We start from the raw sequence: 162,929 nt of genomic DNA, 5'->3' as shown, positions 1-162,929 counted from the left end.
CCAAAGAATGTTCACAGTGTGGTGTGAAGACAGACAAACCACTCTGGGTGCGAGAACATAGCTGTCCGAGTTGCGGCTACACAACTGATCGTGACTATAATGCTGCATTGAACGTCTGGGAACGTGGGTTGAAGAAACTAGGAGTGGGTCACTCCGAAGAAACGCCTGTGGAGACTGCGACCGCTGTGGAGCAGACTCACCAAGAGTCCGTGTCTGCAAGTCGCGTCGTGGAACCAGGAAGCCCCTGCCTCAAGGAAGCAACGCGAAGCGTTGCTGAGTAGGCAGGGGTAGTTCACGGCTCGTGGTATGGTCGGGAACGGTATCGACTCTGACACGTACTGGCGACAGACTGACAGCTATGGAGTGCGTATCGGTCACAATAGACACACTCATGGGAAACGACACCAATCCGTTCTCGCCGCTGATGAAACTACTCGACGGGTTCGATCCCACGGACACAGCCGAAGCCGCGGCGCTGTTTCCGCTGTCTCCGTTTACACTCATGCAGGGTCGAAGTGGGGGAACAGCCTCGCCAGAGGAAGGGACCAAACGCGCCGTTCGACAGCTCTATGCCGTGCTCGTCGGCCTCTCGGACGACGATCCGATGGACACGTGGCAACAGCTACTGGACACTGCCGTGTTCGACGGCCCATCGTTCACGCTGGAGAAGTTGACCGGCGTGACAGCGACGACGTACCGGATCTGGTTCCACACGCTCGCACAGATGCTGGTCGAGAGTTACACGTTCCGCATCATCCACGAGGACCTCGTCGTCGGTGAGCACAAGCAGACGACGGATACTGGGCGATGGCTCTGGCGGCTGCCACAGGCTGACCGTGAGCAGTTGCTGCGACGGTGTACGGATGTCGACGACGAAACGGTCGACCAGATGGGGATCGCGCGCCGACACCGTGACGAACTGCTGTACGACTTCGGCTCGTGGGGCGATATCGACACGCAGCAGGGGCTTTCGGATGCCCGCCAGCATCTGGAGGTCCTGACGGCACTGGACGACCGTGCGACCGACGGGTCGGTGTTTCCGTTCTTCCCGGACGGCGTCGACGCGTTCACACCAGCAACGGACACTGACGATTCAGGAGCCTGAGTCCGACCGTCCGGACAGGAGAAGCGGGCCGGTGTCGAACACCTCGGCTGCCGTCTTACGCCGCGTCGATAGCGCGGGCGATGCCATCGAGGAAGTAATCCGAGAAGGTCTCGGCGGCGTCCTCCCCGAGCACCTCGCGCCGGTGGCGCATCGTGAACGTGACCTGGTCGCCGTAGGTTGCAACACCGATACCGACCGGCGTCCCCTTCCAGACTGGTGGGGTAAACCACGGCCGCTCCTGGCCGCCCTCGCCGGAGAGCGACGGCATCATGGGAATCTTCCCCATGTTCGTCAGCATCGCGGTATCCCAGAGACGCTCGCCGGGGCCTCGCAGGAGTTCCGGAAGCTGCTGTTTCAGTGAGAGCGGAATCGCGTCGGGGAACATCCGCATCAGTTTGTAGGGGGCAGACGCCCGGTCGCGCTCTTTGACCTTCGAGGTCTGCTCGGCGATCTCTCTGGCGGCGTCCATCGGGTTCTCGCGATGTTTCTTGCGCGTGTGGATACTCTCGAACATCGTATACATGCCCGCAACGGAGTAGAAGTGGTCCTCGGGCCGAATGTTGATGGGCATCATCGTACTGATTTTGCGCGCTTTCTTCCCGTGTTCCTCGTTCCACCGCTCGATAGCGAGATGCTGACCCGTCAGGAACACGTCGTTGACAGAGACGCCCTCGGGCCTGTTGTTGACGACCTTTTCCGTCACGTCGTCGTCGAGAACGCGACGGGTGAACCGCCAGCCCCAGTCCGGTTCGTCGTCGTCACGATCCTCTGCGATTCGGGCCGGTTCGTCGACGGTGTTTTGCAGTTGTCGGGCCACCTTGTCGATGACATCGATACCGTCGTTGAGGAGATTGAGGCCGTCCAGCACGGACGACGGTTCGAGGTCGTCCAGCCACGCCCGTGAGTCCTCGAAGGAGACCGAGTCTCCCCAGGGCTCCTCCCCACGATAGGCCTGACAGACTGCCTGTGTGAACTGCAGCGTGCCGACGCCGTCGACAGCCGCGTGGTTCAGGCTCACCATCAGCCGGTCGCCACCATCGATTCCCGCCCCGCGGTAGACGATGGCCCGCATCGGCCGCTCTTCGGTGAGGTCGAAATTCCTGAAGTACGCCCGGTTCTGGGCCTCCTCGACGGACATGTCGTCCGTATCGACCACTTCGATATTGAACTCGATGTCGTCGATCTCCTCTTCGTTCGGAAGCTCCCAGACGTACTGGGAGTCGGCCAGCGCGGCCTGTTTCATCCGCGCACCGACGACCGGGTGATATTTGCAGGCCGTCCGAGCGGCCTCGTGTAGCCGGTCTACGTCGATGGTCGTCGTCGTCTCGAGTTCGGCCTGAATGTTCCAGGCAGTGTGTTTCTGCTCGATGTGGTACACCGACTCCTCGATCATCGAGAACGGGATCGCCTCGCTCATCGTCGCCCCCCACTGACGAGTACAATCATATGTAATAACAGGTAATTCAGCCGTCCTAAAAAAGGTCTGTAAACAGTGGGTGCGCGGTTTCGAGATGTTTCACCGAGAGATCCGCTCGAATATACACACGAAGGAAATATTTTGGAAGAGCTCTAATGAACGATCAGAACCGTGCCGTCCGTGGAACCGGAGGAAATCGGTTCAATGTTCCATCAATTTTATGCTCACGGGTATTAATGTCGTAACCATGGTAATTCCGAGGCCAGATAGTGGGATACTGAAGCGGGTGTACGCGAACATCGTGGGGTCGGAGGGGTTCCTCTCGCTCGACGTTCCCGAGAAGATACTGAAACGGCTCTACACGTACGGCAGCCTGACGAACACGGAGGATGGGCTCCGGTTCGAGGTGAAAAACCGGCTGCGAGATGCGGAGTTCGCCGGCGTGGACCGTCTCGTGGTCAACGATCAGGTGGTCGATCCCGAGGACGTGCGACTGGAGACGGTCGACGGGGCGGTCCACCAGCTGGAGAACGTCGACGACGACAACCCGCTTTCCTTTCCGGTGGGTCGGACGCTCTACGTGATCGTCGAGGGGATGGAGCTACCGACGGGGGACCACCAGATCGAGATCGACTTCCGGGCCAACCCGTTCGGCGAACTGTCGCTGTCGATCGCCGACACCATCCGCGACGAGGACGAGGTCCCGTCCATTCCGCGGGACCCCGAGGACAACTTCACCGAGGAGGCCATCGCCGAACGCCACGAGTACCTGGAGTCGGAGACGAACGTGGACCTCGAACACATCCCCCAGTACTCGGTCGATCCCGGAACGGACCTGGAGGGCAACATCGAGAACTTCATCGGCGTCGCGCAGATGCCGATCGGCCTGGCCGGCCCGCTGAAGGTCAACGGCGAACACGCCGACGGCGAGTTCCCGATCCCGCTGGCGACAACCGAAGGGACGCTCGTCGCCTCCTACAGCCGCGGGATGAAGGCGATCAATCTCAGTGGCGGGGTCAAGACCACGGTGACGGACGACAAGATGAACCGCGCGCCGGTGTTCGTCTTCGAGGACGCCCGCAACGCCCGGGACTTCCGGGAGTGGGTCTTCGACCACTACGACACCGTCAAGGAGAAAGCCGAGGAGACCTCGAGCGTCGCCGAACTCGTCGAGATCGAGGACTACATGACCAACAACTACGCGTACCTCCGCTTCGGCTACGAGACGGGGGACGCCGCCGGGATGAACATGGTCGGCAAGGCGACTTTCGCCGCCTGTAACTGGATCCTGAACGAGTACCCCGGCTACGTCGAGAACTTCTATCTCGACGGCAACTTCTCGACCGACAAGAAGGCCTCGAAGGTCAACGACCTGATGACCCGGGGCAAGCGCGTCACGGCGGAGGTCACGCTCCCCGAAGACGTGCTCGTCCATCACCTGGGCGTCGAACCCGAGAGCATCGCCCACCACAGCAAGGTCGGGACCATCGGCTCCTTTTTCGCCGGCTCGACCACCAACGGCGCCCACCCGGCCAACGGGCTCGCCTCGCTCTTCATCGCGACCGGCCAGGACGAGGCCAACGTCGCCGAGTCCCACTCCGCGATGGTCAACACCACGCTGTTAGACGACAACTCACTGCACGTCTCCGTGACGATCCCCTCGCTCATCGTCGCCACCTACGGCGGCGGCACGGGCCTGCCGACCCAGAGCGAGGGCCTGAAGATCCTGGACTGTGACGGCCCCGGAAACGTCAACAAGTTCGCAGAGATCGCCGCCGGCGTCGTCCTCGCGGGCGAACTCTCGCTGGCGTCGGCCATCTCGGCCTCGGACTGGGTGACGAGCCACGAGGAACTCGGTCGCAACCGGTAAGTCCGGATCCGAACGCGCACTGTTTTCGCTTCCAAGCATCCGATCACCGTGAGCGGTCAGTCCGTGCTCGAACTCGCGGTACTCGTTTCTCAAATCTGAATATCGACGGGGTAGTGGCCTCGTACCGCCGGGTCAGAAGCCGGCCGGTATGGCCGGCAGTTCGCGCTCGCTGGCCCGGTTTCCGGCCGAACTGCGCACCTCGGATATCCGATACTCTAGCGGTCCGTCGTTGCCTCTGCTGGCAATGGACTTTTGTAGGTAGGGAGGTAATCACTGCTCAGTTGATCCCCCATGGTACTGTATCCCACTGAGGAGTGGTTAGAGGAATACCGCCGACTGATAACCGAAAGCGGTGAGATGGACGACTTCGGGTTCGACGAGAACCTCCTGCTCGTTATCACTGATCTGAACCTGTCTCGGGTTACCCTCGGAGACCTTCACGACTCGGTGCTCGACGAGTTGCCCGACAACGTCAGGGAGGGGCTCAGTGAGATGTCCCTGGCGGCGGCGACGGAGTTGATCGACGAGTCGGTTCGCACCTCGTTGCCCGATCAGCTGCGGCACCTTCTCGACCAGACCGACAGGGACGTCGTCGACGGAACGATCTACGCCTATCTGGAACTGGCGGACGGCGACTGCACGGAAGCGGTCCTGCTCGGGAGCGCCGACGACCGCGAGGTCGACTCGATCTTCCGGGCGTCGGCAGGGACCTGGCAGTCGATCATCGCCGGGCGGCCGGCCACGTCCGCGATCCTCGCCGGCGATCTGGAGATCATCGGCAACGAGTTACTGAAACTCCAGTACGCCGCGGAGTTACAACTGCTCTGTGACATCGCAGCGGACGTCGACACGGAGTTCCTCTTCGAGCATCACGACCGCTCGCTGGTCGACTTCGTAATCGACGAGTCCATCCGTCAGCCGATCACCCTCCAGAAATGTGTGACTCGGCAGGCGGCCCTGACGATGCGGACGTTCGCCCCGTTCTGAGGCGAGCGGTCCCTTCGACCGTCACAGCGCGGTCACGACCAGAAGCTGGATCCAGCCGGCGACGAACCCGAGGACCGCGCCGATCCCGATGAGGAGCCACTCGTCCTCTTTGAACGCCGACCGGAGCATCACGCAGTAGTCCTCCGGCGGCAACTCCTTCATCCGTTCGGCGATCAGTTCCTGGACCGGACCGCTCCGGCGGCGATTGAACTCGGGGTCCTGCAGCGGCTCGAACGCGTAATCGATGGTCTCGGTCGCGAACGACTCGCGCATGGCCTCGTACTCGCGGTCACCGGTCGTCACCCGCACGAGCGGCCCGGCGACGCCGACCGCCTCGTCGACCGCCGGACGGAGCGCGTCCCTGATCGTCTTGCGAGTGCGGTCCGATTTCGAGCCCGTGAGCATGTTCTCGGCGATGTTCCCGACAGTGACGATCTCCCCGGAGACCAGCGAGGCGTAGGTCTCGGCGGCCTCGGGCTGGCGCTTGATGAACAGCCCCTGAGCGGTGAAGGGCCCGATCTTGATCGGCCGCTTCGGGTTGAAGATCGCCTTGATCGCGATGAAGTTGGTGAAGTAGCCGACCAGCGTCCCCGCGACCGGCAGCACCCACCACTGATCGATGAGGATGAACAGTGGAATCGAGAAACAGCCCAGGAAGGTCCCGAGGAAAAACCCGGAGTTGATGAGGAAGTTCAGCTCCCGGTCGCCGATCTCCAGGAACATCTTGTTGAGCAACTGGGGATCCGACCCCAACTGCTCGACCATCATCATCTTCATGTCCATCAGCTCGTCGATGTTATCGCCGATGTCGCGGAACACCCGGTCGACGACGCCCGGCATCGAAGTCTCGACACGCGAGTGGATCATCTCCCTGACCGCCGGCGGCGCGTCGTTCCACAACTGGGGATGCTCCCGGCGGATGATGTCGTCGACCAGGTCGTGGATGTCGTCGCTGGCGGCCGCGACGACGTGTTCGGCGATGGTGGCCGGGTCGAACTGCTGGTAGAACTCCTTCTGGCTGGCGATCTTCGTGACGCCGTTGTCCGCGGCGAGACTCCCCATCTTCGCCGCTCGCGAGGGGACGATCCCCTGCCAGCCGAGTTTCCCCTCGCGAACCCCCGGAATTTGCTGGATCTTCGTCGGGAGCAGCGAGGCGACCTGTTGCATCCCCGGTACCTCGACGCCGAAGAATTCGACCGGGTGAAAGAGCAGCCGGATCCCCACCCAGTTCGTGATGTAGCCGATGATCCCCGTGATCGGCGGGATCAACACGAGACTCCAGTTGATCCCCGAGGGAATCAACGAACCGAGATCCCCGGGCAGACTCACGAGTACGACGAGAAGCTGACCGACGAATCGGCCGCTCGCGCCACCGGCGAGCGCCCCGAGTTCCAGTGATAGCGGTCCGTACATCGGCGTGTTAGCGTGCCGGCTCTCCGCCTGCCGGGTCGTCCCGACGTGGCCGCTGTCGCGACCGGAAACGGCAGTAGTCGTCTCTGTCCCCCCGTATCGTCCGTCGTGAACCCTCGTCTGTCACCGGATAGACCCCCCAGAGCCTGGTTATCGGAATGTCTCCGCCGATTAACTTAATTCAACCGAACACCGCATACCGCACGTCTTCCGTTTATTCGGCACTGGCCAAGAATCTACCCTCCTGGGAAATGAATACGGACGAGGGATCGAAGCGACGGTCGAAGCCCCGACCGACGGTCAGCGACCCTCGCGTCGACCGCCGAGAATCGAAAACGGGGACGAAACCACCCGTCCGAGGAGGTTCGCCGGACTGCCCGGATAGGTTCGGTCGCCGAGGCGCGTCGCGAGCGTCAGGTCGACGGCGTCGCCGGGCGCGAACGCGTCGGCGAGGGCGAACCCGGTCCCAGCGAGTATCGACTGGAGGTCGCTCGGTGACGCCGGATCGGTCGGCAGTCGCTTCGTCGGAAGCTCGGAGAGCCCGACGACCGAATCGTGTGTCGGCCAGCCGAACTCCTCGGCCACGAGGTCGACGGCGTTCCCGACGGCCCCGACTGAACCGAGGTGGCCGGCGCCAATTACGGCCTTGGCTGCCCTGGCCGGTTCGCCGCTCAACACGACCGGGCCGACCTGCGCCACCGCGCCGTCACCGACGCTGACGACCCAGCCGGCCCCCTCGTGTTCGTAGGTCGCCGACGGCTCGGCGTCCCCCTCGTCGCCGTTGCTTCGCTCACCGTCGTCGATATCCCGGAGGAGCGCCGTCGCCGCCACGGCCCCCTGCCGGACGGCCGTCTGTGCACTCGCCGGCGCGACGGCCCCGTCGGCGCCGACGACCGTCCCCGCGTCGCCGACGACGACAGTGCTCTCACTGACCCGAAGGTCCGGCCCGACGCGCGGCCGGTCGCCGCCGAGCGCCGCCGGCCCGCGGATGCCGCCGGTCCAGACGAACACGTCGTGTGAAAGGGAGCGTCCGTCCCCCAACTGCACCGCCCCGTCGTCAGCCGACTCGACGGCGACACCGGTTTCGACCGTCACGTCGCGAGCGTCGAGTTCCCGCCGTACAGCGCTCCGGAACGCCGGGTCGAAGCCGGGAGCGACCTCGTCGTTTCGCTCGACGACGGTCACGTCGAGGTCGAGCCCTTCGGCCGCCGACAGCGCGGCGAGTTCGCCGGCGACCTGCACACCAGCGAGTCCGCCACCGCCGACGACTGCGTTCCCGCCGGAAGCCGCCATCGCGTCCCGGTGGATGGCACGCGCGTCGGCGATCGATTTGAGGGGCGTGGCGTGGTCCTCGACGCCCGGCAGATCGTAAAAGGCGGTCTCGGCACCGAGACAGACCGCTCCGAAGTCGTACTCCAGTTCCGTCTCCGTCCCGTCCGCGGCCAGGAGCGTCGCGACGCCGGCGTCGGCATCGACCGACGTGACTCTGGCCTGCCGGACCGTCGCGTCCGTGAGGACCCCGTCCAGCGGCAGGCTGATGGTCTCGGCCAGTTCGGGACGGCGAACGACCCGATGGAGTTCGTGCTGGACGAGGTGGGTGTTGGACTGGTCGACGACGACGAGGTCCAGCTCGTCCGGCCCGCGGCGTTCGAGTCGTCGAGCGACGGTCAGCCCGGCGTAGCCAGCGCCGAATACGACAGCGCGCATACTTTCATTCCGTGCTGCCGACTGATAACTACTCTGGAGACACAACTTCGTAGTTGTGGTCGAAAGCTAAAGCTGGATAAGAGGCAACCCCGAGCTCTCACACCTTTCCGTCGAGGCTGGCCGAAACTGGCCACGAGCCCCGCGTGCCTGCACCTGCCGGCAGTCGCGTTTTCTCCAGGAACGACTCAATGCGACCCATGTCGAACGCACCGTCTACCGTCGAGCGTGGCGACGGCTACTACCACGTCCGGTATCGCGACCCCGACGAGTTCGACGACATCCGGACGCCGGACTGGGCCGAAAGGCCAGCCGGGTCCGTGGTCGAGGGCGCAGAGGTCCGAACCGGCGACACGAAAGACGACGACGACTGGACCGTCCAGAGCGTTCTGATTCCGAGCGGGGCCGTCGACACCGAGGACGAAGCACGTGAGGCTGCCCAGGCTATCGTCGAGAAACTGAGCGAGTGAGCAACGGTTCGGGTGTTCCGACTCTCGAATCAGAATCTTCGAAAAATGAAGTCGGTTGGGAGTGCGGTGCAGTGCGGTGGTGGCAAGCGCAGCATCCGCACGCGACGGCCGAAGGCCGGAGCGCGCGGACCGGCGCGTCCGACGAACGGGAGGACGCGCCGATTTTTGGCCGAGCTTTTTGCCTGATCGAGCGCCCCGAAGGGGCGCGAGAGAAGTGCAAAAAGGTCGTCTTACATCATGCCGCCCATACCGCCGCCCATGCCGCCCATGCCGCCGCCCATACCGCCGGGCGCGCCGCCGGGGCCGCCTGCGGGTGGTCCCTCGTCGTCGCCGTCGTCGGAGCCGCCGCCCTTCAGGTCGCCGGCTGCGATGACGTCGTCGATGCGGAGGATCATGACAGCGGCCTCCGTCGCGGACTCGACGGCCTGGGTTTTGACTCGGAGCGGCTCGACGACGCCGTCCTCTTCCATGTCGACCACGTCGCCGGTGTAGGCGTCGAGACCCATCGTGGTGTCGCCGCCGTCGTGCTTCGAGCGGAGATCGACCAGCGAGTCGATGGGGTCGAGCCCGGCGTTCTCGGCGAGAGTGCGCGGGATCACGTCGATCGCGTCGGCGAAGGCCTCGACGGCCAGCTGCTCGCGGCCACCGACGGAGTCGGCGTGGTCACGCAGACCGAGCGCGAGCTGCGTTTCGGGTGCGCCGCCGCCGGGGAGGACTTTGCCGTCCTCCAGCGTGACGGAGACGACACCGAGCGAGTCGTCGATGGCTCGCTCGACCTCGTCGACGACGTGGTCGGTACCGCCGCGCAGGATCATCGTGACGGCCTTGGCGTCCTCGACGTCCTCGACGAAGATGCGCTGGTCGCCACCGATGTCCTTCTCCGCGACGGAGCCGGCGAAGCCGAGGTCCTCCTCGGTGATGTCGTCGATGTTGGAGACGACGCGAGCGCCCGTCGAGCGGGCGAGCGCGCTGATGTCGGACTTCTTGGCGCGGCGCACTGCCAGGATGCCCTCCTGGGCCAGGTAGTGCTGGGCCATGTCGTCGATGCCCTTCTGACAGAAGACCACGTCAGCACCGGCGTCGGCGATGTTGTCGACCATTTCCTGGAGCTGTTTCTCCTCCTGGTCGAGGAACTGCTGGAGCTGGTCGGGGTCGCTGACGTTGACCTCGGTGTCGAGTTCGGTCTCGGGGACCTCGATGGCCGTATCGAGCAGGGCCACGTCGGCGTCCTCGACGGCGTAGGGCATGTTGTCGTGGACGCGCTCCTTGTCGACGATGACGCCCTCGACGAGTTCGGACTCGTCGATGGAGCCGCCGACGACCTTCTCGACTTTGATGTTGTCCGTGTCGATGCCCTCGTCGTCCGCGACGGCGCGGACCGAGTCGACGACCAGACCCGCGAGGGTGTCCTTGGCGGCCTCGGCACCCTTGCCGGTCATCGCCGTGGCGGCGATCTGTTCGAGGATGTCGGTGTCGTCCTCGTCGACCTCGATGGCCATGTCCTCGAGGATCTCTTTTGCCTTCTCGGCGGCCTGACGGTACCCCTGTGCCAGGATGGTGGCGTGGATGTCCTGGTCCAGCAGGTCCTCGGCTTTCGTGAGGAGTTCACCGGAGATGACGACGGCCGTCGTGGTGCCGTCGCCGACCTCGTCTTCCTGGGTCTGAGCGACCTCGACGATCATGTTCGCCGCCGGGTGCTCGATGTCCATCTCGTCGAGGATGGTGACGCCGTCGTTCGTGACGACGACGCTGCCGGTGTCCCCGACGAGCATCTTGTCCATTCCTTTCGGACCGAGTGTCGTGCGCACGGACTCGGCCACGGCCTTGCCGGCCGTGATGTTCATCGACTGGGCGTCCTTTCCGGAGGTTCGCTGACTGTCCTCGGAAAGTACGATGAGGGGCTGGTTACCCATTTGCTGAGCCATAGTCAAACAATGGTTGTATTGCCATTCTATATAAGCGTTGTGTTCACGGTAGCCGAAACCGCCTCACGGGACCGGGAGCGGATTCCGTGGGAGGACGTGACAAGAGGCGGGTTTAAACCGCACAACGGCGACGGGAGCGTCGAAACGACAGTCGTGTCGGCACCCGGATTTACGTGGGTCGTTCTCCAAACGTCGGCAAATGGAGATACGTGTCGAACTGGACGGGGACGTAGTCGAGGAGTTAACGGAGGAGGCCCAGTTGCAGGGGTTCGACGACCGCGAGTCGTACCTGCGCTGGATCGTCGCTCACCGCCCGATGTCGGACCTGGCGACGACGCAGGCCCCCGCCGTCGCGAGCCGCGTCTCCGAACTCGAAGAGCGGGTGACGCTCCTCGAACGGCAGTTGGACCTCGACGAGCCGACGAACCCGGACTCGGATCTGGGAACCGCCGACTCGGGAGCCAACCTCGACGAGGGGAGCGGCGGCGGCGTGGACCTCGACTCGGGAAGCGAGCCGAGTCTCGGGGACGACGCGGGATCGGACACGGTCGATCTGGACGCCCCGGAGGACGACCCCGAACCGGAACCCGAAGAGGACGCGGCCGAAGACGACGACATCGCGGAAGCGATCGGCGACGTCTCCCTGGACGACGAGGAGTAAGCGACCGGCCAGGCGGTCGTCGGTGGTCCCGCGTCGCCACTGCGTGACCGGGACCGGGGCCAGACCGACGGGACTTTCAGCCAGGGACGGCCAGCGCAATCGATGAGTTCAGACCCGGAGCGATCCGAGTCGTCGTTCGTCGAGTACGGCATCGAAGATCGGCCGGGGACGGCCACGTCGGTCGTCCTCGGGCTGCAGCACTACCTGACGATGGTCGGAGCCAACGTCGCCGTCCCCCTGATCCTGGCGGCGGCGATGGGGATGCCGACCGACGTGACCGCACGCTTCGTCGGCACCTTCTTCGTCGTCTCGGGTGTGGCTACGCTGGCCCAGACGACGATCGGGAACCGCTATCCGATCGTCCAGGGAGCGCCGTTCTCCATGCTGGCGCCCGCGCTGGCGATCGTCGCGACCGTCACAGCGATGCCCGGCGAGCCGGCCTGGCAGACCCAGCTCCGGACCCTCCAGGGGGCGATCATCGGCGCTGCGATCGCGGAAGTGGCCATCGGCTACTTCGGGATCGTCGGAAAACTCCGGCAGTTCCTCTCGCCGGTCGTGATCGCGCCGACGATCACCCTCATCGGCCTGGCGCTGTTCGACGTGGGCCAGGTCACCGCCGCGGACACCAACTGGTGGCTGCTCGGACTGACCCTCCTGCTGATCGTCGGCTTCTCCCAGTACTTAGACAGCCGCCACCGGGTCTTCCAGCTGTTCCCGGTGTTGCTGGGCATCGTCGCCGCGTGGCTGGTCGCGGCCGGCCTCTCGGTGGTCGGCGTTTACGAGGCCAGCGCCACCGGCTACGTCGACCTCGGCGCGGTCGCCGGGGCACAGCCGCTCATGCCGATCTATCCCCTCCAGTGGGGCATGCCCCGGTTCGGCCTGGCCTTCGCCATCGGCATGTTCGCGGGCGTGCTGGCGTCGATCCTCGAGAGCTTCGGCGACTATCACGCCATCGCCCGACTGGTGGGCAACGGCATGCCCAGCGAGCGTCGCATCAACCACGGCATCGGCATGGAGGGGCTGATGAACGTCTTCTCCGGCCTCATGGGCACCGGCGGCGCCACCTCCTATTCGGAGAACATCGGCGCCATCGGGCTGACAGGCGTCGCCTCCCGGTACGTCGTCCAGATCGGCGCCGTCGTAATGCTGGTGGTCGGCTACGTCGGCTACTTCGGCCAGCTTGTGGCGACGATCCCTGACCCGATCGTCGGCGGGCTGTTCGTCGCCATGTTCGCCCAGATCGTCGCCGTCGGCCTCTCGAACCTGAAGTACGTCGATCTGGATTCGTCCCGGAACGTCTTCGTCCTCGGGTTCGCGCTGTTCGTCGGCCTTGCGATCCCGGAGTACATCGGAAGCGTCGGCGACGTGGCGACGTTCCGCCAGGGACTGGCCGGCGTGCCCGTGGCCGGGTCCGTACTCAGCCAGCGCCTGATCGCCGATACCGTCTACGTCATCGGGTCGACGGGGATGGCCGTCGGCGGGCTGGCGGCGCTGGTGCTCGACAACACCATTCCGGGCACCCGCGAGGAGCGCGGGCTGGCCGAGTGGGACCGCATCGCCGAGCCGGAATCCGCGTTCCAGCCGTTCTGGAAGGGATTGTTCGGCGAGAACGCGGAGGAAGAATCGGTCCGAAACGACTGAGCCCGGTCGGGGTTTCTGCGAGCGAAGGCTTGGGTAACAAGCGAAGCGATTACCCAGTGAACTGGTGGTACTCCATGCCCTTCTGTTTCATCTCGTTGTGTCGCCGTTCGAGGAACGAGTAGACCGAGCCGTGCGGGGCGCCGTCCAGAATCATCTCGGCGGCCTCCCGGACGGTGTCGACCTGTTCGGGCTGGCCGATGACGCCGAGCGTCGAGCCGTAGATGACGACCGCGGCCCCGGACAGGTCCGCCATCAGTTCCCGGGTCCGGCCGTCCTCGCCGATGAGCCGACCCTTCTTCCGGCGCAGGTCCTTCTCGTTGCGGGAGGCGGCCTTGACGTCGATGATCTCGAACATCATCATCTCGTCGTCGAGCAGTGCGAGGGCTTCGTCAGGAGCGAAGCCGCGACCGATCGCCTTCACGATGTCGGGGCCTTTCAGCCCGGTGATTGGGTCGCCGACCGATTCGACGCGGACCTGCCCGGTCTCGCTATCGATGTCGAGCCGAACCTCCGCGCGCTCTTCGATCTCGCGCATCGTCTCGCCCCCTTCGCCGATCAGCACGCCGATGCGGTCCTGCGGAATCTTCACGTGTTGCATAAATATGTACCAGGCTACGTGGTCGGTCCGTTTCAAGCCTTCGCACGCGTGGCGGAGCGTCGGAATTCCACGAGCGGACATCGGCGCTGGGCCGCCTTCGTCCGGTCTGAGACGACGTTGCATATCCCGGCCGGTCGCTTAAGCGCGGGAACGTGGACGGACAAACGCAATGGACCGAGACCCGACGGGCGACCGACGCACCGACGGCCACGGGACTGGTGGACCGGGATGACCGACGTGGGCTTCGCGCTGTCGAGTGAACTCCACGGACCCGCCGAACTCGTCGAGCAGGCGGTTCGCGCCGAGGCGGCCGGCTTCGATTTCGTCGCCCTCTCGGATCACTTCCACCCCTGGATACCGGCACAGGGGGAGAGCCCGTTCGCGTGGACGGTTCTGGGCGGGGTCGCGGCGGCCACCGAGGCGGTCGAGGTCGGGACCGGCGTCACCGCACCGATCCAGCGCTACCATCCGGCCATCCTGGCACAGGCGACGGCGACCGCCGCGGACATGCTCGACGGTCGGTTCTACTTCGGCGTCGGAACCGGCGAACGCCTCAACGAACACGTCGTCGGCGATCACTGGCCGCCCTCGACGGTCCGCCGGGAGATGCTCAGGGAGGCCGTCCAGGTCATCCGAGCGCTCTGGCGCGGCGACGAGATCACCCACCACGGCCGACACTACACCGTCGAGAACGCGAAACTGTTCACCCTCCCCGAGGAGCCACCGCCGGTCTACGTCTCCGCCTACGGGCCGAAAGCCGCCACGCTGGCCGGCGACATCGGCGACGGCTTCTACACCGTCGGGCCACAGGAATCGGCCCTGGAGCGGTATCGCGAGGTCGGCGGCGAGGGGCCGGCCTACGCACAGATGACGATCTCCTACGCCGAAACTGCGGAGGAAGCCGTCCGGTCGGCCCACGAGCGCTGGCCGAACGTCGGCCTCCCCGGGGAACTCTCGTCGGAGTTAGCGACGCCCGTCCACTTCAGGCAGGCCAGCCAGCAGGTCAGCGAGTCGGACATCGCCGAGGGGAGCACGATCACCGACCCCGATCCCGGAACCCACGTGGAGAACGTCGAGTCGTTCGCCGAGGCAGGGTTCGACCACGTCGTCGTCCACCAGATCGGTGCCGACCTCGACGGCTTTTTCGACACCTACGAGGACGAGGTGCTCCCCGCCGTCGAGTAACGCCCCAGGCCGGTCCCGTGCGTCCCAACCCGTCGGACGCCCCGTCGCCGTTACTCGGGGGCCAGTTCCTCGGCGGACACCCGCTCGATGTCGAACTCGCTATCGAACGCCCGCTTTGCCGCCCGCTCTCGTTTCTCCGTTCGGAACTGGCTCCGGTGAAGCATCTGGACGTACCGGTGGAGTTCCCGCTTGCTGTCGATCAGGAAGTACCCGTTCCGCGTCGCCGCGATCGGAATGCCTTCCTCGTAGAGCAGGTACTGTAGCACCTCTTTTCCCTCGAAGGAATCCGACTCACCGACGCCGAGTTGCTGGTTGAGTTCCTCCGTTGAGATGCTGTTCTCGCGCCCGCGGTGGTCGGCGAGGATGTCGAGCGCCTGCTCGATCAGTTCGCGGTCTATACGACCCATAAGTACAATTACAATATTCGTTCATAAAATAGTATCTTTTGTTTACACCACGTTCGATCATTAATAATCGGGGGCGCCGGGACCAACCCGACCGAACAGACCGGCATACGGTCGCCTTCGTGGTCCAGTGAGTGGAAAATACACCAACCCACAGAATTAAGTGTTCAACAATTTTCGCTTAGCCTGTTAAGAGACAGAGTATGAACGGACTTTACTACCCAAACAACAATATAATATCGGTAATTAGTGGAAAGTCTGGTCCCAGAGAGACATGAGCCGGGAAGCGACGCAGATGGCGGCAGAGACGACGTACGACGAACAGACCATAGCCACGGCCAGAGGTGCCGTGGAGGCAGTACGGACGGCATCGGAGGAGGTCGACGAGCAACTGGCGGCAATCGACGAGCGGTCGAGCGAACAGGCAGCCAGCATGGACGCGGTCGTGGACGACGTTTCGTCGCTGAGTGCGACGATCGAGGAGATCGCGGCCAGTTCCGACGAGGTCGCAACGCGGAGCCGACGGGCCGCCACTGACGTGGAAAACGGGAACGAGGCGGCACGAGAAGCGCTGGAAGTCATGGAGAACGTCAGGGATATCGGAACGGCAGCGGCCACGGACGTCGAGCGACTGGAAACGCGGCTCGACGAGATCGAGACGGTTCTGGCCGGGATCACCGAGATCGCCGACCAGACCAACATACTGGCGCTCAACGCGAGCATCGAGGCCGCCCGTGCCGACGCGGACGGCGACGGGTTCGCGGTCGTCGCCGACGAGATCAAGACGCTGGCCGAGGAGTCCCAGACGCAGGCCGACGAGGTCGACCGAATCCTCTCGGAGGTCAGCGAGGCGGCCTCGACGACCGTCGAGCAACTCAACACGGTCATCGACGAGGTCGAGAGCGGCGCAGAGCGCGTCGAAGAGACGCTGTCGACCCTGGATGACGTCGCCGACGCCGTCGAGCGGACGGCCGAAGACGTCCAGAGCGTCTCGGAAGCCACGGACGAGCAGGCAGCCACGAGCGAACGCGTCGCGGCTCGCTGTGAAGAGGCGGCCGACAACGCGACGGAGATCGAAGGGGACGTCGCTCAGATCAGATCGGCACGCGCCGAGCAGACGGACATGCTCACGGAGATCGAGGACGCGCTCTCGGCCGTGGGGCGACGAGACGCGACGGATACCGAACGGATACCGACCGGGGTTCCGGAACTGGATGCACGCAGCGACGGGGGACTCGTCGTCGGTGGCCGAATCGTCCTGGAGTACGACGGCGAGGCCGCCGTCGACTCGGTGGTCGCCACGATCTGTGCAACCGCTCTCGCCGAGGGGTATTCCGTCTCGGTGACCCCGCCGCGAACGCTCGACCGGCGGACGTTCGCGAGCGCACTCGCCGACGCGGAGCAGTCGCCGTCGCTCAGTGGCGCGCTCGAACGGGACCGGCTGTTCGTCCTCGACGCGTTCGACGAGTGGGCCGACGGCCGGAACGTCTTCGACCTGTCGACCCGTTCGCTCGGCGAGGCGAACCGCGAGACGGACAACCGCCGGGACCAGCCCCTGTTAGTCGTCGGCAACATCGCCGGAGAGATCGCCGTCATGGGCGAAGCCGACGCGCGCGCCGCTCGGTACGAGAACGACGACGGCGTCCTCGACGGCCGGGACACGGTCCTCAACGTGATCGACACCAGCACCGTCGACGAGACGTTCTCGTCGTTCTACGCCGGTGCGGCCGATCAGGTGATCCGGACGCGACAACGGGGCGAGGACCGCCACGTCGAGGTCGCGGACCCGTCCGCGACGGACACCGCTTCGCGCGACTCGGTTCCGGCGCGCGCCGACGAGCGGACCCGCTGAGATCGAGGCGCAGGAACGACCGCGAAAACGGATCGACCACAATCAGTGTGCCGTTACCCGTCACGAACCGGGCGCGGCCTCATCTTCGGCGTCCCCGGTCACGTAATCGAGGAGGTCGTCGTCGGTCACCTCGAGTCCCTGCCGGCGGAAGAACGCGGCGACGTTGTGACAGTCCCGTTCGAGGAACTCGCGGCTGTTCGGGTGGTGGACGGTGACGGCCTGGCCGAGGTCGATGACGACGAGTTCCTCGCCGTGGAGGATGACGTTGTACTCCGAGAGGTCGCCGTGGACCAGGCCGGCGTCGTACAGACGGCGCATGTACTCGCGGATGACCTCGTAGGCGGTCTCGGGGTTCTCGATGTGGACCTCACCGAGGCGTTTGGCGCGGCTCTCCTTGATCCCCAACAGCTCCATCACCAGCACGTTTCGCTCGACTGCGATGGGTTCGGGAACGCGGACGCCGGCCTTGCGGGCCCGCTCCAGGTTGGCGTACTCCTTGCGGACCCAGGCCTTGACGACCTCGCTTTTCTTCGAGCCGATGCCGTCGAAGCGGGGGTCGCCGTCGAGGTAGTCCCGCATGTCCCGGAAATCGGAGGCGTTGATGCGGTAGACTTTGACCGCGACCTGGCGGCCCTCGCCGGTCTCCGGGCGGTTACCGGCCGAGTCCTCGCCGCCTCGGCCTCCGCCCAGCGCCGAGTAGACGTTGGCCTCCTTGCCGGTCGAGATGGGGCCGCCGAAGGCCTCGATGTAGCCGTCCTGGACGAGTTTGTAGAGCGCGGCGAAGGTGGCGTCGTCGAAAACGGAGGCTTCGACCTTGAACTGGTCGGCGTCCTTGATACGGTCGCGGAACTCACTGAACTCCCGGTCGCGCTTGCGGGCGATGCGGTCGGCGTCCGTGTCGGCGACGTCGATCTCCTCCCACTCGTCGCCGGGGGAGTCGACGTCCTCGGTGTCGACGAGTTCGAAGGAGTCGGTCACGCGAGTCCCACCCGGATCATGACGGGGACCGCCCTCGCCGACGCGGTCGCCCGTCGCGGACAGCCGTGGAGTCGATCATCGAAACATCACCCCTGGATATGCCCCTCCTCTTTGAGCTGGTCGGCTTCCTGCTTGTCGTAGCGCCAGGTGATGTCGCCTTTCTCGTCTTGCCAGTCCCAGGGCTCGACGAGTACCACGTCGTCCTCCCGGATCCAGATGCGTTTCTGCATCTTCCCCGGGATGCGGGCTGTCCGTTCCTGGCCGTCCATACACCGGACCCGAACGCGGTTCGCACCGAGCATGTCCTCGACGATGGCGAACACCTCGTCGTCGTCAGGCATGCGAAGGTCCTTGCGTCCCTCGTTGTCGCTCATGGTCGCCCTTCGGTAGGGAGACGGTTTAACTTTTTCAACGGAAACCGACCGCAACGCCCCTCAGCCCCACCTCGGAAGCACTGCCCGAGAAACGAGTACCGGTTCACGGACCCTCCCTGTCAGCCTCTACCGAGCGCGCGCCAGGGACCGATTCGTCGATTTCCCCCGGGTCGAAATAGACCCGGACGCCCACTGTCCGAACGCGTATCGTTGCCCGTCAATCGCTCCCGTGATCGAACCGCGCGCGAGCGCCACTTCCGGCAAATTACCGGATATCGTTGCCGAAAGAATGGGTGAACAGTTGCCAACCGGAAAACCCTGCATAACGCAGTCCCCCTGAATAAAGAGGCGTATAATATAGCTCCCCAATGATTTATAAGGACGTATTGGCAGTGTAGTGCTGGATGAAAGCAGCAGTCTTCCACGGGGTGGAGGAACCCCTCCAGATCGAAGAGGTCGAACCGCCGACGGTCGAGGACGACCAGATCATCGTCGAGACCGAAGCGTGTGGGATCTGTCGCAGCGACTGGCACGCCTGGAAGGGCGACTGGTCGTGGATCGGCGTGATGCCGACCGACGGACTGATCTTCGGCCACGAACCCGCCGGCACCGTCGTCGAGGTGGGAGACAACGTCGAGCGCTTCCGCGAGGGCGATCAGGTGACCGTCCCGTTCAACCTCTCGGACGGGACCTGCCACCACTGCCGGAACGGCCGGGGGAACATCTGCGAGCAGGTCGTCCCGCTGGGCTTCCTGAAGATGGCTCCCGGTGCCTTCGCCGAGCGGTTCCCAGTCCGGAAAGCCGACCACAACGCCATCAAGCTCCCGGAGAACGTCGATCCGGTCGACGTGGCCGCGCTGGGCTGTCGGTTCGCCACCGCCTTCCACGGCCTGGCTCACCGCGTCGACATCACGCCCGGCGACTGGGTCGCCGTCCACGGCCTGGGCGGGGTCGGCCTCTCGGCGGTCCACATCGCCGACGCGCTGGGCGCGAACGTCATCGGCATCGACATCATCGACGAGAAACTCGACAAGGCCGAAGAGCTCGGCGCGGACGAGACCCTCAACGCCAACGACGTCAAGGACGTTCCCCAGGCGGTCAAGAAGTTCACCGAGTCCTCGCGCGGGGTGGACATCTCCGTCGACGCACTGGGCGTCGCCGAGACCTGCCAGAACGCCGTCAACTCCCTGGGCAAGGGCGGCCAGCACCTCCAGATCGGCCTCACGACATCCGAGGAAGGGGGCAACGTCTCGCTGCCGGTCGACAACATCGTCATGGACGAACGGGACTTCAAGGGCTCGTTCGGGATGCCTCCGAACCAGTACGAGGAGATCTTCCGCATGATGGACCGCGGGAAGATCGACCCCGGCAAGATCGTCACCGAGACGGTCCCGCTCGAAGAGGTCCCCGAGGTCGTCCAGTCCATGGACGACTACGAGACGGTCGGCATCCCGGTCTGTAACGAGTTCTGAGGCACCGACCCGGCGAACCGCTCGCACGGTCGGAACTCGCGGATGCTGTGTTCTCCGATGGCATCGACGCCGACGCGCCCGTCCGTAGTGTTCGGGAACCGCCGATCACGTGACTTCGTAGCCCGCCTGTACGCAGGCGTGCCTGAGATCGACCCGGAGCTGCGAGGCAGTCTCGTAGCGGACGAGCTTTCGCTTCGCGGTGGCTTTCCGGACCACCTCGTCGACGGGGTCGGGGAGCGCGGCGTTTCGATCGGACGGGGCCGGCGGGTCGGCCGACAGGACGGCGTCCCGAACGGCGTCACCGTCCCCCTCGAACGGCGGCCGGTCGGTGAACAGCCGGTAGAGGACGGTTCCGAGCTGGTAGATGTCGGTCGAGTGGTCGATGCTGCCGTAGCTTTCGTCGAGGTACTCCGGTGCGACGTACCGGGGGTCGAGGTACTCCGGGAGCGAAAAGTGCTCCCGGAGGGCGAACATCAGCCCGACGTTGTCCAGCAGGGGCCGACGCCGTTCGGTGAGCGCGTCGGCCGGCATGACGACGTTGCCGGGGTCGAGTCCGGCGTGGACGACGCCCTGCCGGTGGCAGTTGGCGACGGTTTCGGCGAGGTCCAGCCCACACCGGAGCCGCGCGCCCACGCTCGGCGGCGTCCACTCGGCGATGGTCTCCTCGACCGGTTCGGTCGCCAGCCAGGGCCGGGGTTCACACGCCCAGTCGTGGACCGTCACGACGCCGTCGGTGGCACCAGCACCCTGCCAGCGAGCCAGGCTCTCGGCGACGGCGTCCCCGAAGCCGACCGGGGCCTCGGTGTCGTCGTCCGCGTCCGGTCTGTCGAGCAGTCGAAGGGCAGTCCCCCGCTCCTCGCGGCCGGTGATCGCACGGGCGCGTATCGTGTCGGCGTATCGCCGCCCGTCGCGCGGTAACACGACTTCGAGGTCGTCGAACCGACACTGCGCCCGGATGGCCCGGAACAGCGGGGACGACTCGATGGCGTCGATGTCCGCGCGTTTTTGCTGGTGGACGGTCCGCGGCCTGGTTCGACCCGTCCCGCCAGAGTGTCGGGCGTCGGTGCGTCCGTCGTCGGCCCCACCGGAGCCAGCGTCGGCCCCGGTCGCCGTGTCATCGGCCTCAGTCTCAGTCGCCGTGGTACCGGCATCGGCGTCAGTCTCCGTGTCACCGGCTCCGAGCCGCGGGTCCCGGTCCGCGCCGTCGCCACGGTCGGTCTCCGAGGCGTCGTCCATCTCGCGTTCGATGACCGTCGGGACTTCGCCCTCGGTTTCGACGACCGACCGGATCGCTTCGAGGCTGGTGGCCGGGACCAGCGCGGTGCCGCCGTCCGCGGGGGCGACGGGGCCGGCGTCGACGGCCGCCGTCACTGTGGCATGGTCGATATCGCGCTCGTCGAGGACCGGCCGAACGAGATCGGGATAGCGCGCGTCGAGGTGGGCGAGCACGCTGCGAACGTCGTCGCTCGCGTCGCGGTTGGCCGCCAGATACCCGACGAGGCCGGGCACGGCGTTGGGTTGCTCGCCGGCCAGGAGCCGGACGGCCCAGGCACTGGAGAACCGAATCGTCGGGTTCTCGTCGGCGAGGCCGGCGACCAGCGACCGGCGCAGGTCGGCGTCGGCGAGGTCCGGTCGCTCCTCGGGCGCGGCGAGCAGCGTCCGCAGCACGGATCGCGGGTCCGTCCACGGTCGCGAGCGGTCGCCCTCCGGACTGCGCGCGCTCGTATCCATCGTCCCAGTACTAGGGCGCTCGGTACATCAACCTTGGTCAGACGCTCGGCGGACACGCGGCTGTCGCGTATCGAAAGCGTTGACTCCCGCCCAGATGTCGCCTCGTCCGTGTCGCTGCTTTCGGTGCTGGGGTCGGCCGTCCTGCCGGTCGTCGCCGTCGCCGGGATCGGGTTCGTCCTCGGCCGAGTCCGCGACGTCGACGTCGAACCCCTCTCGACGATCACCATCTTCGTCCTCGCGCCGGCGCTCGTCTTCTACAGCCTGCTGACGACGCCCATCGACGGACCGACGGTCGCTCGCCTGTTCGCCGGCGTCGCGGCCTTCACCGTCGCCATGCTCGCCCTCGCGGAGGGCGTTGGCCGCGCGCTGGGCGAGGAAGAGCCGGTCCTGGGCGCTGTCGTCCTGACGAGCACATTCTCGAACGCCGGCAACTACGGCATCCCCCTGTCGGCCTTCGCCTTCGGCGCGCTCGGACGCAGTACCGCCGTCCTCTACATCGCCGTCCAGTCGGTGCTGATGTACACGGTCGGCGTCTACGTCGCCTCCCGCGGCCAGTCGGGGTCGGTGCGGGGCGCGGTCGGCAAGGTGTTCCGACTCCCGCTCGTCTACGCCGTCGTCGCCGCGGCGCTGGTCCGCGCGCTCGATCTCGTACCCCCGACCGACATCGCGGCGATGCAGACCATCAGGCTCACCGGCGACGCGGCGATCCCGGTGATGTTGCTCATGCTCGGCATCCAGCTCGCGGGGTCGACCGGCGGCGGGACCGTCCGGCGGGTCGCCCCGGCGACGGCGCTCAAACTCCTCGTCGCGCCGGTCGTCGCCCTCGGCGTCGCGCTGGGACTCGGACTCTCCGGCACTGTGGGGCGCGTGTTCGTCCTCGAATGCGCGATGCCGGCGGCGGTGACGCCGCTCATGCTCACGATCGAGTTCGGTCGCGACCGGACGGCCGGCCTCTCGGCTGCCGACTACGTGAGCACGACGATCCTCGTCAGCACGCTCGCGAGCCTGGTGACGCTGACCGGGCTGATCGCCGTCCTCCAGTCCGGTGCGGTGCTCTGATCCGATCAGTCGTCGGTCTCCACCCGCCGCCCGCGGTTCGAGGCAACCCTCTCACCGTCGGAGCAAGCTCCGACGAGTTCCCCCTCGCTTCACTCGCGGGAACACCGGTCAGTCGTCGGTCTCCGCCCGCCGCCCGCGGTTCGGACCGCCGTCCTCACCGGTCAGTCGTCGGTCGGCGTCGCGTCACCGACTTCCTCCGTCGATCCGGGGCCGGTCTCGTCGTCCGTGAGGTCTGCCTCCCGCCAGGTGCCGCGCTGGAACCAGCCGAACGCGATGGCGGCGGCGGCCACGTTCGAGACGGCGAAGGAAAACCAGATGCCGTCCGGACCGAACCGCTGTGAGGCGACCCACGCGACCGGCAGGCGGATGACGCCGAACATCAGGATGGCGATGGCGGCGGCCGTCAGGGTCTTGCCAGCACCGCGAAGCCCACCGGTGTACGCCCGGAGGACGCCCATGAAGCCGAAGGTCGGGGCGACCCAGCGCAGGAAGCGCGCGCCCTCCTCGATCACCCCGGCGTCGTTGGTGAACACCGCCATGATCTGCGGTGCGATGACGAAGATGACCGCGCCCAGCGCCGCGAGGATCAGGAACGTCACCTTCGCCGCGAAGTGATTGGTCGCGGCGGCCCGGTCGGGCTTGCCCGCGCCGATGTTCTGGCCGGTCATCGTCTCGACGCCGCGGTCGACGGCGATGGCGGGCATGAAGATCAGCGAGAACACCCTGATGCCCACGCCGAAGGCCGCGACGACCGTCGTCGAGAACGTCCCGACGATGAACAGCAGGAGGTTCACCGACAGCGCGCGACCGGTGTTCTCCACCGACGCGGGGACGCCGATGCGCAGCAGTCGACCGAGGTAGTCGAAGTCCGGGACCATCTCCGAGATCCGGATGCGGATGCCGTGGCTCCCGTTCAGCATGATGGCCATGCCGACGACCATCGCGGACGCACGCGCGAAGACGGTGGCGATAGCCGCCCCTTCCACGCCGTTGCCCGTGTAGCCGGTCACAGCGTACAGCGAGTCCTGGATGGCGCCGGCGTCCAGGGCCGTAAACAGGGGATTGTTCTGGAACCCGAAGATCAGGATCGGGTCCAGCACGATGTTGAGGACGACGGTCCCGAACATCACGACCATCGGCGTGATGGTGTCACCCGACCCGCGCATCAGCGCGATGAACACGAAAAAGCCGAACATGAAGGGCAGGCCGGCGGCGATGACGCGCATGTACTCCGTGGCCAGATCCAGAACCAGCGGCTCCGCGCCGAACAGGTCGAGGACGCCACCGACGAGGAAAAAGCCGAGCGCGCCCAGGATGGCCGACCCGATGAGCGAGAAGGTGACGGTCTGGGACGCGGCGTACTCGGCCTTGCGGGGTTCGTCAGCCCCCGTGTGCTGGGCGACGAGAACGCTTCCGGCCACCGAGAGCCCCATTCCCAGCGAGATCAGCAGGTAGACCAGCGGGAAGCCGAAGCTGATGGCCGCCAGCGCGGGCGTGCTGTACTGGCCCAGCCAGAAGGTGTCCGCCAGGTTGTACATCACCTGCAGCAGGTTCGTGATGATGATCGGAAAGGAGAGGAAAAAGAGGGGCCGACCGATGCCGCCGCTGGTCAGATCCAACTCCTCCTTGCCCTTGAACAGGCTCCCCAGGCGGTCGCGGACGCTCATTCGGACCGAACCTCCTGGACGTCGTCGCCGCGGTTGTCCTCGCCGTCGTCGGTGTCATCAGCGTCACCAGCTACCAGATGGGTCTCGACGTACGACCGGAGCATCCGGCGCGTGCAGTCGATGTCCTGGCCGACGGCGACCTGTTTCGTGTGTGCGCCGTCGAGCGCGGTGACGATGAATCGGGCGGTGTCGTCGGGATCCACGGGGCGAAACTCGCCCGCCTCGATGCCCGCCGCGACGTGCTCGTGGACGTGTTCGAAGAGGTACTGATCGAACTGCTCCAGTCGCTCGCGGATATCGTCGTTGTACGGCGCCTGTGCCTTGAGTTCGAGCAACGCCGTTCGGAAGGCCACCCGCTCGTCGGCGTCTTCCGGCGGCGGTGAGAGGACGGTGTCGACGAACGCCGCGAGTCGCTCGGCCGGCGTCTCACCCGCCGGGTCGGCGACGCGGTCGGTGAACCGCTCGAAGAGGTACTCGAGAAAGGCCACGAGCAGGTCGTGTTTGCTGTCGTAGTGGTAGTGCAGCGCCGCCTTGCTCTTGTCCGTCTCGTCGGCGATGTCCTGCATCGTCAACTCCGCGTACCCGCGCGCACAGAGCGCGCGGTAGGTGGCTGCCATGATGGCGTCGGAAACGTCGTCGGACATGGAGGGGATACCGAACTAACTGACTGGTCAGTCAAAAGGCTTCGGAACCCGAGCCCCGTTCGATCCCTGACACCGTCCATCACGATCGAGACAGCGGTAGCTGACAGTCACGGGACTGCCATCGCAGCGGTGTCGAGTCGCCGTCGACGTTACTCCAGTTCCAGTTCGAACTGCTCGTGCTCGCTGGCGGCGTTGAGCACGACGCTGGTGTTGGATTCCTTGATCTGCGGGTCGACGAGCAGCTCCTTGATCTGGTCGTTCATGCCGTCGGTGTCGGTGAACTTCCCGATGGCGATGATGTCGTAGTCGCCGGTGACCTCGTAGACCGAGATCATCTGCTTGTGTTCGCGCAGGCTCTCGGTGACTTCCGGCAGGGCCGACCCCTCGACTTTGAGCTGGACGACCGCCGTCACGTCGTAGCCCAGCTTGTCGTAGTCGAGCTTCGGCGTGTAGCCGTTGATGATCCCCTGGTTTTCGAGATCCTTGAGGTGATTTGATACGGTAGTGACTGACACGTCGAGGTCCTCGCCGAGGCTCCGAAGACTGGCGCGTCCATCGCCGAGCAGGGCATTTACTAACTTCCGGTCGAGATTTTCGTACGTCATTACGTTCACGAACTCGCTCTGGGCATTAGAATTTTACGAATATCCAATTCCAGAGGGAGAGCCGTGAGCTTTGCGCAAATCGGTAGTGTTTTTATATCTGGCCTGTAGGTTTTCGATGACGAGAAAGATGACAAACCCGAACGTAAAAGCGGACGGCGGTCTCACTGCGGAGGCACAGGACGTAATCGACGAGATCGACGAACAAAACGTCGATTTCCTCCGATTGCAGTTCACCGACATTCTCGGTACCGTCAAGAACGTGTCCGTGCCGGCCGAACAGGCGGAGAAAGCCTTCTCCGAGGGGATCTACTTCGACGGCTCCTCGATCGAAGGGTTCGTTCGCATTCAGGAGTCGGACATGCGCCTCGTCCCCGACGCGAGCACGTTCTCCGTGCTCCCGTGGCGCAACAGCGATGAACACGCCAGCGCCCGGCTCATCTGTGACGTCATCAACACCACGACCGGCGAGCCCTTCGAGGGCGACCCCCGCTACGTGCTCAAGCAGGCACTCCAGCGCGCCCACGACATGGGCTATACGGTCAACGCCGCACCCGAGCCCGAGTTCTTCCTGTTCGAGGAAGACGAGGACGGCCGCGCGACGACCAAGACCAACGACGCCGGCGGCTACTTCGACCTCGCGCCGAAGGACCTCGCCTCGGACGTGCGCCGCGACATCATCTACGGGCTGGAGGACATGGGCTTCGAGATCGAGGCCTCCCACCACGAGGTCGCACAGGGCCAACACGAGATCAACTTCGAGTACGACGACGCCCTGACCACCGCGGACAACGTCGGTACCTTCCGCACCGTCGTCCGTGCCATCGCGGCACAGCACGACCTCCACGCGACGTTCATGCCCAAGCCGATCCCGAAGATCAACGGCTCGGGGATGCACACGCACATCTCGCTGTTCACCGAGGACGGCGAGAACGCCTTCCACGACGGCAACGACGAGTTCGACCTGAGCGAGACGGCAAAGCAGTTCCTGGGCGGCATCCTCGAACACGCCCCGGCCATCACGGCGGTGTCGAACCCGACCGTGAACTCCTACAAGCGCCTGGTCCCGGGCTACGAGGCACCGGTCTACGTCGCCTGGTCCGACCGCAACCGCTCGGCGCTCATCCGCAAGCCGGCCGCGCGCATCCCGGCCGCGAGCCGCATCGAGGCGCGCTTCCCCGATCCGTCCTGTAACGCGTACCTCGCGTTCGCCGCACTCATCCACGCCGGCCTGGACGGCATCGAGAAGGGCATCGAGGCACCCGACCCCGTTCGGGAGAACATCTACGAGTTCGACGAGCAGAAACGCGAGGAGTACGGCATCGACACGCTCCCCCAGAACCTCGGCGAGGCCGTCGATGCGCTCGAAGAGGACGAGGTCATCAAGAACGCACTCGGCGAACACATCGGCGAGAAGTTCGTCGAGGCCAAGCGCCAGGAGTTCAAGGAGTACCTCGTCGACGTCTCCGACTGGGAACTCGACCGGTACCTCGAGACGTTCTGATACGGTTTGCTGTAGCTGGGTACCGCGACGACCGCCCGACTCCGGGCGGTCGATGCGGAGCTGTTCTACAGCAGTCCGTATGAGGCCGAATTCACCGTTTTCTTTCGCCCACCGCGACCGGGAGCACCAGCAGGACCGCGACGATGAGTACCGACAGCAGGAAGGTGAGCGACAGCGCCGGTTCCAGCAGTTCCATGCCGACGAACAGCGCGCCGACCACCGGGAGCCCGGCCGCCAGCAGCAGCCGGGTCCCGGCGGTCGAGGTCGGGACAGCAGCGATCCGCTCGCCGGCGACCTGCCAGATCAGCCAGCCGCCGAGCGCCATCCCGAGCGCGATGACCGGATCCCGTGTGAACCCACCGCCAAACAGCGCGACGACGCCGGCGACCACCGCCAGCAGGTAGGCCAGGCCGACCCGTCGCCCGTTGTCGGTCACCGCCGTCGCGAGGCCGAGGTAGGCCGCACCGATCGCGAACCCGCCGAGCACCGAGACGAGGTGGTGGACGCCGATGGCGACCCGCGAGAACCCGATCAGGCCGGCGAGTCCCCCTGCGAGGAGCAGTCGGCGTCGCGAGATCGAGTCGCCGTAGACGAGCGCCAGCCCCCCGTAGACGACCGTTGACCCGATCGCGTGTCCACTCGGAAAGCCGTACCCGTCGGCGTGGACGACGCTCGCGTACAACTCGAACAGCGGCCCGGGTAACCACGCCCCGTTGACGGGCTCAGCCGGCGGCCGGGGGAAGGCGACGAGGAGTTTCAGGCCGACGGTCAGCGCGAGCCCGCCGATTGCCAGCGCGACGACGTAGGCGGCGTCCCGGCGATCGACGAGACCACGGAACCCCGGGACCCGCCCGTCGGCGAGGTACAGCGTCGACAGCAAAACCAGCAGGAACCAGACGTCACCGAGCTGTGTGACGAGCGCGAAAACGGGGACCAGTGGCCCCAAAATGCCCTGAGCGGTCGAGATTGCACCGACGCCGTGGCTCATTGCCGGAAGTCGTGGACGGCGTCACGCAGTCGACCGGGAAGTCCCGCGGCCGTGATGCCGAGTCCGACGAGCACCATCAGCACGTAGAGGCCGAGCGTCGACAGCCAGACGACGATCATCGCGAGGACGGCCCAGCCCCCGCCCAGGAAGTAGAACGCGCCGAGCGTCATCACGGTGCCGTACAGCAAGACGAGGTACGGCCCCCAGCCGGTGGCGTGACCGCGGCGGACGCGCACGCGAACGTAGCGTTTCAGGTCGCTTTCGAGTTCGTCCCGGTGAACCGTTCGGTCCTCGATCTCGTCTTCGAACTCCGATACGTCCTCGCGGAGCGCTGCGAGTTCCTCGCTCACGTCCCGGCTCTCGTCCGTCGGGTCGGGCGACCCCCCTTGCTCGTCGGTCATACTCGATAGTTGTCCGGTACGTCGTTGCCGGTCCTGTTGTAATTGCCGGTTGCTATCGGTCGAACCTGTCCGGTCGGCCAACACCGCGTTCAACACCCCGCCCAGCAAGAGCAGGATGCTCCCGAAATAGAACCACGTGACCAGCAACAGCACGCCACCGATGACGCCGTAAAGCTGGAAACTCCCCGCGTTCACCGCGTAGATGCGAAACCCAGTCCCGAGCACCGTCCAGCCGCCGCCGGCCAGCAGTGCACCCGGGAGCGCCTCCGCGAGCCCCACGTCCGCGCTCGGGAGGATGACGTACAGCGGCAGAAAGGTGACAGCCAGCGCCAGTGCCAGCGCAGGCGTCCCCAGCATGCCGACCATCGGGAGTCCGGAACGAGCGATGAGCGCGCTGGCGACGACGACGACACCGACGCCGGCCCCGACCGCCACCAGTGCCACCAGCGCGTCCCGCACCTGCCCGAGCAACGAGTCGGCCGTTTCGGTCCCGTACACCTGCGAGAACGCGATATCGAGCCCGCGAAAGATCTTCAGCGCCCCCCACAGCAGGACGAGTATCCCCACGAGAGTCGCCCCACCGCGACCGCTCGCACCGGTCAGCGCGTCCAAAAGCAGTGTCTGGCCGCTCGGCGACAGTACCCCACCGACCTGCGCGACGAGGTCCGTCGCCAGCCGTTCGCCGCCCAGTTCGGTGGCGACGACCAGCACCAACAACAGCAGCGGGACGAGCGAGACGAACGTGTAGTAGGCGAGACTCGCCGCGAGGAACGTGATCTGTTCGGCCCGGACCGCGTCGATCAGCGACCGGACGACCCCCGTCAGTTCGGCGTTCCGTGACACAGTCGGCGTTCGACGCTCTGCCACAAGTATCCGGGGGCTATGGCCGCCGTTCCTGGTCGGAGCGGTTATTCGACACCGAAAACACATTAGGGTCCGGCGTGCCACTGGATGGTATGGATGAGAAATACGAACGGGGGATTCTGCGGATTTCGGCGGTGTTCGTGCTCGCGGCCGCGCTGCTCGTTCCGCTCGGCTTCCTGGGGATGCCGGCGACGCTTTCGATCGTCGGGGGCATGCTCGCCCTCGCCTTCGCCCTGTTTTACGCCTGGCAGTACAGCGACGCGTACAATCAGTACCTTTCGGGCCTCTGGCTCGGGCCGGCCATCGCCGCCGCCTTCGCACTCTACGGCCTGTTCATCGGTGCCTCCCCCGGCGAGCTCCAGGCACTCGGCGGCATCGCCGGCCTCATCGGCGTGCTCAACCTGCTCTTGCGGCCCGTCTACCGCCTCATCCACTACGTCCTCACCGTCACGCTGCAGATCGGCCGCGAGATCCAGGAAGAGGGTTGGTAACGACCTTTTTTCTTCGTCGGGTCGCCGTAGGCGACCCCTCCTCGAAAAAATCTCGACCAAAAAAGGCGCGCCCTCCGGGCGCGTGAACCGCCTCGCGCCGCCGGCGCTCGGCGGATGCTCCTTAGAACTACCGCGACAGCGTCTGCGCAAGCGCATCGGGTGCACGCTCGGCACACGTCTCGCACATCCAGTTTCCTTTCACCCGATAAAATGGGCCATCCGAGCCACAGATGGAACAGCTATCGAAGACGGGCATGCCGTCTGGGTCACCAGGAGTTTGCATTGTAAGTGAGTACTTACGTGAGCACATCGGGCCGCTCTCCTGTCCTAGTCTGCCTGTTACTCCCGCACCGCGTCGGCGATCTCCGCGACACCCGCCGTCGTCTTGAATGTCGTCCCCCCAAAGTGGGTTCGGGAGGCCTGGAAGCCCGCGTCCTGCAGTTTCTCAAGGAACTCGTCCATCCCGATAGCCGACTCGCCCCAGCGCTTGTAGAGTCGGTGCTGGTCGTAGTGGGTCGGCTCGTGGAGTTCCCCGCCGATGGTATCGAGCAGGTCCCGCGCTCGACTGGCGGTTCCCATCTCCGCGGTGATTTGCTCGCGGACCGCGTCGACGAACTCGGCGTCGTGGGCCGGGCCGAGCCAGAGCGGCCCGGCGGTCTGAAGGTGGCGGCCACAGTGGGGACACTCCTCCAGTGGGTCGGCGACGAGTCCCCGATCGGCCCGGCGGAACAGGCAGTGCTGACAGTGGTCGACGTACCCCAGGTCGTCGAACAAGTCGTTGGCGGCCTTCGCGCCCTCCGTGACGCGGAGGTAGGTCCGGGCGTAGTGGTCGGTGACGTGTGAGAGCACCGGCGTAGCGGCCACGTCGAACTTCCCGGCCGTCCGGACCAGCGCCGAGACGAGGACGCGCAGGCCCATCTCGGCGTGGTACTCGGTGTTTCGCGGGACCGCGCCGTACTTGCGGACGCCGCTCATGAAGTGTGCGCCACAGAGCGGCGCGGTGTCGGTCGCGGTGATACAGAGCAACCCGCGCGCGCTCCTGGCGGCGGCATCGGCAAAGGGAATGGGTGTGCCGAACGGATCGACATCGACCACGTCGTACCGTTGCTGGTGCATCCGAACGTTGGCGTCCTGGTGGCGAACGTCGCCGTCGAGGTCGTTGTGTTCGAAGTTGTCCCCGGCCAGTTCCACGGCCTCGGGGTCGACGTCGCAGGTCGTCACGTCCCAGCCGTCGGCCGCCGCGCGGACGCCCCGGATGCCGCTGGCAGCCGTGGCGTCGAGATAGGAGTCGGCTGGTCCATCGCCCTCGCGATAGGCCCGGAGCGCCGCGACCGTCACGTCCCGGTTGAGTTCCATCTCCGGGTTGTAGAACACCCCGTCCTCTTTCCCGTCCGTGGCCTCGCCCGGGACCTCGACTTCGACGTTGCCCTCCTCGACGCGCATACGTCCGCTCTGACCTCCGGTGCGTTAAGCCGTACGCTCTCGACCGGCACGGCACCGAACCCCTTTTCTCGCTGCTAGGCAAACGACACGTTCGTGACACCGGTCGACGAGTGGGTCGAAACCCTCGAAACTGCGGGCGAACTCACCCCACCGGCAGTCGACCGCATCATCTCGCTGCACGGCGACCGCGGCACGAAGGCCATCGACGCCGTCGGCGAACAGCGTGTCAAGGAATACCGCGATTTCACCGTGGTCGTCGGCTACGACGACGAGTACATCGTCGAGAACGACGGCTGTAACTGCGCGGATTCGGAGTACAACCTGGATTCCGACGACCCGACACAGCTGTGCTGGCACACCCTGGCCGTCAAGATCGCCGAAGCCATCGGCGAAGTCGATCACCACGACATGTGGTACTCGGATGTTCGGGAGTTCCTCTAACCGCCGATCACTACCGAAAAAGCAGGAAACGCGGCCAGTCGGCAATGAAATGTCGCCCGGTTCAGTCGCCGGCGGATTTCATGCCGGTGTCCTCCAGGTCCGCGCCGCCGACCGACGAGCGCAGCGCGTCCATCCCGTCCTCGCGGTCGATGCCGAAGTTCTCCTCGTAGAGTTCCTCGACGCGTTCCTGTTCCTCGGCGGAGAGGGCAGGCGTGTCCGGTGCGCCGGCCCACTCGTCGATGTCGTCGGTCGTTCGGAACGTCGGCGTGACGCTCGCGACCTCGTCGAAGGAAAGGAGGTACTGGATGGCCGCCTGGCCCATCGTCCGCGCGCCGTCTCGTTCGAGGAAGCGCACGTTCTCGACTTTCTCCCAGCCCGTTTCGTACCACTCTTCTGGGCGGTGAGCGCGGTGGTCGCCCTCGCCGAGTTCCGTCTCGGGCGTAACCTGCTCGTTGAGCAGGCCCGAGGAGTGGGGCACGCGGGGCAGGATCGAGGTGTCGGCGTCGAGTCGGCGGACCTCCTCGACAGCGTGGCGGCCGGGAACCTGCTCGAACATGTTCCAGACGAGTTGGAGGGCGTCGAACTCCTCCTCGACGGCCTCGGTCGCCTCGGCGAGCCAGCCGATGGAGGGACCCAGCGCCCAGCCGATGGCCTCGACTTTGCCCTCCTCGCGGAGTTCGTCGAGGGTCTCCAGGACGTCCGGCGTGACCTCGTCGACGTTGGCGTTGTGGAGCATCAGCACGTCCACGTAGTCCATGTCCAACCGATCGAGCGAGCGGTCGAGCGCGGTGCGGACCCACTCGGAATCGACGCGCTTGGGGAGTTCGCCGTGGCCGGCCTGCGGGTTGTTGTAGAAGTCGTAGCCGACCTTCGTCGAGACGGTGACCTCCTCGCGGTACTCGCCCAGGGCCTCGCCGACGAGTTCCTCGCTGTCGCCGTGGCCGTAGACGTCGCCCGTATCGAAGAAGTTGATGCCGGCATCGAGGGCGTGTTGGACCATGTCGACGGCCTGTTCGCGTGAGCGGTCGCCCCACCAGTCCGTCCCGACGACCCAGGCACCGAAGCCGACTTCCGATACTTCGACGCCCGAGGAACCGAGTTCGCGGTAGTTCATGTCCGCCCGTTGGGACGCCGGCCACTTAGCGAGTGCGATTCTCCCGAAGCGTCGGCACGGCGACGCCCTCCCGCAGCGACACCGTCCCGTAGGCCCGCCGAACCCACCACCAGAGCAACGCCAACCCGAGGACGAGCGCCAGCAGCGCCACCAGTCCGCCTTCCGGCCCGAACGCCCCACCGGTCACCAGCTCCGGGCCAGTCGTCTCCGTCTCGAAGACGGCCACGCCCAGCGTGATCCCGCTGACCGGAAAGCCGTACACCCCGCCGACGGTCGCGTTCCAGGTCAGGTGCATCCCGATGGGAACGCCGAGCCGGTCGGTCCACACGAAGCCCAGGCCCAGCAGCACCCCGAAGAGCGTGATGTTGAGGACTGACAGCGGGGTGGCGTTGGGGTTCGAGGCGTGGAGGACGCCGAAGACGGCGGCCGTCACCAGCGTCGCGATCCAGATGGCTCCGCGCACACCGACCCGCCAGAACCCGGCGAGTCCCTCGGCGATGTTCGTGAGGAGATACCCGCGGACGACGAGTTCCTCGAAGACGCTGACCCCGACGAAAAAGAACCCGACGAGCACCAGGGCGAACCACGCCGGGGCCGTCCCGAACGGGAGCAGTGACCCCCGGCTGGTCACGAGGACGCCGGTAACGGTGACCCAGCCGGCGGCCAGTTGGACCAGAAACACCGCCGTCGGGAGGACGACGCCGAGCGCGAGGCCGAATGCACAGTCGCGCCACCACTGCCGGTCGAATCCGAGCCCGAGATCGGTGAATTCCCGGCGGTCGACGACGTAGCTAATACCCACGAGGGCAACGAGAAGGGCCGTCGTGATGGCGAGGTACAGGACCGTCCCGTACAGCGCGGGGAGGTACGGGCCGTCGAGCCCTCCGGCGGTCGGGAGCAGGCTCGTGAACAGCCCGACGGCGAGCGTGACGACGAGGAACGCGGTCAGTCCGCCTGCGAGTCGCCAGGGCATGCGGAGTCGGTGCTCGGTGGTGTTCCAGAATACGCGCCTGAGTGTCCCCGCACCGCCGTCACGCGACGCCACGTCGTCCGTCTCCGGGCTCTCGTCGGCACTCATACTCCTCCCTTCTCCCGCCTGCGGGTAAAGCTCCGGGACGAGCTACTGCAGGCGATCGCGGACCTGCTGGTCGAGGCGGTCGAGCCGTCGCTGCAGGCGTAGCATGTAGCCGAACAGCAGGACGAACAGGGTCGTGTAGCCGACGAGGAGCAGTGGTTCCATCAGCGGTCACCTCCGTTGCGTGGTTGCGTCATTCGAATGCGGTCTTCGAGTTCGTGGAGTTCGATGCGTAGTGCCATGAGATACGTGTAGAGCAGCGTCGCGGCGACGAGCGACACCATCAGCGTCGTGGGGTCGATGTTGGCGCTCACTTCCGGGTTCGCAAGCGTCGTTTCGTGGAACGTCGGCGTCCACAGTCTGGTCGAGAGGTAGGAGATCGGGACCGTCACGAACCCGAGGACGCCGTAGACGGCGGCGTAGGTCCCGTCGCTGCTGTGGTCGGTCGCACCGTAGACGACGAGGTAGCCGGCGTAGATGAACCAGACGATCAGGAACGTGACGAGGCGGACGTCCGTCCACTCCCACCAGGAGTTCCAGATGACGCGCCCCCAGATGCTGCCGGTGATCAACGTTAGCGTCGCGAAGAGGAACCCGAGCTCGCCCGCGCTGTGGGCGAGTCGGTTCCAGAACCGTCCGCCGTACCGGAGGTACAGCGCGCTCCCGATGAACGTCACCGACATCGCGAGCGCCGCCACCCAGGCCAGCGGAATGTGCCAGTAGGCGATGAGGTTCGCCCCGTGTTCGATGCCGTACATCGTGTCGGACGCGGACCCGAACACCAATCCCAGCGAGAGCACGCCGAACGCGAGCGTGCCCCACCTGACCGTCCGGCTCCACATGACCCAGTGGGCCAGGCGGATGGCGCGAGCCAACGCCGACGATATTGTACTCATTGTGCGATTCTCTGTCGTCGTAATGGAACGGTTCGTTTAACGCTTTTCACTCGAATTCGTCCGCTCATTCACACCACTCCGTTCGCTACTGTCATCGCAAGCTTGTCGATCTCGAACAACATCGACACGCCCGTGAACACGAGCAGGCCCCCGGCGACCCGGCGGAGGACCGCCGGCCGGTCGTCGGTCAACGCGCGGTCGCGCAGCCACTGGCCGCTCCGTTTGCCGCCGTAGGCGACGACCAGCAGCGGAAGGCCGAAGCCAGTGCCGTAGACGAAAAGCAGCGTGCCGCTCCGGACGAGGTCGCCGGTCGTCCCGACGTACGCGAGCACTGCCCCGAGGACCGGCCCGACGCAGGGAAGCCAGATCACGCCCAGCAGCAGGCCGAGCGCGACGGCGCTGACGAGCGGATGGGACCCCCGTTCGAGCGTCGTCGAGAACGAGGTCGCTCGCCCGGCGATGCGCGAGGCGTGGCGCTCGTAGAGCGCGTTGAGGTCGTCGTCGAGCATGACCGCGCCGAATCCGATCATGAGCACCGTGAACGGGAGTCGAAAGGAGTCGGGACCGATCGCCCCGAGCGCGCCGGTGGCGACGCCGGCGGCGGTAAAGGAGACGACGCTGCCGGCGACGATGCCGAGCGGGCGCAGGCGGTGGCCGACGCCGCCGGCCAACAGCGGCGGCAGCATCGGCAGACAGCAGGGTGTCAGAATCGTCAGTACGCCTGCCAGGAACACCGCCGTCGCGCTTGGGAGGTCGACCATACTCGAAAGCGTGGTGTCGGACCGACGACGCCGTCAGTTCCCGCCGTCCATCGCGTCCGCGATGTTGTTCTGGTTGTCGGCGGTCTCGTTACGGAGCGGCTGGTCGTACCGGTCGACGTCGTCCGGGATCATGCTCTCGGTGAGCTCGGTGTCGTCAGTCGGGATGCCAGCCAGTTCGAGCTTGTGTGCCATCGGGTTCTGGTCGTAGCCGAACCGCTCCTGGGTCCGGTTGTAGTAGACGGCTTCGTCGGGTGAGCCGGTCTCCGCCCAGTCCTGGGGCTGGCGCTGCAGGTGCGGCCGGTCGTGGGCGTTCATGTAGCCCGCCATGTCCTGGACGTCGCGCCAGTCGGACACCTGGTGGGCGTAGCCGTACGGCATCGCTTCGCGGATGAACGCCGCGGAGGTGTAGATCCGGCCCATGCCAGCGCCGTCGTTGTAGGAACCGTTGCCCCACAGCGGCGGGTACTGGCCCTCGACGCCCTGCCCGTCAGCGCCGTGGCAGGACGCGCAGTTCTCGAGGTACAGCTCGGCACCGCGCACCGGGTTGACCTCGGGGATCGGGACCTTCTCGTCACCCGTCGGCTTGTTCAGGTGCTGCCAGTACGGCGAGCTCCCGATGGGCTGGCCCTGGCCGAGCCACTCCATGTAGGCCTCCATGGCCTGCACTTCGCGGCTCGTGTACTCGGGCATCCCCTCCGGGGAGTCCGGAGAGTTCATGCTCCGCATGAAACAGCCCATGATGCGCTGGCGCGTGTCCCGCATCCGGGTGGTCCGGTTGGTCCACTCGGGGTAGGTCGCGGCGGTCCCGACGAGGGGGATCATGTCGATGTCCTGGCCGACCATACCCTGGGTGGTCGGCAGGTCACCGCCGCCGTGACAGTTCGCACAGGAGAGGTTGTTCCCGACGTTATCCGGCATCACTTCGGAGGTGTTCGCCATGATCTCCCGGCCGTACCTGACGAGTTCGCGCTCCCGGGGGTTGCTCGGGAGCGTCGACTCGTTCATCTCCTTGGGGACGAACTGGACTTCCTCACCGGCGGTCGCGTTCCGGTACCGGAAGTCGTCCTTGTTCTCGCCCTCCCGCAGGTCCGCGTCGTAGACGTGCGTGTCGTTCCACTGGGCAGGGAGTTCGCCCGGGCCGCTCGCGGCGGCCGCGCCGCCACCACCGTCACCCGGTGACGCCGTGTCGTTGAACGCGTCTTTCGTCGGCGCGCTACCACAGCCCGCGAGCGCGATGATCGCGACCGCGAGCACAGTTGCGAGCACGTACCGGCGCGTGAGCCCGGTCATCCCGCACTCACCTCCGGCCTGCAACCGCCCGACTTCTGTTGTGTTGGTGTCAGCATAGTAGAACCCCTACAATATCGGATTGTTGTTTATGGACCAGTCCCATAATTATTTGCATGCTTGAGCGGTCTCGATAGCGCACGCTAAATCTAGATAATGGACAATATTGGGAATCGTGTGCGAATTCAGTCGAGCAATATTTACTCGCGGGTCACGGAGGGGTGTGCAACTCGATGAACGCGCGGAAAGTCCTCACGGTCGTGTTCTTCGTCACAGCGCTCGGCATCGGCTACGCGTCGATGAACACGGCGCCGGTGTTGAGTGACGAATCGTACTCCTATCACGGTGGCACGGAGTGGCACACCGACTACGAGCAGGCCGAGGCGATCGCCCAGGAGGAAAACAAGCCGATACTCGTGTACTTCTGGACGACTTGGTGTACCTACTGCGAGGACTACAACAAGAACGTCTACTCGAAACCCGCCGTTCAGGACCGCCTCGACGAGTTCGTCCTGGTCGCCATCAACCTGGATTCCGACGACGCGCAGGCGTCCCGGCTGGCCAGCGAGTACAACGCCGACTACCCGCCACAACTCGTGGCGACCGATCCACAGGGCGAACGGCTGGCTAAAATCAACGGGTACGTCGAACGGCAGCAGTTCCTCTCGTATCTCGACAAAGCCGAACGGAGGATGGACGAATGACGACGCCCGGAACCGCCCTGCTCGCTGGCGGCACCGCCCTGTCGCTCGGCGCGACCGTCCTGCTCGCGGTCGGATACGTCCGCCGTGACGACCAGTTCGACACCATCGTCACGCGACTGGTGGCTGGCGGCGCGACGCTGTTCCTCGCTGCACTCGCTTTTCTCACGTATCAGTTCGTCACGACCGATTACACGAACGCGTACGTCTGGCAGAACACCGCCGACTACCTGCCGCTCCTCTATCGGATCACCGGCGTTTACGCCAGCAACGCCGGCTCCCTGCTCCTGTGGACGGCCATCGCCGCGCTCGTGGCAGCCTGGGCGATCTGGCGACGTGACCTCGCCGATGCTTCCGCGCGCCTCGTCGGCGTAGTCACGATGGGAGCGGTGACGTACTTCGGGGTCATGCTCCTGCTGGACAGTCCGTTCAAGCATATCTCCACCACCGTCTCCGGGGGCACGCCGACGACCGGCAGCGGCCTCAACCCGCTGTTGATCGACCCGTACATGGCCATCCACCCGCCGCTGATGTTCATCGGCTACGCGCTGCTGACGATGCCCTTCGCCATCGGCGTCGCCCACTTCGTGGGTCTCGTCCGGGGGAACGAAGGGCTGTTCAGGTCGTGGAACGGCTCCGTCACCAGGTGGCTCCGCGCGGCGTGGCTGTTCCTGACGGCCGCGCTGGCGCTCGGGGCGCTCTGGTCGTACACGGTGCTGGGCTGGGGCGGCATCTGGGCGTGGGACCCCGTCGAGACGGCGATTTTCATCCCGTGGCTGTTCCTGACGGCGACACTCCACGCCGTCGTCAACTACCGGCCCGGCGATCGGTACTCCGTGCTCGCGCCCGCGATGATCGCGTCGACGTTCGCACTCGTCGTCTACACGACGACGGTCGTCCGCAGCGGCGTCTTCCGGAGTGTCCATTCGTTCGCCGACAACGGCGCCGGCCTGGGAATGCTGATTCTCATGGGCGCGACGGCGGTCCTCGGCGTAGGCCTCCCGCTGGGCTACTGGTTGCTGCGCGAGGAATCCACCAGCGAAGACGAGCCGTGGCTGACGCGCTCGACGCTGCTCCACGGCGCGGTCCTCGCGCTCGGGATGCTCGCGTTCATCTCGTTGTGGGGCCTGACGTTCCCAGTCCTGCGCGACCTCGCGACCGGAATCGAGGTGGAGGTCACCGCCCGCTACTACAACCGCTGGAGCTACCCGGTCACCCTGCTCACCCTGCTCCTCCTGGGGTTCTACATGGACTACGACGTCGAGGGGAAGCGCCGCGCGCTCGCCGGCCTCGGCCTCTTCGGGGTCGCGACCGTCGTCGCGGCGGTGTACGCACCCTCGGAGTCCTGGACGCTCGGCGCAGGAACCGAGCGGTCAACCGGCTTCTACGCGCTCGTCGGCCAGATGAGCGCGCTCTCGGTGTTCCCGCCGGTCGCGTACGTCCTCATGGCCGTCCTCAAGCGCGGTCTCGCCCGCATCCCCGGCGCGCCGCGACGGACCCAACTCAAGCAGACTGGCGTGGTGTTCGTCCACGTCGGCGTCGCCGTCCTCGTTTTCTCGCTCGCTTTCACCTACCTGTTCACCGGCCAGGCGTCGGTCATCGTCGATAGCGGCGCTAACGGCGAGGCGGTCGACGTACCGAACTCGCCGTACGCGGTGCAGACGCTCGGGTTCGAGTCGTACTCGCTGCCGGAACAGCCGAACGTCGAGCGGGTCGCGCTCTCGACGACCGAACTCCAGGAGCGCGGGACTGCGACGAACAGCACCACGCAGGTCGTCCACGGCACCATTACGGACATTCGCAGGGGACCACGAGCGGCCGTGTACCAGCTCGACGAGTCGGGCATCTGGGTGGGTGTCACCTCCCGGAACGGCACCAGCGGAGCCAGCTACGCCCGCGGCGATTCCATCGTCGCACGCGGTGCCGTCATGTGGAACTACGTCCCCCAGACCGACGCCGTGGTCGTGACCGACCCGACGAACGTCGGGACGACGGCCTCGCCGCCGGACTCGCTCGGCCTGGAACGCGTCCGCGTTCAGGCGGTCAATCTGGCGGTCTCCGAGGGCGACCGCCAGGTCGCGGTGGGACAGGCGGCACAACGGCGGTATCCCCGCCAGGGCGGCATGCAGACCCGGGACGTCCTGATCGACCGCGGGCTGGCCTACGACACGTACGTCATCGCGGCCGTCCAGGGCGACACCGCGTCGCTCACGGTCAAGCGCATCCCGCTCATGACGCCGCTCCGACTCAGCGTCGTGTCGCTGCTGGTCGGCATGCTGCTCATCTTCCTGTTCGATCCGGCCCACGGCGTCTGGACGCGCCCGCTCGCGCCGACCGCGGAAACCGATCCCGACCCCACGACTTCCGATTAACATGTCACGCTCGCTGCTCACTCTGGCACTCGCGCTCGTCTGTCTCGTCACCGTCTCCGGCGTCGCCGCCGCGGCCTCGGTGACTGGCACTGTCAGCGTCGCCAACGGGACCGCCGACGGCGACCGCGTCACGGTCACGCCGTTGAACGAGAACTTCGAGCGGGTCGGCCAACCGGTCTCAACCACCGTCGAGAACGGCTCCTATCGTGTGACCGACGTCGCCGACGCGCCGCTGTACGTCGTGCGCCTGGAACACGAGGACCTCAGTCACTACGCGGTCGCCCGGGAACCGACCGCTGACTTCGAACTGTCGGCCGGACTGTCGGCCCGACTCGCCCGCCCCGACGGGACGCCGGTCACGAACACCTCGGTGACGGTGACCTCTCCCACAGGCCCACCCGTCGCACAGGTCCGAACCGGGTCGGACGGCCGGATCGCGCTCGACCAGTTACAGCCGAATCGGTCTTACCGGCTCCACACGCGGCTGTCAGGTGCACCGTACCGCTTTGCGCTCCAAACGGGAACAAATGCCACTGACGCACGACTCACGCTCCGATCGCCGACGACCGACGAGACCGTCCTGACGGCGACCGGCGGAAACCCAGCCAGTCACATCGTCCAGCCGGTCCAGAACGGCTCGACGACCCGCGTCGTCGAGACCATTCGACTGGAGAACACCGGGAACCGGCCGTTCGTCGGGGCGATCAACGTCGGCCTGCCGGACTCCGCGACCGTTCGCTCGGCGTCGATAGAGGGCCAACAGCTCCAGTACCAGCGGACGGCCGAGGGCCTCGCGGTGAACGCGTCGCTGGCGTCGGGGTCGACCATCCGCGCGTCCGTCCAGTACACGCTCGACAACGGGTCGCTGAACAAGCCGGTGCAACACGAGACCGACTCCCTCGCAGTCGTCTTGCAAGGGTTCGACTCCGCTGCAGTCGAGCACTCGTCGAACCTGCGCCTCCGCAATGCCAGCGGAATGCCGGTCCCGATGCTGACCAGCACGGACTCGCTGGCGCCCGGTGACAGCATCTCGGTCACGCTGCCGGGTGCCGGCGGACAGGGCCAGTCGAGTGGCTCGATGCCGCAGTTCCCGGCCGGTGCGCTCACGGCCGGATTGCTCGCGGTCGTCGTCGGCGGTATCGCGGCCTACCGAACCTTCTAATCGGCGACGACGGCCTCGAAGACGACCATTCCTGCGAGGAGGAGAATACCAGTGTACGCGACGAGCAGCCGCAGCCACGCGGTGAGGTCTCCCCCGGTACTCAGCAGGCGGGTGAGTTCGACCCCGGCCAGCAGGACGGGAATGACCAGGGGCACAAGCAGGATGGGGACGAGCGACGCCCGCAGGTTCGACTGCGCGGCGAGCAAGGCGAGGACGACGCCGACCGCCGAGAAGCCGAGCGACGCGACCAGAATGGTGCCCGTCAGCGCCGCGAGCATCGTCACCGGCGGCCGGTAGTTCAGGAACACCGTGATCGCAACCAGCGTCAAAAGCGAGACGCTCGCGACGAAGATCGTGTTGCTCGCGACCTTCCCGAAGTAGATGGCAGTGCGGTCGACCGGCGCGAGCAACAGGCCGTCGATGGCGCTGTCGCGGTTCTCGGCCGTGACCGCCTGCGTGACTGAGATCGTGCCTGCGAACACGAACGCGATCCAGAGCGCGCCACGTCCGAGGACCGTCAGATCGGAGACGGACTTGGCGAAGCCGAAGGCGAACGCGACGACGACCAGCAGCGCGAACACGAGCGACGTCGACAGTACGCGCTTGGACCGCACCTCGACGAGCAGGTCTTTGCGGACGACGGTCCACATCGCCCGCAGGTACGTCCTCGCACTCATGGCTCGGCCTCCAGACCGACTGCCTCCCGATAGGCACGCTCGAAGGCGTCGTGGTCGGCGTACTCGTCCGCTCGTTCGTCGAGTTGCACCCGGCCGCGGTCGAGGACGACGGCCCGGTCGCAGTGGCCGAACCCGCGGTCGAAGTCGTGGGTCGCCATGACGACGAGCCGGTCGCTGAACTCCGTGAGAACGCTCGACAGCGTCGCAGCCGCGCGCTGGTCTAAGCCGGCGTACGGTTCGTCCAGCAGGAGCACGTCCGGGTCGTGGAGGAGCGCCCGGGCGAACGAGAGCCGCTTGCGCATGCCGTGGGAGAAGGCGTTCGGGCGCTCGCTGGCGCGGTGTGTGAGACCGACCCGATCCAGCAGGCTCCCGCACCGGTCGGCGTCGACGCCGTGGAGACGAGCGTGGAGGCGGAGGTTCTCGCGGGCGGTCAGATCGTCGTACAGCATCGTGTCGTGGGTGACGACGCCGAGCCGTCCACGGATGGTTTCGGACGCCTCATCGAGCGGGTCGCCGTCGAGCCGTATCGCCCCTTCCGTCGGCGTGGCGAGCGTGGCCAGGAGTCGGATGAGCGTCGACTTGCCGGCCCCGTTCGGCCCGAACAGCCCGAGGAACTGGCCGTCGCTAACCGTCAGGTCCATCGACTGGAGCGCCACGAACTGGCCGAAGCGTTTCGAGAGGCCCTCGACGGCGAGATGGGTCACGTCGGATCACCGGCGCTGCCGCTCGAACTGCGCGGGGATGCGGCGCGGGACGCCGTGGCGGTCACGTGTTCTCGGGGCGCTCGGACCCCTCGTGTGCTCTGACAGAGAGCTGGCCTGCCTGGAGCCGTCCATCCTCGTAGACGCCCTTCGCGACGACGACGCGGCCCTCGCCCATCGTTTCCGGCATCGTCTTCTCGTAGACGACCGGCACGGACGCGTTGCCGTCGGCCACCTCGAACGTGATGCGCTCGCCCGTGGTGCTGAGATTCGCCACGCGCCCTTCGAGGTTGACGCGGTCGCCCTCGTGTGACCCTTCGTCGAGTTCCGTCGGCGAGACGAACTGCGTCGTCGTCGTCGACGTAGTCGTGAGTAATCCGAACAAGAGTGCGATGCCCACGCCCGCGGCGACGAGCTTGGTCTTTCGCTGCACGTTGTCTCGTTTCTGTCGTCGAGCGCGCTTCAATCTTCCGTGCCCGTCTGGAGCCGTGTACACGATTCGAGAGACTGCCGAACCGTCGGTGCAGGCCGGGAATTCGGGCGGTTACCTCCCGGTAACGCCCTCGAAGGCAACGAAAACCACTATCACTGGGCCGGTCTATCGAAGGGACATGACGAAGCGCCACGTCTCGTTGCCGCCCCTCGCCGAAGAGGGGCTCCGGGCGTTCATCTCGGAGGTCGACGAGCGACTCGCCAGCGACGAGAACACCTGCGACATCGTCGAGGACGTCCTCGTCGACCTCCACGGCGACCGGGAGGCCTACGAGCGCTGGCAGGACGGCGGGGACGTCTCGCCAGCCGAACGGGTCCGCCTCCAGGGGTACGACCCCTGTAACGCCACGCTCGAAAGCGAGTACTACGCCGAAGTCGAAGCCATGGACGATGGCGAGTTCGAGCGCTCGAAGTACCTCCAGTGGCTCTGGCGGCAGTTCGACGCCACGCCCATGGCCGACAACATCGCCTTCGCACTGCGCTTTCGCCAGATGCTGGCCGATCACCTCTTCGCGGAAGCCGGCGACGACCTCCGCCTGTTCAAGGGCATCAGCTTCACGTACGGGCACAACATCGAGATGGGCGACAACGTCGTCGTCCACGACGACGTCCACCTCGACGACCGTGGGAAACTCACGATCGGCGACCGGGTCTCCATCTCCGACAACGCCCACGTCTACAGCCACGACCACGATACCGTCGATCAGACCCACATCGACAACTACCACACGATCATCGAGGACGACGTGCGGGTCACCTACGACTCGATGGTCCGTGCCGGCGTCAGGCTCGGTGAGAACTCGATTCTGGCGGCCAAGTCCATCGCCGGGACCGACGTGCCCGCCCACCACATCGCCGCCGGACAGCCCGCCAAATCCATCGCCGTCAAGGACGGCTGGGAGAGCGTCGCCGAACCCGTCGAGAACGGAAACGAGGACAACCGGGAAGCCCGCCGCATCGAGTACGAGATCCCCGACAACCTGGACGTCTTCGACGAGTTCCAACGGGACCTCCAACCCCCCGACCGCTAGTCGAGCGCCGACAGCGTCACGTCGCCGTTGGTGGTTCGAGCGCTGAGTCCGTGCGTGCCGTCGCCGAGCGTCCCCGTGACGGAGCCGGTTCCGTTCGACCGGTCCGACAGCGACAACCCCTCGACGGTTACGTCGCCGTTGGTCGTCGCGAGGTCGACCGCGGCGTCGACGGTCTCCGGTACCGAGATCGTCACGTCGCCGTTGTTCGAGGAGAACGCCGCGTCGGCCCGCAGGTCTCGAAAGGCCAGGTCCACGTCCCCGTTCGTGCTCGTCGCGTCGTCGACGCCGGTCACGTCGCGAGCGACCACGTCGCCGTTGGTCGACCGGAGCGTGAGATACCCGTCCACGTTCTCGACGTCGACGTCGCCGTTCTCCGTACGATAGGTCCCGTCACCGCCGACACCGCTGGCGGTGACCTCGCCGTTGGTCGACTCGACCCGCTGTACTGAGAGCGACGACGGGACGGCCACGTCGAGGTCGACGCTGACCGTCACACCCGAGGACACGTCGGACCGGTCGACGCGGATCAAAAGCGTGCCGTCGGTGCGCTCGCTCACGACGCGGATCCGGTCTAACGTGTCGCTGTCGCCGCTGGTTCGCTTCGTGGCCTCGACGTCTACCCGGTCGCCATCTCCCGGTTCGAGGGTGATGTCACCGTTCTCGGTTTCGACGGCCAGTGCCGTCGCGTCGTTCTGACCGAAGGACGTCGCGGTCGTCTCCGAGGTCATCGTCGCCGGCATCGCACAGCCGGCGAGGCCGGCGAATGCGACGATTCCGGAGCCGAGCAGCCGTCGGCGCGAGACGGAGGGGGTCGAATCGGGGACCATACCACGTACAGTCGCATTCACTGACAAATGTGTGTCGGTTTCACGGTTCCGACCCGGCCGACGGGGCGTCACCGCGTTTTCGTCCTCGCGCCCGCACGCGTGGAAAGAGCCAAGTAGTGTGACAACGTACCGCACAGTATGGAGGTCTGGACCTGGATCATCGCCTACATCGTGGGGTTCAGTCTCCTTCAGCTGCTGGTGTACCGGTACTTCCGGGACAGCGAGCCGTCGGTCGAGGGGCCCTCACCGGGGTCCGGCGAGCGGTACGCGTCGGGTGATCGGCTGGAGCGGGACCAGTCCGGCAGGACGGCCAGCAACGACGGGGTCTACTGCCAACACTGTGGCACGTACAACGAGCAGAGAGCCACGTATCGATACTGCAAACAGTGCGTCGCGCCGATACGCTAGCGAACCGCTTTTCCCTGCCGTTTCCCAGACCAGGGTATGCACAGCGTCGCGATCAACGTCGCCGCCAACACCAACGAGCCCGGCGTCCGCGGCCCCCTCTTTCCCGACGGCTCCTTCGAGTACATTCCCATTCCCGAGTCCGAGCCGACGAGCGGAGCCGTCCCGACCTACGCCGACCTCGACATCGAGACGGCACTGCCCGAGGGGTACCGGGACACGCCCGTCCACCTCGACCCGGAGTTCGCCGAGTACCCGGGCTGTGAGCGGTACTCCTACGGCGACGAACACGGCGTGAAGGCTGGCCCGCTCTCGGACCTCTCGGCGGGCGACTACCTCTTTTTCTACGCGACGCTCTCGACCGACGCGGACCGCCCGGAGTGGGCCCCACCGGAGTGGGGGGCGTTCCTCATCGGCCAGTTCCGACTGGCCCGGGACGCGATCACGGGCGAGCAGTACCGCGACCTGCCCAGGGCCGAGCAGGCACCGTTCGCGAACAACGCCCACGTCAAACGCAGCGAGTTCGACGCGCGAGTGCTCGTGGTGGGTGACCCCGACGAGTCCGCCCTCTACGATACCGCCGTCCCGCTGAGTACGCGAACGGGCGGCACCGACGCCAACCGACTGGTCACCGAGCTATCGAGCGACTCCGGGAAGGGACCCTGGTGGCGTCGTCCGTTGCGGTTCGACGCCGACGCGACCGAACGACTCCTGTCCGTTCGGGCGACCCGGTCGTTCGACCGGTGTTTCGCGGAGTGACCGGGAACCGCGACCAGAGAGACCCGACCCCGTCGCCGTCTCTCGATTGTGTTCTCAATCGTGAGAACAGGGAGCAAACAACTATGGTCGGACGCGAGCGTGGTGGGCGTATGAGAGTTTCGAGTGGTGTCCCGGGCTTCGACGAGCTCGTCGAGGGTGGGCTCCCGGTGAACCGGCTGTACGTGGTGAGCGGGCCGCCGGGCAGCGGGAAGACGACGTTTTCCTCCCAGTTCATCACGGAAGGCGCGCGGAGCGGCGAGAACTGCCTGTACGTGACGATGCACGAGTCCAAGGCGGAACTCGTCAACGACATGGGGAACTTCGACTTCGGCTTCGAGAAGGTGATGCGCTCCGATCGGGTGCAGTTCCTGAACCTCGTCACCGAGACCGGAAAGCGGACCATCACCCAGTTCGGGAGCGAAGGGGGCCTGACCAACCGGCTCGCCGCGTTCATCGAATCGAACGACATCGACCGGGCGGTCATCGACTCGACGATGCTGCTCCAGCACTTCTTCGCGGACATGTCCGACGAGATCACGGGCTTTCTCTCCGCGCTGAAACAGACCGACACGACGGTCCTGCTCATCTCGGAGATGACCGACCCGACCTCCTACGCCGACGAGCACTACCTCGCACACGGCGTCGTCTTCTTCCACAATTACATGGAGACCGGCGGCATGACTCGCGGCGTCCAGATCATCAAGATGCGCGGGACGGCCATCGACTGTGACATCCACAAGATCGGCTTCTCGGACGACGGCCTCCGCGTGTACCCCGACGAAAAGATCAAACGATGAACCCCTACGAGGAGCAGTTCGGCACGGACTGGGACTCGCTGACCCGCGACGAGGCGATGATGCGCGCGTTCGCGCTCGGCGCTGCCGCCTCGCTGGGCCACGAGAACACCGCCGAGTACGAGGCGATCCAGGCCGAGATGGCGACGAACTACGACGCCAGCATCGTCGAACTCGCCTACGAGGAGGGAAAAGGCAAGACGAAACGGCAGATGGAGCGGACGGACGCCCGCGGCATGACGCTCTGGCGGCGCCTCCTCGTCGACGAGTTCGACGTCGAGCAACTCGACCTGGACGAGGAGATCGACGTCGGCGAGTTCGCCGACGCCATCGAAGAGGCCGTCCGTGCGACGGATTTCCCCTCCGCCGTCGCCGAGCGAACCGATGCCATCGACCACCCCGACCTCGACCCAGAACAGACCGAGTTCCCCGACTTCCTCGAGTGAAGTAGTGAGAAGTCACCCGAGAACACGTGCGGGAGCCACTGCAGTGGTCGTCAGGGTTCCTTTTGATCCATCTCGTCGATGATATCGTCCGGGTCCGCGACCTCGCTCCCGTTGGTACCCGAGCCACCGATATCGAGGTCCTCGCCGATCTCCCCGATGATCTCCTCGATGTCGTCGAGGCCGAGCATCTCGCGGGTCTCGGAATCGAAGTCCAGGCTGTCGAGGCTCTCGCCGTCTGACTGCACGTCGCTGCCGGTGAGGTGTTTGCCGTACCGACCCACCAGCGAGGACAGTTCCTGAGGGAGGACGAACGTCGTCGACTCGCCCTGACCGATCTCGGAAAGGGTCTCCATCCCCTTCTCGATGACGGCGCGTTCGCCCATCGACTCGGCGGATTTCGCCCGGAGGACCGTCGAGATGGCGTCACCCTGCGCTTCGAGGATCTGGCTCTGCTTTTCCCCCTGGGCGCGGATGATGTCGGACTGCTTGTCGCCCTGTGCTTTCTCGATGGCGCTCCGGCGTTCGCCCTGGGCTTCCAGGATCATCGCGCGGCGGCGGCGCTCGGCGGCGGTCTGCTGTTCCATCGCGTCCTGGACGTCCTGGGACGGCTTGACCTCGCGGACTTCGACCGATTCGACGCGGATGCCCCACTCGTTCGTGGGCGCGTCCAGTTCCTCGCGGATGCGCCGGTTGATTTCGTCCCGTCGGGACAGCGTGTCGTCGAGTTCCATGTCGCCCAGCACTGCACGCAGCGTGGTCTGGGCGAGGTTCGAGACGGCGCGCTCGTAGTCCTCGACCTCCAGGAAGGCCTTCTTGGCGTCCATCACCTTGATGTAGACGACGGCGTCCGCAGTCACGGGGGAGTTGTCCCGCGTGATGGCCTCCTGTTTGGGCACGTCCATCGTCTGGGTCCGCATGTCGTAGCTGTGGGTCTCCGAGACCAGCGGCGGCACGAAATTGATGCCCGGCTGGAGGACCTTCCGGAACGAGCCGAGGACGGTCAGCGCCTGCTGTTCGTAGGCCTGGACGATGACGACCATGCTGTTGACCACGACGACGGCCATGGCCAGTGCCAGCAGCCCCACGAATCCTGGCGTCCCGACGACGTCGCCGAACAACAGCAGGACGGCGAGCCCGGCGATGTAGACGGCGAGCCGCTTCGGCGTCAGCCCGCCCCCATCGCCGCCGGCGCTCAGTTGCCCCAGCTGGTAGGCGAGACTGTCCTGCCCCCTACTACTCATACCCATCAGTACACCCGTCTCCGTGTTAACTCCACCGTCCCATGAGAAAAGGAATACGTTACGGCGGTCGGGTCACAGCTGTGCGTCGAGCGTTTCGGCCGTCTTCTCGCCGACGCCGTCGACCGCCGCCAGCTCGTCGGGCGAGGCGTCCCGGACGTTCTCGACGCTGCCGAACCGCCGGAGGAGTCGCCGCCTGGTCTCGGGACCGATCCCCGGCACCTCGTCGAGCGCCGTCGACACCTCGTCCCGGAGCGACTGGTGGTACTGGACGGCGAAGCGATGGGCCTCGTCGCGCACGCGCTGGCAGAGGTGCAGGTGCGGGGCGTCGTCCGGCCAGTCGTACGTGCCCCGCGGGGTCACGACGAGTTCTTCCTCCTTTGCGAGCGCCACGACCGGCACGTCCCACCCGGTTTCCGCCAGCGCGTCCCGGGCGGCCCCGAGCTGGCCCTCGCCGCCGTCGATCAACAGGAGGTCCGGGTCCGGGCGCTCGTCTCTCCCCTCGCGTGCCCGCCTGGCGCGCCAGCGCACCAGCGCCCGCATGTTCGCGTAGTCGTCGTTCGTCTCGTCGAGTTTCTTGCGCCGATAGTCGCTCTTCTCGGGACTGCCGTCGACGAACGTGACGTTGCTCCCGACGACGGCTTTCCCCTGGGCGTGGCTCACGTCGAACCCCTCGATGCGTTCGACGGTCCCGTCGAGACCGAGCGCCTCGGCCAGGGCACCGCCCTCGTCCTGTCGCGCACCGACGCCGCGGCGGGCGTTCTTCAGCGCGAGGTCGACCAGTTTGGCCTCTCGGCCGGCCCCCGGGACTCTGACGTCGACGCCCTCGGCGGCCAGCCAGGCGTCCAGTTCCCGGTCGTCGGGCCGTTCCGAGAGCAGGATGGCGTCCGGGAGGTCCCGCTCGGCGTAGTACTGGGGAATGAAAGCGGCGAACACCGCGCCGACGTGGCCCATCGCGTCTGTCCCCTCGCCGGTCGGTGCGGCCAGGCTGTGGCGCTCGCGGTCGACCAGCTGGCCGTCCTCGGCGTGAAGCCTGGCGACGGTCGCCTCGTCGCCCTCGACGGTCGCACCGAGCACGTCCACCGAGCGTTCGCCGCCCGTCTCGCCCGTCGAGACAGCCTCGCCGCCCTCGCCGTGGAACGCCTCGACGGCTTCCAATCGATCGCGGAGGTTGGCCGCTCGCTCGTACTCCTGGTCCTGGGCGGCTCGCTCCATCTCGCGACCGATCGGGTCGGCGAGGATGCCAGTCTCGCCCTCGAAGAAGCGCCGGACGCTCTCGACGTCGCCCTCGTAGGCAGCATTCCCGATTTCGCCCGTGCAGGGCGCGGTACAGAGCCCGATGTCGTAGTCCAGACAGGGCCGGTCCCGGTTCGAGAACTTGTGGTCCGAACAGCCCCGCAGGCCGTAGGTCTCCCGGAGGGCCTTGACGACCGTCTCGACGCGACCCTTGTCCGTGTAGGGGCCGAAGACGGTGGCGTCGTCGTCCGGGTCGCGCGTGATCTCGATGCGGGGGAACGCGTGAGCGGTCAACTGCACGAGGGGATAGGACTTGTCGTCTTTCAGCCGGACGTTGTAGCGGGGCTGGTGGCGCTTGATGAGGTTGGCTTCGAGCAACAGCGCCTGTGTTTCGGTGTCGGTGACCGCCACGTCCAGGTCGGTCGCGCGCTCGACCATCCGGCGGATGCGCTGGCCCCGCGGGTCGGCGTAGGAACGCACGCGGTCCCGCAGATCGACGGCTTTCCCGACGTACAGGACAATGTCATCGTCGGTCAGGAACTGGTAGACGCCTGGCTCCCCGGGGAGATCGCCGGCTCGGTCGCGGACAGCAGCGGCGTCCATCTCGGCGCGGCCCTAGGGGCCCTCGCCGTATTTGCGTTGCTACTCGGGGTGTGGTCTGAGCGGGTCGTCCCGGGGTCGGGACTCGGACTCCGGGGCCGTTTCGAGGTGTCGCTGCAATCGACTGACGGCCGTTCTGGAGTCTTTCGGTGCGGGGACGTAGCAGTCGCCCTCGCCGGCGACGGTGATCCAGATCCCGTGTCTGCGGCTTTCGAGGTACATGCCGAACGCGCCGAGACACATGGCAAAGGCCAGCAGGCCGCCGACGAGCAGGACGTCGTCGACCATCCCCATCAGCCGAGAGATCGAACTGAGCATCTGCACGATGCTGGCAGTTCCGGTCCGTCCCGCCGCGGCGTCGGCGCTGATCTGACTGACAGAGATCAGTCCGCCGAAGTCCATCGTGTACCCGATGCCCACGCCGGCGATACCGGCGAGGGTCCCCTTCCCCATGTACCCCAGCCAGTCGCTGTCACCTTTGCTCTCGAACGTGACGCGCTCGACGTTGGGGCGCTCGATGGCCCGGTAGTTCGCGCCCTCCCCGTCGGGCGTGAACGCCAGCAGCCGCTGGTTGGTGACGGCGACGCCGTTGCCGCCAAAGGGGACGATCTCCTCGATCTCCTCGCCGTCCCGCAGTCGCTGACCCGCCTGCTGGCTCCACCGCTCCATATGTCGGCCGTTGTGCGCCGGCCCATATGAAATTCGCGCCGCGATTCTCGCCGTCGATATTCGTCCGCCGCGCGTCGGACGCGGATGCGTGGATACAAGCCCGACGGCACGGAACGCCAGTGTATGACCGACGACACCGAGCGACTGTGGCTCGTCGAGCGCAATTACAACGACAAGGGACTGGTCACCATCGTCTACGCCACGCCCGACGGCGAGCGGTTCCGCCAGAGCCACCGCTCCTCGCAGATGCTCTCGAAGAAGGGCGTCACCGCCGCGACAGAAGCCGATCCCGACGATCTCGAACCGGTCGAGGACGCCGACCGGCGCGAACGCTACGCCAAGGAAGCGACGCGTATGGCCGAGAACCACGATCCCGACGACGAGATCTAGAAGACGCAGCAGGCGTCGAACCGGTCGTCCGTCAGGTACACGTCGCCGTCCTCGACACTCACTTCGATCGGGGCGAGGGCGGCCCCCTGGCACGGTCCCGACGAACACTGGCCGTCGCCGCGGACGAACCGCGCGCCGTGTTCGTGACAGACCAGGTGTTTGTCCGTCACCAGCGCACCGTGGCCGGGATCGAGTCGGACCTCCGGCTTGTGCGGACAGGAGTTGCGCCAGGCGACGACGGCGTCGCCCTCGCGCCGGAGGATGAACTCCGTCCCGCGGTCGTCGGCGAGTCCCTCACACCGCATCGTCCCGTTGATCGGGACCTCGGACAGCGGCGCGACGTGGGTCGGATCGTCGCCGCTCTGCTGGCCGCCGGCCGCGGCTGATTCGGTTGCGGTCGACGACTCGGCCCCGTCGAAACTGAACGAGAAACTGGCCGAACCGGCGTCGACCCGCCCCGCGTCGTCGTACACGCGAACCGACTCCGTCTCGTCGTCGGTCGAGACGGTCACGCGAACGGGTTCGGACATACCCGACGGGAGCCGACCGGGACGGAAGTAGCTTCGGACTCCGGCCGCGTCCGAGCGGACGACCGGCGAACCTTTCGGTAGCCGAAGAACATCTATACGGGTAGCTGACAATATGGGGTCAATGGTTGCGATCGAGTTGGACGGTGTCGAAAAGCGGTTCGGCACCGTCAGGGCCCTCCGTGGGGTCGACCTCACGGTCGAGGAGGGGGAGATATTCGGGTTCCTGGGACCGAACGGGGCGGGGAAATCGACGACCATCGACGTACTGCTCGATTTCGTCCGGCCGACCGCCGGCAGCGCCCGCGTCCTGGGCCACGACGCACAGACCGAGTCCAAACGAGTCCGACAGCGTACGGGCGTCCTGCCGGAGGGGTTCGACGTGTACGACCGGCTGACGGCGCGCCAGCACGTCGCGTTCGTCGCCGAGTCCAAGGGCGTCGAGGCGGACGTGGTGGGCCTGCTCGACCGGGTCGGGCTGACCGACGCCGCCGACCGACCGGCCGGAGGGTACTCGAAGGGAATGGCCCAGCGGCTCGCGCTGGCCATGGCGCTGGTCGGCGACCCGGACCTGCTGATCTTAGACGAGCCGACCTCGGGGTTGGACCCCAACGGAGCGCGCGAGATCCGCGAAATCATCCGCGAGGAGCGCGACCGCGGCGCGACGGTGTTTTTCTCCTCGCACATCCTCGGCCAGGTCGAGGCGGTCTGTGACCGGGTGGCTATCCTGGAGGCCGGCGAGATCAGGACGGTCGACCGGGTCGACGCGCTCCGGGACAAGGCCGATTCCGAGGCCCAGCTCACGGTCACGGTCGAGGCCCTCTCCGAGGGAGCGCTCGCGGCCGCTCGCGAGGTCGCCGGCGTCTCGTCGGTGACGGCCGAGGACGGCACCGTCTCGGTGACCTGTTCGGGCGAGGCCAAACTCCCCGCGCTCAACGCGCTGGCCGACGAGGGCGCGACTGTTCGGGACTTCGTCACCGAGGAGGCGACGCTGGAGGACCTGTTCGTCGAGTTCACCGCCGAGGACGGTGCAACGCCGACGGACGACGGGACGGCCGCGAGCGGTGACGGCGCGGGCCACAGTAGCGCCCCCGACCGCGAGGAGGGACGGATATGACCTGGGTGGCCGTCGCCCGCAAGGACTTCACCGACGCCGTTCGCTCGCGGACGCTCTGGGCCGTCGGCGGGCTGTTCGTCGTCCTCGCGGTGGCCTCGTCCATCATGTTCGCCGTGCTGGGGTCGTCCTCGGGCACTGTCAGCCAGTCGGCGGGTCGCCAGACCATGGTCAACCTGATCCTCTTCCTGCGCGCGCCCGCCGGCTGGCTGGTCCCGATCACCGCCCTGCTGGTCGGCTACAAGGCCATCGCGGGCGAACGGGAGTCGGGCAGCATCAAACTCCTGCTCTCCCTGCCCCACGAGCGACGCGACGTGATGCTCGGGAAGGTCGTCGGCCGGACGCTGGTCGTCGCGTCGGCCATCGCCGGCGGGTTCGGTGCCGCGCTCGTGATCGGCCTCGTCATGTATCAGGGCGTCGCGCCGCTACTGTTCCTCGCCTTCGTGGTCTTCACCGTCGCCTTCTCGACGGCCTACGTCTCCATCGCGGTCGGCTTCTCGGCGGTCACCGCCTCGGCGAGTCGGGCCGCCGCCGGCGCGGTCGGTACCTTCGCCCTCTTCAATTTCGTCTGGAGCGTCCTGCCGAACGCCGCTCACCTCCTGCTGGAGGGGTCGCCGGTCCCCGACGCCGGGCAGTTCCCGACCTGGTTCGTGTTCGTCCAGCGGCTCAGCCCGAACGGTGCCTACGAGGGAACGATACTCCTGTTCCAGGGCGCGACGACGCTGGAGGCGAAACTGGGGGGTCCCGTTCCGTTCTATCTCAGTTGGTGGTTCGCACTGGTCGTGCTGGGGATCTGGATCGTCGTGCCGTCCTGGCTCGGATATCTCCGGTTCCGAGACGCCGATCTCTGATCGGCGATCGAGCGCGTAGAACGGTGCCCGCCGACGAGCGGGCGGCGATCACCGCAGTCGGCGGACGGCGAGGACGGCGACGGCGCTCACTACAACGACGAACGCCGCGCCGGCCCCGACAAGCACCGTAAAGAGTCCGGGGCCGCCGGCCGTACTCGGACCGGGAGTCGCCGTCTGGGAGGGGCTCCCGGCAGCGGACTGGTTGCGCTCGGGAAGCGCCGAGGGCGATTTCGTAACGCCGACCACCGTCGAACTATTGCCGACGCTGACGTTGTGGACGCCGATTTCGGTGAAGACGGTCGGAAAGACGACGTTCCGGGTCGCGTTCGGGGGCACAATCACGGTTCGCGTGGTGACCGGGGTCCCGTCGATACGCAGCGTGAGCGACTCGGTGACGGTTCGCATCCGCTCGTTGCGGACGATGGCGGATACGTTGACCGAGGCGTTCCGCGTGACGACGCGCTCTTCGATCGTCGTTCGGATGGTCTCTATGTGTCGGGTCGCCTCCTCGGTGTCGGTCTCGTTGTGCTGGCCCGGCAGGTCCGCCAGCATGTCGCTCTGGACGCTGTCGACGCTCGTCGTCTGCCCGACGGCAACGCCGGTAACCGCACTCACACCCAGCAGCAGCGTCAGTACCACCACGATCGACCCGATCAGTCGCTGTCGTCTGCTCATGTCTGTCTCCTCTGCAACGACGTGAACGGTCCGCGGAACTGGCTACCGTTGGCACACAGGGGCGGTCTGCGTGCTCGCCACCTGCAACCGCTGGTCGCCCCGATGGCGACCATCCCACCACGTGCCAACTGTCCCAGCCGCGCGGAACCGTCTATCGTTCGTTCACGGAGTCGTTTCTCGGAAGCCCCTAAATGTGTTGTCGTTTCGGACTTTCCCCGAACCTTATATCTTGTGAGGAAACCACACACGGCGAGAGCAGGAAAGGGTCCCTACAGCACGCCGTGTTCGGCCAGCATCGCCTCGAACTCGGCTTCGTCGAGTTCGGGGACGTCGTTGGCGTCGGCGTCCGCTCGCTTGGTCGCGCCGGGGTCGTCACCGACCACGAGGTAGTCGGTGTTGCCCGAGACGCTGCTGGTGGCCGACCCGCCGTGTTCCTCGACGAGGTCCTGTGCCTCCTGCCGGGTATACCCGTCGAGCGAGCCAGTGAACACGACGGTGAGGTCGGCGAGTTCGTCGCCGCCGTCGGTCTCGACTGGTTGGGGTTCGACGCCGTGCTCGCCCAATCCCTCGATGACGGCCCGGTTGCGCTCCGAGTCGAAGAACTCCCGGATCTCCCGGGCGACGACCGGCCCCACGTCGTCGACGGTGCGCAACTCGTCCTCGTCGGCGTCCATCACGGCCTCGATCGTGCCGAACGCTCGCGCGAGCGCACTGGCCGTCGTCGGGCCGACCTCCGGGACGCCGATGGCCGAGAGGAACGCGTCGAGGGGCGGCTCTTTCGCCGCGTCCAGTTCCGCGAGGAGGTTCTCGGCGCTCCGTTCGCCCCAGCCCTCCAGGTCGGCCAGTTCCTCGCGATCGAGATCGTACAGGTCGGGGAGTTCCTCGACCAGACCCGCCTCCAGTAGCTGCTGGATGCGCTCGGGACCCAGCCCCTCGATGTCCAGCCCCGTCCGGCTGGCGTAGTGTTCGATGGCCCGCTCCAGCTGTGCAGGGCAGGCCAGTCCGCCGGTGCAGTACGCCATCGGCCCCTCGCGCTCGACGGCGCTGTCACAGACCGGACAGCGGTCGGGGAACTCGAAGAAGCCCGCGCTGTTGTCCTCGACGACTTCCTCGACGTCGGGAATCACGTCGCCCGCGCGTTTGACGCGCACCCGGTCGCCGACGGCGACGTTCAACTCGGCGATCTCGTCGGGGTTGTGGAGGCTGGCCCGCGAGACTGTCACGCCCGCGACCTCGACGGGGTCGAGCAGGGCGACGGGGGTCAGGCGGCCGGTGCGGCCGACCTGGACGACGATGTCCGTCACCGTCGTCACCTCCTTGCGAGCGGGGAACTTGTAGGCGAAGGCCCAGCGCGGGGCGCGAGCGGTCGCGCCCAGCGCCTCGCGAGCCTCGCGGTCGTCGACTTTGATGACCACGCCGTCGATCTCGTAATCGAGGGCCTCGCGGCGCTCGGCGAGGCCGTCGCGGTAGTCGATGGCCGCCTCGATCGTGTCGACCGTTTCGACCTCGTCGGAGACGCGCAGGCCCCACGCCCGGAACCGATCCAGTTCCGCGGCGTGGCTGTCGGCCCGCTCGCTGGCGTCGAGCACGTCGAAGAAGAACATCGAGAGCGGGCGCTCGGCGGTCACCGACGGGTCGAGTTGTCGGAGCGTCCCCGCGGCGGCGTTGCGCGGGTTGGCGAAGGGGTCCTCGCCGCGTTCGACCCGTTCGGCGTTGTACTCGGTGAAGGCCGCTTTCGGGATGTACACCTCGCCACGCACCGCGAGGAAGTCCGGGTAGTCACCGCGGAGCCGCTGGGGGACGCTCGAAATCGTGCGGACGTTCTCGGTCACGTCGTCGCCGGTCTCGCCGTCCCCGCGGGTGGCCGCACGCTCGAAGCCGCCGTCCTCGTAGACGATCTCGACCGAGAGCCCGTCGAACTTCGGTTCGCAGACGTATTCGATCTCGCCCTCCCAGTCCGCCTCGGCCAGGCCCTCGCGGACCCGGCGGTCGAACTCGCGGACCGCCTCGGCCTCGCCGCTATGGTCGATCGAGCGCATGGGGACGACGTGTTCGACGGTTTCGAGTTCGTCCATCGGTTCGCCGCCCACGCGCCGGGTCGGACTGTCCTCGGTCTGCAACTCGAACGCGTCCTCCAGCGCCTCCAGCCGGGCGAACAGGTCGTCGTAGGTCGGGTCGCCGACGATCGGGTCCGCTTCGACGTAGTACCGGTAGTCGTGATAGCGGATCGCCTCGCGCAACTGGGCGGCCTGTTCGCGGGCCTCGCGCTCGTCGAGGGTCTCGACGGGGTCGAAGTCCGTCGACGGATCCTCGACGTAGGGGTTGTCCTCGGGCACTGCCTCCGTCTCTGCCATCGGCGGACCGATGCGCGCCCCGCTGGTAACTGTACCGCCTCGGGTTTTTTTGGTCATAGATACCATACCACAAATGGCCCCTACCCCGGTGTATCGACCGGTTACATGCGATTAGCTGCCGTATACTAATGGGAGATACACCCGTGGGTATTGGTACGATGTGGGGGAGTTTACTCCGCGATGGGGAGCGCACGTGGTCCCGGCTGCCGTGGCGGTCGGCCGACGACGGCGAGGGGTCGTCCAGCCGGTCGCAGGCACACCGTGGACTGGTCGCCCGGCTCCGAAGCGCCGTCACGGCCGCCGCGTTCTGGCTGGCGATACCGCTCCCCTTCCTCTACGTCCCCGTGCTGTTTTCCGGCCTCGACGGCCGTTCGGAGTATCTGCTGTTCGGCGCACTCCTCCTCGCACACGTCACGGCCCTCTCGCTGGGCCATCCGTACGGAACGGACGGAACCGACCGGCCCACTGGGGCCGACCGTCCCGAGGCCGCCGATTGAGAAGTAAAAACCGGTCTCAGAGGTCGGCGACGTCTTCGATGGCGTCGGTGAGTTCCTTGATGCTCTCGACGTCGTGTTCGCCCATGTGGCCGATGCGGAACGTCTTCTCGCCGAGCTGGGAGCCGTAGCCGTTCGAGAAGGCCATGTCGTACTCTTCGGAGACGGTCTCGATGGTCTCGGCGACGTCGATGCCCCGCGTGTTCTCGATACAGGACACCGTCTGGGACTCGTAGCCCTCCTCGGGGAACATATCGAAGTGCTCGCGAGCCCACTCGCGGGTGTACTCGGCCATCTCGCGGTGGCGCTGGTCGCGAGCCTCGTGGCCCTCCTCCAGCATGTGTTTCATCTGCTTGCGGTAGGCCAGCATGATCGGAATGGCCGGCGTCGAGTGGGTCTGGCCCTTCCGGTCGTAGTAGTCCAGGGTGCGCTGGAAGCCGCCGTACCACGAGGCCGAATCCTTCTCCAGTTCGCGCTCGTACGCGTCGTCGCTGACGACGCAGACGGCGAGTCCGGGGGGCATGGCGAACGCCTTCTGGGTGGACGCGAAGATGACGTCGATGTTGTGCTCGTCGATGTCGACGAGATCGCCGCCCAGGGACGACACCGCGTCGACGACGAAGTACGTGTCGGGGTACTCGGCGACGACGTCCCCGATCTCCTCGATGGGGTTGCGGATCCCGGTCGAACTCTCGTTCATCACGGTCGCGACCACGTCGTAGTGCTTGTCGCTGGATTCGAGTTCCTCGCGGATGTCGCCCGGCTTGATGGCCTGGCCCCACTCGTACTCGAGTCGATCGACGTCCTTGCCCAGTCGCTCGGCCACGTTGGCGTGGCGCTCGCTGAAACTTCCACAGGTCGGAACGAGGATGTTCTCGTCGACGAGGTTGAGCGTCGACGCCTCCCAGAACTCGGTGCCCGACCCCGTGAGGATGATGACGTCGTTGTCGGTGCCGAGGAACTCCTTCGTGTCCTCGACGATGGTCGTGTAGAGGTCCGTCATCCGGTCCATGCGGTGGCCGAACATCGGCTCACACATCGCCTCGATGACGTCCTCGCGCACTTCGGTCGGGCCGGGGATGTACAGCGTCTTGTCCTGGTAGTCGTCTCTGTATTCCTGTTTCTTGGTCACGGAACCACCTTGAGTAGGTGGACCCTCGAAGCGGGAAGGCATGGTAGTTTTGATACCGGTCAGGTCGCTCGCCGGGTCGGGAGTGCGGGCCGCGCCGCCCGCTCAGGCCCCGTCCAGCAGTTCGGCCAGTGGGTCGAGATGCCCGCGACCCACGACGGCGACGACGGAGTCCCCGTCCGGGAGAGTTCGAAGGCGCTCCGCCATGCACTCCTCCCGAGTTTCGTCCCGGAGCCTGACCGGTGCCGGCGGGTCCGCGACGCGCAGGAAGGAGAGACTCTGGGTGAACTGGGAGCGTTCGTCCTCGGCCTGCACCGTCGGCGGGTCCCGGAGGCTGCACTCGTGGTCGACCGGTTCGTCGACCTCCAGCCGGAGGCCCGTGAGCGACGCGACGGACGCGGCGAACCGACAGATTGTGGCGTGCTGGAGGACGCTCGTGACGCCGTCCGCGAGCGAGCGGATCGTCGAGAGCGAGGCGCGCTCGGCGCGGAGATTCGCACTCAGGGTCCGCACGAACCGCCCGTCGATTCCGTCGATCCCGACGACGCGAGCGTCCTCGGCGGCGGCGATGGCCGCGCTTAACTCCCCGCCGAAAGCCGGGATCGACCCGTCGCCGGCCGCGTACTGCTCGAACAGCGGGAGCGCGAGCGGCGGGGTTTCGAGCGCGAGCACGTCGGGTTGCAGTCGGTCGACGAGTTCGTGGACGCGGTAGCGACTGGCCGGGTGGTCGTGGACGACGCCGACGAGCCGTATCCGGCCGCCGGCGACAGTTCTGACGTGGTCCTCGTCGAGTCGCGGGTCGTCTGTGGAGGGACTATCGGCCGCCATCGTCTGTCGGAACGCTGCCAGTCGACCGGGATTAAGCTTGGCTTTCCGCGCTCGTACTTGCGGGTTACCTACGCCTATCCCCGCTGAGACGGCCGGTTTCGCCGCTTCGAGGGCGTGCGACGAAACGGAACGGACGACGCACGGTCCCGGATACGTACGGCCTTGGTAACTCGTGACACTGAGATATTTGCCGTAACTCGTGGTTATAGATGTTTAGAGAGATATGCGTGGTATACATGACTGACGACACGCGACGGTTCGGGACGCGGTGTGTCCACGCCGGGCAGGCGGAGGCCGACCCGGCGACGGGCGCGCGTGCCCCACCTATCTATCAGACGACGTCGTACGTTTTCGAGGACGCCGATCACGCGGCGTCCCTGTTCGCGCTGGAGGGCGAGGGCAACATCTACTCGCGCTTTCACAACCCGACGGTGCGGACCTTAGAGCGGCGGCTGGCGTCGCTGGAGAACGGCATCGACGCCGTCGCGACCGGGAGCGGACTGGCGGCGCTCGACGCCGCGACGACCGTCCTCGCGGACGCGGGCGACAACGTGGTGTCGGCCTCCTCTATCTACGGCGGCACCCACACGTATCTCTCGCATACGGCCCGCCGGCGCGGGATCGAGGCCCGGTTCGTCGACACGCTCGATTACGCGGCCTACGACGACGCCATCGACGACGAGACCGCCTACGTCCACTGCGAGACGATCGGAAATCCCTCGCTCATCACTCCCGATTTCGAGGAGTTGGCGGCCGTCTGCGAGGACAACGACGTCCCGCTGTTCGTCGACAACACGTTCGGGACGCCCGCGCTGTGTAACCCCCTCGACCACGGCGCGGACATCGTCTGGGAGTCGACGACCAAGTGGATCCACGGCTCGGGAACGACCGTCGGCGGCGTCCTCGTCGACGGCGGGTCGTTCCCCTGGGGCGAGTACCCCGACCGGTACCCCGAGATCGGCGCGCCCAACCCCGCGTTCAACGGGACCAACTTCAGCGAGCACTTCGGCGAGAACGCCTTCTCGGCGGCCGCCCGCTACCGCGCCCTGCGAACCCTCGGGGACGGACAGGCCCCCTTCGACGCCTGGCAGACCCTCCAGGGGAGCGAGACCCTCTCGCTGCGGATGGAACGCCACTGCGAGAACGCGATGGCCGTCGCCGAGTACCTCGGCGACCACCCCGACGTGGCCTGGGTCACCTACCCCGGCCTGGAGAGCCACGAGACCCACGACAACGCCAGCGAGTACCTTACGGGCGGCTACGGCGGCATGATCGCCTTCGGCCTGGAGGGCGGATACGAGTCCGGCCGGGACTTCTGCGAAGCGGTCGAACTCGGCCAGTTCCTCGCGAACGTCGGCGACGCCAAGACACTGGTCGTCCACCCGGCCAGCACGACCCACGCGCAGTTGACCGAGGAGGAACAGCGCGCCAGCGGCGTCACGCCCGACCTCGTGCGCCTGTCGGTCGGGATCGAGGACGCCGAGGACATCGTCGCGGACCTGGACCGCGCAATCGCGGGGGAGGCGTAGGATGGAGACCGACCACGACACCGTCTCGCTCGGCGAGTTCGAGTTCGAGTGCGGCGAGTCCATCCCGGATCTGGAACTGGCCTACGAGGCCTACGGGGAGTTCACCGGCGACAACGCGGTGCTGGTCTGTCACGCCCTGACCGGCAGCGCCCACGTCGCGGGCCACCGCGGCGGCCAGGGCACCGCCGGCCAGGCCCGGGCCTGGTGGGACGACATCGTCGGCCCGGGCAAGGCCATCGACACCACCGAGTACTACGTCGTCTGTGCGAACGTCCCCGGCTCCTGTTACGGCTCCTCCGGCCCGGCCAGCGAGAACCCCGAGACCGGCGAGCCCTACGGGACGGACTTTCCCGCAGTGACCGTCGGCGACTGGACCGAGGCCCAGCGCCTGCTGCTGGACGAACTCGGCATCCCCGCGCTCCACGCCGTCGTCGGCGGGTCGGTCGGCGGGATGAACGCCATCGACTGGGCGAAACGCCACCCCGACCACGTCGAGCGGGTCGTCCCCATCGCGGCCGCGGCCCGCCTGGACCCGCAGTGTCTCGCGCTCGACGCCATCGCCCGCCGGGCCATCACCACCGACGACGACTGGCAGGGCGGGGACTACTACGGCACCGACGCCGCGCCGACCGACGGGCTGTCGATGGCCCGCCAGCTCGGCCACGTGATGTACCTCTCGAAGGCCTCGATGGAGGCCAAGTTCGGCCGCCGTGCCGCGGGCCGAGACGCCATGCGCTCGTTCCCGGTCGACCCCGCGGGCACGTACTTCCCCTACCGGGACGTGGAGTCGTATCTGGACTACCAGGCCGAGAAGTTCGTCGAGCGCTTCGACGCCAACAGCTACCTCTACCTGACGCGCGCGATGGACAACTACGACCTCTCGGCGGGCTTCGAGGGCGACGCCGACGCGCTCGCTGCCTTCGAAGGCGAGGCGCTGGTGATGTCCTTCACCGGCGACTGGCACTTCACGACCGAGCAGGCCGAGGAACTGGCCGACGCGCTGCGGGCCGTCGATCAACCCGTCGCCCACCACGTCATCGAGTCCGACCACGGCCACGACGCCTTCCTGGTCGAACCCGAGAAGGTCGGTCCGCCACTCGCCGACTTCCTCGAAGACGGCGTCGAGGGGACGGCCATCACCGACACGAAGGAGAGCGAGGACGACTCCAGCGAGTTCGCGCCGGTCCACACGAGTCTGTTCTCGGACTGAGCCGCCTTTTCTCTGGGCCCCCGGCTCGCGGGATGACTCTCGACTTCTCTGCAGACGGGTGCGCCACGCCAGTTCGCGTTGGCCGAGGAGTGCCTCACCTACTGTCAAAAAAACGATTACTGTCGGCGTGACGGGACCTGCAGTCCGCAGTGGTGTCAGAGATACGGGCGGAACTCGCGGGTTAGCATAGGTATAATGGTATCCCCTCCGTTTCACCGGTAATCCATGACTGACGAGAAATCCACCGAGACGAAGTCCCTGCACGTCGGGCAGGAGGAACCCGACGCGGCGACGGGGGCACGCGCACCGCCGATCTATCAGACCACCAGTTACGTCTTCGACGACGCCGAGGACGCTGCCGCGCAGTTCGCCCTGGAGGAACCGGGGTACATCTACTCGCGGCTGATGAACCCGACCGTCGAGACCCTCCAGGAACGCATCGCCGCGCTGGAGGGCGGCGTCGGCGCCGTCGCCACCGCGTCGGGCATGGGCGCGCTCAACCTCACCGACTTCGTGCTGGCCGGGCCCGGCGACAACATCGTCACCGCCTCCTCGCTCTACGGGGGGACCTACACCTACTACAGCCACACCCTGCCCAGACAGGGCGTCGAAGCGCGCTTCGTGGACACGCTCGACTACGACGCCTACGAGGAGGCCATCGACGAGAACACGAAGTACATCCACTGCGAGACCATCGGCAACCCCGCGCTGGTGACCCCGGACATTGAGCGGCTTGCCGGTATCGCCGACGACCACGGCATCCCCCTGTTCATGGACAACACGTTCGCGACGCCGGCGCTCTGTAACCCCATCGAGCACGGCGCGAACCTGGTGTGGAACTCCACGACGAAGTGGATCCACGGCCACGGGACGACCGTCGGCGGCGTCGTCGTCGACGGGGGCAACTTCGACTGGAGCGCCCACGCCGAGAAGTATCCCGAAATCGCGCAGGACAACCCGGCCTACCACGGCGTCAACTTCGCCGAAGCGATGGGCGAGCAGGCGTTCACCTACACCGCCATCGCGCGCGGCCTGCGCGACCTGGGCAACCAGCAGAGCCCCTTCGACGCCTGGCAGACCCTTCAGGGCGTCGAGACGCTGCCCCACCGCATGAAGGGCCACTGCGCGAACGCGATGGCCGTCGCGGAGTTCCTCCAGGACCACCCCGAAGTGTCCTGGGTCACCTACCCCGGCCTGGAAGACCACGAGACCCACGACAACGCCTCGAAGTATCTGGAGGGCGGCTACGGCGGCATGCTCACCTTCGGCCTCGAAGCCGGCTACGAGGCCGCCCGCGGCACCGTCGAGAGCACGGAGATCGCCAGCCTGCTGGCCAACGTCGGCGACGCGAAGACGCTCATCATCCACCCGGCGAGCACGACCCACCAGCAACTCACCGCCGAGGAGAAGGAAGCCGCCGGCGTCACCGACGACCTGGTTCGCCTGTCGGTCGGACTCGAGGGTGTCGAGGACATCAAGGCGGACCTCGACCAGGCCATCGAGCAGGCAACCTGAGCGGCGGCCGACTACGTGTCCGCTGGTGCGCGGACCGTCAAGACCGGCACGTTCGCCCGCCGGACGACCCGTTCGGTGACGCTGCCGAGCAGGAAGCGGTCGAGACCGCGACGGCCGTGTGTGGCCATGACGATGCGGTCCACGTCGTTCTCGTCTGCGTACTCACAGATCACTTCGCTCGGGTGCCCGCGCTCCGTTGCCGTCTCGACTGGGACCTCGCGGGCTCGACACCGCTCGCGCAGGTCGGCGAGGGCAGCGTCGCCCTCCTGTTCGAGCGCGTCCAACACGATATCCTCGGTCGTGAACCCGTGGTAGTGCCGTGGGTCGACGACGTAGAGCCCGTGGATCGTCGCCCCGAGGCGGTCGGCGAGGTCGATGGCTTCCGCCAGCGCGACCATCGCCGTCTCGCTCCCGTCGACCGGGACCAGGATCCGCTCGTATCCGCGTTCAGATGCCATGGCCGGAGCTTCCACGGTCGGTTCCATAACGATTGTTCGAAGGGCAAAGAGACCGAGAGATCCGGTTCACTAACCCAGTTCCGCGTCCTGGATGACGCGGGCTGCGACCCAGGTCAAGAGTCCGAGCAGGACGAACGGGACGGCGTGGAGGCCGATGGCGACGACCATCACGAACGGGTCGCTGACCCACGGCGACGTAAGCAGCAGGTACGCGGTGAAAAAGAGGATGATGACCATCGGAATGGCGTTGACGATGACGTCGAGCAGCGTCTCTCGGTGCAGTCGGAACACGGTACAGGTACGTCGACCGCCAGCGAAAAGAGCGCATTTCCCACTCGCATCCCGACTGCGTTGGCGTGGTCCGAACGTCCTTACAGAACCCGCTCGGCTTCCAGCACGCCCTGGAGTTCCGCCATCGAGAGGACGACGGTGTCACACGAGGGCTCGACGGCCGGTTTCGGATCGAACCCGATCGACAGCCCGGCGACTTCGAGCATCGGGAGGTCGTTGGCCCCGTCGCCGACCGCCACGGTGTCGGCCATGTCGACGCCGACGGTCCCCGCGAGGTCTTCGAGCGCGTCGTCTTTGGTCCCCTCGATGAGCGGCCCCTCGACCTCGCCGGTGAGCACTCGCGGGCGCTGCCCGCTCGTGTTTTCCGAGGCGCCTTGCGCCTCGCTTTCCCCGTCCTCGATGGGCAGTCGGTTGGCGACGATGGAGTCGACGGAGACGCCGGCTTTCTCCAGGGCGCGTTCGACGCCGCGCTCGAAGCCGCCGGTCAGGATGGCGGTGTGATGTCCCGCCTCGTTGAGGTTGTCGATGACCATGGCGGCGTCCTCCCGGAGGACGACCCCGTCGAAGGCGTCCTCGGCCTTTTCCTGGGAGAGTCCCTCCAGGAGGGCACAGCGCTGGCGCAGGCTCTCGGCGTACTCGATCTCGTCGTTCATCGCCCGCTCCGTGATCCGTTCCATGTCGCCCGCGACGCCGCACTGCTCGCCCAGCAGCACGGTCATCTCCGAATCGGACAGCGTCCCGTCGAAATCGAAGGCTACGAGTGTCATGCCCGCCCGTTCGCGGGCAGGGGTTTCAAAACTCCCGATTGGGCGCGCTCGCACCGGACAACTCCCGACTGGCCCCGGTGCCCGAGCGACAGCCCCGCCGGTTGCCAAACAGTTTATGTCCGGGCGTGACCACGTCAGGGCAATGACCGCTCCCTCGCCGGACACGCCTGAGGACCCGCCGGACGACCTCGACGACATGGACGAATCGGAGCTGGACGACGTCGACGAGGACGTTCGCGACCTGATCGAGGACCTCCGGGCCGAATCGGACGCCTCGCTCCGGCTCGCCATCCGGTACACCGCCGACGACTACGAGGTCCTCTTCGCCCGCGAGGACGTCGCCGACCAGTTCCCCGGGCCGGAGCTCGGCCAGCGCGTCGAGACGCTCGTGATGAAGGGACTCGGTGATCCGCCACAGGAGAACACGCTCTTCGATTTCGGCTCGCTCGAGTCGACGCTGCGGTTCTACGACAACGCCCTGGTCGCGCACTTCCCCTACCGCGAGTGGTCCGGGTTCGTGTTCACGCTCGACCGGACGGACGCACCGCTGGTCGACCTCGTCGGCGAACACCTCGAAGACTAGAAGGCCGTCCAGCGACGCGGGCCGAAGTCGGCCCCGCGGACGCGCAGTTCCGGCTCGTCGCCCTCGTCCCGAACCTCGACGACCGCGTCGAACAGCCCCGTCAGCACGTCCAGCGCTTCGGTGTTTCGGGACGTCGTATCGAGCGTGAACACGCCCGAGAAGCCTGAGCTCGCCATCCGGCCGTTCATGACGTGACAGAACTGGAAGACGCGTTTGAGGTCGGCGTACATCAACAGCGTCGAGAGCGTGTGCAGGCCGATGCGGACGCCGCGGCCCTCGTGGTGGAACTCCCGCATGAACCCCGAGGCGGCGATCCCGATACCCGTCAGGTCGCCGGCGCTGGTGACGTATTTCGTGGTCGCCGAGTCCCGCACCCGACTGATGCTGTGACTCCGGCTGACGCAGTCGATCATTCGAAGGTCCCACGCTGCCGGGTCGGCTCGCGTCTCCAGAAACGAGTCCCGGAAGCGGTCGGCGTCGCGTTTGGTCGTGACGAGGATGCTCGCGGTCTCGTCACCACCGCCGACGAGGTCGAACAGCAACTGTCGCTTGCCGGTCATCGCCGGCCCGGCGATGAGGACGCTCGTTCCCGCCTCCAGTCGCTCCGGGTTGAGGGGAGACTCCACGTCCTCGGCTGCGCGCTCGTCGCTCACGTTTCCCAGGAGCAGACGATAATATATGAATCCTCTCCCACGCGCTCCAGTCTGTTGCGCATCGATGAAGAAAGGGTTATGCCGGCCGACTGGAATGGTTCGCGCATGAAGGTACTCGTCACGGACCCTATCGCCGATGCGGGGATTCAGCGACTCCGCGCGGCGGGGCACGACGTGGAAACGGCTTACGAAGTCGAAGGTGATGCACTGCTCGATGCGGTCAAGGACGCGAACGGACTCATCGTCCGGTCGGGCACCGAAGTCACCGACGAGGTGTTCGAGGCTGCCGACGACCTCGTCATCGTCGGCCGCGCGGGCATCGGCGTCGACAACATCGACATCGACGCCGCGACCGAACACGGCGTCATCGTCGCCAACGCGCCACAGGGCAACGTTCGGGCAGCCGCCGAACACACGGTCGCGATGGCCTTCGCGACGGCTCGCTCCATCCCGCAGGCCCACGAACGACTCACGAACCGCGAGTGGGCCAAAGGCGAGTTCCTCGGGACCGAACTCAACGGCAAGACCCTCGGGATCGTCGGCCTCGGCCGCGTCGGCCAGGAAGTCGCCAAACGACTGGGTTCCATCGGCATGAACCTGGTCGCGTTCGACCCGTACATCTCCGAGGAGCGCGCCGACCAGCTCGGCGCGGAACTGGTCGACGACCTGGAGGACTGTCTCGCACAGGCCGATTTCATCACGGTCCACACGCCGCTGACCCCCGAGACCGAGAACATGATCGGCGAGGAGGAACTCGCCCAGCTCGAAGGCGGCTACGTCGTCAACTGCGCCCGGGGCGGCATCATCGACGAGCCGGCGCTGGCCGAGGCCGTCGAGGACGGTGTCCTCGCCGGCGCTGCCGTCGACGTCTTCGCCGAGGAACCGGTCGACCCGGACAACCCGCTGCTCGACGTCGAGGACGTCATCGTGACGCCCCACCTCGGCGCGAGCACGGAGGCGGCACAGGAAAACGTCGCGACCAGCACCGCCGACCAGGTGATGGCGGCCTTCCGCGGCGAGCCGGTGATGAACGCGCTGAACGCGCCCTCGATGGACGAGTCGGCGTTCCCCCGCGTTCGACCCTACATCGACCTCGCCGAAACCGCAGGGAAAATCGCCGTCCAGCTGTTCGAGGAACGCGTCGAGGAAGTCGAGATCTCCTACGCCGGCGACATCGCCGAGGAGGACCTGGATCTCGTGACGGCCAGCGCGCTCAAGGGCGTCTTCGAGCCCCTCGAGTGGCAGGTCAACGCCGTCAACGCCCCCCAGATCGCCGAGGAGCGCGGCATCGACGTGGTCGAGTCCAAGAGCCGCTCGTCGGAGGACTTCCAGAGTCTGGTGACGGTCACCGTCAAGAACGGCGACGAGGAGGTCGGCGTCTGCGGGACCCAGTTCGCCGGCGAGGACCCGCGGATCGTCCGCATCGACGGCTACCGCGTCGACGCCATCCCGCACGGCCACATGCTGGTCGCGCGCAACGAGGACGTCCCCGGCGTCATCGGTTTCATCGGCTCGACGCTGGGCGACGCCGACGTCAACATCGCAGCGATGTTCAACGCCCGCGAGACCATCGGCGGCGAGGCCCTGTCGGTGTACAACTTAGACGACGCGCCCTCCGAGGACGTACTCACTCGGATCCTCGACGACGAGCGCATCATCAACGTGAGCCACATCTCGCTGAACGGGACCGTCGACGACGACACGAGCGACGACTGACGATCCCACCGCGTCGCTAATTTTTGTCGACCCGGCTCAGCGGCGACCCAGGAGCGACCGAAGGCCCCCCAGAAGACCCTCGTCTCCCCCGTCGTCCTCGAACTCGATGGCGACGGCCCCGTCGTCGCCGTCTCGGTCTCGCTCGGCCAGGATCGTCTCGTACCGGTCGACGATCGCCGTTCGCTGCCGGTCTTTCGCTTCGAGCGCCTGCTCCAAGGCGGCGATTCGGGCCTGGAGGATCGCTCGTTCGATACTGTGGAGTCTGTCACGGGCGGCCCCGGTGTGGGTCACCGATCGGGCGACCGTCGAGCACGTCTCGACGTCGATCGCGCCGGAACCGAGCGTCGCATCCGGTTCGGCCTCGCCGTGGTCGTCAGTTTCCCCCCCGGGCGGATCGTGAGTAGTTTCGGGTACCATCGTCGCGGTGATACAACTATGGGAGACACTCGCAAAAAGATCCGTCAGACAGTGGTCACACGCCCGGCCGACGGGCTTCAGTGCAAGAATTTCCTTCGAGCGAATTACTCCTGCAGGTGAGCGAGAACCTCGTCGGTGTCGTTGGGGACCGGTTCGGGGTCCGCGCCGGCCTCGGCGGCCGCGTCGGGGTCCTTGAGGAGGTGGCCGGTCGTGAGACAGACCACGTCCTCGTCGGCCTCGATCTCGCCCTGTTCGCGGAGTTTGCGCAGGCCGGCCACGGAGGCCGCCGAAGCCGGTTCGACGCCGACGCCCTCCTCGGCGAGGTCGCGCTGGGCCGCAGTGATCTGTTCGTCGGAGACGGCGACGGCGGTCCCGTCCGTGTGCCGGATGCCGGGCAGGGCCTTCGGGGCGTTGACCGGGTTGCCGATGCGGATGGCGGTCGCGCGGGTCTCGACCTCCTCCCAGCGACGGGTGTCGTCCAGCCCCTCCTCGATGGCCTCGACCATCGGCGCTGCGCCCTCGGCCTGGACGCCGGTGAGTTTCGGGACCTCGCTCTCGTCGAGTTCGCCGCTGGCGACGAGTTCGCGGAACGCCTTGTACAGCGCCGCGGTGTTGCCGGCGTTGCCGACCGGGAGGACGATGCGGTCGGGGAACCGGCCCTCGTCCTCGTAGAACCGTTCGAGGATCTCGAAGCCGATGGTCTTCTGGCCCTCCAGCCGGAAGGGGTTCAGCGAGTTCAGCAGGTAGGCCTCACCGCGGCCCGCCAGATCCTGGACGATGTCGAGACAGGAGTCGAAGTTGCCGTCGACCTCCAGGATGCGCGCGCCGTGGAGACTCGCCTGGGCAATCTTCCCGGCGGCGACCTTCCCGGCGGGGAGCAAGACGAGGGTCTGGAGGCCGGCGCGGGCACCGTAGGCCGCCAGTGCGGCGCTGGTGTTGCCGGTCGAGGCACAGGCCAGGCGGCCGACGCCGACCTCCTGGGCGACCCGGACGCCGACGGTCATCCCGCGGTCCTTGAACGAGCCGGTGGGGTTCATCCCCTCGTGTTTGACGCGGAGGTTCCGGACGCCGATGTCCTCTTCGAGTCGGGGCACGTAGTGCAGCGGCGTGTCGCCCTCGGGGAGCGTGACGCCCTCCTCGAAGGGGAGCGCCTCGCTGTAGCGCCAGACGCCGCGACCCTCGAAGTCGTCGAAGGTCGGCGCGTCGGCGTACCGAGCTTCCAGCAGGCCGTCGCATTCCTCGCAGGTGTAGATGACGTCGTCGAACGGCGCGTGGGTCTCCCCGCACTCGATGCAGGTGAGCCAGACGCCGTCGTCGGCGACGTCGGGCACGGTCTCGGAGTCCGAAGGCGAAAGTGTCAGGTCTGCCATTGCCGGGACGAGGGCCGCACGCCGCAAAAAGCCCACCTTTTCCGCGTCGGGGTCCCCGCTTCCGTCGCCCGGTGCGTGATATCCGAGCCTGAAACGCGGGCTCTGGAAACGCCCGGGACCCGGTGGATTAAGACGCCCGCCCCCGGACACGACCACATGACCACGCTTCGGATCACGGACGGCCGGGTGCTCCGCCCGGACACGACGATCGAACGCGCCGACGTCCTCGTCGATCAGGACGCCGGGGAAATCCTGGAAGTCGGCGACGTCGCGGAGGGCGACGTGGGCCTGGACGCCGAGGGCGACCTCGTCATCCCGGGACTCGTCAACGCCCACACCCACGTCGCGATGACGTTGCTCCGGGGGTACGCCGACGACAAGCCCCTCGACGCCTGGCTGCAGGAGGACATCTGGCCCGTCGAAGCCGAACTCACCCCCGAGGACGTACGGGCCGGCGCACGGCTGGGCATCCTGGAGATGATCCGGTCGGGCACCACGGCGTTTTCCGACATGTACTTCCACGTGCCCGAGATCGCCGCCGCCGTCGAGGCATCGGGCGTCCGGGCGAAACTCGGCCACACCGCGATCACCGTGGGCAAAGACGAGACGGCCGCCCGCGAGGACTGCCAGGCGAGCCTCGACGTTGCCGAGGACCTCCAGGGAGCGGCCGACGGGCGCATCACGACGACGTTCCAGCCCCACTCGCTGACGACTGTCGGCGAGCAGTTCCTCCGCGAGTTCGTCCCGAAAGCCCGCGAGGCGGACCTGCCGATCCACTTCCACGCCAACGAGACCGAGGGTGAGGTCGACCCACTCGTGGACGAACACGGCGAGCGACCGCTCGAGTACGCCGACGACGTGGGCCTGCTCGACGACGGAAGTTTCCTCGCCCACGGGGTTCACACCGACGAAGTCGAACACGAGTTGCTGGCCGAGCGCGGGACCGCCGTCGTCCACTGCCCGGCCTCGAACATGAAACTCGCCAGCGGGATGGCCCCCGTTCAGGAGATGCTCGACGCCGGCGTCACCGTCGGCCTGGGCACCGACGGCGCGGCCTCGAACAACGACCTCTCGATGTTCGACGAGATGCGCGACGCCGCCATGCTGGGGAAACTCGCGGCCGACGACGCCAGCGCCGTCGACGCTGCCACGGTGGTCGAGATGGCCACGCAGGGGAGCGCGGCCGCCCTCGGAATCGAGTCGGGCCGCATCGAACCCGGCGCGAACGCCGACCTCGCCGTGGTCGACCTGGACGAACCGCGACTGACGCCGGCCCACGACCTGGTGAGCCACCTGGCCTACGCCGCGACCGGCACGGACGTGCGCCACACCGTCTGTGACGGGCAGGTGCTCATGCGCGACCGGACGGTGCTCACGCTCGACGAACAGCAGGTCGTAGCGGAGGCCAGCGAGCGCGCACGGGCGCTCGTCGAACGCGCGACGGCGTAGCCGGGCGAAAGATTAAACGTCGAGAATCGTTTGTAAACAGTATAAACAGTTTTGCAGCCGTTTTGGAGTGTCTGAACGAGATGAACGGGAGTCCGGGTTTATGGAGGAAAGGGATCTGTACTGACGTGATGCGTTTCAGACATTCACTGCTCGCACTCGCGGCCGTTGTACTGCTGGTCGTGGCGGCCGTCGGTCCGGCCGCCGCGGCGTCCAGCCCGACCGCCGTCGGGTCGACGACCGACCTCGCGGTCGCGGACGACGACACGAACACGACTGACGATACCAACACGACTGACGAGAACGAGACCGATCTGAACGAGACCGATCTGAACGAAACGGATCTGAACGAAACGGATCTGAACGAAACGGATCTGAACGAAACGGATCTGAACGAAACTGACGACGCGAACGAGACTGACCTCGACGACAACGAGACGGTGTTCGACGACCGGCCGTTCGGACTCGTCCTGGGTCAGTACAAGAACGATTTCCTCTCGAACAGCACGAACGAGACGGACCAGCCGTTCGGTATCGTGGTGGCGTCGTTCGCGGTCCAGAACAACCCCGGGAACGCTCCAGCCCACGCCGGCCCGCCCGCGCACGCCGGCCCCGGCGGTGACGAGAACGAAAGCGAGAACGAGAGCGAGGACCGACGCGGGCCGCCCGACTTCGTGAACGAAGACGACGGCGAGAACGAATCTGACGACCAGCGCGGTCCGCCGGCGTTCGCCGGTGGGGACGACGACGAGAACGAGACCGACGACCGGCGCGGTCCGCCCGCGGACCGCGGACCGCCGGGCGAGCGTGACGGCGATGACGACAGCGAGAACGAGACCGAGACGGACGACGCCGAAGACGAGACTGACGACGCGGACGAGGAGGAGACCGAATCCGAGACCGACGACGATGAAACGGACGACGAAGCCGAAACGGCCGACGACGACGGCGGACCGCCCGCGAACCGCGGGAACGGCGGCGGCCCCGGTCGATAGCGCGACCGAGTCCACGGGCGACCGTGCGAGCACGTCCGTTGCCGTCCCCGACCGCCGGCGGGTCGGTTCGGCACTGTTTTGAACGCCCTGACCTATCCTTCAGGCATGACTACGCCGATCAGCGAGCGACTCGCCGACGTCGAGACCGCCCGGGAGGAAGGGCGGCGCAAGATCGACTGGGCGCGCGAACACATGCCGATCATGGCCTCGCTCCGCGAGGACTTCCAGGACGACCAGCCCTTCGCCGGCGAGCGCATCGGCATGGCGATGCACGTCGAAGCCAAGACGGCGGTGCTGGCCGAGACGCTGGCCGACGGCGGCGCCGAAGTCGCCATCACCGGCTGTAACCCGCTCTCGACCCACGACGACGTGAGCGCCGCGCTCGACGCCCACGAGAACGTCACCTCCTACGCCGAACGCGGCGTCGACGACGACGCCTACTACGCGGCCATGGAGGCCGTCATCGACCACGAACCGACTATTACTGTGGACGACGGGATGGACCTCATCGCCGCCATCCACGAGGACTACCCCGAACTCATCGACACCATCGTCGGCGGCTGTGAGGAGACGACCACGGGGGTCCACCGCCTGCGCGCGATGGACGAGGACGGCGCGCTCGACTACCCGGTCTTCGCCGTCAACGACACGCCGATGAAGCGGCTGTTCGACAACGTCCACGGCACCGGCGAGTCCTCGCTGGCGTCCATCGCCATGACGACGAACCTCTCCTACGCCGGCAAGACCGTCGTCGTCGGCGGCTACGGCGACTGCGGCCGCGGCGTCGCCAAGAAGGCCAGCGGCCAGAACGCCCGCGTCATCGTCACGGAAGTCGACGCCCGCCGCGCCCTGGAAGCCCACATGGAGGGCTACGAGGTCATGCCCATGCAGGAGGCCGCCAAGGAAGGCGACGTGTTCATCACGACCACGGGCAACCGCGACGTCATCACCCGCGAGGACTTCGAGGAGATGAAAGACGGTGTTCTCCTCGCGAACGCCGGCCACTTCGACGTGGAGATCGATCTCGTGGCGCTCGAAGAGATGGCCGAGGAGGTCACCGAACCCCGCGACGGCATCGAGGCCTACGTCATGCCCGACGGCCGCGAACTGAACGTGCTGGCCGAGGGGCGTCTCGTCAACCTCGCGACGCCGGTGGCGCTGGGCCACCCCGTCGAGGTCATGGACCAGTCCTTCGGCGTCCAGGCGGTCTGTGTGCGCGAGCTAATCGAGAGCGGCGACGAGTACGACGCTGGCGTCCACGACGTGCCCGACGACCTGGACCGGGAAGTCGCCGAGATCAAACTCGACGCCGAAGGGGTCGGTTTCGACGACCTGAGCGACGAACAGCGTGAGTACATGGGCTCCTGGCAGCACGGAACCTGAGTCGACGGATAGCGATCCCGAGACCAGACCGCAGACACCGGAGAGAGCACGGTCAGTAGCGTTAACCAGCGACCGACCCATTATGAACCATGATAGATATTCCGGTGTCGAACGTGATGGCACGCGGTGTCGAGACCATCACGGGCGAGGTAACAGCCGCCAGAGTGGCACGTCAGTTCGCCGAGAAGCGACTCGGATCGCTCGTGGTAGTCGAGCCGGACACCGGTCGGCTGATCGGCATCGTGACCGAGTCGGACGTCATCCGACAGGTCGCGACGAACGGCGACCTGGACACGGTCGCCGTGTCCACGTTCATGAGCGCGCCGGTCGTCACGATAGCGGGCAGTGAACCCATCCACGTCGCAGCGGACAGGATGAAACAACACTCCATCCGTCGGCTCCCGGTCGTCGACGACGGCCAGCTCGTGGGGATCGTGACGACGACGAACCTGACACATTACCTGCCGAAGCTCCGGAACACGATCCTCCGGCAACGGGGGTCGAATCAGGCGCTGTGAATCGGGTCCCGGCCGCACGCGGCCGCGACCGGGATCGAGCGAAAAACTGCCGCAGCGCGTTCTGTCCCATCGAAGCGGTCGGCGTTTCGCTCGTCGTGGCGCGGGAACCCGGCGGGTCGAGTTCGACCTCGAGGGTATCGGGGTACTCACGCGAGGGACGGCGAGGGGCGCGGACGGAACACCGCGTCTCAGTCGGTCGAAGACCGCTCGATCCCGTGGATCGTGAACACGAGGCTCCCGTCGTCGAGGGCGACGACGCTCGTGTTGGCGGTAAAGGGCTCGCCGTCGACCCGGCGACCGGTACACTCGCCCGACCATCGCCACCCGTCGCGGACCGTCGGGAGCGCCGTCCGTTCGAGTCGGTCGACCGCGGACTCGGTGTAGAGGGACCGCCAGGAGGAACCGACCAGTTCCGAGCGATCCGTGCCGAACCGCGACACGAAGGCGTTGTTGGCGAACTCGATGGTTCCGCCGGGGCCGGCGATACAGACCCCGTCACGGACGGTCTCGACGGTGCCGAGCGCACGCTCGGCCACGGTCACGGCTCGCCTGTGCGCGACGAGTTGTCGGATTCGGGTCTTCAGTCGCTCTGTGATCGTCGACGCCGGAGGGGCCGGGATCGACTCGGTCCAGCGGTCCGAACGGAGGCCCGCCACGTCGTCGGACCCCTCACCGGTGACGAGGACGAACGGGACTGTGGGATCGTGCTCTCGAACGGTCGCGAGCGAGTCGAGTTTCGCCGAGACGGACGTGTCGTCGGTGCTGACGACGCAGTCGATGCGGTCGAGTTCCGCCCCCTCGACGGAGCCCGTCGTCGACTGCCACTCGATCCCGTCTTCGTCCTCGAACGTGAGACGACGGGCAGCCTCGTCGTCGCTGGCCTCGTCGATGCGGAGGACGCGGATCGTCGAGGGCCGGAGCACCGATTCCCCGGGCGACTCGACCAGGGATTCGACGGAACTCATCGGCACCTCCTGACTGGTTCGAGTCCCGCCACCGAGACCCCTCTCGGTGCGACGGGTCGACACTCGCGCTCTCTCGGCCTGCGGTCCAGAGACAGGACGGGAGACACCATCAGTGGCAGTTCAGATCGGCCACATCGTGTTTCGAACGGGACGGAGTCATTGGCGGGGGCTCCGAGCGGGGGTCCCGTCGACGGTGATCGCGCCGTCGGTCCCGACCGTGACCGCGTGCCCGTTGTACTCGAACTGTACCTCGACGTCGGCACCCTTGCGGTACAGGCGATCCAACGCGTCCGCGTCGATGACTGACGACAGCGGCGGCGTCAGATCGAGCGGGTCCGTCCCGCTCGACTCGGCGACCGCTTCGACGACGGCCATACTGATTCGCTCTCTCTCCTGGGAAGCGTCTCGGGTTTGCATTGGCGGAACGGAGGCGGCACTGATCCATGTAGCTACGGTCAGTATGAATACCGTGCCCGGAGTACTGGGGGTATATATATAGTGTCACGCGGCGAGGCATGGAACCTAATTGTTCCAATGCCGTACGCCCGATGATGCGAAACAGTGTCTGGGGGCGGATCGGCGCTCGTCGGTGGTGGACGGTGACGGTCGCGGCGGTTGCGATGGCGTTCGTCGTCGGGACGGCGGTCGATGTGACCCGCCTCCCGGGAGTGAGTCAGTGGCGCGTCGCGTTATCGATCGTCGGACCGGTCGTGTTGCTGGGGGCCGTCGACGGGAACCAGAGCGATATCGATCAGGTGATCGACGCGGTCGAACAGCTATCGACGGGGGAGTACGACGTCACCGTGCCGACGGGCGAGGAGGGACCCATCGGACGCCTCTCGGCGGCCGTCAACGAGTTGGCCGCGACGCTTCGCGACCGCGAGCGGGAACTCCGCGAGACCAACGAGCGGCTCAACGCCACCATCGAGGCGTCACCGGAGGCGCTGATCGCGCTGGACACCGACGACAGGGTGACGCTGTGGAACCCCGCGGCCGAGGAGATCTTCGGCTGGACGCGGGCGGAGGTCCTCGGTGAGCCGCTGCCGACGACCGACGACCTCGAGGGCGACCATCGGGAGATCTTCGAGCGACTGCTCGACGGCGAGACGCTGACGGGCGTCGAGACGGAGCGCCGGAGGAAAGACGGCGATCTGATCGACGTGAGCCTCTCTGCCGCGCCGATCCGTGACGCCGACGGCGAGATCGTCGGCACGATGGCCGCGATACAGGACATCACCGACCGCAAGCAGCGGGAACGGCGGGTGGAGACGACGAGCGCGCGGCTCGAAGCGCTGTTCGAGCACTCGCCGGACATGATCGACGTTCTGGACACGGACGGGCGGATCGTCGACGCGAACCGACGGTTCTGCGAGAAGGTCGGATACACCAAGGGCGAACTGGCCGGGATGAGGATCTGGGAACTCGACCGGGAGTTCGACGCCGACAACGTGCGATCGCTTTTCAACGACATGGCAGTCGGTGATCGGCGGAAGTTCGAGGGGGAATACCAGCGTCGCGACGGGTCGGCGTTCCCCGTTGAGATCCACCTGATCCGCCTCGACCTCGACGACGAGGCCCGGTTCGTGGCGATAAGTCGCGACATCAGCGACCGGAAAGCCCGCCAGCAGGAACTCCGGGAGACGAAACGCCAGCTCGAACTCGCCCTCGAAGGGACGAACATGGGCGTCTGGGAGTGGAATCCGGAAACCAACGCGGTGACCTGGAACAAGACGTTAGAGCGGCTGATGGGAATCGAACCGGGAACGTTCGGGGGAACGGTCAGCGACATTCGGGAGCGCATCCATCCGGATGACGAGTCGTACGTCGACGACAGGATCGAACAGGCACTCGAGAGTGGAAAACTGCCTCAAACGGAGTTCAGGATGCGCCACGAGGACGGCCACTGGCTCTGGGTCGAGATCCGCGGACAGGTCGTGAGTGACGAGACCGGTCGCAAGTACGTGATCGGGATTCATCAGGACATCACCGACCGCAAGAAACGCCAGCAGGAACTCCGGGAGACGAAACGCCAGCTCGAACTCGCCCTCGAAGGGACGAACACCGGCATCTGGGAGTTGGACCTGCAGACTGAAGACGTGGACTGGAACGAGACGCTGGAGCGACTGGTGGGACTCGAACCGGGGGCCTTCGAGGGGACCTACGAGGCCTTCCAGCAGCGTATCCACCCGGACGACGTCGAGCGGGTCCGTGCCGAACTCGACCGGGCAATCGAGGCCGACGAACCGCTCCAGACGGAGTTCAGACTGCGACACGAGCAGGGGGGCTGGGTCTGGGTCGGGGCTCGCGGGCAGATCGTCAGCGACGGAAACGGGGACAGGCGGATGGTCGGCATCAACAACGACATCACCGACCGCAAGGAACGCGAGCGGGACCTCCAGCGATACAAGGACTACACCGACGACATCCTCGACGCCATCGACGACGTGTTCTACGTGCTCGACGAGGACGGGAACCACCTCCGCTGGAACGAGAGCCTGCTCGAGACCACCGGGTACACCGGCTCGGAGATCGCGGATCTGAACGCGCTGGATCTCTTCGGTGCGGAGGCGCGGGATCGCATCGCCGGGACCATCGAAGAGGCCTTCGAGACGGGCGAAGCGCGCGTCGAAGCCCCGTACCTGACCAAAGACGGCGAACGGATCCCCTACGAGTTCGTCGGGACCACGCTCGAGGATCTCGACGGGAACCGGGTGTTGGCCGGCATCGGTCGGGACATCAGCGAACGCGTCGAGACGGAGCGGCAACTCTCACGGCTGATGGAGAACATCCCCGGACTGGTCTATCGCGTCGAGAACGAACGGGGGTGGCCGACCGAGTTCGTCAGCGAGGGGGTCCGGGAGCTCACGGGCTACGACGCCGGGGCTCTCGAACGCGGGGAAGTTTCGTGGCCCGACATCTACGCGCCGGACGCTGACCGGGACCGCATCTGGGCCGAGGTACAGACGGCCCTCGACGGGGACGAGTCGTACAGCGTCGTCTACCCCATCGAAACCGCCGACGGCGAGCGTCGCTGGGTCAAAGAGCAAGGTCGCGGTGTCTACGGCTCCGACGGCGAGGTCGAAGCCCTCGAAGGAGTCATCATCGACATCACCGAACGGATCGAGTACGAGCAGGAACTCGAACGGACGAGCGAACTGCTCGATCAGGCCCAGCGTATCGCGACCGTCGGCGGCTGGGAACTCGACGCGACCATCGAACCGCCGGAAATAACCTGGACCGACGAACTCTACCGCATCCACGGGCTGCCGACCGACGCCGACCTCACGCTCGACCGGGCCCTGGACCAGTACCACCCCGAGGACAGGGCACACCTCCGATCCCAGATCGAGCGCGCCATCGAAACCGGCGAGGGCTACGACACGGAGGTTCGGGTCGTCGACGAGGAAGGCGAGAGCCGGTGGGTTCGTGCGCTGTGTGAACCGGTCCAGGCGGAGGGAGCGGTGACCAAACTCCGCGGGTCCGTCCAGGACATCACCGGACAGAAGGAGCGCGAGCGGGCGCTCAGGTCACTCCACGAGACGACACGCGAACTGCTCGCGACCGAAACCCACGCCGACGTCGCCGACCTCGTCGTCGAGACGGCTTCGGCGGTGCTCGACACCAGCGGCGTGGGCGTCTATCTCCTGGACGACGAGACGAATCACCTCGACCCGACCGCGTTCACGGCCGGGTTCATGGAACTCTGCGGTGACGCTCCCTCGGTCGCCGTCGGTGCCGAGGACGCCCTGTGGGACTGTTTCGTCACGGAAACGCCGATGCTCTTCGAGGACACCGAGGAGCGCGCCGGCTCCGTGTTGTTCGGCCCCGAGGTCGAGAGCGGCCTGCTGGTGCCCATCGGCGATCACGGCGTGTTCGTCGCGGTCGACACCCGGGAGGCGATCGACGAGCTGACCCGACAGTTGGCCGAGACGCTCGTCGCGACGACCGAGGCCGCCTTCGACCGCCTCGAAAGCGAAGCGGACCTCCGGGAGCGCGACGCGGAACTGGAGGCGCGCAACCAGCGGCTCAGACGCCAGATACAGATCACCGACATCATCCGGCGGATCGACCAGTCGCTGATCGGGGCCGACGACCGCGAGGAGATCGAATCGACCGTCTGTGAGCGACTCGTCGAGGCCGAGGACATCGCCTTCGCCTGGATCGGCAGCATCGACGCGAGCGACACGGCACTCCAACCACGCACCTGGGGCGGGACCGACGGGGCGTACCTCGACGCGATTTCGCTGACGATGGGGGCCGACAGCCCCGACCCGTCGATCACCGCCGCCGAGACCGAAGCCCCGGTCGTCGTCGAAAACGTCGTCTCGGCGTTGCAGCGCGAGGACTGGCGGAAGACCGCCCTGGCACACGACTTCCAGTCGGTCGTCAGCGTCCCGCTCGCGATCGACGAGTACTTCTACGGCGTCCTCACGGTGTATGCCGACGAACCGAACGCCTTCGGCGACCTCGAACGGACAGTGTTCGCCGAACTGGGCGAGAACATCGCCAACTCGATCACGGCCGTCGAAACCCGGCAGGCGCTGCACACCGACACCTTCGTCGAACTCACGCTGGCGGCCGAGGAAGCGGATACGCTGTTCGCACGGATCGCCCGAGAGGCCGACTGTAGCGTCGAGTACGAGGGGCTCGCGGCCCACTCGGCAGCGGGAACGCGCCTGTTTCTCACGACGACCGGGGCGGAGGCAGCCGCCGTCGAAGGGGTCCTCGACGACCTCGTGACGGTCACGGACTACAGACTGATCGACGAGTCGGACACAGATTGCCTCTTCGGCGTGACGGTGTCGGGCGAGACGCTGGTCGCGAAACTCGTTCGTCACGGCGCGAGTCCGCGGTCGATCGCCGCCACCGAGACGGAACTCACGCTCGTCGTCGACGTCCCCGTCTCGACGGACGTCCGCGAGTTCGTCGAGATGGTCCAGGACAGCCATCCCTCCGTCCGGCTTCAGAGCCGGCGGAACGTGAACCGGACCGCACGGACCAAGCCGGACCTGGTGGCCTCGCTGTTCGACGCGCTGACCGACCGACAGCGCGAGGTGATGCGAACCGCGTACCTCGCGGGCTTTTTCGAGTGGCCCCGCCGGAGCACGGGCGAGGAGGTCGCCGAGATACTGGACGTGAGTCAGCCGACGGTCAACCGGCACCTCCGCGTCGGCCAGAAGCGGCTCTTAGAACAGTTGTTCGAGGGCCACAACGGGGAACCGGCGACCGAGGACTGATCCCCGGGAGCCGCCCGTCCCGACGCCGCTATCGAGTCGACGGTGGCAGCGGATCCGTCCACTTTCACCGCGCTCCCGTGTGGCTTTTCCCCCCACCCCCACAAGCCGACCGTATGTCGAGCAACCGAAAGGGCGACAGACGAGAACGGGAACTCGTCAACGCCCTGGACGAGTCCGGGTTCGCGGTCATGCGTGCACCCGCCAGCGGGAGCGCGACCGAGCGGGAACTCCCGGACGTGCTGGCGGGCGACGGCGAGCAGTTCTACGCCATCGAAGCCAAATCGTCGGCGGGCGATCCGATCTATCTCGACGGGGCCGAGATCGAGGCGCTGCTCTTTTTCGCCCAGAACTTCGGCGCGAAACCGCGCGTCGGCGTGCGCTTCGACCGCGAGGAGTGGTACTTCTTCCATCCGGGCGACCTCTACACCACCGACGGCGGCAACTACCGCGTCAAGAAGGAAACGGCACTCGCCGAGGGCGTCGACTTCGCGGAGTTCGTCGGTGACTCCGAGAAGGTCACCCTCGCGGAGGCCGCCGAGGCCGCCGAGGGGGACGAAGACGACGGTGACGTCCGCGAGATACTCGAAGCCCTCGACCGGGGCGACATCTCCGTCGACGACGCCGTCGCGATGCTCTAGTCGATCAGCGCGGCGTCCTCGCCGTGGTCCAGGCGGGAGTAGGGGAAGGCGTACGTACGGGGCTCGTCCCGTTGGGCCGCGTCACCGAGATACGTCACCTCCACCACGGGGTCGTCCGCGGGGTATCCCTCGTTCGTTTCGTAGTCGGCGACAGTCGTTCCGACCGATTCGATGACGTACTCGTCCGCGCGCTCGGGGACGACTCTGGTGACCACCAGTCGGTCCCCGGTTTCCCAGTCACGAACAACGTCGTCGGGTTCGAGCCGGCAGTCGTCACACAGCGGCGGGTCGGCCGTCTCGGGGACGAACGACTCCCGCCCACAGACGGCACAGTCCGCCTCGCGCTTGCCGGGAGCGGGGACCCGTTCCTGCGTAATTTCGATGGCGACGCGGCGGAGGTGTTTGCACTGTGCGCCGCGGTAGCGGTGGTCCGGACAGGTGCAGCGTTGCCCGGGAACGTCGACGCTGTAGCTGTGGTCCTCGTGTGTGTCGACGCGATAGACGCCGCCGCCCAGCGGCGTGACCGCCATCGGTTCCGTCCAGGCGCGGACGGCCCGCTCGTCGAGTTCGCGGAGGTCCGGTGCGAGTGCAACTTTCGGTGAACGTGCGTGTGACATAGTGCTCAGGACGCGGCTGTGTTCGGGTGCGTCCAGTCGAAACGTAGGTGCTGGAGGGTCCTAAACCGCTCGGCCCCGGGGGTCGAACGCGGAGGCATCGAAGCCCTTTTGCACGGGCCGGGGAAAGCCGCGGACATGGAAATCGACCGGGAGACAGTCGTCGAGGCCGCGGTTTCGTTCGTCGCCGTACTGGTCTTCATCGGCGCTGTCGCCCTCGTCAGTTTACAGTTCGGTTCGAGCGGCGCGCTCTCCGATACCGGCGGCCTCGCGATGGTCGGTGCCATCGTGCTGTTCGTGCTCGTGATGACCGGCGTCGGCTTCTGGTTCGCCTCGAAAGAGTAACTCAGACGGCCTGTTGTAACTGGCTACCGGTACGACCGCCCGACGACGGGCGGTCGATACCGAACTGACTTACAGAAGTCCGTATCAGTCGGCGGCTCCGCTCTCGTCCTCCGCTCCGTCCTCGCCGTCTTCGCGCCAGTCTTCGAGTTCCTCGTCGTCGGCTTGCTCGATCCGGTGTTCGTAGTAGTTCAGCGGGTGCGATTCGTTGATGACGTCCTCGCAGATGTCGTCTTTGCCGATGCAGTCGCCGTAGGACTGCATCGTCGCACACGCCGGCGTCGAGTACTCGGTCGGGCTCGTCGCGCCGCGGATGTGATCGACCTGATAGCGGGTCTGTTCCTCGCCGAAGCCCGGGTTGACCTCGAATAACTCGACGATCTCGTCGGTCGTCATCCCGATGCTCGTCAGGAAGGCCGCGATGGCGAATCGGGAGTGGTGTTCGAGGTGTTCGCCCTTCTGGACCTTGTCCAACAGGTGTTTCATACAGGGCGGGAACAGGTCGGGAACGACCGTATCGATCTCCCGTGTGAGGTCCAGGTCGTCGAGCAACTCGCGAATGCGCTCGACCTCCTCGGTGAGTTCCTCGGCGATGGCGTCGGGCACCTCGAACGGCAGTCCGTCGGTCACGCGCGCCTCGACGGCCTGCCGGAGCAAGACCAGCAGTTCGCCCTCGTCGACGGGGACCTGACCGTCCGCGAGCGGGCGGTTGACTAGCCGCCACTCGTCGCCCCACTCGCCGGCCGCGTGTTCGAGATACGTCCCCACGTCGACGCGGTACTCCCCGTCGCCGTCGGGCCCGACCTCCCGGACGCTGTCCCGCATCTCGAACTCGGCGAGCAAGGTGTCGAGTTCGAGTCGCTCGGTCCGGGTACTCTGGAACTCCGTGGTCGTCGAGAGTTCCTCGGAAAAGCGTTCGTGGGCACTCTTTGCCTCAGCGCGACTGTACCGCCGCAGGAGGATGTGCTGATCGACCAGCGAGACGAGGACGCGGGCGACCGGATAGGAGAGCAGTTCGACGCGCGTCCGTCGGTGTTGCTCGCCGACTGTCCCCTCGGTGATGGCCCACTCGATGCGCTCCAGCCCGCGTTCGACGATCTCGTCCTCGGTGGCGACGAGCGTCGCCAGATCGACGCCTGCGGACTCGACAGCCTCCCGAGCTCCCGACAGGAACGGGTACCGGGCGTGGAGCGCCTTCATCGGACACAGGGTTGCGACCCAGTCAGAATAAACCCGGCGGTGTTCGAGTACCTTTTTCTCGTCGGGTGCGCGAAGCGCACCACTCTCTGCTCACGGGCCGGAGGCCCGTTCGCATGGTCAGCGGGACCTTCGGTCCCGCATGACTCCAAAAAATCTACGCTAAAAAAGGCTGCCTCCGCGGGCTTCGCCCGCTCCGGCAGTGTCGGGGTGAGTCACGTGGTGGCGGAGCCGCCACGAGCGAGCGGGCCGGAGGCCCATGAGTGCCCCACAGGAACGCAGGCTCGTCAGTGCATGCACTGACGGTGAACCGCGGCGCGTTGCGCCACGGATGCTCGGTGCTCGGCTGCTCACTGCGTGTACGAACTATAAGCTCAAATATATTAATACAGTAAATTAAGTTATGGAATAATAGTTTCGGCGCCAGTCCGAAGTGGGGTATACTTCCCCTCCACAGCGAATCAGAGAAAGTGTGACTTTGAGGGCGTCTGTTTCCCGGGTACACCACTGGGTGAATTTGTAGCTCTCAAGGACTCACCGGAGCCATTCGGTCCGTGATTCCGCTGTTCTTGTCGCAATCCTAAAGATTCAACTTTCACATCGTCAAAAGGTCGTCTAAATGCTCCGTCAGGTATATCGACGATATGTCGATAGCCACCGACGCCGCTTCCTCGAAACCCGCGTCAATAAAGCGCAATCCCAATCCAACTCCGTCACGTTTCTCCCGATCCCTCATCCGTACACGATATACGCTTACTTCGGGCAGAAAATGAGCCGGGATGCCTCGTACAATATACGAAATATCATCCGAAACCCGAAGGCGTTTTTCTTCGAGCAGCGCCGCGGCACAACCGAGTTTTTCATCCTGTGGATCGCTGCATTCGGGATCGGATCGGTCGTCCAATCGGCGGTCGGCCAGGGAGCTGGAACCACGATCTGGTTCCTGCTCGTACTGCTCGGGTTCGTACCGCTCACGCACAGCTATATCCTCGCCCGACTGGACTTTCGATCCTTCAAGCGTCTTGCCAGCCTTGCGGAAACACCCACGGCGGAGGGGGTTCGAACTGCGTTCGAGAAACTCGATGCTTCGCAGCCGTTGATCCGACGGGCGGCGACCGACGTCCTCGCGAACGTCTGTGCCGGCTCGCCAGGGAAACTGGTGAAGGCACTCGAACAGTCGCCGGAGACGATTATTGAGAAGCTTCTGAAGCAGTTAGAGACGAACGATACCCAGCTGATCCGGAATACTGCGATCTGCCTGCGGTGGCTTTCACGGGATCATCCGGAGCTCTGTACTTCGTATGCGAAGCTGATTGCCAAGACTGCAGCGGCAAGTGAGGACGCACAGACCCAGCAGGAGTTGACGCTAGCGTTGGGATTGATCGCAAAGTCGGACCCGCAGCGGGCGAGTGCGTACGCGAAGTTGATCGCTCCGGCTGTCAAGGATCCGGACGCGGACGTTCGCTCCGCCGCAGCGACTGCCCTTCAGCAGGTTCCGACGTGTGATCCAGCCGAGAAACTCCTCCATCACTTATCCGATGACCCGGCACCGACCGTTCAGCAAGCAGTTACTGCGTAACCCGGAGTTGTAAGCACAGCATGGACTGTTTTCCACTTGTTTGAAAGGTGTGAATACTAAATCACATGAACCGCTCGTCACCACAGCGCCTCTACGCAGTACCTGCCACACTCCCGAAGACGAGACAGGTGGATTGATTGTACGGGTTATCGGCGCTCTCTAGCCGAGTGATGTTCTCGATCGCGTCGAAGTCGTCGTCGAACGAACAGAGGTGCTCGATGCCCTCGCGTTCTATGTATGCCACGAGCGTCGCATCATCGAATACGAGCCCGTCGTACGTCGTGAACAGTTCGACTGCTCGCGGGACGACGAAGTGATGCCGGAATCGCAACCATGCCCCGGTCGCTGAATCCACAGCGCTCCTCGAAACGACGTTACTCCCCGCGACGCTCGTCGAGTTCGGTCAGGATGTCGTCGGCACTGCCGCCGTCGCCCACCATCGCCCGGTACTCCGAACGGGAGACCTCGACTCGCTGGGTCTCGCCTTCCCGCTGGATTTCCAGCGTGACCCGGCCGTGGGGGTTGTTGCGCCGCCGGAAGTTCGCCAGCGCGACGAAGACGAACCACAGCGCGACGAAGCCGCCGATGAAGTAGACGATAGCCGTCTCGAAGACCAGCGGGTCCTCGGCGAGGACCCAGCGGGACGGGTAGGCATAGGAGAACAGCCAGACGCCCGCCGTCGCGATGGCCGCGCCGGCGATCACGCCCAGTTGCTGGCGGCGCTTCGAGGGGAGGACAGCGACGACGCCCAGCAGGATGGCCGGCCCGCCGAGTCCGGCGAGGACGCCGGCGAGATGCTTCGCTGCCAGGGGGTCGGTCGCGCCGAAGACGGCGGCGAGCGGCGTCGTCACCACCAGCAGCGCCGTCACGAGCGCGCCGGCACCACAGAGCGACACCCCAGCGCCGAGCGCCACCCGGCGCGGGTCCCGCCCGTCGGTTCCCCCGCGTCGACCGTCGTATGCCTCCGAGAGGCTCGGCATACCCCAGTATGGTCGGTCCACCTACAAAACGGTACGTCAGACACACGCATGACGCGTCCCTCAGCGTCGTCCGAATAGGCGGTCCCGCAGGGAGCGGGGCGTCGCCCGCTCGGTGAGCAGTACCGAGCAGTCCACGTCGTTGACGACGTCGAAGGTAAGCGAGTCGTGAACGAGCCGTGCGAGCAGGCCGCGTTCAGTCGCGCCGAGCATCACCAGCGTGTGGTCACGGGCTTCCCGAGCGATGACGCCCTCGATGTCGCCGGAGGTGTCGACCGTCTGGACGGCGTCGTCGAGGTCGTGTCCGTCGGCCCAGTCGGCGAGGAACCGCTCGCCGGCCTCCCGCTGGTCGTCCCCGTCGACGACGTGTAACAGGGAGATTTCCGATCCCGCGACCGACTGGAGTGTCCGCGCGATCTCGGCGCTCAGGTCGCAGTTGTACCCCTCCTCGGTCGGGAGCAGGATGCGCGAGGGGTCCAGATCGCGGTTCTTGAGGACGAGGAAATCACAGGGCAGCTCCCTGGTGAGGTCGGAAAGCGACCGGTTGGCGTGGGCCGCACCCCAGAGCCGGTCGTCGCCCCACTGCATCATCACGAGATTGGCCCGCTTGCGACGGGCGATATTGAAGATCTCCTCGAACGAGCGGTGGGAAACCACGGTCGAACTGTCGTACTCGACGTCGTACTCCGCAGCGATGTCGCGGATGCCCGACATCAGTTCGTCGGACTCATCGATGATGCGCCGGCTCTGTCTGGTTCCGTAGCCACGGGACTGCTCGGGCACCTGAACGATGTGGACCGGGTGGACGACGGCTTCCTCCTTCTGGCTCGCCAGCGTGCAGGCGAACTCGACGAGTTGCGTCTCGGTTCGGGGGTTCGAGATGGGGACGACGACCCGATACGGGCCGTTCTCGTCCGGTGTGGTCGCCTCGGCCGTGTCGATGAGCGGGACGTACGAGCGGCCGACGAACCCACCGTAGAGCCACTCCGAAAGCGACAGTTGCCGTTCGGCACCGTCGAACCGGGCCGATTCGAGCCGGTGTTCGGTCGTCTGGAAGTAGTTGACGACCGTCACCAGCACGACGCCACCGATGGTGTTGCCCAGCAACACGGGGAGGACGAACTCCACGAGACCGACCGTGACGGCGAGCTCGCCGAGATACACGAGGAACATCATCTCGGTGAACGAGACGACCGAGTGGTAGAGACCGCCCAGCGGGATCGACAGGAACGCAATGTAGACGACGACGAGCCGCGAGATCGTGTCCCGGGCGGCGTACTCGACCCAGACGACCCCGGCGACGATGAGGCCGGCGAACGCGGCCTTCGAGAAGAGGCTCCACCAGGCCGTGTCGACGCCCTTGTGCCCGAGCTCGGCCGCCACCGTCGCGGCTTCGGGCGACAGGACGCCGCCGAACACGAGCGCGAGCGCACCCAGGGCACCGCCGGTGAAGTTGCCGAACAACACGACCGTCCAGTTGCGCAGCAGCGCCGGGATGCTCGCCAGGCGTTCGAGCGTCAGCGCCACCGGCGGGAGCGTGTTCTCGGTGTAGAGCTGGTAGCCGCCGATGATGATGTAGATGAACCCGAGCGGGTACAGCATGGCGCTCAGCACGGGATCGCCACCCGTCGTGGCGGTCAGCGAGACGTACAGCATGAACGTGATCGTGATCGCGAAGCCGGCCGCGAGGGCGCTGAAGAACAGTTCGCGACTCCCGGAGGTGATCTCTTCGTCGGCGGCCGCGATGATCCGCTGGAACACTTCGTCCGAGGAAAAGCGGTCGCGGACGACGCGTCCGACCGCCGGCGCGCCGCTCCGGGAACGTTCGACGGCCTCCCGAACCGACTCCTCGGGGTCCAGGTCGGGACTCGGCTCCTCGGGATCTCTCCCGTCAGACTCACTCATCGTGCGGACTTGTCGAGAAGCGAACTAAGCCTTTGGTATCACTCGCTCTGGATGCGCGGGGCTAACATATATGTTACAGTTCCCTCGCCTTCGGCGATGTCGAAGTGCATCTTGACGGGGAACTCCTCGCCGAGTTCCATCTCGATCTCGGCGTCTTTCGGGATGGCCTTGTTCATGTCCTTGAGATAGTCCAGCGAGAACAGCGAGTGGGCCTCCCCCGCGACGAGGTCGATGAGGTCGTCGCGGCCGAGTTCGAAGTGGACGTCGTCGGTGTCGCCCTCGGCGTCGACGTAGAACACGTCTTCGCCGTCGTTGACGCCGAGTGCGATGTGGTCCGAGACCATGTCGGCGGCCTTGACCGAGCGGTCGATGTCTTTCCCCTCGAGGACGACGTTGGCGGGCAGGTCCAGGTCCGGCAGGTCCGGTTCCTGGCGGATGGAGTCGGGATCGATCAGCGCCAGGGTGCCTTCGAGACCCTCGATCTGGACGTGGAGCTTGCGGGTCTCCTCGTCGAGTTCGAGCTGGATGAGCTGGCCGGCGTCGGCCATTCCCGCGAACTCTTCGAGTCGGGAGAGGTTGACGCCGATAGTTCCTCCGTCGGTCTCGTAGGATTCGAAGGCCGCAGCGTCGAGTCGGAGGTCGACCATCCCCACGTTGGCCGGGTCGACCGCCCGGATCTCGATGCCGTCCTCCGTGAGGTGGATCTTGCATTCGTCCACCAGCACACTCACGGAGTCCAGCGTCGTCCGGAGCGTGTCCGCACTCACGATGGCGTTGAACATCTTGGAATCGGCTACGCCCCCATCTCTTAAAAAGTCCCGTCTTTCCGTTCGCGTACGCGCACGACGGCAAGGGACCTGTCGGTTCCGGCCGATCGCTTGCCCAACCGTGGCGGCCCACGTCTCGACGGCGGGCCAGCATGGACACAGTTGTCCCCGACTCTCAGTCACCACACGAGAATTGCAGGCCAGTTACCCACGAGAATCCGAACCCTTAGCCGGGAGAGCGGTGGACCGGCCCCAATGGCACCGACAGGTTCGGTTCCGTCTCGGCGAGCAGTGCTCAGAGGGCTCGGTGCAGGCCTCAGTGCGGGAATCGGCTCGGTCGCGGTTCCCGGCACGGCGGCCGCACGGCAGGAAGAGGGTGTGACCACCCCCGCAGTCATCGTCGACATCCCGGAGTTCGACGCCGAGGTCCTCCCCGGCTTCTTCATCCACGTCGATTCGCGGATGGACCCCCTCGATGCCACGGTGTCGGACAACTGCGACTACCCGACCTGGCCGCCCGAGGAGTCCCTGGCCTACGACATCTGGCTCATCGGTCGCAAGGCGAACGCCCAGGGAGCGAACCGGACGTCGCTGTACGTCTCCAACGACCGGTCGATCCCCGGCGGCGCGCTCTACGTCGTCAACAACGCCACGCGGTGTTCGGAGAACTACGTCGGCATCGAGATCGAACAGATTAACGCGGGGGGCAGCGGCCCGTTCACCCCCCAGAACTACGCCGAGGAGACGCCGACGGAGGCAGCCGAGCAGGGGGACGGCGACGACGGCGATACCGGTGTCTTCGGCCCCGGCTTCGGTATCGGCGGGGCGCTGGCCGGACTGCTCGGCGGCGGGTGGCTCGCCCACCGACGCAGGGAGTAGAGTTATCCTGTCAGCGGCTCGTAGCGCCCCCATGGACGAGGAGGCGGACGCGGAAACGACACACGAGCGGATGCAACGATACGAGGTCTTAGACGACAAGGAGCGGGAGTTCCGCAGGCAGAAACGGACCGTCCTCGACGACGTGGGCGAGGAACTCGCCGACACCGTCGAGACGGCCGCCGCCGAAACCGGCGTCGCAGTCGAGGTCGACGACCGCTCCCGGGACGGGACCCAGCAGACGCTCCGCGCCCGGCTCGACCGCGCGGCACTCGTCGCCGCCGTCACGGAAGAGCTCCCCGACGGCTTCGTCGTCGAACACGTCAACGACGACGGCTCTCTCACTATCCAGTGGGACGAACGCGACCGCACCTCGGAGGGCCGCCGCGCCGCCGCGGTTCTGAAAGCCATCGTCGCCGAGACGACCGAGACCGACAGCGACGGCTTTTTCGTCTCCGTGCCGACCCGCCAGGCGGTCCTGACCCGAGCGGCCGAGCTGGGCATCGACAAGGACCTCGCCGAGCGGCGACTCGCACACCTGGCCGACCTGGACGTGATCGACGTGGCCGACGGCGAGATCTACCCCGACAGCAACTTCTCGAAGTACTAGGTCGGTCCGTCCCACTGGATTATATCCGGTCAGTTCGTAGCGACCGTATGCGCGAACTCGTCTTCGCTCTCGAATACGAGCCGGGGTTCAACCGGGTGGCCGACGCGCTGGCCGACCACCCCGAGGCCCGGATCCGCTCGCTCTCGCTGCACGCCACCACCGAGCACCTCTGGCGCGTCGACCACGCGAGTGGCACGCCCGAGGCGCTCGACGACGTCGAGGCCGCCTTCTTCGACAGCGACTACTACGCCGACTGTCTCGCCATCGAGGACTGCGGTGCCACCCAGACCACGGAGGTGCTCGACCACACCGACGACACGCTGGTCCTCTACACCCACTGGGAGCGCACGCCGACCTGCGCGTCGGTGCCTCACATGGCTCGTGAACACCTCGGCGACGGCGTGCTGTTCGAGACGCGCCACGAGGGGCGTCACTACACGTGGCGCGTGATCCACGCCGGCGACGGCGACGTGAGCGCGTTCTTCGAGGAACTCGACGCGGCCGTCGGCGACTGCGCCCGGATGGAGATGCTGCGGGCGGCGGAGACGACCCCGTCCGGCGACCCGAGTGCCGGACCGGCCGACCTCGCCCCGGAGCAGGAGGCCGCGCTCCTGGCCGCCGTCGAACACGGCTACTACGAGTCGCCCCGGGAAGTGGACGTCGCGGAACTCGCCGACCACCTCGACGTGCCACGGTCGACGCTCACCTATCGGCTCCGACGGGCCGAGGAACACCTGGCGAAACGCCACGCCGCCAAGACCCACGGCCCGACCGATCCGACCCCCTCACTGTGAGGAGCCGTCGAGTTGGAAAATTCCAACGAAGACTTATCGAGTTGATAGCCCTAGTTTCGGGTAATGACCGACGAATCAGCCGCCAGGGACCGGGCGGGCGGGGGCGACGCCCAGGGGGAGCTGACGGCCCGCCTCGTCGTCCCCGAGATGGACTGCCCGTCCTGTGCGGGGAAAGTCGACAAGAGCCTGAGCCGCGTCGACGGCGTCGTCGACACGACGCTCCAGCCGACCACCGGGAAGACCACCGTCACGTACGACTCCGACCGCGTCGACGAGGGCGACGTGATCGCCGCCATCGAGAACGCCGGCTACGAGGTGGCGGGGACCGGCGACGGCGACTCGGAGGACGAGGACTCGACCGACGGCGTCGAGGTCGCGCCGCCGGCGGAGGTGTGGACGAGCCCCCGGGCGATCAAGACCTGGATCGGGGCGGTCCTGGTCACGCTCGGCCTCGGTTTCGAGTTCGTCCTGACGGGATCGAACCCCGACGTGGCGAGCGTCCTCGGCATCTCGCTGACGCTCGCGGACGCGCTGTTCCTCGGTGCCGTCGCCGCCAGCGGCTATCCCGTCGTCCGCGGGGGGTACTACTCGGCGAAGAATCTGAGCCTCGACATCGACCTGCTGATGGGGACGGCCATCATCGCCGCCACCGGGATCGGCTACTTCGTCGAAGCCGCCACGCTGGCGGTCCTGTTCAGCATCGCCGAGTTGCTGGAGGACTACGCGATGGACCGGGCGCGGGACTCCCTGCGTGAACTGATGGAGCTGTCGCCCGACGAGGCGACTGTTCGTCGTGACGGCGAGGAACTGACCGTCCCGGCGGACGACGTCGCGGTCGGCGAGACCGTGATCGTCCGTCCCGGCGACAAGATCCCGCTCGACGGCACGGTCCTGGACGGGGAGAGCGCGGTCGACGAGTCACCGATCACCGGCGAGAGCGTCCCCGTCGACAAGACCGCGGGCGACGAGGTGTTCGCCGGCGCGATCAACGAGGGCGGCTATCTCGAAGTCGAGGTCACCTCGACCGCCGGCGACTCGACGCTCTCGCGCATCATCGAGATGGTCCAGGGGGCCCAGGCCAAACAGACCGACACCGAGCAGTTCGTCGACCGGTTCGCTGGCTATTACACGCCCACAGTCGTCGTGCTGGCGATCCTGACCGCCGCCGTCCCGCCGCTGGTCATCGCCGACCCCGTCTCGGTCGGCGTCGCCGGGTACGCGCTCACCTTCGCCGGCGACTGGGGGACGTGGTTCGTCCGCGGGCTCACCCTGCTGGTGATCGCCTGTCCTTGTGCGTTCGTCATCTCGACGCCCGTCTCGGTGGTCTCGGGCATCACCAGCGCCGCGAAGAACGGCGCCCTCATCAAGGGCGGCAACCACCTCGAAGCGATGGGTGAGGTCGACGCCATCGCCGTCGACAAGACCGGCACGCTCACCAAAGGCGAACTCGCGGTCACCGACGTCGTGCCGGTCGGCGACACCGACGAAGCGACGCTCCTGCGCTACGCCGCCGGGATCGAGCGACGCAGTGAACACCCCATCGCCGAGGCGATCCTCGCCCGCGCCGAGGCGGCCGGCGTGACCGACATCCCGGAGCCGTCGGCCTTCGAGAGCCTGACCGGGAGGGGCATCCGCGGCGAGATCGGCGTCTCCGGCGAAGCCGGAGGCTCGTCGGACTCGGACGGTGGCGAGTCCTACTACGCGGGGAAGCCGAAGCTGTTCGAAGAACTTGGCTTCGACCTCTCACGGTCGCACAGGACCGACGGCGGGGCCGCCCAGGCGGGTGCAGTGAAACCCGGCGACGGCGCGTTCCCTGCGGGGACGCTCGACGACCTGGAGCAGGCGGGCAAGACGGTCGTCCTCGTGGGGACGGAGACGGACCTGCTGGGTGCCATCGCCATCGCCGACGAGGTGCGGCCGGCCTCGAAGCGGGCCGTCGAACGCCTCCACGAACTGGGCGTCGAGCGAGTCGTCATGCTGACCGGCGACAACGAGGGGACGGCCCGAGCCATCGCCGAACAGGTCGGCGTCGACGAGTACCGCGCCGAACTCCTGCCGGAGGAGAAAGTCGACGCCGTCGAGGAACTGCAGGCGACCGACGGCGAGGTGGCGATGGTCGGCGACGGCATCAACGACGCGCCGGCGCTGGCGACCGCCGACGTCGGCGTCGCGATGGGGGCGGCGGGCACGGACACGGCCCTCGAAACGGCCGACATCGCGCTGATGGGCGACGACATCGGGAAGCTCCCGTACCTGTACGCGCTGTCACACTCCGCAAACGGCGTCATCCGGCAGAACATCTGGGCGAGTCTCGGCGTGAAAGCGCTGTTGGCGGTCGGCGTCCCGCTCGGACTGGTGAGCGTCGCCGTCGCGGTCGTGGTCGGGGACATGGGAATGAGCCTCAGCGTCACCGGCAACGCCATGCGGCTCGCGCGGATCGATCCCGACACCTTCGGGTAGCCGAACCGTTTTCCCGTCCAGGCCCGGAGTGGGGCCGTGAAACTCTCCGCCGTCGACCTCTCGCCGGTGCCCGAGGACGGCACCGCGACCGACGCGTATCGGAACACCGTCGAGGCCGCACAGCAGGCCGAACGCCTCGGCTTCGAGCGGTTCTGGGTGGCCGAACACCACGGCATGGCCAGCACGCTCGCGGGGACGACCCCCGAGGTCTTGCTCGGGCATCTGGCCGCCGAGACCGACTCGATCCGCCTCGGCTCTGGGGCGGTGTTGCTCAACCACTACAGCCCGTTCAAGGTCGCCGAGCAGTTCGGCGCGCTGGACGCGCTCGCACCGGGCCGCATCGACGCGGGACTGGGGCGGGCCAACGGCTCGCCGGCCGCCGACCGCGCCCTCGAAACGGAGCGGCGCGTCCGGAACCCCGACGAGGACCACGCCGAGAAGATCGAGGCCGTCGTCACCCACCTCTACGACGACTACCCGGAGGGCCACGCCTACAGCGACCTGGAGATTCCCCGGTCGGGCGCGGACGAGCCTGTTCCCTGGGTGCTCGGATCGAGCCCGTCGAGCGCGGCCATCGCGGGCGAACTCGGCCTGCGCTTCTGTTTCGCGGCGTTCATCCGCCCGCAGTTCGCCACCCACGCCTTCGAGGAGTACCGCGAGACCTTCGAGCGCTCGAACCTGGGCGGCGGAGTCGACGAGCCGCGGGGAGCAGTCGCGGTGAACGCGGTCTGTGCCGACACCGACGAGGAGGCCGCGCGGCGCCGCGCGGTGGCCGAAGCCACGTACAAGCGCATGGAGCGCGGCGTCGTCGGGACGCGACCGACCGTCGAGGAGGCCATCGACGAACTCGGCGGCGTCCCCGACCCGACGCCGGCGACGCTCGACGACGACGAGTGGCCGCGAGCGATTTCGGGAAGTCCGGAAACGCTCGCGGGCTTGCTCGATCAGCTCGCCGACCGCGTCGGCGTCGACGAGGTGATGATCCAGCACGTGATCGACGGCCACGACGAGGCGCTTCGGTCCCACGAGTTGCTGGCCGAGGGCGTCGGGATCGAGGGTCGCTGATCGGCATCGACCGCCCCCGAAGCCGCCGAGCAGGTGCGTCACGCCTATCAGCGTCGGCCGTCTCTCGGTAGGTATGCACCAAACGGTTTCCGTCCGCGACGCCCGGACGGGCACGCGGCGACCGGGTCTGCGAGGCAACGATGTCAGGTAAAGACGAGTACTACAACCGGGCCAAACAGGAGGGGTACCGCGCCCGGTCGGCCTACAAGCTCAAACAGCTCGACCAGGCGACGGGCCTGCTGGGCGACGGCCGCACCGTCGTCGACCTCGGGGCCGCCCCCGGCGGCTGGCTCCAGGTCGCCGCCGAGGAGGTCGGTTCTCGGGGCACCGTCGTCGGCGTCGACCGCCAGCGCATCGACGACCTGGAGGACCCGGACGCGACCGTCGAGTACGTCCGAGGCGACATGACCGACGAGGAGACCAAGGCCGAAGTGGTCGAGCGCGTCGGCAAGGCCGACACCGTGCTCTCGGACATGGCACCGAACATGACTGGCGAGTACAGCGTCGACCACGCCCGCTCGGTCCACCTCGCCCGCCAGGCCTTCGAGGTCGCACTGGACGTGCTCGATACCGGCGGCGACTTCGCCGCCAAGGTGTTCGACGGCCAGGACGTCGACCCGCTCAAGGAGGACATCGATTCGGAGTTCGAGTACGTCCGCGAAGTCCGCCCGGACGCCTCTCGTGACTCTTCCTCGGAGCTGTATCTGGTCGGGAAACACCGCCTGACCGCGCCCGTCAGCGAGGGCGACACCGTCGAAGTGACCATCGAGGACATCGGCAGCGAGGGCGACGGCATCGCCAAGGTCGAGGGCTTCACCCTGTTCGTCTCCGGCGTCGAAGAGGGGGAGACCGTCGAAGTGCGCGTCGACGACGTGAAACCCAAGTACGCCTTCGCCCAGCCGGTCAACTAGTCCGCGACCGCGGGTTCTGCCAGATCTGCGTTCCGGGACCGGACCGCCGCGACGACGAGGTAGACGAAGGGCGTGTCCACGACCGCGATCAGCAGTTTGAACAGGTATTGCCCGACCATCAGTGAGAGGGCCAGTTCCAGGGGAACGCCCTGGAAGACGACGAACGCGACCGTGACGAAGATGACCGTGTCCAGCAGTTGGCTCGTCGCCGTCGACCCGACGTTGCGGAGCCACAGCGCGTCGCCGTCGGTCAGTTCCCTGATGCGGTGGAAGACGATCACGTCCCAGTTCTGACTGACGAGATACGCCAAAAGGCTCGCGACGACGACGCCCGTGCTCGCGCCCAGTACCTGCTGGAAGGCCCCCGCGCCGACCGGGGAGTTGCCCGCGACCGGTGCGGCGATGGTCGACCAGACCAGCAGGAGGAGGACGAAGTTCATGAAGAAGCCGACGTTGACGACGACCTGTGCGGCCCGTTTCCCGTACAGCTCGGTGTAACAGTCCGAGGCGAAGAAGGTGACCGCGTAGGCCAGCGCCGCGCCCGGCAACACGAGCGCCTCGCCGGCGACCGGCAGCGAGAAGGGCAACCCGAAGGCCAGCACCTTCGAGGCGGTTACCTGGGCGGTGACCAGCGCCGTGACGAACAGCGAGACGAGGCCGACCTGCGCGACCGTCGGGTGGTCACTGCTCATCGTCTAACCTGCCGTGGCGGGCGTCGATCTCGTCTAACTGGTCCAGCGTCTTCCTAACCGAGGCCCGAATAGCCTCGCTGCGGTTGACGAACTTCCCGTCGCCGCCGACGTGGTCGTCCAGGTCGTCCAGGAGTTCCTGAGGCACCTCCACGCTTATTTTCGGCATCCCAGACTCACCTCCGAGCGGTACGTTTCCGTTCCATGCGGTCGATCGACGAGACGCCGTCCCCGGATACTCAGTGCTCCCATAGTATTCTCACGTGCATATTTGCAGCATCCGATAAAAAGCTACACGAACGCAGTCACCGCTCACGCCTCCACTGGTCGCGGTGTGGGTCGCTTCCCGCGCCAGGGCCACCGGTTCGGCGACGGGCAACACGTATCCTCGTCGCGCCCGTCCTTTAGGCAGTGGTAACTGTGAACACACCCATCCAGTCGAACGTCATGCGCCGGTTCCGCCAGCGGCTCGGACCGGTTCTCAACCGACTGACCGGCGTCGTCGGACAGCCGACCACGCAGGTGTACCCGTCCGGGTACGTCGCGACCGTCCACCGCCCGCACGACGAGGTCGCCGCAGCGCTCGAAGCCGGCGGCTTCACGTGGGACCCGTTGAGCATGTTCCACTACACGCCGACGGGGAGCAGCACCGACGGGAGCTGGGCGTACCGATCCGGGCCGTTCGCCGAGCGACAGCTCCACGTCGTCCTGTTCGCGACTCGGCCGGATCGAACCGACGTGTACGCCCACGACGAGTGCAACTGGCTGCGACACCCGCTCAAACACGCCGACGAGGTCGACATCCGTCGGAAATCGGGCGCGACGACGATGCGTCGCTGGCTGGCGGACAGTGATCTGCCCGCCAGGCAGCACTCCCTCGCGCGGCGCAAGATCGGACACGCCGTAGAACGGTTGCGCGAGCGGCTCCGCGGACGGGGCCATCGACTCCGGTGAGGTGGGGAGCACAACACCCGTGATTCGACACGTCGACACGCGTAGCCACCGACGTTAGGGGACAGTAGCACCAACTAGAGGGCGATGCCCGAACCCACCCGCTGGGAGTACGAGACGCTCCGTCCGCCGCGCGACGAGGTCAAAAAGGAGGCGACGGACCCGAAAACAGAGCTGAACGAGCTGGGTGCGGACGGCTGGGAGCTCGTGAGCACGATCGAGTACGAGGGCGGCGGGACGAAGTATCTCGTGTTCAAGCGACCGGCAGGGACGGGTGAGTGAGCATGGCCGAGGACACGGACGTTAGCACGGCCAACACCATGCGCGAGCGCGCCGGCGAGAGTCGGACGAAACTCTGGATCCTGTTGCGCGTCAACCGGCTGTTCCTCACCGGGATCCTGACCGGTGCCGTGTTCGTCGCGTTCGTGATCGTCGTCGCCGGTCTCTCACCGCCGTTCGCACAGCAGGTCGCGTCCGAGGACGTCATCGAGACGCTGTTCTCGACGATGATCACCGTGATCGTGACCGGAACGACGCTCGTCGTCACGATCGGACAGCTCGTCCTGAGCCAGGAGAACGGGCCGCTCGGCGACCAGCGCGAGCGGATGAGCAGCTCGATGGACGCACGGGACTTCACCGAAGAGCTGATCGGCGCCCCCAGCCCCACGGACCCGGCCGAGTACCTCCGCGAGATACTCGGCGTGACGGCACAGCGAGCCGAGGCGCTCCGGGATTCGGTCGCCGGAACCGGCGACGACGCCCTCCGGACGGAGGTCGACGAGTTCGCCGACAGCGTCGTCGGAAACGTCGACATCGTTCGTGACCATCTCGACGGCGCACAGTTCGGCTCGTTCGACGTGCTGTTCGCCGCGCTGAACTTCAACTACAGCTGGAAGATATACATGGTCGAGCGCATCGACAACGAGTACGAGGGGACGCTCTCCGAGGACCAACACGGGCTGCTCGACGAACTGAAAACGGCGCTGTCGATGTTCGGCCCGGCTCGCGAGCACGTCAAGACGCTGTACTTCCAGTGGGCGCTGATCGACCTCTCGCAGCTGATCCTCTATGCGGCGGTGCCGGCACTGGCCGTCGCCGGAATCATGGCCGCCGTGGTCGACGGGGGCACGTTCCCCGGGAGCACGCTGGGACTCGATCACATCGTCCTCGTCGTCGGCGGTGCCTTTGCGGTGACGCTCGCGCCGTTCATGCTGTTCGTCTCCTACCTCCTCCGGATTCTCACGGTCGCGAAGCGAACGCTGGCTATCGAGCCGCTGATCCTGCGCGATACGCAACAGTAGCCGATTCGTCGCTGTCGCGTCGACGCTGACCGTAGCCGGACCTCACCGGGGGATCCGCATCAGCGAGACGTTGCCGGCCTGGTCCATCTCGACCCGGTAGCCGAAGTAGGAGAACTGGACCTCGACCTGTGCGTCCGCCGAGGGCGGGTCCGAGAACACCTCGCTCACGATGTCGTCGATCCGGGGATGCATCGGCGGGAGGGCCGTCACGTCACACCCTTCCAGTTCGGCGACGAGTTCCAGAAACTCGTAGTCGGCCTCGTCCGGATCCGTCGATACTCGTCGGTGTGCGATGTCTGCATCGGGGGAATCGCCGTCGGAACCATCGTCGGGCATACCGAAACATGGGTATCGCCTGTGTAAACGGTGTTCGCGCACTGCGGACGGAGTAGAGACGACTGGATGCGGGTCGGTTCAGAGAGTGGGCGCGTCACCGGACCGGCAGCCTCGAGCGGTCGCGGCGTAGTTTGATTGGCGAGAACGTGGACTCGGGGAACATGAGCCCTGGGTCCGACCGCGGCGACGACACCGACAGCCCGGCCACCGGCCGGGACGACCTCCCCGGTGGCCGTGGGCCGGCATACGGAGACGTCGTTCCCGACCGGTTCTCCACGGACGAGATATTCCACCGGGTCGTACTGACGGCGTTCCACGAAATCAGCGCCCGACGGAGAGCCCTCTACCTCAGCGGCCTGTCCGCCGGCCTGGCGATCACGGTCACCTTCTTCGGGTACGCGACGGTGCGAGCCGCCGCCCCCGACCCGACGGGACTGGTCAGTCCGCTGTTGTACCCGCTGGGCTTTCTCTACATCATCATGGGCCGCTACCAGTTGTACACGGAGAACACGCTGACGCCCGTAACGCTCGCGTTGACCCGGGTGTGCAGTGTCCCTGCAGTGGTACGCGTCTGGGTACTCGTGCTCGCGGGAAACGTCTCCGGGGCGGCCGTCGGCGCGTTCGTCCTGGCCAACACCGGCGTGTTCGACGCGACGACTGCGGCGAGCGCGACCGAAATCGGGCAAGCCGGCATCGAGACGCCGTGGTGGGACCTCCTCTTCAAGGCCGTCTTCGCCGGGTGGCTCGTCGCCGGCGTCGTCTGGCTCGAACACGCCGTCCGCGACTCGTTCGCGCGCGTGTTCCTGGTGTACATCGTCATCTACACCATTCCGGTGACTGGCCTGTACCACGTCGTCGTCAGCGTCTGTGACGTCGCCTACCTCGTGTTCCTCGGCCAGGAGCGCCTGCTCGTCGGCCTGTGGGAGTTCGTGATTCCAGTCCTGCTGGGCAACACCCTCGGCGGCGTCTTCCTCGTCACCGTGCTCAACTTCGGCCAGCTCAGTCGGAGCCTCCCCGAGGAAATCTCGCGACAACAGACGCTCTCCATGCGGACGTGGCTGTTCGGCCGGTGAGCCAGCCCATCAGTCGGCGGTCGTCCCCGCCGGCTCCGGCCGACCACGACGGCCGCCGAGCGTGATGACCCACAGCAGGAACAGCCCGGCCAGATAGGCCGCCGTCGCCGGGACGGCCAACATCAGCATCGTGAACACGCCCCGTGGCGAGACCAGCGCCGAGACGGCGAAGACGACGACGACCACCTGTCGCCAGTAGCTGCGCATCGTGTGATAGGAGACGACGTTACCGACGTGGAACAGCGCCATCGAGACGGGAATCTCCGCGAGCAAGCCGATGCCGACGGTCGTGTAGATGACCAGCCAGCCGAAGTTGTTGATCCGGTAGGCGATCACCATGTTCGACTGGACCGCGTCGGCCGCCAGCCAGGAGATGATCGTGGGCGCGACGTAGAGGAACCCGACGATGCTCCCGCCGATGACGCCCAGGATCAGCGAGCCGCCCCAGACGAGCATGACCCTGGGGTCACCGCGAACGAGGCCGCGCTCTTTCAGCGCCGGCCAGGCGTAGTACAGCACCAGCGGCACCGTCACCACCGCCGCCAGCAACGTCGAGAACTTGATCTCGAAGATGAGCGCCTCGACGGGGTGGAGCGTGACGATCTCGACGTCCGGCTGGAGGCCGGCGGGCATCTGGCCGAAGAAGGTGTCCTTGATGCGCCGGATCCCGCCCTGGTAGAGCCAGACGAACGAGCCGCCGAGCACGAGCATGAACAGGCCAACGATGCGGAACGCCTTGGAGGTCAGCGACTCCAGGATGAAGGCCACGTCGTAGTAGTAGCCGCCGATGTCCTCCTCGGTCGTCTCGTCTTCGGTGAAGGCGTTCATCATGCCGGCGGCCGTCCCGGCCGCGGTGCCGCCCTCGCCCCCGTCGCCCTGGGCGGCCGCGCCCGCGGCAGCACCGCCGGCCGCTGCCGCCGCGTCGCCCTCGCCCTCGGCTTCCTGTGCCTCCTGTTCGTCGTCGAAGCGGTCGAGGATGGCCTGGGCCTTCTCCGGGTTGTCGTCGTCCATCGCCTCCCGGGCGAGCGCGACGGACTCCTCTTCGCTCATCTCATGGAACACTTCCGGTGGCGCGGCCCGGACGGCTCCGGCAGTGAGTTCCGAAACGTCGATCTGCGTGGGCGACCCGGCGCTGGCGGGCGCGGCCGTCCCGCCGAACGCCCGGTCGGCCTCGCTCAGGGCCTTCATCAGGAGGGAGAACAGGACGACTCCTGTCACGACCAGCGCGGCGAGAACGGCGGCGACGGCGGCCGCCGTCTCGTTCGGGAGCCCGGTCGCCTCGCCCAGGGTCGCGACCTGAACACGGTAGTCGGCGGGGAGCCGCCCGAGCGCGCGGTTGAGCAGGTCGATGCCGCCGCGGGCGAAGAAGGCGTAGACGCCGACGAGCGAGAGGAAGGCGACCCCGGCGAGGACGTTCCACCGCTCGCGGAGGACGCCGCCCACGTCGACGCGACTGCTGGAGCGTTTGGCGATGGTGACGAACTTCGCCATCTGGAGGCTGATCCCGTACAGCAGGATGAGCGGGAGCGCCCACATGACCTGGGTGAACGGGTCCGGCGGCGAGAACAGCGCGCCGAAGACGAAGATGCCCAGCACCGCGTAGCGCCACTTGTCGCGGAAGGTCTCGTAGCGGACGATTCCGGTGTACGACAGCGCACTCATCACCAGCGGGAGCTGGGCGGCCAGTCCGAACGAGACGGTCAGCAGGAAGATGAACTGCGCCCACTTGACGATGGAGTAGGTGGGCTTGAACCCGACCTGGACGGCGTTGGTCGCCAGGAAGTTGAACATCAGCGGGAAAAACAGCTCGTAGGCGTAGGAGACGCCGGCGGCCAGCAAGACGAGCGAGAGCAACAGGACAGTCGCGAACTTCCAGCGGGCGACCCGCTCGCCGGGCCAGTAGCCGCGCTGTCGGAGCGCGTCCCGCGAGTACCAGATGAACAGCGGGATCGCCAGCAGGAGGCCGACGACGAGTCCGATCTTCACCTGCAGGAGGATCACGTCGAAGGGCGTGATGGCGACGACTGAGGTCTCCTCGCGGACGAACGGGGGCATCATCGAGAACAGGTCCCGTTTGAGCATCTCCCAGACGAACTCGCGCAGGAGGTAGATGGTCCCCATGAGGCCGACGACGGCGACGATGAACACCTTCTGGAGGTCGGACTGTGCCGAGGAAAGCATCGCTCCGAGCGTCTCCCGACCGCTCTGGAGGCTCTCACGGGCATCGTCGTCGACGGCCCCGGACATTGTCGTGCCGGACCTTACCGACTGGCGGTTATCAACCTTTATGAAACGGTCAGCGGGGCCGCCCAGCCGGTCCGTTCGCCTGACGGCCGGCGGGAAAAGAAGGCTTACAATACCCCACGGGCAAAACCGACGCAGAATGAGCGACGGCGACTCGGGACCCAGCCCGAACGGCGACAGCGAGGGCCCCGAGCCACCGGCGGACGACGCCGACACCCCGGACGAGGAGCCAGTGGACCAGCCCGAACAGGAGGCCACTGGGTCGGAGTACAGTCAGGTGACGGTGCCGGGGGAAGAATCAGTCGAGGGGACGGGACCGACCGGGGCCGAGCCGACACCGGTACCGGACGACGGCGACCCGGACGAAATCGACGTGCCCAGCGGCGTGGGTGGCCAGCCGGGCGATCCGCCCGATCCACCCAGCGGCGGGGCGACGGGAACGCCCGGTGCGCCGGACGACCAGGAGATGCCGCTGACGGCACACATCGAGGAGATGGTCCGCCGGCTGGGCGTCATCCTGCTGGTGATGGCCGCCGTCGCGGCGGTCGCCTTCCCCTTCGCGGATCGACTCATCAACTTCCTGTGGTTCTCGCTGCTGCCCGGTGCGGCCTCGCAGTGTCCGCCGCCGACCGGAGCGAGCGCGTCGGTCGGTGACTCCGCCTGTCCGCGGGTGTATCACCCGCTCGCGCTGATGCTCGCACGGCTGAAGGTGGCGACGCTGGCGGGCTTTATCCTCGCCTTGCCGGTGTTCGTCTTCCAGACGTACCTCTTCATGCGCCCGGGCCTGTTCCCGCGCGAACGCAAATACTACCTCGCGGCGGTACCGACGAGTCTGGTGCTCGCGGCGGTCGGCGTCGCCTTCGCCTTCCTGCTGGTGTTGCCCGCCATCTTCACGTACTTCCTCTACTACTCGGAGGGGGCTGCGGCCATCGCTTTCGGCCTCTCGGAGACGTTCAACCTGATGGTGATGATGCTGGGGATGTTCGCCTTCATCTTCCAGATCCCGCTGTTCGTCATGCTGGCGATCATGATGGGCGTGACCACGCGGCGCTGGCTGGAGACGCGCCGCCTCTACTTCTGGGGTGGCTTCCTCACGATCGCCTTCTTCTTCAGTCCCGACCCGACCGGAATGGCTCCGATCATCGTCGGGCTGACGATGGTGATCCTCTTCGAGGGGACGCTCGCGCTCCTGCGGTGGACCGGTGCGGGGTCGATGTCGCCGGGCGTCGAGGAAGCCGCCGGCCTCAGACCGCTGGTCTGGACGGTGCTCGGCGTCGCCGGGTATCTCGCGAGTCCGGCCCCACTGCCGTCGGGCTACTACGACCAGTTCCCGACGGTCGTAACCGACGCGCTGGCGACGCTCGGACTGGTCGACGCCACACCGATCATCGTCGGCGGCGGGCTGATCGCGCTCTACGAGGGCGCGAACTACCTCCTCAGACGGATCAGGGCACCGCTGCGAGTCCGCCTGTTGCTGGCCCGGGTGCGGGTCCCGTTCTGGCTGCTGGCCGTCGCCGTCGGCTATCTGGCCAGTCCGGACCCCGACCTCCTCGCGGACGTGAACCGGACGCTGCTGTCCACCACGGAGACGCTGGTCGTCTTCGGCGGGCTCCTGGTGCTCTACGAAGGGGCGTTGCTACTCTGGCGCTGGCGCAGTGGCCGTGCCGGCCGGTGACCGGAACCAGTACGCTCAACCGATCCCCTGCAGAACCCTCTCTCGATGACAACGGTCCTCTTGCTCCGCCACGGTGAGACCGACTGGAACCGGAACCGGCGCGTCCAGGGCTGGGCTGCCTCTCCGCTGAACGACCGCGGGCGCGAGCAGGCTCGCGCCGCCGGCCGCTACCTCGCCGAGACCCACGACCTCGACCGCATCGTCGCCTCCGACCTCCGCCGGACCAGAGAGACGGTGGCACAGCTCCGCTCGGTCGACGCCTTCCCCGAACCCGAGTTCACGCGGGGCTGGCGCGAACGCGCCTTCGGCGTGTTCCAGGGCCTGTCCTACGACTACGTTTTCGGGCAGTTCCCCGAGCACAACGCCAGCGTGGGGATGATGGGGCTCGAATCCACGCCGGAGGGCGGCGAGAGCCTGCTCGAAGCCCGCGAGCGCGTCATGGCCGCCTGGGACGAGGTGCTCGCGACGGCCGGCCCCGACGACGAGGTGCTGATCGTGACTCACGGCGGTCCGATCTACGTCCTGCTGGCGGCGATCCGGAGGATCGACCTCCCCACGGCGCTGGCCGAGTTCCATCAGGACAACTGTGCGGTCAACGAACTCCGGTACGACGCCGAAACCGGCGAGACCGAGATTCGTCGGGAGAACTACTGTGGATACCGGCCCGACGACCTCGATCCGGAGACCTGAACCAGAAAGTCAGTCGCCACCAGTGGGGTAGTCGGTGCTGAACACGTCCTCGACGAGCGGTTCGTCGTCTTCGTCGCTCTCGCCGTCGGGACTCACACTCCCCGTCTGGTAGCCGTGGAGGTCCAGAGTCACGTGGTCGAAGCCGGCGTCCTGGATGTGCTCGCGGGCGGCCGTAACGAAATCGGGGTCGAGCGCCGCGTCGAGTTCGTCCTCGCCGACCTCGATGCGGGCGAGGCCGTCGTGGTCGCGCACCCGGAACTGCTCGAAGCCCCAGGTTCGCAGGATGCGTTCGGCTTTCTCGACGCGGTTCAGTTTCGCTTCGGTGACTTCCAGTCCGGTGGGGATGCGCGAGGAGAGACAGGCCATCGACGGCTTGTCCGCGACCGAGAGGTCGTACTCGCGGGCGATCTCCCGCACTTCGGGCTTGGTGACGCCGTGTTCGAGCAGCGGCGAGTAGGCGTTCAGTTCCTCGACGGCCCGGAGACCGGGGCGGTGACCCTCGCCGGGGTCGGAGGCGTTCGTGCCGTCACAGACGATGTCGATGCCGAGTTCGCGGGCGCGGTCGTACATCGCCGAGAGGCGCATCGACCGGCAGTGATAACAGCGCTCCTCGTCGTTCTGGACGAACTCGTCGCTCTGGAGTTCGGAGAACTCGGCGATCTCGTGGCGGATGCCGATCTCGTCGGCCACGCGGTTGGCGTCGGTCAGTTCCTCGGCCGGAAGCGTCTCGCTTTTGGCCGTGCAGGCGACAGCGTCCTCGCCCAGTGCGTCGTGAGCCAGCGCTGCCACGACGCTCGAATCCACGCCGCCGGAGAAGGCCACGAGCACGCCCTCGCGGTCGGCGAGGTCGGCCCGAACGGCGTCGAGTTTCTCCGCGACACCGGCCCCGTCGACGTCGGCTGACTCCTCGGCTGCCATGCCCTCGCTTTGCCGTCCGACAGCAAAAGCCCGTTGTCTCGACCACGTCCCGCTCGCACGGAGGACCTCGGCTGGACGACTTAAACAGCCGGTGAGGTCCGGCAGTGTTTATTCCTGTGTGCCGTTCCCACGGAATCTAAGGATGGGGGAGACGGTGTACGCGATCGCCGCCGGCAAGGGGGGCGTCGGGAAGACGACGACGGCAGTCAATCTGGGCGTCGTCCTGGCCCAGGGCGGGCAGACGGTCGTCGTCGTCGACGCCGACCTGGCGATGACGAACCTCGGCCAACGGCTGGGCATCGACCACGAGCCGGGGATCCAGCAGGTGCTCGCGGGGGACGCGCCCGTCCGGGACGCTGTCGTCAAGGGGCCAGCGGGACTCGCCGTCGTCGCGGGCGACCGGCGGTTGGAGTCGTTCGCCGCGGCGGACCCCTCGGAGCTGAGTCGGGTGCTCGACCTGCTCTCGGTGGCCTACGACGTCGTCCTGGTCGACACGGGACCGGGCGTCCAGCGCGACACCGTCGTCACGTATCGCGAGGCCGACGGGGTGGTGCTCGTCACCACGCCCTCGGCGGTCGCCATCGAGGACGCGAACAGAACGGCGGACATGGCCGCCGACGCCGACTGTCAACCCATTGGAACCGTCGTGACCATGGCGGACGGCGACACCGACCCCGGCGATATCGACGGGCTCGACGCCGAGCCCCTGGCGGTCGTTCCGACCCACGAAACGGGGGGTCCAATCACCGCGAGTCGGCCGGCCAGCGACGCCGCCGGTGCCTACCGAACGCTGGCGGCGGCGCTGCCCGGCGTCGACTCGGAGGCCGTCGTTCCCGACGAACCGGTGCCCGACAGCGACGACTCGGGTGATAGCGATCCCGTCGCCGACGACGACGGCGAGGACACCGTCACGCCGTAGCGGCGCGAACCCTTTTGTCGTCGGGCGCGATACTGACCGCTATCCGATGGATCTCGAAGCGATCCCGGGGGTCGGGGCGAAGACGGCCCAGCGACTGGCCGAGCTCGACGACCCCGAGCGCGCACTCAGTGAGGGGGACGTGGCAGCCATCGCTCGCGCGCCCCAGATCAGCGAGGGCAGAGCCGCCCGCATCGCCCGCGCGGCCATCCGCCGGGAACACGACGACCCCGGCGGCTTCCTCGGCACCGCCCGCGCTCGCGAACTCTATCAGGACGCGCTCGGCCTCCTCCAGGACCGGACCGTCACCGACTACGCCGCCAGTCGCTTAGAGACGCTGTACCCCAGCGGGACCCAGTCGCGCATCGAGGAAGTCCGCGAGTTCGCCGCGGCGGCGATGGACCGCGATCCCGACCCCGCCGTCAGGGACGCCCTTGCGGACGTGGCACCGCTGGAAACGCCCGGTGACCTGCGGGTTCGTGACCGGTGTCTGGCGACCGGCGACGCCGAGACGTACGCCGAGGCGCAGGACGCGATCCCGGAGGTGAGCGTCGAACTCGTCGACGACGCCCGCAAGCTCTCCGAGTTGGCCCGCGGCTACGCGACCGTGGTCGTCTTGGACGAGTCCTTCGCGGGCGTCGACGTCGAGGGAGACGTTCGCGTGAGTCCGAACGCGCTCGACAACCCCGAGGAGGTCGTCCCCGAGCGCGTGCTGACCTTCTTCGCGCGGAACCGCGAGCGGATCCGGGCGGCAGTTGCTGTCCACCGAGCCGCCGACCTCGACGCCCCCTGCGACCTCGATTCGCTCGAAGCCGCGCTGGCGCGACTCGACGCCGACGGCACCGTCAAAGGCGACGAGGAACTCGACCGGCTGACCGACGCCGTCGACGACGTCGACGCGGCGGTCTCGACCGCCGAATCCGTCGCCAACGACCGGCTCCGGGAGGCCATCGAGGAGAAAGACGTGACCATCGAGGGGTCGGACCTGCTCTCGCTGGTCGAACGCGGCGCGGGCGTGGACTCGCTGCTCGACCGGGAACTGGCCGACGAGTACGCGACCGCCGTCGAGGCGGCCCGGGACCACCTCGTCGACGCGCTCTCCCTGCGCGACACCGAGGCCATCGCCCGCCGGGCGTTCCCGGACGAGCCCACGTTTCCCGTCGAACACGAGGAGTCGGTCGTCAGTCGCCTCCGCGAGGAACTGACCGCCGCCCGGGACCGGCGAGCGACCCGACTCAAACGCGACCTGGCCGACGATCTGGCCGACGCACGCGAGGACGCCCGGGAACTGGTCGACGCGGCACTCGAACTCGACGTGGAACTGGCCGTCGCGCGCTTCGCCGCCGATTTCGACTGCACGATGCCGGACTTCTCGGGACCGGGCTTCGAGATCGAGGGCGGTCGCTCGCCGCTGCTGGACGTGCCCTTCGCCGAGGTCGAGCCGGTCGACTACGGCGTCGACGGCGTGACGCTGCTCTCGGGGGTCAACAGCGGTGGGAAGACCTCGACGCTCGATCTGGTGGCGCTCGTCGTCGTCCTCGCACACATGGGGCTGCCCGTGCCCGCCGACCGCGTCGAACTCGAACGGGTCGCGGAACTGCACTACCACGCCAAGACCCAGGGGACGCTGGACGCGGGGGCCTTCGAATCCACCCTGCGGGAGTTCGGGGACCTGGTGACAGGGGTTAGCCAGGAGGACGCGCCCGCCGCAGCGGACGGCGGTCCCGCGAACAGAGAGAGCGGGACCGCGGAAGACGAACGAACTGAGTCTTCCGGTGGTGCCGCGAACAGGGAGAGCGGGCAGCCGGCCGGCAAACTCGTCCTCGTCGACGAACTGGAGTCGATCACGGAACCCGGCGCGAGCGCGAAGATCATGGCGGGCATCCTCGAAGCGCTGGACGAGCGCGGGGCGACCGCCGTGTTCGTCTCCCACCTCGCACGGGAGATCCGCGAGGCGGCGACGACGGAACTGCAAGTCGACGGCATCCAGGCTGTCGGGCTCGAAGACGGGGACCTCAAGGTGAACCGCTCGCCGGTGAAGGGGACGCTGGCGCGGTCGACGCCCGAACTGATCGTGGAGAAACTCGCCGACGACGAGGGCGACGGGGCCGAGAAAGGCGAGTTCTACGAGCGCTTGCTGGGCAAGTTCGACGGCGAAGCCAGGCGCTAAGCGGACAGCGAGCTGTCAGAAACCATGGGTTGGGCAACTCGCTTGCGTCCGCGGCGCGACCTGATCGTCCCGACGCTCGCGATCGCGAGTCCAGCGGTCTGGTTCGTTCTCCGGGAGCTGACCTCGAGTCTCCGGTTCGAGGCGATCACAGCCGCGTATCTCGGCCGATACGGCGTGCTGACGGGCGGGGCACTTCTCGGGAGCTATCTCGTCGCAGCGCTGGTCGCCCCGAGGGTGCGTACGCGGGCGTGGACCGACCACCCGATCGCGGCCGTCGTTCTCGCGCCGAGCAACGCCACGCTCGCCGTGCTCGGGTTCCTGCTCGGCGGCGTGGTGGTGTATTTTCTCGGCCCGGACGTCGTCCCGATTCCGGAGCCGATCGACCGCCTCGCGGTCCCGATCGGGCTCGTCATGGCGCTCCCGTTGCTGGTGTCGATGATCGTCACGTACGCGCTGATGGACGGGGCTGGCCCGCTTCGATGGGTCGGGATCGCCCTGTTTTCCGTCGGCGTGAGCCTCTCGGTCCTCTGGACGACGATCCTGGCTGGTGCCGTCGCGAACCTGGTCGCTGCTCCGAGCACCCAGTGAGCCAGAGAGCGATTGAGTGTCGAAAAGCGAGTTTTCCAGATAGACCGATATCTCCCGACTATGGACCAATAATTTAAATCTTTAGACGAGGATAGAGAGAACATACACCACAATATAAGGTTATTTCGAGACATATGTCCATAACACTTAGGAGGGTTGCCGGGCTCCGTTCGAGTGTGAATAGATATCATGCATCAGTCGAGGACATCGGAACCGGAACTGACCACAGCAGCGTCGGCGAGAGGGATTGCCACCGTCCCACGGCCGTCCGAGGGTAGTGGGTGAGTGTACCGACTGCACAGCGGGACCGAGATCGCGCGGAGATTACCGTGTCAACACAGGAGACAGAACGGGTACGACGGAGCATCGAAGTCGAATACTGGGTAATCGACGACGAGGGACGGCTGGTCGAGCCGGGGGAACTCGTCGAGGCGTCGGCAGGTGCCGAGCGGGAGTTCGTCGAACCGCTGCTCGAAATCAAGACGACACCGTGTGAGACGACAGCCGAGTTACGCGACGAACTGTTCACTCGTGTCGGGGAGGTGTTGCGACGGGCCGAGGACCTCGGGAAGGGACTCGTCCCGCTCGGGACACCGGTGAACCACGACGTGGTCCGGGACCGCCCGAGCGACAGGACGCGGATCCAGGACCGGGTCGTCGGCGCGGACTTCGAGTACGTGCGACACTGCGCCGGGACCCACATCCACGTCGAACAGCAGCCGGGTAGCGAGGTCGACCAGCTGAACACGCTCGTCGCGCTCGACCCCGCACTGGCGCTGGTCAACTCCTCGCGGTACTTCCGTGGAGACGACCTGGGAGCTGGTGCACGGTCGAAACTATACCGCTGGATGGCCTACGAGGGGCTCGACCACCAGGGTCGACTGTGGCCCTACGTCGACGACACCGACGACTGGACGCAGCGACTGGAGCGGCGCTACACGGAGTTCGTGACGGCAGCCCTCGACGCAGGCATCGACCGGGGGACGATCGAGGCGAACTTCGATCCCGAGAGCGCGGTCTGGACGCCCGTCCAACTTCGAGAGACGTTCTCGACCGTCGAGTGGCGCTCACCGGACACCGCGCTCCCGAGCCAGGTGGTCCGACTGGCCGACGATATCGCCGGTGTCGTCGAGAAGCTGCCGGGCCGCGACATGCGTATCGAGGGGGAAACAGGTGAAATAACCGACGAGCACATCGTGCTACCGGAGTTCGACGCAGTGAGCGAGTACGTCGAGGCCGCGATCCGCGACGGGCTGTCCTCGGACGCAGTCAGGTCGTATCTCGAACGACTGGGTTTCGACGTCGAAGCCTACGAACCAGTGTCACACGAGATGGACCACGGGGCGGTGACACCGGCGGCGGCCCGCCGGATTCGGCTCGACCACGCCGAACGACTCGAACAGGACGTTCAAAAAACGATTTCGATATATGCTGACTGATCGTCCAGAATACAGCGGCAAGTACTGACGTACCGGAACAGACTTTGCGTCTGGAGTGTGTTTTGGGAACTAATGGAACGGCCACGCATCGCCCTGTTGAACGCGGCCCACAAGGCGGCAGACACCCGGCGAAACTTCCGTCGTGAACTCGACGCCGACCTCGTGGAGTTCGACTGTCCGGCCGGCGAGGTGCCCGAGACGCTTCGATACGACGGGTTCGTCGTCACGGGGTCGAGCGCCTCGGTCTACTGGGACCGCGAGTGGATCGGGCGACTCAAAACGTGGGTCGGAGCCGCTATCGAGGCCGGGCTCCCCGCGTTGGGGGTCTGCTACGGCCACCAACTCCTCGCCGACGTCATGGGTGGGCGCGTCGAGGCCATGGACGAGTACGAGATCGGCTATCGGACCGTCGAGCAGGACGGCCAGAACCGACTCCTCGACGGCCTCGGCATGGATTTCACCGTGTTCACGACACATTCCGACAGAGTGGTCGAGGCACCGCCCGGCGCGACGGTGTTCGCGAGGAACGACTACGGCATCCACGGCTTCCGAAAGAACGGGGTGTTCGCGGTCCAGTTTCACCCCGAGTACGACATGGAGACCGCCGAAACCGTCACGAAGGGCAAAGCGGGGGACATAGACGAGGAGACCATCCAGCAGGTCCTCGACGGGATCGACGCCGAGCAGTACCGGGCTGCCTGCGAGGCCAAGCAACTGTTCGACAACTTCCTCGACTACGTCGTGGAGACCCAGACGGAACGGGCTGCACCGAGTTGACTCGGTTACGTTTTTTAGTGATACGCCAGCCTGCACTGAGCGACGGGCTCCGTGGCTGATACGGGTATTCTCTCAGCAAGAGTGTTCCCAACAGACATAAAATGTTTCAGATGCAACAATAACAAATGGAGGGGACTGTCGATTACGAGGCGGTGTTCGAGGGCGTCGCCGACGGACTGGTGTTACACGACCCGGAAACGGGGGCCATCGTGGACGCCAACGAACGGTACTGCGAGATGCACGGGTACTCGAAAGGCGAGTTCGAGGGGCTGACGGTTCACGACCTGACGGCCGACGACTGGGAGCCGCCGACGCCGCCGGCCGACCTCGTCAGACGGGCCCCCGAGCGAGGGCGGAGAGACGTTCGAGTGGCGGAACGAGAGACGGGACGGCGAGCCGTTCTGGGTCGAAGTGACGCTCTCGATGGTCGCCCTGGAAGCTGGGGAGTACGTACTCGCCAGCGTCCGGGACATCAGCGAGCGAAAGCAGTCCGAACACCAGGTCGACATTTACGAGACGGTCGTCGAACAGACCGGTGACGGCGTGTACGTGTTCGACGCGGACCGCCACGTCGAGTACGTCAATCCGCGCATCGTCGAACTGACCGGGATCCCGCGGGCGGAATGGCTCGACACGCAGGTCAGCGACGTGTATCTCGAACACGACCTCGCCAGCGCGGACACGATGGCGCAGTTCCGGCGGCAGTTCGACGAGTTCCTGGCGAGCGGCGACGATCACGTCCGCCTCGACATCGAATCGCCGCAGGGACCCCTCGACGCCGTCGACGTTCGCCTGACTGCCGTCCGCCGCGAAACACACACGCGCATCGTTGCGACGGTCCGTGACATCTCGGAGCGACTGGAGTACGAACACGAACTGGAGCGACGCACCGAGCAGCTGGAGGTGCTCAACCGCGTCGTCCGCCACGACATCAGAAACGACATGACCGTGGTGCTCGCCTGGCTCGAAGAGCTCGAAGCCCACGTCGACGACGCGGGCGGCGGGTCGTTCGACCGCGTCGAGCGGGCGAGCGAGCACGTCGTCGAACTGACCGAGATCGCGCGCGACTACGTCGACGTCATCGTCGGCGACAGCGAGGTGACCACCGAGCCGACCGACCTCGAAGCCGTGCTGACCCGGGAGATCGAGAAATGCGAGCAGTCGTATCCCCAGGCCGAGTTTCACCTCGACGACCCGGTGCCGGACCACCCCGTCGCGGCCGGGGAGATGCTCACGTCCGTCGTCAGGAACCTGCTGAACAACGCCGTCCAGCACAACGACACGGAGACGCCCGAAGTGAACGTCTCCGTCGAACGCGACGGCGAGGTCGCCCACCTGCGCGTCGCCGACAACGGCCCGGGCGTTCCGGACGCCCAGAAGGAGACGATCTTCGGCAAAGGCGAACAGGGCCTGGACAGTCCGGGGTCGGGCATCGGCCTCTACCTGGTTCACTCGCTGGTCGAACAGTACGGTGGGGAGGTGTGGGTGACGGACCGTGAGCACGAGGGCGCGGTGTTCGTCGTCGAACTGCCCCTGGCGTGATCGGCGGGCGTTCGCCGGTGGGCTGCCGAAAGATTAAGTTGCCGGGGAGGCTCGGTGAAAGTGAAGCACAATGGCTGACGACCCCGAGGAGGGGATGCTCGGGTGGGACGAATCCGTGTTCCGCGACGAGCACGTCTTCGAGATCGACTACCTCCCGGAGACGTTCCACCACCGCGACTCCCAGATGGAGAGCCTGAAGTACTCGCTGCGGCCGGCAGTTCGGGGCTCCCGGCCACTAAACGTCATCGCCCGTGGCCCGCCCGGCACCGGCAAGACGACGGCAGTGCAGAAACTGTTCTCGGAGCTGCGCGCCCAGACGGCCGACGTGAAGGCGGTGCGGGTCAACTGCCAGGTCAACGGGACGCGGTACTCGGTGTTCTCCAGGCTGTTCGAGGGGATCTTCGACTACGAACCGCCTTCCTCTGGCATCTCCTTCAAGCGGCTGTTCGAGCAGGTGACCGACCGGCTGGTCGACGACGAACAGGTCCTCGTGGTCGCGCTCGACGACGTGAACTACCTCTTCTACGAGAACGAAGCCTCGGACACGCTGTATTCGTTGCTTCGCGCCCACGAGGAACACGCCGGCGCGAAGATCGGCGTCATCTGCATCTCCTCGGACCTGGATCTGGACGTCATCGAGGAACTCGACGGCCGCGTCCAGTCGGTGTTCCGCCCCGAGGAGGTGTACTTCCCGAAGTACGACGAGCCCGAAATCGTCGACATCCTCGGCGAGCGGGTCGAACGGGGCTTCCGCGAGGGCGCGGTCTCGGCCCCCGTGCTGGATCGGGTCGCAGCACTCACCGCCGAGAGCAACGGCGACCTGCGGGTCGGCATCGACCTGTTGCGCAGGGCCGGGCTCAACGCCGAGATGCGCGCCGCCACGTCCGTCAGCACCGAAGACGTCGAGGAGGCCTACGACAAATCGAAGTACGTCCACCTCTCGCGGGCGCTCCGGGGGCTCTCCGACAGCGAGGCTGCCCTCGCCGGCGTCATCGCCGAGCACTCGGGCGAACAGGCCGGCGACGTCTACGAGGCCTTCCACGAGCGGACTGAGCTGGGCTACACCCGCTACTCGGAGATCATCAACAAACTCGATCGGTTAGGCATCATCGACGCCACCTACACGGAAGTCGAGGGCCGTGGCCGCTCGCGGGAACTCACCCTGAACTACGAGGCCGACGCGGTGTTAGAGCGCCTGGAGTGAGCGCCCGGCCCGGCCACGGGGTCAGTCCGTCGTTCGGAGCGCCGCCGAGAGGAGGTCCGCGACGCCGTCGAAGTATCTGGTGCCCCAGAGCGCGACGACGAGCGCGCCGACGGCGTCGAAGACGAGGTCGAGGACAGTATCCCGGAGGCCGTACTGGACGAGGGGTGCCTCGTTGCCGAGCAGTGACGCCAGGCCACCGGCGCCGAACTCCACGAGTTCCCAGGTGACGCCGGCGGCGAGGACGAACAGGACGACACAGACGAGGCGGAACGCGGGCGGGAAGGCGATGTCCGTGGCGTGGTGGTCGAGCGCCTGGACGGCCGCGTACCCGACCCCGGCGACCAGCGACGCCGAGAGGGTGTGTGTCACCTGGTCGAACCAGCCGACGGTCCCGTACGGGCCGAGCAGGCCGACGGCGTGGAGGAACGCCGCGGTGGTGATCCAGAGCGAGAGACCGGCGCTCATCGACCGGCCGAATCGCCGCCCGACGGCCGTCGGCACGAGCGTGACGCCGAACCCGAGGGCGGCGTTGAGCGCCACCCCGATATCGGCGCTCGCGACGCCGTAGGCGACCAGAGCCAGGAGGAACACCTGCATCGTGCGGACGACGTATCGGAGCGGTGAGGTCGACAACGGGACGCGGTCCTGCCGTGCGGGTTCGTCGGGCGGGGCCGAGAGAGACGGGACCGTCAGTCCCGCGGTCCGGCGGACGTACCGCTCGAACAACAGGCCCGCGGCGACGCCGACGGCGGTCGCCGCCAGCAGGTCCCACATCAGATCGGCGTTACTGGCGAGGTAGGTCGTGTCGGTGGCCGTCCCGACGGCGTACTGCGTGATGCCCCACAGGGCGGCCAGTGCCATCGTCGCCGCCGTCACGAACCAGATGCTGAACCAGGGTGCCATGTCGACCGGCGTGAGGACGTCCACGTCGACCGCCAGCGCCAGTGCCAGCACCGACACCGTCCCGTACCCCGTGTACGGCACGGCCACGCCCGCGGCCCGGAGAGCGAGAAGCGCGACGAGGGCGACGAGCAGTTCCCCGGGAAGCATCGCCACCGGGTCACGGCGGACGGTCGCCGGGAGCACGGCCGTGACGACACACCCGACCGCTAACCCAGCCACGAGAGGGTCGCCGGCAGTCGAGCGCCAGCCGGCGACGAGCACCGCCGCCAGCACGGTCGCCCACGCGACGCCTGCATTGACTCTGTCGTCCCGAACGTACGCCGCGATCGTCGTCACACACGGACCCCGAGGGGACGACGTATTGATTTTGCCGATTCGGCGTCCAGACCGCCGCCGTGAGTAGCTCCACTGCCCGTCAGAACGCCTCGACGTGCGGGCGCAGGTCCAGCTCCAGGGTCCAGGCCGAGCGGTCCTGTTCGACGAGATGCCAGTAACTTTCGGCGATCTCGTCGGGGTCGAGGTAGGTCTCGGGATCGTCCACGTCCTGCTCGGGCGGCAAAAGCTCCCCGTCGAGGACGACGTGCGCGACGTGGATGCCCTCCGGACCCAACTCCCTGGCCATCGACTCGGCCATCCCGCGACAGGCGAACTTCGCGGCCGAGAAGCCGATGGCGTTCTCGCGGCCACGGACTGACGTTGTTGCACCGGTGAAGACGATCGTGCCGCCGCCGGTCTCGCGCATGTCTTCGACGGCTTCCTGCGAGCAGTGCAGGGCGGCGCGGGGGCCGACGTCGAGTGCGCGGTCGAACTCCGCGGCCGAGACGGCTTCTATGCCCTTCCAGGGGGCCGCGCTGGCGTGGTTGACCAGCACGTCGACCGGGCCGAACGCCTCGCGAACCCTGTCGAACCCGTCCGCGATGGCGTCAGGGTCAGTCAGGTCCGTCGGGACCGCAAGCGCGTCGCCCGACCCTTCCGAGAGATCAGCCGCCAACTCGTCGAGGTATCCCTCCGAGCGGGCGAACAGGCCGACCCGACACCCCTCGTCGACGAGTTTCCGCGCGATCGATGCACCGAGGCCGGGACCGACGCCGGCGACGACTGCCGTCTGTGCCATACCCCCACGTGTGCGACCCAGCGGCAAAAAGCCGCCTCCGAACAGCCATATCACATTCCATAGGAGTCCGCGCGCGAGCGCGTTCGGTTCGAGTGACCTCTCACCACGCCGAGAAACCCGGAAAGCGTTGCCGAGAGAAACCGGCGGTAGAACGGGTTCCTCACGTCGCAACGCCGGTTGTTTGGGAAAGTCTTACGTGCACCACCCAAAGTTAAGAGACCCCCTTCCTATGGGGTTTGTGTATGCCGGAATGTCAGAACTGCGGCGCTTTTGTGACGGCCGCATATGCACGTGTCTTTACACCGAACGGCATCCAGAAACCACGAGTCTGCCCGCAGTGCGAGGACAAGATTCGGGACGGCGCCGACGTTCGACAGGCGCGCTCGACTCGCCGCGGGTGACCGCACGGCTCCCCACCCTTCTCCCCACGCGGTTTTCTGATGGATTTCACTCCGACGCCAGTGCCGACTCCAGCAGCGATCGGGCCTCCGTGAACACGTCGTCAGCACGTGACTCCTCGCGGGCCTCGGCCGTGATCCGGACCAGCGGCTGGGTCCCGCTGGCTCGCAGGAGGAACCAGCCGTCGCCGAGGTCGACCCGGACGCCGTCCAGCGTCGACACGTCGTCGTAGGTCTCAAGGACCCGGTCGCTGACCCGCTCCATCACCGCGGCTTTGTCCGCCACTTCGACGCTGTCCCGGCGGATGGGATAGGCGTCAATGGCGGCGGCCCGGGCCGACAGCGGCCGCTCGCTCGCGAGTTCGGCCAGCCGACAGGCCGCCAGCGGGCCGTCGGGACACAGCGTCGCCTCTGGCCAGATCCAGGCCCCGCTGGGTTCGCCGCCGAAGGCGACGCCCCGTTCCGTGACCCGCTCGGCGACGTAGACGTCACCGACCTTCGTCCGGGTGACGGTGACGCCGGCCTCGGCGAGGTAGTCGTCGACCGCCAGACTGGTGTCGACCGGCGCAGCTACCTGTTCGCCCTCGTTCGCGGCCGCCCGGGCGAACAGCGCCAGCGTCACGTCCCCCGAGAGGTAGGTGCCGTCCCCGGCGACGGCCCGCATCCGGTCTGCGTCCCCGTCGTGTGCGATCCCGAGGTCGGCGTCGGACTCGGCGACCAACCGAGCGAGCGACGTGCAGTTCTCGGCGGTCGGCTCCGAGGGACGACCCGGGAAGGCACCGTCGGGCTGGGCGTTCAGCGTCTCGACCTCACAACCGAGTCGCTGGAGGGCGTCGACAGTGACGCCGCCGGCTCCGTTGCCCACGTCGACAATCACCGAGAGGGGCTCGGCGAGGTCGACCGCGTCGACGAGCGCGTCGGCGTGGCGCTCGCGGGCATCGACGGCCTCGCGGTCGCCCAGGCCGGTCCAGTCGGTCAACTCGGCGGCGTCGGTCCGAACCCGCTCGCTGATCGCCTCCCGGCGTGACTCGTCGAACGCCTGGCCGCTGGGCTGCCAGAGTTTGATCCCGTTGTCCGGTGCCGGGTTGTGTGAGGCGGTCACAGACACCCCGACATCGGCGTCCTCCCAGCCCACGCTCCGGGCGACCGTCGGCGTGGCCGCCATGCCCAGGTCGAGTACGTCGGTGCCGGACTCGCGCAGCCCGGCCGCCAGTGCGTCGACGAGCATCTCGCCGCTCTCGCGCGGGTCCCGACCGACGACGACGCGGTCGGCGTCGATCCCGACGGCGCGTCCCACCCGGAGCGCCAGGTCGGCGGTCACGTCCTCCCCCACGGGGCCACGGATACCGCTGGTTCCGAACATACCGGGTCCGAGGAGCGAGGGCGTGAAAAGTATCCGCCCATTTCCGCGGAACTTTTGTCCGCCGGCCGGGTTCGGTCGGGCATGAAACGCGGCGGGAGCGACGAGGCGAAGCGACGGGCCGGCGAGTCCGCAGTTGAGGCCGTCGAGGACGGGACGGTCGTCGGGCTTGGCACCGGCAGCACGACCGCACACGCCATTCGAGCACTGGGCGAGGCCGTCGAGAACGGGCTGGACGTCGAGGGCATACCCACGTCCTACCAGTCGCGGGAACTCGCCCGCGAGGTCGGGATCCCGCTGACGACGCTCGACGACGCGACGCCCGATATCGCCATCGACGGCGCGGACCAGGCTGCCGAGGGCGACCTGATCAAGGGCGGCGGGGCCGCCCACGCCCGGGAGAAACTGGTCGACGCGGCCGCCGACCGCTTCCTCGTCGTCGTCGACGACTCGAAACTGGCCGACGCGCTCTCGGTGCCGGTTCCAGTCGAACTGCTCCCCGACGCCCGGACGACGGTCGCCGACCGCGTCCGCGACCTCGGCGGCGACCCAGCCCTCCGGGCGGCCGAACGGAAGGACGGCCCGGTCGTCACCGACAACGGCAACCTCGTCCTGGACTGTGACTTCGGCGAGATCGGCGACCCGGCCGAGCTCGCCGCGACGCTCTCGACGGTCCCAGGTGTCGTCGACCACGGCCTGTTCGTGGGGCTGGCCGACGAGATTCACGTCGGCAGCGCCGACGGCGTGACCGTCCGCCGCCCCGAGTCGTAGCGTCGACGCCCGTCAGTCGTCGGCCGCCACCGACTCGGCGACCGTGTTCTCGTCGTCCATGATGCGAGCGGCGGCCATCTCGGCGATCATGTAGGTCGGAGCGTTGGTGTTCCCGCTGGAGATGGTCGGCATGACCGACGCGTCGGCGACCCGGAGCCCGTCGATCCCGTGGACCCGCAGGTCGTCGTCGACGACGGCCATCTCGTCGTCGCCCATCTTGCAGGTGCCGACCGGGTGATAGACGGTGTGAGCCGTCTCCCGGACGTGGGCCTCGATCTCGGCGTCGGTCTGGACGTCCTCGCCGGGCCAGACCTCCTCGCCGCGAACGTCGTCGAAGGCGCTAGCCCCGACGATCTCGCGGGCTTGCTTGACGCCCTCGACGAGCACGTCCAGGTCCGCGTCGGCGTCGAGGTAGTTCGGGTCGATGACCGGGTCGTCGAACGGGTCGGCGGACCGAAGCGTGATCTCCCCCCGGCTCTCGGGTCGGAGTTGCGTCGATCCGATGGAGAAGCCGTGTCCCGAATCGGGGTTGTCGAGCCCGTGGCGCATGAAATAGCTCGGCGCGAAGTGGAACTGGAGGTCCGGCGCGTCCAGGTCGGGGTCCGTTCGCACGAACCCGCCCGTCTCGGCGACGTTCGAGGTCAGCGGCCCCTTTTTCAACAGCAGGTACTTGACCAGGTTCCAGAGGCTGTCGGCGTCGTCCAGCGTGTCCGTGTCCGTCGACTGGTAGACGACGAAGGCAAAGAGGTGGTCCTGAAGGTTCCGGCCGACGCCGGGCAGATCCGCCTGCACCTCGATGTCGTGCTCCTGGAGGTGGGCCGCGGGGCCGACGCCCGAGAGCATGAGCAACTGGGGGGAGTTGACCGCCCCGGCCGTGAGGACGACCTCCTCGTCGGCTTCGACTTCGCTCCGGTCGCCGTCCTGTTCGTAGACGACGCCGGTTGCCCGGTCGTCCTCGATCGAGACTTCTGTCACCTGGGCACCCGTCTCGGCGGTCAGGTTCGGCCGGTCCAGCACCGGCTTGAGGAAGGCGTCGGCGGCGCTGTGGCGTTTCCCGTCTTTCTGTGTCAGATGGTAGTAGCCGACTCCCTCCTGATCGCCGTCGTTGAAGTCGTCGTTCCGGGAGAGGCCGGTCTCGACGGCCGCGTCGAGGAATGTCTCGGCCAGCGGGCGCGGCGAGCGCGGCCCGGTCACGTTGAGCGGCCCGTCGCTTCCGTGTTCGGGCGCGGGTCCGGGCTCGAAGTGTTCGGACCGCTCGAACATCGGCAGTACGTCCTCGTAGCCCCAGCCCTCGTTGCCCAGGTCCGCCCACGTGTCGTAGTCCGACGGGTGGCCGCGGATGTAGATCATCGCGTTGATCGAACTGCACCCGCCCAGCGTCTTCCCCCGGGGCCAGTACAGTTCCCGGCCGTCCAACCCGTCCTGTGGTTCGGTGTAGTAGTTCCAGTCGACCTCGCTCTCGAACAGTTCCGAGAACGCCGCCGGGACCTGGATCTCGGTCTGCTCGTCGGGCTCGCCGGCCTCCAGCAGGAGCACCGACGCCCCGTCCTCGGACAGTCGATTCGCCAGCACACAGCCGGCCGAGCCCGCGCCGATAATGACGTAATCGTACGCCTCGCCGTTTGTACCCATAATAATGGTCAGTCCCTGTGTATCGATAGCAATACGTATGCAAAAAGATGGCGCAGCACATGCTCGTCAGTCAGCCAGTACATGCCCGATACGCTGGTACCGCCGCTACCGGGTCGAAAAATAACGAAAAGGGAGCCCTGCTTACAGGTCGCGGGGCTGGACGGTCTTTCGGTCGTTCTCCTCAGCACGACGCGCTGCGTCTTCGAGCAGCTCTTCGACCTCGTCGTCGAGGGCGTCGTAGAAGTCGGAGGCGACGTTCATGTCATCGAGCGCTTCCTTCACGGCGGCTTTGACAATCAGGTCTGCCATACACCCGGCCATTCCAGAGGGGGATTTATATACTTTCCTGATTGTGCGGTTTCTCGCCGGTATTCACGGGGGTTTGAGCGGTTGTACCGGCTATTCAATACTTAAAGCGGAGGGTGTGTATTTAAGCGAGCCGGGAAATCATCCGTTTTCGGACGGTTCGGGGGCGCTCGTCGGGGGCGGTCGCGACTCGCGCGCGGTTCGCCCGCGGACCGCGCACAGCCGCGGATCCATCGGAGAAGCGATGCATAGGAGTGCGTCGAGCGTCGACGGACGGTATGCGCGAACTGCTCGAAGCGGTCGCAGCCGGCGAGACGACGCCCGCCGAGGCCGAGGCGGAACTGGTCGGGTACGCCTCCTCGGAGGGCGGACGGTTCGACGCCGCCCGCGAAACCAGGGCCGGCGTGCCCGAGGCCATCCTCGCCGACGGGAAGACGCCGACGGAGATCGCCGATCTCGCGACGACTGCCGTCGAGACGACGGGACGGGCCATCGCGACGCGACTGCCGGCCGACCAGGTCGGCGCCATCAGCCAGCACCTGAACGACGCGTATGCCGACGTGACCGTCAACTACGACGAGCGGTCCCGGATGCTCGTCGCGAAGACCCCGGAGTTCGAGGAACCGAGCCTCGACGCGACGGTCGGGGTCGTCACCGCCGGCACCTCCGACGCCGTTCCGGCGGGCGAGGCCGCGATCATCGCGAGGGAGATGGGCGCGACCGTCGAGCGCGTCGACGACGTCGGCGTCGCCGGCATCGCCAGGTTGCTCGACCGACTCGAGGAACTGCGCGATCACGACGTCCTCATCGTGGCGGCGGGCCGAGAGGGGGCGCTCCCGACGGTCGTCGCCGGCCTCGTCGACACGCCGGTCATCGGCCTGCCGGTCTCGACGGGGTACGGCCACGGCGGCGACGGCGAGGCCGCGCTCTCGGGCATGCTCCAGTCCTGTACCGCGCTCTCGGTCGTCAACGTCGACGCGGGCTTCACCGCCGGTGCACAGGCCGCGCTCATCGCCAGAGCCGTCGACGCCGCGACGACCGCCGAGACGGCGTAAAACAGGTTTCAGACGAGCGGAATCGACCGGGCCGCGGCGAGTGGCACCGAGTACCCAACAGGTTCGGTACGAGTTATTTATCCGTCCACCCCCTACCCAGTAGTGTCGGTAGCAAAGCCCTGCCGGCAGAAACCAATGCCAAAGTGTAACCACTGTAACGCGCACGTTTCCGAGCAGTTCGCTCGGGTCTTCGCGGACGAGTTCGGAGAGGTCCACGCCTGCCCGAGTTGCTCGGCGAACGCTGGCATCGCCGAGGTCGCCCGCGAACGCGCACCCCAGGCATGACGGCCACTGCGGCCACCCGCACCGTGGGATAACCACCACGCGAAGCCCACTTCTGCGGAACGGACAGTACCAGACACCGCAGTCGCAACACTGACGGTCCGGTCCGTCCTGCCGACAGCCGTGGCCGACGACCACTACGTGTACGTGTTGCGCTGTGCCGACGACACGCTCTATACGGGCTACACGACCGACGTGGAGCGACGCGTCCGCGAACACGACGCAGGCGAGGGCGCGAAGTACACGCGCGGTCGCACGCCCGTGGACTGTGTCCACGTCGAGTCCTTCGAGACGAAATCGGCCGCGATGAGCCGCGAGTACGAGATCAAGCAGTTATCTCGGGCCGAGAAAGAGCGGTTGGTCGAAAGCGGGCGAGAGTAACCGCGCAGTTCGACCCAAGAATCAGCATCCGCGCGTACTGTTCAGTCTCGTCAGTAATCTGTCTGGATTCCGACCACTGGTGGTGTGAAGGCTCGACAGGATAATTCAAGACGTTTGGTTGATATTCCATCGTACTAGTTTCAGATTTGAACCGCCAACAGTCCAGAGGTGTGTTGCGGTCCAATTCGGTCATTAACACGATGATGATTATATACGTAGCAAAATATTTGGCCATCCGCCCACCACCGTTCACCTGATCGGGACCTCGAAGGGCCATGGACCGTAGAGTGAAACCTACTGATAAGCGGTAGTTCCGGATGATAAGGGGAAACAATCGCGCTATCTCGAAGCTGAAGTCTGGAGACGTGGCTAAGATGCCCAAGACGTACTGTTGGCGCTTACTCAATTTTGCAGGGAACCTTCCGGAAGGCGTTGAGCTAGACCTTCATTACGCGATTCATCGGTTCCAGATGGACGTCAGCAAGGCACGATACGGGAGAGAGGGCGCATTTTACGACGCTATCGCGAGGAGTACGAATCTTGCCGACGAACTGGAAGCTGGAGTCCCGAACAGTGTCTCCCTCTCTACACCGGGGGTAGGCGAACAGATCTACAACCTCTGGAGAGACGATGCAGCGTTAAATCCCGATAGCCGTATGGAAGCCATACGGATCATTGCGAGCCGAATCGCTGACACGAAACAGGTCCCGCATCGACACATACCACACGAACAGAAGATCGAGTACCTGCGCAGGTTGCCGTCGAAGGCCAGCAAGCTGTCCAACACGCCGTTCTACGACACAGTTCCGACCAACACTTCCGTCTCCTTCGAGGAGTCTGTTCCGGAGTCGGACCTGACAAACGCAGTGATCAAGTCCAGTTCCGACCGGCCAAATGCGACGTTCACACCGGAAATGCATTATTCTCATTACGGCAACAACGGGTCTGTCGATCTGTTCGCACAGGGTGCCCATCTGGACGAGGACCTTCCAGAGTCGTACGAGACGTATGTGTTGGAGATGAAGTCGGCGGGCGCGATACACTACGCGACAGGAGCTAACGAGATCATCCAGCAGTTCAACAAGATGCGCGAATACTTTTTTGCCGGTATCGACTCGGACGACCTCGGTCCGATAAGCGACCACGTGAAATTCGAATTAGCATTCACACCCTCCAAAGAGTGCATAGAGCACGTACTCGATTACGAAGAGATGTACCGGGGATGTCTCTCTCGACAATTGGCCCCCAGTGATGACATTTCGCAGAAACAAAGCGCAAACGGGAACCGCTCTATTTCTGTTGCAGAAACCGTTTCAATCCGTCTACCAGATCCCGGAAACCCGATCTCAATTGACGTGTTCCGGCGTAGGGGAGGCCCAGACCCAGCAGATGGTGAGGAGTACAAACGATATCTGCTGAAGAAATCGCCGCGATTCCACGACAGATTCTGGGAGGTCTTCGAACAGTACCAGTGAAAAGTGGGAGACCTTTTTTACGCGGGACCGGGGACAGGGCGTATGGACGAAATCGCGTTCGGGACCGACGGATGGCGGGCGACGCTGGAGACCTTCACCGACCGGCGCGTCCGCATCGTCGGGCAGGCCGTCGCAACGCACCTCCGGGAGGAAGGCCGGACGGGAACCGTCGCGGTCGGGTACGACGCCCGCGAACACTCCCGTGGCTTCGCCGAGGAACTGGCTCGCGTGCTCTGTGCCAACGGCTTCGACGTCCTGCTTCCCGATCGGGACTGCCCGACACCGGTCGTCGCCTGGACGGTCCGGGACCGCGGCCTCGCCGGTGCCCTGCAGATCACCGCCTCGCACAACCCGCCCGAATACAACGGCGTGAAGTTCATCCCCGAAGACGGGTCGCCAGCTCCTGCGGCGGTCACGGACGCCATCGAGGCGAACCTGGCCGAACCCGACCCCATCGACGAAAGCGAGTTCGGTAGTGTCCGCGAGGCGGACCTCGTCGGCCCGTACGTCGACCACGCCCTGGCGTTCGTCGCCGCCGATCTGGACGGGTTGACGGTGGCCTACGACGCCATGCACGGGAGCGGCCGGGGCGTCACCGACCGACTGCTCGAAGCCGCGGGTGCAGAGGTCGAGCGCCTTCGCTGTGACACCGATCCCGAGTTCGGCGGCGACTCCCCGGAACCGAGCGCCGAGCGACTCGGCGACCTGATCGACCGCGTCCAGGCCGGCGAGGCCGACCTCGGCATCGCCAACGACGGGGACGCCGACCGCATCGGCGTCGTCACGCCCGATCGCGGGTTCCTGGACCCCAGCCTCTTCTTCGCGGCCGTCTACGACTTCCTCCTCGGCGGGCACGAGGGGCCGGCAGTCCGAACGGTCTCGACGAGCAGCATCGTCGACCGGGTCGCGGAGAGCCACGACGAGTTGGTCTTCGAGACGCCGGTCGGCTTCAAATACGTCGCCGAGGCGATGGCGGACAACGGCGCCCTGATGGGCGGCGAGGAAAGCGGCGGGTTCGGCGTTCGCGGCCACGTCCGCAACAAGGACGGCGTTCTCGTGGCGCTGCTGGCGGCCGCGGCCACCGTCGACCGCCACATGGACGAGCGAGTCGACGCCCTGGAAGCCGAACACGGGGAGATCCACCAGGACCGCGTCAGCGTCGACTGCCCGGACGAGCGAAAGGAGCCGGTCATCACGGACCTGGACGGCGCGCTCCCCGAGGAGATCGCCGGCACGGCCGTCGAGCGGGTCAACGACGTCGACGGGTTCAAGATCTTCCTCGACGACGGCTCCTGGCTGCTCGTCAGGCCGAGCGGGACCGAGCCGAAACTCCGCGTGTACGCGGAAGCGACCAGCGCCGACCGGGTCGCGGACCTCCTGACCGCGGGTCGCGGACTGGTCGAACCCCTCGTTTAAGTGGTCTCCGCGTCGGTTTCTTCGGCTTCGTCGGTCTTCAAGACTGCTCGGTAGCGGTCGCCGCCGCCGAGCGGTTCGATGTCGAAGCCCAGCGAGTTCCAGAACGGTCGTACCCGGCGGTCGAACTCGGCGACGAGACGGTCCCGGTCGTCGGCGGCGGCCTCGACGAGCACGGTGGCGATGCCCTGGTCGCGGCGCTTCTGCCGGACGGCGATCGCCTCGATTTCCTCCCCGCGGAGGAGACACGCGCCGAGGATACGGTCCTCCCTGACAGCGAGCAACACGTCGCCGCGGTCGATGGCCTCGCGGACGGTATCGACGTCGGTTTCGAGCATCGCGCTGTCGAAGACGGTCATGACGGCGGACAGGTCCTCCTGAGTAGCTTCCTGAACGTGCATCGTACACCTCGGGACGGTCAGCCGCCCTGGATGAGTCGGAGCACCCGGACGTGGTCGGCCTCGACGGGCTGGTCCTCCGGCACCGGGGTCCCGTCGACCATCACCGACACCTCGTGGGGGCTGTACTCGACGGCGGCCAGCAGGTCGGCGTACGTGGGCTCCGAGACGTCGAGCGCCGTGGTGTCGACCTCGTGAGACCCCTCGCCGACGACTTCGACCGTCACCATACCCGAAAGTGGGGACTCGCGGGCTTGAGCGTATCGACACACTATATGTATCTGACTGGTATTCGGTTGCCACCGGGTCGGTCCCGGTCCGTTTAAGACTCGGCCCCGCCTGTCACCGGACATGAGTGAGGCCGACTCTCAGCCGCGGGCCGGGCGGGACGAGATCTGGATCGAGAAGTACCGCCCGCAGACGCTCGACGACGTCGTCGGACAGGAGACCATCGTCGAGCGACTCAAAAGCTACGTCGCCCGGAACGACTTGCCGCATTTGATGTTTTCAGGCCAGGCAGGTATCGGCAAGACCACTTCAGCCCAGGCCATCGCCCGGGAACTGTACGGCGAGGACTGGAAGGAACACTTCCTGGAACTCAACGCCTCGGACCAGCGCGGGATCGACGTGGTCCGGGACCGCATCAAGAACTTCGCGCGCTCCTCGTTCGGCGGGTCGAACTACCGCATCATCTTCCTCGACGAGGCAGACAGTCTGACGAGCGACGCCCAGTCTGCGCTCCGGCGCACCATGGAGGAGTTCTCGAACAACGTCCGCTTCATCCTCTCGTGTAACTACTCCAGCCAGATCATCGACCCCATCCAGTCCCGGTGTGCGGTCTTTCGCTTTTCCCCACTCAGCGACGAGGCCGTCGAGGAACAGATCCGCATCATCGCCGACGAGGAGGACATCGAAGTGACCGACGACGGCATCGACGCGCTCGTGTACGCCGCCAGCGGCGACATGCGCAAAGCGATCAACGGCCTGCAGGCCGCCGCCGTCACGGGTGACGTCGTCGACGAGGAGGGCGTGTACGCCATCACCTCGACGGCCCGGCCCGAGGAGATCAACGGGATGGTCACCGAGGCCCTGGACGGTGATTTCCTCGCCGCGAAGGCGACGCTGGACGAGTTGCTCACCGACGAGGGTATCGCCGGCGGCGACGTCATCGACCAGATGCACCGCTCGGTCTGGGACTTCGACCTGGACGACCGGGCCGCCGTGAAACTCCTCGACCGCATCGGCGAAGCCGACTACCGCATCACCGAGGGAGCCAACGAGCGCATCCAGCTGGAAGCGCTGCTTGCTTCGCTGGCACTCGACGACTGATTTCGCGAGAGACGCCGCCCCAGGTGAACTGGACGTTTGTCCGCTTTATATTCGATAATCCGGCAATTGTGCTGCCAGACGGCCACTAGAAGGGCCCGAAACCCATATACATCCACAAACCGCTGTCTGATCGTCATATCACTATAAATCATGAAGGTTTATTATGTTCCGTGTCGACGGGTGAAATGAGGACGAAAGACCAATGACGAACCGACCTCGATCCGGCGAAATCGACCCGATGGTGCCCGACATGTCCAGTAAGCTGCTTCGCACTGACGGCGGGGCCATTCAGGTAGCCGACTCGTCGGAGCGGAGCCGTGACGACCGCCACGAGGTCGACGCACCGGTCGTTCCGGACCTCTGTTGAGCGAGACCGATTTTTCCGGTTTTCAGGGCAGTCAGTCACCCGTGTCGCGGCAAATCGACCTGGTGGTCAGTTCAACCGCCAGAGTTCGTAGTTCAACGCGGCGGCGAACGTGACCCACGCGAGGTAGGGGACGAGCAACAGCGCCGCCCGGCGGTCCACGCGGTCGAAGGCGACGACGGTGGCGACGATACCGGCCCAGAGGACGGCGATAACCACGAGTCCGCCGAGCGGGTTCCGCAGGCCGAAGAAGACCCCCGACCAGGCGACCTGCACGACGTACTGGGCGGCAAAGAGGGCGAGGGCGACGCGGACGGCGCGCCGGTCGAGGCCGGCACGCCAGACGAGCCAGGCGGCGACCCCGAGCAGGGCAAAGAGCGCGGTCCAGACCGGCCCGAACACCCAGGCGGGCGGGTTGAACGCGGGTTTGACCAGGGACGGATACCAGACGCTGACGCCCGACCCGGAGACGAGCGCGCCCGAGGCACCGACGAGTTCACAGACGAGCACCGACAGCGCGAGCGAGAGTTTCGGACGGCGGTCCGGGAACGAGACGGGTGACAGCCGAGAACTGTTCGCCATAGTCGGATGTCGCAGTGCAGGGTGAAAACGGGTGGTGGTGACTGAACCGCTCGCCTGTTCGGAACTGTTTTAGGCTCCGATAGGCGACAATAGACCAACGAATGAGCCTAGAGGAGGAGTACCAGCTCCAGTACTTCGAGGACGAGGGCTTCCACCGACTGGAATGCTCGGAGTGTGGGGCCAACTTCTGGACGCGGGACGGGGACCGACAGACCTGCGGCGAACCGCCCTGTGCGGAGTACAGCTTCATCGACGACCCGGGGTTCGACGAGGAACACAGCCTGGCGGAGATGCGCGAGGCGTTCCTCTCCTTTTTCGAGGACCACGACCACGAACGCATCGATCCCTATCCGGTCGCGGCCAACCGCTGGCGCGACGACGTCCTCCTGACGCAGGCGTCGATCTACGACTTCCAGCCGCTGGTCACGTCGGGGGAGACGCCACCCCCCGCGAATCCCCTCACCATCTCCCAGCCCTGCATCCGGATGCAGGACATCGACAACGTCGGGAAGACCGGCCGCCACACCATGGCCTTCGAGATGATGGCCCACCACGCCTTCAACGCCCGGGAGGACATCGAGGACCCCGACCAGTACGCCTACGAGGGCGAAGTTTACTGGAAAGACGAGACGGTCGAACTCTGCGACGAACTGTTCGACTCGCTGGGTGCCGACCTCGACGAGATTACCTACATCGAGGACCCGTGGGTCGGCGGCGGCAACGCCGGTCCCGCCATCGAGGTCATCTACAAGGGCGCGGAACTCGCGACGCTCGTCTTCATGTCCATGGAGCAGGACCCCGAGGGCGAGTACGAGATGAAAGACGGGAACCGCTACAGCCCGATGGACACCTACATCGTCGACACGGGCTACGGGTTAGAGCGGTGGACCTGGATGAGCCAGGGGACCCCGACCGTCTACGAGGCGGTCTACCCCGACATGATCGCGTTCCTGAAGGACAACGCCGGCATCGACCACACCGACGAGGAGGAATCGATCATCCACGACGCGGCACGGCTCTCGGGCAACCTGGACATCGACGACGTCGACGACGTCGAGGCCGCCCGCGACGACATCGCCGACCAGGTCGGCGTCTCCACGTCGGAACTGCGCGATCTCGTCGAACCCCTCGAAGACATCTACGCCATCTCCGATCACTGCCGGACGCTCGCGTACATGCTCGGGGACGGCATCGTCCCCTCGAACGTCGGCACGGGCTATCTCGCCCGGATGGTCCTCCGGCGGACCAAGCGCCTCTGTGACAACGTCGGCGTCGACGCGCCGCTGGACGAACTCGTCGACATGCAGGCCGAGCGACTCGACTACGAGAACCGCGACACGATCCGGGACATCGTCCGGACGGAAGTCGAACGCTACCGCGAGACGCTCGACCGCGGGGGCCGCCGAGTCCGCCAGCTCGCCGACGAGTACGCCGGGAAAGGCGAGTCGATACCCACGAAGGAACTCATCGAGCTGTACGACTCACACGGAATCCAGCCGGACATGGTCGCGGAGATCGCCGCCGAGAAGGGCGTCGACGTCGCGGTGCCGGACGACTTCTACTCGCTGGTCGCCGAGCGCCACGGCGGGGGCGAGGGCGTCGAGGCCGACGAGGACGACCCCTACGCCGACCGCATCGCGGAACTGCCAGATACCGACCGGCTCTACTACGAGGACCAGACGCGAATGGACTTCGAGGCGGTCGTCCTGGACGTCTTCGAGCGCGAGGACGGCGAGTACGACATCGTCCTGGACCAGACGATGTTCTACCCGGAGGGCGGTGGCCAGCCCGCCGACCACGGGACGCTCTCGACCGACGACGTGACCGCGGAGGTCAGGGACGTCCAGATCAGCGACGGCGTGGTCCGCCATCGGACCGACGAGGACCCCGGGAAAGGCGAGTTCGTCCGCGGCCAGATCGACGCGACGCGCCGCCATCGGTTGATGCGCCACCACACCGCGACGCACATCGTCGGCTACGCCGCCCGACGGGTGCTGGGCGACCACATCCGCCAGGCCGGCGCCCAGAAACACACGGACAGCGCTCGCCTGGACGTGCGCCACTACGAGCCCATCTCCCGCGAGGAAGTCAGGGAAATCGAACACCTGGCCAACGAGATCGTCATGGACAACAGCACGGTCAGCCAGGAGTGGCCGCACAGAAACGAGGCCGAGGCCGAACACGGGTTCGACCTCTACCAGGGTGGCATCCCGCCGGGCGAACAGATCCGGCTCATCCACGTCGACGAGGACGTCCAGGCCTGCGGCGGCACCCACGTCGCCCGGACCGGCGACGTCGGCGCGATCAAGATTCTCGGCACCGAGCGCATCCAGGACGGCGTCGAGCGCATCACGTTCGCGGCCGGCGACGCCGCCATCGAGGCCACCCAGCGGACCGAGGACGCCCTCTCCGAGGCCGCCGAAATCCTCGACGTGAGCCCCCAGGACGTGCCCGAAACCGCCGAGCGCTTCTTCACCGAGTGGAAAGAACGAGGCAAGACCATTGAGGAGTTGAAAGAGGAACTCGCGGAAGTCAGGGCAGCAGGCGCTGACGCGGGCGAGGAGGTCGACGTCGGCGGGACGCCCGCCGTCGTACAGCGCCTCGACGCGGACATGGACGAACTCCGGGCGACGGCCAACGCCATCGTCGAGGAGGGCAAGATCGCCGTCATCGGGAGCGGCCGGGACGGCGCGCAGTTCGTCGTCGCCGTCCCGGACGACGCGGGCGTCGACGCCGGTGACGTGGTCGGCGAACTCGCCGGTCGCGTCGGCGGCGGCGGCGGCGGCCCGCCGGACTTCGCACAGGGCGGCGGCCCGAACGAAGCGGAACTCGACGACGCCCTCGACGACGCACCGGACGTGCTCCGGCAGGTCCGGAACGCGTAGGCGGCGGAACTCGCCCGACGATATCTGTCGGCACCAGTGACTTTTTATTCCGGTGTCGAAAGGTGAGACCAACGAGAACGCAGTCATGGGGGTGGACCAGGACGCCGTTTCCACGGGGGTGGAGCGTGTGCGAACGACGCTCACCGAGCGGCCGCCGTGGCTGTACGCGGTCCTCGTCGCCGGCACTGCGCTCCGTCTCTACGGACTAGGGACCGAGAGCTACTGGCTCGACGAGATCGCGTCGCTGAACTACGTCCTGTCGCGGTCGCTCGTCGAAGTGATCGTCGAACTCCCCTTCGTCGACCGGCACCCGCCGCTGTACTACGCGCTGCTGGACGGCTGGATCAGCCTGCTGGGGACTGGTGAAGCCCCCGTCCGCCTGCTGTCGGCGGTCTTCGGCATCGCGGCGCTGCCGGTCATGTACGCGCTTGGCGCGCGTCTCTACGACCGACAGGTCGGCGTGCTGGCGGCGGGGTTGCTGTCCGTCTCGGGACTGCACCTCCAGCAGTCACAGAACGCCCGGATGTACAGCCTGCTCGTGCTGGCGACGCTTGCCTCGATGTACTGGCTCGTCCGTCTGCGAGAATCCCCCGACCGCCGGGCCGGCGTTGGCTACCTGTGCTCGACGGTCGTCCTGGGATACACCCACGCGTTCGGCCTGTTCGTCGTCGCCGCCCAGAACGGCCAGATACTCACGAGCAGGCTCCTCGACGAGAACGGCGAGTGGCCGATCCCGCTACGCCGGTGGCTCGCCCTCCAGGCCGGGGTCGGCCTCCTGGTGCTGCCGTACGTCGCCGTCCTCTCGCGGCAGGTGTTCGCGCTGGACGACGGCGGCGGTGTCGCGCTGGGCTGGATCCCCGAGCCGACCCTCTCGCGCCTCGTCTTCGCCGTCGGGCGCTACCTCCACCCGCGGGACCCCCTGCTCGGACTGGCGGCCATCGTCCTCGTCTGTGTGTTCGCCGCCGTCGGGGCGAGTCGCGTCCCGTTGCACCGCGAAAACACCACGCTGCTGGCCTGGTGGTTCCTCGTCCCCGTTCTGGCTCCGTTCGTCCTCTCGTATCTCGTCGCGCCGCTGTTCGTCGCCCGCTACACCGTCGCCGCCCTCCCCGCCCTGCTTCTCTTTCTCTCGAAGGAAATCCGTCGGCTCGGATCGGTCGAGTTCAGATACATCGGGATCGTCCTGCTCCTCGGCGCGGCCGTCGCGGGGCTCCCGGGGTACTACGGACAGCCACAGAACGGCGAGTGGCGGGAGGCAACGGGGTTCGTCGCGGCCAACGCCACAGAGGGAGATCTCGTGGTCGTCAGCGACCGGGCCGCGAACGACACGTTCGCGTTCTACTACGAGGGACCCGGCGCTGTGCGTGGCGTCCAGGAGGACGCGAACGCGAGCCACCTGAACGCGACCGTTCGGGGGCACGAGACGGTCTGGCTGGTCAGTTCGCGGATGGAGTCGACACAGGAAGCGCGGTTCCAGCGACTGCTCGAACGCCGGGGCTACGAGGGACGCGAGAGTCGCGAGTACAACGCCGTCGACGTCTATCGGTACGAAAGAGGGTCGTAGGGTCTCCCGTTCTCGCCGGGTTCATGTAAGACGAGTCGCGTCGGGAGCTGTCCGCAGAATCTACTCGTCGTCTTCAGTCGTCGTCTTCTCGACGTCCAGTTCGCCGAAGTAGATGTCCGCGCCGTCCTGGGCGACCTTCTCGGCCAGCACCGCACACTTGATCCGCATCGGTGAGATATCGACGCCGAGCATGTCGACGATGTCGTCGCGGTCCATCTCTCGTAGTTCGTCGATGGGCGTCTCCTGTAACTTCTCGGAGAGCATCGACGCGGAGGCCTGTGAGATGGCACAGCCGTCGCCCTGGAAGGCGACGTACTCGATTTTCTCCTCGTCGTCGTCGAGTTTGACCTGCATCTCGATAGTGTCACCGCACATCGGGTTCTCGCCGACGTGGGTGAACGTGGGATCCTCGAGTTCCCCGTAGTTTCGGGGACTCTTGTAGTGGTCGAGGATCTGCTGTCGGTACATATCGGAGCCGCCGACCATTGGTAATCCAGTATAGCGGCGTCTCGCGGATAAGCGTTCCGAGGGAGACGTTCGCACGAGCGAGTCAGCGGAAGGAATATGCAGAGAGGGGCCCGACATTCCGTATGCGCTTCCGACTCGCGTTCCTCGCGCTCGGCCTGCTCGAACTGCTCGTCCCCCGACGAGTCGTCGATTTCTGGATGGACCGCGCGGTCACGCCGGACAGCGACTTCGAGTTGCGCCCGTGGGTGTACACCGCAGCGCGCATCGAGGGACTCGTGATCGTCCTCTGGGCGCTGGCCCAGGGCCGACGCGAAGACTAACAAATAACCAACACCTAGAGCGGAAAACGATCATCCTTAGACCGTTCCGTGACGACGACCCGGATATGAACTCCGCCGACTTCCGTCGTGGCGTCCGAGACGTCTCTCCGCTCTTGCTCGGTGTCGCACCGTTCGGCCTCGTGGCGGGGATCGCGGCCGTGAACGCGGGACTGGACCTCTCACAGGCGCTCGGGATGTCCGTCGTCGTGTTCGCCGGTGCGTCCCAGCTCGCAGCACTCGATCTGCTCGGTAGCGACGCACCGCTGGCCGTCGTCGTCGTCACGGCCGTCGTCATCAATCTCCGGATGGTAATGTACTCGGCGTCGATCGCCCCCTACCTCCGTGACCTCTCGGCGAGGTGGAAAGGCGGGCTGGCGTACCTCCTGACCGACCAGGCGTACGCGCTCTCGATCGCCAGCTACCGCTCGGAGCGCTCCGTCGACCGGAAATCGTACTATCTCGGGGTCGCCGCCACGCTCTGGGCCGTCTGGCAACTCGCGACCGTCGCCGGCGTCGTGCTCGGGACCGGCGTCCCCGACGCGTGGGGCCTCGAGTTCGCCGTCCCGCTGGTCTTCCTGGCACTGCTGGTGCCCGCCATGGAGGACGGGCCGACCGTCGTCGCTGCACTGGTCAGCGGCACCGTCGCGGTCGCGGGCGCGGGCCTCCCACTCAACCTCGGCCTGCTCGTCGGGGCGTCGGTCGCCATCCCGATCGGACTCGTCGCCGAGCGCCGCATGGACGTGGTGGAGAGCGATGGCCACTAGCTACACCGACCCCGCGGTCTGGGGCGTCATCGCCGTCATCGGCGCCCTCACGTACGCCATCCGGCTCTCCTTCATCGCGCTGTTCGGCCGGCTCGACGAGATCCCGCCGCGACTCGAACGGGCGCTCCGATACGTTCCCGCGGCCGTCCTCGCGGCGCTGGTCGCCCCCGCGTTCGTCACTCTCCAGGCCGAGACCGGCCTCGCCGTGGACAAACTCGTCGCCGGCGGGTTCGCTGGTGCGGTGGCCTGGCGCACCGAGAACGTCTTCGCCACGATGGCCGCCGGGATGGTAACGCTCTGGGTCGTTCGCTTCCTCGTGCTCCCGGCGCTCTAAGGAACGGCGTTACTGCGTCGGCTGTTGGGCCTGTTTGTCCTGTTCGGTCGTCCCCCAGTCGGAGATACCCAGGATCGTCTCACACTCCGGGCAGGTCCACACCTTCGGCGTGTTGGCCGCCGGTGCCTGTTCGAGTCGCTGTGCCCATTCGCTGATGTCGCCGTCGCAATGCGGACAGATCGCCATGCGGCACACGGTACCACGGCCCAACAGTAGAAGCTACGGACCCGACGGTTCGCTGAGATGTGCCCGAGTGGAGACAAAACGGAGGGGGTCGGGAACAGGCAGTCCTACGCGAACAACTCACGCGCGTCTTCCAGCGCGTCGATCATCGTGTCGATTTCTTCCCTCGTGTTGTAAATGTAGAAGGAGGCGCGTGCGGAGGCTGGCACGCCGAGTTTGTCGTGGAGCGGTTGGGTGCAGTGGTCGCCGGCGCGGACGGCGACACCGTGGCTGTTGAGAATCTCCGACACGTCGTGGGCGTGGACCGAGTCGAGGTTGAAGGAGACCAGTCCGGCCCGGTCGTCGCCCGGCGGGCCGAGGATGTCGATGTCCTCGAACTCCGAGAGGCGGTCGTAGGCGTACTCGGCGAGGGCCTCCTCGTGGGCCTCGATCCGATCCATCCCGATGTCTTCGAGGTAGTCGATGGCCTCCGCGAGCGCGATGCCCTGGGCGATGACCGGGGTCCCGGCCTCGAACTTCCAGGGCAACTCGTGCCAGGTCGAGTCCTCGAAGGTGACCTTCGAGATCATCATGCCGCCGTAGAGGTACGGCTGCATCTCCTCGAGGAGGTGTTCTTTCCCGTAGAGAACGCCGATGCCGGTCGGACCGCACATCTTGTGTCCGGAGAAGGCGAAGAAGTCGGCGTCGATGGCCTCGACGTCGATGGAGACGTGCGGGGCCGACTGGGCACCGTCGACGAAGATCAGCGAGTCGTGGTCGTGGGCGATGTCCGCCAGTTCGGAAACGGGGTTGATCGTCCCCAGCGTGTTCGAGACGTGGACGACGCTGACCATCTCGGTGTCGTCAGTGATCAACTCGCGGGCGTGGTCCATGTCCAGATACCCCTCCTCGTCGACACGGACGAACTTCACCTCGGCGCCGGTCTTCTTGGCGATCTGCTGCCAGGTGACCAGGGCGGCGTGGTGTTCCATCTCGGTCAGGACGATCTCGTCGCCGGGCCCCAGTTCGGAGAGTCCCCAGGCGTAGGCGACGGTGTTCATCGACTCGGTGGTGTTCTTGGTGAAGACGACTTCCTCGCGGCCGCCAGACGCGCCGATGAACTCCGCGACGCGGTCGTGGGCCTCCTCGTAGGCGATCGAGGCTTCCTGTGACAGCTGGTGGAGACCGCGGTGGACGTTGGCGTTGTAGTGGCGGTAGTAGTGGGCGATGGCGTCGACGACCTGGTCCGGCGTCTGGCTCGTCGCCGCGTTGTCCAGGTAGACCAGCGGCGTGCCGTCGAATTCGCGCTCCAGAATGGGGAAGTCCGAACGGATCCGGTCCACGTCGAGCGGTTCGGTCTGCGGAGGTTCCATTAGGCCAGCCTAAGAGTTGCGGCCTCAACTGTCCTTCGGTCCGGTCGGGGCCAGGCGGCTACGCCAGCGCCGGTTCGAACTGTTCGATGGTCTCCCGCCAGGAATCGGGCAGCGGCGCGGGACCGTCGGCACCGATGTGGACCTGCGTCGTCTCGCCGGTGGCCGCGACCTCGCCGTCGGCTCGGACCTCGTACGCAAAGGAGAGGCTGGACGTGCCCATCTCGCTGACCCGGAGCGCGATGGTGAGCTCGTCGCGGTACTCGACGGACTGCTGGTAGTCCAGTTCGAGGTGGGCGAGGACGAAATCCCGGCCACCCATCGACTCGTCGAGGACCGCATCGAGATACTGGATGCGGGCCTGTTCGAGGTAGGTCGCGTAGACGGCGTTGTTGACGTGGTCCCAGGGGTCGAGATCACGATAGCGGATCGACATCTCCGTCACGAACTCGAAGCGATCGTCTGTCATTACCGGAACCGGGAGGTGGGCGGTTGTCCCCCTTACGATTCCCGCCGACGGTAACGGGGTTAGTCCGCCAGATACGCCGGTTCGATGTCGACGCCCAGCCCCGGCCCGTCCGGCGGCGTGACGTATCCGTCCTCGTGGTCGATTGTCTCGGTGAGCACGAAATCGCGCACGTCGGGATCCCACGGGGGTTCCATCGGGAACTCACACCACGGCGAGTCGTTGGCGACCATGACGTGGAGGTTCGCGACGAACCCGATCCCGTTCGTCCAGGTGTGGGGAATGTATCGCAGGCCGTGCTGGCGGGCCATCGCGGCGACCTCGTTGGCCCGTTTGATGCCCGTCGCCAGCGCGGCATCGGGCTGGAGCACGTCCAGCGAGCCGTGTGTCACGAACTCCCGGAAGTGGTGGATGCCGTTGTTGAACTCGCCGCCGGCGATGGGGACATCCACCGCGTCGCGCAGGCGCGCGTACCCCTCGTAGTCGTGCCGGGGCAGGGGCTCCTCGAGCCATTCGACGCCGCCCACGTCTTCGAGGCCGCGGGCGAATTCGAGTGCGTCGGTGTAGGACCACTCGATCTCGTCCTCCATGACGCGGACCGCCCACCCCTTGTTCGCGTCGACCATCAGCGTCAGGTCCGGGAACGCCTCCCGTACCTCCCGGACGATGTCGATGTGGTCGGGCTCGGTCACGCGGAGTTTGACGGCCTCGACGCCCTCCTCAATGCGGTCCGCGACGTAGTCGATGCGTTCCTCGGCCGGCATGAGCTGGCCGGTCGAGGCGTAAATCGGGATCTGAGTGGAGCTGCCGCCCAGCAGTTCGTAGACCGGCTTGCCCGCGTCCTTGCCGATGATGTCCCACAGGGCGATCTCGACGCCCCACGGGCGCGGACCGATGAGATTGATGCTCTCTAATTTGCCGAGGATCCCTTCGACGTCGTGGGGGTCCTCCCCGAGCAGGAAAAAGGAGAGCGGGTCCTCGAAGTCCATCCCGCCGGCGAAACTCGGCATCGCGCCGTAGCCCGTGATGCCGGCGTCGGTCTCGACCTCGAACAGCGCGACCTCGTGTGTTCCCTGTGGATACCCCGGAATCCAGGTCGGCTCGAAACTCCCCGCTGCCTGGTACTCGACAGTGTACTGGTTGATCCCCGTGATCTGCATGGCAACTATCGGAGCGGGAATCTCAATAAGCGTTCAGCCGCGAGTGCGAGGCTTTCAAAAGGCCCAGCGCTCGTCCCGGCCTACATCCGGAGCATCTGGGCGTGGCGCGTGTCCTCGATGTCGAGGACGTTCGCCTCGTCGACGAAGCCGTGTTCGATGGCGACCTCGACGGTCTCGGCTCCGACGAGGTTGGCGACCGCACAGCGCGCGAGGCTGCTGACGACGGCGTCCTCGTCGACGCGCTCCCCGTCGTAAAAGTCCTCGTCGACGGTCAGCGAGACGGGGCCGTCCTCGAAGGTCTCCCCGAGGACGTCCGGGTCACAGACGGAGACGAGCAGTCCGTCCTCCGTGTCGCGTTCGTTGAGGATCATTCTCGCTGGTCGATGAGTTCCTCTTCGGCCCGCTCGCGCATCTCTTCGGCCTCCTGGGCGATCTCTTCTGCCTCGTCGTACTCGCCGAGTTCTTCGAGTGCTCTGGCTTTTTCCTCCAGGATCGCCGTATTGCGGTGGCCCAGGCGGATCGCGTTGTCGAAGGAGTTCAGCGCGTCCTCGGCGAGGCCCCGTTCGAGCAGGAAGAAGCCGCGGTTGTACCAGGCTTCGGCGAAGCGCTCGTCGATCTCGACGGCCTTCTCGGCGTGTTCTAGGGCCTGCTCGGACCGGCCGGCCTCCCAGAGCGCGTAGGCGAGGTTCGTCTCGGCGGTCGCGGTGTGGTCGCTGGAGGCGTCGATGTCGATGGCCTCCTTGTACGCGCCGATGGCCATGTCCCACTCTTCGAGCTGGGAGTGGGCCGCGCCCTTGTTCGTCCAGGCCTCCTGTTCGATGCGTTCGTCCTCGGCGAAGCGGGCGACCCGTTCGAGGGCGTCGGCGGCCTGCTCGAAGCGGTTGATGTGCATGTACTCCAGCCCCACTTCCAGCAGTTGCTCGGCGTCGACCTCCTCGCTGGCGAGGTTGCGCTCGTCGAGCATGTCGGTGACGACGCGGGAGTCGACGGGGTCGACCTTGTCCGGGTCGACCGACAGCTCCGGCGGGTCCAGGTCGAACTCCTCGTACGGGTCGTCGAAACCCTGCCCCTCGGAGAAGTCGTGGTCCTCGGGCTCTCTCTCGGTCATGTACCCCGGTTTAGTCGGGGAGCCGGTTAAGGGCTACGTCCCCGACCGAGCCACCGAACGGTTCGACGACCGCACTGACCGCTCGCCGATGGCTTCAAGCCCGAACCGACGGTACCACGCCTATGGGCAAGCGTCTGTTCGTCAGCATCGACCTCGACGGACTCGGCGAGGAAGTCGCCGATCTACAGGACCGCTTCTCGGACGTGCCCGGCCTGAAGATGACCGACCCGGAACAGGCCCACGTCACGTTGCAGTTCCTCGGCGACGCGCCCTCACACCGGGTCGAGGACATCGTCGAGGCGCTCGACGACGCTGTCGCGGAGGCCGGCGTCGGCCCCTTCACCGCCGAGTTCGGCGGGCTCGGCGTGTTCCCGTCGCTCGACTACATCAGCGTGATCTGGCTCGGCGTCGAGGCGGGCAGTGAGGAGATGACCGCGCTCCAGGCCGCCATCGAGCCCCGCGTGGTCGAGTTGGGCTTCGAGGAGAGCGACCACGACTTCACGCCACACGTCACCCTCGCGCGGATGGAACACGCTGGCGGGAAAGAACAGGTCCAGCAGACAGTGCAGGAGGAAGACCCGACAGCGGGGACCCTGGACGTCGAGGAGGTCCAACTCACCGAGAGCGAACTCACCGAGGACGGTCCCGAGTACGCGACGCTCGAACGGTTCGAACTCTAACTAGACCGGTCAGTCGGCCCCGAGCGGACCGAGCGGCGTCGCAGGGAGCACACGCGTGACCGTACAGCCCCGCTCGCTGCTCGCACACGGCGTCACCTCCAACTGGACCGTGCTCCCCGGCGAGAGGGTCTTGACCCGCTCGCGTACCAGTTCGTCTACGAAGTCGACGACCTCGTAGGTCTCGCCCGTCGCCGCCGCCCGAACGGTCAGCCGCCCGGTCGCATCCATCGCGTCCACGACAGTGAACGTTCTTCCAGTTGTACTCGATTTAGCTTTTGACATCACTTGCTGTTCGGCGAAACTACTACATAAACGTACGGTACTAGGCCAGAAAACTGGATTGTACTCATCGCACATCGGGTAGGGGACTAAGGACGTTTTAGGTCGGGGCTTTCCCGTGGACGAACGTCCAGTCGCCGCTGGACCGTCCCCGGATTTAGGCCACCCAAAACAATCAGGCTGGTGATAATTCTTAAGCCGGGCGGGGGCCAAGTCCGGGACGAACATGGGACTGCTGGCGAATCTGGTGTTGGTGTTCGTCGCGGGATTCATCACGGCGCTGGCGACGGGAATCGGGGCGTTTCCGTTCTTTTTCATCGACGAGGTGAGCGACCGGCTCCAGGTCGGGCTGTGGGGGCTGGCGTCGGGCATCATGGTCTCGGCGTCGACCTTCGGGCTCGTCATGGAGGGACTGGCCGAGGCCGACGGCCGGTTCGACTACTACCTGATGGTCGCCGGGTTGCTCGCGGGCGTCGTCCTGGTCGTCGTCGCCAACCGCCTCATCTCGGACCACCACTTCGACCCCAGAGAGTACGAGGAAGCCGACTTCCAGAAGCTGGTGCTCATTCTGGGCGTGCTGACGGTCCACAGCTTCCCGGAGGGGGTCGCCGTCGGCGTCTCCTTCGCGGAGTTGAACCTCGCCGGCGGCCTCGAGTTCGGGCCGTTCGTCGTGCCCGTCCTCGCGATCTTCATGACCGTCGCCATCTCCATCCACAACGTCCCGGAAGGACTGGCGATCTCCATCCCGCTGCGGTCGATGGGCGTCTCGAACTGGAAGATGGTCTGGTGGGCGGTGTTTTCGAGCCTCCCCCAGCCCATCGGCGCGGTGCTCGCGTTCTACTTCGTCCGCATCGCCCGGGAGTTCCTGCCCGCCGGCTTCGGCTTCGCCGCCGGCGCGATGGTGTATCTGGTCCTCTCGGAGTTCATCCCCGAAGCCCTGGAGCACGGCTCGGGACTCCCCGGTCGGGGCTACCGGGAACTCGTCTCGGGACTCGTCGTCGGCGTGCTCGTGATGGTGCCGCTGGCGTTCGTGTGAACTACCCCGACCTACTCAGCGGCTACCGCCGCTTCCTTGAGGTCGGGGCTTCCTTGCTCTCGCGTCGGACTTCCTGCTTCAACGACGGAACTTGCAGAAACAGACTCCCGGTGAGTCTGCTCCACAGCGGCTCCAGTCTCCAGCAGGCGTTGTACTTCGGACTGTCCCAGCCCTAACTTTCGCAATCCACGTTCTAAGACGTTGAGTGCGGCGTTCCAGTCACGGTCAAGTTCAAACCCACACGACGGACAACTGTGTTCGCGCACCCACAGCGGTTTGTCCGTTTTCACACCGCACTCGCTACACATCTTGGTGGTGTTTTCTGGGTTGACCTGCCGGACGTGACACCCATGCAGGTCGGCTTTGTACTCTAACAGTTGGATGAATTGTCGCCACGCTGCATCCTGCTTGTTCTGAGCATTCTGACTGCCTTCCAGCATCCGCTTCACGTCCAAATCCTCAACGAACACCGCGTCGTACTCAGTGACCAGCCACGTCGAAAGTTTATGCTGGAAATCAAGGACTTTTCGCCGGATACGACGCTTGATGGACGCAACCCGTTTTCGTTGTTTCTCCCAGTTCTCCCTGCCCTGTTCTCGCCGTGACAAGGTTCGCTGGGCTTTCCGTAGGCGTTCGTACTCGGCTTCTATTTCCAACTTCTCGACTGAGAGGCCGTCACTCGTATGAATGTAGTTGAGGATGCCGAGGTCAACACCCACACAATCCACCGCTTCTAACTCATCGACCGGCTGTTTCTCGGGGAGGTGTTCCTCATCCACGTCAAGTGCAAAGGAGACGAACCATTCTCCGGTGGGTTCGTGTTTGACCGTGACTTCTTTAATTACTGCTTCATCGGGTATGTCGCGGTGATACGTGAGTGGAATGTCACCGATTTTGGAGAGCCACAGTGTCGCGGTCTGGCCACTCGTGTTTTTGAGTTCGAAGCCAGACTGCGAATACGTCATACTCTGAAACTCTCGCGGTGCCTTCCACTTCAACCACCCGACGTTGTACCCGGCGTCTTTCCTGTCTTTCAGGTTGCTGAGGTTATCGTAGAACCGTGTAACTGTCCTCTGGAGGGCTTTCGAGTGAACCTCACCGAACACCGGGAACTCATCTTTCCACGGTTTGAGACGCTTATGGTGTTTGTACGCACTGCCGATAGTGTCTGTGTCATCGGGCAGATCTTCGTACTCGTAGCGGGTGTAGTTGTAGGCTTGACGATGGATGTCGATATGCCGTTCGAGTTCCGCCGCTACCTCACTTGGCGGGTGGGCGCAGTAGCGGTGTGTGTATTCCATCGCCGCGCCCTGATTACAGGCCGATAGCAGCTTAATTGTTTGCATAGGATACGGCGATTCATCCCCGCCCTACTCGCTCCCTCTGGTCGCTCCTTGAGGACGGGGCATTCTCGCCTACATTCTGGTAAAAAGGCGGGTGTATATCCGGCAGTGGATACACTCGGGAAGCGCACGTGGAAGTAGATAACCCGGCAGAGGCCGGGCGACCATCGCCGCGGCGTTCGGGGGGACGCCGACGGTACGCGCTCGGGGGAGCGCAGAAGGGTGGCACGCCACACGTCGCCGCCGTCGTTCTCCAGTTCTCGTGTATCCAAGCGTGAGACGGCACTCCGTCGAACCGAAGTCGTGATTATCGACGAGGATTCGTCGGCAGGAACGAACTCCGAGGCCCAGCGATAGCGATCGCTTCTCGGTCGATCACTCCGAAAACGTAGGGGGTGGGTGGGGGGGGAAACCGCTCGAAAGCGGTTGTGGGGGGTGGCACGCCGTGTGCCAGTACCAGATGGTTGCGGAGCGGTGTATATATATTCTACGCCCCAAATATCAGCGTTGAGACTCGTTTCGTCGAATCGTGGGCCGATCCCCGAGACGCGGCGAACCGACTGGTGCAGGGGCCGGACCCACCGTTCGACCGGGGATGCTCCGGCGGAGGCGGGGAGGGCGAAAAGAACACAAATTTAAGCGCCGGCGGAGAAGGTGGGCGCACTATGGGTAAGAAGTCGAAGGCCAAGAAAAAGCGCCTCGCCAAGAAAGACCGGCAGAACTGCCGCGTGCCGGCGTGGATCATGATGAAGACCGACCGCGACGTCTCGCGAAACCCCCAGCGCCGCAACTGGCGCAGCAGTGACACGGACGAATAATGAGCGCAGGTGATTTCGAAGAGCGGGTCATCACCGTCCCGCTCCGTGACGTCAACGCGACCGCGAAACACGAACGCGCCGGCAAAGCGATGTCGCTCATCCGCGAGCACCTCGCGACGAACTTCAACGTCCCTGAAGACGACGTCCGCCTCGACACGTCGATCAACGAGGAGGTCTGGTCGCGAGGCCAGAAGAAGCCGCCGAGCAAGGTCCGCGTACGCGCTGCCCGCTTCGAGGAAGAGGGCGAGAGCGTCGTCGAAGCAGAGACGGCATAGCTTTGCTTCGCGCGGCCTTCGCCGGTTCGGCGTACGTCGGCGTCTTCGCACGGGCCACCGACGAGTGTCTGCTCGTCCGACCGGACATCGACGAGACGGTCCGTGCGGACGTCGCCGAGGAACTCGGTGTGCCGGCGATCTCCACGACCGTCGGCGGGTCGGGAACGGTCGGCGCGCTCGCAACCGGAAACGACAACGGCCTGCTGGTCAGCAGCCGCGTCTCCGAGATGGAACGCGAGCGCATCGCCGAGGGGTGTGACCTGCCCGTCACCGAGCTCCCGGGACGGATCAACGCGGCCGGGAACGTCGTCCTGGCCAACGACAGCGGCGCGTACGTCCACCCGGATCTCTCCCGTGAGGCCGTCCAGGCGGTCAAGGACGCTCTCGACGTGCCCGTCGAACGCGGGACGCTCGCGGGCGTCCGGACCGTCGGCACCGCCGCCGTCGCGACCGACCGCGGGGTGCTCTGTCACCCGAAATCGACCGACGAGGAGCTGGACTTCCTCGAAGAACTGCTCGACGTCCCCGCCGACATCGGGACGATCAACTACGGCGGGGCACTCGTCGGGTCGGGACTGCTCGCCAACGAACACGGCTACGTCGTCGGCCAGGACACGACCGGCCCGGAACTGGGCCGCATCGAGTCCGCACTCGGGTACATCGACTAGAACGACTGGTCTGCGATCATCGCCCGGATGTCGTCCGCTCGCTCCTTTTGCTGGCGATTGGCGTCGGCGATCTCGTCGATATCGGCCGCGATGGTTTCGGCCTGGTCCGCGGCTTCGTCGATCATGCTGGCGACCTCCTCGGTGGAGGCCGCCTGCTCGTCGGTCGCGTCGGCGACCTCCTGGATCCCCGCCGACGTCTCGCTGACGGCGTCGGTGATGTCGGCGAGGCGGTCCATGGCCTCCTCGACCTGCTCGATGACATCGCTGATGTGGTGGGTCGTCGTCTCGAGGTTCGAGACCGTCTCGTCGGTGTCGGACTGGATGCCGTCGATGAGCGCCTCGATCTCCGTGGCGTTTTGCTGAGAGCGCTCGGCGAGTGCCTTGACCTCCTCGGCGACGACGGCGAACCCCTCGCCGGCCTCGCCGGCACGGGCCGCCTCGATGGAGGCGTTCAGCGCCAGGATGTTCGTCTGGTCGGCGATGTCGTTGATCACCTCGACGATGTCGTTGATCTCCGTGATGCGGTCCTGGAGGTGCGTGACGTCGTCGCGGACCACGTCGGCCGAATCCTCGACGTCTTCCATCAGGTCGACCGCCGTCTCGGCCGACTCCTGGCCCTCGACGGCGAGGTCTTCGGCCCGATCACTGGTCGCATCGACCTGACTCGCGCTGGAGGCGACCTCCTCGACGGTGGCCGAGAGGTTCGAGATCTCCGCCGAGAGCTGGTGCATCGTCTCGGTCTGTTCACCGGTGGACTGACTGATCTGGACGGATCGGTCCGCGACCGTCTCGGAGTCCTCGTGTAACGCCGCCACCTCCTCGCGGACCTCCGTCGCCAGGAGTTCGAACTGGCCGGCCATGGCGTTGAGCGAGTCGACGACCGACAGCAGTTCCTCGTCGACACGCCCCTCGTGCTCGAAGGAGGCGCGCGCGTCGTACTCGCCGTCATGGATGGCTTCGATCGTCGATTGCAGTTCCATGAGGAGGTCGGTCGTTCGCTCGCGGCGGACGGTGTCCTCGGTGCGATCCTGCACCATCTCGACGGCACCGACCAGTTCGTCCCCCTCGTACAGCGGGGCGGCGCTAAAGGAGATGTGACGATCCTCGCCCTCGGCGTCGGCCATCGTACTCCGGTCGCGATAGAGCGTGTACTCGACGTCGTCGACCGTCGGGACGCCGTACGCCTCGTCGGCGTTCTCCGGTGCGTCCAGCACCTTGTCCGCGAGCGTCTGCCCGCGTCGCCCGTCGTGGTAGAACGCCTCGCTGGCCATCTCGACCTCGGCGGCCGCCTCGGCGGTGACCCCGGTCAGCTCCTCGGCCCCGCTGTTCCAGAGGACGATATCGCCGTCGGCATCGAGCACGAAGAGACAGGTCCCGACGTGGTCGAGGAGCCGTTCGGTATCGATCGGGATCGCATCGATAGGGCTCCCGCCGGCGTCGTCGGGTCCGGCGGCGTAATCCGTCTCGCCGCCAACCGTCGACGTCGAGACGGCACCGCCGTCGGTCGCGGTTGGCTGCCCGTCGTACGCCGTGACCCCGACGCGCATCGAGTCGAGCGTCTCCCCCAGTGCGTTGCCGAGTCGTGACTCTGCCCGGTCGACCGCCGCGGCCGCCTCGTCGGTCTCGACCGCCTCACGGACCTCGTCGAACGCCGCCGAGACCAGCGCATCCGTGACGACGCCGTAGGATGCCAGGAAACCGTCGGCGGAGACGCCGTGGTCGCGGTACGTCCGCGCCTGCTCACGCACCGTCTCCCGGTCGACACCGAGCGGATCAGTGAGGTGGGAATGGGTACCAGTCGTCAGGTCCGGTTCGCCCGTGAGCGACGCGAGCCGGTCGAGTTGCGGGTCGTACCTCTCCAACAGCGGTTCCGACCCCGAAACCGCCCCGCCGGTCGGCGACGAACCGGTATCGGGCTCCGTACTGCGGCCGAGCAATCGGTCGATGAAATCTCCGGACATGGGGAAACTCCGTAGTTACGTATTGGTTCTCCCACACATACCACTGACACCAATCCTGTTAGGTAGTGGCTCTCGGAAACGATACTCACGGCTGCAAAGCAAATACGCGAGTGATCCTGGCGAGGTATAGTTGATTTCCCCCACAGCAAACGTGGGTTCGCACCTGTATATCGGAGGTGAGTTCGATCTATCGGCCAAAGGACTAAACCGGTCACTCACACGATACTGTATATATGAAGGCGCAGTTCGTCGACGAGGTCTGGGACGAGTTGTACGACCGGGTCGGGGCCGATCTCCGGTGTGTCGTTCAGTTCGAGGCCACGTCCTCGGAGGCGAAATTCAGGGACGACGTGAGAGAAGCATACGAGCTATCGGAGCGACAACACATCCTCGACGAAACGATCGTTCAACAGCTGAGTTTCTCGGATCAGGGTGAGGAGTTCCACGCCGGGCAACTGCGCTCGTTCGTCCGGGTCTTCGATTCGGCCTGGATACTGACGTGGCGGCAACCGTCCGATCAGAAGGCGGGGTTCCTGGTTTCGATCCAGCGAGACGGTGACGTCGCCACCATGAACGACGTCGAGGACTGCATTCAGTACCTGAACGAGGAGATTCGGCCCCGACTGTAGGTCGCAGGACAACCCCCTGGTCGGTCGCACTGTCCTCGACGAGAATCGACGGTTTTCGGACGGGCACCATGGGACAGTGAACCGGAAGCATCCGCCGAACGAAGTGAGGCGGTTCACTCCGCGCGAGCAGAGCGAGCGCGGAGCGGTTTTTCGCCCACGTTTTGCGAGTCGGGCGGGACCGAAGGTCCCGCTGACCATGCGAACGGGCGCGAAGCGCCCGTGAGCAGAGAGTGGTCGCCGGAGGCGACCCGACGAAGTAAAAAGGTGGACGGGCACGATGGGATTGTGAACTACGCCCGAGAACCATGCGCCTCCGGCGCAGAACGTCGGTCTCGTTCAAATCGCCACCTGCAGCATTCGTCACGCGGCGCTCGTTGTGAGCGCCGCGAGAACTCACGGGCACGATGGGATTTGAACCCACGACCGTCGGATGGCTCCCACCGACACTGGCGTCTCGGTGATAGAAGTCCGACGCTCTTTCCAGACTGAGCTACGTGCCCTCGGGCCGACGTAAAACGTTCTCCAGCAAAAAGAGTCGGGTTTCTGCAGCGAGTCGACGGAACCCGTAGCGGACAAGCATCCGGCGGCCTTCGGCCGCCGGTTCACTCCGCGTGAGGGTCGAAGACCCGAGCGCGGAGCCTTTTAGTCCAGGTTTTTGCGAGGAGGGTTCCCACAGGTCGCCGGAGGCGACCGAGGAAACCCGACGAGTAAAAAAGTGGTTGCGCAGGCCTTATGCGCGAGTCCCGACTACCGGAGGCCAATGACCGTAATCGGGACCGTCGGCCTCCCGGGCAGTGGGAAAGGCGAGGCCGCCGAAGTCGCACGCGAATGCGGCGTGCCAGTCGTCACCATGGGTGACGTCATCCGCCAGGAGTGCCGTGACCGGGACCTCGATCCCGCGACCCATCACGGGAAGATCGCACAGGCGCTTCGCGAGGAGAACGGCCCGGCCGCCATCGCCGAGCGGTCGCTGCCGATGCTCGAAGCCCGCCTCGACGAACACGACACCGTCCTCGTCGACGGGCTCCGGTCGGACGTGGAACTCGAGGCCTTCCGGGAGCGCTTCGGCGAGGACTTCTTCCTCGTCAGCATCGAGGCTCCCTTCGAGGTGCGCGCCGAGCGCATCGACGACCGGGGCCGCGACGCGACCGACGACGACGGCGAGAGCCTGCGAGAGCGCGACGAGCGGGAACTCGGCTTCGGGATGGGCGAGGTGATGGAGCGCGCGGACGTGACGATCGAGAACACGGACAGTCTCGAAGCGTTCCGCGAGCGGATTCGAACGCTCATCGAGGACGGAACGGAAGGCCTTGAGGAGCGACCATGATCTACAGCGTCGACGTCCAGATCACCGCGCCGGTCAACGATACCGAGGTCACTGACAGAGTCGCCGACGCCATTCTGAACCTCTTTCCGAACGCCACCGTCGACGAGCAGCCGGGCGAACTCGTCGCCGAAACGCACAGCCTGGAAGCGTTCTCCGAGCACCTCCACCAGCGGGAGATCCTGGACGCCGCGCGCAAGGTGTTCTTCGAGAATCGTCAGGGCGACACCTTCACGTTCGACCTGAAAAAACAGCCGGCGTTCGAGGACGTGGTCACGTTCGCCGTCGGCAACCCGAGCGAACTCGGCGATATCCACGTTCGCGTCCGCGTGAACGACCCCGCAGTCGAGGAGTACATCGATCACATCGCCCCGCCGACCGAGGAGGGGAAGCCGATTCGCCCCGACGAGGAATGACCACCGCAATCTTCTTCGAACTCGACGGGACAATCGTCCAGCGATCGACCGACGAGCACCCGCTCCGGACGGCGTTCGAGGCCGAGGTGGGGGACGTCGACGAAGAGTGGGTCGATCACTTCGACGAGCACGTCGAGACGTATCGCGCCGAAGTGGCCGAGAACCCCCACGAGCGGGCACTGGCCGATGTCTGTGAGCAGTTCGGCCTCGACGCCGAGCCGGCACAGCTGGCCGAGCGATTGGTCGACGAACTGCTCGCGGCCGAGACGGTCAGCGACGACGCTCGCGAGAGCCTCCGGAAACTCGGGGCAGCGAACGAACTGGGCGTGCTCACCGACGATCCTGGAGAGGTGACCGACCGTCGGCTCGACCACCACGACCTGGCCGAACAGTTCGAAGCCGTCGTCACGGCCGAGGACGCCGGCGCGCGGAAGCCCGACGGCGCTCCATTCGAGTTGGCACGCGAGCGGTTGCCCGCCGAGGAGTACGTGCTCGTCGGTCCGGACTACGAACGGGACGTCGAAGGCGCACGCGCGGCTGGCTTCGTCCCGGTCCACTACGAGGACGGCGACGGCCCGGACTTCTGGGCGACGCTCAACGCCTTAGTCTAGCCCGCTGACGAAGATCGCGACCCACTGCCCGAGATCCCGATTTCTCGTCACCTCGACACTGGTTACCCATTTTACCCACTGGAAGCCGCGGCGACCGGGTGCGACCAGTCGCAGCGGGAAGCCGTGGCCGTGCGACAGGTCCTCGCCGTCGACGTGCGACGCCAGCAGGGCCTCGCGTGCCTCCTCGATGGGGAGACTCCACCGGTAGCCGGTGACCGACCGGAAGCGGACCCAGCGGGCGTCGTCGGCAAGCCCTGCTTCGTCGAGCAACTCGCCGACGCGGACGCCCCGCCAGTCGTGGTCGGAGTACCAGCCGCTGGTACAATCCAGCACGGCTCGCTGGCCCGCATCGGGCGAGATGTCGGGGTATTCGAGGGTCAGGTCGGTCTCGACACGGCCAGTGACAGCGAGCGTCCACGTCTCCGGATCGATGGGGTCGGGGTCGTCCGCGACCCAGCTCGTCACCGGGAAGGCGTTGCCCTCGCCGCTCCCGTCCTCCTTCGAGCCGGTGAATCGTCTGTCGGCCCCAGCCACCCCCAGCGCCGACCCGACGAGCGACTGGAGCCGCCAGGCCAGCGCACCGCCCACCAGGAGCGTGCCGTACTGGAGTGCCGTCCGGCGGCTCGATAGTTCCCTCGTAGGCAACCGAAACCGGTGACGGAGGTGCCAGAGCAAGACCGGCGCGACGAGCAGTCCCAGCCCCATGTGCACCATCAGGAGCGGCCAGCCAGCGACGCGAACGGGACCGCTCGCGGCCCAGTAGACCCCCGTCGCGAGCGCCCCGACGGCGAGTGTTGCGAGGAGTATGGACACCGGGGTCCCGCCGTCCCACAGCGACCGTTCGGTGACCCGGGCGTGAACACGTCTGAACTTCCAGGCGAGCAGGACGACGAGCGAGAACCCGACGACAGCGTGGAGGTCGAACAGCCACGCACCGCCGGGCATACCGACGGTGAGACTGACCAGTCCCGACGCCACCTCGAAACAGACCGCGCCGAGGATGGCCCAGTCGACGAGCCGGGGCGGCGGAACCAGTCGGGCGAACGCTCCCCGTGCCATGACTGGACGATGGGGCCGTATGGGTTTGATTGTCACGGTGGCGGCGTCGACACAGGAGCTCAGTCGTACGTCCGTTGAGCCATCACGGTGCCGTTGGCCGCCCGGACCGTGACCGTGTCGCCGTCGTTGTTCCAGACCGGTCGGCCGTACCCCCAGTAGCGTTCGCCGTCGGTATCGGTTCCGCTGCCAGTTCGGATGGTGAGCCGCGAGTCCCCCGACAGCTCGGTCCCTTCGGGGACGGTGTAGGTCGCCCCGGCGTCGTCGCTGACCGTCCAACCCGAGAGATCGACCGTCGAATCGGCCCGGTTTGCCAGTACCACGTACTCGTCGTTCAGGTTCTCGCGGTCGTCGCCGGCCGCGTCGGCGTGAATCCGGGCAACGACCACGCTCCCGGGGGTGTCCTCTGTGGTGCCGCCGTCCGCGACGAGTTGCGGGTCGTCCACACAGCGCCAGACGCCCGTCCGGTTGTCCTGGGCGCGTGCTTCGGCGGCGTAGAACCGGTCGGACTGGGTGAACTGGCTGTCGTAGACCCGTGCGCGCCCGCTGTCGACCAGCCGATAGTTGATGTTCTTGCCGTCGTGGGCAACGTACGCGAGGAGGCGGCCGTAGTAGCCGCGACCATCGGCGGCCGCGTCGGTACTGATTTGGACTGTTTCGCCGAGGAGGGTGCGCGTCATGTATCGCGTCGCGTTGTGCCCGGCCTCGCGGAGACACGCCCGACCTGCCTCGGTGTCGGGAACGCCCTCGAACTCGCCGGGGCTGTTCTCGGCGTTGGTTTCGGGCGTATCGACGCCGAGGAGTCGGACCGTGTCGGTCGTCCCGTTCGCAAAGCGGACCTTGATAGTGTCGCCGTCGACGACGGTCGTCACCGTCACGCTGTGTGAGGAGGCCAGTACCGCCGTCGTGTTTCCGTCCCCGCCGTCCTCGACCGGGAGGAGTCCGGCACAGCCGCTCGCGACGACGAGAACGGCGAGCGCAACGGCGGGTCCTCGATCCATACGACGACGTGTGCAGTGCTGGCACTTCAGTACCTCGGCGTCCGAGGGAGGACGCTTGCGGGCACCCCAAAAGATAGAACCGCGACGGCCGACTGGAATAGTAACGGATGCTAGCACCCGTGACAATTCGCGAAGTCATGAACTCGACGGTGGAGACGATCCCACCGGAGACACCGGCGATCGAGGCCGCAGCGTTGCTCTACACGGAAGGGATCGGGTCACTGGTCGTCGTCCGGGACGGGACCCCGGTGGGGATGGTCACCGAGTCGGACATGGTCCGGCTGCTCGCCCAGGAACGCGACGCCGAGGAGGTCACCGCCGCCGACTGCATGTCCGCCCCGCCCATCACGATCGATGTCGACGACTCGATCGCACTGGCCGTCGAACGGTTCCGCGATCACACCGTCAAGAAGTTGCCCGTCATGGACGGCGAGGAACTGGTCGGCATCGTGACGACGACCGACCTCTCCTACTACCTCCCACACCTCGCGCGCAAAGCGACCGAGCGGCCGACCGACCGGGAGGGGCAAACCGGAGACCGTCACCGGCGAACGCGGGTCGACACGGCCTACGAGAACGACGACTGGTCCTTCGAGAGCATCGGCGAGCGCGACGACCACATCGACCTGGGCGACGTGGTGAAGTTCTCGAAGACGCTCTCGGAAACTGACGTCGAGGCGTTCGCCGAGGCCAGCGGCGACACCAACCGCCTCCACTTGGACGCCGAGTACGCCTCGGGGACGCGCTTCGAGCACCGGATCGCCCACGGCACGCTCGTCGTCGGAACCGTCAGCGCCGCTCTGGCGCGGCTCCCCGGCCTCATCGTCTACCTCTCCCAGGACGTGAGCTATCTCGGGCCCGTCGACATCGGCGACCGCGTCACCGCCGTCTGCGAGGTCGTCGAGGAACTCGGCAACGACCGGTATCGGCTGACCACCACCGTCACCCGCGAGGACGGCACCCAGGTCATCGACGGCGAAGCCGTCGTCCTCGCCGACGACATCCCCGACACCGCCTGAGCCACCGGGCCGACCCCAGCGCCGTCTCGACCTGCGGCCGCTTGTATCGACCCCCAGATGCGTGAAACAAACCCTTTGTCCGTTTTCCGACATATGTAATGAACAACCGTGGGAAACTCTGCCACACCTATCAGATACAAAGAATTAAGGTGGTGCCCATCCCTTATACAGTTATAATGTATTGCCCCCGTTGTGGCTCGCGGATGGCGCTGAACGACGAGACGACGAAGCTGAACGAGTACACCTGCGACGTCTGTCACGCCACCGAGATCGAGAAGAAGACGCCCGTGGCCGGCCACGGGCTCTGAACGGACGGCATCACGCGCGACTGATTCTCCAGTTTTTCACAGCGGCGCCAGCAACAGCGCCAGCGCGAGCCCGATGAACACCACCTTGAGTACAGTGTTGACGACGATTACCTTCGAGCCGAACTCCGCGCCCTCACGGCCTATACTGGCCGTTTCGGTCGATTCGGCTTTCGGAGAAACCCGAACGACCCAGTTGCCGTACTGGACGGGAACACCCCGACTGTCATGCGGTTCGGAGCAATTATGTCCGAACTGCAAGCCATCGAACCTGAGACTGCGATCGAACTGTACCTCAACCACCGCGAGACAGAAGTCGCGGACAAAACACTGGAGAACATCACACTCCACCTAACTCGGTTCAGAGAATGGTGTGAACAAGAGGGAGTAGACAACCTCAACGAATTAACGGGGCGGAAGCTCCACGAGTACCGCCTGTGGCGGCAGAAGGACGTTGCACGAACGACGTTGTCGATCAACCTCTCATCACTCCGTATGTTTCTCCAGTGGTGTGAGAGCATTGACGGCGTCCCTGACGGGCTACACGAGACAGTGATCCTCCCCTCACGGGATCGAAGTGAGGAAGCCCGTGATGAGATGCTGAAAGCGGATCATGCCGAGCAGATGCTTCAGTGGCTACGGAAGTACGAGTACGCCAGTCGAACCCATGCTCTGCTCGAAGTAATGTGGCACACAGGCATTCGGAAGGGAACGGTTCGCTCGTTTGATCTTGAAGATTTCCACCCACGAAACAAAACGCTGGAAACGAACCACCGTCCTGAGACAGATACCCCCCTCAAGAACGGAACCCGTGGCGAGCGGGTGATTGCTCTTGGGGATCACGTTGTCGACGTACTGAAAGACTACATCGACATCCACCGTCGTGAGAAAACCGACGACTACGGACGAAAACCTCTGTTCACGACAAGATACGGTAGGATTGGGGGAACTGCCATCAAACGGGCCGTCTACCGTGTTACTCGTCCATGTCAGTGGGAAAGTTGCCCACATAACCGTGATCCTGACGACTGTGAGGCAACTGTCGATGCTGACGCTTGTAAATGTCCGTCGTCCGTCTCACCACATCCTGTACGCCGAGGCAGTATCACCCATCACCTGCTCAAGGACGTTCCCGATACAGCAGTCAGTGACCGTTGTGACGTGAGTAAAGACGTTCTGGATCATCATTACGACCAACGGACTGAACACGAGAAGGCAGAGACGAGACGGAAGTATATCGACGGAATCTAACTTCCCAGGTTACGCTAACTCCGCTGGCGAGTATTCTTTATATCTTCAATTAGATATCATTCTATAATGAGAAACGACGGATATACTCCCCTAATTGATCGCGAGCGGGAACCTAAGTCACGTGTCCATGAAGAGTTGACAGAACCTGCACGCGAGCGGCTTTCAGTGATATCGCGAGAGATGGCACCCAGAAGCCGCGATTCTATCATGAAGTATTTAATGAAGAAGGTTGGCAAATCTCCCCTCTCCGATTATATCAAACGCTTTTCATCAGGAGGTATTGACGAAGTTCACCATGATAAGTTCATAATGGAAGGTAAAACGCTTCATGTTCTCACATATATAGAATTGCTTGTAAAATACGAGCATAGAGACCGTCTTCAAGAACGGGGTGAATGGAGTATGGGAGTCCCAGTAGAGAAACAGGCACCCATACAGAGTATGGAAGCAAAGATCGGGAATATCCGAGATGTGCTAATTACTGAGGGAATTCTTTGGGACATAGAGTCCGTTGGTGAGGGCGGCGTCATTCAATTTACGCTACTTGAGTCAGATGGTATGCGTGAGATAGACGAGAAATTACAGGCTATCTCCGAAGATCAACCGTGGCGTGGTGCCCTAAAGGGGTATAATGCCGCTTTTGACCGATATTTGGCGGGCGATTTTGATGAACTAATCCCAAAGAAACTCTACAATAGTATTGAGGAGTTATTGAAGACTATTTGTATCGATGAAGAAGGTTGGACCGACAATCGAGAACTGGTTCACTCAGAGTATCTTGATTTGCTGAAAGAGCACGGCGTCTATGATGCACATGGTGTTACTGCGCCTGAGTTAGGAAGCCTACTCGATTCTTTGGATAAAATGGTTGCCAAGGTGAGTGATGATCGAAAGCAGCGACACGTGTATCACGATAGAGCGTATGCAACATTACTAATTCACCAAGTTGGCGCTTATCTTTACTTCCTGATTAACAGATATGAGGAATTTAGGGATAATGAGTAACGAAAACACATCTCAATAAAATATGAATAGTCTGTGAGGAGGGCCGTTGATCAGTTAGATGCCGAGTTGCACCTGAAAGCGTGTTTCAACCGTAGATACTGGTGTCGAGTCCTTTGAAACTACAATTAGAAGATGTTCTTGATACGGCTCAGAAACCCCTCATCAGTGTTCTCAGGAACACGGCTGAGCCGTTGGTGAACGTCCTGGCGGATATTCGGATGGGATTGTAGATATTCCTCAAGCAGCCACATTGATCCTGTCTCGGCGTACTTGAACAGCCCGTCAACACCACACTCGTCCATGATGTATTTGCCTCGGGCCAGTGCTTCTATCTGTGTCTGTTCACTCCCACCAGTGAGTGACGCATCACCATCGGTAACGATGATGTGATAGTCACCACCAGCCTTGTCCTGTTCGACGACAACACCACTCTGTTCGATTTCGGCAAAGCGGTCCTGGCAGTCCTGGCAGTATTGATACTCACCAGACGGCTCGGTGTCAGTGAACGCACCGCAACGGGTACACTCGGGCATTAGTCACTCGTAGATGTATTGGCAGTATCAAATTACGGGTTCGTCCAACCACCACTGGTGCTTCTACTGAGATAAGGAAGTATACTGCGAGCGGTCGGGTTCGGGGTGCGGTCCTCGGCTGTCGGTCGCGGGGCGACACGACAGCCTGCGGGTCCCACCCTCGAACGCCGACGCGCTCGGTTCCCGCTATCTTGGGAACGGAGATGGTGACACGCGTTCGCGAGCGGGAAGACGGGACTTTTTAACAGATGGGGCCGTGGTTAGAAATGTAGTTCACGTCGGGACTCCACTCTACCCCAGCGATTCTCGACGTGTGCTACATGGAGAGCCGTCGCCATGAGCAACGACTCGGACGCTCCCGACGAAGAAGACGAACGGGAGACTGACGACGGGACCGATTCCACTCTGAAAACCGTGAAGACGGTCAAAATGGTGTTGGAAGTTGTAGTGCTGGTCGCGCGGCTGCTCAGAGTGTTGTAACACAGTGGGGTTCCGACCACTTCGGTCGGGACTCCACTCTACCCAGTTGCATTAATGCAACCCATTCATTTATAGTTTGCAGATACCGCTTACGAAAACTGTATACGAAATCTGTTTACAGATACTGTTTGCACATAACGGAATCCTCGAAACTGGCTCTAAGAACGCCACGAGATCCCGATTTCACCGAAATTTAGTGAAGTGCGTTCATTTCCTCACCGATGGTTGACGGCGTCGGCTTGGCGAGATACGGCTCGATACTGGCGTAGGAACTCCATCCACCGATCTCCATCATGATCCGAACACTCACGTCCTCCTCTACGAGGTGATGAGTGGCCCACGACCGCCGTAGGTCGTGTGAAGAAACGTGTTCCCACCGCTCGTTACCCGTAGCCTCTGCAATGGACTGTGACGCTTCACGGACCCATCGGCGTACACTGTCGACCGAGACATCAACGTATGGCTCTGAGGGAGCAATACCTCGTTCCTTGGCATAGTTCTCTAACTCGCGTTTGACTCCATCAGGAACGTAGGCATCCCTCGTGGCTTTCTCTCCACCCTTGGTGTTTTTCCCCTGGACTTCGAGTTGCCAGTATTTCCCGTCGTCGTTGTAGGTCAACCCCTGGGGTTTTGCCGTCAACACACCACTCGCTCGAAGCCCAACCTTCCCCATCATTAGGACGGCGATACGTCGAGTCCAGTCACCTTCGCGGACTTCCTGTGCCAGTCGATCAATCTCATTCGGATACTGTAGCCAACACTTCGTTTCGTTCTCCGAGTCATCTATTTGCATACACGGATAATTAACTTTCCGTGTATTAACTCTGGTGGACGACTCACAACGAACTAACTGTCTCACTAAAACGGTGGAAAACAGGGTTTTGAGAGCAAAGTCGAGAGAGGCATACACGACTTGTTATACAAGCCGTTTATGTCTTGGTTGCTGAAATAGAGAAGTGAGATGGATTAGATAGTAGGATAATATGTCGACCCCGTTAACCTGTAACCCTTTAATTATTTTCTGTAGACAGTAACAAGGCTAATTAACCCCGAATCCAGTTCGAGAAAAGCGTCAAAATAGTGGGAGCCATAGTCTCTCTATGGGAAAAGACGAATGCTGGAACTGTGGAGAGTCAATTAGTGTCAACGCGAATTATTGCACTCAATGTACCTACCCTGTTGATGGTATCTTGCTATTACGTGAGTTCATGAGATTGGAAGAAAAGAAGCAAAATATCTTGGAAAATGGGGCTGGAGTGTTGGTAGAGGGTCTTCACGAATCACTAACTAAGGAAGAAATCAGGGATATAAAACGGGAATTAGAGTCTGGAGACAGCTGATCTATCTGTCAGTCTCTAACCCCGAGACAATGTCGACAGACACGACTTCGTGAGTTTCGATGTCTCCACGAACATGAATCTGGACGAATCCCTGTCCATGTCCCTCGAAGAAGACGGGGTGTTCAAGCAGCGTATTCAGAGTCCGACCATCCCGTTCTCGGTGGACTGATAAACGCTTAGCCACGAACAATATCGAACTGAATGCTGCTGGCGAAGTTTGGAACTCGTAATAGTTCTCGGCATCGACTCGATCATCTGCCTTGGGATCGAGACTGCGCGCGTTAGTGATGATCTCGTCAGCAATTTTCTGAAACTCCGACCGCGCCCACCGCTTATCGAGGGTAGCGTCTCCCGTGACTCTCTGTTTCGCGTCTGTACTCTCGTCCGTGACGGAACGCTCAAGTTCCGCCGAATCCGATTTACTCATGGGTTCTACCAACCCACTGCGTCTGTGCTCTAACACAGGCGCTTTTCCGCAAAGCGCAAACACGCAGTGAGTTACATCTACGTAGGGAATCCACCCACTTAACACCATTGTTCTGATAGGATTTATCACCTATGATATAGAACAGGAAGGTGTCCCTAATTCCCCCATACAGACCATGGTGGTCACGATTAGGCTATGGGTGGCCACCGCCAGATGACGGGGGAGGGGATCACAGTGTCGAGATTTTGTCACAGATTTCAGGCGGGTAACGGGGTGACACGATTACCCATGTCTTGACACCGAAGATAGCCCCACCCTCGCTCAGAATTTTTTGAGCAAAACCACCAACAAAATACAGCGGAACGGGTGTCACCACGGAAACGACACAGGAAACGGGGCGATCTTCGAGAAGATGGCTATGGCTTATGCGCGAGAGTTATACCTGTCGTGCTATACCTTTTCAGTTTCGACACTAACCTTCTCGATGTCACCCAATGCAGCGTGCAGTCCAACGTTGAGGTTCGTCCGTGAGACACCGCCTGCTTTGATCTCGTGGTGGACGCGGGAGACTTCGTAGGTTACTGGGTCTACGTCACTGCCATCACTTTTGACACACGTCGGACGGGCAACGATGGTGTCGTATGGTTTCACTGGTACGTTGAGCAATGTACTCATATCACCACCTGTTGCTTCGTCGATCTCCGTTTTCAACATGGACTTGGCTTCGTTGACCAAGCCGTTCTTGGTATCAGCATCAGACAGAGCATCAGGTGCAGCGATAAACTCCCGTCGTCCAGCCTTTTCGTACAGTGGTTGGTGTCGTACCTTGGCAATGTTGTACTCGTTGCCTGTTTTAATCTCCTTGATCTCGAAGACACCATCGACACCAAGTGAATCAGTCACTTTGGATTTGACAGTGAGGGTGTTGACGGGATTGATCTCGACAAGTGCGTCGTTGTTCAGTATGTACGTTTCACCATCAAGGTAGTGTGCGTTGTGTTCAGTTGCAGTCGGAGTATCAGTCCCAACAAGAACGGCTCCATTCGGTGTCGGCTCGAACCAGAGACGGATACCGACCTTATCATCAAGCCACGTCAACACGTCTTCCAGCGTATCCTGATTCTTCTTGAATGTCTTCGAGCCACCAGGGATTTCGTAGTTCCCAAGTAGTGGAAGTTGGTTGATGGCTCCTTCGACGAGGTTTATCCCAGGGTTCGTGTCGAAATTGAACGATTCGTTTGTGTTGTCAACGGATATCTCGAAGGGGTATTTTCCCTCAATTTGTTGTTTGACGTAACGGAGGATGTTCTGTGTCGATCCATTTGTGAATGTTTTGCTGGCTGGTATCTTATCAACGAACATCCCAGGACCACGGGCACGGAACGCCCACTCCTTTTCGTTCTTCGAGATACTACTTCCAACACCAGTTACCACACCCATAAATTGCGTGTGGTAGATGTTGCCTTCGTCTTCTTCATCCACCGTGCCATCTTCCTTTGCATCTTCAGTATCTTGCGTATCCCTCACGTCGACACGGAGCGTATCAAACAAATCTTGAGATTCTGAAACGAGTGGGTCATTGCCTGGGAGGAGATTGAAATACTTCGTGAAGTCTTCGTCGTTCCACGGTGACGCGAATTTCCCCTCGACGTAGCGTGTTACGTCAAGGGGTCCCTCTTTCCGCATATACAGGTCTACATCACCAGCAGGGAGACGGTGATTATTTACCCAGACCTTCGAATCGGTGAGGCAGTCAGGATCGTATTCCGTCATTCTTCCGACACCTCCACATCGTTGGTCTCAACGTGGCCGAGAACACCGTCTTCCCCGACAACGGTACCACATTGGAGAATGATTGCATCGTCAGGAATGTTATCAGGTTGGTAATCACTCATCGGTTTCACCTCCGAGCGAAAACGTGAGCTTTCCGTCGGTTTCATAGCCATGCTTGTTCGTCACGTCGTCGTCGCTCTCGTCGCCTTCACGTTCGCCGCCGTCGTCGTTGGTGTCCTCTCTGTCGTCGGCTCGGTCTATATCGGGTTCGACGTGGGGGAAGGCAAAGTCACACCTGAATGTCGCTTTTTTCCCGCTGCCTGTGTCCACCATGTTCGCCTGCCTCACGTCCATCGTACTGGGGTCCTCGATGCAGAGTAATTCGGTTCCACCATGTTCGATCACGATCGATGTTTGCTCATGATGAATCAGGTCCCCGAAATACTGCGGTTTCAGCATCCCGAGGTGCTTGATTCGTCGAAATGTCGATTCATCTTGGTGTCCGTCGTTCTGTCCGTCGTCGTCGTCGGGTATCGTGGTTGCTTTCATTGCATCCATGTCTGTAAGTTGTCTTTCTGTCTATGCAGATTCGTTGAGCGCGTCACAGTGATCGGCAAACTCGTAGAAGCCACCAGCACCATGCGAAGTGTGTCGCCCCATCGTTCCAACCTCGAAGAACGCGGCGGCCTCAGTGTGTGCTGGCCGCTCCGCACCGAGTAACGCAAAGCCGAGATGTTGGGTGCCGACGTAGATCGCACCGCGTGACTGGACGCTGTCGCCGTCTGTAAGCCGCTCTGGTGCTGTGTCGAGAACGTCACCGAAGGGATTGTCGGACGTGACACGACTGCCCAAACGGTCAGGGTTTGCCAGTAACGGCGAATTTTCGACACGGACCACTCCCTCGGTAAGTTGGACCCTCTTTCCGCTTCCAGTCTCAAAATGTGCCTCTACGGGGGCAAATGTAGAGGCTTGCACGAACGTCTCGACTGTCGGGCGAAAGTCAGTACGAGTCACGTCGTCGTCAGGGTCAGGAATCCACAGGTGGCAGTGAATATGAGGGGACCCCCAGTCGTCGGTCCCTGTACCGAGCCAATATCGGACGAATAGATCGTACTTGTCTGTCGGAAGCTTCGTTCTGGCTTCCTGCCATGCGTCCAAACAATCATCGACGAGAACCAGCGGTGTCACGAGCCGTCCGTCGTCGTCAGTTGGGGAGACACGTAGCGATACGAGTACCGTGGTCCAATCGTCGTACTCTGCCTTCCCGCTGATGTACGTCGCGTCTGTCGGCTCTGTGGGTGGTTCTGTTCCGTCCATGCCCAAGACAGCACTATCGGCTTTCATCAAGCGAGCGTACTTCTGACTCGCCCGCTGTACGTCGTTCCCATCGACATCGTCAGCGTAGTTCGTTCCCTCGGTGTGCTGATAGATTCGTCTCGCTCCTGCTATCGTCACAGGGACAGGCTGAGAACAGTCGATCGTCCCACCGTCGCCGTCGAGAAAGTGCTTCTCGTCACAGGTACCACACCCACAGGCTTTGTAGAGGTCGGGATAATCGTCTGACTGGACAGCATCGGGCGGTGCAACTAATGAAACTTCTCGATTACTCGGGTCAACCCGATACGCACTGGGTGAGGTATCTGTCGACCACTTATATACTCCCGTTCCGCTCTCAAAATCCGAATTTGGTGTCTCAGTCGTTGTGACGGACGAATCGGAATCTGGACTGGAAACTAAACGGGGTGTTGGCACTGATTTTTCGTTCCGCTCGACCACCCATCCCTGTTCGTCGTCAGTGTCCAGAGTGTGAACGTCACTGTCGAACGGGTGGACTGGACTATCTTCTGAGCGTTCCAAGAGAAACGAGGGGGGTTGTGCTGGTTCTGTATCGTCGTCGGCCTGAAGAATGTCAGCGAACGGACCATCAGTGAGTGGGTCACGAATCCCGTGTTTCTCCATCCCACGTCGAATCATCGACTTTGAGCAAGCATACCCAAAGACTGCCTCAATCCGTTCTGCGGCGTCGTTGTACGACAGCAAACAATCGTGACGGAGATACCGAAGAATGACGGCGTCACTGTGGGGGTCACCGCCGATGGACAGCCCTCGGTCACGCATTTCGTCGTCGCTGGTGACAGTCTCGACAGTATCGCCAACGACGGAACAACTATCGGACATCAGTCTGCCGTCTCTCCCTCAGACACGTTCCCATCGGCACTGAATACGGGGCTTACGTCCCTCTCATCGAGACGTTCTATATCGGCCCACCAATTTCCCCACTGGTCAAGTCGTGAGAAAAATTCTGGAACAGTCCCATCTGGCTCGCCATAGACCAATGTCAAGAGTTTCGTGTTCGGTAATGCACCTTTACCAATTGAGTGTCGTTTTCGGTGATCAGTCTCTGGTCGTGCAAGCAAATTCTCCTCAAAGTTGAGTTTCAATGGCGAATGTAGCAGGTGATCGATCTCGCTATCATCTCGGAAGACTGTCTCGACTGTTGCAAAGCCGAGTGCTACGATCTGACTCTCATAGATACTGACTACCTCACCGTCCCCGTTCGGAATCTGATACTGGACACGTCCATCTTCACGGATACTCCGTGAAATTGAACGGTCCCGTAGGTGCATCGGCAAATCCCTCTCAATGTTGAACTTGTCCATCCAGTTCGATATGTTTGGTTGACTGGTTCCAAGTTCATCGGCTATCTCCGACTGGGAAAGGTCGTGTTCGTGGTAGAGTGTCCCCAGTACCTGTGGGTCCTTCCACGGCGCGGCACCGTTTTCAAAGGTACTTCGCTGATAGTCAATGCTACTACCGCCGCGTTCGCCGTCGTCGGGTTCCTTGCTCATGATGGACTCCCGACCGCCCAACAGCGCCACTTATCGGGACCTCTCAATAACTGAGAGGTGCATTTATGAGGTAACAGTCCCAAGAAGCAGGTGGAGGAAGCCAATACTCCACTTGCTTGCACCTGTTCCAGCAGGTGCGAACTGAAACCCTTTGCTCCCGAGATCACAACCCTGTAAGGTAGTGAAATCTCCGAAGGGCGTACGCGGTCTTGTCACCCCTTAGCCACACAAGTTTATAAACCTGTTCGTTCAAAATATATAAAGATAGGTGTGGTACTTCGTGCATCCGTCCGCACAAAGGGTGAAAGTCACGTCTCCAATCCGTTCTATGGTTGTTTATATTAGTGCTATGTACATCCTAATGGACTGCTTGGAAAAACGGGATGGATGCACCCTAACTCTCTGAGGAAACTCTTAGAATACGTCATGTTCTCATCTGAGTAAGATGTCTGGAATAGCATCAGAGCCATACTCTACAACTGATAGTAAAGTGGTTGTGTACGTTCCTTATTCCTCAGTTGTCAGATCGACACGGATCTTGGTACTAATAGTAGACGGGTCTTCCATCGGATTCTCAAATTCACTCTCAGCCCCACTGAACACCGAGTCTTCGTTACGTGGAACAACAGTGTGGAACTGTCGAAGTAATTTAATACCTTTCTCATAAGATTCTCCTGCCGAAAACGACGTAAGATTGTCATTCTGGGCATGGCGTCTTGCACTGTCTGTAAACTTCCCTGTCGCCTGTTTGTAGACAGTAGCTGCCTGTTTGCCCGTCTGAATTTCCGTCTCGAACAATGTTGGTTTTTTTATATCACACTGGTCAAGACGATCTTGTATACTCGTGAGATCCTCTTTGAGTTTCTGTGCCCGTTTTTGTAACTCCCGAAACTCCTCTACTGCTCGTAAAAATGATTCCTCACAGTCAGACAAACACCGAAGTTTGTCAAGATCACCGTCGCCCTCGTAACTTGCCGTTCCGTCTTCATAGTAGTTGATCTGGCCGATCTGTAGCTGAATATTGTGTATCTCACGCCACGAACGTCTATACTCTAGGAGTGCAAGTTCTGTTGGGTCTCGTCGTTCTGTTTGACATTTGTTTTTCTTCTCACCTTTCGTAGTCAATGTAGAACCATCATTAGTCTGACCAGTACAACCTGCTGTAAGGAACCCTCCGAACAACGAAAGAACATAACGTCGATTCAAAGCCATACAAGAGAATATGTAGTCAAGTATAAATTATTAACTGACACTTCGTCGTAGTGACAATCATACTCAGGAATCGCATTCATTACCAGACGCATATAATTTCACTACTGGCTTGGGGAAACAATCCGCCTACACCAAGAGTGTTCTACTGTTACAACAGTTAGAGTACCGTGTCACCGAAGCCCTGTGGTGACGGGGTTCCAAGTCCACGATGTTCAATCACCGAACACCTCTCGTCACCGTGGGTTCCTCGGGACTTCCGTAGTAGTTGCTATCGGACTGAAGCACAAAGAAAGTATTGCTATTATTGTTTGAGTAGTATTCGATGTGTAGTGAGTCGGGTGGGTTTCACAGTTGTGAAGCGTGTCAGAGAAAGGTTCTCGCGGGGGTCGAACAGTAGTCAATAGAGTGTTTCTTCTGAATTTCCGGAACCTTCCGTTTCCCCTTGAGTTCTACCGAAGCCTTTTGTTTTGAAACACATACAAC

At 65.3% G+C, this 162,929-nt stretch carries 166 protein-coding genes, 1 tRNA gene and 1 pseudogene; 87 read left to right on the top strand and 81 right to left on the bottom strand.

From position 1 onward, the window contains the following. On the top strand, positions 1 to 281 hold a 281-nt coding region (locus E2481_RS13670), incomplete at its 5' end, for a zinc ribbon domain-containing protein (RefSeq protein WP_169302446.1). Between the two features lie 110 nt (positions 282 to 391). Further along, positions 392 to 1,105, top strand: a complete 714-nt coding sequence (locus tag E2481_RS13665) for a hypothetical protein (RefSeq protein WP_136717711.1) — start codon at positions 392 to 394, stop codon at positions 1,103 to 1,105. Between the two features lie 55 nt (positions 1,106 to 1,160). On the opposite strand, the gene E2481_RS13660 is transcribed toward E2481_RS13665, so the two are convergent. After that, positions 1,161 to 2,522, bottom strand: coding sequence for a condensation domain-containing protein (locus E2481_RS13660; protein WP_136717710.1), 1,362 nt, complete (start codon positions 2,520 to 2,522; stop codon positions 1,161 to 1,163). 247 nt (positions 2,523 to 2,769) lie between these two features. Here E2481_RS13660 and E2481_RS13655 point away from each other — a divergent pair, with 247 nt between their 5' ends. Together E2481_RS13655 and E2481_RS13650 are read left to right on the top strand one after the other, a co-directional pair. After that, the gene (locus E2481_RS13655) at positions 2,770 to 4,392 is read left to right on the top strand and encodes a hydroxymethylglutaryl-CoA reductase (protein ID WP_136717709.1); all 1,623 of its coding nucleotides are present in this window, start codon (positions 2,770 to 2,772) and stop codon (positions 4,390 to 4,392) included. 291 nt (positions 4,393 to 4,683) lie between these two features. Then, entirely contained in the window at positions 4,684 to 5,379 is a 696-nt protein-coding gene (locus tag E2481_RS13650; protein WP_136717708.1) for a hypothetical protein, read from the top strand. Between the two features lie 21 nt (positions 5,380 to 5,400). Here the strand turns inward: E2481_RS13650 and E2481_RS13645 are convergent, their stop codons facing one another. Continuing rightward, positions 5,401 to 6,792 (bottom strand): DUF445 domain-containing protein, encoded by a 1,392-nt coding sequence (locus tag E2481_RS13645; RefSeq protein WP_136717707.1) that lies wholly within the window; start codon positions 6,790 to 6,792, stop codon positions 5,401 to 5,403. 297 nt (positions 6,793 to 7,089) lie between these two features. Next, a complete protein-coding gene (locus E2481_RS13640; protein WP_306293928.1) occupies positions 7,090 to 8,496 on the bottom strand; it encodes an NAD(P)/FAD-dependent oxidoreductase in 1,407 nt (468 codons plus the stop codon). A gap of 197 nt (positions 8,497 to 8,693) precedes the next feature. Between E2481_RS13640 and E2481_RS13635 the strand changes: the two genes are divergently transcribed. Continuing rightward, positions 8,694 to 8,963 carry a hypothetical protein gene (locus tag E2481_RS13635; RefSeq protein ID WP_136717706.1) on the top strand — a complete coding sequence of 90 codons (270 nt, stop codon included), beginning with the start codon at positions 8,694 to 8,696 and terminating at the stop codon, positions 8,961 to 8,963. A 230-nt stretch (positions 8,964 to 9,193) separates the two neighbouring features. Here E2481_RS13635 and thsA read toward each other — a convergent pair whose 3' ends face one another. Next, positions 9,194 to 10,876, bottom strand: a complete 1,683-nt coding sequence (gene thsA / locus E2481_RS13630; RefSeq protein ID WP_136717718.1) for a thermosome subunit alpha — start codon at positions 10,874 to 10,876, stop codon at positions 9,194 to 9,196. Between the two features lie 211 nt (positions 10,877 to 11,087). Here thsA and E2481_RS13625 point away from each other — a divergent pair, with 211 nt between their 5' ends. Next, positions 11,088 to 11,549, top strand: a complete 462-nt coding sequence (locus E2481_RS13625; RefSeq protein WP_136717705.1) for a hypothetical protein — start codon at positions 11,088 to 11,090, stop codon at positions 11,547 to 11,549. A gap of 102 nt (positions 11,550 to 11,651) precedes the next feature. Further along, complete coding sequence (locus E2481_RS13620; protein ID WP_136717704.1) at positions 11,652 to 13,190, top strand: uracil-xanthine permease family protein; 1,539 nt, start codon at positions 11,652 to 11,654, stop codon at positions 13,188 to 13,190. A 49-nt stretch (positions 13,191 to 13,239) separates the two neighbouring features. Here the strand turns inward: E2481_RS13620 and E2481_RS13615 are convergent, their stop codons facing one another. Beyond that, entirely contained in the window at positions 13,240 to 13,788 is a 549-nt protein-coding gene (locus E2481_RS13615) for a KH domain-containing protein (protein ID WP_136717703.1), read from the bottom strand. 228 nt (positions 13,789 to 14,016) lie between these two features. Here E2481_RS13615 and E2481_RS13610 point away from each other — a divergent pair, with 228 nt between their 5' ends. Then, positions 14,017 to 14,973, top strand: coding sequence for a TIGR03557 family F420-dependent LLM class oxidoreductase (locus tag E2481_RS13610; RefSeq protein WP_136717702.1), 957 nt, complete (start codon positions 14,017 to 14,019; stop codon positions 14,971 to 14,973). A gap of 50 nt (positions 14,974 to 15,023) precedes the next feature. Here E2481_RS13610 and E2481_RS13605 read toward each other — a convergent pair whose 3' ends face one another. Then, on the bottom strand, positions 15,024 to 15,380 hold the full coding sequence (locus tag E2481_RS13605) for a hypothetical protein (RefSeq protein ID WP_136717701.1): 357 nt from the start codon (positions 15,378 to 15,380) through the stop codon (positions 15,024 to 15,026). 271 nt (positions 15,381 to 15,651) lie between these two features. Between E2481_RS13605 and E2481_RS13600 the strand changes: the two genes are divergently transcribed. Beyond that, the gene (locus tag E2481_RS13600; protein ID WP_136717700.1) at positions 15,652 to 17,229 is read left to right on the top strand and encodes a methyl-accepting chemotaxis protein; all 1,578 of its coding nucleotides are present in this window, start codon (positions 15,652 to 15,654) and stop codon (positions 17,227 to 17,229) included. A gap of 60 nt (positions 17,230 to 17,289) precedes the next feature. Here E2481_RS13600 and rio1 read toward each other — a convergent pair whose 3' ends face one another. Together rio1 and eif1A are read right to left on the bottom strand one after the other, a co-directional pair. Beyond that, complete coding sequence (gene rio1, locus E2481_RS13595; RefSeq protein ID WP_136717699.1) at positions 17,290 to 18,207, bottom strand: serine/threonine-protein kinase Rio1; 918 nt, start codon at positions 18,205 to 18,207, stop codon at positions 17,290 to 17,292. 86 nt (positions 18,208 to 18,293) lie between these two features. Next, on the bottom strand, positions 18,294 to 18,581 hold the full coding sequence (gene eif1A, locus E2481_RS13590; RefSeq protein ID WP_136717698.1) for a translation initiation factor eIF-1A: 288 nt from the start codon (positions 18,579 to 18,581) through the stop codon (positions 18,294 to 18,296). Positions 18,582 to 18,985: 404 nt separating this feature from the next. Here eif1A and E2481_RS13585 point away from each other — a divergent pair, with 404 nt between their 5' ends. Next, positions 18,986 to 20,053, top strand: a complete 1,068-nt coding sequence (locus E2481_RS13585) for a zinc-dependent alcohol dehydrogenase family protein (protein ID WP_136717697.1) — start codon at positions 18,986 to 18,988, stop codon at positions 20,051 to 20,053. A gap of 105 nt (positions 20,054 to 20,158) precedes the next feature. Here the strand turns inward: E2481_RS13585 and E2481_RS13580 are convergent, their stop codons facing one another. Continuing rightward, positions 20,159 to 21,784, bottom strand: a complete 1,626-nt coding sequence (locus E2481_RS13580; RefSeq protein ID WP_136717696.1) for a protein kinase domain-containing protein — start codon at positions 21,782 to 21,784, stop codon at positions 20,159 to 20,161. A 108-nt stretch (positions 21,785 to 21,892) separates the two neighbouring features. On the opposite strand from E2481_RS13580, the gene E2481_RS13575 reads away from it, so the two are divergent. After that, on the top strand, positions 21,893 to 22,843 hold the full coding sequence (locus tag E2481_RS13575; protein ID WP_136717695.1) for an AEC family transporter: 951 nt from the start codon (positions 21,893 to 21,895) through the stop codon (positions 22,841 to 22,843). Between the two features lie 161 nt (positions 22,844 to 23,004). Here E2481_RS13575 and E2481_RS13570 read toward each other — a convergent pair whose 3' ends face one another. The 3 genes from E2481_RS13570 to lrp form a co-directional block, all read right to left on the bottom strand. Further along, positions 23,005 to 24,510 carry an MATE family efflux transporter gene (locus E2481_RS13570; RefSeq protein ID WP_136717694.1) on the bottom strand — a complete coding sequence of 502 codons (1,506 nt, stop codon included), beginning with the start codon at positions 24,508 to 24,510 and terminating at the stop codon, positions 23,005 to 23,007. Continuing rightward, positions 24,507 to 25,154: a TetR/AcrR family transcriptional regulator gene (locus E2481_RS13565; protein ID WP_136717693.1), complete on the bottom strand. Its 648-nt coding sequence runs from the start codon at positions 25,152 to 25,154 to the stop codon at positions 24,507 to 24,509. The genes E2481_RS13570 and E2481_RS13565 overlap by 4 nt, the downstream gene beginning before the upstream one ends. Positions 25,155 to 25,303: 149 nt before the next feature. After that, positions 25,304 to 25,759, bottom strand: a complete 456-nt coding sequence (gene lrp / locus E2481_RS13560; RefSeq protein WP_136717692.1) for an HTH-type transcriptional regulator Lrp — start codon at positions 25,757 to 25,759, stop codon at positions 25,304 to 25,306. 127 nt (positions 25,760 to 25,886) lie between these two features. Here lrp and glnA point away from each other — a divergent pair, with 127 nt between their 5' ends. Then, positions 25,887 to 27,260 carry a type I glutamate--ammonia ligase gene (gene glnA / locus E2481_RS13555; RefSeq protein WP_136717691.1) on the top strand — a complete coding sequence of 458 codons (1,374 nt, stop codon included), beginning with the start codon at positions 25,887 to 25,889 and terminating at the stop codon, positions 27,258 to 27,260. Positions 27,261 to 27,351: 91 nt separating this feature from the next. Here the strand turns inward: glnA and E2481_RS13550 are convergent, their stop codons facing one another. Continuing rightward, on the bottom strand, positions 27,352 to 28,248 hold the full coding sequence (locus E2481_RS13550; protein ID WP_136717690.1) for a phosphatase PAP2 family protein: 897 nt from the start codon (positions 28,246 to 28,248) through the stop codon (positions 27,352 to 27,354). Beyond that, on the bottom strand, positions 28,245 to 29,492 hold the full coding sequence (locus E2481_RS13545; RefSeq protein WP_250137827.1) for a YihY/virulence factor BrkB family protein: 1,248 nt from the start codon (positions 29,490 to 29,492) through the stop codon (positions 28,245 to 28,247). Before E2481_RS13545 ends, E2481_RS13550 begins: the two co-directional genes overlap by 4 nt. A gap of 113 nt (positions 29,493 to 29,605) precedes the next feature. Between E2481_RS13545 and E2481_RS13540 the strand changes: the two genes are divergently transcribed. After that, positions 29,606 to 30,004, top strand: coding sequence for a hypothetical protein (locus E2481_RS13540; RefSeq protein WP_136717688.1), 399 nt, complete (start codon positions 29,606 to 29,608; stop codon positions 30,002 to 30,004). A gap of 339 nt (positions 30,005 to 30,343) precedes the next feature. Here the strand turns inward: E2481_RS13540 and E2481_RS13535 are convergent, their stop codons facing one another. Next, positions 30,344 to 31,447: a tRNA (guanine(26)-N(2))-dimethyltransferase gene (locus tag E2481_RS13535; protein WP_136717687.1), complete on the bottom strand. Its 1,104-nt coding sequence runs from the start codon at positions 31,445 to 31,447 to the stop codon at positions 30,344 to 30,346. Between the two features lie 93 nt (positions 31,448 to 31,540). On the opposite strand from E2481_RS13535, the gene E2481_RS13530 reads away from it, so the two are divergent. Next, the gene (locus E2481_RS13530; RefSeq protein WP_136717686.1) at positions 31,541 to 31,888 is read left to right on the top strand and encodes a hypothetical protein; all 348 of its coding nucleotides are present in this window, start codon (positions 31,541 to 31,543) and stop codon (positions 31,886 to 31,888) included. Between the two features lie 61 nt (positions 31,889 to 31,949). On the opposite strand, the gene E2481_RS13525 is transcribed toward E2481_RS13530, so the two are convergent. The 6 genes from E2481_RS13525 to E2481_RS13500 form a co-directional block, all read right to left on the bottom strand. Continuing rightward, the gene (locus E2481_RS13525) at positions 31,950 to 33,002 is read right to left on the bottom strand and encodes an aldo/keto reductase (RefSeq protein WP_136717685.1); all 1,053 of its coding nucleotides are present in this window, start codon (positions 33,000 to 33,002) and stop codon (positions 31,950 to 31,952) included. 25 nt (positions 33,003 to 33,027) lie between these two features. After that, positions 33,028 to 34,080, bottom strand: coding sequence for a CPBP family intramembrane glutamic endopeptidase (locus E2481_RS13520; protein WP_136717684.1), 1,053 nt, complete (start codon positions 34,078 to 34,080; stop codon positions 33,028 to 33,030). 42 nt (positions 34,081 to 34,122) lie between these two features. After that, complete coding sequence (locus E2481_RS13515) at positions 34,123 to 34,242, bottom strand: CcmD family protein (RefSeq protein ID WP_136717683.1); 120 nt, start codon at positions 34,240 to 34,242, stop codon at positions 34,123 to 34,125. Then, positions 34,242 to 34,973, bottom strand: a complete 732-nt coding sequence (locus tag E2481_RS13510; protein ID WP_250137826.1) for a cytochrome c biogenesis protein — start codon at positions 34,971 to 34,973, stop codon at positions 34,242 to 34,244. The genes E2481_RS13515 and E2481_RS13510 overlap by 1 nt, the downstream gene beginning before the upstream one ends. Before the next feature lie 68 nt (positions 34,974 to 35,041). Further along, a complete protein-coding gene (locus E2481_RS13505) occupies positions 35,042 to 35,734 on the bottom strand; it encodes a cytochrome c biogenesis CcdA family protein (RefSeq protein WP_136717682.1) in 693 nt (230 codons plus the stop codon). Between the two features lie 33 nt (positions 35,735 to 35,767). Then, positions 35,768 to 37,024, bottom strand: coding sequence for a c-type cytochrome (locus tag E2481_RS13500; protein WP_136717681.1), 1,257 nt, complete (start codon positions 37,022 to 37,024; stop codon positions 35,768 to 35,770). Positions 37,025 to 37,254: 230 nt separating this feature from the next. On the opposite strand from E2481_RS13500, the gene E2481_RS13495 reads away from it, so the two are divergent. Genes E2481_RS13495 through E2481_RS13485 form a run of 3 tightly spaced genes read left to right on the top strand, consistent with a single transcriptional unit; the run spans position 37,255 to position 41,256 of the window. Further along, complete coding sequence (locus E2481_RS13495; protein ID WP_169302445.1) at positions 37,255 to 37,725, top strand: thioredoxin family protein; 471 nt, start codon at positions 37,255 to 37,257, stop codon at positions 37,723 to 37,725. Further along, positions 37,722 to 40,094 carry a cytochrome c biogenesis protein CcsA gene (gene ccsA / locus E2481_RS13490; RefSeq protein WP_136717680.1) on the top strand — a complete coding sequence of 791 codons (2,373 nt, stop codon included), beginning with the start codon at positions 37,722 to 37,724 and terminating at the stop codon, positions 40,092 to 40,094. Before E2481_RS13495 ends, ccsA begins: the two co-directional genes overlap by 4 nt. A gap of 1 nt (position 40,095) precedes the next feature. Further along, positions 40,096 to 41,256 carry a hypothetical protein gene (locus E2481_RS13485; protein WP_136717679.1) on the top strand — a complete coding sequence of 387 codons (1,161 nt, stop codon included), beginning with the start codon at positions 40,096 to 40,098 and terminating at the stop codon, positions 41,254 to 41,256. Here the strand turns inward: E2481_RS13485 and E2481_RS13480 are convergent. The 3 genes from E2481_RS13480 to E2481_RS13470 form a co-directional block, all read right to left on the bottom strand. Continuing rightward, positions 41,253 to 41,933, bottom strand: coding sequence for a heme exporter protein CcmB (locus E2481_RS13480; protein WP_136717678.1), 681 nt, complete (start codon positions 41,931 to 41,933; stop codon positions 41,253 to 41,255). The two genes, E2481_RS13485 and E2481_RS13480, sit on opposite strands and share 4 nt — an antisense overlap. Further along, the gene (locus tag E2481_RS13475; protein ID WP_136717677.1) at positions 41,930 to 42,637 is read right to left on the bottom strand and encodes an ABC transporter ATP-binding protein; all 708 of its coding nucleotides are present in this window, start codon (positions 42,635 to 42,637) and stop codon (positions 41,930 to 41,932) included. Before E2481_RS13475 ends, E2481_RS13480 begins: the two co-directional genes overlap by 4 nt. 61 nt (positions 42,638 to 42,698) lie before the next feature. After that, positions 42,699 to 43,067: a cytochrome c maturation protein CcmE domain-containing protein gene (locus E2481_RS13470; protein ID WP_136717676.1), complete on the bottom strand. Its 369-nt coding sequence runs from the start codon at positions 43,065 to 43,067 to the stop codon at positions 42,699 to 42,701. Positions 43,068 to 43,245: 178 nt separating this feature from the next. Between E2481_RS13470 and E2481_RS13465 the strand changes: the two genes are divergently transcribed. Further along, positions 43,246 to 44,157 carry an acyltransferase gene (locus E2481_RS13465; RefSeq protein WP_136717675.1) on the top strand — a complete coding sequence of 304 codons (912 nt, stop codon included), beginning with the start codon at positions 43,246 to 43,248 and terminating at the stop codon, positions 44,155 to 44,157. Here the strand turns inward: E2481_RS13465 and E2481_RS13460 are convergent. Continuing rightward, on the bottom strand, positions 44,154 to 44,984 hold the full coding sequence (locus E2481_RS13460; RefSeq protein WP_136717674.1) for a DUF4097 family beta strand repeat-containing protein: 831 nt from the start codon (positions 44,982 to 44,984) through the stop codon (positions 44,154 to 44,156). The genes E2481_RS13465 and E2481_RS13460 overlap by 4 nt on opposite strands. Positions 44,985 to 45,122: 138 nt before the next feature. Here E2481_RS13460 and E2481_RS13455 point away from each other — a divergent pair, with 138 nt between their 5' ends. From E2481_RS13455 to E2481_RS13440, 4 genes are all read left to right on the top strand, one after another. Further along, entirely contained in the window at positions 45,123 to 45,392 is a 270-nt protein-coding gene (locus E2481_RS13455) for a DUF7577 domain-containing protein (protein ID WP_136717673.1), read from the top strand. Between the two features lie 36 nt (positions 45,393 to 45,428). After that, positions 45,429 to 46,148 (top strand): Nmad3 family putative nucleotide modification protein, encoded by a 720-nt coding sequence (locus tag E2481_RS13450; RefSeq protein WP_136717672.1) that lies wholly within the window; start codon positions 45,429 to 45,431, stop codon positions 46,146 to 46,148. Between the two features lie 110 nt (positions 46,149 to 46,258). After that, the gene (locus E2481_RS13445) at positions 46,259 to 46,945 is read left to right on the top strand and encodes an RAD55 family ATPase (protein ID WP_136717671.1); all 687 of its coding nucleotides are present in this window, start codon (positions 46,259 to 46,261) and stop codon (positions 46,943 to 46,945) included. After that, positions 46,942 to 47,388 (top strand): hypothetical protein, encoded by a 447-nt coding sequence (locus tag E2481_RS13440; RefSeq protein ID WP_136717670.1) that lies wholly within the window; start codon positions 46,942 to 46,944, stop codon positions 47,386 to 47,388. The genes E2481_RS13445 and E2481_RS13440 overlap by 4 nt, the downstream gene beginning before the upstream one ends. A gap of 50 nt (positions 47,389 to 47,438) precedes the next feature. Here E2481_RS13440 and E2481_RS13435 read toward each other — a convergent pair whose 3' ends face one another. The 3 genes from E2481_RS13435 to E2481_RS13425 all read right to left on the bottom strand — a co-directional run bounded on the left by E2481_RS13435 (position 47,439) and on the right by E2481_RS13425 (position 51,131). Then, the gene (locus tag E2481_RS13435) at positions 47,439 to 48,629 is read right to left on the bottom strand and encodes an SPFH domain-containing protein (RefSeq protein ID WP_136717669.1); all 1,191 of its coding nucleotides are present in this window, start codon (positions 48,627 to 48,629) and stop codon (positions 47,439 to 47,441) included. Between the two features lie 72 nt (positions 48,630 to 48,701). Next, positions 48,702 to 50,465 (bottom strand): excinuclease ABC subunit C, encoded by a 1,764-nt coding sequence (locus tag E2481_RS13430; RefSeq protein WP_136717668.1) that lies wholly within the window; start codon positions 50,463 to 50,465, stop codon positions 48,702 to 48,704. A gap of 39 nt (positions 50,466 to 50,504) precedes the next feature. Then, entirely contained in the window at positions 50,505 to 51,131 is a 627-nt protein-coding gene (locus tag E2481_RS13425) for a hypothetical protein (protein WP_136717667.1), read from the bottom strand. A 123-nt stretch (positions 51,132 to 51,254) separates the two neighbouring features. Between E2481_RS13425 and E2481_RS13420 the strand changes: the two genes are divergently transcribed. Beyond that, positions 51,255 to 51,521 carry a hypothetical protein gene (locus tag E2481_RS13420; protein WP_136717666.1) on the top strand — a complete coding sequence of 89 codons (267 nt, stop codon included), beginning with the start codon at positions 51,255 to 51,257 and terminating at the stop codon, positions 51,519 to 51,521. On the opposite strand, the gene E2481_RS13415 is transcribed toward E2481_RS13420, so the two are convergent. Next, positions 51,518 to 52,051: a Rieske (2Fe-2S) protein gene (locus E2481_RS13415; RefSeq protein WP_136717665.1), complete on the bottom strand. Its 534-nt coding sequence runs from the start codon at positions 52,049 to 52,051 to the stop codon at positions 51,518 to 51,520. The two genes, E2481_RS13420 and E2481_RS13415, sit on opposite strands and share 4 nt — an antisense overlap. 121 nt (positions 52,052 to 52,172) lie before the next feature. On the opposite strand from E2481_RS13415, the gene E2481_RS13410 reads away from it, so the two are divergent. Continuing rightward, positions 52,173 to 53,165 carry an ABC transporter ATP-binding protein gene (locus tag E2481_RS13410; RefSeq protein ID WP_136717664.1) on the top strand — a complete coding sequence of 331 codons (993 nt, stop codon included), beginning with the start codon at positions 52,173 to 52,175 and terminating at the stop codon, positions 53,163 to 53,165. Beyond that, positions 53,162 to 54,013, top strand: coding sequence for an ABC transporter permease subunit (locus tag E2481_RS13405; RefSeq protein ID WP_136717663.1), 852 nt, complete (start codon positions 53,162 to 53,164; stop codon positions 54,011 to 54,013). Before E2481_RS13410 ends, E2481_RS13405 begins: the two co-directional genes overlap by 4 nt. A 48-nt stretch (positions 54,014 to 54,061) precedes the next feature. Here E2481_RS13405 and E2481_RS13400 read toward each other — a convergent pair whose 3' ends face one another. Then, entirely contained in the window at positions 54,062 to 54,688 is a 627-nt protein-coding gene (locus E2481_RS13400; RefSeq protein ID WP_136717662.1) for a hypothetical protein, read from the bottom strand. A gap of 269 nt (positions 54,689 to 54,957) precedes the next feature. After that, on the bottom strand, positions 54,958 to 57,042 hold the full coding sequence (gene ligA, locus E2481_RS13395; protein WP_136717661.1) for an NAD-dependent DNA ligase LigA: 2,085 nt from the start codon (positions 57,040 to 57,042) through the stop codon (positions 54,958 to 54,960). 143 nt (positions 57,043 to 57,185) lie between these two features. On the opposite strand from ligA, the gene E2481_RS13390 reads away from it, so the two are divergent. After that, entirely contained in the window at positions 57,186 to 57,539 is a 354-nt protein-coding gene (locus E2481_RS13390) for a hypothetical protein (protein WP_250137825.1), read from the top strand. 16 nt (positions 57,540 to 57,555) lie between these two features. On the opposite strand, the gene E2481_RS13385 is transcribed toward E2481_RS13390, so the two are convergent. Together E2481_RS13385 and E2481_RS13380 are read right to left on the bottom strand one after the other, a co-directional pair. Then, positions 57,556 to 58,668 (bottom strand): pyridoxal-phosphate-dependent aminotransferase family protein, encoded by a 1,113-nt coding sequence (locus tag E2481_RS13385; RefSeq protein ID WP_136717660.1) that lies wholly within the window; start codon positions 58,666 to 58,668, stop codon positions 57,556 to 57,558. Between the two features lie 102 nt (positions 58,669 to 58,770). Next, on the bottom strand, positions 58,771 to 59,493 hold the full coding sequence (locus E2481_RS13380) for a hypothetical protein (protein ID WP_136717659.1): 723 nt from the start codon (positions 59,491 to 59,493) through the stop codon (positions 58,771 to 58,773). A 236-nt stretch (positions 59,494 to 59,729) separates the two neighbouring features. On the opposite strand from E2481_RS13380, the gene E2481_RS13375 reads away from it, so the two are divergent. From E2481_RS13375 to E2481_RS13365, 3 genes are all read left to right on the top strand, one after another. Next, positions 59,730 to 61,022: an O-acetylhomoserine aminocarboxypropyltransferase/cysteine synthase family protein gene (locus E2481_RS13375; RefSeq protein ID WP_136717658.1), complete on the top strand. Its 1,293-nt coding sequence runs from the start codon at positions 59,730 to 59,732 to the stop codon at positions 61,020 to 61,022. Between the two features lies 1 nt (position 61,023). After that, a complete protein-coding gene (gene metX, locus E2481_RS13370) occupies positions 61,024 to 62,232 on the top strand; it encodes a homoserine O-acetyltransferase MetX (protein WP_136717657.1) in 1,209 nt (402 codons plus the stop codon). Positions 62,233 to 62,457: 225 nt separating this feature from the next. Then, complete coding sequence (locus E2481_RS13365; protein ID WP_136717656.1) at positions 62,458 to 63,747, top strand: O-acetylhomoserine aminocarboxypropyltransferase/cysteine synthase family protein; 1,290 nt, start codon at positions 62,458 to 62,460, stop codon at positions 63,745 to 63,747. A gap of 11 nt (positions 63,748 to 63,758) precedes the next feature. Here the strand turns inward: E2481_RS13365 and E2481_RS13360 are convergent, their stop codons facing one another. The 3 genes from E2481_RS13360 to E2481_RS13350 all read right to left on the bottom strand — a co-directional run bounded on the left by E2481_RS13360 (position 63,759) and on the right by E2481_RS13350 (position 65,263). Next, positions 63,759 to 64,205 carry a universal stress protein gene (locus E2481_RS13360; protein WP_136717655.1) on the bottom strand — a complete coding sequence of 149 codons (447 nt, stop codon included), beginning with the start codon at positions 64,203 to 64,205 and terminating at the stop codon, positions 63,759 to 63,761. A 69-nt stretch (positions 64,206 to 64,274) separates the two neighbouring features. Continuing rightward, positions 64,275 to 64,496: a DUF6684 family protein gene (locus E2481_RS13355; protein ID WP_136717654.1), complete on the bottom strand. Its 222-nt coding sequence runs from the start codon at positions 64,494 to 64,496 to the stop codon at positions 64,275 to 64,277. An 80-nt stretch (positions 64,497 to 64,576) separates the two neighbouring features. After that, complete coding sequence (locus E2481_RS13350; RefSeq protein WP_136717653.1) at positions 64,577 to 65,263, bottom strand: HAD family hydrolase; 687 nt, start codon at positions 65,261 to 65,263, stop codon at positions 64,577 to 64,579. Positions 65,264 to 65,405: 142 nt separating this feature from the next. Between E2481_RS13350 and E2481_RS13345 the strand changes: the two genes are divergently transcribed. Continuing rightward, positions 65,406 to 65,846 carry a hypothetical protein gene (locus tag E2481_RS13345; protein WP_136717652.1) on the top strand — a complete coding sequence of 147 codons (441 nt, stop codon included), beginning with the start codon at positions 65,406 to 65,408 and terminating at the stop codon, positions 65,844 to 65,846. Here the strand turns inward: E2481_RS13345 and E2481_RS13340 are convergent. Then, positions 65,843 to 66,499, bottom strand: coding sequence for a DUF7504 family protein (locus E2481_RS13340; RefSeq protein WP_136717651.1), 657 nt, complete (start codon positions 66,497 to 66,499; stop codon positions 65,843 to 65,845). The genes E2481_RS13345 and E2481_RS13340 overlap by 4 nt on opposite strands. Before the next feature lie 105 nt (positions 66,500 to 66,604). Here E2481_RS13340 and serA point away from each other — a divergent pair, with 105 nt between their 5' ends. Continuing rightward, positions 66,605 to 68,215: a phosphoglycerate dehydrogenase gene (serA, locus tag E2481_RS13335; protein WP_136717650.1), complete on the top strand. Its 1,611-nt coding sequence runs from the start codon at positions 66,605 to 66,607 to the stop codon at positions 68,213 to 68,215. A 36-nt stretch (positions 68,216 to 68,251) separates the two neighbouring features. Here serA and E2481_RS13330 read toward each other — a convergent pair whose 3' ends face one another. Beyond that, on the bottom strand, positions 68,252 to 68,632 hold the full coding sequence (locus E2481_RS13330) for a hypothetical protein (RefSeq protein ID WP_136717649.1): 381 nt from the start codon (positions 68,630 to 68,632) through the stop codon (positions 68,252 to 68,254). A gap of 104 nt (positions 68,633 to 68,736) precedes the next feature. Then, positions 68,737 to 70,002 carry a threonine synthase gene (thrC, locus tag E2481_RS13325; protein ID WP_136717648.1) on the bottom strand — a complete coding sequence of 422 codons (1,266 nt, stop codon included), beginning with the start codon at positions 70,000 to 70,002 and terminating at the stop codon, positions 68,737 to 68,739. A 156-nt stretch (positions 70,003 to 70,158) separates the two neighbouring features. Here thrC and E2481_RS13320 point away from each other — a divergent pair, with 156 nt between their 5' ends. The 4 genes from E2481_RS13320 to E2481_RS13305 all read left to right on the top strand — a co-directional run bounded on the left by E2481_RS13320 (position 70,159) and on the right by E2481_RS13305 (position 74,344). Then, a complete protein-coding gene (locus E2481_RS13320; protein WP_136717647.1) occupies positions 70,159 to 71,451 on the top strand; it encodes an amidohydrolase in 1,293 nt (430 codons plus the stop codon). Between the two features lie 128 nt (positions 71,452 to 71,579). Then, on the top strand, positions 71,580 to 72,443 hold the full coding sequence (locus E2481_RS13315; RefSeq protein ID WP_136717646.1) for a pentapeptide repeat-containing protein: 864 nt from the start codon (positions 71,580 to 71,582) through the stop codon (positions 72,441 to 72,443). Between the two features lie 105 nt (positions 72,444 to 72,548). Further along, positions 72,549 to 73,826 carry an adenosylhomocysteinase gene (locus tag E2481_RS13310; RefSeq protein WP_136717645.1) on the top strand — a complete coding sequence of 426 codons (1,278 nt, stop codon included), beginning with the start codon at positions 72,549 to 72,551 and terminating at the stop codon, positions 73,824 to 73,826. Positions 73,827 to 73,915: 89 nt separating this feature from the next. Beyond that, complete coding sequence (locus tag E2481_RS13305) at positions 73,916 to 74,344, top strand: CBS domain-containing protein (RefSeq protein ID WP_250137824.1); 429 nt, start codon at positions 73,916 to 73,918, stop codon at positions 74,342 to 74,344. 188 nt (positions 74,345 to 74,532) lie between these two features. Here the strand turns inward: E2481_RS13305 and E2481_RS13300 are convergent, their stop codons facing one another. Together E2481_RS13300 and E2481_RS13295 are read right to left on the bottom strand one after the other, a co-directional pair. Next, positions 74,533 to 75,309 (bottom strand): PAS domain-containing protein, encoded by a 777-nt coding sequence (locus E2481_RS13300; RefSeq protein ID WP_136717644.1) that lies wholly within the window; start codon positions 75,307 to 75,309, stop codon positions 74,533 to 74,535. 156 nt (positions 75,310 to 75,465) lie between these two features. Next, positions 75,466 to 75,726: a HalOD1 output domain-containing protein gene (locus E2481_RS13295; protein WP_136717643.1), complete on the bottom strand. Its 261-nt coding sequence runs from the start codon at positions 75,724 to 75,726 to the stop codon at positions 75,466 to 75,468. A gap of 131 nt (positions 75,727 to 75,857) precedes the next feature. Here E2481_RS13295 and E2481_RS13290 point away from each other — a divergent pair, with 131 nt between their 5' ends. Further along, positions 75,858 to 80,546 (top strand): PAS domain S-box protein, encoded by a 4,689-nt coding sequence (locus E2481_RS13290; protein WP_169302444.1) that lies wholly within the window; start codon positions 75,858 to 75,860, stop codon positions 80,544 to 80,546. Between the two features lie 113 nt (positions 80,547 to 80,659). Continuing rightward, positions 80,660 to 81,184: a Holliday junction resolvase Hjc gene (gene hjc, locus E2481_RS13285; protein WP_136717641.1), complete on the top strand. Its 525-nt coding sequence runs from the start codon at positions 80,660 to 80,662 to the stop codon at positions 81,182 to 81,184. Here the strand turns inward: hjc and E2481_RS13280 are convergent. Beyond that, a complete protein-coding gene (locus E2481_RS13280) occupies positions 81,181 to 81,801 on the bottom strand; it encodes an SWIM zinc finger family protein (RefSeq protein WP_136717640.1) in 621 nt (206 codons plus the stop codon). The genes hjc and E2481_RS13280 overlap by 4 nt on opposite strands. Before the next feature lie 135 nt (positions 81,802 to 81,936). Here E2481_RS13280 and E2481_RS13275 point away from each other — a divergent pair, with 135 nt between their 5' ends. Further along, positions 81,937 to 82,143: a DUF7472 family protein gene (locus E2481_RS13275; RefSeq protein ID WP_136717639.1), complete on the top strand. Its 207-nt coding sequence runs from the start codon at positions 81,937 to 81,939 to the stop codon at positions 82,141 to 82,143. Between the two features lie 84 nt (positions 82,144 to 82,227). On the opposite strand, the gene priL is transcribed toward E2481_RS13275, so the two are convergent. After that, positions 82,228 to 83,340: a DNA primase regulatory subunit PriL gene (gene priL / locus E2481_RS13270; RefSeq protein WP_136717638.1), complete on the bottom strand. Its 1,113-nt coding sequence runs from the start codon at positions 83,338 to 83,340 to the stop codon at positions 82,228 to 82,230. Positions 83,341 to 84,106: 766 nt separating this feature from the next. Here priL and E2481_RS13265 point away from each other — a divergent pair. Further along, positions 84,107 to 84,916: a HEAT repeat domain-containing protein gene (locus tag E2481_RS13265; RefSeq protein ID WP_250137823.1), complete on the top strand. Its 810-nt coding sequence runs from the start codon at positions 84,107 to 84,109 to the stop codon at positions 84,914 to 84,916. A 91-nt stretch (positions 84,917 to 85,007) separates the two neighbouring features. Here the strand turns inward: E2481_RS13265 and E2481_RS13260 are convergent, their stop codons facing one another. From E2481_RS13260 to E2481_RS13245, 4 genes are read right to left on the bottom strand one after another with little or no spacing between them, the layout of a single operon-like run. Beyond that, entirely contained in the window at positions 85,008 to 85,271 is a 264-nt protein-coding gene (locus E2481_RS13260; RefSeq protein ID WP_136717636.1) for a hypothetical protein, read from the bottom strand. A gap of 19 nt (positions 85,272 to 85,290) precedes the next feature. Then, the gene (locus E2481_RS13255; RefSeq protein ID WP_136717635.1) at positions 85,291 to 85,896 is read right to left on the bottom strand and encodes a DUF7139 domain-containing protein; all 606 of its coding nucleotides are present in this window, start codon (positions 85,894 to 85,896) and stop codon (positions 85,291 to 85,293) included. Positions 85,897 to 85,956: 60 nt separating this feature from the next. After that, positions 85,957 to 87,798 carry a formate/nitrite transporter family protein gene (locus E2481_RS13250; protein WP_136717634.1) on the bottom strand — a complete coding sequence of 614 codons (1,842 nt, stop codon included), beginning with the start codon at positions 87,796 to 87,798 and terminating at the stop codon, positions 85,957 to 85,959. Between the two features lie 38 nt (positions 87,799 to 87,836). Then, on the bottom strand, positions 87,837 to 88,580 hold the full coding sequence (locus E2481_RS13245) for a DNA polymerase sliding clamp (protein WP_136717633.1): 744 nt from the start codon (positions 88,578 to 88,580) through the stop codon (positions 87,837 to 87,839). A gap of 240 nt (positions 88,581 to 88,820) precedes the next feature. Between E2481_RS13245 and E2481_RS13240 the strand changes: the two genes are divergently transcribed. From E2481_RS13240 to E2481_RS13215, 6 genes are all read left to right on the top strand, one after another. Then, the gene (locus E2481_RS13240; protein WP_136717632.1) at positions 88,821 to 89,444 is read left to right on the top strand and encodes a PGF-CTERM sorting domain-containing protein; all 624 of its coding nucleotides are present in this window, start codon (positions 88,821 to 88,823) and stop codon (positions 89,442 to 89,444) included. Positions 89,445 to 89,475: 31 nt separating this feature from the next. Next, positions 89,476 to 90,051 (top strand): hypothetical protein, encoded by a 576-nt coding sequence (locus tag E2481_RS13235; protein WP_136717631.1) that lies wholly within the window; start codon positions 89,476 to 89,478, stop codon positions 90,049 to 90,051. A 47-nt stretch (positions 90,052 to 90,098) separates the two neighbouring features. After that, entirely contained in the window at positions 90,099 to 90,845 is a 747-nt protein-coding gene (locus E2481_RS13230; RefSeq protein WP_136717630.1) for a helix-turn-helix domain-containing protein, read from the top strand. A 63-nt stretch (positions 90,846 to 90,908) separates the two neighbouring features. Further along, positions 90,909 to 93,305 (top strand): heavy metal translocating P-type ATPase, encoded by a 2,397-nt coding sequence (locus E2481_RS13225; protein ID WP_136717629.1) that lies wholly within the window; start codon positions 90,909 to 90,911, stop codon positions 93,303 to 93,305. 36 nt (positions 93,306 to 93,341) lie between these two features. Further along, positions 93,342 to 94,370, top strand: coding sequence for an LLM class flavin-dependent oxidoreductase (locus tag E2481_RS13220; RefSeq protein WP_136717628.1), 1,029 nt, complete (start codon positions 93,342 to 93,344; stop codon positions 94,368 to 94,370). 140 nt (positions 94,371 to 94,510) lie between these two features. Continuing rightward, on the top strand, positions 94,511 to 95,281 hold the full coding sequence (locus tag E2481_RS13215) for a 23S rRNA (uridine(2552)-2'-O)-methyltransferase (protein WP_136717627.1): 771 nt from the start codon (positions 94,511 to 94,513) through the stop codon (positions 95,279 to 95,281). Here the strand turns inward: E2481_RS13215 and E2481_RS13210 are convergent. Next, positions 95,278 to 95,973: a queuosine precursor transporter gene (locus E2481_RS13210; protein WP_136717626.1), complete on the bottom strand. Its 696-nt coding sequence runs from the start codon at positions 95,971 to 95,973 to the stop codon at positions 95,278 to 95,280. The two genes, E2481_RS13215 and E2481_RS13210, sit on opposite strands and share 4 nt — an antisense overlap. Continuing rightward, positions 95,963 to 96,139, bottom strand: a complete 177-nt coding sequence (locus E2481_RS13205) for a ribbon-helix-helix domain-containing protein (RefSeq protein ID WP_136717625.1) — start codon at positions 96,137 to 96,139, stop codon at positions 95,963 to 95,965. The genes E2481_RS13210 and E2481_RS13205 overlap by 11 nt, the downstream gene beginning before the upstream one ends. A 242-nt stretch (positions 96,140 to 96,381) precedes the next feature. Here E2481_RS13205 and E2481_RS13200 point away from each other — a divergent pair, with 242 nt between their 5' ends. The 3 genes from E2481_RS13200 (at position 96,382) to E2481_RS13190 (ending at position 98,222) form a co-directional block, all read left to right on the top strand. Beyond that, positions 96,382 to 96,924 (top strand): hypothetical protein, encoded by a 543-nt coding sequence (locus E2481_RS13200; RefSeq protein WP_136717624.1) that lies wholly within the window; start codon positions 96,382 to 96,384, stop codon positions 96,922 to 96,924. Between the two features lie 84 nt (positions 96,925 to 97,008). After that, the gene (locus E2481_RS13195) at positions 97,009 to 97,203 is read left to right on the top strand and encodes a DUF4177 domain-containing protein (protein ID WP_136717623.1); all 195 of its coding nucleotides are present in this window, start codon (positions 97,009 to 97,011) and stop codon (positions 97,201 to 97,203) included. A gap of 2 nt (positions 97,204 to 97,205) precedes the next feature. Next, a complete protein-coding gene (locus tag E2481_RS13190; RefSeq protein WP_136717622.1) occupies positions 97,206 to 98,222 on the top strand; it encodes a hypothetical protein in 1,017 nt (338 codons plus the stop codon). 42 nt (positions 98,223 to 98,264) lie between these two features. On the opposite strand, the gene E2481_RS13185 is transcribed toward E2481_RS13190, so the two are convergent. Beyond that, positions 98,265 to 98,558, bottom strand: coding sequence for a HalOD1 output domain-containing protein (locus tag E2481_RS13185; protein WP_136717621.1), 294 nt, complete (start codon positions 98,556 to 98,558; stop codon positions 98,265 to 98,267). Positions 98,559 to 98,719: 161 nt separating this feature from the next. Between E2481_RS13185 and E2481_RS13180 the strand changes: the two genes are divergently transcribed. After that, positions 98,720 to 99,631, top strand: a complete 912-nt coding sequence (locus tag E2481_RS13180) for a formate/nitrite transporter family protein (protein ID WP_136717620.1) — start codon at positions 98,720 to 98,722, stop codon at positions 99,629 to 99,631. 9 nt (positions 99,632 to 99,640) lie between these two features. Here E2481_RS13180 and E2481_RS13175 read toward each other — a convergent pair whose 3' ends face one another. Beyond that, positions 99,641 to 101,878 (bottom strand): twin-arginine translocase subunit TatC, encoded by a 2,238-nt coding sequence (locus tag E2481_RS13175; protein ID WP_136717619.1) that lies wholly within the window; start codon positions 101,876 to 101,878, stop codon positions 99,641 to 99,643. Positions 101,879 to 102,014: 136 nt separating this feature from the next. Between E2481_RS13175 and E2481_RS13170 the strand changes: the two genes are divergently transcribed. Together E2481_RS13170 and E2481_RS13165 are read left to right on the top strand one after the other, a co-directional pair. Beyond that, on the top strand, positions 102,015 to 103,550 hold the full coding sequence (locus tag E2481_RS13170) for a twin-arginine translocase subunit TatC (RefSeq protein WP_169302443.1): 1,536 nt from the start codon (positions 102,015 to 102,017) through the stop codon (positions 103,548 to 103,550). Positions 103,551 to 103,595: 45 nt separating this feature from the next. Continuing rightward, complete coding sequence (locus E2481_RS13165) at positions 103,596 to 104,240, top strand: histidine phosphatase family protein (RefSeq protein ID WP_136717618.1); 645 nt, start codon at positions 103,596 to 103,598, stop codon at positions 104,238 to 104,240. Positions 104,241 to 104,249: 9 nt separating this feature from the next. Here E2481_RS13165 and larE read toward each other — a convergent pair whose 3' ends face one another. Continuing rightward, on the bottom strand, positions 104,250 to 105,158 hold the full coding sequence (larE, locus tag E2481_RS13160; RefSeq protein ID WP_136717617.1) for an ATP-dependent sacrificial sulfur transferase LarE: 909 nt from the start codon (positions 105,156 to 105,158) through the stop codon (positions 104,250 to 104,252). Between the two features lie 142 nt (positions 105,159 to 105,300). On the opposite strand from larE, the gene E2481_RS13155 reads away from it, so the two are divergent. The 8 genes and pseudogenes from E2481_RS13155 to E2481_RS13120 all read left to right on the top strand — a co-directional run bounded on the left by E2481_RS13155 (position 105,301) and on the right by E2481_RS13120 (position 113,794). Then, positions 105,301 to 106,077, top strand: coding sequence for a MinD/ParA family ATP-binding protein (locus E2481_RS13155; protein WP_169302442.1), 777 nt, complete (start codon positions 105,301 to 105,303; stop codon positions 106,075 to 106,077). 46 nt (positions 106,078 to 106,123) lie between these two features. Further along, the gene (locus tag E2481_RS13150; protein ID WP_136717615.1) at positions 106,124 to 108,244 is read left to right on the top strand and encodes a helix-hairpin-helix domain-containing protein; all 2,121 of its coding nucleotides are present in this window, start codon (positions 106,124 to 106,126) and stop codon (positions 108,242 to 108,244) included. A 24-nt stretch (positions 108,245 to 108,268) separates the two neighbouring features. After that, a complete protein-coding gene (locus E2481_RS13145; RefSeq protein WP_136717614.1) occupies positions 108,269 to 108,832 on the top strand; it encodes a hypothetical protein in 564 nt (187 codons plus the stop codon). A 329-nt stretch (positions 108,833 to 109,161) separates the two neighbouring features. Then, on the top strand, positions 109,162 to 110,271 hold the full coding sequence (locus tag E2481_RS13140; RefSeq protein WP_136717613.1) for a glutamate-cysteine ligase family protein: 1,110 nt from the start codon (positions 109,162 to 109,164) through the stop codon (positions 110,269 to 110,271). Between the two features lie 72 nt (positions 110,272 to 110,343). Next, the gene (locus E2481_RS13135; protein WP_136717612.1) at positions 110,344 to 111,048 is read left to right on the top strand and encodes a type 1 glutamine amidotransferase; all 705 of its coding nucleotides are present in this window, start codon (positions 110,344 to 110,346) and stop codon (positions 111,046 to 111,048) included. A gap of 125 nt (positions 111,049 to 111,173) precedes the next feature. Then, positions 111,174 to 111,428: pseudogene (locus E2481_RS19035) on the top strand (PAS domain-containing protein); the annotation flags it as partial. A 43-nt stretch (positions 111,429 to 111,471) separates the two neighbouring features. Next, a complete protein-coding gene (locus E2481_RS13125; RefSeq protein WP_136717610.1) occupies positions 111,472 to 112,590 on the top strand; it encodes a sensor histidine kinase in 1,119 nt (372 codons plus the stop codon). A 70-nt stretch (positions 112,591 to 112,660) separates the two neighbouring features. Beyond that, on the top strand, positions 112,661 to 113,794 hold the full coding sequence (locus E2481_RS13120; RefSeq protein WP_136717609.1) for an ORC1-type DNA replication protein: 1,134 nt from the start codon (positions 112,661 to 112,663) through the stop codon (positions 113,792 to 113,794). Between the two features lie 21 nt (positions 113,795 to 113,815). Here E2481_RS13120 and E2481_RS13115 read toward each other — a convergent pair whose 3' ends face one another. Both E2481_RS13115 and E2481_RS13110 read right to left on the bottom strand, forming a co-directional pair. Further along, positions 113,816 to 115,033 (bottom strand): hypothetical protein, encoded by a 1,218-nt coding sequence (locus E2481_RS13115; RefSeq protein WP_136717608.1) that lies wholly within the window; start codon positions 115,031 to 115,033, stop codon positions 113,816 to 113,818. Between the two features lie 79 nt (positions 115,034 to 115,112). Then, positions 115,113 to 115,811 (bottom strand): SDR family NAD(P)-dependent oxidoreductase, encoded by a 699-nt coding sequence (locus tag E2481_RS13110; protein ID WP_136717607.1) that lies wholly within the window; start codon positions 115,809 to 115,811, stop codon positions 115,113 to 115,115. 242 nt (positions 115,812 to 116,053) lie between these two features. Here E2481_RS13110 and E2481_RS19305 point away from each other — a divergent pair, with 242 nt between their 5' ends. Then, positions 116,054 to 116,212, top strand: coding sequence for a DUF7563 family protein (locus E2481_RS19305; RefSeq protein WP_428222015.1), 159 nt, complete (start codon positions 116,054 to 116,056; stop codon positions 116,210 to 116,212). A gap of 46 nt (positions 116,213 to 116,258) precedes the next feature. Here the strand turns inward: E2481_RS19305 and glmM are convergent, their stop codons facing one another. After that, positions 116,259 to 117,572 carry a phosphoglucosamine mutase gene (gene glmM / locus E2481_RS13105; protein WP_136717606.1) on the bottom strand — a complete coding sequence of 438 codons (1,314 nt, stop codon included), beginning with the start codon at positions 117,570 to 117,572 and terminating at the stop codon, positions 116,259 to 116,261. A gap of 81 nt (positions 117,573 to 117,653) precedes the next feature. Between glmM and rpiA the strand changes: the two genes are divergently transcribed. Continuing rightward, positions 117,654 to 118,340: a ribose-5-phosphate isomerase RpiA gene (gene rpiA, locus E2481_RS13100; protein ID WP_136717605.1), complete on the top strand. Its 687-nt coding sequence runs from the start codon at positions 117,654 to 117,656 to the stop codon at positions 118,338 to 118,340. A 12-nt stretch (positions 118,341 to 118,352) separates the two neighbouring features. Here rpiA and E2481_RS13095 read toward each other — a convergent pair whose 3' ends face one another. Both E2481_RS13095 and E2481_RS13090 read right to left on the bottom strand, forming a co-directional pair. Further along, positions 118,353 to 119,972, bottom strand: coding sequence for a GMC family oxidoreductase (locus E2481_RS13095; RefSeq protein ID WP_136717604.1), 1,620 nt, complete (start codon positions 119,970 to 119,972; stop codon positions 118,353 to 118,355). A gap of 141 nt (positions 119,973 to 120,113) precedes the next feature. After that, positions 120,114 to 120,281: a DNA-binding protein gene (locus tag E2481_RS13090; RefSeq protein WP_011322117.1), complete on the bottom strand. Its 168-nt coding sequence runs from the start codon at positions 120,279 to 120,281 to the stop codon at positions 120,114 to 120,116. A gap of 275 nt (positions 120,282 to 120,556) precedes the next feature. Here E2481_RS13090 and larB point away from each other — a divergent pair, with 275 nt between their 5' ends. The 5 genes from larB (at position 120,557) to E2481_RS13070 (ending at position 124,887) form a co-directional block, all read left to right on the top strand. Further along, complete coding sequence (larB, locus tag E2481_RS13085; protein ID WP_136717603.1) at positions 120,557 to 121,333, top strand: nickel pincer cofactor biosynthesis protein LarB; 777 nt, start codon at positions 120,557 to 120,559, stop codon at positions 121,331 to 121,333. Between the two features lie 135 nt (positions 121,334 to 121,468). Beyond that, positions 121,469 to 121,618, top strand: coding sequence for a DUF7563 family protein (locus E2481_RS18750; protein ID WP_169302441.1), 150 nt, complete (start codon positions 121,469 to 121,471; stop codon positions 121,616 to 121,618). Positions 121,619 to 121,738: 120 nt separating this feature from the next. Continuing rightward, entirely contained in the window at positions 121,739 to 121,996 is a 258-nt protein-coding gene (locus E2481_RS13080; protein ID WP_136717602.1) for a GIY-YIG nuclease family protein, read from the top strand. A 470-nt stretch (positions 121,997 to 122,466) separates the two neighbouring features. Beyond that, the gene (locus E2481_RS13075) at positions 122,467 to 123,471 is read left to right on the top strand and encodes a hypothetical protein (protein WP_256867903.1); all 1,005 of its coding nucleotides are present in this window, start codon (positions 122,467 to 122,469) and stop codon (positions 123,469 to 123,471) included. A gap of 42 nt (positions 123,472 to 123,513) precedes the next feature. Further along, on the top strand, positions 123,514 to 124,887 hold the full coding sequence (locus tag E2481_RS13070; RefSeq protein ID WP_136717600.1) for a phosphoglucomutase/phosphomannomutase family protein: 1,374 nt from the start codon (positions 123,514 to 123,516) through the stop codon (positions 124,885 to 124,887). On the opposite strand, the gene E2481_RS13065 is transcribed toward E2481_RS13070, so the two are convergent. Both E2481_RS13065 and samp2 read right to left on the bottom strand, forming a co-directional pair. Further along, the gene (locus tag E2481_RS13065; protein WP_136717599.1) at positions 124,884 to 125,285 is read right to left on the bottom strand and encodes a GNAT family N-acetyltransferase; all 402 of its coding nucleotides are present in this window, start codon (positions 125,283 to 125,285) and stop codon (positions 124,884 to 124,886) included. The two genes, E2481_RS13070 and E2481_RS13065, sit on opposite strands and share 4 nt — an antisense overlap. 17 nt (positions 125,286 to 125,302) lie before the next feature. Next, a complete protein-coding gene (gene samp2, locus E2481_RS13060) occupies positions 125,303 to 125,512 on the bottom strand; it encodes a ubiquitin-like small modifier protein SAMP2 (RefSeq protein ID WP_136717598.1) in 210 nt (69 codons plus the stop codon). A gap of 121 nt (positions 125,513 to 125,633) precedes the next feature. Between samp2 and E2481_RS13055 the strand changes: the two genes are divergently transcribed. Then, positions 125,634 to 126,611, top strand: a complete 978-nt coding sequence (locus E2481_RS13055) for a replication factor C small subunit (RefSeq protein ID WP_136717597.1) — start codon at positions 125,634 to 125,636, stop codon at positions 126,609 to 126,611. 202 nt (positions 126,612 to 126,813) lie between these two features. Further along, positions 126,814 to 126,978, top strand: a complete 165-nt coding sequence (locus E2481_RS18745) for a hypothetical protein (RefSeq protein ID WP_169302440.1) — start codon at positions 126,814 to 126,816, stop codon at positions 126,976 to 126,978. A 66-nt stretch (positions 126,979 to 127,044) separates the two neighbouring features. Here the strand turns inward: E2481_RS18745 and E2481_RS13050 are convergent, their stop codons facing one another. Next, on the bottom strand, positions 127,045 to 127,557 hold the full coding sequence (locus E2481_RS13050; protein ID WP_136717596.1) for a TspO/MBR family protein: 513 nt from the start codon (positions 127,555 to 127,557) through the stop codon (positions 127,045 to 127,047). A 101-nt stretch (positions 127,558 to 127,658) separates the two neighbouring features. On the opposite strand from E2481_RS13050, the gene alaS reads away from it, so the two are divergent. Together alaS and E2481_RS13040 are read left to right on the top strand one after the other, a co-directional pair. Further along, a complete protein-coding gene (gene alaS, locus E2481_RS13045) occupies positions 127,659 to 130,442 on the top strand; it encodes an alanine--tRNA ligase (protein ID WP_136717595.1) in 2,784 nt (927 codons plus the stop codon). Positions 130,443 to 130,494: 52 nt separating this feature from the next. Further along, positions 130,495 to 132,003 carry a glycosyltransferase family 39 protein gene (locus E2481_RS13040; protein WP_256867902.1) on the top strand — a complete coding sequence of 503 codons (1,509 nt, stop codon included), beginning with the start codon at positions 130,495 to 130,497 and terminating at the stop codon, positions 132,001 to 132,003. 60 nt (positions 132,004 to 132,063) lie between these two features. Here E2481_RS13040 and E2481_RS13035 read toward each other — a convergent pair whose 3' ends face one another. After that, a complete protein-coding gene (locus E2481_RS13035) occupies positions 132,064 to 132,489 on the bottom strand; it encodes an iron-sulfur cluster assembly scaffold protein (RefSeq protein WP_136717593.1) in 426 nt (141 codons plus the stop codon). A 104-nt stretch (positions 132,490 to 132,593) separates the two neighbouring features. Here E2481_RS13035 and E2481_RS13030 point away from each other — a divergent pair, with 104 nt between their 5' ends. The 3 genes from E2481_RS13030 to E2481_RS13020 all read left to right on the top strand — a co-directional run bounded on the left by E2481_RS13030 (position 132,594) and on the right by E2481_RS13020 (position 133,889). After that, complete coding sequence (locus tag E2481_RS13030) at positions 132,594 to 132,791, top strand: hypothetical protein (RefSeq protein ID WP_136717592.1); 198 nt, start codon at positions 132,594 to 132,596, stop codon at positions 132,789 to 132,791. A 65-nt stretch (positions 132,792 to 132,856) separates the two neighbouring features. Next, the gene (locus E2481_RS13025; RefSeq protein WP_136717591.1) at positions 132,857 to 133,555 is read left to right on the top strand and encodes an AzlC family ABC transporter permease; all 699 of its coding nucleotides are present in this window, start codon (positions 132,857 to 132,859) and stop codon (positions 133,553 to 133,555) included. Beyond that, positions 133,545 to 133,889 (top strand): AzlD domain-containing protein, encoded by a 345-nt coding sequence (locus E2481_RS13020; protein ID WP_136717590.1) that lies wholly within the window; start codon positions 133,545 to 133,547, stop codon positions 133,887 to 133,889. The genes E2481_RS13025 and E2481_RS13020 overlap by 11 nt, the downstream gene beginning before the upstream one ends. 9 nt (positions 133,890 to 133,898) lie before the next feature. Here E2481_RS13020 and E2481_RS18740 read toward each other — a convergent pair whose 3' ends face one another. The 6 genes from E2481_RS18740 to E2481_RS12995 all read right to left on the bottom strand — a co-directional run bounded on the left by E2481_RS18740 (position 133,899) and on the right by E2481_RS12995 (position 138,155). Beyond that, positions 133,899 to 134,075 carry a hypothetical protein gene (locus E2481_RS18740; RefSeq protein ID WP_169302438.1) on the bottom strand — a complete coding sequence of 59 codons (177 nt, stop codon included), beginning with the start codon at positions 134,073 to 134,075 and terminating at the stop codon, positions 133,899 to 133,901. Positions 134,076 to 134,179: 104 nt separating this feature from the next. Further along, positions 134,180 to 135,424 (bottom strand): aminotransferase class V-fold PLP-dependent enzyme, encoded by a 1,245-nt coding sequence (locus E2481_RS13015; RefSeq protein WP_136717589.1) that lies wholly within the window; start codon positions 135,422 to 135,424, stop codon positions 134,180 to 134,182. A 58-nt stretch (positions 135,425 to 135,482) separates the two neighbouring features. Continuing rightward, positions 135,483 to 135,890, bottom strand: a complete 408-nt coding sequence (locus E2481_RS13010) for an acyl-CoA thioesterase (protein WP_136717588.1) — start codon at positions 135,888 to 135,890, stop codon at positions 135,483 to 135,485. A 59-nt stretch (positions 135,891 to 135,949) separates the two neighbouring features. Next, complete coding sequence (locus E2481_RS13005; RefSeq protein ID WP_136717587.1) at positions 135,950 to 137,047, bottom strand: mandelate racemase/muconate lactonizing enzyme family protein; 1,098 nt, start codon at positions 137,045 to 137,047, stop codon at positions 135,950 to 135,952. A gap of 80 nt (positions 137,048 to 137,127) precedes the next feature. Then, on the bottom strand, positions 137,128 to 137,418 hold the full coding sequence (locus E2481_RS13000) for a DUF424 domain-containing protein (RefSeq protein ID WP_136717586.1): 291 nt from the start codon (positions 137,416 to 137,418) through the stop codon (positions 137,128 to 137,130). After that, positions 137,415 to 138,155 (bottom strand): tetratricopeptide repeat protein, encoded by a 741-nt coding sequence (locus E2481_RS12995; RefSeq protein ID WP_136717585.1) that lies wholly within the window; start codon positions 138,153 to 138,155, stop codon positions 137,415 to 137,417. The genes E2481_RS13000 and E2481_RS12995 overlap by 4 nt, the downstream gene beginning before the upstream one ends. 122 nt (positions 138,156 to 138,277) lie before the next feature. Here E2481_RS12995 and thpR point away from each other — a divergent pair, with 122 nt between their 5' ends. Beyond that, positions 138,278 to 138,835, top strand: coding sequence for an RNA 2',3'-cyclic phosphodiesterase (gene thpR, locus E2481_RS12990; RefSeq protein WP_136717584.1), 558 nt, complete (start codon positions 138,278 to 138,280; stop codon positions 138,833 to 138,835). 9 nt (positions 138,836 to 138,844) lie between these two features. Here the strand turns inward: thpR and E2481_RS19300 are convergent, their stop codons facing one another. Next, a complete protein-coding gene (locus E2481_RS19300) occupies positions 138,845 to 139,117 on the bottom strand; it encodes a hypothetical protein (protein ID WP_136717583.1) in 273 nt (90 codons plus the stop codon). A gap of 223 nt (positions 139,118 to 139,340) precedes the next feature. Here E2481_RS19300 and E2481_RS12980 point away from each other — a divergent pair, with 223 nt between their 5' ends. Beyond that, a complete protein-coding gene (locus E2481_RS12980) occupies positions 139,341 to 140,150 on the top strand; it encodes a ZIP family metal transporter (protein ID WP_136717582.1) in 810 nt (269 codons plus the stop codon). Positions 140,151 to 140,161: 11 nt separating this feature from the next. Here E2481_RS12980 and E2481_RS12975 read toward each other — a convergent pair whose 3' ends face one another. Then, entirely contained in the window at positions 140,162 to 141,451 is a 1,290-nt protein-coding gene (locus E2481_RS12975) for an RNA-guided endonuclease InsQ/TnpB family protein (RefSeq protein WP_136717581.1), read from the bottom strand. A gap of 707 nt (positions 141,452 to 142,158) precedes the next feature. On the opposite strand from E2481_RS12975, the gene E2481_RS12970 reads away from it, so the two are divergent. Genes E2481_RS12970 through E2481_RS12960 form a run of 3 tightly spaced genes read left to right on the top strand, consistent with a single transcriptional unit; the run spans position 142,159 to position 143,254 of the window. Further along, complete coding sequence (locus E2481_RS12970; protein ID WP_136717580.1) at positions 142,159 to 142,311, top strand: 50S ribosomal protein L39e; 153 nt, start codon at positions 142,159 to 142,161, stop codon at positions 142,309 to 142,311. Beyond that, complete coding sequence (locus E2481_RS12965) at positions 142,311 to 142,586, top strand: 50S ribosomal protein L31e (RefSeq protein ID WP_136717579.1); 276 nt, start codon at positions 142,311 to 142,313, stop codon at positions 142,584 to 142,586. The genes E2481_RS12970 and E2481_RS12965 overlap by 1 nt, the downstream gene beginning before the upstream one ends. A 2-nt stretch (positions 142,587 to 142,588) precedes the next feature. After that, the gene (locus tag E2481_RS12960; RefSeq protein WP_136717578.1) at positions 142,589 to 143,254 is read left to right on the top strand and encodes a translation initiation factor IF-6; all 666 of its coding nucleotides are present in this window, start codon (positions 142,589 to 142,591) and stop codon (positions 143,252 to 143,254) included. On the opposite strand, the gene E2481_RS12955 is transcribed toward E2481_RS12960, so the two are convergent. Continuing rightward, the gene (locus E2481_RS12955) at positions 143,251 to 145,215 is read right to left on the bottom strand and encodes a methyl-accepting chemotaxis protein (protein ID WP_136717577.1); all 1,965 of its coding nucleotides are present in this window, start codon (positions 145,213 to 145,215) and stop codon (positions 143,251 to 143,253) included. The two genes, E2481_RS12960 and E2481_RS12955, sit on opposite strands and share 4 nt — an antisense overlap. A 233-nt stretch (positions 145,216 to 145,448) precedes the next feature. Between E2481_RS12955 and E2481_RS12950 the strand changes: the two genes are divergently transcribed. Further along, the gene (locus E2481_RS12950; protein WP_136717576.1) at positions 145,449 to 145,844 is read left to right on the top strand and encodes a hypothetical protein; all 396 of its coding nucleotides are present in this window, start codon (positions 145,449 to 145,451) and stop codon (positions 145,842 to 145,844) included. Between the two features lie 396 nt (positions 145,845 to 146,240). On the opposite strand, the gene E2481_RS12945 is transcribed toward E2481_RS12950, so the two are convergent. Then, a tRNA-Arg gene (locus E2481_RS12945) sits at positions 146,241 to 146,344 on the bottom strand. Positions 146,345 to 146,604: 260 nt separating this feature from the next. Here E2481_RS12945 and E2481_RS12940 point away from each other — a divergent pair. Genes E2481_RS12940 through E2481_RS12930 form a run of 3 tightly spaced genes read left to right on the top strand, consistent with a single transcriptional unit; the run spans position 146,605 to position 148,195 of the window. After that, positions 146,605 to 147,171, top strand: a complete 567-nt coding sequence (locus E2481_RS12940; protein WP_136717575.1) for an AAA family ATPase — start codon at positions 146,605 to 146,607, stop codon at positions 147,169 to 147,171. Then, positions 147,168 to 147,584 carry a coaE operon protein gene (locus tag E2481_RS12935; protein WP_136717574.1) on the top strand — a complete coding sequence of 139 codons (417 nt, stop codon included), beginning with the start codon at positions 147,168 to 147,170 and terminating at the stop codon, positions 147,582 to 147,584. The genes E2481_RS12940 and E2481_RS12935 overlap by 4 nt, the downstream gene beginning before the upstream one ends. Beyond that, on the top strand, positions 147,581 to 148,195 hold the full coding sequence (locus E2481_RS12930; protein ID WP_136717573.1) for an HAD family hydrolase: 615 nt from the start codon (positions 147,581 to 147,583) through the stop codon (positions 148,193 to 148,195). The genes E2481_RS12935 and E2481_RS12930 overlap by 4 nt, the downstream gene beginning before the upstream one ends. Here the strand turns inward: E2481_RS12930 and E2481_RS12925 are convergent. Next, on the bottom strand, positions 148,187 to 149,254 hold the full coding sequence (locus E2481_RS12925; RefSeq protein WP_136717572.1) for a molybdopterin-dependent oxidoreductase: 1,068 nt from the start codon (positions 149,252 to 149,254) through the stop codon (positions 148,187 to 148,189). The genes E2481_RS12930 and E2481_RS12925 overlap by 9 nt on opposite strands. Before the next feature lie 59 nt (positions 149,255 to 149,313). Next, positions 149,314 to 150,252, bottom strand: coding sequence for a lamin tail domain-containing protein (locus tag E2481_RS12920; RefSeq protein WP_136717571.1), 939 nt, complete (start codon positions 150,250 to 150,252; stop codon positions 149,314 to 149,316). Between the two features lie 107 nt (positions 150,253 to 150,359). On the opposite strand from E2481_RS12920, the gene E2481_RS12915 reads away from it, so the two are divergent. The 3 genes from E2481_RS12915 (at position 150,360) to E2481_RS12900 (ending at position 153,832) form a co-directional block, all read left to right on the top strand. Next, on the top strand, positions 150,360 to 151,271 hold the full coding sequence (locus E2481_RS12915; RefSeq protein ID WP_136717570.1) for a CBS domain-containing protein: 912 nt from the start codon (positions 150,360 to 150,362) through the stop codon (positions 151,269 to 151,271). Between the two features lie 551 nt (positions 151,272 to 151,822). Further along, positions 151,823 to 152,827: a tyrosine-type recombinase/integrase gene (locus E2481_RS12905; RefSeq protein ID WP_250137820.1), complete on the top strand. Its 1,005-nt coding sequence runs from the start codon at positions 151,823 to 151,825 to the stop codon at positions 152,825 to 152,827. A gap of 66 nt (positions 152,828 to 152,893) precedes the next feature. Further along, a complete protein-coding gene (locus E2481_RS12900) occupies positions 152,894 to 153,832 on the top strand; it encodes a hypothetical protein (RefSeq protein WP_136717568.1) in 939 nt (312 codons plus the stop codon). A gap of 125 nt (positions 153,833 to 153,957) precedes the next feature. Here the strand turns inward: E2481_RS12900 and E2481_RS12895 are convergent, their stop codons facing one another. After that, positions 153,958 to 154,365 carry a hypothetical protein gene (locus E2481_RS12895; protein WP_136717567.1) on the bottom strand — a complete coding sequence of 136 codons (408 nt, stop codon included), beginning with the start codon at positions 154,363 to 154,365 and terminating at the stop codon, positions 153,958 to 153,960. Positions 154,366 to 154,701: 336 nt separating this feature from the next. Between E2481_RS12895 and E2481_RS18735 the strand changes: the two genes are divergently transcribed. Beyond that, positions 154,702 to 154,845: a hypothetical protein gene (locus E2481_RS18735; protein ID WP_169302437.1), complete on the top strand. Its 144-nt coding sequence runs from the start codon at positions 154,702 to 154,704 to the stop codon at positions 154,843 to 154,845. A gap of 193 nt (positions 154,846 to 155,038) precedes the next feature. On the opposite strand, the gene E2481_RS12890 is transcribed toward E2481_RS18735, so the two are convergent. Then, on the bottom strand, positions 155,039 to 155,638 hold the full coding sequence (locus E2481_RS12890) for a site-specific integrase (protein WP_136717566.1): 600 nt from the start codon (positions 155,636 to 155,638) through the stop codon (positions 155,039 to 155,041). Between the two features lie 307 nt (positions 155,639 to 155,945). Between E2481_RS12890 and E2481_RS12885 the strand changes: the two genes are divergently transcribed. Then, positions 155,946 to 156,185 carry a zinc ribbon domain-containing protein gene (locus E2481_RS12885; protein ID WP_136717565.1) on the top strand — a complete coding sequence of 80 codons (240 nt, stop codon included), beginning with the start codon at positions 155,946 to 155,948 and terminating at the stop codon, positions 156,183 to 156,185. A gap of 877 nt (positions 156,186 to 157,062) precedes the next feature. Here the strand turns inward: E2481_RS12885 and E2481_RS12880 are convergent. The 6 genes from E2481_RS12880 to E2481_RS12860 form a co-directional block, all read right to left on the bottom strand. After that, on the bottom strand, positions 157,063 to 158,385 hold the full coding sequence (locus E2481_RS12880) for a hypothetical protein (RefSeq protein WP_136717564.1): 1,323 nt from the start codon (positions 158,383 to 158,385) through the stop codon (positions 157,063 to 157,065). After that, positions 158,382 to 158,507 (bottom strand): hypothetical protein, encoded by a 126-nt coding sequence (locus E2481_RS19030; RefSeq protein ID WP_256867901.1) that lies wholly within the window; start codon positions 158,505 to 158,507, stop codon positions 158,382 to 158,384. The genes E2481_RS12880 and E2481_RS19030 overlap by 4 nt, the downstream gene beginning before the upstream one ends. Next, complete coding sequence (locus E2481_RS12875) at positions 158,500 to 158,934, bottom strand: hypothetical protein (RefSeq protein ID WP_136717563.1); 435 nt, start codon at positions 158,932 to 158,934, stop codon at positions 158,500 to 158,502. The genes E2481_RS19030 and E2481_RS12875 overlap by 8 nt, the downstream gene beginning before the upstream one ends. A 30-nt stretch (positions 158,935 to 158,964) precedes the next feature. Next, the gene (locus E2481_RS12870) at positions 158,965 to 160,563 is read right to left on the bottom strand and encodes a hypothetical protein (RefSeq protein ID WP_136717562.1); all 1,599 of its coding nucleotides are present in this window, start codon (positions 160,561 to 160,563) and stop codon (positions 158,965 to 158,967) included. Next, on the bottom strand, positions 160,563 to 161,234 hold the full coding sequence (locus E2481_RS12865) for a hypothetical protein (RefSeq protein ID WP_136717561.1): 672 nt from the start codon (positions 161,232 to 161,234) through the stop codon (positions 160,563 to 160,565). The genes E2481_RS12870 and E2481_RS12865 overlap by 1 nt, the downstream gene beginning before the upstream one ends. A gap of 507 nt (positions 161,235 to 161,741) precedes the next feature. Continuing rightward, the gene (locus E2481_RS12860; RefSeq protein ID WP_136717560.1) at positions 161,742 to 162,446 is read right to left on the bottom strand and encodes a hypothetical protein; all 705 of its coding nucleotides are present in this window, start codon (positions 162,444 to 162,446) and stop codon (positions 161,742 to 161,744) included. Positions 162,447 to 162,929 lie beyond the last annotated feature (483 nt).

It is taken from the genome of Halorientalis salina (genome assembly GCF_005049285.1).
Classification (GTDB): Archaea; Halobacteriota; Halobacteria; order Halobacteriales; family Haloarculaceae; genus Halorientalis; species Halorientalis salina.
Note: the sequence above shows the minus strand (reverse complement) of the source record. Positions and strands in the feature narration are given on the sequence as shown.

Bases quoted from the DNA above. Each gene is read 5' to 3' on its own strand.
- E2481_RS13665 (WP_136717711.1), top strand. From the start codon at position 392: ATGGGAAACGACACCAATCCGTTCTCGCCGCTGATGAAACTACTCGAC.
- E2481_RS13660 (WP_136717710.1), bottom strand. From the start codon at position 2,522: ATGAGCGAGGCGATCCCGTTCTCGATGATCGAGGAGTCGGTGTACCAC.
- E2481_RS13655 (WP_136717709.1), top strand. From the start codon at position 2,770: ATGGTAATTCCGAGGCCAGATAGTGGGATACTGAAGCGGGTGTACGCG.
- E2481_RS13650 (WP_136717708.1), top strand. From the start codon at position 4,684: ATGGTACTGTATCCCACTGAGGAGTGGTTAGAGGAATACCGCCGACTG.
- E2481_RS13645 (WP_136717707.1), bottom strand. From the start codon at position 6,792: ATGTACGGACCGCTATCACTGGAACTCGGGGCGCTCGCCGGTGGCGCG.
- E2481_RS13640 (WP_306293928.1), bottom strand. From the start codon at position 8,496: ATGCGCGCTGTCGTATTCGGCGCTGGCTACGCCGGGCTGACCGTCGCT.
- E2481_RS13635 (WP_136717706.1), top strand. From the start codon at position 8,694: ATGTCGAACGCACCGTCTACCGTCGAGCGTGGCGACGGCTACTACCAC.
- thsA (WP_136717718.1), bottom strand. From the start codon at position 10,876: ATGGGTAACCAGCCCCTCATCGTACTTTCCGAGGACAGTCAGCGAACC.
- E2481_RS13625 (WP_136717705.1), top strand. From the start codon at position 11,088: ATGGAGATACGTGTCGAACTGGACGGGGACGTAGTCGAGGAGTTAACG.
- E2481_RS13620 (WP_136717704.1), top strand. From the start codon at position 11,652: ATGAGTTCAGACCCGGAGCGATCCGAGTCGTCGTTCGTCGAGTACGGC.
- E2481_RS13615 (WP_136717703.1), bottom strand. From the start codon at position 13,788: ATGCAACACGTGAAGATTCCGCAGGACCGCATCGGCGTGCTGATCGGC.
- E2481_RS13610 (WP_136717702.1), top strand. From the start codon at position 14,017: ATGACCGACGTGGGCTTCGCGCTGTCGAGTGAACTCCACGGACCCGCC.
- E2481_RS13605 (WP_136717701.1), bottom strand. From the start codon at position 15,380: ATGGGTCGTATAGACCGCGAACTGATCGAGCAGGCGCTCGACATCCTC.
- E2481_RS13600 (WP_136717700.1), top strand. From the start codon at position 15,652: ATGAGCCGGGAAGCGACGCAGATGGCGGCAGAGACGACGTACGACGAA.
- eif1A (WP_136717698.1), bottom strand. From the start codon at position 18,581: ATGAGCGACAACGAGGGACGCAAGGACCTTCGCATGCCTGACGACGAC.
- E2481_RS13585 (WP_136717697.1), top strand. From the start codon at position 18,986: ATGAAAGCAGCAGTCTTCCACGGGGTGGAGGAACCCCTCCAGATCGAA.
- E2481_RS13580 (WP_136717696.1), bottom strand. From the start codon at position 21,784: ATGGATACGAGCGCGCGCAGTCCGGAGGGCGACCGCTCGCGACCGTGG.
- E2481_RS13570 (WP_136717694.1), bottom strand. From the start codon at position 24,510: ATGAGCGTCCGCGACCGCCTGGGGAGCCTGTTCAAGGGCAAGGAGGAG.
- E2481_RS13565 (WP_136717693.1), bottom strand. From the start codon at position 25,154: ATGTCCGACGACGTTTCCGACGCCATCATGGCAGCCACCTACCGCGCG.
- lrp (WP_136717692.1), bottom strand. From the start codon at position 25,759: ATGACGTACGAAAATCTCGACCGGAAGTTAGTAAATGCCCTGCTCGGC.
- glnA (WP_136717691.1), top strand. From the start codon at position 25,887: ATGACAAACCCGAACGTAAAAGCGGACGGCGGTCTCACTGCGGAGGCA.
- E2481_RS13550 (WP_136717690.1), bottom strand. From the start codon at position 28,248: ATGAGCCACGGCGTCGGTGCAATCTCGACCGCTCAGGGCATTTTGGGG.
- E2481_RS13540 (WP_136717688.1), top strand. From the start codon at position 29,606: ATGGATGAGAAATACGAACGGGGGATTCTGCGGATTTCGGCGGTGTTC.
- E2481_RS13535 (WP_136717687.1), bottom strand. From the start codon at position 31,447: ATGCGCGTCGAGGAGGGCAACGTCGAAGTCGAGGTCCCGGGCGAGGCC.
- E2481_RS13525 (WP_136717685.1), bottom strand. From the start codon at position 33,002: ATGAACTACCGCGAACTCGGTTCCTCGGGCGTCGAAGTATCGGAAGTC.
- E2481_RS13520 (WP_136717684.1), bottom strand. From the start codon at position 34,080: ATGAGTGCCGACGAGAGCCCGGAGACGGACGACGTGGCGTCGCGTGAC.
- E2481_RS13515 (WP_136717683.1), bottom strand. From the start codon at position 34,242: ATGGAACCACTGCTCCTCGTCGGCTACACGACCCTGTTCGTCCTGCTG.
- E2481_RS13510 (WP_250137826.1), bottom strand. From the start codon at position 34,973: ATGAGTACAATATCGTCGGCGTTGGCTCGCGCCATCCGCCTGGCCCAC.
- E2481_RS13505 (WP_136717682.1), bottom strand. From the start codon at position 35,734: ATGGTCGACCTCCCAAGCGCGACGGCGGTGTTCCTGGCAGGCGTACTG.
- E2481_RS13500 (WP_136717681.1), bottom strand. From the start codon at position 37,024: ATGACCGGGCTCACGCGCCGGTACGTGCTCGCAACTGTGCTCGCGGTC.
- E2481_RS13495 (WP_169302445.1), top strand. From the start codon at position 37,255: ATGAACGCGCGGAAAGTCCTCACGGTCGTGTTCTTCGTCACAGCGCTC.
- ccsA (WP_136717680.1), top strand. From the start codon at position 37,722: ATGACGACGCCCGGAACCGCCCTGCTCGCTGGCGGCACCGCCCTGTCG.
- E2481_RS13485 (WP_136717679.1), top strand. From the start codon at position 40,096: ATGTCACGCTCGCTGCTCACTCTGGCACTCGCGCTCGTCTGTCTCGTC.
- E2481_RS13480 (WP_136717678.1), bottom strand. From the start codon at position 41,933: ATGAGTGCGAGGACGTACCTGCGGGCGATGTGGACCGTCGTCCGCAAA.
- E2481_RS13465 (WP_136717675.1), top strand. From the start codon at position 43,246: ATGACGAAGCGCCACGTCTCGTTGCCGCCCCTCGCCGAAGAGGGGCTC.
- E2481_RS13460 (WP_136717674.1), bottom strand. From the start codon at position 44,984: ATGGTCCCCGATTCGACCCCCTCCGTCTCGCGCCGACGGCTGCTCGGC.
- E2481_RS13455 (WP_136717673.1), top strand. From the start codon at position 45,123: ATGGAGGTCTGGACCTGGATCATCGCCTACATCGTGGGGTTCAGTCTC.
- E2481_RS13450 (WP_136717672.1), top strand. From the start codon at position 45,429: ATGCACAGCGTCGCGATCAACGTCGCCGCCAACACCAACGAGCCCGGC.
- E2481_RS13445 (WP_136717671.1), top strand. From the start codon at position 46,259: ATGAGAGTTTCGAGTGGTGTCCCGGGCTTCGACGAGCTCGTCGAGGGT.
- E2481_RS13440 (WP_136717670.1), top strand. From the start codon at position 46,942: ATGAACCCCTACGAGGAGCAGTTCGGCACGGACTGGGACTCGCTGACC.
- E2481_RS13435 (WP_136717669.1), bottom strand. From the start codon at position 48,629: ATGAGTAGTAGGGGGCAGGACAGTCTCGCCTACCAGCTGGGGCAACTG.
- E2481_RS13430 (WP_136717668.1), bottom strand. From the start codon at position 50,465: ATGGACGCCGCTGCTGTCCGCGACCGAGCCGGCGATCTCCCCGGGGAG.
- E2481_RS13425 (WP_136717667.1), bottom strand. From the start codon at position 51,131: ATGGAGCGGTGGAGCCAGCAGGCGGGTCAGCGACTGCGGGACGGCGAG.
- E2481_RS13420 (WP_136717666.1), top strand. From the start codon at position 51,255: ATGACCGACGACACCGAGCGACTGTGGCTCGTCGAGCGCAATTACAAC.
- E2481_RS13415 (WP_136717665.1), bottom strand. From the start codon at position 52,051: ATGTCCGAACCCGTTCGCGTGACCGTCTCGACCGACGACGAGACGGAG.
- E2481_RS13410 (WP_136717664.1), top strand. From the start codon at position 52,173: ATGGTTGCGATCGAGTTGGACGGTGTCGAAAAGCGGTTCGGCACCGTC.
- E2481_RS13405 (WP_136717663.1), top strand. From the start codon at position 53,162: ATGACCTGGGTGGCCGTCGCCCGCAAGGACTTCACCGACGCCGTTCGC.
- E2481_RS13400 (WP_136717662.1), bottom strand. From the start codon at position 54,688: ATGAGCAGACGACAGCGACTGATCGGGTCGATCGTGGTGGTACTGACG.
- ligA (WP_136717661.1), bottom strand. From the start codon at position 57,042: ATGGCAGAGACGGAGGCAGTGCCCGAGGACAACCCCTACGTCGAGGAT.
- E2481_RS13380 (WP_136717659.1), bottom strand. From the start codon at position 59,493: ATGGCGGCCGATAGTCCCTCCACAGACGACCCGCGACTCGACGAGGAC.
- E2481_RS13375 (WP_136717658.1), top strand. From the start codon at position 59,730: ATGACTGACGACACGCGACGGTTCGGGACGCGGTGTGTCCACGCCGGG.
- metX (WP_136717657.1), top strand. From the start codon at position 61,024: ATGGAGACCGACCACGACACCGTCTCGCTCGGCGAGTTCGAGTTCGAG.
- E2481_RS13365 (WP_136717656.1), top strand. From the start codon at position 62,458: ATGACTGACGAGAAATCCACCGAGACGAAGTCCCTGCACGTCGGGCAG.
- E2481_RS13360 (WP_136717655.1), bottom strand. From the start codon at position 64,205: ATGGCATCTGAACGCGGATACGAGCGGATCCTGGTCCCGGTCGACGGG.
- E2481_RS13350 (WP_136717653.1), bottom strand. From the start codon at position 65,263: ATGACACTCGTAGCCTTCGATTTCGACGGGACGCTGTCCGATTCGGAG.
- E2481_RS13345 (WP_136717652.1), top strand. From the start codon at position 65,406: ATGACCGCTCCCTCGCCGGACACGCCTGAGGACCCGCCGGACGACCTC.
- serA (WP_136717650.1), top strand. From the start codon at position 66,605: ATGAAGGTACTCGTCACGGACCCTATCGCCGATGCGGGGATTCAGCGA.
- E2481_RS13330 (WP_136717649.1), bottom strand. From the start codon at position 68,632: ATGGTACCCGAAACTACTCACGATCCGCCCGGGGGGGAAACTGACGAC.
- thrC (WP_136717648.1), bottom strand. From the start codon at position 70,002: ATGGCAGACCTGACACTTTCGCCTTCGGACTCCGAGACCGTGCCCGAC.
- E2481_RS13320 (WP_136717647.1), top strand. From the start codon at position 70,159: ATGACCACGCTTCGGATCACGGACGGCCGGGTGCTCCGCCCGGACACG.
- E2481_RS13315 (WP_136717646.1), top strand. From the start codon at position 71,580: ATGCGTTTCAGACATTCACTGCTCGCACTCGCGGCCGTTGTACTGCTG.
- E2481_RS13310 (WP_136717645.1), top strand. From the start codon at position 72,549: ATGACTACGCCGATCAGCGAGCGACTCGCCGACGTCGAGACCGCCCGG.
- E2481_RS13305 (WP_250137824.1), top strand. From the start codon at position 73,916: ATGATAGATATTCCGGTGTCGAACGTGATGGCACGCGGTGTCGAGACC.
- E2481_RS13300 (WP_136717644.1), bottom strand. From the start codon at position 75,309: ATGAGTTCCGTCGAATCCCTGGTCGAGTCGCCCGGGGAATCGGTGCTC.
- E2481_RS13295 (WP_136717643.1), bottom strand. From the start codon at position 75,726: ATGCAAACCCGAGACGCTTCCCAGGAGAGAGAGCGAATCAGTATGGCC.
- E2481_RS13290 (WP_169302444.1), top strand. From the start codon at position 75,858: ATGATGCGAAACAGTGTCTGGGGGCGGATCGGCGCTCGTCGGTGGTGG.
- hjc (WP_136717641.1), top strand. From the start codon at position 80,660: ATGTCGAGCAACCGAAAGGGCGACAGACGAGAACGGGAACTCGTCAAC.
- E2481_RS13280 (WP_136717640.1), bottom strand. From the start codon at position 81,801: ATGTCACACGCACGTTCACCGAAAGTTGCACTCGCACCGGACCTCCGC.
- E2481_RS13275 (WP_136717639.1), top strand. From the start codon at position 81,937: ATGGAAATCGACCGGGAGACAGTCGTCGAGGCCGCGGTTTCGTTCGTC.
- priL (WP_136717638.1), bottom strand. From the start codon at position 83,340: ATGAAGGCGCTCCACGCCCGGTACCCGTTCCTGTCGGGAGCTCGGGAG.
- E2481_RS13265 (WP_250137823.1), top strand. From the start codon at position 84,107: ATGAGCCGGGATGCCTCGTACAATATACGAAATATCATCCGAAACCCG.
- E2481_RS13255 (WP_136717635.1), bottom strand. From the start codon at position 85,896: ATGCCGAGCCTCTCGGAGGCATACGACGGTCGACGCGGGGGAACCGAC.
- E2481_RS13250 (WP_136717634.1), bottom strand. From the start codon at position 87,798: ATGAGTGAGTCTGACGGGAGAGATCCCGAGGAGCCGAGTCCCGACCTG.
- E2481_RS13245 (WP_136717633.1), bottom strand. From the start codon at position 88,580: ATGTTCAACGCCATCGTGAGTGCGGACACGCTCCGGACGACGCTGGAC.
- E2481_RS13240 (WP_136717632.1), top strand. From the start codon at position 88,821: ATGGCACCGACAGGTTCGGTTCCGTCTCGGCGAGCAGTGCTCAGAGGG.
- E2481_RS13235 (WP_136717631.1), top strand. From the start codon at position 89,476: ATGGACGAGGAGGCGGACGCGGAAACGACACACGAGCGGATGCAACGA.
- E2481_RS13230 (WP_136717630.1), top strand. From the start codon at position 90,099: ATGCGCGAACTCGTCTTCGCTCTCGAATACGAGCCGGGGTTCAACCGG.
- E2481_RS13225 (WP_136717629.1), top strand. From the start codon at position 90,909: ATGACCGACGAATCAGCCGCCAGGGACCGGGCGGGCGGGGGCGACGCC.
- E2481_RS13215 (WP_136717627.1), top strand. From the start codon at position 94,511: ATGTCAGGTAAAGACGAGTACTACAACCGGGCCAAACAGGAGGGGTAC.
- E2481_RS13210 (WP_136717626.1), bottom strand. From the start codon at position 95,973: ATGAGCAGTGACCACCCGACGGTCGCGCAGGTCGGCCTCGTCTCGCTG.
- E2481_RS13205 (WP_136717625.1), bottom strand. From the start codon at position 96,139: ATGCCGAAAATAAGCGTGGAGGTGCCTCAGGAACTCCTGGACGACCTG.
- E2481_RS13195 (WP_136717623.1), top strand. From the start codon at position 97,009: ATGCCCGAACCCACCCGCTGGGAGTACGAGACGCTCCGTCCGCCGCGC.
- E2481_RS13190 (WP_136717622.1), top strand. From the start codon at position 97,206: ATGGCCGAGGACACGGACGTTAGCACGGCCAACACCATGCGCGAGCGC.
- E2481_RS13185 (WP_136717621.1), bottom strand. From the start codon at position 98,558: ATGCCCGACGATGGTTCCGACGGCGATTCCCCCGATGCAGACATCGCA.
- E2481_RS13180 (WP_136717620.1), top strand. From the start codon at position 98,720: ATGAGCCCTGGGTCCGACCGCGGCGACGACACCGACAGCCCGGCCACC.
- E2481_RS13175 (WP_136717619.1), bottom strand. From the start codon at position 101,878: ATGTCCGGGGCCGTCGACGACGATGCCCGTGAGAGCCTCCAGAGCGGT.
- E2481_RS13170 (WP_169302443.1), top strand. From the start codon at position 102,015: ATGAGCGACGGCGACTCGGGACCCAGCCCGAACGGCGACAGCGAGGGC.
- E2481_RS13165 (WP_136717618.1), top strand. From the start codon at position 103,596: ATGACAACGGTCCTCTTGCTCCGCCACGGTGAGACCGACTGGAACCGG.
- larE (WP_136717617.1), bottom strand. From the start codon at position 105,158: ATGGCAGCCGAGGAGTCAGCCGACGTCGACGGGGCCGGTGTCGCGGAG.
- E2481_RS13155 (WP_169302442.1), top strand. From the start codon at position 105,301: ATGGGGGAGACGGTGTACGCGATCGCCGCCGGCAAGGGGGGCGTCGGG.
- E2481_RS13150 (WP_136717615.1), top strand. From the start codon at position 106,124: ATGGATCTCGAAGCGATCCCGGGGGTCGGGGCGAAGACGGCCCAGCGA.
- E2481_RS13145 (WP_136717614.1), top strand. From the start codon at position 108,269: ATGGGTTGGGCAACTCGCTTGCGTCCGCGGCGCGACCTGATCGTCCCG.
- E2481_RS13135 (WP_136717612.1), top strand. From the start codon at position 110,344: ATGGAACGGCCACGCATCGCCCTGTTGAACGCGGCCCACAAGGCGGCA.
- E2481_RS13125 (WP_136717610.1), top strand. From the start codon at position 111,472: ATGGTCGCCCTGGAAGCTGGGGAGTACGTACTCGCCAGCGTCCGGGAC.
- E2481_RS13120 (WP_136717609.1), top strand. From the start codon at position 112,661: ATGGCTGACGACCCCGAGGAGGGGATGCTCGGGTGGGACGAATCCGTG.
- E2481_RS13110 (WP_136717607.1), bottom strand. From the start codon at position 115,811: ATGGCACAGACGGCAGTCGTCGCCGGCGTCGGTCCCGGCCTCGGTGCA.
- E2481_RS19305 (WP_428222015.1), top strand. From the start codon at position 116,054: ATGCCGGAATGTCAGAACTGCGGCGCTTTTGTGACGGCCGCATATGCA.
- glmM (WP_136717606.1), bottom strand. From the start codon at position 117,572: ATGTTCGGAACCAGCGGTATCCGTGGCCCCGTGGGGGAGGACGTGACC.
- rpiA (WP_136717605.1), top strand. From the start codon at position 117,654: ATGAAACGCGGCGGGAGCGACGAGGCGAAGCGACGGGCCGGCGAGTCC.
- E2481_RS13095 (WP_136717604.1), bottom strand. From the start codon at position 119,972: ATGGGTACAAACGGCGAGGCGTACGATTACGTCATTATCGGCGCGGGC.
- E2481_RS13090 (WP_011322117.1), bottom strand. From the start codon at position 120,281: ATGGCAGACCTGATTGTCAAAGCCGCCGTGAAGGAAGCGCTCGATGAC.
- larB (WP_136717603.1), top strand. From the start codon at position 120,557: ATGCGCGAACTGCTCGAAGCGGTCGCAGCCGGCGAGACGACGCCCGCC.
- E2481_RS18750 (WP_169302441.1), top strand. From the start codon at position 121,469: ATGCCAAAGTGTAACCACTGTAACGCGCACGTTTCCGAGCAGTTCGCT.
- E2481_RS13075 (WP_256867903.1), top strand. From the start codon at position 122,467: ATGGACGTCAGCAAGGCACGATACGGGAGAGAGGGCGCATTTTACGAC.
- E2481_RS13070 (WP_136717600.1), top strand. From the start codon at position 123,514: ATGGACGAAATCGCGTTCGGGACCGACGGATGGCGGGCGACGCTGGAG.
- E2481_RS13065 (WP_136717599.1), bottom strand. From the start codon at position 125,285: ATGCACGTTCAGGAAGCTACTCAGGAGGACCTGTCCGCCGTCATGACC.
- samp2 (WP_136717598.1), bottom strand. From the start codon at position 125,512: ATGGTGACGGTCGAAGTCGTCGGCGAGGGGTCTCACGAGGTCGACACC.
- E2481_RS13055 (WP_136717597.1), top strand. From the start codon at position 125,634: ATGAGTGAGGCCGACTCTCAGCCGCGGGCCGGGCGGGACGAGATCTGG.
- E2481_RS18745 (WP_169302440.1), top strand. From the start codon at position 126,814: ATGACGAACCGACCTCGATCCGGCGAAATCGACCCGATGGTGCCCGAC.
- E2481_RS13050 (WP_136717596.1), bottom strand. From the start codon at position 127,557: ATGGCGAACAGTTCTCGGCTGTCACCCGTCTCGTTCCCGGACCGCCGT.
- alaS (WP_136717595.1), top strand. From the start codon at position 127,659: ATGAGCCTAGAGGAGGAGTACCAGCTCCAGTACTTCGAGGACGAGGGC.
- E2481_RS13035 (WP_136717593.1), bottom strand. From the start codon at position 132,489: ATGGTCGGCGGCTCCGATATGTACCGACAGCAGATCCTCGACCACTAC.
- E2481_RS13030 (WP_136717592.1), top strand. From the start codon at position 132,594: ATGCGCTTCCGACTCGCGTTCCTCGCGCTCGGCCTGCTCGAACTGCTC.
- E2481_RS13025 (WP_136717591.1), top strand. From the start codon at position 132,857: ATGAACTCCGCCGACTTCCGTCGTGGCGTCCGAGACGTCTCTCCGCTC.
- E2481_RS13020 (WP_136717590.1), top strand. From the start codon at position 133,545: ATGGCCACTAGCTACACCGACCCCGCGGTCTGGGGCGTCATCGCCGTC.
- E2481_RS18740 (WP_169302438.1), bottom strand. From the start codon at position 134,075: ATGGCGATCTGTCCGCATTGCGACGGCGACATCAGCGAATGGGCACAG.
- E2481_RS13015 (WP_136717589.1), bottom strand. From the start codon at position 135,424: ATGGAACCTCCGCAGACCGAACCGCTCGACGTGGACCGGATCCGTTCG.
- E2481_RS13010 (WP_136717588.1), bottom strand. From the start codon at position 135,890: ATGACAGACGATCGCTTCGAGTTCGTGACGGAGATGTCGATCCGCTAT.
- E2481_RS13005 (WP_136717587.1), bottom strand. From the start codon at position 137,047: ATGCAGATCACGGGGATCAACCAGTACACTGTCGAGTACCAGGCAGCG.
- E2481_RS13000 (WP_136717586.1), bottom strand. From the start codon at position 137,418: ATGATCCTCAACGAACGCGACACGGAGGACGGACTGCTCGTCTCCGTC.
- E2481_RS12995 (WP_136717585.1), bottom strand. From the start codon at position 138,155: ATGACCGAGAGAGAGCCCGAGGACCACGACTTCTCCGAGGGGCAGGGT.
- thpR (WP_136717584.1), top strand. From the start codon at position 138,278: ATGGGCAAGCGTCTGTTCGTCAGCATCGACCTCGACGGACTCGGCGAG.
- E2481_RS19300 (WP_136717583.1), bottom strand. From the start codon at position 139,117: ATGTCAAAAGCTAAATCGAGTACAACTGGAAGAACGTTCACTGTCGTG.
- E2481_RS12980 (WP_136717582.1), top strand. From the start codon at position 139,341: ATGGGACTGCTGGCGAATCTGGTGTTGGTGTTCGTCGCGGGATTCATC.
- E2481_RS12975 (WP_136717581.1), bottom strand. From the start codon at position 141,451: ATGGAATACACACACCGCTACTGCGCCCACCCGCCAAGTGAGGTAGCG.
- E2481_RS12970 (WP_136717580.1), top strand. From the start codon at position 142,159: ATGGGTAAGAAGTCGAAGGCCAAGAAAAAGCGCCTCGCCAAGAAAGAC.
- E2481_RS12965 (WP_136717579.1), top strand. From the start codon at position 142,311: ATGAGCGCAGGTGATTTCGAAGAGCGGGTCATCACCGTCCCGCTCCGT.
- E2481_RS12955 (WP_136717577.1), bottom strand. From the start codon at position 145,215: ATGTCCGGAGATTTCATCGACCGATTGCTCGGCCGCAGTACGGAGCCC.
- E2481_RS12950 (WP_136717576.1), top strand. From the start codon at position 145,449: ATGAAGGCGCAGTTCGTCGACGAGGTCTGGGACGAGTTGTACGACCGG.
- E2481_RS12940 (WP_136717575.1), top strand. From the start codon at position 146,605: ATGACCGTAATCGGGACCGTCGGCCTCCCGGGCAGTGGGAAAGGCGAG.
- E2481_RS12935 (WP_136717574.1), top strand. From the start codon at position 147,168: ATGATCTACAGCGTCGACGTCCAGATCACCGCGCCGGTCAACGATACC.
- E2481_RS12930 (WP_136717573.1), top strand. From the start codon at position 147,581: ATGACCACCGCAATCTTCTTCGAACTCGACGGGACAATCGTCCAGCGA.
- E2481_RS12925 (WP_136717572.1), bottom strand. From the start codon at position 149,254: ATGGCACGGGGAGCGTTCGCCCGACTGGTTCCGCCGCCCCGGCTCGTC.
- E2481_RS12920 (WP_136717571.1), bottom strand. From the start codon at position 150,252: ATGGATCGAGGACCCGCCGTTGCGCTCGCCGTTCTCGTCGTCGCGAGC.
- E2481_RS12915 (WP_136717570.1), top strand. From the start codon at position 150,360: ATGCTAGCACCCGTGACAATTCGCGAAGTCATGAACTCGACGGTGGAG.
- E2481_RS12905 (WP_250137820.1), top strand. From the start codon at position 151,823: ATGTCCGAACTGCAAGCCATCGAACCTGAGACTGCGATCGAACTGTAC.
- E2481_RS12900 (WP_136717568.1), top strand. From the start codon at position 152,894: ATGAGAAACGACGGATATACTCCCCTAATTGATCGCGAGCGGGAACCT.
- E2481_RS12895 (WP_136717567.1), bottom strand. From the start codon at position 154,365: ATGCCCGAGTGTACCCGTTGCGGTGCGTTCACTGACACCGAGCCGTCT.
- E2481_RS18735 (WP_169302437.1), top strand. From the start codon at position 154,702: ATGAGCAACGACTCGGACGCTCCCGACGAAGAAGACGAACGGGAGACT.
- E2481_RS12890 (WP_136717566.1), bottom strand. From the start codon at position 155,638: ATGCAAATAGATGACTCGGAGAACGAAACGAAGTGTTGGCTACAGTAT.
- E2481_RS12885 (WP_136717565.1), top strand. From the start codon at position 155,946: ATGGGAAAAGACGAATGCTGGAACTGTGGAGAGTCAATTAGTGTCAAC.
- E2481_RS12880 (WP_136717564.1), bottom strand. From the start codon at position 158,385: ATGACGGAATACGATCCTGACTGCCTCACCGATTCGAAGGTCTGGGTA.
- E2481_RS19030 (WP_256867901.1), bottom strand. From the start codon at position 158,507: ATGAGTGATTACCAACCTGATAACATTCCTGACGATGCAATCATTCTC.
- E2481_RS12875 (WP_136717563.1), bottom strand. From the start codon at position 158,934: ATGAAAGCAACCACGATACCCGACGACGACGACGGACAGAACGACGGA.
- E2481_RS12870 (WP_136717562.1), bottom strand. From the start codon at position 160,563: ATGTCCGATAGTTGTTCCGTCGTTGGCGATACTGTCGAGACTGTCACC.
- E2481_RS12865 (WP_136717561.1), bottom strand. From the start codon at position 161,234: ATGAGCAAGGAACCCGACGACGGCGAACGCGGCGGTAGTAGCATTGAC.
- E2481_RS12860 (WP_136717560.1), bottom strand. From the start codon at position 162,446: ATGGCTTTGAATCGACGTTATGTTCTTTCGTTGTTCGGAGGGTTCCTT.